The organism is Vulcanisaeta sp. JCM 16159 (genome assembly GCF_001316265.1).
Classification (GTDB): Archaea; Thermoproteota; Thermoprotei; order Thermoproteales; family Thermocladiaceae; genus Vulcanisaeta.
The window spans coordinates 1-218,463 of sequence record NZ_BBDN01000004.1 but is presented as its reverse complement, the minus strand read 5'-3'; the positions used below and the strand labels follow the sequence as shown (position 1 = coordinate 218,463).

Annotated in this window: 290 protein-coding genes, 2 tRNA genes and 44 pseudogenes (1 of these 336 only partly in view); 168 read left to right on the top strand and 168 right to left on the bottom strand. The window is 45.3% G+C overall.

The window, feature by feature from the left end; genetic code table 11:
• Together JCM16159_RS05460 and JCM16159_RS05455 are read left to right on the top strand one after the other, a co-directional pair.
• A protein-coding gene (locus JCM16159_RS05460; protein ID WP_243666015.1) for a cysteine hydrolase family protein crosses the window boundary here: on the top strand, window positions 1–4 show its 3' portion. Its footprint begins 650 nt before the window's first position; 4 of the gene's 654 nt are visible here — the last part of the coding sequence; the start codon falls outside the window, past its left edge; its stop codon occupies window positions 2–4.
• Window positions 5–13: 9 nt separating this feature from the next.
• Entirely contained in the window at window positions 14–577 is a 564-nt protein-coding gene (locus JCM16159_RS05455; RefSeq protein ID WP_054857181.1) for a tetratricopeptide repeat protein, read from the top strand.
• A gap of 42 nt (window positions 578–619) precedes the next feature.
• Here JCM16159_RS05455 and JCM16159_RS05450 read toward each other — a convergent pair whose 3' ends face one another.
• From JCM16159_RS05450 to JCM16159_RS05440, 3 genes are all read right to left on the bottom strand, one after another.
• Window positions 620–1,978 carry an aspartate aminotransferase family protein gene (locus JCM16159_RS05450; RefSeq protein WP_054857180.1) on the bottom strand — a complete coding sequence of 453 codons (1,359 nt, stop codon included), beginning with the start codon at window positions 1,976–1,978 and terminating at the stop codon, window positions 620–622.
• Window positions 1,979–2,014: 36 nt separating this feature from the next.
• Window positions 2,015–2,419: a hypothetical protein gene (locus tag JCM16159_RS05445; RefSeq protein ID WP_054857179.1), complete on the bottom strand. Its 405-nt coding sequence runs from the start codon at window positions 2,417–2,419 to the stop codon at window positions 2,015–2,017.
• Window positions 2,420–2,706: 287 nt separating this feature from the next.
• Window positions 2,707–3,192 carry a hypothetical protein gene (locus tag JCM16159_RS05440; protein ID WP_243666014.1) on the bottom strand — a complete coding sequence of 162 codons (486 nt, stop codon included), beginning with the start codon at window positions 3,190–3,192 and terminating at the stop codon, window positions 2,707–2,709.
• A 57-nt stretch (window positions 3,193–3,249) separates the two neighbouring features.
• Between JCM16159_RS05440 and JCM16159_RS18755 the strand changes: the two are divergent.
• From JCM16159_RS18755 to sfsA, 10 genes and pseudogenes are all read left to right on the top strand, one after another.
• Window positions 3,250–4,008, top strand: a pseudogene (locus JCM16159_RS18755) (glucose 1-dehydrogenase).
• 60 nt (window positions 4,009–4,068) lie between these two features.
• The gene (locus JCM16159_RS18750) at window positions 4,069–4,194 is read left to right on the top strand and encodes a hypothetical protein (RefSeq protein WP_367834309.1); all 126 of its coding nucleotides are present in this window, start codon (window positions 4,069–4,071) and stop codon (window positions 4,192–4,194) included.
• The gene (locus JCM16159_RS15075) at window positions 4,178–4,744 is read left to right on the top strand and encodes an SLC13 family permease (RefSeq protein WP_243666011.1); all 567 of its coding nucleotides are present in this window, start codon (window positions 4,178–4,180) and stop codon (window positions 4,742–4,744) included. The genes JCM16159_RS18750 and JCM16159_RS15075 overlap by 17 nt, the downstream gene beginning before the upstream one ends.
• Before the next feature lie 110 nt (window positions 4,745–4,854).
• A complete protein-coding gene (locus JCM16159_RS15070) occupies window positions 4,855–5,736 on the top strand; it encodes an SLC13 family permease (protein WP_243666010.1) in 882 nt (293 codons plus the stop codon).
• Window positions 5,737–5,812: 76 nt separating this feature from the next.
• A complete protein-coding gene (locus tag JCM16159_RS18745; RefSeq protein ID WP_367834308.1) occupies window positions 5,813–5,959 on the top strand; it encodes a DUF3834 domain-containing protein in 147 nt (48 codons plus the stop codon).
• Window positions 5,960–5,991: 32 nt separating this feature from the next.
• A pseudogene (locus JCM16159_RS15060) lies at window positions 5,992–6,494 on the top strand (DUF3834 domain-containing protein).
• A complete protein-coding gene (locus JCM16159_RS15055; protein WP_243666008.1) occupies window positions 6,491–6,679 on the top strand; it encodes a hypothetical protein in 189 nt (62 codons plus the stop codon). Before JCM16159_RS15060 ends, JCM16159_RS15055 begins: the two are co-directional and overlap by 4 nt.
• Entirely contained in the window at window positions 6,663–6,932 is a 270-nt protein-coding gene (locus JCM16159_RS15050; RefSeq protein ID WP_367834307.1) for a hypothetical protein, read from the top strand. Before JCM16159_RS15055 ends, JCM16159_RS15050 begins: the two co-directional genes overlap by 17 nt.
• A 23-nt stretch (window positions 6,933–6,955) precedes the next feature.
• Window positions 6,956–7,558 carry an MFS transporter gene (locus tag JCM16159_RS15045; RefSeq protein WP_243666006.1) on the top strand — a complete coding sequence of 201 codons (603 nt, stop codon included), beginning with the start codon at window positions 6,956–6,958 and terminating at the stop codon, window positions 7,556–7,558.
• A gap of 155 nt (window positions 7,559–7,713) precedes the next feature.
• Window positions 7,714–8,409: a DNA/RNA nuclease SfsA gene (gene sfsA, locus JCM16159_RS05415; protein WP_054857178.1), complete on the top strand. Its 696-nt coding sequence runs from the start codon at window positions 7,714–7,716 to the stop codon at window positions 8,407–8,409.
• 55 nt (window positions 8,410–8,464) lie between these two features.
• Here the strand turns inward: sfsA and JCM16159_RS18740 are convergent, their stop codons facing one another.
• On the bottom strand, window positions 8,465–8,923 hold the full coding sequence (locus JCM16159_RS18740; RefSeq protein ID WP_367834306.1) for a hypothetical protein: 459 nt from the start codon (window positions 8,921–8,923) through the stop codon (window positions 8,465–8,467).
• 56 nt (window positions 8,924–8,979) lie between these two features.
• Window positions 8,980–9,807, bottom strand: a complete 828-nt coding sequence (gatD, locus tag JCM16159_RS18735) for a Glu-tRNA(Gln) amidotransferase subunit GatD (RefSeq protein WP_367834305.1) — start codon at window positions 9,805–9,807, stop codon at window positions 8,980–8,982.
• A 262-nt stretch (window positions 9,808–10,069) separates the two neighbouring features.
• On the opposite strand from gatD, the gene JCM16159_RS05405 reads away from it, so the two are divergent.
• Window positions 10,070–10,318, top strand: coding sequence for an AbrB/MazE/SpoVT family DNA-binding domain-containing protein (locus tag JCM16159_RS05405; RefSeq protein ID WP_243666005.1), 249 nt, complete (start codon window positions 10,070–10,072; stop codon window positions 10,316–10,318).
• Between the two features lie 57 nt (window positions 10,319–10,375).
• The gene (locus JCM16159_RS05400; RefSeq protein WP_054857176.1) at window positions 10,376–10,768 is read left to right on the top strand and encodes a type II toxin-antitoxin system VapC family toxin; all 393 of its coding nucleotides are present in this window, start codon (window positions 10,376–10,378) and stop codon (window positions 10,766–10,768) included.
• A gap of 2 nt (window positions 10,769–10,770) precedes the next feature.
• On the opposite strand, the gene JCM16159_RS15040 is transcribed toward JCM16159_RS05400, so the two are convergent.
• Together JCM16159_RS15040 and JCM16159_RS15035 are read right to left on the bottom strand one after the other, a co-directional pair.
• Window positions 10,771–10,938: a hypothetical protein gene (locus JCM16159_RS15040; RefSeq protein ID WP_243666004.1), complete on the bottom strand. Its 168-nt coding sequence runs from the start codon at window positions 10,936–10,938 to the stop codon at window positions 10,771–10,773.
• A gap of 23 nt (window positions 10,939–10,961) precedes the next feature.
• Window positions 10,962–11,132: a hypothetical protein gene (locus JCM16159_RS15035; protein WP_243666003.1), complete on the bottom strand. Its 171-nt coding sequence runs from the start codon at window positions 11,130–11,132 to the stop codon at window positions 10,962–10,964.
• Between JCM16159_RS15035 and JCM16159_RS15030 the strand changes: the two genes are divergently transcribed.
• From JCM16159_RS15030 to JCM16159_RS18725, 6 genes and pseudogenes are all read left to right on the top strand, one after another.
• A complete protein-coding gene (locus JCM16159_RS15030; RefSeq protein WP_367834304.1) occupies window positions 11,120–11,617 on the top strand; it encodes an NAD(P)H-dependent oxidoreductase subunit E in 498 nt (165 codons plus the stop codon). The two genes, JCM16159_RS15035 and JCM16159_RS15030, sit on opposite strands and share 13 nt — an antisense overlap.
• The gene (locus JCM16159_RS05390; protein WP_054857175.1) at window positions 11,503–11,820 is read left to right on the top strand and encodes a hypothetical protein; all 318 of its coding nucleotides are present in this window, start codon (window positions 11,503–11,505) and stop codon (window positions 11,818–11,820) included. Before JCM16159_RS15030 ends, JCM16159_RS05390 begins: the two co-directional genes overlap by 115 nt.
• A complete protein-coding gene (locus JCM16159_RS05385) occupies window positions 11,820–12,146 on the top strand; it encodes a hypothetical protein (protein WP_054857174.1) in 327 nt (108 codons plus the stop codon). Before JCM16159_RS05390 ends, JCM16159_RS05385 begins: the two co-directional genes overlap by 1 nt.
• Window positions 12,147–12,484: 338 nt before the next feature.
• Window positions 12,485–12,771: pseudogene (locus tag JCM16159_RS18730) on the top strand (NADH-ubiquinone oxidoreductase-F iron-sulfur binding region domain-containing protein).
• Window positions 12,772–12,776: 5 nt separating this feature from the next.
• Window positions 12,777–14,108, top strand: coding sequence for a molybdopterin-dependent oxidoreductase (locus tag JCM16159_RS05375; RefSeq protein ID WP_367834303.1), 1,332 nt, complete (start codon window positions 12,777–12,779; stop codon window positions 14,106–14,108).
• Window positions 14,093–15,463, top strand: a complete 1,371-nt coding sequence (locus tag JCM16159_RS18725) for a molybdopterin oxidoreductase family protein (RefSeq protein ID WP_367834302.1) — start codon at window positions 14,093–14,095, stop codon at window positions 15,461–15,463. The genes JCM16159_RS05375 and JCM16159_RS18725 overlap by 16 nt, the downstream gene beginning before the upstream one ends.
• Window positions 15,464–15,473: 10 nt before the next feature.
• Here JCM16159_RS18725 and JCM16159_RS05370 read toward each other — a convergent pair whose 3' ends face one another.
• Complete coding sequence (locus JCM16159_RS05370; RefSeq protein WP_054857172.1) at window positions 15,474–16,463, bottom strand: dihydrodipicolinate reductase; 990 nt, start codon at window positions 16,461–16,463, stop codon at window positions 15,474–15,476.
• A 365-nt stretch (window positions 16,464–16,828) separates the two neighbouring features.
• On the opposite strand from JCM16159_RS05370, the gene JCM16159_RS05365 reads away from it, so the two are divergent.
• The 3 genes from JCM16159_RS05365 to pyrH are packed head-to-tail and all read left to right on the top strand — an operon-like array spanning window position 16,829 to window position 18,293.
• Window positions 16,829–17,029, top strand: coding sequence for a chromatin protein Cren7 (locus JCM16159_RS05365; RefSeq protein ID WP_243666000.1), 201 nt, complete (start codon window positions 16,829–16,831; stop codon window positions 17,027–17,029).
• A gap of 40 nt (window positions 17,030–17,069) precedes the next feature.
• Window positions 17,070–17,588 (top strand): hypothetical protein, encoded by a 519-nt coding sequence (locus JCM16159_RS05360; protein ID WP_054857171.1) that lies wholly within the window; start codon window positions 17,070–17,072, stop codon window positions 17,586–17,588.
• A gap of 27 nt (window positions 17,589–17,615) precedes the next feature.
• On the top strand, window positions 17,616–18,293 hold the full coding sequence (gene pyrH / locus JCM16159_RS05355) for a UMP kinase (protein ID WP_054857170.1): 678 nt from the start codon (window positions 17,616–17,618) through the stop codon (window positions 18,291–18,293).
• Here pyrH and JCM16159_RS05350 read toward each other — a convergent pair.
• Window positions 18,237–18,845 carry an HD family hydrolase gene (locus JCM16159_RS05350; protein ID WP_054857169.1) on the bottom strand — a complete coding sequence of 203 codons (609 nt, stop codon included), beginning with the start codon at window positions 18,843–18,845 and terminating at the stop codon, window positions 18,237–18,239. The genes pyrH and JCM16159_RS05350 overlap by 57 nt on opposite strands.
• Before the next feature lie 63 nt (window positions 18,846–18,908).
• On the opposite strand from JCM16159_RS05350, the gene rsmA reads away from it, so the two are divergent.
• Window positions 18,909–19,739, top strand: coding sequence for a 16S rRNA (adenine(1518)-N(6)/adenine(1519)-N(6))-dimethyltransferase RsmA (rsmA, locus tag JCM16159_RS05345; RefSeq protein ID WP_054857168.1), 831 nt, complete (start codon window positions 18,909–18,911; stop codon window positions 19,737–19,739).
• 6 nt (window positions 19,740–19,745) lie between these two features.
• Here the strand turns inward: rsmA and JCM16159_RS15015 are convergent, their stop codons facing one another.
• Genes JCM16159_RS15015 through JCM16159_RS05340 form a run of 3 tightly spaced genes read right to left on the bottom strand, consistent with a single transcriptional unit; the run spans window position 19,746 to window position 20,667 of the window.
• The gene (locus JCM16159_RS15015; RefSeq protein ID WP_243665999.1) at window positions 19,746–19,910 is read right to left on the bottom strand and encodes a hypothetical protein; all 165 of its coding nucleotides are present in this window, start codon (window positions 19,908–19,910) and stop codon (window positions 19,746–19,748) included.
• A gap of 26 nt (window positions 19,911–19,936) precedes the next feature.
• Window positions 19,937–20,080 (bottom strand): hypothetical protein, encoded by a 144-nt coding sequence (locus tag JCM16159_RS15010; RefSeq protein ID WP_243665998.1) that lies wholly within the window; start codon window positions 20,078–20,080, stop codon window positions 19,937–19,939.
• On the bottom strand, window positions 20,053–20,667 hold the full coding sequence (locus JCM16159_RS05340; RefSeq protein WP_243666035.1) for an MBL fold metallo-hydrolase: 615 nt from the start codon (window positions 20,665–20,667) through the stop codon (window positions 20,053–20,055). The genes JCM16159_RS15010 and JCM16159_RS05340 overlap by 28 nt, the downstream gene beginning before the upstream one ends.
• A 59-nt stretch (window positions 20,668–20,726) precedes the next feature.
• Between JCM16159_RS05340 and JCM16159_RS05335 the strand changes: the two genes are divergently transcribed.
• Window positions 20,727–21,302: a hypothetical protein gene (locus JCM16159_RS05335; RefSeq protein WP_243665997.1), complete on the top strand. Its 576-nt coding sequence runs from the start codon at window positions 20,727–20,729 to the stop codon at window positions 21,300–21,302.
• A 141-nt stretch (window positions 21,303–21,443) separates the two neighbouring features.
• On the opposite strand, the gene JCM16159_RS05330 is transcribed toward JCM16159_RS05335, so the two are convergent.
• Window positions 21,444–22,085: a winged helix-turn-helix domain-containing protein gene (locus tag JCM16159_RS05330; protein ID WP_243666034.1), complete on the bottom strand. Its 642-nt coding sequence runs from the start codon at window positions 22,083–22,085 to the stop codon at window positions 21,444–21,446.
• 127 nt (window positions 22,086–22,212) lie between these two features.
• Here JCM16159_RS05330 and JCM16159_RS05325 point away from each other — a divergent pair, with 127 nt between their 5' ends.
• Complete coding sequence (locus JCM16159_RS05325) at window positions 22,213–23,277, top strand: radical SAM protein (protein WP_054857166.1); 1,065 nt, start codon at window positions 22,213–22,215, stop codon at window positions 23,275–23,277.
• 156 nt (window positions 23,278–23,433) lie between these two features.
• A complete protein-coding gene (locus JCM16159_RS05320; RefSeq protein ID WP_243665996.1) occupies window positions 23,434–24,153 on the top strand; it encodes an SDR family NAD(P)-dependent oxidoreductase in 720 nt (239 codons plus the stop codon).
• 61 nt (window positions 24,154–24,214) lie between these two features.
• On the opposite strand, the gene JCM16159_RS18720 is transcribed toward JCM16159_RS05320, so the two are convergent.
• Genes JCM16159_RS18720 through JCM16159_RS15000 form a run of 5 tightly spaced genes read right to left on the bottom strand, consistent with a single transcriptional unit; the run spans window position 24,215 to window position 26,777 of the window.
• On the bottom strand, window positions 24,215–24,493 hold the full coding sequence (locus tag JCM16159_RS18720) for a hypothetical protein (protein ID WP_367834301.1): 279 nt from the start codon (window positions 24,491–24,493) through the stop codon (window positions 24,215–24,217).
• Complete coding sequence (locus JCM16159_RS18715) at window positions 24,493–24,885, bottom strand: hypothetical protein (protein ID WP_367834300.1); 393 nt, start codon at window positions 24,883–24,885, stop codon at window positions 24,493–24,495. The genes JCM16159_RS18720 and JCM16159_RS18715 overlap by 1 nt, the downstream gene beginning before the upstream one ends.
• Window positions 24,886–24,919: 34 nt before the next feature.
• Window positions 24,920–25,387, bottom strand: a complete 468-nt coding sequence (locus tag JCM16159_RS18710; protein ID WP_367834299.1) for a DNA topoisomerase — start codon at window positions 25,385–25,387, stop codon at window positions 24,920–24,922.
• Between the two features lie 41 nt (window positions 25,388–25,428).
• Complete coding sequence (locus JCM16159_RS18705; RefSeq protein ID WP_367834317.1) at window positions 25,429–26,124, bottom strand: DNA topoisomerase; 696 nt, start codon at window positions 26,122–26,124, stop codon at window positions 25,429–25,431.
• Window positions 26,125–26,174: 50 nt separating this feature from the next.
• Window positions 26,175–26,777 carry a toprim domain-containing protein gene (locus JCM16159_RS15000; protein ID WP_243665995.1) on the bottom strand — a complete coding sequence of 201 codons (603 nt, stop codon included), beginning with the start codon at window positions 26,775–26,777 and terminating at the stop codon, window positions 26,175–26,177.
• Between the two features lie 62 nt (window positions 26,778–26,839).
• On the opposite strand from JCM16159_RS15000, the gene JCM16159_RS05305 reads away from it, so the two are divergent.
• The gene (locus JCM16159_RS05305) at window positions 26,840–27,556 is read left to right on the top strand and encodes a hypothetical protein (RefSeq protein WP_054857165.1); all 717 of its coding nucleotides are present in this window, start codon (window positions 26,840–26,842) and stop codon (window positions 27,554–27,556) included.
• On the opposite strand, the gene JCM16159_RS05300 is transcribed toward JCM16159_RS05305, so the two are convergent.
• Window positions 27,543–29,099 (bottom strand): ATP-dependent DNA helicase, encoded by a 1,557-nt coding sequence (locus JCM16159_RS05300; RefSeq protein WP_243665994.1) that lies wholly within the window; start codon window positions 29,097–29,099, stop codon window positions 27,543–27,545. The genes JCM16159_RS05305 and JCM16159_RS05300 overlap by 14 nt on opposite strands.
• Entirely contained in the window at window positions 29,093–29,419 is a 327-nt protein-coding gene (locus JCM16159_RS14995; protein ID WP_243665993.1) for a DEAD/DEAH box helicase family protein, read from the bottom strand. The genes JCM16159_RS05300 and JCM16159_RS14995 overlap by 7 nt, the downstream gene beginning before the upstream one ends.
• A gap of 125 nt (window positions 29,420–29,544) precedes the next feature.
• Here JCM16159_RS14995 and JCM16159_RS05295 point away from each other — a divergent pair.
• Both JCM16159_RS05295 and JCM16159_RS05290 read left to right on the top strand, forming a co-directional pair.
• Window positions 29,545–31,066, top strand: a pseudogene (locus JCM16159_RS05295) (elongator complex protein 3).
• Between the two features lie 17 nt (window positions 31,067–31,083).
• Window positions 31,084–31,863 (top strand): carbon-nitrogen hydrolase family protein, encoded by a 780-nt coding sequence (locus tag JCM16159_RS05290; protein ID WP_243665992.1) that lies wholly within the window; start codon window positions 31,084–31,086, stop codon window positions 31,861–31,863.
• Here the strand turns inward: JCM16159_RS05290 and JCM16159_RS05285 are convergent.
• Window positions 31,860–33,086 (bottom strand): annotated as a pseudogene (locus JCM16159_RS05285) (acyl-CoA dehydrogenase family protein). The gene JCM16159_RS05290 and the pseudogene JCM16159_RS05285 overlap by 4 nt on opposite strands.
• A 79-nt stretch (window positions 33,087–33,165) precedes the next feature.
• Between JCM16159_RS05285 and JCM16159_RS14990 the strand changes: the two are divergent.
• A pseudogene (locus tag JCM16159_RS14990) lies at window positions 33,166–34,163 on the top strand (VIT1/CCC1 transporter family protein).
• A gap of 127 nt (window positions 34,164–34,290) precedes the next feature.
• On the opposite strand, the gene JCM16159_RS05275 reads toward JCM16159_RS14990, so the two are convergent.
• Window positions 34,291–34,683 (bottom strand): hypothetical protein, encoded by a 393-nt coding sequence (locus JCM16159_RS05275; protein ID WP_054857163.1) that lies wholly within the window; start codon window positions 34,681–34,683, stop codon window positions 34,291–34,293.
• Window positions 34,667–34,819 (bottom strand): hypothetical protein, encoded by a 153-nt coding sequence (locus JCM16159_RS14980; protein WP_243665989.1) that lies wholly within the window; start codon window positions 34,817–34,819, stop codon window positions 34,667–34,669. The genes JCM16159_RS05275 and JCM16159_RS14980 overlap by 17 nt, the downstream gene beginning before the upstream one ends.
• A 102-nt stretch (window positions 34,820–34,921) precedes the next feature.
• On the opposite strand from JCM16159_RS14980, the gene JCM16159_RS05270 reads away from it, so the two are divergent.
• Window positions 34,922–35,716 (top strand): ATP-binding protein, encoded by a 795-nt coding sequence (locus JCM16159_RS05270; protein WP_054857162.1) that lies wholly within the window; start codon window positions 34,922–34,924, stop codon window positions 35,714–35,716.
• A complete protein-coding gene (locus tag JCM16159_RS05265) occupies window positions 35,677–36,009 on the top strand; it encodes a hypothetical protein (protein WP_243665988.1) in 333 nt (110 codons plus the stop codon). The genes JCM16159_RS05270 and JCM16159_RS05265 overlap by 40 nt, the downstream gene beginning before the upstream one ends.
• Window positions 36,010–36,120: 111 nt before the next feature.
• Here the strand turns inward: JCM16159_RS05265 and JCM16159_RS18700 are convergent.
• A pseudogene (locus tag JCM16159_RS18700) lies at window positions 36,121–37,888 on the bottom strand (urocanate hydratase).
• A gap of 87 nt (window positions 37,889–37,975) precedes the next feature.
• Here JCM16159_RS18700 and JCM16159_RS18695 point away from each other — a divergent pair.
• Both JCM16159_RS18695 and JCM16159_RS05255 read left to right on the top strand, forming a co-directional pair.
• A complete protein-coding gene (locus tag JCM16159_RS18695) occupies window positions 37,976–38,104 on the top strand; it encodes a hypothetical protein (protein ID WP_367834298.1) in 129 nt (42 codons plus the stop codon).
• Window positions 38,105–38,156: 52 nt separating this feature from the next.
• Window positions 38,157–38,498 carry a hypothetical protein gene (locus JCM16159_RS05255; RefSeq protein WP_243665987.1) on the top strand — a complete coding sequence of 114 codons (342 nt, stop codon included), beginning with the start codon at window positions 38,157–38,159 and terminating at the stop codon, window positions 38,496–38,498.
• Here the strand turns inward: JCM16159_RS05255 and JCM16159_RS05250 are convergent.
• From JCM16159_RS05250 to JCM16159_RS14960, 4 genes are all read right to left on the bottom strand, one after another.
• Window positions 38,484–39,065 (bottom strand): SPASM domain-containing protein, encoded by a 582-nt coding sequence (locus JCM16159_RS05250; RefSeq protein ID WP_054857159.1) that lies wholly within the window; start codon window positions 39,063–39,065, stop codon window positions 38,484–38,486. The genes JCM16159_RS05255 and JCM16159_RS05250 overlap by 15 nt on opposite strands.
• A 14-nt stretch (window positions 39,066–39,079) precedes the next feature.
• Window positions 39,080–39,445: a radical SAM protein gene (locus tag JCM16159_RS14965; RefSeq protein ID WP_243666033.1), complete on the bottom strand. Its 366-nt coding sequence runs from the start codon at window positions 39,443–39,445 to the stop codon at window positions 39,080–39,082.
• A 118-nt stretch (window positions 39,446–39,563) separates the two neighbouring features.
• Window positions 39,564–40,748, bottom strand: coding sequence for a putative sulfate exporter family transporter (locus JCM16159_RS05240; protein WP_243665986.1), 1,185 nt, complete (start codon window positions 40,746–40,748; stop codon window positions 39,564–39,566).
• A 113-nt stretch (window positions 40,749–40,861) separates the two neighbouring features.
• A complete protein-coding gene (locus JCM16159_RS14960; protein WP_243665985.1) occupies window positions 40,862–41,044 on the bottom strand; it encodes a hypothetical protein in 183 nt (60 codons plus the stop codon).
• A 251-nt stretch (window positions 41,045–41,295) separates the two neighbouring features.
• Here JCM16159_RS14960 and JCM16159_RS05235 point away from each other — a divergent pair, with 251 nt between their 5' ends.
• From JCM16159_RS05235 to JCM16159_RS18690, 4 genes and pseudogenes are all read left to right on the top strand, one after another.
• Complete coding sequence (locus JCM16159_RS05235; protein WP_054857157.1) at window positions 41,296–41,535, top strand: AbrB/MazE/SpoVT family DNA-binding domain-containing protein; 240 nt, start codon at window positions 41,296–41,298, stop codon at window positions 41,533–41,535.
• 185 nt (window positions 41,536–41,720) lie between these two features.
• Window positions 41,721–42,170, top strand: coding sequence for an arginase family protein (locus JCM16159_RS14955; RefSeq protein ID WP_243665984.1), 450 nt, complete (start codon window positions 41,721–41,723; stop codon window positions 42,168–42,170).
• A complete protein-coding gene (locus JCM16159_RS14950; RefSeq protein WP_243665983.1) occupies window positions 42,167–42,355 on the top strand; it encodes a hypothetical protein in 189 nt (62 codons plus the stop codon). Before JCM16159_RS14955 ends, JCM16159_RS14950 begins: the two co-directional genes overlap by 4 nt.
• Window positions 42,352–42,614 (top strand): annotated as a pseudogene (locus JCM16159_RS18690) (arginase family protein). Before JCM16159_RS14950 ends, JCM16159_RS18690 begins: the two are co-directional and overlap by 4 nt.
• Before the next feature lie 68 nt (window positions 42,615–42,682).
• Here the strand turns inward: JCM16159_RS18690 and JCM16159_RS05225 are convergent.
• On the bottom strand, window positions 42,683–43,312 hold the full coding sequence (locus JCM16159_RS05225) for a superoxide dismutase (RefSeq protein ID WP_054857156.1): 630 nt from the start codon (window positions 43,310–43,312) through the stop codon (window positions 42,683–42,685).
• Between JCM16159_RS05225 and JCM16159_RS18685 the strand changes: the two genes are divergently transcribed.
• The 3 genes from JCM16159_RS18685 to JCM16159_RS14925 are packed head-to-tail and all read left to right on the top strand — an operon-like array spanning window position 43,233 to window position 44,381.
• Complete coding sequence (locus JCM16159_RS18685) at window positions 43,233–43,805, top strand: hypothetical protein (protein ID WP_367834297.1); 573 nt, start codon at window positions 43,233–43,235, stop codon at window positions 43,803–43,805. The genes JCM16159_RS05225 and JCM16159_RS18685 overlap by 80 nt on opposite strands.
• A complete protein-coding gene (locus JCM16159_RS14930; RefSeq protein WP_243665980.1) occupies window positions 43,786–44,160 on the top strand; it encodes a hypothetical protein in 375 nt (124 codons plus the stop codon). The genes JCM16159_RS18685 and JCM16159_RS14930 overlap by 20 nt, the downstream gene beginning before the upstream one ends.
• The gene (locus JCM16159_RS14925) at window positions 44,118–44,381 is read left to right on the top strand and encodes a hypothetical protein (RefSeq protein ID WP_243665979.1); all 264 of its coding nucleotides are present in this window, start codon (window positions 44,118–44,120) and stop codon (window positions 44,379–44,381) included. Before JCM16159_RS14930 ends, JCM16159_RS14925 begins: the two co-directional genes overlap by 43 nt.
• Here JCM16159_RS14925 and JCM16159_RS05215 read toward each other — a convergent pair.
• A complete protein-coding gene (locus tag JCM16159_RS05215) occupies window positions 44,378–44,803 on the bottom strand; it encodes a hypothetical protein (protein WP_054857155.1) in 426 nt (141 codons plus the stop codon). The genes JCM16159_RS14925 and JCM16159_RS05215 overlap by 4 nt on opposite strands.
• A 155-nt stretch (window positions 44,804–44,958) precedes the next feature.
• Here JCM16159_RS05215 and JCM16159_RS14920 point away from each other — a divergent pair, with 155 nt between their 5' ends.
• The 4 genes from JCM16159_RS14920 to rpiA are packed head-to-tail and all read left to right on the top strand — an operon-like array spanning window position 44,959 to window position 46,555.
• Window positions 44,959–45,348 carry a dihydropteroate synthase gene (locus JCM16159_RS14920; protein WP_243665978.1) on the top strand — a complete coding sequence of 130 codons (390 nt, stop codon included), beginning with the start codon at window positions 44,959–44,961 and terminating at the stop codon, window positions 45,346–45,348.
• A gap of 8 nt (window positions 45,349–45,356) precedes the next feature.
• The gene (locus JCM16159_RS14915; protein WP_243665977.1) at window positions 45,357–45,527 is read left to right on the top strand and encodes a hypothetical protein; all 171 of its coding nucleotides are present in this window, start codon (window positions 45,357–45,359) and stop codon (window positions 45,525–45,527) included.
• A gap of 5 nt (window positions 45,528–45,532) precedes the next feature.
• Window positions 45,533–45,829 carry a dihydropteroate synthase gene (locus JCM16159_RS14910; protein ID WP_243665976.1) on the top strand — a complete coding sequence of 99 codons (297 nt, stop codon included), beginning with the start codon at window positions 45,533–45,535 and terminating at the stop codon, window positions 45,827–45,829.
• Between the two features lie 24 nt (window positions 45,830–45,853).
• Window positions 45,854–46,555: a ribose-5-phosphate isomerase RpiA gene (gene rpiA / locus JCM16159_RS05205; RefSeq protein ID WP_054857154.1), complete on the top strand. Its 702-nt coding sequence runs from the start codon at window positions 45,854–45,856 to the stop codon at window positions 46,553–46,555.
• On the opposite strand, the pseudogene JCM16159_RS05200 reads toward rpiA, so the two are convergent.
• Window positions 46,542–47,959: pseudogene (locus tag JCM16159_RS05200) on the bottom strand (aromatic amino acid ammonia-lyase). The gene rpiA and the pseudogene JCM16159_RS05200 sit on opposite strands and share 14 nt — an antisense overlap.
• Window positions 47,960–48,385: 426 nt before the next feature.
• Between JCM16159_RS05200 and JCM16159_RS14905 the strand changes: the two are divergent.
• From JCM16159_RS14905 to JCM16159_RS14885, 6 genes are all read left to right on the top strand, one after another.
• Complete coding sequence (locus JCM16159_RS14905) at window positions 48,386–48,844, top strand: amino acid permease (RefSeq protein ID WP_243665975.1); 459 nt, start codon at window positions 48,386–48,388, stop codon at window positions 48,842–48,844.
• Window positions 48,841–49,194: an amino acid permease gene (locus tag JCM16159_RS14900; protein ID WP_367834296.1), complete on the top strand. Its 354-nt coding sequence runs from the start codon at window positions 48,841–48,843 to the stop codon at window positions 49,192–49,194. Before JCM16159_RS14905 ends, JCM16159_RS14900 begins: the two co-directional genes overlap by 4 nt.
• A 152-nt stretch (window positions 49,195–49,346) precedes the next feature.
• Entirely contained in the window at window positions 49,347–50,054 is a 708-nt protein-coding gene (locus tag JCM16159_RS14895; RefSeq protein WP_243665974.1) for a hypothetical protein, read from the top strand.
• Window positions 50,039–50,227: a hypothetical protein gene (locus tag JCM16159_RS14890; protein ID WP_243665973.1), complete on the top strand. Its 189-nt coding sequence runs from the start codon at window positions 50,039–50,041 to the stop codon at window positions 50,225–50,227. Before JCM16159_RS14895 ends, JCM16159_RS14890 begins: the two co-directional genes overlap by 16 nt.
• Window positions 50,228–50,292: 65 nt before the next feature.
• Window positions 50,293–51,120, top strand: a complete 828-nt coding sequence (locus JCM16159_RS05190) for a threonine/serine dehydratase (protein ID WP_243665972.1) — start codon at window positions 50,293–50,295, stop codon at window positions 51,118–51,120.
• Window positions 51,117–51,308, top strand: a complete 192-nt coding sequence (locus JCM16159_RS14885) for a hypothetical protein (protein ID WP_243665971.1) — start codon at window positions 51,117–51,119, stop codon at window positions 51,306–51,308. The genes JCM16159_RS05190 and JCM16159_RS14885 overlap by 4 nt, the downstream gene beginning before the upstream one ends.
• On the opposite strand, the gene JCM16159_RS18680 is transcribed toward JCM16159_RS14885, so the two are convergent.
• From JCM16159_RS18680 to JCM16159_RS05175, 4 genes are all read right to left on the bottom strand, one after another.
• On the bottom strand, window positions 51,293–51,757 hold the full coding sequence (locus tag JCM16159_RS18680; protein WP_367834295.1) for an aminotransferase class I/II-fold pyridoxal phosphate-dependent enzyme: 465 nt from the start codon (window positions 51,755–51,757) through the stop codon (window positions 51,293–51,295). The genes JCM16159_RS14885 and JCM16159_RS18680 overlap by 16 nt on opposite strands.
• Before the next feature lie 32 nt (window positions 51,758–51,789).
• The gene (locus JCM16159_RS18675; protein WP_367834294.1) at window positions 51,790–52,473 is read right to left on the bottom strand and encodes a pyridoxal phosphate-dependent aminotransferase; all 684 of its coding nucleotides are present in this window, start codon (window positions 52,471–52,473) and stop codon (window positions 51,790–51,792) included.
• A gap of 54 nt (window positions 52,474–52,527) precedes the next feature.
• Window positions 52,528–53,616: a pyridoxal-phosphate dependent enzyme gene (locus JCM16159_RS05180; RefSeq protein WP_054857153.1), complete on the bottom strand. Its 1,089-nt coding sequence runs from the start codon at window positions 53,614–53,616 to the stop codon at window positions 52,528–52,530.
• Between the two features lie 106 nt (window positions 53,617–53,722).
• Window positions 53,723–55,522: a glutamate--tRNA ligase gene (locus JCM16159_RS05175; RefSeq protein WP_243665970.1), complete on the bottom strand. Its 1,800-nt coding sequence runs from the start codon at window positions 55,520–55,522 to the stop codon at window positions 53,723–53,725.
• Window positions 55,523–55,540: 18 nt separating this feature from the next.
• Between JCM16159_RS05175 and hutI the strand changes: the two genes are divergently transcribed.
• The 3 genes from hutI to JCM16159_RS14875 are packed head-to-tail and all read left to right on the top strand — an operon-like array spanning window position 55,541 to window position 57,268.
• Window positions 55,541–56,791: an imidazolonepropionase gene (gene hutI / locus JCM16159_RS05170; protein ID WP_054857151.1), complete on the top strand. Its 1,251-nt coding sequence runs from the start codon at window positions 55,541–55,543 to the stop codon at window positions 56,789–56,791.
• Between the two features lie 43 nt (window positions 56,792–56,834).
• Window positions 56,835–57,059, top strand: coding sequence for a hypothetical protein (locus JCM16159_RS14880; protein WP_243665969.1), 225 nt, complete (start codon window positions 56,835–56,837; stop codon window positions 57,057–57,059).
• Complete coding sequence (locus JCM16159_RS14875; protein ID WP_243665968.1) at window positions 57,056–57,268, top strand: hypothetical protein; 213 nt, start codon at window positions 57,056–57,058, stop codon at window positions 57,266–57,268. Before JCM16159_RS14880 ends, JCM16159_RS14875 begins: the two co-directional genes overlap by 4 nt.
• 2 nt (window positions 57,269–57,270) lie before the next feature.
• Here the strand turns inward: JCM16159_RS14875 and JCM16159_RS05160 are convergent, their stop codons facing one another.
• The 6 genes and pseudogenes from JCM16159_RS05160 to JCM16159_RS05145 all read right to left on the bottom strand — a co-directional run bounded on the left by JCM16159_RS05160 (window position 57,271) and on the right by JCM16159_RS05145 (window position 61,159).
• On the bottom strand, window positions 57,271–58,233 hold the full coding sequence (locus tag JCM16159_RS05160) for a glycosyl hydrolase family 4 (RefSeq protein WP_054857150.1): 963 nt from the start codon (window positions 58,231–58,233) through the stop codon (window positions 57,271–57,273).
• A 40-nt stretch (window positions 58,234–58,273) separates the two neighbouring features.
• Entirely contained in the window at window positions 58,274–58,504 is a 231-nt protein-coding gene (locus JCM16159_RS14870; protein ID WP_243666038.1) for a hypothetical protein, read from the bottom strand.
• A pseudogene (locus JCM16159_RS14865) lies at window positions 58,411–58,841 on the bottom strand (NAD-dependent epimerase/dehydratase family protein). Before JCM16159_RS14865 ends, JCM16159_RS14870 begins: the two are co-directional and overlap by 94 nt.
• Window positions 58,842–58,855: 14 nt before the next feature.
• Window positions 58,856–59,050 carry an NAD-dependent epimerase/dehydratase family protein gene (locus JCM16159_RS14860; protein ID WP_243665967.1) on the bottom strand — a complete coding sequence of 65 codons (195 nt, stop codon included), beginning with the start codon at window positions 59,048–59,050 and terminating at the stop codon, window positions 58,856–58,858.
• A gap of 169 nt (window positions 59,051–59,219) precedes the next feature.
• Window positions 59,220–60,218, bottom strand: coding sequence for a DUF354 domain-containing protein (locus JCM16159_RS05150; protein ID WP_243665966.1), 999 nt, complete (start codon window positions 60,216–60,218; stop codon window positions 59,220–59,222).
• Window positions 60,219–60,547: 329 nt separating this feature from the next.
• A complete protein-coding gene (locus JCM16159_RS05145) occupies window positions 60,548–61,159 on the bottom strand; it encodes a hypothetical protein (protein WP_054857149.1) in 612 nt (203 codons plus the stop codon).
• Between the two features lie 53 nt (window positions 61,160–61,212).
• Here JCM16159_RS05145 and JCM16159_RS05140 point away from each other — a divergent pair, with 53 nt between their 5' ends.
• Window positions 61,213–62,166, top strand: a complete 954-nt coding sequence (locus JCM16159_RS05140; RefSeq protein WP_054857148.1) for a hypothetical protein — start codon at window positions 61,213–61,215, stop codon at window positions 62,164–62,166.
• A 1-nt stretch (window position 62,167) separates the two neighbouring features.
• Here JCM16159_RS05140 and JCM16159_RS05135 read toward each other — a convergent pair.
• Window positions 62,168–62,355 (bottom strand): annotated as a pseudogene (locus JCM16159_RS05135) (50S ribosomal protein L37e).
• Window positions 62,348–63,118 carry a class I SAM-dependent methyltransferase gene (locus tag JCM16159_RS05130; protein WP_243665964.1) on the bottom strand — a complete coding sequence of 257 codons (771 nt, stop codon included), beginning with the start codon at window positions 63,116–63,118 and terminating at the stop codon, window positions 62,348–62,350. The pseudogene JCM16159_RS05135 and the gene JCM16159_RS05130 overlap by 8 nt, the downstream one beginning before the upstream one ends.
• 339 nt (window positions 63,119–63,457) lie before the next feature.
• On the opposite strand from JCM16159_RS05130, the gene JCM16159_RS05125 reads away from it, so the two are divergent.
• Together JCM16159_RS05125 and JCM16159_RS05120 are read left to right on the top strand one after the other, a co-directional pair.
• Window positions 63,458–64,042: a hypothetical protein gene (locus JCM16159_RS05125; protein WP_243665963.1), complete on the top strand. Its 585-nt coding sequence runs from the start codon at window positions 63,458–63,460 to the stop codon at window positions 64,040–64,042.
• A 77-nt stretch (window positions 64,043–64,119) separates the two neighbouring features.
• Window positions 64,120–64,719 carry an amino acid-binding protein gene (locus JCM16159_RS05120; protein WP_054857146.1) on the top strand — a complete coding sequence of 200 codons (600 nt, stop codon included), beginning with the start codon at window positions 64,120–64,122 and terminating at the stop codon, window positions 64,717–64,719.
• Window positions 64,720–64,722: 3 nt separating this feature from the next.
• On the opposite strand, the gene JCM16159_RS14855 is transcribed toward JCM16159_RS05120, so the two are convergent.
• From JCM16159_RS14855 to JCM16159_RS05100, 6 genes and pseudogenes are all read right to left on the bottom strand, one after another.
• Entirely contained in the window at window positions 64,723–65,220 is a 498-nt protein-coding gene (locus JCM16159_RS14855) for a hypothetical protein (RefSeq protein ID WP_367834316.1), read from the bottom strand.
• Window positions 65,221–65,232: 12 nt separating this feature from the next.
• A pseudogene (locus JCM16159_RS18670) lies at window positions 65,233–65,831 on the bottom strand (AMP-binding protein); the annotation flags it as partial.
• Between the two features lie 20 nt (window positions 65,832–65,851).
• The gene (locus JCM16159_RS18665) at window positions 65,852–66,463 is read right to left on the bottom strand and encodes an AMP-binding protein (RefSeq protein WP_367834293.1); all 612 of its coding nucleotides are present in this window, start codon (window positions 66,461–66,463) and stop codon (window positions 65,852–65,854) included.
• Window positions 66,464–66,624: 161 nt separating this feature from the next.
• Complete coding sequence (locus JCM16159_RS05110) at window positions 66,625–68,046, bottom strand: NAD(P)/FAD-dependent oxidoreductase (protein ID WP_054857145.1); 1,422 nt, start codon at window positions 68,044–68,046, stop codon at window positions 66,625–66,627.
• Window positions 68,036–68,527, bottom strand: coding sequence for a C-GCAxxG-C-C family (seleno)protein (locus tag JCM16159_RS05105; protein ID WP_243665962.1), 492 nt, complete (start codon window positions 68,525–68,527; stop codon window positions 68,036–68,038). Before JCM16159_RS05105 ends, JCM16159_RS05110 begins: the two co-directional genes overlap by 11 nt.
• Window positions 68,517–69,368, bottom strand: a complete 852-nt coding sequence (locus JCM16159_RS05100) for a DUF169 domain-containing protein (RefSeq protein ID WP_054857143.1) — start codon at window positions 69,366–69,368, stop codon at window positions 68,517–68,519. The genes JCM16159_RS05105 and JCM16159_RS05100 overlap by 11 nt, the downstream gene beginning before the upstream one ends.
• A gap of 113 nt (window positions 69,369–69,481) precedes the next feature.
• Between JCM16159_RS05100 and JCM16159_RS05095 the strand changes: the two genes are divergently transcribed.
• On the top strand, window positions 69,482–69,790 hold the full coding sequence (locus tag JCM16159_RS05095) for a 50S ribosomal protein L14e (RefSeq protein WP_054857142.1): 309 nt from the start codon (window positions 69,482–69,484) through the stop codon (window positions 69,788–69,790).
• A gap of 82 nt (window positions 69,791–69,872) precedes the next feature.
• Here JCM16159_RS05095 and JCM16159_RS14850 read toward each other — a convergent pair whose 3' ends face one another.
• The 3 genes and pseudogenes from JCM16159_RS14850 to JCM16159_RS14840 form a co-directional block, all read right to left on the bottom strand.
• Window positions 69,873–70,082, bottom strand: a complete 210-nt coding sequence (locus JCM16159_RS14850; RefSeq protein ID WP_243665961.1) for a hypothetical protein — start codon at window positions 70,080–70,082, stop codon at window positions 69,873–69,875.
• Window positions 70,042–70,577 (bottom strand): annotated as a pseudogene (locus JCM16159_RS14845) (enolase C-terminal domain-like protein). The gene JCM16159_RS14850 and the pseudogene JCM16159_RS14845 overlap by 41 nt, the downstream one beginning before the upstream one ends.
• A gap of 40 nt (window positions 70,578–70,617) precedes the next feature.
• Entirely contained in the window at window positions 70,618–71,052 is a 435-nt protein-coding gene (locus JCM16159_RS14840) for a hypothetical protein (RefSeq protein ID WP_243665960.1), read from the bottom strand.
• A gap of 82 nt (window positions 71,053–71,134) precedes the next feature.
• On the opposite strand from JCM16159_RS14840, the gene JCM16159_RS14835 reads away from it, so the two are divergent.
• The 7 genes and pseudogenes from JCM16159_RS14835 (at window position 71,135) to JCM16159_RS05065 (ending at window position 74,677) form a co-directional block, all read left to right on the top strand.
• Complete coding sequence (locus tag JCM16159_RS14835; RefSeq protein ID WP_243665959.1) at window positions 71,135–71,473, top strand: hypothetical protein; 339 nt, start codon at window positions 71,135–71,137, stop codon at window positions 71,471–71,473.
• Complete coding sequence (locus JCM16159_RS14830) at window positions 71,425–71,868, top strand: hypothetical protein (RefSeq protein WP_243666029.1); 444 nt, start codon at window positions 71,425–71,427, stop codon at window positions 71,866–71,868. The genes JCM16159_RS14835 and JCM16159_RS14830 overlap by 49 nt, the downstream gene beginning before the upstream one ends.
• A 155-nt stretch (window positions 71,869–72,023) precedes the next feature.
• Window positions 72,024–72,421 (top strand): annotated as a pseudogene (locus tag JCM16159_RS05080) (30S ribosomal protein S11).
• Window positions 72,422–72,474: 53 nt separating this feature from the next.
• Window positions 72,475–73,092 carry a GNAT family N-acetyltransferase gene (locus JCM16159_RS05075; protein WP_243665958.1) on the top strand — a complete coding sequence of 206 codons (618 nt, stop codon included), beginning with the start codon at window positions 72,475–72,477 and terminating at the stop codon, window positions 73,090–73,092.
• 65 nt (window positions 73,093–73,157) lie between these two features.
• A complete protein-coding gene (locus tag JCM16159_RS14825; RefSeq protein ID WP_243665957.1) occupies window positions 73,158–73,481 on the top strand; it encodes a helix-hairpin-helix domain-containing protein in 324 nt (107 codons plus the stop codon).
• Window positions 73,478–74,231: pseudogene (gene radA / locus JCM16159_RS05070) on the top strand (DNA repair and recombination protein RadA). The gene JCM16159_RS14825 and the pseudogene radA overlap by 4 nt, the downstream one beginning before the upstream one ends.
• Window positions 74,232–74,320: 89 nt before the next feature.
• Window positions 74,321–74,677: an aspartyl protease family protein gene (locus JCM16159_RS05065; protein WP_054857141.1), complete on the top strand. Its 357-nt coding sequence runs from the start codon at window positions 74,321–74,323 to the stop codon at window positions 74,675–74,677.
• Here JCM16159_RS05065 and JCM16159_RS18660 read toward each other — a convergent pair.
• Together JCM16159_RS18660 and JCM16159_RS05060 are read right to left on the bottom strand one after the other, a co-directional pair.
• Entirely contained in the window at window positions 74,674–74,799 is a 126-nt protein-coding gene (locus JCM16159_RS18660; RefSeq protein WP_367834292.1) for a hypothetical protein, read from the bottom strand. The genes JCM16159_RS05065 and JCM16159_RS18660 overlap by 4 nt on opposite strands.
• Window positions 74,799–75,980, bottom strand: coding sequence for a radical SAM protein (locus tag JCM16159_RS05060; protein WP_243665956.1), 1,182 nt, complete (start codon window positions 75,978–75,980; stop codon window positions 74,799–74,801). The genes JCM16159_RS18660 and JCM16159_RS05060 overlap by 1 nt, the downstream gene beginning before the upstream one ends.
• A gap of 156 nt (window positions 75,981–76,136) precedes the next feature.
• Here JCM16159_RS05060 and JCM16159_RS05055 point away from each other — a divergent pair, with 156 nt between their 5' ends.
• From JCM16159_RS05055 to JCM16159_RS05035, 6 genes and pseudogenes are all read left to right on the top strand, one after another.
• The gene (locus tag JCM16159_RS05055) at window positions 76,137–76,385 is read left to right on the top strand and encodes a hypothetical protein (protein WP_243665955.1); all 249 of its coding nucleotides are present in this window, start codon (window positions 76,137–76,139) and stop codon (window positions 76,383–76,385) included.
• Complete coding sequence (locus JCM16159_RS05050; RefSeq protein ID WP_054857139.1) at window positions 76,385–76,573, top strand: hypothetical protein; 189 nt, start codon at window positions 76,385–76,387, stop codon at window positions 76,571–76,573. The genes JCM16159_RS05055 and JCM16159_RS05050 overlap by 1 nt, the downstream gene beginning before the upstream one ends.
• Window positions 76,537–77,106 (top strand): ATP-binding protein, encoded by a 570-nt coding sequence (locus JCM16159_RS05045; RefSeq protein ID WP_243665954.1) that lies wholly within the window; start codon window positions 76,537–76,539, stop codon window positions 77,104–77,106. Before JCM16159_RS05050 ends, JCM16159_RS05045 begins: the two co-directional genes overlap by 37 nt.
• A gap of 85 nt (window positions 77,107–77,191) precedes the next feature.
• Window positions 77,192–77,652, top strand: a pseudogene (ribH, locus tag JCM16159_RS05040) (6,7-dimethyl-8-ribityllumazine synthase).
• Window positions 77,653–77,799: 147 nt separating this feature from the next.
• Window positions 77,800–77,991, top strand: coding sequence for a hypothetical protein (locus JCM16159_RS14820; protein ID WP_243665953.1), 192 nt, complete (start codon window positions 77,800–77,802; stop codon window positions 77,989–77,991).
• A complete protein-coding gene (locus JCM16159_RS05035; protein WP_243665952.1) occupies window positions 77,988–78,341 on the top strand; it encodes an inosine/xanthosine triphosphatase in 354 nt (117 codons plus the stop codon). The genes JCM16159_RS14820 and JCM16159_RS05035 overlap by 4 nt, the downstream gene beginning before the upstream one ends.
• 74 nt (window positions 78,342–78,415) lie before the next feature.
• Here the strand turns inward: JCM16159_RS05035 and JCM16159_RS05030 are convergent, their stop codons facing one another.
• From JCM16159_RS05030 to JCM16159_RS05005, 7 genes and pseudogenes are all read right to left on the bottom strand, one after another.
• Complete coding sequence (locus JCM16159_RS05030; RefSeq protein WP_054857137.1) at window positions 78,416–78,982, bottom strand: DUF998 domain-containing protein; 567 nt, start codon at window positions 78,980–78,982, stop codon at window positions 78,416–78,418.
• 41 nt (window positions 78,983–79,023) lie between these two features.
• Window positions 79,024–79,530, bottom strand: a pseudogene (locus tag JCM16159_RS05025) (M24 family metallopeptidase); the annotation flags it as partial.
• Window positions 79,531–79,614: 84 nt separating this feature from the next.
• A complete protein-coding gene (locus JCM16159_RS05020; RefSeq protein WP_054857135.1) occupies window positions 79,615–80,214 on the bottom strand; it encodes an aminopeptidase P family N-terminal domain-containing protein in 600 nt (199 codons plus the stop codon).
• 43 nt (window positions 80,215–80,257) lie between these two features.
• On the bottom strand, window positions 80,258–80,704 hold the full coding sequence (locus JCM16159_RS05015) for a hypothetical protein (RefSeq protein WP_054857134.1): 447 nt from the start codon (window positions 80,702–80,704) through the stop codon (window positions 80,258–80,260).
• A 132-nt stretch (window positions 80,705–80,836) separates the two neighbouring features.
• Window positions 80,837–81,625, bottom strand: a complete 789-nt coding sequence (locus JCM16159_RS05010) for a (Fe-S)-binding protein (protein WP_243665951.1) — start codon at window positions 81,623–81,625, stop codon at window positions 80,837–80,839.
• A 32-nt stretch (window positions 81,626–81,657) separates the two neighbouring features.
• On the bottom strand, window positions 81,658–81,795 hold the full coding sequence (locus JCM16159_RS14815; protein WP_243665950.1) for a hypothetical protein: 138 nt from the start codon (window positions 81,793–81,795) through the stop codon (window positions 81,658–81,660).
• 84 nt (window positions 81,796–81,879) lie between these two features.
• The gene (locus tag JCM16159_RS05005; protein WP_243665949.1) at window positions 81,880–82,521 is read right to left on the bottom strand and encodes a hypothetical protein; all 642 of its coding nucleotides are present in this window, start codon (window positions 82,519–82,521) and stop codon (window positions 81,880–81,882) included.
• Window positions 82,522–82,653: 132 nt separating this feature from the next.
• On the opposite strand from JCM16159_RS05005, the gene JCM16159_RS05000 reads away from it, so the two are divergent.
• From JCM16159_RS05000 to JCM16159_RS04985, 4 genes are all read left to right on the top strand, one after another.
• A complete protein-coding gene (locus JCM16159_RS05000) occupies window positions 82,654–83,079 on the top strand; it encodes a translation initiation factor IF-2 subunit beta (RefSeq protein ID WP_054857132.1) in 426 nt (141 codons plus the stop codon).
• 88 nt (window positions 83,080–83,167) lie between these two features.
• Entirely contained in the window at window positions 83,168–84,817 is a 1,650-nt protein-coding gene (locus JCM16159_RS04995; protein WP_243665948.1) for a radical SAM protein, read from the top strand.
• A 71-nt stretch (window positions 84,818–84,888) separates the two neighbouring features.
• Complete coding sequence (locus tag JCM16159_RS04990; RefSeq protein WP_054857130.1) at window positions 84,889–85,599, top strand: hypothetical protein; 711 nt, start codon at window positions 84,889–84,891, stop codon at window positions 85,597–85,599.
• Window positions 85,575–86,021, top strand: coding sequence for a hypothetical protein (locus tag JCM16159_RS04985; RefSeq protein WP_054857129.1), 447 nt, complete (start codon window positions 85,575–85,577; stop codon window positions 86,019–86,021). The genes JCM16159_RS04990 and JCM16159_RS04985 overlap by 25 nt, the downstream gene beginning before the upstream one ends.
• Here the strand turns inward: JCM16159_RS04985 and JCM16159_RS04980 are convergent.
• Window positions 86,011–86,439, bottom strand: a complete 429-nt coding sequence (locus JCM16159_RS04980) for a CBS domain-containing protein (protein ID WP_054857128.1) — start codon at window positions 86,437–86,439, stop codon at window positions 86,011–86,013. The two genes, JCM16159_RS04985 and JCM16159_RS04980, sit on opposite strands and share 11 nt — an antisense overlap.
• Before the next feature lie 412 nt (window positions 86,440–86,851).
• On the opposite strand from JCM16159_RS04980, the gene JCM16159_RS04975 reads away from it, so the two are divergent.
• Window positions 86,852–87,310 carry a hypothetical protein gene (locus JCM16159_RS04975; protein ID WP_054857127.1) on the top strand — a complete coding sequence of 153 codons (459 nt, stop codon included), beginning with the start codon at window positions 86,852–86,854 and terminating at the stop codon, window positions 87,308–87,310.
• A gap of 331 nt (window positions 87,311–87,641) precedes the next feature.
• On the opposite strand, the gene JCM16159_RS04965 is transcribed toward JCM16159_RS04975, so the two are convergent.
• Window positions 87,642–87,824 (bottom strand): hypothetical protein, encoded by a 183-nt coding sequence (locus JCM16159_RS04965; RefSeq protein WP_054857125.1) that lies wholly within the window; start codon window positions 87,822–87,824, stop codon window positions 87,642–87,644.
• A gap of 257 nt (window positions 87,825–88,081) precedes the next feature.
• Here JCM16159_RS04965 and JCM16159_RS04960 point away from each other — a divergent pair, with 257 nt between their 5' ends.
• On the top strand, window positions 88,082–88,312 hold the full coding sequence (locus JCM16159_RS04960) for an AbrB/MazE/SpoVT family DNA-binding domain-containing protein (RefSeq protein ID WP_243665947.1): 231 nt from the start codon (window positions 88,082–88,084) through the stop codon (window positions 88,310–88,312).
• Window positions 88,313–88,391: 79 nt separating this feature from the next.
• Here JCM16159_RS04960 and JCM16159_RS18655 read toward each other — a convergent pair whose 3' ends face one another.
• The 5 genes and pseudogenes from JCM16159_RS18655 to JCM16159_RS04945 form a co-directional block, all read right to left on the bottom strand.
• Window positions 88,392–88,574 (bottom strand): FAD-binding oxidoreductase, encoded by a 183-nt coding sequence (locus tag JCM16159_RS18655; protein WP_367834315.1) that lies wholly within the window; start codon window positions 88,572–88,574, stop codon window positions 88,392–88,394.
• Window positions 88,571–89,671 (bottom strand): FAD-binding oxidoreductase, encoded by a 1,101-nt coding sequence (locus JCM16159_RS04955; RefSeq protein WP_367834291.1) that lies wholly within the window; start codon window positions 89,669–89,671, stop codon window positions 88,571–88,573. The genes JCM16159_RS18655 and JCM16159_RS04955 overlap by 4 nt, the downstream gene beginning before the upstream one ends.
• Window positions 89,650–89,775 (bottom strand): hypothetical protein, encoded by a 126-nt coding sequence (locus JCM16159_RS18650; RefSeq protein ID WP_367834290.1) that lies wholly within the window; start codon window positions 89,773–89,775, stop codon window positions 89,650–89,652. The genes JCM16159_RS04955 and JCM16159_RS18650 overlap by 22 nt, the downstream gene beginning before the upstream one ends.
• 41 nt (window positions 89,776–89,816) lie before the next feature.
• Window positions 89,817–90,089: a 4Fe-4S dicluster domain-containing protein gene (locus JCM16159_RS04950; RefSeq protein WP_054857124.1), complete on the bottom strand. Its 273-nt coding sequence runs from the start codon at window positions 90,087–90,089 to the stop codon at window positions 89,817–89,819.
• A gap of 42 nt (window positions 90,090–90,131) precedes the next feature.
• Window positions 90,132–91,081 (bottom strand): annotated as a pseudogene (locus tag JCM16159_RS04945) (heterodisulfide reductase-related iron-sulfur binding cluster).
• A 56-nt stretch (window positions 91,082–91,137) separates the two neighbouring features.
• Between JCM16159_RS04945 and JCM16159_RS14810 the strand changes: the two are divergent.
• From JCM16159_RS14810 to JCM16159_RS04935, 3 genes are all read left to right on the top strand, one after another.
• Window positions 91,138–91,350 carry a hypothetical protein gene (locus JCM16159_RS14810; RefSeq protein ID WP_243665946.1) on the top strand — a complete coding sequence of 71 codons (213 nt, stop codon included), beginning with the start codon at window positions 91,138–91,140 and terminating at the stop codon, window positions 91,348–91,350.
• A 40-nt stretch (window positions 91,351–91,390) separates the two neighbouring features.
• On the top strand, window positions 91,391–91,888 hold the full coding sequence (locus JCM16159_RS04940; RefSeq protein ID WP_243665945.1) for an acetoacetate decarboxylase family protein: 498 nt from the start codon (window positions 91,391–91,393) through the stop codon (window positions 91,886–91,888).
• A gap of 216 nt (window positions 91,889–92,104) precedes the next feature.
• Window positions 92,105–92,353, top strand: coding sequence for a hypothetical protein (locus JCM16159_RS04935; protein ID WP_054857123.1), 249 nt, complete (start codon window positions 92,105–92,107; stop codon window positions 92,351–92,353).
• On the opposite strand, the gene JCM16159_RS04930 is transcribed toward JCM16159_RS04935, so the two are convergent.
• From JCM16159_RS04930 to JCM16159_RS14800, 3 genes are all read right to left on the bottom strand, one after another.
• Window positions 92,350–92,583, bottom strand: coding sequence for a hypothetical protein (locus JCM16159_RS04930; RefSeq protein WP_054857122.1), 234 nt, complete (start codon window positions 92,581–92,583; stop codon window positions 92,350–92,352). The genes JCM16159_RS04935 and JCM16159_RS04930 overlap by 4 nt on opposite strands.
• 169 nt (window positions 92,584–92,752) lie before the next feature.
• Window positions 92,753–93,661 (bottom strand): lyase family protein, encoded by a 909-nt coding sequence (locus tag JCM16159_RS14805; protein ID WP_243665944.1) that lies wholly within the window; start codon window positions 93,659–93,661, stop codon window positions 92,753–92,755.
• On the bottom strand, window positions 93,661–94,068 hold the full coding sequence (locus JCM16159_RS14800) for a hypothetical protein (protein ID WP_243665943.1): 408 nt from the start codon (window positions 94,066–94,068) through the stop codon (window positions 93,661–93,663). The genes JCM16159_RS14805 and JCM16159_RS14800 overlap by 1 nt, the downstream gene beginning before the upstream one ends.
• A 110-nt stretch (window positions 94,069–94,178) precedes the next feature.
• On the opposite strand from JCM16159_RS14800, the gene JCM16159_RS04920 reads away from it, so the two are divergent.
• The 5 genes from JCM16159_RS04920 to JCM16159_RS18630 are packed head-to-tail and all read left to right on the top strand — an operon-like array spanning window position 94,179 to window position 96,604.
• Window positions 94,179–95,192, top strand: coding sequence for an adenylosuccinate synthetase (locus JCM16159_RS04920; RefSeq protein WP_054857121.1), 1,014 nt, complete (start codon window positions 94,179–94,181; stop codon window positions 95,190–95,192).
• A complete protein-coding gene (locus JCM16159_RS18645; RefSeq protein WP_367834289.1) occupies window positions 95,189–95,365 on the top strand; it encodes an NAD(P)/FAD-dependent oxidoreductase in 177 nt (58 codons plus the stop codon). Before JCM16159_RS04920 ends, JCM16159_RS18645 begins: the two co-directional genes overlap by 4 nt.
• Window positions 95,344–95,781 carry a hypothetical protein gene (locus tag JCM16159_RS18640; RefSeq protein WP_367834288.1) on the top strand — a complete coding sequence of 146 codons (438 nt, stop codon included), beginning with the start codon at window positions 95,344–95,346 and terminating at the stop codon, window positions 95,779–95,781. Before JCM16159_RS18645 ends, JCM16159_RS18640 begins: the two co-directional genes overlap by 22 nt.
• Before the next feature lie 2 nt (window positions 95,782–95,783).
• Window positions 95,784–96,161, top strand: coding sequence for an FAD-dependent protein (locus JCM16159_RS18635; RefSeq protein WP_367834287.1), 378 nt, complete (start codon window positions 95,784–95,786; stop codon window positions 96,159–96,161).
• Window positions 96,119–96,604, top strand: a complete 486-nt coding sequence (locus JCM16159_RS18630; RefSeq protein ID WP_367834286.1) for a hypothetical protein — start codon at window positions 96,119–96,121, stop codon at window positions 96,602–96,604. Before JCM16159_RS18635 ends, JCM16159_RS18630 begins: the two co-directional genes overlap by 43 nt.
• A 1,179-nt stretch (window positions 96,605–97,783) precedes the next feature.
• Here the strand turns inward: JCM16159_RS18630 and JCM16159_RS14795 are convergent.
• From JCM16159_RS14795 to JCM16159_RS18620, 3 genes are all read right to left on the bottom strand, one after another.
• Window positions 97,784–97,948, bottom strand: coding sequence for a hypothetical protein (locus tag JCM16159_RS14795; protein ID WP_243665942.1), 165 nt, complete (start codon window positions 97,946–97,948; stop codon window positions 97,784–97,786).
• Between the two features lie 262 nt (window positions 97,949–98,210).
• A complete protein-coding gene (locus JCM16159_RS18625; protein ID WP_367834285.1) occupies window positions 98,211–98,504 on the bottom strand; it encodes a PaREP1 family protein in 294 nt (97 codons plus the stop codon).
• A gap of 58 nt (window positions 98,505–98,562) precedes the next feature.
• Complete coding sequence (locus tag JCM16159_RS18620) at window positions 98,563–98,721, bottom strand: PaREP1 family protein (protein ID WP_367834284.1); 159 nt, start codon at window positions 98,719–98,721, stop codon at window positions 98,563–98,565.
• Between the two features lie 407 nt (window positions 98,722–99,128).
• On the opposite strand from JCM16159_RS18620, the gene JCM16159_RS04900 reads away from it, so the two are divergent.
• The 4 genes from JCM16159_RS04900 to JCM16159_RS04885 are packed head-to-tail and all read left to right on the top strand — an operon-like array spanning window position 99,129 to window position 101,636.
• On the top strand, window positions 99,129–99,545 hold the full coding sequence (locus JCM16159_RS04900; protein WP_054857120.1) for a DsrE/DsrF/DrsH-like family protein: 417 nt from the start codon (window positions 99,129–99,131) through the stop codon (window positions 99,543–99,545).
• Window positions 99,546–99,549: 4 nt separating this feature from the next.
• A complete protein-coding gene (locus JCM16159_RS04895; protein ID WP_054857210.1) occupies window positions 99,550–99,798 on the top strand; it encodes a sulfurtransferase TusA family protein in 249 nt (82 codons plus the stop codon).
• A 15-nt stretch (window positions 99,799–99,813) separates the two neighbouring features.
• Entirely contained in the window at window positions 99,814–101,007 is a 1,194-nt protein-coding gene (locus JCM16159_RS04890; protein ID WP_054857119.1) for an NAD(P)/FAD-dependent oxidoreductase, read from the top strand.
• A gap of 5 nt (window positions 101,008–101,012) precedes the next feature.
• Window positions 101,013–101,636 (top strand): DUF1641 domain-containing protein, encoded by a 624-nt coding sequence (locus JCM16159_RS04885; protein ID WP_054857209.1) that lies wholly within the window; start codon window positions 101,013–101,015, stop codon window positions 101,634–101,636.
• 11 nt (window positions 101,637–101,647) lie between these two features.
• On the opposite strand, the gene JCM16159_RS04880 is transcribed toward JCM16159_RS04885, so the two are convergent.
• The 9 genes from JCM16159_RS04880 to JCM16159_RS04855 all read right to left on the bottom strand — a co-directional run bounded on the left by JCM16159_RS04880 (window position 101,648) and on the right by JCM16159_RS04855 (window position 107,629).
• A complete protein-coding gene (locus JCM16159_RS04880; protein ID WP_054857118.1) occupies window positions 101,648–102,517 on the bottom strand; it encodes a MarR family transcriptional regulator in 870 nt (289 codons plus the stop codon).
• 46 nt (window positions 102,518–102,563) lie between these two features.
• A complete protein-coding gene (gene trxB / locus JCM16159_RS04875; protein ID WP_054857117.1) occupies window positions 102,564–103,571 on the bottom strand; it encodes a thioredoxin-disulfide reductase in 1,008 nt (335 codons plus the stop codon).
• A gap of 47 nt (window positions 103,572–103,618) precedes the next feature.
• Window positions 103,619–104,599 (bottom strand): galactose-1-phosphate uridylyltransferase, encoded by a 981-nt coding sequence (gene galT / locus JCM16159_RS04870; protein WP_054857116.1) that lies wholly within the window; start codon window positions 104,597–104,599, stop codon window positions 103,619–103,621.
• Window positions 104,592–104,900: a hypothetical protein gene (locus JCM16159_RS14790; protein ID WP_243665939.1), complete on the bottom strand. Its 309-nt coding sequence runs from the start codon at window positions 104,898–104,900 to the stop codon at window positions 104,592–104,594. The genes galT and JCM16159_RS14790 overlap by 8 nt, the downstream gene beginning before the upstream one ends.
• Before the next feature lie 169 nt (window positions 104,901–105,069).
• Window positions 105,070–105,543: a hypothetical protein gene (locus tag JCM16159_RS14785; RefSeq protein ID WP_243665938.1), complete on the bottom strand. Its 474-nt coding sequence runs from the start codon at window positions 105,541–105,543 to the stop codon at window positions 105,070–105,072.
• The gene (locus JCM16159_RS14780) at window positions 105,543–105,845 is read right to left on the bottom strand and encodes a galactokinase family protein (RefSeq protein ID WP_243665937.1); all 303 of its coding nucleotides are present in this window, start codon (window positions 105,843–105,845) and stop codon (window positions 105,543–105,545) included. Before JCM16159_RS14780 ends, JCM16159_RS14785 begins: the two co-directional genes overlap by 1 nt.
• A gap of 223 nt (window positions 105,846–106,068) precedes the next feature.
• Window positions 106,069–106,770 carry an RsmB/NOP family class I SAM-dependent RNA methyltransferase gene (locus JCM16159_RS14775; protein ID WP_243665936.1) on the bottom strand — a complete coding sequence of 234 codons (702 nt, stop codon included), beginning with the start codon at window positions 106,768–106,770 and terminating at the stop codon, window positions 106,069–106,071.
• 28 nt (window positions 106,771–106,798) lie between these two features.
• Entirely contained in the window at window positions 106,799–107,263 is a 465-nt protein-coding gene (locus JCM16159_RS14770) for a PUA domain-containing protein (RefSeq protein WP_243665935.1), read from the bottom strand.
• 12 nt (window positions 107,264–107,275) lie between these two features.
• A complete protein-coding gene (locus JCM16159_RS04855) occupies window positions 107,276–107,629 on the bottom strand; it encodes a hypothetical protein (protein ID WP_054857115.1) in 354 nt (117 codons plus the stop codon).
• Between the two features lie 94 nt (window positions 107,630–107,723).
• Between JCM16159_RS04855 and JCM16159_RS14765 the strand changes: the two genes are divergently transcribed.
• Both JCM16159_RS14765 and JCM16159_RS14760 read left to right on the top strand, forming a co-directional pair.
• A complete protein-coding gene (locus tag JCM16159_RS14765) occupies window positions 107,724–108,344 on the top strand; it encodes an Lrp/AsnC family transcriptional regulator (protein ID WP_243665934.1) in 621 nt (206 codons plus the stop codon).
• Window positions 108,308–108,700 carry a hypothetical protein gene (locus JCM16159_RS14760; protein ID WP_243665933.1) on the top strand — a complete coding sequence of 131 codons (393 nt, stop codon included), beginning with the start codon at window positions 108,308–108,310 and terminating at the stop codon, window positions 108,698–108,700. Before JCM16159_RS14765 ends, JCM16159_RS14760 begins: the two co-directional genes overlap by 37 nt.
• On the opposite strand, the gene JCM16159_RS04845 is transcribed toward JCM16159_RS14760, so the two are convergent.
• On the bottom strand, window positions 108,686–109,111 hold the full coding sequence (locus JCM16159_RS04845) for a phosphate-starvation-inducible PsiE family protein (RefSeq protein ID WP_054853598.1): 426 nt from the start codon (window positions 109,109–109,111) through the stop codon (window positions 108,686–108,688). The genes JCM16159_RS14760 and JCM16159_RS04845 overlap by 15 nt on opposite strands.
• A gap of 124 nt (window positions 109,112–109,235) precedes the next feature.
• On the opposite strand from JCM16159_RS04845, the gene JCM16159_RS04840 reads away from it, so the two are divergent.
• Both JCM16159_RS04840 and JCM16159_RS04835 read left to right on the top strand, forming a co-directional pair.
• The gene (locus JCM16159_RS04840; protein WP_054857114.1) at window positions 109,236–109,553 is read left to right on the top strand and encodes a hypothetical protein; all 318 of its coding nucleotides are present in this window, start codon (window positions 109,236–109,238) and stop codon (window positions 109,551–109,553) included.
• A gap of 5 nt (window positions 109,554–109,558) precedes the next feature.
• Window positions 109,559–110,629 (top strand): V-type ATPase subunit, encoded by a 1,071-nt coding sequence (locus tag JCM16159_RS04835; protein ID WP_054857113.1) that lies wholly within the window; start codon window positions 109,559–109,561, stop codon window positions 110,627–110,629.
• Here JCM16159_RS04835 and JCM16159_RS14755 read toward each other — a convergent pair.
• From JCM16159_RS14755 to JCM16159_RS04825, 3 genes and pseudogenes are all read right to left on the bottom strand, one after another.
• A complete protein-coding gene (locus JCM16159_RS14755) occupies window positions 110,622–110,759 on the bottom strand; it encodes a hypothetical protein (RefSeq protein WP_243665932.1) in 138 nt (45 codons plus the stop codon). The genes JCM16159_RS04835 and JCM16159_RS14755 overlap by 8 nt on opposite strands.
• 7 nt (window positions 110,760–110,766) lie before the next feature.
• Complete coding sequence (locus JCM16159_RS04830) at window positions 110,767–111,486, bottom strand: hypothetical protein (RefSeq protein WP_243665931.1); 720 nt, start codon at window positions 111,484–111,486, stop codon at window positions 110,767–110,769.
• A gap of 56 nt (window positions 111,487–111,542) precedes the next feature.
• Window positions 111,543–112,380: pseudogene (locus JCM16159_RS04825) on the bottom strand (aldo/keto reductase).
• 177 nt (window positions 112,381–112,557) lie between these two features.
• On the opposite strand from JCM16159_RS04825, the gene JCM16159_RS04820 reads away from it, so the two are divergent.
• The 3 genes and pseudogenes from JCM16159_RS04820 to JCM16159_RS04810 all read left to right on the top strand — a co-directional run bounded on the left by JCM16159_RS04820 (window position 112,558) and on the right by JCM16159_RS04810 (window position 113,823).
• Entirely contained in the window at window positions 112,558–112,830 is a 273-nt protein-coding gene (locus tag JCM16159_RS04820) for a MarR family transcriptional regulator (RefSeq protein WP_243665930.1), read from the top strand.
• A 54-nt stretch (window positions 112,831–112,884) separates the two neighbouring features.
• Window positions 112,885–113,403: pseudogene (locus tag JCM16159_RS18615) on the top strand (nucleotidyltransferase family protein).
• 7 nt (window positions 113,404–113,410) lie between these two features.
• Window positions 113,411–113,823: pseudogene (locus JCM16159_RS04810) on the top strand (HEPN domain-containing protein).
• Between the two features lie 38 nt (window positions 113,824–113,861).
• Here JCM16159_RS04810 and JCM16159_RS04805 read toward each other — a convergent pair.
• The 5 genes and pseudogenes from JCM16159_RS04805 to JCM16159_RS18605 all read right to left on the bottom strand — a co-directional run bounded on the left by JCM16159_RS04805 (window position 113,862) and on the right by JCM16159_RS18605 (window position 117,608).
• A pseudogene (locus JCM16159_RS04805) lies at window positions 113,862–114,214 on the bottom strand (TusE/DsrC/DsvC family sulfur relay protein).
• A gap of 64 nt (window positions 114,215–114,278) precedes the next feature.
• Window positions 114,279–115,205 carry a hypothetical protein gene (locus JCM16159_RS04800; RefSeq protein WP_054857111.1) on the bottom strand — a complete coding sequence of 309 codons (927 nt, stop codon included), beginning with the start codon at window positions 115,203–115,205 and terminating at the stop codon, window positions 114,279–114,281.
• Window positions 115,206–115,282: 77 nt separating this feature from the next.
• Window positions 115,283–116,416, bottom strand: a complete 1,134-nt coding sequence (dsrB, locus tag JCM16159_RS04795) for a dissimilatory-type sulfite reductase subunit beta (RefSeq protein WP_243666028.1) — start codon at window positions 116,414–116,416, stop codon at window positions 115,283–115,285.
• Window positions 116,416–117,153, bottom strand: a pseudogene (locus tag JCM16159_RS18610) (sulfite reductase, dissimilatory-type subunit alpha); the annotation flags it as partial. The gene dsrB and the pseudogene JCM16159_RS18610, both read right to left, overlap by 1 nt.
• Window positions 117,090–117,608 carry a hypothetical protein gene (locus tag JCM16159_RS18605; RefSeq protein WP_367834314.1) on the bottom strand — a complete coding sequence of 173 codons (519 nt, stop codon included), beginning with the start codon at window positions 117,606–117,608 and terminating at the stop codon, window positions 117,090–117,092. The pseudogene JCM16159_RS18610 and the gene JCM16159_RS18605, both read right to left, overlap by 64 nt.
• Window positions 117,609–117,985: 377 nt before the next feature.
• Here JCM16159_RS18605 and JCM16159_RS14745 point away from each other — a divergent pair, with 377 nt between their 5' ends.
• Genes JCM16159_RS14745 through JCM16159_RS04775 form a run of 4 tightly spaced genes read left to right on the top strand, consistent with a single transcriptional unit; the run spans window position 117,986 to window position 120,649 of the window.
• The gene (locus JCM16159_RS14745; RefSeq protein WP_243665927.1) at window positions 117,986–118,378 is read left to right on the top strand and encodes a respiratory nitrate reductase subunit gamma; all 393 of its coding nucleotides are present in this window, start codon (window positions 117,986–117,988) and stop codon (window positions 118,376–118,378) included.
• A 28-nt stretch (window positions 118,379–118,406) separates the two neighbouring features.
• On the top strand, window positions 118,407–118,703 hold the full coding sequence (locus JCM16159_RS14740; protein WP_243665926.1) for a hypothetical protein: 297 nt from the start codon (window positions 118,407–118,409) through the stop codon (window positions 118,701–118,703).
• Window positions 118,696–120,330 (top strand): (Fe-S)-binding protein, encoded by a 1,635-nt coding sequence (locus tag JCM16159_RS04780; protein ID WP_054857110.1) that lies wholly within the window; start codon window positions 118,696–118,698, stop codon window positions 120,328–120,330. The genes JCM16159_RS14740 and JCM16159_RS04780 overlap by 8 nt, the downstream gene beginning before the upstream one ends.
• A 37-nt stretch (window positions 120,331–120,367) precedes the next feature.
• Window positions 120,368–120,649 carry a DsrE family protein gene (locus tag JCM16159_RS04775; protein ID WP_243665925.1) on the top strand — a complete coding sequence of 94 codons (282 nt, stop codon included), beginning with the start codon at window positions 120,368–120,370 and terminating at the stop codon, window positions 120,647–120,649.
• A 51-nt stretch (window positions 120,650–120,700) separates the two neighbouring features.
• On the opposite strand, the gene JCM16159_RS04770 is transcribed toward JCM16159_RS04775, so the two are convergent.
• The gene (locus tag JCM16159_RS04770; RefSeq protein ID WP_054857207.1) at window positions 120,701–121,234 is read right to left on the bottom strand and encodes a hypothetical protein; all 534 of its coding nucleotides are present in this window, start codon (window positions 121,232–121,234) and stop codon (window positions 120,701–120,703) included.
• Between the two features lie 93 nt (window positions 121,235–121,327).
• Between JCM16159_RS04770 and JCM16159_RS04765 the strand changes: the two genes are divergently transcribed.
• The 17 genes and pseudogenes from JCM16159_RS04765 to JCM16159_RS14695 all read left to right on the top strand — a co-directional run bounded on the left by JCM16159_RS04765 (window position 121,328) and on the right by JCM16159_RS14695 (window position 133,308).
• A complete protein-coding gene (locus tag JCM16159_RS04765; RefSeq protein ID WP_054857109.1) occupies window positions 121,328–122,140 on the top strand; it encodes a respiratory nitrate reductase subunit gamma in 813 nt (270 codons plus the stop codon).
• A 6-nt stretch (window positions 122,141–122,146) separates the two neighbouring features.
• Complete coding sequence (locus tag JCM16159_RS14735) at window positions 122,147–122,665, top strand: 4Fe-4S dicluster domain-containing protein (protein ID WP_243665924.1); 519 nt, start codon at window positions 122,147–122,149, stop codon at window positions 122,663–122,665.
• A 2-nt stretch (window positions 122,666–122,667) separates the two neighbouring features.
• Window positions 122,668–123,252: a (Fe-S)-binding protein gene (locus tag JCM16159_RS14730; RefSeq protein ID WP_243665923.1), complete on the top strand. Its 585-nt coding sequence runs from the start codon at window positions 122,668–122,670 to the stop codon at window positions 123,250–123,252.
• A 67-nt stretch (window positions 123,253–123,319) separates the two neighbouring features.
• Window positions 123,320–123,562 carry a heterodisulfide reductase-related iron-sulfur binding cluster gene (locus JCM16159_RS14725; RefSeq protein ID WP_243665922.1) on the top strand — a complete coding sequence of 81 codons (243 nt, stop codon included), beginning with the start codon at window positions 123,320–123,322 and terminating at the stop codon, window positions 123,560–123,562.
• 162 nt (window positions 123,563–123,724) lie between these two features.
• Window positions 123,725–124,126 carry a hypothetical protein gene (locus tag JCM16159_RS14720; protein WP_243665921.1) on the top strand — a complete coding sequence of 134 codons (402 nt, stop codon included), beginning with the start codon at window positions 123,725–123,727 and terminating at the stop codon, window positions 124,124–124,126.
• A 557-nt stretch (window positions 124,127–124,683) separates the two neighbouring features.
• A complete protein-coding gene (locus tag JCM16159_RS04750) occupies window positions 124,684–125,541 on the top strand; it encodes a hypothetical protein (protein WP_054857206.1) in 858 nt (285 codons plus the stop codon).
• Window positions 125,542–125,551: 10 nt separating this feature from the next.
• Entirely contained in the window at window positions 125,552–126,040 is a 489-nt protein-coding gene (aprB, locus tag JCM16159_RS04745) for an adenylyl-sulfate reductase subunit beta (protein ID WP_054857205.1), read from the top strand.
• Between the two features lie 4 nt (window positions 126,041–126,044).
• Window positions 126,045–127,946, top strand: a pseudogene (aprA, locus tag JCM16159_RS04740) (adenylyl-sulfate reductase subunit alpha).
• A 10-nt stretch (window positions 127,947–127,956) separates the two neighbouring features.
• Window positions 127,957–129,329: pseudogene (sat, locus tag JCM16159_RS04735) on the top strand (sulfate adenylyltransferase).
• Complete coding sequence (locus tag JCM16159_RS14715; protein WP_243665920.1) at window positions 129,329–129,580, top strand: hypothetical protein; 252 nt, start codon at window positions 129,329–129,331, stop codon at window positions 129,578–129,580. The pseudogene sat and the gene JCM16159_RS14715 overlap by 1 nt, the downstream one beginning before the upstream one ends.
• The gene (locus JCM16159_RS14710; RefSeq protein WP_243665919.1) at window positions 129,538–129,702 is read left to right on the top strand and encodes a hypothetical protein; all 165 of its coding nucleotides are present in this window, start codon (window positions 129,538–129,540) and stop codon (window positions 129,700–129,702) included. Before JCM16159_RS14715 ends, JCM16159_RS14710 begins: the two co-directional genes overlap by 43 nt.
• Window positions 129,703–129,758: 56 nt before the next feature.
• Window positions 129,759–130,340 carry a hypothetical protein gene (locus JCM16159_RS04725; protein ID WP_054857108.1) on the top strand — a complete coding sequence of 194 codons (582 nt, stop codon included), beginning with the start codon at window positions 129,759–129,761 and terminating at the stop codon, window positions 130,338–130,340.
• Window positions 130,341–130,434: 94 nt separating this feature from the next.
• Window positions 130,435–131,229: a hypothetical protein gene (locus JCM16159_RS04720; RefSeq protein WP_054857107.1), complete on the top strand. Its 795-nt coding sequence runs from the start codon at window positions 130,435–130,437 to the stop codon at window positions 131,227–131,229.
• Window positions 131,230–131,297: 68 nt separating this feature from the next.
• Complete coding sequence (locus JCM16159_RS04715; protein ID WP_054857106.1) at window positions 131,298–131,948, top strand: SAM-dependent methyltransferase; 651 nt, start codon at window positions 131,298–131,300, stop codon at window positions 131,946–131,948.
• Window positions 131,923–132,258, top strand: coding sequence for a hypothetical protein (locus JCM16159_RS14705; protein ID WP_243665918.1), 336 nt, complete (start codon window positions 131,923–131,925; stop codon window positions 132,256–132,258). The genes JCM16159_RS04715 and JCM16159_RS14705 overlap by 26 nt, the downstream gene beginning before the upstream one ends.
• Window positions 132,237–132,881 (top strand): AAA family ATPase, encoded by a 645-nt coding sequence (locus JCM16159_RS14700; RefSeq protein ID WP_243665917.1) that lies wholly within the window; start codon window positions 132,237–132,239, stop codon window positions 132,879–132,881. Before JCM16159_RS14705 ends, JCM16159_RS14700 begins: the two co-directional genes overlap by 22 nt.
• Window positions 132,844–133,308: a hypothetical protein gene (locus JCM16159_RS14695; RefSeq protein WP_243665916.1), complete on the top strand. Its 465-nt coding sequence runs from the start codon at window positions 132,844–132,846 to the stop codon at window positions 133,306–133,308. The genes JCM16159_RS14700 and JCM16159_RS14695 overlap by 38 nt, the downstream gene beginning before the upstream one ends.
• Here the strand turns inward: JCM16159_RS14695 and JCM16159_RS04705 are convergent.
• Window positions 133,293–133,967 carry a hypothetical protein gene (locus tag JCM16159_RS04705; protein ID WP_054857105.1) on the bottom strand — a complete coding sequence of 225 codons (675 nt, stop codon included), beginning with the start codon at window positions 133,965–133,967 and terminating at the stop codon, window positions 133,293–133,295. The genes JCM16159_RS14695 and JCM16159_RS04705 overlap by 16 nt on opposite strands.
• 85 nt (window positions 133,968–134,052) lie before the next feature.
• Here JCM16159_RS04705 and JCM16159_RS04700 point away from each other — a divergent pair, with 85 nt between their 5' ends.
• The 9 genes from JCM16159_RS04700 (at window position 134,053) to JCM16159_RS04675 (ending at window position 141,232) form a co-directional block, all read left to right on the top strand.
• The gene (locus JCM16159_RS04700) at window positions 134,053–134,679 is read left to right on the top strand and encodes a hypothetical protein (RefSeq protein WP_243665915.1); all 627 of its coding nucleotides are present in this window, start codon (window positions 134,053–134,055) and stop codon (window positions 134,677–134,679) included.
• A gap of 82 nt (window positions 134,680–134,761) precedes the next feature.
• The gene (locus tag JCM16159_RS14690) at window positions 134,762–135,166 is read left to right on the top strand and encodes a hypothetical protein (RefSeq protein WP_243665914.1); all 405 of its coding nucleotides are present in this window, start codon (window positions 134,762–134,764) and stop codon (window positions 135,164–135,166) included.
• Window positions 135,145–135,474 (top strand): hypothetical protein, encoded by a 330-nt coding sequence (locus JCM16159_RS14685; protein WP_243665913.1) that lies wholly within the window; start codon window positions 135,145–135,147, stop codon window positions 135,472–135,474. Before JCM16159_RS14690 ends, JCM16159_RS14685 begins: the two co-directional genes overlap by 22 nt.
• Before the next feature lie 333 nt (window positions 135,475–135,807).
• A complete protein-coding gene (locus JCM16159_RS18600; protein ID WP_367834283.1) occupies window positions 135,808–137,307 on the top strand; it encodes an HAD-IC family P-type ATPase in 1,500 nt (499 codons plus the stop codon).
• Between the two features lie 5 nt (window positions 137,308–137,312).
• Window positions 137,313–138,107 carry an HAD hydrolase family protein gene (locus tag JCM16159_RS18595; protein ID WP_367834282.1) on the top strand — a complete coding sequence of 265 codons (795 nt, stop codon included), beginning with the start codon at window positions 137,313–137,315 and terminating at the stop codon, window positions 138,105–138,107.
• A 212-nt stretch (window positions 138,108–138,319) separates the two neighbouring features.
• Window positions 138,320–139,456, top strand: coding sequence for a sulfite exporter TauE/SafE family protein (locus tag JCM16159_RS04685; RefSeq protein ID WP_243665912.1), 1,137 nt, complete (start codon window positions 138,320–138,322; stop codon window positions 139,454–139,456).
• Window positions 139,411–139,734 (top strand): DUF1634 domain-containing protein, encoded by a 324-nt coding sequence (locus tag JCM16159_RS14680; RefSeq protein ID WP_367834313.1) that lies wholly within the window; start codon window positions 139,411–139,413, stop codon window positions 139,732–139,734. The genes JCM16159_RS04685 and JCM16159_RS14680 overlap by 46 nt, the downstream gene beginning before the upstream one ends.
• Window positions 139,735–139,784: 50 nt before the next feature.
• A complete protein-coding gene (locus JCM16159_RS04680) occupies window positions 139,785–140,714 on the top strand; it encodes a sulfite exporter TauE/SafE family protein (RefSeq protein WP_054857103.1) in 930 nt (309 codons plus the stop codon).
• 38 nt (window positions 140,715–140,752) lie between these two features.
• A complete protein-coding gene (locus JCM16159_RS04675) occupies window positions 140,753–141,232 on the top strand; it encodes a PaREP1 family protein (RefSeq protein ID WP_054857102.1) in 480 nt (159 codons plus the stop codon).
• Window positions 141,233–141,428: 196 nt separating this feature from the next.
• Here JCM16159_RS04675 and JCM16159_RS04670 read toward each other — a convergent pair.
• Window positions 141,429–141,503: transfer RNA gene (locus tag JCM16159_RS04670), tRNA-Arg, on the bottom strand.
• A gap of 40 nt (window positions 141,504–141,543) precedes the next feature.
• Window positions 141,544–142,350, bottom strand: a complete 807-nt coding sequence (locus JCM16159_RS04665) for an aldose 1-epimerase (protein WP_243665911.1) — start codon at window positions 142,348–142,350, stop codon at window positions 141,544–141,546.
• A gap of 86 nt (window positions 142,351–142,436) precedes the next feature.
• Between JCM16159_RS04665 and JCM16159_RS14675 the strand changes: the two genes are divergently transcribed.
• The 3 genes from JCM16159_RS14675 to JCM16159_RS14665 all read left to right on the top strand — a co-directional run bounded on the left by JCM16159_RS14675 (window position 142,437) and on the right by JCM16159_RS14665 (window position 144,804).
• Window positions 142,437–142,616 carry a hypothetical protein gene (locus JCM16159_RS14675; protein ID WP_243665910.1) on the top strand — a complete coding sequence of 60 codons (180 nt, stop codon included), beginning with the start codon at window positions 142,437–142,439 and terminating at the stop codon, window positions 142,614–142,616.
• Complete coding sequence (locus JCM16159_RS14670; protein ID WP_243665909.1) at window positions 142,592–143,803, top strand: STT3 domain-containing protein; 1,212 nt, start codon at window positions 142,592–142,594, stop codon at window positions 143,801–143,803. Before JCM16159_RS14675 ends, JCM16159_RS14670 begins: the two co-directional genes overlap by 25 nt.
• A gap of 101 nt (window positions 143,804–143,904) precedes the next feature.
• The gene (locus JCM16159_RS14665; RefSeq protein WP_243665908.1) at window positions 143,905–144,804 is read left to right on the top strand and encodes a hypothetical protein; all 900 of its coding nucleotides are present in this window, start codon (window positions 143,905–143,907) and stop codon (window positions 144,802–144,804) included.
• Window position 144,805: 1 nt separating this feature from the next.
• Here JCM16159_RS14665 and JCM16159_RS14660 read toward each other — a convergent pair.
• The 11 genes and pseudogenes from JCM16159_RS14660 to JCM16159_RS14635 all read right to left on the bottom strand — a co-directional run.
• Window positions 144,806–145,035, bottom strand: a pseudogene (locus JCM16159_RS14660) (RNA-protein complex protein Nop10).
• Between the two features lie 14 nt (window positions 145,036–145,049).
• Window positions 145,050–145,436 (bottom strand): hypothetical protein, encoded by a 387-nt coding sequence (locus tag JCM16159_RS14655; RefSeq protein WP_243666026.1) that lies wholly within the window; start codon window positions 145,434–145,436, stop codon window positions 145,050–145,052.
• Between the two features lie 131 nt (window positions 145,437–145,567).
• Window positions 145,568–145,906 carry a S1 RNA-binding domain-containing protein gene (locus JCM16159_RS14650; protein ID WP_243665907.1) on the bottom strand — a complete coding sequence of 113 codons (339 nt, stop codon included), beginning with the start codon at window positions 145,904–145,906 and terminating at the stop codon, window positions 145,568–145,570.
• A gap of 42 nt (window positions 145,907–145,948) precedes the next feature.
• Entirely contained in the window at window positions 145,949–146,155 is a 207-nt protein-coding gene (locus JCM16159_RS04650) for a 30S ribosomal protein S27e (protein WP_054857203.1), read from the bottom strand.
• Between the two features lie 7 nt (window positions 146,156–146,162).
• Window positions 146,163–146,447 carry a 50S ribosomal protein L44e gene (locus JCM16159_RS04645; RefSeq protein WP_054853575.1) on the bottom strand — a complete coding sequence of 95 codons (285 nt, stop codon included), beginning with the start codon at window positions 146,445–146,447 and terminating at the stop codon, window positions 146,163–146,165.
• A 48-nt stretch (window positions 146,448–146,495) separates the two neighbouring features.
• Window positions 146,496–147,014, bottom strand: a complete 519-nt coding sequence (locus tag JCM16159_RS04640; RefSeq protein WP_243665906.1) for a hypothetical protein — start codon at window positions 147,012–147,014, stop codon at window positions 146,496–146,498.
• Window positions 146,989–147,423 carry a DNA primase small subunit domain-containing protein gene (locus JCM16159_RS14645; RefSeq protein WP_243665905.1) on the bottom strand — a complete coding sequence of 145 codons (435 nt, stop codon included), beginning with the start codon at window positions 147,421–147,423 and terminating at the stop codon, window positions 146,989–146,991. The genes JCM16159_RS04640 and JCM16159_RS14645 overlap by 26 nt, the downstream gene beginning before the upstream one ends.
• Window positions 147,424–147,452: 29 nt before the next feature.
• Entirely contained in the window at window positions 147,453–148,031 is a 579-nt protein-coding gene (priS, locus tag JCM16159_RS14640; RefSeq protein ID WP_243665904.1) for a DNA primase catalytic subunit PriS, read from the bottom strand.
• A gap of 85 nt (window positions 148,032–148,116) precedes the next feature.
• A pseudogene (pcn, locus tag JCM16159_RS04630) lies at window positions 148,117–148,870 on the bottom strand (proliferating cell nuclear antigen (pcna)).
• A gap of 75 nt (window positions 148,871–148,945) precedes the next feature.
• The gene (locus tag JCM16159_RS04625; RefSeq protein WP_243665903.1) at window positions 148,946–149,284 is read right to left on the bottom strand and encodes a transcription factor S; all 339 of its coding nucleotides are present in this window, start codon (window positions 149,282–149,284) and stop codon (window positions 148,946–148,948) included.
• A gap of 142 nt (window positions 149,285–149,426) precedes the next feature.
• Window positions 149,427–149,549 (bottom strand): annotated as a pseudogene (locus tag JCM16159_RS14635) (DUF1028 domain-containing protein); the annotation flags it as partial.
• 126 nt (window positions 149,550–149,675) lie between these two features.
• Here JCM16159_RS14635 and JCM16159_RS18590 point away from each other — a divergent pair.
• The 13 genes and pseudogenes from JCM16159_RS18590 (at window position 149,676) to JCM16159_RS04575 (ending at window position 159,221) form a co-directional block, all read left to right on the top strand.
• A pseudogene (locus tag JCM16159_RS18590) lies at window positions 149,676–150,154 on the top strand (30S ribosomal protein S19e).
• A 64-nt stretch (window positions 150,155–150,218) separates the two neighbouring features.
• A complete protein-coding gene (locus tag JCM16159_RS04615; protein WP_054857101.1) occupies window positions 150,219–150,584 on the top strand; it encodes a DNA-binding protein in 366 nt (121 codons plus the stop codon).
• A gap of 5 nt (window positions 150,585–150,589) precedes the next feature.
• Window positions 150,590–150,745: a 50S ribosomal protein L39e gene (locus tag JCM16159_RS04610; RefSeq protein WP_054853630.1), complete on the top strand. Its 156-nt coding sequence runs from the start codon at window positions 150,590–150,592 to the stop codon at window positions 150,743–150,745.
• Window positions 150,746–150,763: 18 nt separating this feature from the next.
• On the top strand, window positions 150,764–151,252 hold the full coding sequence (locus JCM16159_RS04605) for a hypothetical protein (RefSeq protein ID WP_054857100.1): 489 nt from the start codon (window positions 150,764–150,766) through the stop codon (window positions 151,250–151,252).
• A gap of 55 nt (window positions 151,253–151,307) precedes the next feature.
• Complete coding sequence (locus tag JCM16159_RS14625) at window positions 151,308–152,201, top strand: ABC transporter substrate-binding protein (protein WP_243665901.1); 894 nt, start codon at window positions 151,308–151,310, stop codon at window positions 152,199–152,201.
• Complete coding sequence (locus JCM16159_RS14620; RefSeq protein ID WP_243665900.1) at window positions 152,183–153,256, top strand: hypothetical protein; 1,074 nt, start codon at window positions 152,183–152,185, stop codon at window positions 153,254–153,256. The genes JCM16159_RS14625 and JCM16159_RS14620 overlap by 19 nt, the downstream gene beginning before the upstream one ends.
• 236 nt (window positions 153,257–153,492) lie before the next feature.
• Window positions 153,493–153,762, top strand: a complete 270-nt coding sequence (locus JCM16159_RS14615) for a hypothetical protein (protein WP_243665899.1) — start codon at window positions 153,493–153,495, stop codon at window positions 153,760–153,762.
• A 431-nt stretch (window positions 153,763–154,193) separates the two neighbouring features.
• Window positions 154,194–155,177 (top strand): ABC transporter permease, encoded by a 984-nt coding sequence (locus JCM16159_RS04595; RefSeq protein WP_243665898.1) that lies wholly within the window; start codon window positions 154,194–154,196, stop codon window positions 155,175–155,177.
• Between the two features lie 4 nt (window positions 155,178–155,181).
• Window positions 155,182–155,886 (top strand): hypothetical protein, encoded by a 705-nt coding sequence (locus tag JCM16159_RS14610; protein ID WP_243665897.1) that lies wholly within the window; start codon window positions 155,182–155,184, stop codon window positions 155,884–155,886.
• Between the two features lie 46 nt (window positions 155,887–155,932).
• A complete protein-coding gene (locus JCM16159_RS14605) occupies window positions 155,933–156,604 on the top strand; it encodes an ABC transporter permease (RefSeq protein WP_243665896.1) in 672 nt (223 codons plus the stop codon).
• Between the two features lie 5 nt (window positions 156,605–156,609).
• Window positions 156,610–157,589 (top strand): annotated as a pseudogene (locus tag JCM16159_RS04585) (ABC transporter ATP-binding protein).
• Between the two features lie 75 nt (window positions 157,590–157,664).
• Window positions 157,665–158,689: pseudogene (locus tag JCM16159_RS04580) on the top strand (ABC transporter ATP-binding protein).
• 40 nt (window positions 158,690–158,729) lie between these two features.
• Window positions 158,730–159,221 carry a flavin reductase family protein gene (locus tag JCM16159_RS04575; RefSeq protein ID WP_054857099.1) on the top strand — a complete coding sequence of 164 codons (492 nt, stop codon included), beginning with the start codon at window positions 158,730–158,732 and terminating at the stop codon, window positions 159,219–159,221.
• Window positions 159,222–159,311: 90 nt separating this feature from the next.
• On the opposite strand, the gene JCM16159_RS04570 is transcribed toward JCM16159_RS04575, so the two are convergent.
• From JCM16159_RS04570 to JCM16159_RS14575, 10 genes and pseudogenes are all read right to left on the bottom strand, one after another.
• The gene (locus tag JCM16159_RS04570) at window positions 159,312–159,635 is read right to left on the bottom strand and encodes a hypothetical protein (protein ID WP_054857098.1); all 324 of its coding nucleotides are present in this window, start codon (window positions 159,633–159,635) and stop codon (window positions 159,312–159,314) included.
• Window positions 159,632–160,225, bottom strand: coding sequence for an RNase P subunit p30 family protein (locus JCM16159_RS04565; RefSeq protein ID WP_054857097.1), 594 nt, complete (start codon window positions 160,223–160,225; stop codon window positions 159,632–159,634). Before JCM16159_RS04565 ends, JCM16159_RS04570 begins: the two co-directional genes overlap by 4 nt.
• Before the next feature lie 9 nt (window positions 160,226–160,234).
• A complete protein-coding gene (locus tag JCM16159_RS04560) occupies window positions 160,235–160,642 on the bottom strand; it encodes an RNA-binding domain-containing protein (protein WP_054857096.1) in 408 nt (135 codons plus the stop codon).
• An 18-nt stretch (window positions 160,643–160,660) separates the two neighbouring features.
• A pseudogene (locus JCM16159_RS04555) lies at window positions 160,661–161,231 on the bottom strand (50S ribosomal protein L15e).
• A 37-nt stretch (window positions 161,232–161,268) separates the two neighbouring features.
• Window positions 161,269–161,502 (bottom strand): hypothetical protein, encoded by a 234-nt coding sequence (locus JCM16159_RS14600; protein ID WP_243665894.1) that lies wholly within the window; start codon window positions 161,500–161,502, stop codon window positions 161,269–161,271.
• 8 nt (window positions 161,503–161,510) lie between these two features.
• Complete coding sequence (locus JCM16159_RS14595; protein ID WP_243665893.1) at window positions 161,511–161,801, bottom strand: hypothetical protein; 291 nt, start codon at window positions 161,799–161,801, stop codon at window positions 161,511–161,513.
• On the bottom strand, window positions 161,782–162,204 hold the full coding sequence (locus tag JCM16159_RS14590) for a hypothetical protein (protein WP_243665892.1): 423 nt from the start codon (window positions 162,202–162,204) through the stop codon (window positions 161,782–161,784). Before JCM16159_RS14590 ends, JCM16159_RS14595 begins: the two co-directional genes overlap by 20 nt.
• Window positions 162,195–162,764, bottom strand: a complete 570-nt coding sequence (locus JCM16159_RS14585; protein WP_243665891.1) for a THUMP domain-containing protein — start codon at window positions 162,762–162,764, stop codon at window positions 162,195–162,197. Before JCM16159_RS14585 ends, JCM16159_RS14590 begins: the two co-directional genes overlap by 10 nt.
• Window positions 162,765–162,801: 37 nt before the next feature.
• Window positions 162,802–163,440: a M20/M25/M40 family metallo-hydrolase gene (locus JCM16159_RS14580; RefSeq protein ID WP_243665890.1), complete on the bottom strand. Its 639-nt coding sequence runs from the start codon at window positions 163,438–163,440 to the stop codon at window positions 162,802–162,804.
• The gene (locus tag JCM16159_RS14575) at window positions 163,437–163,748 is read right to left on the bottom strand and encodes a M20/M25/M40 family metallo-hydrolase (protein WP_243665889.1); all 312 of its coding nucleotides are present in this window, start codon (window positions 163,746–163,748) and stop codon (window positions 163,437–163,439) included. Before JCM16159_RS14575 ends, JCM16159_RS14580 begins: the two co-directional genes overlap by 4 nt.
• Before the next feature lie 440 nt (window positions 163,749–164,188).
• Between JCM16159_RS14575 and JCM16159_RS18585 the strand changes: the two genes are divergently transcribed.
• From JCM16159_RS18585 to JCM16159_RS14560, 4 genes are read left to right on the top strand one after another with little or no spacing between them, the layout of a single operon-like run.
• Window positions 164,189–164,401 (top strand): hypothetical protein, encoded by a 213-nt coding sequence (locus JCM16159_RS18585; protein ID WP_367834281.1) that lies wholly within the window; start codon window positions 164,189–164,191, stop codon window positions 164,399–164,401.
• On the top strand, window positions 164,398–164,520 hold the full coding sequence (locus JCM16159_RS18580) for a hypothetical protein (protein WP_367834312.1): 123 nt from the start codon (window positions 164,398–164,400) through the stop codon (window positions 164,518–164,520). Before JCM16159_RS18585 ends, JCM16159_RS18580 begins: the two co-directional genes overlap by 4 nt.
• Complete coding sequence (locus JCM16159_RS14565; RefSeq protein ID WP_243665888.1) at window positions 164,496–164,798, top strand: NAD(P)-dependent oxidoreductase; 303 nt, start codon at window positions 164,496–164,498, stop codon at window positions 164,796–164,798. Before JCM16159_RS18580 ends, JCM16159_RS14565 begins: the two co-directional genes overlap by 25 nt.
• Window positions 164,798–165,346, top strand: a complete 549-nt coding sequence (locus JCM16159_RS14560; protein ID WP_243665887.1) for a hypothetical protein — start codon at window positions 164,798–164,800, stop codon at window positions 165,344–165,346. Before JCM16159_RS14565 ends, JCM16159_RS14560 begins: the two co-directional genes overlap by 1 nt.
• Here the strand turns inward: JCM16159_RS14560 and hemL are convergent.
• Window positions 165,343–166,620: pseudogene (gene hemL / locus JCM16159_RS04530) on the bottom strand (glutamate-1-semialdehyde 2,1-aminomutase). The gene JCM16159_RS14560 and the pseudogene hemL sit on opposite strands and share 4 nt — an antisense overlap.
• Before the next feature lie 85 nt (window positions 166,621–166,705).
• Here hemL and JCM16159_RS04525 point away from each other — a divergent pair.
• Window positions 166,706–167,260: a nucleoside-diphosphate kinase gene (locus JCM16159_RS04525; protein ID WP_054857095.1), complete on the top strand. Its 555-nt coding sequence runs from the start codon at window positions 166,706–166,708 to the stop codon at window positions 167,258–167,260.
• On the opposite strand, the pseudogene JCM16159_RS04520 reads toward JCM16159_RS04525, so the two are convergent.
• Window positions 167,255–168,308, bottom strand: a pseudogene (locus JCM16159_RS04520) (glucose 1-dehydrogenase). The gene JCM16159_RS04525 and the pseudogene JCM16159_RS04520 overlap by 6 nt on opposite strands.
• 177 nt (window positions 168,309–168,485) lie before the next feature.
• Between JCM16159_RS04520 and JCM16159_RS04515 the strand changes: the two are divergent.
• Window positions 168,486–169,226: a cyclase family protein gene (locus tag JCM16159_RS04515; protein WP_054857200.1), complete on the top strand. Its 741-nt coding sequence runs from the start codon at window positions 168,486–168,488 to the stop codon at window positions 169,224–169,226.
• Window positions 169,227–169,380: 154 nt separating this feature from the next.
• Here JCM16159_RS04515 and JCM16159_RS04510 read toward each other — a convergent pair whose 3' ends face one another.
• Together JCM16159_RS04510 and JCM16159_RS18575 are read right to left on the bottom strand one after the other, a co-directional pair.
• A complete protein-coding gene (locus JCM16159_RS04510; RefSeq protein ID WP_243665885.1) occupies window positions 169,381–169,815 on the bottom strand; it encodes a CoA pyrophosphatase in 435 nt (144 codons plus the stop codon).
• A gap of 72 nt (window positions 169,816–169,887) precedes the next feature.
• Window positions 169,888–170,909, bottom strand: a pseudogene (locus tag JCM16159_RS18575) (2-hydroxyacid dehydrogenase).
• A 103-nt stretch (window positions 170,910–171,012) separates the two neighbouring features.
• On the opposite strand from JCM16159_RS18575, the gene JCM16159_RS04500 reads away from it, so the two are divergent.
• Entirely contained in the window at window positions 171,013–171,267 is a 255-nt protein-coding gene (locus JCM16159_RS04500; RefSeq protein WP_054857094.1) for a DUF504 domain-containing protein, read from the top strand.
• A gap of 7 nt (window positions 171,268–171,274) precedes the next feature.
• Here the strand turns inward: JCM16159_RS04500 and JCM16159_RS14545 are convergent, their stop codons facing one another.
• Together JCM16159_RS14545 and JCM16159_RS14540 are read right to left on the bottom strand one after the other, a co-directional pair.
• Window positions 171,275–171,760, bottom strand: coding sequence for a hypothetical protein (locus tag JCM16159_RS14545; RefSeq protein ID WP_243665882.1), 486 nt, complete (start codon window positions 171,758–171,760; stop codon window positions 171,275–171,277).
• Between the two features lie 13 nt (window positions 171,761–171,773).
• Window positions 171,774–172,100 carry an SAM-dependent methyltransferase gene (locus JCM16159_RS14540; protein ID WP_243665881.1) on the bottom strand — a complete coding sequence of 109 codons (327 nt, stop codon included), beginning with the start codon at window positions 172,098–172,100 and terminating at the stop codon, window positions 171,774–171,776.
• A gap of 69 nt (window positions 172,101–172,169) precedes the next feature.
• On the opposite strand from JCM16159_RS14540, the pseudogene JCM16159_RS04490 reads away from it, so the two are divergent.
• A pseudogene (locus JCM16159_RS04490) lies at window positions 172,170–173,415 on the top strand (NADP-dependent isocitrate dehydrogenase).
• A gap of 58 nt (window positions 173,416–173,473) precedes the next feature.
• Here JCM16159_RS04490 and JCM16159_RS04485 read toward each other — a convergent pair.
• Window positions 173,474–174,160, bottom strand: coding sequence for a carbon-nitrogen hydrolase family protein (locus JCM16159_RS04485; RefSeq protein WP_367834280.1), 687 nt, complete (start codon window positions 174,158–174,160; stop codon window positions 173,474–173,476).
• Complete coding sequence (locus JCM16159_RS18570; protein WP_367834279.1) at window positions 174,160–174,372, bottom strand: nitrilase-related carbon-nitrogen hydrolase; 213 nt, start codon at window positions 174,370–174,372, stop codon at window positions 174,160–174,162. The genes JCM16159_RS04485 and JCM16159_RS18570 overlap by 1 nt, the downstream gene beginning before the upstream one ends.
• An 88-nt stretch (window positions 174,373–174,460) precedes the next feature.
• Here JCM16159_RS18570 and JCM16159_RS04480 point away from each other — a divergent pair.
• The 3 genes and pseudogenes from JCM16159_RS04480 to JCM16159_RS04470 all read left to right on the top strand — a co-directional run bounded on the left by JCM16159_RS04480 (window position 174,461) and on the right by JCM16159_RS04470 (window position 176,231).
• Window positions 174,461–175,329, top strand: a pseudogene (locus tag JCM16159_RS04480) (NAD+ synthase).
• A 33-nt stretch (window positions 175,330–175,362) separates the two neighbouring features.
• The gene (locus JCM16159_RS04475) at window positions 175,363–175,878 is read left to right on the top strand and encodes a hypothetical protein (RefSeq protein WP_054857093.1); all 516 of its coding nucleotides are present in this window, start codon (window positions 175,363–175,365) and stop codon (window positions 175,876–175,878) included.
• Window positions 175,878–176,231: a hypothetical protein gene (locus JCM16159_RS04470; RefSeq protein ID WP_054857092.1), complete on the top strand. Its 354-nt coding sequence runs from the start codon at window positions 175,878–175,880 to the stop codon at window positions 176,229–176,231. Before JCM16159_RS04475 ends, JCM16159_RS04470 begins: the two co-directional genes overlap by 1 nt.
• Here JCM16159_RS04470 and moaA read toward each other — a convergent pair.
• Both moaA and JCM16159_RS04460 read right to left on the bottom strand, forming a co-directional pair.
• Window positions 176,200–177,171, bottom strand: a complete 972-nt coding sequence (gene moaA / locus JCM16159_RS04465; RefSeq protein WP_054857199.1) for a GTP 3',8-cyclase MoaA — start codon at window positions 177,169–177,171, stop codon at window positions 176,200–176,202. The two genes, JCM16159_RS04470 and moaA, sit on opposite strands and share 32 nt — an antisense overlap.
• Window positions 177,172–177,233: 62 nt before the next feature.
• Window positions 177,234–178,342: pseudogene (locus tag JCM16159_RS04460) on the bottom strand (DNA topoisomerase IV subunit A).
• A 124-nt stretch (window positions 178,343–178,466) separates the two neighbouring features.
• Here JCM16159_RS04460 and argF point away from each other — a divergent pair.
• The 3 genes and pseudogenes from argF to JCM16159_RS04445 all read left to right on the top strand — a co-directional run bounded on the left by argF (window position 178,467) and on the right by JCM16159_RS04445 (window position 181,904).
• Window positions 178,467–179,362 (top strand): annotated as a pseudogene (argF, locus tag JCM16159_RS04455) (ornithine carbamoyltransferase).
• Between the two features lie 84 nt (window positions 179,363–179,446).
• Window positions 179,447–181,375: a S16 family serine protease gene (locus JCM16159_RS04450; RefSeq protein ID WP_054857091.1), complete on the top strand. Its 1,929-nt coding sequence runs from the start codon at window positions 179,447–179,449 to the stop codon at window positions 181,373–181,375.
• A gap of 4 nt (window positions 181,376–181,379) precedes the next feature.
• Window positions 181,380–181,904, top strand: coding sequence for a hypothetical protein (locus tag JCM16159_RS04445; RefSeq protein WP_243665880.1), 525 nt, complete (start codon window positions 181,380–181,382; stop codon window positions 181,902–181,904).
• Between the two features lie 256 nt (window positions 181,905–182,160).
• Here the strand turns inward: JCM16159_RS04445 and JCM16159_RS04440 are convergent.
• Window positions 182,161–182,248: transfer RNA gene (locus tag JCM16159_RS04440), tRNA-Leu, on the bottom strand.
• Between the two features lie 111 nt (window positions 182,249–182,359).
• Here JCM16159_RS04440 and JCM16159_RS14535 point away from each other — a divergent pair.
• From JCM16159_RS14535 to JCM16159_RS04430, 3 genes are read left to right on the top strand one after another with little or no spacing between them, the layout of a single operon-like run.
• Window positions 182,360–182,803 (top strand): ATP-binding cassette domain-containing protein, encoded by a 444-nt coding sequence (locus tag JCM16159_RS14535; protein WP_243665879.1) that lies wholly within the window; start codon window positions 182,360–182,362, stop codon window positions 182,801–182,803.
• On the top strand, window positions 182,800–183,237 hold the full coding sequence (locus JCM16159_RS14530; RefSeq protein ID WP_243665878.1) for a hypothetical protein: 438 nt from the start codon (window positions 182,800–182,802) through the stop codon (window positions 183,235–183,237). Before JCM16159_RS14535 ends, JCM16159_RS14530 begins: the two co-directional genes overlap by 4 nt.
• A 5-nt stretch (window positions 183,238–183,242) precedes the next feature.
• Window positions 183,243–184,040: an ABC transporter permease gene (locus JCM16159_RS04430; protein ID WP_054857198.1), complete on the top strand. Its 798-nt coding sequence runs from the start codon at window positions 183,243–183,245 to the stop codon at window positions 184,038–184,040.
• A 24-nt stretch (window positions 184,041–184,064) separates the two neighbouring features.
• Here the strand turns inward: JCM16159_RS04430 and JCM16159_RS18565 are convergent, their stop codons facing one another.
• The 32 genes and pseudogenes from JCM16159_RS18565 to JCM16159_RS14485 form a co-directional block, all read right to left on the bottom strand.
• The gene (locus JCM16159_RS18565; RefSeq protein ID WP_367834311.1) at window positions 184,065–184,307 is read right to left on the bottom strand and encodes an adenosylcobinamide amidohydrolase; all 243 of its coding nucleotides are present in this window, start codon (window positions 184,305–184,307) and stop codon (window positions 184,065–184,067) included.
• Between the two features lie 139 nt (window positions 184,308–184,446).
• Window positions 184,447–184,818 (bottom strand): adenosylcobinamide amidohydrolase, encoded by a 372-nt coding sequence (locus JCM16159_RS18560; RefSeq protein WP_054857089.1) that lies wholly within the window; start codon window positions 184,816–184,818, stop codon window positions 184,447–184,449.
• Between the two features lie 45 nt (window positions 184,819–184,863).
• The gene (locus JCM16159_RS04415) at window positions 184,864–185,790 is read right to left on the bottom strand and encodes a hypothetical protein (RefSeq protein ID WP_054857088.1); all 927 of its coding nucleotides are present in this window, start codon (window positions 185,788–185,790) and stop codon (window positions 184,864–184,866) included.
• Window positions 185,790–188,528, bottom strand: coding sequence for a cobaltochelatase subunit CobN (locus tag JCM16159_RS04410; protein WP_054857087.1), 2,739 nt, complete (start codon window positions 188,526–188,528; stop codon window positions 185,790–185,792). The genes JCM16159_RS04415 and JCM16159_RS04410 overlap by 1 nt, the downstream gene beginning before the upstream one ends.
• Complete coding sequence (locus JCM16159_RS04405; RefSeq protein ID WP_243665877.1) at window positions 188,476–189,450, bottom strand: cobaltochelatase subunit CobN; 975 nt, start codon at window positions 189,448–189,450, stop codon at window positions 188,476–188,478. Before JCM16159_RS04405 ends, JCM16159_RS04410 begins: the two co-directional genes overlap by 53 nt.
• A 1-nt stretch (window position 189,451) precedes the next feature.
• Entirely contained in the window at window positions 189,452–189,751 is a 300-nt protein-coding gene (locus tag JCM16159_RS14520) for a hypothetical protein (protein WP_243665876.1), read from the bottom strand.
• 14 nt (window positions 189,752–189,765) lie between these two features.
• The gene (locus tag JCM16159_RS14515; protein WP_243665875.1) at window positions 189,766–190,101 is read right to left on the bottom strand and encodes a hypothetical protein; all 336 of its coding nucleotides are present in this window, start codon (window positions 190,099–190,101) and stop codon (window positions 189,766–189,768) included.
• A 52-nt stretch (window positions 190,102–190,153) separates the two neighbouring features.
• Window positions 190,154–190,687 carry a hypothetical protein gene (locus tag JCM16159_RS14510; RefSeq protein ID WP_243665874.1) on the bottom strand — a complete coding sequence of 178 codons (534 nt, stop codon included), beginning with the start codon at window positions 190,685–190,687 and terminating at the stop codon, window positions 190,154–190,156.
• Window positions 190,688–190,869: 182 nt separating this feature from the next.
• Entirely contained in the window at window positions 190,870–191,394 is a 525-nt protein-coding gene (locus JCM16159_RS14505; protein ID WP_243665873.1) for an ATP-binding protein, read from the bottom strand.
• Window positions 191,391–192,155 carry an ABC transporter ATP-binding protein gene (locus JCM16159_RS04395; protein WP_243665872.1) on the bottom strand — a complete coding sequence of 255 codons (765 nt, stop codon included), beginning with the start codon at window positions 192,153–192,155 and terminating at the stop codon, window positions 191,391–191,393. The genes JCM16159_RS14505 and JCM16159_RS04395 overlap by 4 nt, the downstream gene beginning before the upstream one ends.
• On the bottom strand, window positions 192,142–193,041 hold the full coding sequence (locus JCM16159_RS04390; protein ID WP_243665871.1) for an iron ABC transporter permease: 900 nt from the start codon (window positions 193,039–193,041) through the stop codon (window positions 192,142–192,144). The genes JCM16159_RS04395 and JCM16159_RS04390 overlap by 14 nt, the downstream gene beginning before the upstream one ends.
• A complete protein-coding gene (locus JCM16159_RS14500; RefSeq protein WP_243665870.1) occupies window positions 193,020–193,190 on the bottom strand; it encodes a hypothetical protein in 171 nt (56 codons plus the stop codon). The genes JCM16159_RS04390 and JCM16159_RS14500 overlap by 22 nt, the downstream gene beginning before the upstream one ends.
• Window positions 193,175–194,293: an ABC transporter substrate-binding protein gene (locus JCM16159_RS04385; RefSeq protein ID WP_054857083.1), complete on the bottom strand. Its 1,119-nt coding sequence runs from the start codon at window positions 194,291–194,293 to the stop codon at window positions 193,175–193,177. The genes JCM16159_RS14500 and JCM16159_RS04385 overlap by 16 nt, the downstream gene beginning before the upstream one ends.
• Window positions 194,294–194,479: 186 nt before the next feature.
• Window positions 194,480–194,737: a hypothetical protein gene (locus tag JCM16159_RS04380; RefSeq protein WP_243665869.1), complete on the bottom strand. Its 258-nt coding sequence runs from the start codon at window positions 194,735–194,737 to the stop codon at window positions 194,480–194,482.
• The gene (locus JCM16159_RS14495) at window positions 194,691–194,828 is read right to left on the bottom strand and encodes an aspartyl protease family protein (protein ID WP_243665868.1); all 138 of its coding nucleotides are present in this window, start codon (window positions 194,826–194,828) and stop codon (window positions 194,691–194,693) included. Before JCM16159_RS14495 ends, JCM16159_RS04380 begins: the two co-directional genes overlap by 47 nt.
• Before the next feature lie 54 nt (window positions 194,829–194,882).
• Window positions 194,883–195,682: pseudogene (cobM, locus tag JCM16159_RS04375) on the bottom strand (precorrin-4 C(11)-methyltransferase).
• A gap of 18 nt (window positions 195,683–195,700) precedes the next feature.
• On the bottom strand, window positions 195,701–195,901 hold the full coding sequence (locus tag JCM16159_RS04370) for a hypothetical protein (protein WP_054857081.1): 201 nt from the start codon (window positions 195,899–195,901) through the stop codon (window positions 195,701–195,703).
• Between the two features lie 66 nt (window positions 195,902–195,967).
• On the bottom strand, window positions 195,968–196,318 hold the full coding sequence (locus JCM16159_RS18555) for an SAM-dependent methyltransferase (RefSeq protein WP_367834278.1): 351 nt from the start codon (window positions 196,316–196,318) through the stop codon (window positions 195,968–195,970).
• Between the two features lie 85 nt (window positions 196,319–196,403).
• Window positions 196,404–197,063 carry a precorrin-6Y C5,15-methyltransferase (decarboxylating) subunit CbiT gene (cbiT, locus tag JCM16159_RS04360; protein ID WP_054857197.1) on the bottom strand — a complete coding sequence of 220 codons (660 nt, stop codon included), beginning with the start codon at window positions 197,061–197,063 and terminating at the stop codon, window positions 196,404–196,406.
• 83 nt (window positions 197,064–197,146) lie between these two features.
• A pseudogene (gene cbiD / locus JCM16159_RS04355) lies at window positions 197,147–198,105 on the bottom strand (cobalt-precorrin-5B (C(1))-methyltransferase CbiD).
• The gene (locus tag JCM16159_RS04350; RefSeq protein WP_054857079.1) at window positions 198,102–198,833 is read right to left on the bottom strand and encodes a precorrin-3B C(17)-methyltransferase; all 732 of its coding nucleotides are present in this window, start codon (window positions 198,831–198,833) and stop codon (window positions 198,102–198,104) included. Before JCM16159_RS04350 ends, cbiD begins: the two are co-directional and overlap by 4 nt.
• Complete coding sequence (locus JCM16159_RS04345) at window positions 198,823–199,653, bottom strand: precorrin-8X methylmutase (RefSeq protein ID WP_054857078.1); 831 nt, start codon at window positions 199,651–199,653, stop codon at window positions 198,823–198,825. The genes JCM16159_RS04350 and JCM16159_RS04345 overlap by 11 nt, the downstream gene beginning before the upstream one ends.
• Window positions 199,650–199,859 (bottom strand): hypothetical protein, encoded by a 210-nt coding sequence (locus tag JCM16159_RS04340; RefSeq protein WP_054857077.1) that lies wholly within the window; start codon window positions 199,857–199,859, stop codon window positions 199,650–199,652. The genes JCM16159_RS04345 and JCM16159_RS04340 overlap by 4 nt, the downstream gene beginning before the upstream one ends.
• Before the next feature lie 215 nt (window positions 199,860–200,074).
• On the bottom strand, window positions 200,075–200,575 hold the full coding sequence (locus tag JCM16159_RS04335) for an SAM-dependent methyltransferase (protein ID WP_054857076.1): 501 nt from the start codon (window positions 200,573–200,575) through the stop codon (window positions 200,075–200,077).
• 33 nt (window positions 200,576–200,608) lie between these two features.
• Window positions 200,609–200,809 carry a cobalamin biosynthesis protein gene (locus JCM16159_RS04330; RefSeq protein ID WP_054857075.1) on the bottom strand — a complete coding sequence of 67 codons (201 nt, stop codon included), beginning with the start codon at window positions 200,807–200,809 and terminating at the stop codon, window positions 200,609–200,611.
• A gap of 28 nt (window positions 200,810–200,837) precedes the next feature.
• Window positions 200,838–201,251 carry a hypothetical protein gene (locus JCM16159_RS04325; protein ID WP_054857074.1) on the bottom strand — a complete coding sequence of 138 codons (414 nt, stop codon included), beginning with the start codon at window positions 201,249–201,251 and terminating at the stop codon, window positions 200,838–200,840.
• 27 nt (window positions 201,252–201,278) lie between these two features.
• Window positions 201,279–201,409 (bottom strand): annotated as a pseudogene (locus JCM16159_RS18550) (cobalt-precorrin 5A hydrolase); the annotation flags it as partial.
• Window positions 201,410–201,660: 251 nt separating this feature from the next.
• Window positions 201,661–202,674: an MFS transporter gene (locus JCM16159_RS04315; protein ID WP_367834277.1), complete on the bottom strand. Its 1,014-nt coding sequence runs from the start codon at window positions 202,672–202,674 to the stop codon at window positions 201,661–201,663.
• Window positions 202,674–202,835, bottom strand: a complete 162-nt coding sequence (locus tag JCM16159_RS18545) for a hypothetical protein (RefSeq protein ID WP_367834276.1) — start codon at window positions 202,833–202,835, stop codon at window positions 202,674–202,676. Before JCM16159_RS18545 ends, JCM16159_RS04315 begins: the two co-directional genes overlap by 1 nt.
• 38 nt (window positions 202,836–202,873) lie before the next feature.
• Complete coding sequence (locus tag JCM16159_RS04310; protein ID WP_243665865.1) at window positions 202,874–203,680, bottom strand: SDR family NAD(P)-dependent oxidoreductase; 807 nt, start codon at window positions 203,678–203,680, stop codon at window positions 202,874–202,876.
• An 88-nt stretch (window positions 203,681–203,768) separates the two neighbouring features.
• A complete protein-coding gene (locus JCM16159_RS14490; protein WP_243665864.1) occupies window positions 203,769–204,257 on the bottom strand; it encodes a hypothetical protein in 489 nt (162 codons plus the stop codon).
• The gene (locus JCM16159_RS14485) at window positions 204,206–204,457 is read right to left on the bottom strand and encodes a hypothetical protein (RefSeq protein WP_243665863.1); all 252 of its coding nucleotides are present in this window, start codon (window positions 204,455–204,457) and stop codon (window positions 204,206–204,208) included. Before JCM16159_RS14485 ends, JCM16159_RS14490 begins: the two co-directional genes overlap by 52 nt.
• Before the next feature lie 93 nt (window positions 204,458–204,550).
• On the opposite strand from JCM16159_RS14485, the gene prpB reads away from it, so the two are divergent.
• Window positions 204,551–205,492, top strand: a complete 942-nt coding sequence (prpB, locus tag JCM16159_RS04300) for a methylisocitrate lyase (protein WP_243666023.1) — start codon at window positions 204,551–204,553, stop codon at window positions 205,490–205,492.
• A gap of 62 nt (window positions 205,493–205,554) precedes the next feature.
• Window positions 205,555–207,541 (top strand): annotated as a pseudogene (locus JCM16159_RS04295) (3-hydroxyacyl-CoA dehydrogenase/enoyl-CoA hydratase family protein).
• Here the strand turns inward: JCM16159_RS04295 and JCM16159_RS14480 are convergent.
• The 3 genes from JCM16159_RS14480 to JCM16159_RS04285 are packed head-to-tail and all read right to left on the bottom strand — an operon-like array spanning window position 207,542 to window position 209,465.
• Window positions 207,542–207,979, bottom strand: coding sequence for an ABC transporter permease subunit (locus JCM16159_RS14480; protein ID WP_243665862.1), 438 nt, complete (start codon window positions 207,977–207,979; stop codon window positions 207,542–207,544). It lies immediately after the preceding pseudogene.
• Between the two features lie 17 nt (window positions 207,980–207,996).
• Complete coding sequence (locus tag JCM16159_RS14475; protein ID WP_243665861.1) at window positions 207,997–208,344, bottom strand: hypothetical protein; 348 nt, start codon at window positions 208,342–208,344, stop codon at window positions 207,997–207,999.
• 11 nt (window positions 208,345–208,355) lie between these two features.
• Entirely contained in the window at window positions 208,356–209,465 is a 1,110-nt protein-coding gene (locus tag JCM16159_RS04285; RefSeq protein WP_054857194.1) for a substrate-binding domain-containing protein, read from the bottom strand.
• An 82-nt stretch (window positions 209,466–209,547) separates the two neighbouring features.
• Between JCM16159_RS04285 and JCM16159_RS04280 the strand changes: the two genes are divergently transcribed.
• From JCM16159_RS04280 to JCM16159_RS04265, 4 genes are all read left to right on the top strand, one after another.
• A complete protein-coding gene (locus tag JCM16159_RS04280; protein WP_243665860.1) occupies window positions 209,548–210,258 on the top strand; it encodes a hypothetical protein in 711 nt (236 codons plus the stop codon).
• A 154-nt stretch (window positions 210,259–210,412) separates the two neighbouring features.
• A complete protein-coding gene (locus tag JCM16159_RS04275; RefSeq protein WP_367834310.1) occupies window positions 210,413–211,123 on the top strand; it encodes an ABC transporter ATP-binding protein in 711 nt (236 codons plus the stop codon).
• A gap of 17 nt (window positions 211,124–211,140) precedes the next feature.
• On the top strand, window positions 211,141–212,796 hold the full coding sequence (locus tag JCM16159_RS04270; RefSeq protein WP_243665859.1) for an ABC transporter permease subunit: 1,656 nt from the start codon (window positions 211,141–211,143) through the stop codon (window positions 212,794–212,796).
• An 80-nt stretch (window positions 212,797–212,876) separates the two neighbouring features.
• Complete coding sequence (locus tag JCM16159_RS04265) at window positions 212,877–213,575, top strand: hypothetical protein (protein WP_243665858.1); 699 nt, start codon at window positions 212,877–212,879, stop codon at window positions 213,573–213,575.
• Window positions 213,576–213,582: 7 nt separating this feature from the next.
• Here JCM16159_RS04265 and JCM16159_RS04260 read toward each other — a convergent pair whose 3' ends face one another.
• From JCM16159_RS04260 to JCM16159_RS18540, 5 genes and pseudogenes are all read right to left on the bottom strand, one after another.
• Window positions 213,583–214,017, bottom strand: coding sequence for a 50S ribosomal protein L14 (locus JCM16159_RS04260; protein ID WP_054857069.1), 435 nt, complete (start codon window positions 214,015–214,017; stop codon window positions 213,583–213,585).
• A 41-nt stretch (window positions 214,018–214,058) separates the two neighbouring features.
• Window positions 214,059–215,832: pseudogene (gene glyS, locus JCM16159_RS04255) on the bottom strand (glycine--tRNA ligase).
• A gap of 269 nt (window positions 215,833–216,101) precedes the next feature.
• Window positions 216,102–217,013, bottom strand: a complete 912-nt coding sequence (locus JCM16159_RS04250; protein WP_054857068.1) for an arginase family protein — start codon at window positions 217,011–217,013, stop codon at window positions 216,102–216,104.
• Entirely contained in the window at window positions 217,003–217,230 is a 228-nt protein-coding gene (locus JCM16159_RS14470; protein WP_243665857.1) for a hypothetical protein, read from the bottom strand. The genes JCM16159_RS04250 and JCM16159_RS14470 overlap by 11 nt, the downstream gene beginning before the upstream one ends.
• Window positions 217,231–217,268: 38 nt before the next feature.
• Entirely contained in the window at window positions 217,269–217,391 is a 123-nt protein-coding gene (locus JCM16159_RS18540; protein WP_367834275.1) for a hypothetical protein, read from the bottom strand.
• Window positions 217,392–217,719: 328 nt separating this feature from the next.
• On the opposite strand from JCM16159_RS18540, the gene JCM16159_RS04240 reads away from it, so the two are divergent.
• Together JCM16159_RS04240 and JCM16159_RS04235 are read left to right on the top strand one after the other, a co-directional pair.
• On the top strand, window positions 217,720–218,280 hold the full coding sequence (locus tag JCM16159_RS04240) for a 2-oxoacid:acceptor oxidoreductase family protein (RefSeq protein ID WP_054857067.1): 561 nt from the start codon (window positions 217,720–217,722) through the stop codon (window positions 218,278–218,280).
• Window positions 218,277–218,463, top strand: a 187-nt coding sequence (locus JCM16159_RS04235; protein WP_243665856.1) for a 4Fe-4S binding protein, incomplete at its 3' end; no start/stop codon positions are given. The genes JCM16159_RS04240 and JCM16159_RS04235, both read left to right, overlap by 4 nt.

Below are 218,463 nucleotides of genomic sequence, written 5' to 3'. Positions count from 1 at the left end.
TTGAATAATAAACGTGGAACAGAAAGAGACCTACGGTACAGCTCAGGGTAATGGGCAGGGACTTAATGAGGCGAGGAGGCATTACTCACGTGGTATCGCCCTTCTAAAGCTGGGCCGCTTTGAGGAGGCTCTGCCTGAGATTGAGAGGGCGCTGGAGTTGGACCCAGGTAATGAGAGGTATAGGCTGGCCAAGCTAGCCGTACTAATTGGGCTTGAGAGGTTTGAGGAGGCCGAAAATGAACTAAAGGCTTTATACCTGGGTAGGCAACCAACCCCATTAATGGTTGGTTCAAAGCCAATGAGCGGCATTGGGTTTAATGGAAATACTAACAATGTTAAACTCATGATTAATAATACCATTAATAACATTATTAATAAATCAAGGGTCTTATTAACGAGGGCGCTACGCATTGTCCGTGTTTTATTAATTAAGGCAGGTATTATGATAGGAAAATCACTTGATTGGGCCATGGCTAAGGCACAGTTATACCTGGGTGCTACCAGGGCTCGACTTGCCAAGGCTATTAATTGCGTGAATAGTAATGCCTCTGGTTCATGCAATGGCAGTAATAACTAGGCTTTACTGCGGTATGGCCTATTGATAATACTAAGTTAGGTATCATTTACGTATCACCTCACTTAATAAATTCTTAAATTCCTCCATCAATGCCCTTGCGTGGTCTCCAGTGTGTATCATTGAAGGCAATAGGTGAGCCGTGTGCTCAGTCATGTATAGAATGCCCCTAGTCCTCATGTATAGGTGCAGTAGGCTGTATAGACCGTCATCAATCCTATCAATGTACGCTATCCTGGCATTTATCGGCCTATTCCTCGTGAAGTGAATGCCGAGCATGCTACCGACGCCCGTCACCCAGCAGATCCTGCCGTACTCTTCACAAGCCTTATCCATTTCCCCACGCACCCAATTCCAGAGGTTGTTGAAGTTTTCATAGAGTGCCCTGTGATGGTTCAGGTAACTAATCAATGCATAACCTGCAGTGAGCGTTATCCTATTGCCCGTGAATGTACCTCCGTGAAAGCTCCTAGCCCTAGCGCTCGGTTTCTTGACCTGGTTGAGCAGTTCCATTATTTCTGACCTCGAGGCAATGGCGCCGGCCCCTGGATAACCACCACCGACTATCTTCCCCAGCGTCACTATGTCAGCCCTGACATTGAAGAGTTCCTGACCACCACCGAGCGCTAGCCTGAAGCCTGTGATAACCTCGTCAAATATTAGTAGGGCCCCATACCTATCCACGAGTTCCCTAACACTCTTTAAATAGCCGGGCTGGGGCTCTATGCAACCGCCTGAGCCGAGCACGGGCTCCATGATCACCGCAGCCACGTCAAAGCCCCTCAAAGCCTTCTCAAGTGCGTCTAGGTCGTTGAATGGGACCACGAGCGTGTACTTGATGTGCTCGGGAGGAAGCCCAAGGCTCTCGGGACCCTCAAACGGTGGGTTGACACCAACATGCAAGCCGTCATAGCCACCGTGCCATCCACCCTCCATCTTAATCACGTACCTACGCCCCGTGTACGCCCTTGCGAGCCTAACGGCGTACATGTTGGCCTCAGTACCACTGTTCGAGAACCTAACCATCTCGACATTGGGTATAACCTTAGTCAATAACTCCGCATACTCAACCTCCAGGGTGTTTGGGTATCCCAAATGCGTGCCTCCGTAGGCGGCCTCATTAACGGCCTTGACAACGAAGTCCGGCGAATGACCGAGTATGTGAGTTCCATGGCCCATCCAGTAATCCACGTACTCATTACCATCAGCATCCCAAACCTTGACGCCGCTGGCTCTCGTTACGTATATTGGATACGGCGTGAAGTACCTTATTTGGTATGTGGTTCCTCCAGGAAGTACCTTCCTGGCTCTTTCGAATAACTCCCTGGACCTTCCCGTCCTCTCCATGTAAATCTTAGCGTACCTATCAATCAACTCCTGAATCCTACCAGAAAGAATGCTCATTAGCTTGGGCATTTATTGCTTGGTTATTAAGTGTTGTTATGGGAGTTTTGTTAGGAAGCCGTGAACTGTAATTAAGTGAAGTAGTGTATCAATGAGTCTCGTGGATTTATAACCACATTTCACACATACGAAGTACCTCCTCCTATGGAATGAATTCCTTGAGTACGGCTCAACCCTAACAACGAGCCACTGCCCATACTCCTTAGTCCTGACTATATGCTCATTAAAGCCACTGAAATGCTGGATAAAACCTAGCCTAACCTGGTCGGTGTGAGGCGTAACATACAGCTTAAACTCCTTGCCGGTGAATGGGCATTTAACAACACCGCTGAGGAAGATCCTCCTATCGCTCTTGGCCGCATAAACCACTAGGTCTACGTACTTACCCTTAATCTCAGCGCTCCTCCTAAGGCCCAGGATCTCCGCCTGCTCGCTCGTCACGGCTACATACCCATTAAAATGGGGCTTTAAGCATTACTTTATGGGGAAATCACTGAATCGCTCCGTACCTCCTCATCACGCCCAATATTTCATTAACGTACTTAATGACGTGATCCCTAACCCTAGGCATTAGGTTAATGAATGGACCGCCCAGCCTATCAGAATCTCTTGCCTGGGACAGTATTATTAGGGATGATGGGGATCTAATGTCGACCTTAACAACTACGTCCTCACCAACCCTAACCCTGACGATCCCCGTTACCTTACCCTCGGTATAGGTTATGACCTCAATAATACCACCCTCTATGCTCCGCCACCAGGTTAAGTGTTACGTTATTACCACTGTGCGTTACGTAAATCCTATCACCACCCGAAAGGCTGATACTCACCTTACCGAGTCTCACGGAGTCGAGGATCCTCCTCCACCCATCGCCGACGAGTTTGAGATACTCATCATGATTATTGAGCCTTTTCACCAGGTATTGAATTGGGTCCCCGGCCTCGACGCTCTTCGCATTAATGTTGAAGTTGACCTCACGCCCAATATTAATGATGAGTTCGTCAAGTATATCGAGAAGTTCGCTAAAGTAGTCCTTATTGCTACTAATTATTTGCTTGGCTTCATCACTATTAATCTCCAGTAACCTCTCCTCATAACTGCCGTCTGGCCCAATGCCTATTATGAATACGTACTTATCACTTATTGAGACCTTGGCGTTGCTTAATAATCTACCTCCAACATTAACCGAGTTAAGCGGTGCTAGGAACTCCATTTATTATTACATGGTTGATTTAATCCTTATAAGCACTTGGGCGATGCTTATGCTCGTATGGGTGAGTTCAGTAATAAGGTGGTCGTGGTCACGGGTGGTACCCGAGGTATAGGTAGGCTATTGCCGAGGCATTCCTAAGGGAGGGTGCTAGGGTTGCCGTGACCTACGCCAGGAGTGATGATAAGCCAGGGAACTCGAGAGGATGGGCATATTGACTATTAAGTGTGATGTGGCCATTAGGGATGAGGTTAGGAGGGCTGCGGAAATCGTTAGTAATAGGCTTGGTGACGTTAATGTACTCATCAACAACGCTGGCGTTATGTATTTAATGCCGTTTGAGTCCTATAATGAGGAGTTGTTTGATAGGATGATGGGCGTCAACGTCAAGGGCATTATATACATGACCCTTGAATTTCTGCCGCAGTTGAAGAGGACTAGGGGTGTTGTAATAAACATAGCGTCGAACGCGGGCATAGGCACGGCCTTTGAGGGTACGACGTACTACGCAATAACGAAGGCTGCCGTGATAATACTCACGAAGCGCATGGCATTTGAGCTTGGGAGGTACGGTATTAGGGTCAACGCGGTCGCGCCGGGTGGGTTGAGACTGACATGACCACGGCCAATAGGACGCCGGAGGAGGTTGAGAAGACGAAGGCCCTGGTTAGGTCTAGGACTATGCTGAGCACTACTGGCGTGCCTGAGGACATAGCCAACGTAGTGCTCTTCCTAGCCAGTGATAGGGCTAGGTATATCACTGGGCAGACAATCGTGGCTGATGGCGGCAGAATTGACTATCTAACCCACGGGATTTAACAAACCCACTGCTTAAATCCTCCCTTAATCATTCCTTAAATTAATGATAGGTCCCTCATTATGGAGTATTACGTATTAGCAATACTCGTACTAGCAATAACACTATTATTGATACGCATTGTTAGGTATGATGTTGTCGGTCTCATAGTCATGGTCCTACTAATCATCGGTGGCATCATCAGCTGAGAAGGCCCTAGCATTCATTGGTTCTACCACAGTTGTGGTTCTCGGCAGTGTCATGGTGATTAGTAAGGCCCTGGAGGAGTCGGGGTTTCTCGATAAGCTAGCCGAGGAGCTGGATAAGGTGTTTGGGAATGAGTATGTGCTCCTGGTTATAGTTATGTTGATAGTTTCGTTACTATCAGGCTTCATGAGCGATGTGGCGTTGGTCTCGATATTCATACCGTTCATGTACGCGGTGTCGAGGAGCCACAACAAGAAGTTGTCCAAGTACTTACTACCCCTCTCTTACGCCGCGATCATTGGTGGTAGGTACACAATATTTGGTACAAGCACGAATTTAATAATTGACCAGCTTTGGTATGAGAGGTTTGGTAGGTATTTGCCTGTGTTTCAATTTCTAAGTATAGGCTTGGTAATAGTCTTTACGAGCATACCCACACTACTACTCATATACCTATTACTGCCAAATAGGGAGAGTGTGGTCACGAGTGTTGATGATTTAAAGATTGGCGAATACGTAGTGGAGGCCAGGTTAGTGAGGATTGTGAATTAATTGGTAAGACTAGGCGTGAGGTTGAGAGGGAGTATGGCGTTAAGATAAGGTCAGTATTACCGAGAAGGCTCTCCAGGTCAGGTAGAATTCATGGCGGGGCAACATTAATAATGGAGGTACCCGTGGATAAGTTACCAATAATATCATCAATAAAGGGATTAACCCTGGCACCCCAGTCCGCGCAGATTGAGGGTAAGGAGGTTATCGAGGCGTTAATAACGAGCGCATCAACCCTCATTAACTATACGATATCAGATCTAGACGTGCTGAATAAGTACGGCGTTAGGATCGTGGGGATCTCCGCAGGGGATAGGAGAATATACGGTAGAATTTCACATGTGGTGCTCAGACCTGGCGATGCACTTCTCCTAATGGGTAGTGAGGAGAGTATTGCGAGGTTCATGAGTGATTACGGCTTGGTACCGCTCAGGACTAGGGGTGCTAAGCTCTTTGATGTTAGGAAGGGTGTGGTATCAATTGCCGTATTAGCAGGGGCAACAATAGCGTCATTAATGGGGGTAAACATTGCCCTGGCATTTCTCACGGGGGTAATTGCGCTCATGCTTAGTGGCGCGGTTAATTATAGGAGGATTTACCAATATGTTGATTGGTCAGTCCTCATATTCATAGCCTCATTCCTATCCCTGGGCTATGCAATGAGCAGCAGTGGATTGTCAACAGTAATAGCCGGTATACTCCCTAAATCGCTTATTGTCTTATTCCTGATAACCGCGCTCATTGCGAACTTCGTAAATAATGTAAGCGCAGCAACAATAATGACGCCCATAGCCCTCACATACCCAAACCCATTATTAGCCGTAACTGTGGTCGCCATGGCATCAACAACCACATTCCTAACACCCTTCAGTCATCCAGCAAACCTCCTCGTTTATAATCCAGGGAACTACAGGCCAAGGGATTACCTGACAATGGGCGCACTGCTACTAACCTTAGTATTAGTAATAACGCTATTATTCGCCCATGCACTTTAAACGGAATTCATAATTAGGGTTAGGTAAGGAATAATGAAATTAGAACCTGCGGGTAGGTTTTATAAATTAGATATCTTTGTCGATATCGATTATGAAAATAGTGGCTGCGCCAGGCCCAGTCTCATACCCACTAATACTAGCTACTAGGGAATATAGGGACCTCGACCTAGTATTCGGTAAGGGTAGTGATGAGCCTGCGCATACGCAATTGCTGATTCATTAACGTCGCTAATAAGGAGTGGTTTAAGGATTGATGTGGTGACGGTTAAGCAATTAATGTTTGTGTATCCTGAATTGAGGGGCCCTAGGATCGCCGTTTGGAGACGTGGTAGTGCAGCTGATGTGCTTATTAGGGCATTGTTGGATAAGGTTGGCTTAAGGCTGAACTTATCTATGCCGATGACTGGCCCTCAGTTCTTAACCTCCTAAATATGGGCAGTGCCCAAAGTGCTGTTCTTAATCTTGGGGTTCTTGAGCATGTTGGTGAATTTCTGGAAGACCTCGTTGGTGCGCCTGGTGCATGTGGTGCTCAAATTAATGGTAATCCTCAGTACTTCATCGATGTTTATAAGGCTGGAATTGAAATAGCCAGAAGGAACCTTAGCGATGCTATTGATTATGTGGCTAATAAACTACCGATTAGGTTGCCGAGGGATTTCATAAGGAACATACTTACCAGGGTGAGGTATGGTATTTATAGCCCAGGTGATTATAGGGAGTTCGTAGAGGTCGTTAAAAGGTACGGTGGTGGGAAATGACGAGGGGGCAGTACCTGGGCCTTATACAGGCAATATCAATAATAGTGCCACTCACCATAGCCATTAGGGCATCAAACAACATGCTAATGACGACAATACCACTGATCGCCAGGTATAACTTCCACTTTAGTAATACACTGGTTGGCGTGTTATCAGCTAACCTCATTAATGACCTTCCTGAGTAGTGGAATGTTAAATTCAAGGTTGAGGGCATGTCGTAGGAGGACCATCTTCATAGCATCGTCAGCTCTTTACGCCATTGTATTTCCACTATTTTGGTCGTCATCACCACTCACAATATGGATACTATCTGCCGTAGCTGGTTTCATCTTAGGCTTTCTAATGCCCAATGTAATAACATCAGCAAGTCTATTACCGGACAGGAGGGCCAGGGAGAGATTGCTCAACATATACACGTTGTCTCTGAGTATCAGCTAATCCTGGGCCCAGCCATTGAGTCGTTGATACTGAAGTACTACGGGCTTAGGGAATCCTTCCTATTCTTCACGGTATTTCCACTACTGGCCCTTACAATAGCCCCATTCGTTAGATTCCCTGAGGAGAGCGCTGAGGATATCGCCGCAGTGAGCACATCTACGGTAATATCAAACCCAGGCTTCATAGCGGCGGTCCTAAATATAGCCACCTACAACGTTGTCTTCTCCTTCCTAATGGCATTCGGCGGTATCTACGCCAGGGACTCCTTTGGCATCAGTTATTCAATGGTTGAGATACTCTTCTCACTATTCTTCGTTACATCTTTCCTAGGCAGACTATACCTATCAATTAGGCCTGCAGAGAGGTTGTGGCCGTACATGGCCAGTGCCGTGACCATGACCGTGGCCGGCATATTACTGATTGTGCTTACGAATAATCCATTGATTTACGCCGTGGCTTTACTAATACTGGGTATACCACACGGTACCACTTACCCTCTCTCCGTGGTATCCATATCGAGGGCCTTTAAGCCGCAGTATAGGAATGCCGCAAATAGCCTATTCTTCTCGTTCATGATGCTCATTGGCATAATAACACCGACAATAACGGGCTACATAGCGACATAATAGGAATTAGGAATACATTCATTGTGCTAATACCACCAGTAATAGTGGCGTTGGTTCTCCTTAGAAGGTATGTGAAGTCTGTGGATAAGCCTCATGATTAACTCCCCTAATGTTAAATATAAGGTGATTTAAACCGCGAACTTACATAACCAGTAATGAGTAATTTTATTATTAGGAGACCGGATATTGACGGAATTTTTGTTAAGAGATTAAATAGGTTCGTTGGTATCGGCATTATTAATGGTAAGGAGGAGTTCATACATATTCATGACCCTGGTAGATTGATGGAACTATTAAGACCTGGCATGAGGTTCTTTGCGTATTCGAAGTCCACGGGCAAGACCAGGTTTTACCTGGTGGCCGTTGACCTAGGTGATGAATTGGTTCTGGTTAATTCTGCGATACATAACGACATTGCAGCCTGGCTGATTAATAATGGGTACGTATTGAATGGTTATGAGGTTATTAGGAAGGAACCCGGCTTCGGCAATGGTAGGTTTGACCTATTACTTAAATCGCCCAGTGGTGGTTACGCCTTTGTTGAGGTTAAGGGCGTAACCCTTGAGGAAAATGAAATCGCTAAATTCCCAGATGCACCCACGTCACGAGGTGCAAGGCACATGCTTGAATTGGCTAGGGCTGCGGAGCTTGGTTACGAGGCCTACGTATTATTTCTAGTCTTCAGATCTAGGGCGAGGCTATTCATGCCCAATGCATCACTCGATCCCAAGTTCGCGGAATCCCTTAAGTATGCCCTTAATCATGGAGTTAAGGCGCTGGCCTACAAACTAATGCTTACAAGAGATTGGGCAATAATCCCAGTGGGTCGACTTGAAATTAGGATTGAGTAAGGTCAGCGAGGGTGATTTCAATCATTGGTCATCCACCGAAGTGTTCATCATGAGGTCACTTCCTGGGCAATTCGGGACCCAGTATGTACGTGCCCACATCACTCCTTGGGTTTAGTTCACCAGCTATTGGCGTTAGCATCAACCTCCTTACCTCATTCATATCCCTGGTCTGCCCTAATACCCAGGAGAGTTTCACGAAGGCGACCTCCGGTATCATGTCCTCCGCGGGTATAACACCAAGCCTAAGTAATTCCACGCCCCTCCTATAAACGTTGAGGTTAACCCTACCAAATATTGTCTGGCTCGTGATCACCACAGGTATGCCGCTGTCGATAGCCCTCTTTATTGGGTCGAGCAGCTCCTCCCTAACGTGGCCGAATCCCGTGCCCTCAATAACAATGCCGTGATAGTCCCTGTCAATTAGGAAGTGCAGCATCTCAGGGTCCATGCCTGGGTAGAACTTGATTAGGGCTGTCTTCTCATCAAACTTATTCATTAATATGGTATCCTCCACCCTAGACCTGGGGATGTAGTTGTTCGTGTTCAGTATTATTTCGAGTTTATTGATGTCTACGTAGCCACGGGCCTATCATTAATGCTTATGAACGTGTCCCTCCTAGACGTGTGCATCTTCCTAACCCTAGTCCCTCTATGAACCGCTATTAACCCGTCATTGGTCGATGCATGCATCACCACGTAGGAGCCTGCAAATGGCGCCCTGGCGCTGACGAGAACCGCAGCCAACATATTTTCGAAGGCGTCACTGGACGGCCTATCACTACTCCTCTGTGAGCCAACAAGGGCTATTGGGCCTGGGGGGTTCCTGATGGCGAAGGATAACGCAGCGGCTGTGTAATGCATGGTGTCCGTGCCGTGAAGCACGACAACCCCTGAAACACCGTCGAGGAATGCCCTGTAAGCAGCCTCAGCAATTTCGGCCCACCTTCCCGGCGTCATGTCCTCACTAAATATGGCCATCAGGTTTAAGAGCTCAATATCCGCTATGCCCCTGACCTCTGGGTACATGGCGTATAGGTCCTCAAGGCTAAAGCTTGGATACACGGCGCCAGTCCTGTAATCCACCTTAGACATTATTGTGCCGCCAGTAGCCACGAGCCTAACCCTAGGCAAGCCCGTGGACTCGGCCTTAACGAACTGACCAACCGGAATAGATACAGAACTCCTCGACTCGACATGGCCCTTAACCTCCGTCTTCTCGATATTACTAACGTGGATGCCCACGTTATATCCATTATCAAGTTTCAGAATCAATACATTGGGATCACCAACACCAGGTCTGGGCAGTACTACGCCATCCAATGTTGTGCCATCCTTAAGGTATATACGAATCACATCGAATTCCTTAATACCCCATTTACCCATTACCTCACTTAACACGGATATGGCGAGTATTCCCAGAATATAAGCGTTAACTGAAATGATTAATGATTATCGCTTAGAATAACGCATTAAGTACTCGTATTTTTAAATAAGTAATATTAAACCCAGGACTAGGTCAACCACGGCGGCCACGGTCAAGTACATTAATCATAATTCACCTACAAACTGCCACAGGGGGCCATGGCTGAGAATTCCATGTATAGAGTTGACATGGATCATGAATTAAGGCAATGATTATGGATTAAGATTTAATATATAGGTGTATCGGTATAAATTAAGGAGGTCTATGAGTGAGACACCTGAGTATCGAGTTAGGGTGAGGAGAGGCCGTATTACGATACCAAAGGCCATTAGAGAGACTTTAGGTATTAGGGATGGGGATGAGTTAATGATTAAGGTTAAGGATAGTGAGATAATAATTAGGTTAGCACCTAATGAAGATATTAATGAATTTGATAGAAAAATTAAGGAGCATCTGGAAACTATTAAAAAAATATGTACGTGTTAAGCCAAAGCTAGGCGAGCTCGGTGGTTTAAGCCTGGAGGACGAGTTTGAGTGAGGTATATGATGTTTTTAGACGCCAACGTGCTTATATACTTAAATGCAGGCGAGGAAAGTATTGTTAAATTCTTTAGGAACCTCCTCATGAGGAGGAATACGCTGTATACCGACGCCTTGGTGCTTGATGAGGTTATCTATATTTCGAGAAAGAAGTATGGTATCAGGTATGAGGATACCATAAGATTTCTTGACAATGTAGTACTACCCTACGTAAAAATTGTTAGCATTGGTTTAAATGAGTACGAAACCGCCAAGAAGTACATAGGTGTGTTAAAGCCGTCTGATGCCATTCACGTGGCAGTGATGCTAAATAATGGGATTAACATAATCGTAAGTGAGGATAAGGACTTTGACAGAGTAGGTACGGTGAAGAGGGTATGGCTCGGTAATAAGTAAGTTTATTGAGTTATGTTTAATAGTATCTTGAAGAGTTTGGTATCTGCTTCTGAAGGTTGGCGTGTTATTATTACGTATTTAAGCCTTGACAATGCGTATTCACTTAGTAGGCCGAATCCATCCATGGATATGCATAGGACCTTGTTACCGGCGGCGAGTAGGTAGTCCACCTCGGTTTTATCCCTAATGCTCCTCAGTAATACCGTGCAACGCCATCCACGTACCTTAACGATTCATCAAACTGCTTAGTAAGTAATAATGCGCACTCGCCCGGTCTTAAATCAATGAGTACCTTATTGAGATCTGCATAATTATTGATCCTAACTATCCTGACCATATCATTAATAACCCATGAACCCAGCATTTAACACCCAATTACTCAAAATAACTAAGCCTAATAACCCACTACACATTACGGCCCGAAATACCTTTAAATCCTTAACGTGCTTTTCCAACATGGATTATAGGGCAAGACTACATGAGGCAAGTAAGGAGATAATTGAAAGGAAAATTACATCCGATGATGAGCTTAAGAAAATAGCCGATAAGTATGGCCTACCCCTATCAACAGTTAAGACGTTATCAACATTCTACTTTCATGATTACTCAGAGGTCCAGGTATGCATGGGCCTTCCATGCCTATTGAAGGGCGCCAGGGAGGTCACTAAAGAGTTGGAGAGGCGTGGCATTAAATACTCCATTACTTACTGCCTTGGTTATTGCGATAAGGTCCAGTGGTTAGGATGGGTGATAAGTATTACACGTTCATTAATGGTGAGTTCAGAGAAATCGAGGAATCAAGGATTGATTACGTTCAATCTCAATACGAACCCCTCGATAAGTACATAGCGAGGGGTGGCTATAAGTACTTTGAGAAATTCCTTAATGAAGATAATAAGCTCTTCATACTTGAATTACTCGTTAAGGTTGGTCTACTTGGCGGTGGTGCCCTAAGTAGGTTTAAGGCTTTGGCAAGTAGTGCCAATAGGCCTAAGTACCTGGTTGTTAATGGTCATGAGGGTGAACCTGGCGGTTTTAAGGATAGCTTATAATGGAGAGGAATACTCATCAATTGCTCGAGGGTGCATTACTGCTTTCGCTCGCCCTTAATGTTGATGAGGTAATCATAGCAGTTAATGAGAGATTTAGGAATGCTAAGATGATGCTTGATAAGGCACTCAATGAGTTAAAGCCATTCCTAGAGAGTAGTGGCTTACTTAATAGGTTACCTCCCATTACAGTCTCGCTTGTTGGTTCTCCCTACATAGTTGGTGAGGAAACGGCATTGATAAACTCACTCGAGGGAAATAGGGGCGAGCCTAGATTAAGGCCTCCTGACCCAACGGAGGCCGGCCTATTCGGTAAGCCACCGCAGTAATTAATGTAGAGGTTATCGCAGCGGTGCCCGTGCTCCTGGGCAATTATTACGAGGGTAAGGAGATAACTATTGAGAAGTACTTCTGCGTCACAGGCGATGTGGATAAGCCAGGCCTTTACAAGGAGAGATTGACAGTAAGTCTCAACGAGTTATTGGCGAAGGCAGGGACTAAGGAGGAGAATGTTAAGGCCGCCTTTGTTGGTGGGGTTTCCTCAGGCCTTGTCCACTCATCAAAGATTAGGGTAAGGCTTACGCCTGAGGATACGAGGAAGCTCGGGGTTTTCCTCGGTCCTGGAGTAATTATTGCCTTATCCAACAATAGGTGTATTGTCGACGTAATGCTTGAGGTTGAGAGGTTCTTCTCCCATGAGTCATGCGGTAGGTGTGAGCCATGTAGGTTGGGTACTAAGGAGTTGGTTGAGGTCCTTGAGAGGATTAGTGCAGGTAAGGCGAGTGAGGAAGACCTTAAGTGGCTGAGTCGGTGGCGAGGACTATGATGGAGACCTCACTCTGCGGCCTCGGCATGTCTGCCGGCAAGGTGTTTCTTGATGCACTTACTCAGTTTAGGGATGAGTTTGAGGAGCACGTAAGGGGCGTCTGTAGGGCTGGCGTTCATTTCAGGTGATGGGTATGGTCAAGGTGGTCCTAAACGGTAAGGAGGTTGAGGCCCTCGAGGAAGAGACAATACTAAACCTGGTCAGGAGGCATGGCATTGAAATACCGACACTGTGCTACTACGAGGGCTTCGCAAATGGTTCCTGCAGGATATGCGTTGTTGAGGTTAATGGTAGGTTGATGCCGTCATGCATAACCAAGGTATCGGAGGGTATGAAGATCGAGACCGAGAGTGCGAGAGTTACTGAGGCCAGGAAGACCTTACTAAGGCTCTTACTGAAGAATCATACCCACAGGAGTAAGGAGGAGCAAATGAGGTGTAGGGTGTGTGAGTACGCGGTTAAGTACGGCCTTGAACCAGCGCCAGTGATGCCTGACGTTAAGGTTGATGATACGCACCCAGCAATAATATTTAATCCATCCGCCTGTGTAATGTGTAGGAAATGCGTGATTGCCTGTGGTATTGATCAGAATAACGATGTCATCGCGGTAATAGGTAGGGGCTCAGGCACCAGGGTTGGCTTTGACCTCGATACTTCAATGGGTATGTCAAGCTGTGTTAGTTGCGGCGCGTGTGTTGATGCATGCCCAACTGGTGCTTTGATGGAGAAGGGTTGGGTACCTGCTGATAAGGTTGTTGAGACCACATGTCCATACTGCGGCACTGGTTGTCAAGTCGAGTATGGGGTTAAGGATGGCAGGGTTATCTGGGCTAGGGGCGCTTACGGGCCTGCAAATGAAGGTAAGCTCTGTGTTAAGGGTAAGTTCGGGTATCACTACGTTAATAGCCCTGAGAGACTTACCAAACCATTAATCAGAAGACCCAATGTTCCTAAGGGTCCACTCAACGGTAGGCCTATTCATGAGGTATTTAGGGAGGCCACGTGGGATGAGGCCCTAGACCTAATAGCTAGTAAGATTAGGGAGATCCTCAACAAGTATGGACCAGCCGCGATTGGCGGTATAATGAGTGACAGGAGTACCAACGAGAGCATTTACGCATTCCAGAAGTTCATGAGGTGCGCCATTGGTACTGACAGTATTGATCAATCAGCAACACTATGCCATGAACCCTCAGCATGGTCGCTAGCCGCACAACTTGGTTTTGGCGCCGCGACCAACCCAATTAGGGACGTGCTGAACTCAAGAACAATAATCGTGGTTGGCTCCAACATGAATGAAACACACCCGGTCATCGCGGCCTACGTCAAGAGGGCTGCTAAGCAGGGTGCCCACTTAATAATCGTTAACCCAATACATACCGAGTTAGCAAGGTACGCCGAGTATGAGCTCCTCATTAGCCTGGTACGGATGTCGTACTATTCTCCGCAATGGCCAGGTACATAATTGACATGGGTTGGTATGATAAGGGCTTCATTGATAAGTATACTGAGGGCTTCGAGGATTGGGTAAGGAGTCTTGGCGCATTTACCCTCGAATTTGCTGAGAATGTGACCGGAATACCTAAGGACGTTATTAAGGAGGTTGCTAGGCTTTATGCGCTTGAGAAGCCGTCAATGATTATGTGGACCCTCGGCATTACTGAGCATGAGAATGGTACGGAGAACGTATCAGCGCTGATAAATCTGGCATTGCTAACGGGCAACGTTGGTAAGCCAGGCACAGGCCTTATGCCACTTAGGGGCCAGAATAACGTTCAGGGAGGAGCCGATGTTGGGTGCGCACCAGGTAGGTTGCCTGGCTATCAATCGTTGATGGATCCGGAGGTTAGGAGGCGCTTTGAGGAGGTTTGGAGATGTAGATTGCCGTCCTTTGTTGGTTTTAGGAGTACAGAAATGATTGATATGGCTAAGAGGGGCTTGATAAAGATGCTCTATATAGTTGGTGAGAATAGCGTTAGGTCGCACCCAGACAGTAAGGCCGTCGCTGAGGCGTTGAGTAGGTTAGAGTTCTTGGTTGTTCAGGACATCTTCATGACTGAGACTGCCGAGTACGCTGATGTGGTATTGCCAGCGGCGTCTGCGGCCCTTGAGGATTACGGTACATTCACGAATACGGAGAGGAGGTTGCAATTAACGAGGAAGGTTGTTGATCCGCCAGGTGATGCAAAGCCTGATTGGTGGGTTTTTATTGAGTTGGCTAGGAGGCTTGGTTATGACATGGGCTTTAGGGATAGCTCTGACATAATGAAGGAGATGGCGAGGGTAGCACCGGTATTTAGTGGTTTAGGTCATGAGAGACTTGAGCGCGAGGGTGGGCTTCAATGGCCAGTGCCGGGTGGGTCTAGTCCAGGTACTCCAATACTATATGCCGATGGGTTCCCAAGAGGTAGGGCTAGGTTTAGGGTAATTGGTTGGAGAGGCCTTGACGTGGTTATGGAGAGGCTTTACCCGTATTCATTAATTATTGGTAGGGAGAGGGCACAGTACCATACCGCAACCATGACGTCGAGGTCGCCAGTACTTAAGGTCATTTGGAGGGGACCTATTGTTGAGGTGAATCCCGAGGATATGAGGGTTGAGGGTGTTGAGGATGGTGAGATCGTTAGGTTAGTCTCACCGGTTGGTGAGGTGCTGGCTAGGGTTAAGGCTTCGGCTAGAGTTCCAAGGGGTGTGTTATTCACGACCTTCCATTACCCAGAACTTCTGGCAAATGCTTTAGTCCCTGCCGTGTTGAATCCTATTACCAAGACACCTGCGTATAAGGATACCAGGGTACGTATTGAGAAGTTAAAGAGGTGATACCTTAGGACTAGGCCGTGTATGAGTAGTTAATTAAATCCTTGAGTGTGATTAACCCCGGCCTTGCGTTCAAGACCCTTGGTATTAGGTTCACAATCACGGCTGCGGTGGCTGGGTCACCAGGCGTTCCGGTACTCCTCCAAGTGATTGGTGGGTCACCCTCAAGCCTAACCTCCTCAAAGTCCTCACAGCCAACGCAGGCCCTCAACTCAACCCTAACAACCTCCTTACCATTGATGAAGCCGCTTCCATGACCAACGACACCCTTTACCTGCCCAGGCTCGATCTTGAAGTACTGCGTTTCGTAATTTCTCTCCGCAATTAATGCCTCCTGCCCCTCCTCAACCCTGTCCAGTTTAAGTCCTGTGATATTGGCCAGGAGCAGTACTGACTCTGCGAAGCCTACGTGGGCCGTTATCTCACCCCTACCCAACGCATCCGTGAATTGGCTCGGCATCATGCCCAAGCCAATCTTCTTCTGGAAGGAGTACCTCCTCTTTGAAGCATCTAGGGATCTAATCACGGTGATCTTATCAAGTCTCGTTAATGTCACGGATAACACAGCGGGTAATGCATCAAATACGAAACCTGGATTAACACCAGCCCCAAGTACCGTTACGTCACGGCTTCTCGCATAATTATCAACAAGCTCTGCGAGGTCTGGGTACCTATACCAGGGCCATGCCAGTGTTTCGCATGTTGACACAACGTCGGCGCCGGCCCTAATTGCCTTCATTATCTGTGGGTAGATCCTATCGAAAAAGCTACCCGTTGAGTGGAGGACAACATCAGGTTTGGCATCCTTAAGGGCCTTGTCGGCATTGCTCTCAATTCTGATGCCCAGGGTTTTACCAAGTCCAATAGCCTCACCGAGGTCCTTACCAACCTTCTGCGGGTCAATATCGATCGCGCCAACTATATCGAAACCTCTGCTGAACGCAACCCGAGCTATTAATTGACCAATGGGGCCCACGCCGTAAATCACGGCCCTAATGGTCATTAATTAAGATGTAATTCTTACAGTTTATAATTATTATCATAACACGATGCACCAACGTGCGTCTCATCCTCTCATCAGTGCTTGGGACCCCTCATCTTATATCAGTATTTTAATAATACCAGGTTTCACAATAATAAAAACTTTCCTAGGTCATATAGTGTTCCGATGATATTTGTGAATGCTTAAACCTTGATTTACTGCCGCAGTGATTATCGTAAAAACTGCAATTATTAGTATGCAACTATAGCGTATTGTACGTTTTTGTTCTTGTAATTACCCGTGTAGAAAGAGCATTATAAATATTGATTTATGCATTGTTTATGGCTATGATTATTTATTAAGGATAGAATAATAACTAGAGTACGATGGCAGAACTATCAAGTTACATGGAGAGAGAATATGAAGTTGATTGTGACGGTCAGGTAATGAAGCTTAAGCCTATCAAGGTATGGATGCTCGCGCCAAAGGGCAGGAGGGGTGTCATAATAGGGCTTTTCAAATGCCAGGTGGTAAGGTCGTTAGGAAGGCCATTGGCAAGGCAGAGTAACCAAGCCTGTATTAGTTAATGAGAATACCTTAAAAATAATTAATGCTTTAAACCTAGGAATGCGTAGCTACGACGTTATCGAGGTATTGACTGAGGAGTATAGGTCACGCTTTGTAAAGGTCATGCAGCAGATCTGCAGATGTAAGAGTGAGTATGAGAGGAATAGGGAATTAATGAAAATACTTGCTGTGAGTAATGAAGTTGCAGAGTGCATTAAGCAGAAAAGGCCTTGTGATCTAGGGTTTGTTAAGGTTAAGGTCATTAGGAAGCTACTCAATACACAGGTGGTCATTATGCTTAATAATGAGGAAATAACGATTGACTCGTTCAATAAGTTAATTGCATCCGCCAAGTTCTTTAAGGAGTGGTATGATAATGATTGTTCAGTGGACTCGTATATGCAGCCACTAATAGGCGCTGACCATTATGACCTAATCAAGGAATTCCTTACTAAAAGTCTTGAGAAGTTGCAGTACGTATGCGAAGGCAGAACGCCAAGCCTAAACCTCGGTGATTTGCCGGTTTACGTATCCAACGGCATTACCAGGGCAATAAACGACCTAGTTAAGAAAACTTAAAGAATTCACTAACCAACGACTTAGTGAATGATGCAGGGACCATTCACGCTTAAGTTAAGTGGTCATTTATTTGATAGCGAGGACTTACTGCCTAAGTACGTGGACTTAATTCGTGATTTTTGGAGGAACGGCTATAAGATGGCTGTAGTAACTGGTGGCGGGTCCTTAGCGCGTAGGTACATAGATATTGGTAGGAAAATGGGTATAAACGAGTCACTGCTGGACATGCTCGGCATATCAGCCAGCAGGTTAAACGCCCAATTATTGGCCTCCGCCCTTAGTGACATAGCCTACCTACCAATACCCACCAGCATTGATGAGGTCTTTAGGGCATGGTCAACAGGTAGGTTGGTGATTACGGGTGGTTTTCAACCAGGCCAATCAACAGCCACAGTGGCGTTACTCGTGAGTGAGTCCCTAGGTATTAGGAGGCTAATTGATTGTGCAAACGTGGACGCGGTCTATACGAGCGATCCGAGGGTTGACCCCAATGCCAAGAGGCTAGATAGGGTGAGCATTGGGGAGTTAATGGCCATGCTTAAGTCAAGGACGGTGGCTGGTACTTACGACTTACTCGATCCATGGGCATTAAGCATAGCCCAGAGGAGTGGTATTACGATCTACGTGGTTGGTTGTGGCAAGTTGAGTTCATTGAGGAGACTCATTACTGAGGGTGTGAGTGATGGCACGGTCATCACACCATGAAAGGATTGGCTTAACGATATTACTAATGACCTGCCCAACATTGCCTGTGAACTCACTCAGCAACTTTTCAATTAATTCCTTATAATTGATAATTAGTTCCTTCGTGTCATAACCAGCCCCGGCGTAAATGCATGCCCTAATTAGTGTCGCTAATTTATCCGAGAGATTCACAATTCTACCCTCAATGCTCAGTCCATACCTATACTCACGGAAGTAATTACGTAATTCCTCGGGAAATTGAAGCTCATCGAATAGCCTAGTCTCGATGTCCCTCCAATTACTAATTAATGAACGGGCACTATTACTCACATTGCCTATTAAGGCTTCGTGGGCGTCATGAATGAGCGCCATTGACGTGCACTTATCGGCATTGATGTCGCTATCTACCTTATGCACACTATTGCATAGTATCAATGCGAGATAGCTAGTGAGCAGTACGTGATCCCCAACGCTCTCGGCGATGGCTTGGGGAACCCCACGTTGTAGCCACCCAATCCTTGGGGTATTAAGTATCGTATTTACGACATTAACCACCCCTATTAATGACGACACCTTGAATGATGTGAGGACCCTACTTAAAAGGTTTTTAGCATTGTTCCATAAAGTGCTTGGGTAATGCTGCCTGATATTGACGTTGTGACTAGGGATGACCTAATGAGATTAATCACTAAGTATAGGTTAAGGCCAATAAAGAGGTTGAGCCAGCACTTCGTTGTTGACCCAACAGTCATAAGAGACATTGTCAAGCATGTACCAGGTGGTTCGAGGGTTCTTGAGGTGGGTACTGGGATTGGTGTACTAACGTATTACCTGGCCAGGGTGGCTTCCCAGGTAATTACCATAGAGATTGATGGAAGGCTCGTGAGGATTGCCGAGCGTGTGTTAAGTGGCTTGGGTAACGTATCCGTGATCCAAGGTGATGCCTTGAGGATTCCATGGCCAAATACTGACGTATTGATTTCCAATGTGCCGTACTCAATAACGTCACCATTAATAATTAGGATAATCAAGGAGAGAATCCCAATGGCCTTATTAACGATACAACGCGAGGTTGCCGATAGGCTCGTCAGTGGGCCTGGTAGTGATAATTATGGCAGGCTAAGCATAATCACCCAATGTAATTACTCCGTGAACGTCTTGAGCACGTACCCACCAGACTCCTTTTATCCAAGCCCTGAGGTCTATTCAACGTTAGTGATGATGACTAGGAGGGAGCCCTGTTACAGTGACATAAGGATACTGGAGTCGGTGACGAACCTACTCTTTAGGCATAGGAATAGGATCCTCAGGTGGGTCCTCAATAAGTACCTTGGGCCGGAAGCCGTAAATACCATAATTAACGTGGGTATTGACGTAAACACCCGCATTAGGCAATTGGGAATTAATGAGTTAATTAGGATAGCGGATTTATTGGGGCAATTCATTAATGATACCAACAACCACTAACCCCTACTATGAAGTGATGACTAGGCTCATTAAATCCCTGGCAGCTATGACGTTTGGAAATACCTTAGAGGCCTCTGCAGCCAATAATCCTGGGTCGGAATACCTATTGCTAATGTGCGTTAGCACTAGCCTCTCAACACCAGCCTCCCTAGCCACCCTAGCCGCGTCCACCGACCTGGAATGGCCCTGGCTCCATACTAGGTTTCATCCTCAACTGCCGAGAATGTTGATTCATGAATAAGCATTTGCGCCCCCCTGGCAATGTCTATTATGGAATTTGCCGGTGCCGTATCACCAGTATATACAATCTTAATCAAACCGCTACCTCTAACCTCAACCACATCATCCGCCTTACGACCCTACCATCATTGAGAACCACGGTCTCACCCATATGAAGTCTCTTCCAAAGCGACACTGGTACGCCCAATTCCTTAGCCTTCCCTGGGTTGAATTTACCAACGTAGGTTCTCCAATTAAGGGAATAGGCGCAGTCAGGTACTGTATGTCTTGCCGATGTGCATTGTAAGCTGAAGTTCTCCTCATTAATAACGTCCTTAACGCCACTTAGCGGTTCAATCTCATAAATACGCACATGAAACGGTGGATCACCAACAATTTCCATACTATTCCTTAGGAAGTTGATAATTCCAGTGGGACCACTTATTATTAGGTCCTCCCTCCTACCGAGCATGGCCATTGTCGCCAGCAGCCCGGGTAATCCAAATACGTGATCACCATGCAAGTGCGTAATGAATACATGCGTTATCTTTAATGGACTAACGCCAACCTCAAGAAGCCTATATTGAACACCCTCGCCAGCGTCAAGCAGTATTCTTCTTAAGCCATCTTCAATTAGTATGGCTGGTAAATACCTATCCCTACCCGGCGTTCCCGCGCCAGTTCCTAGAAACGTAATTCTTATTAGCATTCTCAACCCTGACTAACTTAAGTTATTTAAATAAGGATCCCCTTGGTTGCTAAAGTGAAATGAGTATTTATGGCATCGATATCGAGGAATTTACCAAAAACTTTAGGGTAAGTTTCGATAAAGCAGGCTTAGTGATATATGTAACACCGAGGGAAGGCATATCAATATTAACCAGGGGTAATACCTACCGCTTTAACAACGAGGATGTTCAATTATACGGTACAAAGGTCATTCTTCACCTACCATGTAGTGGAGTTATTTATGGGAGGTACTTAATATCGAATGGTGATTATATAGAGGGATTATACGTGGTAATTAACGATATGGAGTGCGACATAGTCATCTCGTGGTATGAGGAAGGTATAAATACGGAAATGCAGGTGAGGTCTAACGAGGCGTTGTTAATAATTATTAAGCTCATGAGATTAAGAAGCCGTAAGGTAAGACCTGATGGTCATGCACTAAGGATTATGAGAGCATTAAACCTTTCAGGTAAATTGCTGTATTCCGATGCTAATCACGAAGTTCAAATATTTGGTGTAGAGAAGGGCTTTGTCCTACAGTCCCAGGGTAATTGTGCGTATGATTTCGTAATTAAGCATGGAGGCTCATCCTTAATAAGTGCGGCTTTATGACCGAGGTTCTCACCAATACTGATAGTATAGTACTGCTTATTAGTGGTACTGACTCCATAATAATTACCCGGCACTATCCATCACTTAATAAGTGGTATGAGTTGGGCGAGGTCTCAGGCTTTAATAATTACCTCGTTATATTCAAAGGGCTAGATTCGAGTGCTTTATGAAGATCGAGTTTAGGCGTGGGCTATCGAGCATTATCACGTTATTCACCATGTTTATCCTAAACTCCTTAAGTATTAACTGCGTATATAGGTACATTAATGCCCTGCTTGCATCATCATAGTCAATACTTATGTGGAATTGCTTCCCAACCCTCTTAATCCAGTCGAGGCATAGTTCGTGAGATGGGCATGAATTTTTACAATCATGGTTAGAGAATGTGGGTGTTAATACAATGAATTTGCGGCCTCTGACGTCTATAAATGCACCGTAGTTGGTGGGTATTATTATCTTCATACCGTGCTCATTAGCCTCAAGTTTAAATCCCAGGTAGACCATGGCCGTCGGTACATAATAGATCCTGTTGGCCTCTCTACTTAATCCAATGGCCCTAGCCTCGTCATCACTTAACTGTCTAATCCAGCCAAAGTCCTCGAGGGCCTTTACATGCCTATGAACAACACCCTTAAGCATCCCCATTTCCTGGGCCAGTGATGTAACTGTCATGGGCCCCTTACTGAGTATGTCCATTATGCTTATCCTAACGTTATTATTTAGTAGTGTGTCGAAGGACTCAATCGGTAAAATGGCCACTGATTTCACGTTTATCTTAAGCATATCCACTCCCATCACCGCTGTGTTTATTCTAATCATTTTACGTGCACAAAAATGTAACCTCTGAGTTTAAAACCCTATTTTGGTAGATCATAGGGGTTAGTAAGCACTGATTGTATTGGGGGATGTTATGTGGAGGGGGAGTATTAATGAGATTGAAAGGAAAAGAGAAATAATTAGGGTAGATAGGGGTACGCCGCAGGTTGGTGCGCTGGCCTTTGGCATAGTTGATAGGGGCACAAACATAATTGAGGTTAGACCAACAACATTATGCCCACTATCCTGCATATACTGCTCAGTTAATGCAGGGCCTAGGTCAACGAATAGGTGGGCTGAGTTTATCGATGATCCTGAGGCGTTATTAATGGCGTTGGAGGAGGTCGTTAGGTTCAAGGGTACTAGGGATATCGAGGTTCATATTGACGGCATGGGTGAACCAGGTGTTTATCCATACCTCGTGGATCTAGTTCGTGGTATTAAAACAATGGACGGTGTTTCAATGGTGTCAATGCAAACTCGACTGTACATGTTCACCGTAGATGAGCTCAGGGAGTTAGCCAGGGCTGGCTTAGACAGGATAAACCTGAGCATAGACACGCTGAATCCTGGATTAGCCAAGAAGATAAGTGGGGCGCCTTGGTATGATATTGATCATGTTAAGGAATTGGTGGTGAAGGCCCTTGAGCTTGGAATTAACGTGATTGCATCACCGGTCTGGTTGCCTGGTATTAATGATGATGATATTATCGAGGTCATAAAGTGGGCCAGGGAATTAGGGCTAGGCAGGGGTGAATTACCGCCAGTGCTCATTCAGAAGTACGTTCCTCATAAGAGGGGTAGGAAGGTCAGGATTAGGGTAATGACTTGGCAGGAATTCTGGGGGAGAATTAAGAAGCTGGAGGGTGAATTGGGTGTTAGGTTAACGGCTATGAATAATGAACTGAACATACATAAAGCCCCTAAATTGCCGAAGCCGTACAATGTCGGTGACTATGTTAAGGTTAGGATAATTAGTAGGGGGATAATTAAAGGTGAGTTCTTAGGCGTTATTCTACCCCTGAAGGATTCGGCAATACACGATAGGGTTATTACGGTTATAGCCGATCCTCGTATGGAGAAGATGCTCATTGGGAATAATGTTAAGGTTAGAATTATTGAGAATGATAATAATATATATATTGGCAAACTTATTTAACTATGTATATTGCAATATATTAACTATATACTTATAGGTTAGGCTGATTTGAGTAATACTTAATTCACCCCTACAGTGTGCATGTTTTGGTATGGTTAAGAGGGTTGCAGTCGTCTCAGGCTCAGGCCGTGGCATTGGTAGAGCATTGCCGTTAGGTTGGCTAGGGATGGCTTTCGTGTAGTTGTTAATTATAAGAGGCATGATGAGGAGGGTGAGGAGACCATGAAGTTAATCAAGGGGGTTGGTGGTGAGGCTATTATGGTTAAGTCAGACGTGGCCACGGCCGACGGCGCAAAGGTTCTCATTGATGAGGCCGTTAAGCAATGGGGTTCAGTTGACGTTGTAGTTAATAACGCCGGCCTTGGCATAATGAGGCCTTTCGTAGACATTGATGAGGGTCTGTGGGATAAGATCATAAACACGAACCTAAAGTCGGCTTACTTATTGACTAAGTTCGCTGTGCCATATATGGTAAAGAATAATTGGGGCAGGGTCATAAACATGAGTTCCATCGAGGGCATAATGGGCGCCGCCTACAACGTGCCCTATGCGACGGCCAAGGCAGCCCTAATAGGGTTCACTAAGGCCCTGGCCGCCGAGTTGGCACCTTATGGCATAACCGTCAATGCAATAGCTCCTGGCCTGGTAAGGACTAAGATGGGAATGAGCCTACTACAGGTACTTAATGTTAAGGAGGAGGAGTGGGCTAAAACAGGGACATTGACTGGCAGGATAATCGAGCCTGAGGAGGTTGCCGACCTAGTGGCATTCCTCGTGAGTGAATCCGCAAAGAACATAACGGGCCAGATATTCGTAATTGATGCAGGGGCAACTATGCTGCCGGCAGCGAGGCATCTACCAAACATGCCTAGGTAATACCTGCACTTCCATCGATGCTTCAGTCTTAAATTACGACAAATTAAAAATAAAGTAATAATCATAATACCCATTGCTCCTGCCTGTACGCCATGTCCCAGAATAAGTACTCGTAGATGCTGGCCTGCCTAAATATACTTAGTAGTTTATCGAAGTCTCTCATTAAGTAATCACCAGCCTTATCTATTACTGCCCTAAGTTCATCGACAATACCCACATACTCCGGGGTTAGGTATACCGAAGCCCAATCCCTATAGGCCTTCACTGGATTCCTCTCTAGTTTGTTGGCGTGGTGTTTAGCAATCTCTAGGTATGTCCAGTAACACGGTAATATCGCCACTAAGCCTCGTATGGGCTACCCAAGGTGCAGGTGGTTAGTAGGAAATTCATGTAAGCAGTATTTGTGGGGCTGGGTCTTGATTTAATCACTTCATTAATGCTTAAACCGAGGGTATTAAGTAATTTATTATAATTTTCGAGCTCCGTAGTCACATCAGCCAGTGCCAGTTCTAGTACCTTCCTCATAATTACGGGATCTTCAAATTTAGACGCAATTAGTGCATGGCACTTCGTTAGTGTTACTAGGTAATTATAGTCCTGAATAACGTAGAATCTAAACTTATCAAGTGGTAATGAACCAGTGAATAGCTCAGTAACGAATGGGTGATTGAGTATTTTATTCCAAATATCTTCAGCACGGTCTCTAAGCAACTTGGTTATTTGGTTATTCATCGCGTATTAATGGCTATAGTACTCAATAAAAATATTACGAAGCCTTACTGCCCATCTTTCTATTGCTTAGTGACTCCTTCAATGCCTTTATGAGCTCCATAGAAACCTCCTTTTGTTTATCCATGAACTTCTCATATATTTTCCGAGCCTCGCTCTTAAATGTAAACAATACATCATCAGGTCTTAATGAACCATTTGTTACCTCCATAAGCGACTTCTCCATTCGTGATCGAAAAAGCGGGTCGATTAGTTCATTGCCTGTCTTGCTTAGAACGTTTATTACGGCCTTACCTAATGGCGTTGGTATACACTGCCTATTCCTAATTCTGAAGTACCCACGTATTACGTTAGTGTGTATATGGTCCTGCATTGTGGCGTCGGTACCAATGCCATACTTCCTCATTAATCTGAGCAGTTCCGACTCGGATAGGTAAGGCGGTGGCTCAGTCTCCCTCTCCTCGACCCAAGCCTTAACAATGCTTAGCTCATCACCAACCCTCACCCTCGGTAATTCCCTCTCACTCGGCTCTCAAATGTATATGGTTAGGTAGCCTTATCGATTATTTTCAAACCATCCACACTAAACCTATGACCAGAGACGTCGGCAATTATTTTCTGTCTTTCAACACGTGTGGGTGGACTCAACGTCGCTAGGAAGTGCCTAACCACCAGGTCATAGATCTTCCAATACCTCTCATTCTTAAAACGCTTGAGTATCTCCTGCCTCGTGGCACCCCTAGTTGGGTATATTGGCGGGTGTGCGCCATCATTACTGTCACCGCGTGTCGGCCTAACGCTCATACTAAGTAATGTCTTGGCGTAATTACCGTGCTCACCATGAGTTAATTCAAGGAGTACCTGCCTAAGGCTTAATGTTGGTGGGTAAATCGTCGTCTCAGTCCTTGGATATGAGATGTACCCATGTCTATAGAGCTCCTCGGCAATGTCAAGGGCCGCCTTAGGCCTGGTGTTAAGGAACCTACTGGCCCTCCTCTCAAGCTCTATTGTGTCCAACGGAACTGGCGGCTCTATGAAATCCTCCCTGTAATTGGCAATTATAACCCTGGCCTTAGCCCTACTGCTCACTAGACTTAGTACCTTCTCCGCCTCTTGCCTATCCTTAAAGGTGCCGTCGTGATTAAGCACCACCTTCATGCCATTAACGTCAACCATGATGTGAAGCGTATAGTACTTCTCAGGCCTGAAGTTCTCCCTCTCGAGAGCTCTCTGAACGACCAGGTTAAGTACGGGTGTTTGGCATGGACCGTAACTAAGGAAGCTACCCCTAGCTAGCGCATTCCTATCAGCCTCTCAACACTTAGGGTCAGCGCCCTCGTGAATACCGCTCCCAATGTCAAGTCAAGGATCATCCTTGTGAAAACCCTCTTGGCAAGTCCAGGGTTTAAATTCGTTGGTGAGTTAAAGGCCTTAATAATGTCGTTCCTAGTTACTGCTGAGAACAAAACCCTCTTGAATATTGCCCTTGGGTTTACATTTCTTATTACCAACATTGCCTCATAGGCTATGGCCTCTCCCTCGGAATCTGCGTCTAAGGCTAGGTAAACGGTACTTGCGTTGGTCCCTAGGCGTGACAGTGCCCTCACGTAATTTATGGTGTCCTCCCTAATCACGAGTATTGGTTCTGTGTCGAATAACTTTGATGGTTCCACCGAGTGCCATTTGTTCAATTCCTCGGGAAAGTCCACGTTCATTATATGGCCCTTAAGGCCAATACTAACCCACTGCTTATTATCCTTCGTGAACCAATACGTCTTGATGCCATAAATCCTCCTAATGCCTACACTACCCTGGGCTAAGTACTTAGCGATGGCCTTGGCCACCGAATCCTTCTCAGCCACTACTAATGATTCGATGGAGATCAATCCTATCATGAATTCTCTCAAAACATTTATTAACTTATTAATTATAAAGGTAACAATAAATGGTGTCATGAATGAGTGAGAAAAAGCCGGAGGAGAAGCAAGTCAGGAGGCCGCCGTACCAACAATACCCAATTTACCCGCCTCCACCGCCACCGCAAATGCCGCCCCCACCGCCCCAATACGCTCCGCCGCAGTATAGGCCTCCTCCGCCACCGCCGTATTCACAGCCATACCAATCCCCGCCACAACCACCCCCAAGGCAGGTACCGATTACGAGACCCGCAACTCAACAACCTAGGTTTGAGGAGTTAACGCCTAGCTTGAGTAAGTTAGTGCTTTACCTAGGTATACCCTTGTCGTTGATAGCAATCGTATTTGTGATAACGGCCATAGCCATATTCCCTACTACAAGTGATGCTTATGTGCCGTACTCCTCAATAGCGTTCATGGCATCCCTAATAACGGTAGCCGCGGCATTAATAGTGAGTTTCATAGCCATGTACCAAATAGCGATGGGGCTTGATAAGAGGTTCGAGTATATAATGAAGATGATAAGGCAGCAACCAGTAACACAAGCAGTGTCTGCGCCAACTAGCATGGCGCCAGCAGCTCCAATGGCGCCGCAGTATCAGCCTCAACAAAGTCCCGAGAGAATATTAGCGCCGCCCCCAAGACCACCACAGGTGAAGCCCCAGCAAATTCAACAACAAACTTCACAGGAGGAAAGTGTAACTGGCGAAGAACAACAAGCACAGGAGAACTCTGAGGAGAGTCTTAATGGGGAGTAACGTTGAAGTTTAGGACCTCGTTAATCAACGCATCCTCATTAACTATTACGTACTTGCCGAAGTAATCCTCAAAGACCTTGGCAAGCCTCGCCTCCCTGAATCTACGGTCCATGAGCACTACCAATGCCCTATCACTCTCAGACCTAAATGCCCTACCAACTGCCTGCTTAATCCTAACAATGGCCGGCCACTGATACGTCAACTCCCAAGCTAACTTTCTATCGTTAAGCCGAGCTGCCAGTATTTCCATTACGTCATCAAGGTAATCATTGGGTTCTGGGTATGGAACACCAACAATTATTATTAAGCCAAGCAGGTTCTCGCTGCCGAGCCTATACTCAACACCCTCAACGAGTTTACCGCCGGCCACGGCCATTATCAGTCTCTTACGGTCATTCCTCAAATCCCTAATTAAGTCATCAATTGAGGTGTTACCAAGCTCCATGATATACTTAACACTGGGGCTTAGGTACTTCCTAACGGATTTAAGTACGGCATATGACGGGAATATCGACAATATTGCCTTATCAAGAGGATACACTTGGTAAACCCTACTAAGTATATTTGCTATCTTTGCATATTCCTCCTCATCCCTTTCCACATACCTAGTGGTGACTCCATCATAAATCAACACGCCGTAGTTCTCGGACCTTACGTAATCCCTAAAGCCGATCCTATACTCAGCAATGCCCCTGCTTATGCCAAGCATGCTCGTCACGTAATCCCTCGGTGGTAATGTACCGCTCATGAGCACAACACCGCCCGCCTCATTAATAACGGGCCCGCTCACCACTGATGGATCAACGCACTTATAGACAAGGGATACGCCCTGCTCATCCCTAGCGAGAAACACACTAAACCCACTTACCCTATTCAGTATTGCTCTGTGGAAGTCCAGTAATCGGGATAGTGGCGTGTATGGTATCGGCACGCCTGCACTCCTTTTCCTTTTGATTATTTCGTAGTAGGCATCCGTTATTGCCTGGAAGTCCTCGAAGAATTGAAGCACATCGCCGAGCTCCAGGGATACCATTGTCTCCTCCTCGAGGACCTTACTCAGCTTAACCATGTATGTTTGGAGACCCCTCAGTATCTTGATGGTTCTATTCCTCAATTCCTCATCATCAACAAGTCTCCTAACCTCGTTAATGGAAGCAACCACCGAAGTTAATGGTAAGTCAATACTGTTTAGGCTACTTATTGTGTCTGGTAGGTTATGGGCTTCGTCAATTACTAGTACGGAATTTTTAACATCAATATTCATGGTCTCGGGCTTATTAATACTAAAGATGTAGTAATACGTCATTATGCCAACCCTAGCCCTATCCATGTACATCCTAGAAACCTCGTAGGGGCAAACATTATGCGTACATAGGGTGGATACGTACTCGTTGACATTACCTACCCCATCCACTATGTTGGGCATTAAATAATTAATATTTATCTTCCTGATATTAGAGTAGTATGGGCACTCGCCACTTGATCTTAGGAACTTGCACTCCTCAAGGAATTCCTCATACGGGAGCTTACGCGTACTCACCATGCAACACATATCAGTCTATTCCTAATTATCACGAAGTCGACGTTGACGCCCCTATCCCTCAACCTACGTAATTCCCTAATTGGGGCTTGTGCCTCATTCTTAGTCCTAATAAGAAAGAGGACCTTGGCATTATCCTCCTCGGCATATGCTAGTGACGCGGCTAGGGCGCTCGCTGTTTTTCCAACGCCCGTGGGCGCCTCGATAAGTGCGACCTTACCACTTGACAATGCATCATATATACTCCTGGCTATTTCCCATTGATACTTCCTAAACGTATCGTATGGGAAATACCTCCTAATTAATGCCTCGGTCCCAGACACTTATATATCAAGAATAAACGCCTCTCTTGATTTAAAAACCTATGATGTGATTATTATCGAATTACATTTGAATTAAATGGCTTGATAAAAGCGTTTTAAATCCCATAAAGCCTTAACTACAGGTAATGGGTAGCGTTAATGTCTTACTCAATAGGTTAAAGCCCACAAGGACCATATCAGGGGTAGTCCCAATTGCCATAATGGTCGAGCCCGTGGCATGCCCATTCAACTGCACGTACTGCCCCGGCGGGAAGAAGACCAACACACCAAAGAGCTACCTACCAGACTCACCCGTGGTCCTCAGGGCCGCCCCACTGAACTACGACCCATACAAGCAAGTCGTGGCTAGGATAAGGCAGTACGAGGCCCTCCATCACCCGGTATCCAAGGTCGAGTTAATTATAATGGGTGGTACAATAACATCACTGCCTGAGTCATACTTAACGTGGTTCATTGGTAATGCGTTCAAGGCCATTAATGATTACCCAATGGTAAGCACGGGATCCATTGACAACCCCAACATTGAATATGAGCATAGACGAAATGAGAGAGCCAGGATTAGGGTTGTGGCCCTTGAACTTGAGACAAGGCCTGACTTCGCAAGACCGAGGCACATAGACCTGATGCTCAGACTCGGCTTCACCAGAGTCGAGATTGGTGTTCAATCGATTTATGATGACATCCTAAAGAGGGTTAAGAGGGGCCACGGTGTTAAGGAGACTATTGAAGCAACGCAGTACTTGAAGGACGCTGCCTACAAGGTCTGCTACCACATAATGCCTGGGCTCCCTGGCTCAACACCAGATAGGGATCTCGAGATGGTTAAGACAATATTCAGTGACCCAAGCTTCATGCCTGATTGCGTTAAGGTTTACCCAACCTTCGTTGTTAAGGACACGGAGTTATACGAGGAGTGGTTGAAGGGTCTATATAGGAGTTATGATGAGGAGACTTGGCATTGGTTATTGGCTAATATCATGGCATCAATACCCAGGTGGGTTAGGGTTATGAGGTTTGGCAGGGACATACCACTTCACTGGATTGTTGATGGTCCGAAGATAGGTAATATGAGGGAGGTCGTGCTTAGTGACATGGAGAGGCTAGGCCTTAAATGCGTGGAGATTAGGTGCCGTGAGGTTGGCCATAAGTACGTAAAGAAGGGCCTAGTGCCAATGCCCAGGAAGTTAATGATTAATAGGATTGATTATGAGGCATCCGGCGGCCATGAGATCTTCCTGGAGGCGATCGATGATGACGACACACTCTATGGAATACTGAGACTTAGGATACCAAGCAATAATGCGCATAGGCCTGAGATTAGGATTGGTAGGGCAGCCTAATTAGGGAGTTGCATGTTTATGGGCCTGAGCTACCAATTGGTAGTAGGGCGACGGACCTATTCTGGTGGCAGCACCGTGGTATTGGTAGGGCGTTGATGGCGAGGGCCGAGCACATAGCCTTGAGGAATTCAATGCCTATAGGATGTTCGTTATATCGGGCGTGGGCGTTAGAGAGTACTATAGGAGGCTTGGTTATAGGAAGTACCCAGGTAGTCTCTACATGTTTAAGGACCTTAGAAGGTCAGTATTATCCGAGCATAATATTAACGAGGTCTTTTTGAGCAATGAGGACCTAGTAACGGGTTAATTATGCGCAGTCTCAGGGTGACCATTGCCCAGACTAGGAGATTTAATAATTATAACGAGGGCATTGAATGGTTAAGGTCTAGGATTAGGGACGTAACAACCGACCTAATAATTCTGCCTGAGAATTGGATTGGAATAAGGATATTCAGTAATGAGGAATTCAACGAGTACGTTAGCCTACTCAGGGAGCTCGCCAATGAGGTAGGTGCCTTAATAATTGGTGGTGCGGCCTACGTTAGCATCAATAATAAGAACGTGAGTATATGCCCCATGGTCAATGAAAAGGGGCTTATCAATTATTCAGAGAAGATCTATCCATCCAGGGCAACGGGCGAGAGGATAGGAATAAGTAATGGCAATAGGCTTGGCATTATTAAAATGAACGACTGGCGAGTTAGCTGTATAATATGCGTTGATGCTATGTATCCCGAGCTAACCAGGCTATTGGCTAAGCACGAAGTAGACCTAGTGGCCAACCCAAGCAGTATAAGTGTTGATAGGGTGTCCCTATGGAGAAGCCTAGGTCTTGTAAGAGCCTTTGAGAACTCGACATATTTCGCCTCGGCCATGGGCACTGGGTATAAATACCCAGATGGACGTGACGTACTCGGCGGCAGCTTTGTGGCATCACCAAATGGTGAATACAGGTTAGTCATCGATCTCGGGATTGAGGGTGTATTTACAGCAATAATCGATCATGATGAAATAGAGTATGCGCGGTCTAGAAGGGGCTACATTAACGACTTAAGAAATGAGTTCTTAATAAGTAATATTTTAGTCAATATCGTTGATACTTAGGTTATTGACTTGGCAATATCTTGACTTACAATGCCCTTCTTCATCAGAGTCCTCACCAACTGCCTAAAGGCCACAAGTCTCTGAATGTTGTTCGCGCCCTCGTAAATCTCCGTTATCTTAACATCCCTAAGGAACCTCTCAATGCCAGTCTCATGGATGACGCCGACGCCTCCATGTACATCGATAGCCTTGGACACTATCTTCTCGGCAACCTCCGTGGTGTAGAACTTCGCTAAACTAGCCACGTACTTGAACTCCTCCCTACCCTGGTCAGCCAAGTATGCGGCCAGGTATACCAGGTACCTGGCGGTCATCAACTCCGCCATCATCTCGGCAAGGCTGAATTGAATAGCCTCGAAGCTAGCCAGGTACTGACCAAAGGCCGTACGCTGCAGTGAGTACTGGAATGCCTTCTCAAAGGCGCCTGCGCCATGCCGAGTGCCTGGGCCGCAACTCCAACCCTGGTCCTGTCGTAAGTCTCCATGGCTATTATGAAGCCCATGCCAACCTCACCAACCCTATTCGCATCAGGAACCTCGACATCATCAAAAATAACCTCCATTGCATGGCTACCCCTCAAACCCCTCTTCTCGAATTTAGCACCAATCTTGAGGCCTGGCGTCCCCTTCTCAACAATGAAGCTGTTATTCCAAACCAACGCCTATTGGGCTGCGGCTCACTAGTCCTTGCGAAGACCATGATGTAGTCAGCAATGTCAGCATTACTAATGAAGATCTTCCTACCATTAATAACCCACCTATCACCCTTCTTAACAGCCCTCGTCTGAATGCCCGCAACATCCGATCCACAGCATGGCTCCGTCATGGCATGAGCACCAAAGGCCTCACCCCTGGCTATTGGCGGTACATACTTCCTCTTCAACTCATCACTACCAAATAGGAGTAATGGTGTCACGAACAAGTCATTGGTACCGCGGATAACGGCCAAGGGCGGTGCTACCCTGCTCAACTCCTCCATTAATATCACGGCAGATACGGTATCGCGCCTTGCCCGCCAAGGCTCTCGTCAATCCCAATGCCCCATAAGCCCTGCTCACCCAGCTTCCTCAGTATTTCCCTGGGTACCTCATCCCTATCATCAAACTCAAGCGCATGCGGCGCCACCTCCCTCTCGAGAAACTCCCTAACGCTCTTCCTAAGCATTTCATGCTCCGGCTTAAACATTAATTGATAGTCCTGGAGACTATCCAGTGGGAATACCATACGATGGTTAGCCTCAATCTTGCTTTTATAAATTATCCTAGAATATAGATTTTTAATAGGCAGGTACTTGCGTAGGATTATGATGGAGCTCAGACTTAGCAGGGATGAGATCGTTGAGAATTATAGGGATGAGCTAACGGATGCCGAGATCTACGCAGCCTTAGCCAGAATTGAGAACAACAGCAAATTAAGAGAAGAACTACTTAAGTTATCGCAGTACGAGACCGGCCACGCAGAGTTCTGGAAAAACATCGCAAGCCAAGTGGGCATTGATGTTAGTAACGTAAAGCCCTCTAAATTCTCGGTAATATACTCGGTACTAATCAGGAGGTTATTTGGGCTGGGGTTCCTAGTTAAATTGAGGGAGAGCGCCGAGGTTGAGGCGATCAGGAGGTACGGCGAGATGGTTAGGAGAAAGGCACTTGGGCCGTATACCGATAGGCTCAGGGAGATATTACTTGATGAGGTTTCCCATGAGGAAGTATTTAAGGAGGAGGAGTCAAGGTTCGAGGCTTTCATCGATAATATTAGGGATGCCATGTACGGAATGAGTGATGGGCTAGTGGAGGTGCTAGCGGCAGTGGCTGGTTTGGCGCCCGTCGTCGCTGACCCGATGCTCATAACACTAGCCGGTTTAATAGTTGGTACTGCGGGCACGCTTTCAATGGCCGTGGGAGCTACATGTCAACAAAGGCCCAGAGGGACATTAGGGAAACCATGTTATCGAAAATAGACATAGAGCTTGAGAACCTCGACATGGAGGACAGGACGAAGAGAGTTAAGGATGCCCTAAATAAGATGGGCATTGACGAGAAGACAGCCAGCGAGATAGCCCCTAGCCTATCAACAGACATAAACATTAGTAAGAAAATAACTGAGATGAGCGAGGTGGGACTGTCGGAGGAGGCACTCGAGAGCCCTGGAAGGTCAGCCCTATACACAGGCATATTCTACCTAATAGGCGCATTACTCGTCATTGCGCCATTCCCACCGCTCGGCCACGTAATTGGGAATGTAGGCTCATTATACGTATCAATAGTGCTCGTGGCCCTTGCACAAGCCATAAGCGCCTATTAACGGCAATATCAGGGAGCGGCCGCATAGCCCATACAATGGCCATGAACATAGCACTATCCCTAGGCGCAGCCGCAGCCACATACACGATAGGCACAATAGCACACCAACTACTGCACATAGCAATAACCTAATCAGGCGTGCATGAGGTCCTAAAGACCCTTCCTAACTCATCCCTAAAGCACCAAATGCCATTACTCGCATCAATAATCACTATGCCTAACTCCGTTAAAGCCTTATCACTAAGGATTACGTAATCCACGGACTCAGAAACAATGGGCATTAACCTAACGATAGGCGTATCCCTATCGTTAACCAACACCCTAACACTGACACTCTCCCTAAAACGATATATTGGGGCAACCCCTGAGGCCGTACGTATGGCATAAACCTCAGTACCACCCGATAGGTTAAGCCCAAGCCTCTGGGCAACGTTGATAGGCATTAGTATATCAGGTCCTAAACCCTCAAATCCAGTATTGGCTAGGGCGCATGTGATGACTTCGTTATTCTCCCTTCTCATTACGATCCTTAACCAGGTGGTCATTCCTCCTCAAGCCCTTGACATACTCATCATAAGTCCCTAAATAAGCAATGTACCTAATATAACCAACGAAGCCCTTAACCTCAAGCTTGGAAAGCTCCCTCTTACCGCTCATCTACCTGCACCAAGGTAGTACTAAATGAGGATATTTAAAACTGATCCATTTAAGTCAGGGATTTAAGCACCCCTGTGTATAATACACAGGGGTGAGTATTCCATGTTATTCGATATAGAGCCAAAAACGAGGAGGGAGGACCTCTTCGGAAGAGACAACGAGGTGGATAGTATCCTAAATTTCATAAGGGGTAGGTCAAGGTTCCTCGCAATATACGGAATTAGGCGTGTCGGCAAGACATCGGTACTTAGGGTCGCCCTAAATGAAGCAAACATACCGTATTGCTACATTGACGCTAGGGCTCTTGAGAATGACTTCACGAAAAGAAGGTTCTACCAATTAATATCGAATTGCCTAACTGAGTTATCCATTAAGTGGCGCCTTGAGAACACCATTAGGAATATCGCGAAGATTATTCGAGGCATAAACATATTCGGTAGCGGCATTGAACTTAATATTGAGGTTGATTGGAGGAGCGTTTACTTGACAGACTTACTAAATGCCTTATCCAAAAACTTAGACCAATTAGTAGTAGCGATAGACGAGGCCCAAATACTTAGGATGTTAAAGGGGTTTGGCAAGGTCGACCTCACACAAATACTTGCCTATACATACGATAACCTAAGCAATATTAAGGTGATATTAACAGGCTCCGAAGTTGGAGTACTACACGACTTCCTAGGGCTCGAAAACCCCAAGTCACCACTTTATGGAAGATTCATCGATGAATTAACAATAGCCCCATTCAATAAAGACGCATCAATTCAATTCCTAATAACAGGCTTTAGGCAATACGGAATCGAGATAACAATGAACGAAATACTTGATGCTGTCGATAAGCTTAACGGCATTGTTGGTTGGTTAACGTACTACGGCAACGCAGGATACGCGGAATAACAAACATCAACGAAATATATAGGAGAGCCATGCAACTCGTTAATGATGAACTAAGGTCATTATTGGGTAGATCCACGTACTATGGATTAGTACTTGAGGCAATAGCCAGGGGTAAGAAGCGATTTAACGAAATTAGGGAATACATAACACTAAGACTCAATAAGTATGTTGCACCAGGCGAAATCGAAAGAGTATTAAACAACCTCATGAAAATGAACATAATAAGTAGGGTCTCTCACGGTGAATACGAGATAGTAGACCCAATAGTAAGGATGAAATTCAGCCAGGTTTAACCGCGAAATGCCTTATCATGGGGCCGTAATTAAGTATTTCTATAGTTTTGCTTCCTCGCCTCATACTCCTCAAGGTCCCTCTTAACCCTCTCATACGTGAACCTACTAATCCTACCCTCTATACGCCTCCTCAATCACACGCCTACTCTTCTCCTCAAGCTTATCAATGATTGGTATCCTAACACCCCTCTCCCTAGCAACCATTAGGGACTTCGGGTAGCCGGCGTGGGCATGCCTAACAACACCAGAGCCAGGATCAACAGTGAATACCCTAAGGGCCTTCTCCTCGGCAAGCTCAGTACCATCAACAACCATGCCAAAGCCAGCATGAATACTAAAGCCGATGCCCGTACCACCGCCATGGTGGAAGCAAGTCCAGGTTGCGCCAGCGGCTGTGTTTAGCGCGTAGTTCAGTATTGGCCAGTCCCCGATTGCGTCTGAGCCGTCAAGCATGCCCTCAGTCTCCCTATAGGCGACGCAACAGAACCACTGTCCAGGTGGTCTCTGCCGAACCATATTGGCCCACTCAGCTCGCCCTTCCTAACCATCTCACTAACGATCTTACCAAATAGTGCCCTCTCTCCATAGCCTAGGTAAACGACTCTAGCAGGTAGTCCCTGGAACTTCACGTACTGATGAGCATTCCTAATCCACCTAACAAGTCTTGGGTTCTTCTTCTCGAACAATGTTATTAATACGTCATCAAGTTTGTATATGTCGTTTGGATCACCGACTAGGCTTGTCCACCTGAATGGTCCACGGCCCTCCTCAAACAATGGTCTCATATACTCCATTTGACCGGGTATCTTGAATGCATCCTCGACGCCGGCATCATATGCCTGCTTCCTGAGGTTGTTGCCGTACTCGAAGGTTACGGCGCCCCTAGCCTGTAACTGGAGCATTAATTGCACGTGCTTCTTCATAGTCTCCTTAGCCAATAGTATGTACTTCTCCGGATCGCTCTTCCTTAATTGCTCTGCCTGTTCCACGGTAAATCCCTGGGTACATAGGACAATGGATCGTGAGCGGGCGTCTGGTCTGTGAGTATGTCGGGGACTATATTCTCCTTAACCAATTTCTCGAGGAGATCCACGGCATTAGCGAGAACACCAATGCTTGTTGCCTGTCTCCTCTCCTTGGCGTCGAGTGCCATGTCTACGGCCTTGTCCAGACTATCCGTCCACGTATCAAGGTAGCCTGTGTCTATCATCCTCTGAATCATCCTCTTATCAACATCCGCTATCAGGGCCACGCCACCAAGCATCTTGATGGCCAGTGGCTGCGCACCACCCATGTTGCCAAGCCCTGCACTAACCACTAACTTACCCTCTAGCGAGCCGCCGAAGTGCCTATCTGCGGCTGCCCCAATTGTTTCATAGGTCCCCTGGAGAATGCCCTGGGTACCAATGTATGCCCAACAACCGGCCGTCATCTGGTGGAAGCTTATCAATCCCTTGGCCTCGAGTTCCCAGAATATCTTCCAGTCGGCCCACTTGGGTACTAGCATGGCATTGCTCATTAAGACCCTCGGTGTGTGCTTGCTGAGTCTCCAAATGGCCACGGGCTGGCCGCTCTGTATCACCAGTGTGTCCTCGCTATCCATCGTGAGTAGGGAATCCACGATAGCCTCGAAGTCATCCCACGAGCGAGCAGCCTTACCCGTACCACCATAGACAACTAGGTTCTTTGGGTCCTTAGCAACCGCGGGATCAAGCACATGGAAGAGCATACGTAGTGGACCCTCAAGCTGCCAGTCACGGCTACGTACATGAAGCTCTGTGCCGGTGATGGCGTGGACGGTCCTGGTCTCAGGGTCATAATAACCGGCCGAGATCAATTCCTCAATGGGTCTGCCTCTGTACTTTTGGGGAACCGACATGTTGATCTAAGTGCGAGTTATTAATTTGTTGTATTTTTGTTTTTCCGTAATGATAAAACATAGAACTGATCAATCAAGTTTTCATACTTGGTTATTAAATTAATTATTGTGAATAGGATTGGTAGGCTTTACCCTGCCTATAAGCATCCGTGTGTGATTGAGCTTGGCGGTGAGGATTCAGGTAAGGTTGAGGACGAGGGAGGGAGGAGGTCGTGATAGCCCTTGTTAATAGTGGTTTGAAAGTAATACACCGCAGATATTGTTACCGGTGAATTTGGCCAGGCGCCTTGGGTTGTGGGATAAGGTCTTAATCGAGGGTAGGATCCAGTTATTCGGTACTGTGGCCGGCCCAACTAGGCTGTATATACTGCCTTCGTCGATCTACGCGTCAATACTTGGGGATGATTATGAAACGTCACCTGTGCTTTCTGACGCAGTTGTTTCCGATGTTGAGCGTGAGGTTTTAATTGGCGATTATCTTACTGGTTCCCTGGGCATTATTTTGGGGATTTTAGGAATGGTGTTTGGAGAATTGATGGTGGTGATCCCAACGGTAAGGCCAGGAGGAGTTATAAACCATAGTATTGGTAATGCGTTAAATACCGTATAGTCTATAACACGTGATGCATTGACTCGGTGGCATTAGATCGATATTATAGTCCACAGTAAGTCCCTGGAACTTCCTTCTAATGAATTTAGACCTAAAATCCCTATAATCCTTACTATCCCATATACCAATAATGCCTTCATTACTTACATTCCCAAAAATCACCTTCCTCGTTTTGAAGCACCTACCCATAAAACACCGCGGTATATCGTTACCCCTGACTAGTAGATTCAGGAAGACGCATGGTGAGACGTCGCCATTGACGTTTATGAATATACTCTCAGTGGGTCTTTCCGGACATTCAATGAGCTCCCAGCAACTCAGTGGGTAGGCGAATACCCTGATGCCTAACTCCCTAGCTCTCTCTAGCGTGATGTTTATTATGCGTTTGAAGGTTCGTGGTTCCCGTTCAAAGGGGTCAGCAAAGGTTCTCCATGCAAACATACTCTCATTTAATACGTACGATAGGTTATCAATAACCACCTCATCAATGCCTAATTTATGGCAGAGCTCGATGAAATCAGGTAATTCATGAATATTCATAGATAATGCGATGTAACTCGCAATCACCTTAGTACTGCTCCTTAATCTTTCTCTAACCTTAATGAGCCTCCTACGTTTTTAACGAGAGTACCAAAGTCGCAGCCAATCCTTATGGCGTTATGTGTTGAGGGTTCAGCTCCTGCAAAGGTTATGGCTATGACGTTAATTCCCAGTGAAATTAACCTACTTGAATAATGCTCATTCAATAATAGTCCATTTGTTGTTAGGCCAAAGTCCACCTTTCCCCGAATCTCGTTGATCATATCCATAAGGTTTGGATGTAGAAGTGGTTCGCCCCATCCCTGTAAATGCACGTAATTTATAGATCCCATACTTAGTAACTCCCTTATCACTTTACGGTATAGCCCTAAGTCCATGAGCCTTGAAATCCACTCACTCCTTAGTATTGTCCTTGGGCAGTAAATGCATGATGCATTACATGATGTTGATACCTCAATCTGCGCTATTCGTGGGAGGGAATTAAAATTGGTTTTAATTTTAAGATTTGTTATTGTTCATCACCTTTTACTTGGGTGGTGGTAAGCCTGCGAAGAAGGCTATTGATAGGCCTAGGGCTATTAGTATTATGATTGTTAGTGATACTACGTATGCGGCTATCATACGCCCAGCCTTTATCTCAGCGAGTGTCTTGAACCTGGTCGTTAGCCCTATTGACATGAAGGTTAGGGCGAAGAAGAAGTACCTAAATAGTTCAGTCTGCGGTGTTATGCCGCCAGTCATGAACTTAGATGCCGTGACCGCGCCCACGGCGAAGCCTATGCCCCATAGTATTAACCACGTGGCTAAGTAGCCAAGTACGAACTTTGGAAACCTAAACCAAATCTGGATCATGGGAACTCTTTCTCCAGGTCTTCTTTCAACTTTGGTCACCCATATTACGGCTAATATGAATGCCCATAGTCCAATCCATATATCAATAAATACCTTAGTCATGACTGCCGTTGTTAATACCCAAGTCTTATAAATGGCAAGGCCCGGCTGGGCGCTAATTAGGGCGTCGGTCAAGGCACCGCTTGCCGCAGCCGCACCATCGGTCTTAACGGATAGGCCCATCCAGGCACCGGCCGCGTATGGCGTCCACTTTAAGAACGTAGCAGCCACGAATGGCAGTATCACCAGCTCCACCGCTGCGAATAGCACAATTATTGATGCCACGGTGGCCGGCACAATCGATGGAGCTCCTATTGCGGCGGCTGTGGCTATGGCCGCGGATACACCGCATATACTAACGCCCGATGCAAGTGTTGCTGCCCACTTATTATCTAATTTAAACACCTTATAGGATACTAGGTATGAGATTGGCCAGTAAATTAAGTAAGCAGCGATGATAGCGATCAGCGATCTTTCGACGAGACCAACGGCTAATGATATGTACCTTAACGATGAAGCGCCGACTAAGGCTCCCAGGAGGACTATGGCAGTCTTTATATACCACTCAGTCCTGGCCCCGGTCTCTAAGACCGCCGGTAACTTCCTGTAAAATACTACGTTAGATATGAATAGGCCCACGAGTAGTAGGTATATTAATATGCCGTCTGCCCCCACGGGTATTGACCAGGTAATGCGAAGCTTCGCGTATTGATCAGGCGTAGCGTTGAAGTAGGCGTATCCAAATATCCACCAGAAACCAAAGGTTAGTATGAACATTATTGTGAAGCCAGCCATAAACCTCTTGACGTTATGGCCCATTAACCATGCTGCGAATGTTAAAATTGCTAATAGGAATAAGTAGAGAAAGAGAACGCTAAGTAATGGGTTTAAGCATGGATATGACTTGGTCATTGTTAATGTCTGTCCAACAATTATAATACTTTTTGATGGGTCCAGCCATGGCGCTGAGACCTAGGCACCCAACCAAGGAGGTAGATGCCATAATAACCAGGTAGTGATAGAAAGAATATAAGGAGGCCAATCCAAAGTGCCCACCAATCCTCCTTCTTCCATAGTGATGACCAATCAATCTTTGCCGTTGCCTGGGTCGCCATATTTATCGAGGCCTATTCGTAAATGTCAAAAATAAGACTTGTTGCACTTACTTATAATATTTATATGTGGAATAATATTTAAAAGTTATAACTAGATTAACTAAATTATTGATAAAAATTCTTAGAGTTATAATAATAATTATAAATTAATTGTAAGGAAGTTAAGAGTATGCGGAAATATTCTCGAGCTTTATTTTTAACTTAGTAGAAATGCCTTTAATGCTTTTATAGAGGTAATTATTTAGTTTATTATGAAGACCTTGGTTAAGGTTACTAGGAATTTTCAGGTTACGATACCCGCGGGCATTAGGGAGAGACTTGATATTAAGGTTGGCGATTTGCTGAGTGTTGAGGTTGATGGTGGTCGTATTATCCTTAAGAAGGTTGTTCAGGAGATACCAATGATTAGGTTGGGTAGGGAGTTAACGATTGATGATATTAACAGGCTCATTGAGGAGGGTTTGATGAGGAATGTTGGAGGCGGTGATTGATACTAATGCATTGATTTTTATATAGTTGAGGATTCTAGGGAGCATGCTAGGGCTGTTGAGGTTTTAAACAGCTTGAATAAGTGGTTCCCACCTCATATTGTTATTTAGAGGATAAGTGTTGAGGTTCTTAGGGTTTAGTTCGTGATGTAGTACTTTTAATACTATTGGCATTGCTTGATTTTTGTATGCGGTTTGTTAGGGAGTCCATGTATAAGTTCATTAAGGATCCTGGTGATGTCAGGATTGGCGAGGTTATTAGGAGAGGTTGGGTCGGTGGTGATGTTGGTGTTCTCGGTGTTCCCTGGGATGGGGCTGTTGGTACAAGGCCCGGCTCTAGGCTTGCCCCCTCCAGGATTAGGTCCTGGCTATACTCCTCACCATACGTCTTCAGTAATGTTTCTATTGTTGATCTTGGTGATGTTGATGTGGTTGTTGGTGATCATAATGAGACTTGGCGTAGGGTTGAGGAGACGGTTAGCGAGGCCCTAGGCCTCGTTAGGGAGTTAATCGTGATTGGTGGTGATAGTACGACGTCCTACGCGGCCTTTAGGGGCTTGAGGAAGGCTGTTGGCGGTGGCTTAGCCTATGTCCTGCTTGATGCTCACCCCGATGTTAGGTTGTTACTGAGGGCTTGACGAGCGGGCAGGTTATTAGGTGGATTAGGGGTGTTGACCCTGACGCTTACATAGCCATAATAGGTGTTAGGCCCCACTCAAACGCGCCCTACCTGTTTAATGAGGCTAAGAAATTGGGTGTTAATGTGTATACCATTGACCAGGTTGATTCCATGGGCATTGATGCGTGGTTAACGAGGTCATGAATAACGTTGGTAATAGGATGGTTCACCTAAGCATCAATCTCGACGTTGTTGACCCAGCCTTCGCACCAGGCGTTAATAGCCCATCACCTGGAGGCTTTACATCAAGAGAAGCAATAAGCTCATCCGTGAGCTAAGCACTAGATTAACGCCTAAGATTTTCGACGTCGTCGAGGTCACGCCGCCATTCGACATCAATGATGTGACGAGCATGCTTGCATCAGCAATAATAATTAATGCAGTGTGGGTTCATAAGGCATGATTTTATGGTAATTAGGGAAATAGATAATAAAATAAGGTTTATTTTGATGATCCTTACTCTGTTGTGTATTACTTCATGTACTTCCTAAGTCTATTTTCGGCCTCCTCCCAATTCAGCACATTCCAAATGGCATCTATGTAGCCATTCCTGTTATTCTTATATTGGAGGTAATAAGCATGTTCGAATTCATCGACTATTAGGAGGACTGGTAACTCGGCGATGTGTTGGTTGTAGTGGTTTTCGAAGGTTGTGAATTCTAGGTTTCCAGTTTCTGGGTCGTAATATAGCACGGTCCATCCACAGCCCGGCAGTGACCTCATGACCTCCATGAAGAGTGCCTTGAACTTTTCGAAGCTTCCGAATTGCTTATTTATTAGGTCGCCTAGGTAGCCGCCTGGTGTTCCTCCTCCCTTGCCTGGTGGTGCCATTGAGTGCCAATAAAGTGTGTGGAGTTTGTGACCGTTTATATTGAAGAATAGGTTCCTCAGTAGTCCCTGTATGTCGTAGCTCGTTACCTCCCCCTTAACGATCTTCTCTAGCCTCTCGATGGTTGCGTTGGCTCCGTTTACGTAGCCCTTGTGGTGCCCGTTATAGTGTATGTCAATTACCTGACCACTTATGTGGGGTTCAAGGGCATTTATTGAATATGGTAGTGGTGGTAGTTCGTATCTTTTGAAGAGTGTTGCGGGAAGACTCATCAAAGACCTTGTTAGGATTGGGCTTATTAAATGTTGTTTTTGCATTATTTTAATTTGGGATAGTGGGGTGCTAACAATTACTTTGGATATTATTGGAGGATTTATTTCTGTGCTTATTGGTAGTTGGTTCTTTACCAATACCATGGAGTACGTAAGTTCCAGGTATAGGGTTGGTGCTTCCTTCGTTGGTGCAGTATTATCACCAATTCTAACATCCTTCCCTGAGCTTGTAGTGTTTCTAGTTGCCCTTCTGCTTTATGGTAATGTCTCTGGTGAAGATGTTGCCGTGGGTACGGTAATTGGGGAACCCTTTGTGGTATCTACTATAATATACCCAATAATCTTTGTTATCGCCATCATTGGGTTTTACCTGCACTACAGGAGTGACATGGTTCTTGAGGTTGATAGGGTATTGGTGGCGCCATTCATCGTGGTCGTAGCGTTTTTTCCCTACGGTTCTCCTACCAGCTTTCATGAATTCACCCCAGGTTAGGTTAGTAATAGCGGTTTTTCTACTTGTGATTTACCTATTATATATTTATGTAATGAGGGTTAGGCAGGGCTTGGCTATTGAGGATTACGAGGGACTTTACATGCTCAGGATCATTAGAACATCAAGGCTTAGAGAACAGCTTTTACTCGCAACTCAGCTTGCTATTTCCGTAGCTCTACTATTTGTGGGTTCTAGGGTTATGGTTGAGGGAATAATCGACCTATCACGTAGTCTCATGCTTAATGTAATGGGTTTATCGATAATAATCGTGCCTACGGCTACGGTACTGCCTGAGTCAATAACCGCGGCTATATGGACCTTGAGAGGGCGCGATACTATGCTATTGCCGCGTTAATTGGCGAGAAGGTTCTTTACTCAACCGTGTACCCAGCCATAGCCTTGATCGTCACTAGGTGGTCTTTGGATATTGAGGCTTTAATTAGTGTTATCGTGGTTGAGGCCGTATCCTCTATAATGCTTTACCACGTAGTTAAGGGGAGGCTTACCTGGGACGTGGCGGTGATTGGGCTTCTTGGTTATATAATCTACATGCTCATTTTAATGCGTGGTATTTAATGGCCGTGAATTATTACTGGCCCTATCAGCAATATGTCAAGGCCCATTAGCATCAATAGTTCGAGCGGTATTAGGTTTAGGAGTATTATTAGTGGCATTATCGAAACGTATTGGTTAAGTACTTCCTCAAGCTCCTCATCACTCATGTTATTTATTTGGCTGATTATTCTTTCCGAAATACTTTTCAGCTTCTCATAGGCCTTTTGGGCCTCCTCAAGGCCTGTTGGCGTTAAGTCAAAGGCCTCTTTCTTGAGTATAAAGCCCCTCTTAACCCTCGTAATCAATTTATCATGCTCAAGGTACTGAAGTTCCTCAGCAATCTCCTTAATATCCCTCCTTAGATAGTAAGCTATTTCCTCAGCAGTCAATGGGCCTCTTTCCCTAATTAAAATGAGTATTTGCTCATCCAATGATAGATCCATCACTAATCCTTAAATCTAGGACATAATAAGCCTTGCTCACTGAGGGAATTAAGCATGCCGAGGGCTAGGCTTGGCCGTGTTTGGGTTGGGGATGGTGAACCCGTTAGGTTGGTCGGGGTTATTAATGTTAGCCTGAGTCGTTCTTTAAGGGCTCGGTGAGGAGGACGGTTGATGATGCACTCAAGGCTGCCGAAGCCATGGTCTCCGGCGGTGTTGACATAATCGATGTTGGTGGAATGTCCACGGCGCCGTATAATAAGACCGTGATTAGTGTTGATGAGGAGGTGAGTAGGGTGTTGCCAGTGATTAAGGCCCTGAGGAGGGAGTTTCCTGAATTAACGATATCCGTCGATACATTTAGGTCTAGGGTTGCTGAGGAGGCGTTGAACGCGGGTGCTGACGTTATTAATGACGTCACTGGGTTAAAGGGCGATGGTGATATGGCCCGCGTGATATCTAATCACCAGGCATCAGTGATCATCATGGCAAGAGAGAGAAGGCCAAGTCAGGGCAGCGATCCTATCAGCAGGACCATAGGTGCCTGAGGGAGAGCTTGGAGATTGTATTGAGTAATGGCATTAATGAGGATAGTATTGTTATTGATCCTGGTATCGGTGCGTGGCCTCCGCTGGGTATGGATCCAATATTCACTGGTGGTGAGCCGTTAAGGGGCGATTACATACGTGGTGATGGTACTTACCATGGTATTCCTGGGACTCAATAATTATAATGAATATTAATAGGATAAGGAGTGAGTTAAATAGGCCTGTTCTTGTTGGTATTTCGAGAAAGTCATTCCTTGAGAGGCTGATGCGTAGGAGGGCATCACCTGAGGAGAGGTTGTTCGCATCCGTATCTGCCGAGGCCATTGCCGTGCTCATGGGCGCTGATGCCGTTAGGACACACAATGTTGGTGAGAGTAGGGATGCCGTTAGGGTTGCCGAGGCCCTTAGACTATGCCTTAACAAGGACCCAACTAGGTGCAATGAGGAGTTGGTTAGAATTGTTAATTCAGGTAATCATTAAATTTATTGGTTAATTACAGATGACGTGAGTGGTGTTGATATAGCGAGGGAGGCCGCGGCCAAGGAGGCCCTTAAGTACGTTAGGAGTGGTTATGTCATTGGTGTTGGTACCGGATCCACGGCAATGGTCTTTCTAAGGGAACTTTATAAGTTAATAATTAATGGTGACGTTAATAATGTGGTTTTGGTGCCAACATCTACAGAGACCGAGATCGAGGTGGTGAGACTAGGTCTTGCTAATTTATTACGTTATCCCTGGCAGGTTGACCATGTCGATGTGGCTGTTGACGGTGCTGATGAGGTTGATAGGAGGAAGAACCTGATTAAGGGTGGTGGTGCCGCCCTGACCAGGGAGAAGATAATTGATTATTGGGCTAGGGAGTTCGTGGTAATCGTTGATGAGTCCAAGGTGTTTGATTCAATACCGAGTAAGCACCCAATACCTATTGAGGTAATACCCTTTGCCTGGACCATAGTTAAGGCGAGGTTAGAGGAGCTTGGCGGTACGGCCGAGCTTAGGTTTGGTGGTGGTAAGAGGGGGCCTGTGGTGACTGATAATGGCAATTACATAATTGATTACATGCCCAGGGCTGGAGTTAATGTTGAGGATTTGGAGAGGGTAATCAGGGAGGTGCCGGGTGTTGTTGAGGTTGGCGTATTTAGTGGTAAGAGGGTTTCCAGGGTGATAATTGGTAGGCTTGATGGGTCTACGGTTACGATGGATTAATCCTTAGGCTTACGAGACTTGAAAGCTCATCAATCGCACTCATCAACCTCGTTGTTGCCTCACTATGTGATTGAGTACCCGCCACGTACTTACTAATAATGCCATATACGTGGGCGGTCACTTTGCCGCAATTTTCGCATGCATTATTAGCGCTGGCCACTACGTAGGCGTCGTAGGCGAGTATGGCTATTAACTGCGCAATTAATGAGTTCACTTCATGAAGCTTTATCGCCGAGTTCGCACTCATTGAGTTAACATCCTCCTGAAAACCACTGGTTGGTATGTTCTGTACGGTGGATGGTGTTGATAACTCCCTAAGCCTTGCCGATAATGCGGCGGCCGTATATTGGGTTAGCATTAAACCGACACGCCAAGGACCACTAGTTAAGTAATTACTAACGCCATTAATTTCCTTCCTAAGTAATTGAGCGATTTGTCTATCGATTAAATTGCCGAGAACAGCAAGGGACATATTAAGTAAGTCCGTTGATAAGGCTATGTATTGACCGTGGAAGTGACAGGTTGAGTAAACACTATTATTAATTATTATTGGATTATCACTCACAGAATTGGCCTCATTCAATACATTATGTAATGCCCAATTAAGCGCGTCAAGTACCGAACCAAGTACCTGGGGTATGCACCTTATTGAGTATGGGTCCTGGGTCCTACCGCTGGTGTTCACGTTCTTACTATCAATTATTAATTCACTAATGACCCTTGCAACCTCGAGTTCACCCTTATGTAATTTAGTGGTATTTACCTCAATGCCTAACGGTGCCGTACTTGCCCGTGACGCCTCAATCATTAACGCCATAACGGCTATTGCAGCCCGTAATAATCGGTAGGTGTCCCAAATACCCAATGAGGCTACGGCAGTGCTATAACTTGTCCCATTAATTAGCGATAACGCCTCCTTATAACTAAGCCTTAACTCATCAAGCCCAGCCAACTTAAGGGCCTCAGCACTAGACATTATTTTACCTTGGTACCTCACCATGCCCCTACCTAATAATGCTAATGCAATGTGAGCCAGCGGCGCTAGGTCTCCTGAGGCGCCCACTGAGCCGTACCTAGGGACTAACGGCGTTATTCTCATGTTTAGAAAATCAACTAACCTGTTTACAACGATATCCCTAACACCGCTATATCCCAGGGATAATTGATGTGCCTAATGAGCATTGTTGCCCGAACCCAGTCATCAGGTGCATAATCACCAACACCCGTTGAATGATCAATGAGCATCTCCAGTGAGTACTTAGCTACATCCTCAGGGTTGACAGTAACGTTATATAGGTCACCAAGTCCCGTATTAACACCATAGATCCTTACATCGCCATGAATAAGCTCCTCAAGGATCCTCCGAGACCGATCTATTGCACTTAATGCATTACCATTTACTATAACTTTATCATAATTCCTGGAGACCCCTATTATTTCCGTTAAAGTTAGCTTGCGCCGGATCCGATATTTATGACCATACGGGTAAAATTAAAATGTAGAATATTAATTTATTTTCCTCAATATAGTTATTTAAAAATCCTAAAATACTTAATAGATCTATTGCCCAGTTATTTTTCAAATCCGTAAAGATCATCTGCATGGACCTTATTATTTGCTATAAAGCATTAAATAGCGGACGTTTTATGATATTTTATTAATATTTATTATGTTATAGACTTCTTTTAATTAATTATTCACGTAGATCTTTGCATGTTTGGTCTTTTAAGTATGAGATTTAGTACTATATAAATACTAGCAATAATATAGGATTAAAATATATACTACATATTGTAAAATTTATAAATTAGCAGGATAATTTAGAATAGTATGGCCGAGGATTTCGGCATTAGGACTGATAAAGAACTACGCAAGGCTTTGGATAGACGTAGGTTATTGTTTCTCTCGATTGGTGAAATAATAGGTGCTGGTTGGTTGTTTGCGCCCATGTATGCTGCATCATATGCAGGAGGCGCTGCCCTATTGTCTTGGGTAATAGCCGGAATAATAATACTGCTCATAGCAATTGCCAATGCCGAGATCGCATCCGCAATACCGAAGTCAGGTGCCCTCGTTAGGTACCCGCACTACGTATTTGGTGGCTTTGCGGGTTTCCTACTTGGTTGGTCGTACTTCCTGGCAATAACGGCGGTGCCTCCCACCGAGGCTCTAACGGCAACTAGATACCTATCCTTCTTCTTTCCGCAACTATACAATACATCTACCGGCACCTTGACAGTACTTGGTTACGTAATTGCTACTTATTCCTGGCGCTATTTGTCTATGTGAATTATATAGGCGTTAAGGCGGTCGGTGATGTTGTTTATGGTGTTGGTTGGTGGAAGCTACTGATACCCTCAATAACGGCAATAATAATGATAGCTTTAGCCTTCAATCCCGCCAACTTCACTGCAGGGGGTGGTTTCATACCTACAAGCGGCACTGCGCCATACACGGGTTGGGCAGCGGTGTTTTACGCAATGCCCGCCGGAGGTGTTTTGTTTGCTTACCTCGGTTTTAGGCAGGCCATTGAATATGGTGGTGAGGGCAGGAATCCCAGTAAGGATATTCCCTTTGCGGTCATAAGTGCAATATTAATTGCAATGACGATATATATCCTGCTTGAGCTTGCTTTATAGGCGCGATCCATTGGAATGTAATTGATATCAAGGAGGGTGCCTGGTCAGCATTAAGAACATCCTCAATATCCAAGGCGCCAATAGCGCAATTACTAGAGTCCCTAAGGTACGTTATTCCTGCCGCAGCGGCATTCTTAACGGCTTGGTTAATAGTGTTCCTGACAGATGCCGTCGTTTCGCCAGCAGGTACGGGATTTGTATCCACCGGTGGCGCAACCAGGTCTCTCTATGGTATTTCAGCGGATGGTTATTTACCATCCTGGTTCCTAGCACTAAGCCGTACCAGGGTACCCAAGTGGTCCCTAGTAACCATAGCAGTACTCGGCGCCCTATACCTATTGCCATTCCCGACGTGGCAGTCCATAGTGTCATTCACCACTGTCGGTAGGGTACTCACCTACATGGTTGTTGGCGGAATAGCCGTACAAGCGTTGAGGAGGACAGCGCCTGATCTTCCGCGCCCATTTAGGTTATGGGCCATGCCGGTCCTGGCCCCGTTGGCTACGCTTGCGGCGTCCCTGGTTATTTACTGGTCAGGTTTTAGCACGGTGTCTAAGTTCTTCTTGGCAGTCTTTGTGGGTTTGCCTATTTACTTTGGTTATTACGCGTACAAGAGACTGAATGTAAGTCTCCCAATATCATTGTCACTGGGGCTTATTGACGCCGTAGGCATAGCCTTGTCATTCTCCTACTTCTACAGCTTGACCAAGGGTTTAAAGGTATATAATGATGTAGGTTTTCTGGTGTATGTCGTTGTCACTGCAGTACTGATATACGTTAGTATGGCCGTGCTTTACAGACTAGGTAGTGACTACCTAAGGAGGGAGTTCAGGCTGGTGTTTGGTTGCCAACGTATATGATCGTAATTACGTTGATCTCCTACTATGGTTCCTTTGGTTTACATAAGGTGATAATATTCCCAATAGATACAATAATTGCAGCAATAGTCACGCTAATATTCCACTACTGGGCTGTCTATAGTGCGTTTAGGACGAAGGCCGTAGATCAGATAATGGAGGAAATGAAAAAGTAAATGGCACTGAGATTTAAGGTAAAAATTAATTATGTTTTGTTCATGTTTAATTAACGGGCATCTACATGAGTGTTGCTGGTTCCATCGACTTAATGTTTCTTATTCAGGAAGCTTGGGATTTCATTAGGAGGACAGAATCGTTAGGTTACGTGATTAGGACACCATTGTATAGGTCGGAATTCCTATCAAGCAATGGCCTTAACGTTTACCTGAAGCTGGAGAATCTACAGAGGAGTGGTAGCTTCAAGGTTAGGGGTGTGTTCTTCGCCATACATAGGTATATGCGTGAGGGTTATGAACACTTCCTAACGGTATCCACGGGAAATCACGCAGTTGCATTGGCATATGTAGCCAATGTACTGAGGGTTAAGGCCACGGTGGTTGTCCCAGAGACGACGCCTAAGTCTAAGGTTGAGGATATGGAGAGGTATGGCGCTGAGGTTATTAAGTATGGTAGGTCTTATGTAGAGGCCGAGAAAAGGGCTCTCGAGATTGTCTCGGGTAATCCAAGGATTAAGCTTGTGCATACCTTTAATGACCATTACATAATTGCTGGCCACGCAACCATTGGGCTTGAGATACTTGAGGATCTACCCAGTGTCGATGCCATACTCATACCGCTTGGTGGTGGCGCCTTACCTGCTGGAGTTTCCTACCTAATGAGGCATGTTAAGCCGGGTGTGAAGGTTTACGGAGTTCAACCCGAGAGTGCGCCGTTTTATGTACTATCCCTTAAGGAGGGTAAGCCCGTGGTGCTAAGCGACATTAAGACGATAGCCGATGGACTTGCCTCAAGACCTGGCGAGATACCCTTTGAGTACATAAGGCGTTACTTAAATGATGTGTTCCTTGTTAATGAGGAAGATATCATGAGGCTATATACCTTTTATTGAAGTATGAGCATGTCGTTGCCGAGGGAGCCGGCGCCATAGCCATTGGGCCCGTAATAAATGGCGACTTACTTAAGAGACTTGAACGGGGCGTTATTTATAACGTGGTTGCCGTAATAACCGGCAGCCACATTGACGTGGAGAAATTAAAAGAAATACTTGAGAATGAGAGAGTTTATGAAAGACATTGACTAAGCGCCCTTATTCCCTCCCTTATTGCCTCCTCATTCTCTTTCGCAAACGTTAACCTTAGGTGATTCTTACCGCCCTCTCCAAAGGCCGAACCCGGTACCGCGGCAACGTGACATTGCCTCAGCAATTTCATTACAAAGTCCGCATCATTCGTATTAAGCCTTCTTAAGTATGGTTCTAAGTTTGGAAACATGAACAAACCAGCCCTTGGCTTCACAACGATTGTCTCGGGCAGGTACTCCCTAATGGCTTTGTACATGGTCTCCATCCTCGATTTATAGATAGGCACAGTCTCACTCAGGTACTTTTCCTTGTAATTCTTAAGGTACATAAGGCCTGCATATTGGGCTGGCGTTGGTGGGTTTAAGTTCGTATACTGCTTAACCCTGTTAAATATCTTTATGAATTCTTCATGTGCAACCACATAACCCAACCTCCAACCAGGCATTGCTGGATCCTTGGAGAACGTGTTCAGCGCAATTACATTCTCAAGGCTGTACTTAATGGCGTAGGTATGAGAGCATCATAGTAAAGATGCCTATAGGCCTCATCATATATGAGGAACGCATCGTAATCACGTGCTAAGTCAACCAGTAACTTAATCATGGATTCACTTAAGACCCTACCTGTTGGGTTGTCAGGATTAACGGCTATTATTGCCTTAACCCTCCTACTCATCACGGCCTTAATATCCTCCTCACTTGGCTCCCAACCAAGCTCCTCTCTAGCCCTAACCCTAATGACCCTACCACCCAGGTAATTAATGACAGGCTCATACATTAGGTATGTTGGGTCGAAGAGTATTACCTCATCACCGTTATCAATTATTGTCATGAACGTGGCAAGGATTGCCTCGGCTGACCCAGCAGTGACTGAGACATTTCCACTACTTATCTTAATTCCTGAGTACTTCGTGTAATCCTCCGCTATTGCTTCTCTCAACTCATTAATGCCGCTACTTGGTGTGTACATGCTGTATTCGAAGGGTTTCTCGAGGAGTTTATTCGTAAACTCAAGAAGTAACTCCCTACTGGGTGGAAGACCAGGTTGACCAATGTGGAAGCTATAAACTCTAATGCCCGATCTCTCGAGCTTAACAACCTCCTCATTTACGCCTCTAATTGCCGATCCAGGGAATGCATTGCTTTTTATTGAGATCCTCACGGTACGCAATAGATAGTGAATATTTATAAGTGTTTCTCTTGTTGAATATATTTGCTATATTTTGCTCATTATATCTATATACTTTAACCCACTACCCGTTAGAATTATTACAACATCCTCATCCTTACTTAAATAGCTAGTGTTTAATAACTTTATGTAACCTGAAAGGGCTATTGCACTGCTCGGCTCAACAATAATCCCCCTCCTTAACAATGACTTCCATGATTGTAGAAGTTCATCATCAGTCACCACTAACACATCGCCTTTACTGTCCCTTATTGCGCTAACCATCTGCTCAAGTCTTGGTGGATTAGACACCCTAAGTGCATCTGCGAGTTTTGTTGGCTCTCCTGAATTCCCACCATGCATCCTCTCATAAAGACTAGCAAAACCCTGGGCTTGAATGGCGTAAAGTCGCGGGATCTTATTAACGATATTGAGACTAATCAGCTCATTGAAGCCAACCCATAAGCCAAGAAGTAATGTACCTGCCGATGCGGGAAAAACTATGGCACTAGGTATGTGCCCAAGCTGATCAAGTAATTCATATGCCAAGATCTTTGTACCCTGTATAAACCAAGGATTCCATGCATGCCCGATATAAGCCTCGTTAGGTCCCACGGACTCAACAGCCATCTTACTGGCCTCGGCCCTGGAAGGAGCCTCAATTAATTCAGCCCCTAATGACTTTATAAGGCTCTTCTTACCCTCGGGTGCATCCTTGGGCACATATATCCTAGCCTTAATGCCGGCAGCGGCCGCATAGGCCGCTATGGATATCCCAGCATTGCCGCTTGAATCCTCAATCACAGTCCTAACACCGAATTCCAACGCCTTTGATACAGCAACGGCAGAACCCCTATCTTTAAATGAGCCAGTTGGATTAAGGTACTCAAGCTTCAGGTAAGTATTGCTTCCCAGGAAGTCAGCCTTAATTAGAGGTGTGAAGCCTTCACCTAGACTAGCCAGCGGCCTTGCGGGTATGACGCTGGAGAATCTCCACAGGTCTCTACGCTCATTGAGAGTAAGCCTTAATCCATCAATAACAAGGTCAAGTGGGCCGCCGCATTTAGGGCATTTCCAGATCCATGACGATGCCTCAGTTATGTATCCACACCTTGAACACCTATATAATACCCTCATGAGGACCAGACCGTATTACTTAGCAAATTAATTAAAAACATTAAGCGCTAATACCTCGAGGGGCCTCACGTAAAGATCTGATTTACTATAAATACTACTGATGATACTAATCGTGGACGTAGACAAACCTATCACGCTCTATCTTCTTTACGAAGCCATACCTCATAAACTGCACGATCTCACCACTGGTAACTTGCTCCACAGCTGGCTCAGCAAGTCCCACATCATTAATAAGCCTTAGATTCTCAGGCCTTACAACCCTTATTGACAACCCATCGGGTGGTACCCATTGTATTATTGGTGCATTCACCCTCTTGGCACTCTCAAGATCCTTACTATGTATTCGCGCTATTAGGGTGTTTCCATCCTTATTAATTACTTCAATGTTCATAAGTTCCATTAAGCGGATTACCGAGCCTATGCCCGCCTTTTCATAATCTAACTTACTTATAAATACCGTTACTTTACTATCAATTGACTTAAGAGTTATTTCCCTAAACCCGCGATCAGGGAATGATGGGTGCATTGGTAGTCTAGCCGTTAATTCCTCATTGACGCCCTCAATAATTACCTTGACGGGATCAATCACGGCCATGTACCTATTCGCCCTCGGCTCAATAATTTTCCTATTCTCAGCAAATAGGTTGGCTGAGGATATAGTCGCATCTGTGGGCTTAATACCGACCTGGAGTATTATATTCCAAATAGCCTCTGGCTGAATTCCCCTGTTCCTAAGGCCCGCGAGGGTCGGTAATCTAATGTCATCCCACTTGATACCTAATGCCTTCAACTTCGTCTTGCTCAAGGTCATACCAACGATTTTAAGCCTACCGAAGTGTATAGCCTCGGGTTGCTCCCAACCCATGTGTGTGTAGACGAAGGATTGCTTGGTCGTGTTCACTGAGTGTTCCTGGGCCCTTAGTATATGCGTTATACCCATTAGGTGGTCATCAATGGACACGGAGAAGTTATACGTAGGCCAAACAATATACCTGGAACCAACCCTTGGGTGCGGATACTTAGTCGTGTCTATGATCCTCATGGCAACCCAATCCCTAACGCTTGGGTCTGGGTGTTGTAGGTTGGTTTTTATTACCATGACGGCCTCACCCTCCTTATAACGCCCCTCAAGCATCCTATCGAAGAGCTCAAGGTTAATGCTTGGGTCGGCATCCCTATTCTTACATGGTTTACCAGTTACCTTAGACCTCTTCCAATCATCAGGTGTACAATCACTACCCTTAGCAGCAACGTAAGCACCACCTCTTTCAAGGATCTTCTTAGCAATTTCGTAATAAATCCCCATCCTATCCGACTGTACGTACTCCTCATCCCACTTAATACCGAGCCACCTCAAGTCCTCCTTAATCGCTTCATAAGCCTCAGGAAGTGGTCTCTTCGTCCTTGGGTCGGTATCCTCAAACCTAAGTATGAACTTCACCTTCTTACCCAATCCCTCATACTTTAATTTATATGCGTAATTTATGATAGCCGGCCTAGCACTGCCCAGGTGAAGTACGAAGTCCGGGTTCGGCGCAAACCTTAAGGTCATCACTTCATACTTACTATCATTAGGCAGTGGCGGTAGGTCCTCAATCCCCTTCCTATAGGACTCAACCTTCCTCTCTCCAAGTGCCTCGGGCCATTTACTCAATAGTAGGTTTCTTTGTTCGTCAATGCTTAGGGAGTTCACGTAATCAATGACCTCCTTAACGACTTGAGCGACCTCCTTGGCCATGGACCTAAGTGATGGGTCCTCGGCAAATACCTTAGAAATTACCGCGTTCATGCTAGCCTTTCCATTAAACTTTACGGCGTTAATCAATGCATGCTTTAGGGCAATATCCCTAATCTTATCCCTATCCACGGACACGCCATTAGTTAAAAATGGAATCTTTTTAAACATACACTAAACAGCCGCATTATGGGCAAGGTCTCCCTACTCATAGGCCCAATCAGGCAAGTGGTTACTGCTAAATCAATGCCCTGGAGGTACGGAGACCCGGTATTAATTATCGAGGACGCGGGTATCGCCGTTGATGGTGATAAGATAATAGACGTTGGATCGTGGAGCTCCATCAGCAGGAAGTATGAGGGCAAGTGCAGAATACCTGCCGAGGAATCCCTAGTAACGGCCGGACTCGTGGACCCGCACACGCACCTCCTCTTTGCTGGTTCCAGGGAGGATGAGCTTGAGCTTAAGCTTGAGGGTGTACCGTACGAGGAAATACTCAGGAGGGGCGGCGGTATCTACAGGACTGTTAGCGCCACGGTTGGTGCAACGGATGAAGAGCTTAGGAGAATCTTACTTAGTAGGTTATTTGAGGTTGCGAAGTACGGCACAACCACGATAGAGGTCAAGAGTGGTTATGGAATTGACCCAAACCAGGAAATTAGGCTTCTCAGGATAATCAATGACTCAGCGGCAAACGCGCCCGTTGATGTCGTACCGACATACCTAATTCACGTACCACCAAGGGACATGGATAGGAAGGAGTATGTTAACGCGATAATAGGTTCTCTTGATTATGCGAAGGACCTAGCGAGGTTCATAGACGTGTTCTGTGATGAGGGGGCTTTTACGGTGCAAGAAACCAGGGACATCCTTAGGGAAGCATCGAGGAGGGGCTTTGGTTTAAGGCTTCACGCTGATGAAATAGCCTATATTGGGTGTAGCGACTTAGTTAAGGAGTTTAATATTACATCGCTTGATCACTTATTGAACCTACCCGAGCAGAACGCTAAGTTAATTGCCGAGAGGGGTTCGGTGGCGACTCTATTGCCCGTGACCGTACTCTCACTAATGAGTAGTAAGAGACCGCCGGTAAAGGCACTAAGAAGTGCGGGTGTGCCCATGGCGCTCGGTACCGACTTTAGCCCTAACTCCTGGTCCTTAAACATGCAGTACGTAATGGAATTAGCCACGTACCTACTCGGCATGACCCCCCTTGAAGTCTTGATGGCGGCCACGGTGAATGCGACATATAGCTTGGGCCTTCGAGACAGGGGCATTTTACAACCTGGTTATTTGGCGGACATAGTTGTTTGGAACGTGCCCAACTACAGATGGTTGAGTTATGAGTTGAGTAGTAATAAGGTATTAACCATTATTAAGAGAGGTGCAATACTCGAGTCAACACTAATGGGTGTCGTGATTAATAAAGAATGTGCTTGAAAGCTTTATTTATTGTGTATTTAGGGCTTATTAATGATCATCAATGGAGGCTAGGCTTGACCCTGAGGAGGAATACGTAGTAATGCCACTAAGTATTTTAGAGAGGATTTTGAGGTACGCAATGGTTGTTTGCCAGGAGCATTGTCCAGCCGGTAGGGACCCGGCAACGTGTCCATACTTAGTTAACCTAACGAGGCAGGTTGGGTTGAGCCCACCGCCGTGTATTAACGATTATGGTGAATATAGGCTGAGACGTTTAGGGTTATGATTAGGGATTTAGAGCATAAGTATGGCATGAGTATTGAGGATTTTGTGAACATGGTTAGGAGGAGGAAGCCGAGGAGTCTCGAGGAGCAAACGGACTTCATGGAGGCTACGTTCTATCTCGGCGTTCTTAAAGAATTAAGTAATACGAAGAGTATCTACATTGCTAAGGGCTCGGATATAAGCGTGAGAAAGGCCGTTGTGGTTAGGTGACGTTAAATAACAACCACTAGTAGTGAAAGTGATGCAATACTTGTAACTAGAAATAATAGTAGTATGTCGCGTACGATCTCCCTCTCAGTCTTCGGCTTTTTCATAACGATTAACTTGACTAGCGTTGTCGGTGAGCCCGGAGTCCTGTTTGCATGTATCACTCCGTCATTTACAATGACAGGTCTCTTCAGGGTTTCCCTGGGCCTGAAGCCCCTTGCTGTTATGACTATTAGGAAGCCATTTATTATGTATGGCAGCGCCGATATCACGCCCTGGGTCCCCGCATTATAAAGTACCATGAATGCGCCCATCATTGCCCCAAGTGCGTAACTACCGACGTTGCCGTTAAAGACCTTGGCAGGGTACCAATTAAATACGGCTAGTGGTAGTACCGTGAGTACGAGTATTAATGTAGCTGGCAAGGCATAACCGAAACCAGCCATGTACGAGATGGCTCCACTGACGGTTAGTATCATTAGTGTTGATACAGGGACTATACCATTCATTACATCGAGCATATTGACGGCGTTGGCCATTACCGTGACCGCGAGCATTGAGAGAAACGCTACTACGAAGAAGTTATGCACGTGGCCGATGAGGAGTATGTATATGTAGCCGTGGACGACCACGGGTATTATCAATGCCGGAACCAGTGGCAGGAAAACCCTAACACTGACAGGTAGCCCCTTTAAATCATCGGCGAGTCCTATCAAACCCACGGTTAAAGTCACGAGACCAAGAGCAACCAATCTTGTGTCATTGATTAAGTATGCCATTATCGTAACCGCACCCATGGCTATCAGTATTGCCACCCCACCAATCTTAGGCACCAATACCCTATATGGTTTATGGGCATCAGGTGCCAGTAACCTTGGGTTCCTTAACCTGGATATTAGGTATACAGTAATTAATGAGACTATGAAGGATATGATGGCAATTAACACGTAATCATCATTAATAATCATAGGTTTCGCCTGAACCAGTCAATGGTAGCTTTCAATCCACTCACCAGGTCATATTTAGGCTTGAAGCGAGGATCCTCATGGCTTTACTAATGTCTGGATAGCTCCTAAATGGTTCAGAGGTTCTTGGTTGTACATTAATCCTAGAACTCGAACCAACCAACTTAATTATTGCCTTAGCTAGGTCAAGTATTGACGTCTCAACACCAAGCCCAATATTGAAGGCTTGACCAACTGCCTCATCCTTCCTAAGGCTAGTTCCACGGCTTCGCACAAGTCCTCAACGTATAGGAAGTCCGTGGTATCAACACCACCATTATTAACCACCAAGTCCTCATTCTTCAACGCCTTGCTTATGAATATGCCGACAACACCGTTATCGTAGGGACCATAGGCTTCCACAGTCTGAATACGGTCACGGGGACGCCATGCACCACTTGATAGGACATGGAGACGGCCTCGGCGGCGACCTTACTCCATCCATAACCCTCAAAGGGCCTTAATGGGTCATCCTCAGTAACGGGTAACTTAGTGGGTTTGCCATACACATTGGATGTGGAAAAGAGTAGAAACCTGGCATTTAAGGTTCTTGCAAGTTCTAGCGTGTTTATGGTACCGACAACATTTACATCAAGACCCTTAGTGCGCCCGCGTTAGTAAAGGTCCTCGGGTTTGGATAAGCAGCTAGGTGAATAACCGCGTCAAAGCCCTCCTTAGAAAGCCTAAGTACATCATCTCTTTTTGTTATGTCGATTACGTATCCGTGGTTTCCGCCTTGGTAATATCGAGGCTCTTGCATCGTGGCCTCTAGCTCATGCAATTAACTAGGTTTTTCCCTAGGAATCCTGAGGAACCAGTTATTAAGATTCTCATTGAATCACCGTCCATAAAATCGCTTTATAATAATTACCTACTGACTCATTATTTTTCATTCACGAGTCTCTTGGTCTCGTTGATAATAAGCTCCGTCGGATCCTCCATCTTACTTATTATGGGATTTGTATCAACATAGGCCGTATCTGCTTGAGTATTGAATTAAGAATGCCTAGGCAATCCTCAGCAACGCACCTGTAGAGTGGTAATCCCTTACCCATTAAGTAATCATCTATGTAGTAATGCTGTGGGAAATAGCTAATGGCGGGTATGCCTAATAATGCTGCCTCATGCGCCATTGTGGAACCACCCGTAATCACAAGCCTTGCATGCCACGCTAGGTCAAGGCCGTCGAGCATCGTATTCCTTGGTACTATTAATTTACCAAGCTTAAGGAAGAGACCGAGTTCAGTCCTTATTAATTCTTCCTGGTGGGGATACCTCGGGAACATGACTACGTAATAGCCGTTCTCAAGTATGTTCCTTGTCATCTTAATCAGTAGGCGTGACTTATCACCATAGTCATAGTAGGAAGCCCTGGACTCCTCAAACCTAATTACAGCAAATTCCTTACTCTTAAGCCCCAGCCTATTAATGGAGTCACCACTTGGTTTAAACCTGTTAATCCACATGAGTTCAAAAACCCCATCAAATGCCCTAACCTTATCAATCTCGGCACTGGGTATGTAACGAGCCCACTCACTCATTGGTATTGCTGATGGAACTATTACCGTATTTGCCAACGGCAGTGTTAATTTATTAACGAAGTATGAGTGGGCAGTATCGGTAAGTGCTATTATTGGCTTACCAAGTCCGAAGGCCACCCTAACGGCGTCTGGCGATGTCAGTGAAATATGAACATCAAAATCCCTAACAACATCGAGTAACGCAAGTTGTCTCTCAATGCCCCTTAATAACTTCTCCCTGGTACTTTCACCATGATACCCAACGCACTCGTAGCGTAGGCCAAACGCATTTAAAACCTCCTCCACATAGTCGTACTTCCTACATGTTATTATGACGTCTATACCCCTTTTCTTACCCTCAATACTTAGTATTGCCGCCATCCTGGCCTGCTTAGCCGTTAATGCATCAAACCATGCCTTAATAACCATGCCTAAAGGCACAATTAGCGGATTATTTTAATTTTAGTGCAGATTGCTTTGATAACTTATCCTTTAACATGCATGGTGATTGGCATTTTACTTAGTGGACTTAAACAAACGGGGCATCTATAACCCCATTGCCTGAGTACCTCATCAACGCTCTTGAGCTGTTGATCACTATAGAAGGTGAAACCGCATGAATGGCACTTGATTATTATCGGCATCATAATTCACCATAGTAAATGTTTTATAAGAATTACCATCATTGTACACATTATATTAATGATATTCTACGAGGATTATATAGGTAATATGTATATAATATTCGAGTATTAAAACTAAGCTGGGCCATTATTCGGAGTATTCATGACAAGGCCTGTAAATGCGTAAACAAGCCCATCAAGTTCATCCAGTGTTAGGTAAGGATACCTGGACTTGAACACGCTCTTCTTCTCATATGCCAAATCTTCGTTAATGATCCTAACCCTAACATTTACGTCATTCAGGGACTCCATGAGATCCCTAACAAGTGCTGAAACACCAGGACTAATACCAATAACTAAGTTAATACTTGATCTCTTGGCTAACCTCCTTATCATTCTAACGAGCCTTGCGAAACTAAGCGTTACGTGGACTACCGGCACATCATTTGCAAGAATTATAATACCACACCTGGAATTACCAATATCAATACCAATATTCAACTCATTAATTTTTAGTCCGCTGATCACGGTCTCAATCAATCCATCAATATTAGAATCACCTAGCACCAATACCTTGGGGCAACGAACTAAGTCGGCCATGTACCTCTCCACAATGACTAGGTCAAGCCCTAGGCAATCCTCCTCATTACTCACGTACTTTAACGCTACATGTTCGGGAAAGACCAATTTCCTCAATAAATTCCAGGTGGATGACTTACCCACAAAGCCGAGTTTAATGCCATCCACTAGGCTAGCGCTAAACTAGAGATGTTATAAATCTTACATGCAGGAATTAAGTGATGGAATTAGTACCAATAGCCGAGGAGAGCCTTGGGGTCAGGTCAATGGCAATGTTTGTAAAGACTAAGGACCTTTCAATACTTCTAGACCCAGGAATTAGCCTATCACCAAACAGGTACGGACTACCACCGCACCCTCGTGAACTAGAGAGGGTTAGGGCGTTGAGGAGTATCCTGGAGAAGTACGCTGAGGAGTCGGAGTACGTATTCATAAGCCACTACCACAGGGACCACTTTACCGTGCCTTATCCAAGCATTTACATGGGTACCACAAACGATAGTTTCAGGAAAATATACAGCAATAAGGTAGTACTAATGAAGTCACCTAATGACGAGAATTGGAGCCAAAGAAAAAGGTACTATGGCTTAAGGAAGGCCATTGAGAATATCGTGAAGAACTTGGTATTTGCGGATGGTAAGGAATTTACCGTGGGTTCCACGAAGCTTATAGTGTCACAATCATTACCTCATGGCGAGGATAATACAAAGACGGGTAGGGTCGTGGCGATAACAATCATTGAGGGTGATGAGTCATTGATGTTCATGCCCGATGTAGAGGGGCCTATCTCGCGATTGGCTGTTGATTACGTAATGATGATGAAGCCACGGACACTAATAGTTGGTGGACCACCTCTGTACTTATCGAGGAGGGGCTTTGGTGGGGATTACGTGAGCAATGCCTTGAGTAGTCTCATGGTGATACTAAGGGCTGGGTTCCTCAATAGGTTAGTCATTGCTCATCACACGTTAAGGGACCTTAACTGGAGGAACACGTTTAGGCAGTTGTTTGAGGAGGCGGGTAGGTTGGGGATATCCGTGATTACCTACGCGGGGTTGCTAAACCGTGAGGATGAGTTACTAGAGGCGATGAGGAGGGAATTATACGCGAGGGAGCCGCCGCCTAAGGATTATCTTGAGCGGTTTAGGAGGGTTAAGGATGAGGGCGGGGATTGAGTTATCGAACCCTAACTTTATTGACCTTCTTGTTCTGCCATGAGTAACGCCTAATCCTCTTTGACCTACCCCAACCGCAAGCTGCGCAGTAGCCCTTCACTGGGTTGTAAGCGTGCCTACCGCATCTAGGCATCTAATGTGCGTCCAACCATTGTTCATCTTGCCAAAGCTCGGCGTACCCTTAACCATACTGAGCCCTGTTAGTTTTAGTGGTTTTTAACTTTTGCCGCCACCAATACTCCCTGTCGCCATACTCATTACAAGTGCGGTTTCCATCCCTTGAATGCCACGTAGTCACCCCTATCATACCCATCAATTGGTACTCAACGGATTCATTGGAGTACCTAGGGTGCCTGGTCAGTGTTTGGGCGACCTTAACTATCACGAAGCCCGCGTCCTCGAGAAGCCTCCTAATCTCATCAACCGTGTGCCACCTTGCCTGCCTAACATACTCAATTGGGTATGGGTTAGGCGACCTAACCCTGGCTATGTACTGCTCATCCCAGGAACCAAGCAACTCAGCCAACTTATAAAGTAGTCCATAGGACCCCTCAGCAATTACGTCAGCAACCACGACGTGGCCGCCCGGCTTAAGCACCCTATGGGCCTCCCTAACGGCCTTAACATCATCCTTAACGTAGTCGAGAACCCCATTAAGTATCACTGTGTCGAATGTGGAGTCCTCGAATGGAAGCTCCTCAGCATAGCCAATCCTAACGTTTAACCCCCTAGCCCTAGCCACCTCAGCCATGGCTGGACTGGGCTCAACACAGTCACTAATCACAATACCATACCTAGTCCTGAGAATGAACTCAAAGAGCCCAGAGCCGCAACCAACACTCAAGGCCCTACCGGGGCTTGGCTCAAGCATGTACTTAAGCAGTAAAACCTCAGACTCAAGCACATAATTATTCCTCAAAAACCAGGAATCGTACTTGCCAGCCTCAAACACAATAAATCACTTATTATTGATTAATAACTTAGTTTTTAAATATTTCCCTATACTCAAAAGTCCGTTGTTCTGTTAATCAATGTGAATTTACCATCACCTAGGTTTATGCTTATTCCAATTTCTCATGACTTTGCTTAAGGCCATGATGCATCGGTTCGTGTGATACATCATTAGACATCATTGTGATCTCAACATGCATTGTTTCAGCAATGTCCTTGATTATGTTTTAGTATATTTGGTATAATGGCTTGTTAGACCACATGTTAAATAGACTTAATATGGCATTTCTGCAATCAATTATGCACCTAATTTATTAAGTGTTAAATCATGCATGTCAATGTGAATTGTATACCTAAGGACGTAATTAATGAGGTGATTAATAGGTTTAGGAGTGCATATGCGATATACGTATACGGCGGATCACTTGACTGTAGTGGTGGTGATGTCGATATTGCGGTATTCATAGAAGAATTACCTAAGGAGATACCCAGGATAGGGGATAATGTGGACTTGCAGGTTTTTAGGAGGCCACGTAACACCCTATTCTTCGTCTATGTAATTAAGACTGGCAAGTTAATCTATGGTAATCCCCTAGACATTGATGTTGATTTAACCATTAGAAATGAGTTGGGAATGATAGACGAGAGGGAATTCATCTTCCTTAATAGTGATGATGAGATTATGGTGTGTAAATCTCTTAAAGAATTAATGTTTCTCCTCGCCGCAATTAAGTGCGGTATTTACGAATCGAGTAATTGGTATAGGATGGCTCGGTGCCTAAGTAATCTTAGCATAAATGCACCCATCGAATTCAAGCTCTGCCTAAGGCCGCCGAGTATTGATGTACTTAGGGGTGTTGGTGAGCCGGTGCTTAGTAAGGTAATGCAGGAACTTAGAATTATTAGGCAAAGTTACGGTATTTGATTGTTCGTTTTTTTAATTTTCATAATTATGCCATCGAATTAGTAATGCCTTTAAGTCCATGCTTAGGTATTTATCTCATGGTTTGGTTACTGGTAAGTATTTCGAAGGATAGGCCAGGGCTACTTAATGACATTACCAGTATAATTAGGTCCCAAAATTTAAACATAAGGAATATCGTGGGTAATAATTATGCTATTCTCATTGAGATTGATGGTAAGGTAAATAATGAATTGGTAAATAATGTTGGTAATGTTGATGGGGTAAACACGGTAAGCGTAATAGACCTACCGTTTACAATACTTGGTCTTGTTCGGGAGAATTTTATGAAGGCTTTAGTTTTCTATGTCATGGAGAGGGAACCCGAGTTAATTGAGCGCCTTGGTTATGAATATGGTAAGGAGTTAATGAGGTGCGTACTAAATTCAAGGAATGACGTTAGGGTTGCTCTCTATACCTCATTGGAAATACTCACGGCACTTGGAGTCATAGCGCTAGCCAGTGTGCAGTTCATGTCAAGTAAAATCGTGGTCTCCATATCAAGGGCCTTTGACGAGGATGTTGGAATGCCATTGACCAGGGGAATAATTAAGGGCTTATTTGAGGTCTCGGGAAGTACTAGATATTGCGCAAGAATTGAGAGGGATGGGTTTTATCGTGATATAGTGATTACGTGTTAGCCCTTACGTAGCTGATGTAAGTTCATCCTTAAATCTATCCCTGAGTACCTTCTTATCTATCTTGCCGGTACTCGTCTTCGGCAATTCTGCCTCAACAATGACGATCTTGTCTGGTAGCCACCATTTTGGTATTTCTCCTTTTTCGACGAATTTCATTAGGTGGTTTTTGATTTCGTCTTCCGTGATTCTTTGGCCTGGCTTTGGAACCACAATGGCCACCGGCCTCTCACCCCACTTCGGGTGCGGAACACCAACAACAGCAACCTCACCAACAGCAGGATAAGTACTAATGATGCTCTCTAACTTAACACTTGATATCCATTCTCCGCCACTTTTGATAACATCCTTAAGCCTATCAACAATTACCACATAACCATCTGGAAGCCAAACAGCCACGTCCCCTGTATGGAACCAGCCATTGCGCCACGCATTCCTAGTCTTCTCAGGATCATTCAAATACTCCTTAGCTACCCATGGTGCCCAAACCGCCAGCTCTCCCATTGTCTTACCGTCCCTCGGCACATCCCTATCCTGCTCATCAACAACACGTAACAGGACAAGGGGTATTGGAAGGCCGGTCCTAAGTACTAATTGCTTTTTCTCGTCCTCAGAAAGATCCAAGTGTTCAGGTCTTAAGTAGGCCATTGTTAGTACTGGCGCCGTCTCTGTCATGCCATAGCCGGAGGCTATGATCATGCCCCTAGCTTTTGCCGCATTATAGAGGCCCTCGGGCATTGCCGAACCACCATTACCAAACCTTAAGCCCTTCAAGTCATACTTCTGCGAGTCAGGGTGTGTAAGTAGGATGTATAGTATCGTTGGCACACCACCTGTGTACGTGACCCCCTCCTCATGAATGAGCTTAAGTATGTGCCCCCAGTCATACCTACCTGGTAATACGTACTTCCTGGTGCCCGAAAGCATGACAACGTATGGCGTGCCCCAACCATGCACATGGAAGAGCGGTATTAATGGCATGGAAACATCCTTAACACCAACATTATAGGGTGGGTAGCTTAGGGCTATCGTTACAGCATGGCATGGAGCAGCAATTGCCTGTGCGTGAAGTAAACACCCTTTGGCGGACCCGTAGTACCTGAGGTGAATAGCATCGTTGCCGGTGTTCTTTCATCTATTTCTGGGAATTCCTCAGTGGTTCGTGCTTGAGGAGGTCCTCGTAGGGTATCATCCTAACTCCGTAGTCCTGGCTTGGCTCCTTACCCCTATCACTCATGTAAATAACGAGCTTTATTGTCTTTATATTGTCGAGGATTGGTTTTATGAATAATTCGAAGTCGTCAATATTTATAATTAAAACATCTGGTTTCGCAGTATTCATAATGTACATTATTTCATGCGGCGCCAACCTAATGTTCACTGTAAATAACGTAGCGCCAATCGACGGTACTGCATAGAACAAATCAACGTACCTAAGCGTATCCCATTCCATAACCGCGACCTTAGAGCCGAATTCCCATGGCTTGCCTGGTTGTAGACCTAAGTCCATTAGCGCCGCGGCCACCCTACGAGCCCTATCCGCGAACTGCGTGAAGGTGACCGACGTCCTGGAGCCACCAGGGGGCCAATAAACAATCTCATTATTTGGGAAAGAGTATGAGGCCCAGGTAAGTATCTTGTCGACCGTTAATGGATAATCTCTAAATCCACTTATTTCTCTTATTTCTTTCTGTTCCTGCTGCCTCTGCTCTTTTACATTACTTCTCCTAAGCCTTAATTTTTTCATGATTTCTTTCGCTCGTAAAAAAAACTTTTAAATACTAGTATTAAATAATATATATAATATATTAGATATAGCTATATTTTACTATAAATATTACTTCACGATAATGGTTCTTCACGGAATTAGGGCAGTATAATTTCTCATTATTTCATCGATCTATCCCTTTACCTCTTGGGTAAGTATACATTACTCCCTGAGGCTAGTTCCATGGCATCTATAAGAAGTTCTGTGAAAACAGGGTGTGAGAATACGAGTTCCTTTACTTCATCAAGTGTTAATCCATTCTTAATGGCTATTACGGCCGTGTTAACGATTTCGGATGCCCATGGGCCAATCATGTGAAAACCAACAACCCTCTTACTACCTCTCTCAATTACAATCTTTGTCCAGCCATAAGGCTTATTATATGCAATAGCCCTATAGTTTATGGTATTCGGCATCTTAGTAACCATGTACTTGGGATCATCCTTGCTTGCCGCAATACCGACAGAGGCCACCTCAGGGTCTGAGAAAACAACCATGGGCACCAGGTTATAATCAATCCTTGAGTTTATGCCTGCCACGTTCTCGGCAGCCACAATACCCTGAACCTTAGCTACACTGGCCAGCATATACTTACCAGTCACATCACCAGCTGCGTAGATGCTTGGTACGTTAGTCCTGGAGTGGTCATCGACCATGATGGCGCCATTCTTAACCTCAACACCGACACCCTCAAGATTAAGTCCCTCGGTATTCGGCACCCTCCCAACAGCAACCAGGACCTTGTCAACCTTAACTGCCTCACCACTCGATAAACGAACAAGCCTATTATCAGGGTCTACCTCTGTTACGGATGTACCTACTCTAACGTCGACCCCGTACATCTCCCTCATGACCCTATTGGCAAGATAATTACCTAATTCAGCGTCTGCAAATGTTGGTAATAATCTATCCATGATCTCGACAATAATGACCTTAGAACCAAGCTTATGCAATAGCGTCCCTAACTCAACACCTATTGCCCCACCACCTATGATCAATATACTATCAGGTATTGAATCAAGGGAGAAGAAATCATCACTAGTTATAACGAAGCCCCTCCTCAATCCCTCCTCCACACCCCTTATTGGCGGCACCTTAGGCCTAGAGCCAGTCGCTATTAACACATTCTTGGTCTCAATCACTGAATCTCCAACCTTAACGGAGTTTGGCGATGCCAACCGAGCCTCGCCAAATAGCATCTTAATACCCCAACTCGGAAATACCCTAAATGTATACCAAGCAATTATCTGACTGATTAACTGATCCTTAGCCCTAAACATAGCCTTCACGTCTAACTTTGCATCGATGATCAAGCCTTCATTGACTAAGTACTTACTTAGTTCATGGTAATGATCAGCTAAATATAACAACTTCTTCGTTGGCACACAACCAACATTTACGCAAGTCCCGCCAGGCCTATCCCTATTCCTCTCTATGAGTAGGACCTTAAGTCCCAATTGTGCAGCACGCACGGCGGCGTCAGCACCCGCGGTTCCTGAGCCGATGACTACGAGGTCCCACCTTGTGCCCTCAGCCTCCCTGCCTGTGATCTCAACGCTCATTAGAACCACCCAATATTGACCTTAGGGTTATCTCCACGGACTTCCTAACAATAACCGTGCACTTCTTCCTCTGCTCAGGCGATACTAGGTCGAATTTTGGGTTTAGGTCCTTGCAATTTGGTGATCCGAACATATTCACGAATTGTTTGTAGATGTTCGTAACCTTATTATGAAGTTCTGCGTGGTATGCTATAAATGATTCACCTGCTTGCCTACCGCCCCTTTCCTCATCTATCCTTCTCTTCATGTAAATGTTCACGGCAGCTACGGAGGCCCACAGGGCACCGCAGAGGTGTCCAGAACCGCTTAAGCCACCGGCAAAGCCTATCGATACTGCCAGTAACTCTGGCGATGCCTTAATGTTTAAGGCCTCAAGTAAGGCTACGAAGGGTGAATACGCACAGTTCTCAGTTTCAATAAGTAATTGAGTAGCCCTTTCCTTAGCATTTTTAATTAATTGCTCGAGTTTTTCATTCTCCATTGGTACCACCCCTCTCCCTCATCATCTTCTCATCGATCTCCTTAAGGAACCTATCATACAAATGCCCGATTACAGGTATGGAACCAAAGTCAACCCTGTAAAATATGCTCGGCATTGGTGGGTAAACAATGAAGTTAGTCCTGCTCTGTTCTTTAAGGGCATCGATAATATCACCAAGCATACCTGCTGGCGTAACAAAGAGCATTTCGTAATCCTCCACATGCCCAACGATCCTATCGCCATAGCCGGGTAGCGCAAGCCTGGGCTTGCCGGTAAGTAGGGTTTCAACGACGGCGGTGTCCGAGCCGGCCTTACCACTGGCACTCAGTGTAACCTTCTCACCACTGACGTATACGTAGGCCGTGACCAACTTAACCATTTGACCCGGCGTCCCGTAAATCATCACAACCTGGGGCTCATAAATAATGTTGTCCAGGGGCATCGTTAACAACGCCTTATACTTACCCGCAGGGAGCCTTGGTAAACTAGTATCAAGTGCCTTACCGGCCTCCTTAGTTCTCGTGTAAAGGCCATAGCTAAGGCTGCCATCAAGGAAGTAGTCCGGGGGCTCTGCAAATCCAAATATTATTATTTCGCCAGGGCATGCCATGTCCTCGAGGGTGGCTGCCATGCCCATGCCATAATATCTAGCGGCAGCCGCCATTTGACAAAAGGTTAGTTTCCTATGGAAATGCTTACTAGGGCGTAATGCACTAATGCCTAGTTGATCCAAGTCCCTATCTATTAGTGCCACGCCAATGGGCTTAGTCCTTAATCTAAGTATATCCATTAAATCGCTTGAATAACGTTTATACTTCTCTAGGGCTTCTTGAACAACCATAATTGTTAAAAGTTAAATTTATTTATAAGGAGTATTAGTATATATTTTATATATCATTAAGAGCAAGGGAATAGGTATGAAATGCTTATAAAGCCTTACACTACCCGTGCTTGATGCCTAGGGTCTTCGACATTGGTAGGGTTTGCGTGAAGGTTGCTGGTAGGGAGGCTGGTAGGAAGTGCGTCATTGTGGATATTAAGGATGAGAACTTCGTAATAATAACGGGGCCCAAGTCCCTAACGGGCGTTAAGAGGAGGGTCGTTAATGTTAAGCATATCGAACCAACGGAGTACAAGATAAACATTAAGAAGGGGGCCAGTGATGAGGAGGTTCTCAAGGCGCTTGAGGAGGCTAATTTGGTAGATTACATGAAGCAAGTCATAAAGCCTAAGCTTTCCATGATACCAACACAACAGCAATGATCAGCCGGTTCTATCTCTTCATCGATTCAATGCTCGGGGCTCTCTCATCACTTAGGTATTGAACATAACTGTCTTTTTAATCCTAAAGGAATTCCTTAATCTCATTCGGATCTTTCGCGTGTTCAGCAGCCACCCTTTCGTTTAGTTCAACCCCAATGCCAGGCCTTTTTGGTGGTGTTATGTAGCCCTCCTTTATGATCATGCCCTCCTTAACCATGTCAGGCCACCAGGGCAAGTCAATGGCATGCCACTCAATGGCTATGAAGTCCCCTATGGTGCTGCCACGTGGCATTTGCCATGGTCCCTATTGGACTTGAGATGTTGTGTATCGCCACCGGTACGTAGTACTCCTCGGCTAGGTAGGCTATCTTCTTCATCTCGAGTAAACCACCGAGCCTCTGCACATCAGGTGTATAATGTCCGTAGCCCCCTTCTCAATCAACTCCCTAAACTGCGAAAGCCTATACAACTTCTCGCCGGTGGCTATGGGCACCGGTGACTTAAGCCTGACCTCCCTCATCGCATCGATGTTCTCGGGCGGTACCGGATCCTCAAACCAGAAAACATCGTATTTCGCCAATTCCCTGGCTATGGCTAGAGCCGTGGGCACGCTGAATGCCCAGTGCCCATCAATCATGATGTCCACATCGTACTTAACGGCATCCCTAACGCCGCCTATGAACGAGGTCACGAACTTAACAACCCTCATGCCGAAGGTCCTATCGAACTCGGTCTCCACCATGACCTCCGGCACATCAACATCAAACTTAATGTACCTGAACCCCATGTTCATGGCCTCCCTGGCCCTCTTCACGTAATTCTCAACGTTATAGCAACCTCAGTACTGGCCAACTCAACCACCTCCTACCGCCAGTCTCAGTAATGCCAGCGCCGGCATGCAGGTCCGCGTAAACAGCGACCCTGTCCCTAACCCTACCGCCAAGTAATTCATAAACAGGGAGACCCGTTAACTTACCCTTCAAATCCCAAAGCGCTGTCTCCAATCCACTAATTGCATTATTAACCACGCCCCACTCAGAATTCGGTATGTGCTTCCTAATGAGCCTAAGCAGGTACTCAACATTAACCTCCTTACCCCTAATCAACTCCTCAGCCCTCCTCAAAACCTCCTTAATGCCCGGGCCCCTATGGCACTCCCCATAACCAACAAGTCCATTACTAAGCTCAACCTTCACAATGGGCCATTCGAAATTCCCCATAACAGTCAAGACCCTAATAGACCTAATGGTTGGTTCACTCATGGCAGTTCCTATATTAATGAAAATTTAATAAGTATTTCAGGTAATAATGTATTAATGGGTTTAATCCAATAACTAAATTAATATGGCCAGTGTAAACGTAATAGGTCTTGTGGATAACACGTACTTAAAGCCCTACGGTTCAACCAAGGATATCGACGTCCTAATCGAGGATACGGCCAGATACGGTGCATACGCAATAGCAATTAACCCAGTATTCCTTAGGTACGCCAGGGAGTACATGGCACGTAAGGGGTATACCTTCAGGGTAGTTGCAGTGGTTGATTTTCCATTTGGTGCCGGCACCACTGAGCTAGGGTGGACGCCATTAAACGTTACTCGCAGTATGCTGATGAGCTTGATATCGTGGCTCCAATGGGCCTTGTTAAGTCTGGGCTTTGGGATGAGGTTGAGCATGACATAAACACCGTGGTCGAGACCGCCCATAGAGAAGGTAAGGTCATCAAGATCATTGTTGAGGACGCCTACACAACGAAGGAGGAGAAGCTCGAGTTGTATAGGATTGTGATGCAGTCCGGCGCTGACTTCATTAAGACAAGCACAGGGTTTGAGGAGAGGGATTACGCGGAGAAGCTCGGTAATAAGACCGGCGCTCAAGTCGAGAATGTAAGATTAATGGCCGAGCTGTCTAGAAAGTATAATCCAAGGATTGGTATTAAGGTCGCGGGTGGCGTCAGGACTTATCGCCAAGTACTTGATTTAATGAGGACTGCCGAGAGGGAACCTGACCCCATGAGGTTTAGGGTTGGCACGAGTCACTTAACGAGCATTGTAGAGAGCATGAGGAGTAATCATTAGTCAATGGCGAGAAAATTTATAAAATGAGTGAAAATGCCAATCACCGAATGTCACAGGAAAACACAGAGAAGTCGGTTGAGGAAGTTCAGGGGGAGACGCAGCCGACGCAGTCAGCACCGCAATCGACACAGTTGCCTGAGATAAAGCCGACGCAGATCAGCGGTGCTAGGAAGCTTAGGTGGGGCGTTGCCTACGTTTACTCCAGTTATAATAATACGATAATAATAATCACCGATTTAACAGGTGCGGAGACCGTTGCTAGGGTTAGCGGTGGGCAAGTGGTTAAGGCTGATAGGGATAAGCCAAGCCCGTATGCGGCAATGATGGCCGCCTACAAGGCCGCCCAAATAGCATTGAGTAGGGGCATTAATGCAGTGCACATAAAGGTTAAGGCGCCGGGTGGATATGGCCCGAAGACGCCGGGTCCCGGTGCCGCGGCAGCCATTAGGCCTTGGCCAGGGCTGGCTTAATAATTGGCCGTATAGAGGATGTGACACCAATACCGACGGATACCATTAGACCACCTGGAGGTAGGCGTGGTAGGAGGGTATAATCGCAGCGATTCAGTTCTAAATTGATTAATCCTAATTATTAGTTAAGGTGTTTATGATGAATTGTAATGATCCAATTACAGTATTTATCGGTGGTAGGGAATTAATGAATTCCGCTGAGTTAATTTTGAGGGAATTCTTTGGTTCGGCTTATAGGTATGCGAGGGCGGTTGTTGATTACGGCGTGGGCTCAGTGGCGTTGGCAGTAATTAATGATTCCAGCGTGGGTGCTACCGTTTATTATAAGATCAACGTTGGTTCCGTTAGACTATGCGTTATTTACTACATAGCCGTAGTTGAAGGATGCAGAAACCAGGGTATTGGTAAGGTATTGATGAGTACGATAGAGGAGGTTTGCGCAGTTGATTCTGATGTTTATATAGTGACGACATGGCTTGGTAATGAACTTGCCAACAGACTCTACAGATCACTAGGCTATGTGGGCTATACGTGGGATGAGTTAAGGAGACTCATTGGTAGGCGGGCTGTTGATAGGTTGTTGAAGGCGACGTGTGGTTACGATGATGACATAGCCTATGTGAAGCCCATCGTTAGTGACAGCGACGTATTAGGTATATTAAAGCGTGTTGTTGAGGGTAATGGCAATGAAGTTAATAGGCTTTGGCGTGAGACCTGCCTAGGCGTTTGGCTTAGGATTAAGGCTGGTCTTTGATGAATTTCATTACTCATCACTGCTTAGTTTTTTAAGTAATAACCATTTATTTTCAAGTGAGGAGTATGCCAAAGGGGAAAAAGAAGGTGCAGGAGCAGGAAGTTGAGGAGGAAAGGGAGGAGGAACCCGATGAGGAAGTTGAGGATACAGAGGAGGAAAGCGGTGAGAAGGGTGCTGTTGTTACGGCAACCGTCAGCGGCGGTTATCCAGTGATCGATGTCGAGGAAATCGAGGGTGTTGGCAGGGTCACGGCTCAGAAGCTTAGGGAGGCTGGTTATAACACGGCTAGGGACGTGGCCTTCGCAAGCGTTAAGGAGCTTGCCGAGATACTTGGTAGCGAGGATAGGGCTAAGCAGATCATCGCCGCTGCCCAGAAGCTCATTGCTTGACGCCATTCATAACCGCCTACGAGCTTTACGAGAAGAGGAGGGGCATTAAGAGAATTAGCACCGGTGTTAGGGCACTTGATGAGTTGCTTGGTGGTGGTATTGAGACCAAGGCAATTACGGAGCTTGTTGGCGAGTTTGGAAGTGGTAAGACCCAGCTCTGTCATCAATTGAGTATTATGGTTCAATTACCCGAGGATAGGGGCGGCTTAAATGCTAAGGCGTTGTATGTCGATACCGAGAACACCTTCAGGCCTGAGAGGATAATGCAGATGGCTAAGTACAGGGGTTTAGATCCACAGGAGCTCTCAAGAATATTCTCTATGCCAGGGCTTACAACAGTGATCACCAAATGATGATTATTGAGGAGAGCAAGAAGATCATTGAGAAGGATAACATCGGTCTGATAGTCATTGACTCATTAGTGGCTCACTTCAGGAGTGAGTATCCGGGCAGGGAGAACCTAGCGAGAGACAACAGAAGCTTAACCACCACATTGCCCAGTTACTTAGGATTGCGGATATATACAACGTAGCCGTCGTCGTCACAAACCAAGTGGTTGCGCAGCCAGACGTATTCTTCGGAAACCCGCTTAAGCCTGCTGGCGGTAATGTGATTGCTCACGGAGCCACATATAGGGTTTGGTTAAGGAAGGGTAAGGAGAATGTCAGGATTGCCAAGATCTTCGACTCACCATACCACCCTGAGAGGGAGGTTACGTTTAGGATCACTGAGGAGGGTGTCGTTGATTAAAAATCAATCACCACCAAACACCGACTTAAGCGCGCATGTTATACTTCATGATTAAAACTATTTAATTTAAGGTAATTATGAATACCTTAATGGGTTTTGTTAAGGTTAGGGCTGGCATATTCAATCCATTAGCGCCAGAGAGGACCGTGGAGGTTGATGGTATTGTAGATACTGGTGTGATTTATACCGTCATACGCAGGGACATACTTGAGGAACTTGGAATAAAACCGAGTAGGAGAAGGAGGTTTAAGGCGCTTGGTGGTTATGTGGATAGTGATGTTGGTGATGCAGGATTAGTGCTCATGGGCAAGAAAAGGGTTGTACCTGTGATATTTGGCGAGACCGAGGACACGATGGTGATTGGCGTAACCGCACTTGAGATTCTTGGGCTTGAGGTGAATCCGATCAGGGTAACGCTTAAGGAGACTGAGCTATTGCTCCTTTAGGTATCGTTTATTCTTTCAATTAATGAATCCTCATCACCTAGATATCTAATGTCTATCTTCTTCTCAAAACTAATCAACTCAAAGTTAAGGCCCAAATCCCTTGCGTACCTATAAACCTCCATCAACTCCTCCCTACTTGGCCTCCTAGCAACTCCCTAAACTCTGGGTTGAACCTCGGTGAGTTAGGATCAGTCTCGTTCTCGGGCCTGTACTGATCCATAATGTTGACCAAGACCCCAGGCATGTTATCAGCAATCCACTTAAGCAATGGCTTTGAATCATCCTCAACATGCCCGGGCATTACCAAGTGCCTAATTATCATGTCCTCACCCCAATCATAGACAAGCTTATGATTCCTAGAAACTATTTCAAAATATCTAGGAACTCTTGATATTCTAAATGCACACTTATCACTATAAAATTTAAAATCTGGAATATGAATATCGACAATGACTCTTAATAATTTCATGACATCCACGGTCATGTAGAAGTTACTATTCCATAACATGGGCACATTAAGCTCATTTCCGTAGAACGCCCAATCCCTGGAGAAGTTGTAGGGTATGAAGTCTGCCTTAACCGAGAGCACGGCGTTGTATTCCTCATCACTCAGTTCATCAAGGACCTTAATGCCATCCCTGGCAATAAGTCTTATAGCCTCGACAATATTGTGCAGGTGTGGCGTTGGTTCACCACCAACCCAGTTAATATTGTGAACACCCTCAAGCCTAAGAATAACCGCTGCCGAAGCTATCTGCCTAGGATTCATTACAACACCATTAAACCTGTCCCTACTTATGTCAGCATTTTGGCAGAAGGCGCATCGGAAGTTGCAGGACGTGAAGAATATAGTCCCAGAACCCATCACACCACGGAGCGGTAACTCCTCACCAAGGTGGTGGAAGTATGTGGATACCCTACTCGTGGAGTCAAGCATACAGACGCCGAGCCGTTTGTTACCCATCCTATCGACCCTACAATGCCACTCACAGAATTCGCAGTGCCTAATCATTCTTCTAGTGATTTCGGTGACCAAGTCTAGCAGTGATGGTGATGCCTTGGGCATGTTCCTAATATCCACCTCATTATTTCTGACCCTGTGCCACAACTCGAGGAAGTCCTTTAGGGCCCTCTCGAACTCCCTCCACAGCTCACCCTCGCCTAACTCGGTTATTTTCTCGTTAACGGGTATTCGCGTGGCTATTAAGTACTTGGCTGGTTTCCTGTTAATGGCTACTTCATAGTACCAGGGCAGTTTATCCCTAATGTACCTCCAAATCCATAACCTTGAGAAAGCAAGCACTAGAGTTAATGTGTCATTGAGACTTTAAAAAACGCTTATAACGTGGCAAGGTTTATAACTACATACCTATGTAGTTACTACATAGGTATGTAGTTTCTCGACCGGCCAGCTGAAGACCCAAGTGAGCTGTATGATAGGGAAGCTGAGATTAGGCAATTGAGATTTTCGGCATTAAATAGGGCGGTCACATTGGTGGTTGGATTTAGGCGTGTTGGTAAAACATCGCTTGTTAAGGCCGCCACAAAGGATATGGTCAGGGTATACATTGATGCGAGGAGTTTTGAGGGCATGAGCTACATGACAATTAGGGACTTCCTAAGTGAGCTTGCGAAGTCCTTGAGTCAATTATTACCAATTAGCAGACGGTTGATTGATTTCTTAAGTAGGGTTAGGGTTTATCAATAATGTGCCTTACCATTGAGTTCAGCGGATTGGCTAGGGAGGTATCAATACCATCATTGTTCGATGCCCTTAATGACTGGGCATCATCAGAGAGTAAGCACTTGGTTGTGATAATTGATGAGGTGCAGGAATTGAGTAAGATGAGGGTTTCAATTTGTTACCGGTATTTGCCTACGTGTATGATAATCTGAGGAACATATCCTTCGTATTTGCTGGGTCGAAGATTGGCATGCTCTATAATTACCTGAGAGTTAATGATCCTGATTCACCACTGTATGGCAGATACATGAAGGTGATAGAGTTAAAGCCATTCACACGTGAGCAATCACTGGACTTCTTAAGGCGTGGGTTTAGTAAGGCGGGGGTTTCCATTGGCGAGGATATGATTGAGAGGGCTGTGGATGAACTGAACGGTATTGTCGGTTGGTTATCGCTATTTGGCCTTACGTACATCAACAACCCAAGGCCTGAGGCTCTTGATAAAACCGTGAACATAGCCTCGGGTATTGTTGAAGAGGAGTTTTGCAACTTCGTTAGGACCATGGGCTCGAGAAGGTATGTACTAGTAATTAACGTTCTTAAGCAGGGCGCCACCTGGTCTGAGGTTAAGAGGTATCTTGAGTTGAGGGAGGGTAGGTCAATAAGTGATGGTGAGGTTACGAAGCTACTCAGGAGGCTTGTGGACAATGGATTTGTGATGAAGGTTAATAATCAGAGTATGTAATTACTGATCCAATACTTAGGAGGATTAGTGATAGGGTTAGGTGTCGGGATTAAGCTTTAATTTTGGCCTGCCCTAACCATGGCGTATGGCGGATAGGGTTAGACTCGCGATTGTGGTTGCGGAGTTCAACTACGACGTTACATACCTAATGCTTCAAAAGGCCCTTGAACACGCCAGATTCCTCGGTGCCGAGGTTACCTACGTGGCCAAGGTGCCTGGCACGTATGACATGCCCATAATCATTGATGAACTGCTTAAGAGGATGATGTTGATGCCGTGGCGGCCATAGGCGCCGTGATTCAGGGTGAGACCAAGCATGACGAGGTCGTGGCTCATCAAACGGCTAGGAAGTTGATGGACCTATCCGTGGAGCACAGGAAGCCGGTTGGCATGGGGATAATTGGTCCTGGAGCTAATAGAATGCAGGCTCTGGAGAGGGCTGAGGAGTACGCGAGGAGGGCTGTGGAGGCTGCGGTTAAGTTGGCGAGGAGACTCGAGTTATTGAGGGGTAGTAAGTACGCGGGTACCACGGTATTCATAGAGTGAGGAATGACGTATCAAATTCACTGTGACTTTTGAAGATTTTTATGAGGTTCTAATTCAGCATTGGAGTCATTCTTCACCTGTCGGTAGGCGACTAAGCATCATCACGATTTAGAACCCTTATAACCCCTAGATTTATTTTTACTCGCTGTGATACTCGTAGCCCTTGGTTCAAGGAACCCAAACAAGGTTAGGGGCACAGAGTTGGCATTCAGGCTCGCTGGCTTTAGGGCCAACGTGGTCTCTATCGAACCACCTGGCGACCTACCCCCCGAACCATTGGCCTTGATGAGATCATTAATGGGGCAGTTAGGAGGGCTCAGTACGCGATTAATACCGTGAGGAATGCCGAGTTTGGTGTTGGTATTGAGGCAGGGATAATCAGGGTTAAGGGGTTCGAGGAGGGCTTTGATGTGACTATTGCGGCAGTGATTGATGGAAGCGGTAAGGTAACCCTTGGCCTTAGCCCCGGATTTATGATACCCAGGAAATTCATGAACGAAGTAATGCAGGGAGTTGAGTTAAACGATGTTGTTAGTAGGTATTATGGGGAACCCAACATAGGCAGGAAGTACGGGCTTATTGGCGCATTAACCAGGAGGTTCATAGACAGGGTCATACTAAATACAGAGGCTGTTTATATGGCGTTGATCCCCAGGATGCCGTGGAATGCGGAATTATTTAGGGGTTGATGGTTGGGCAGGCAGAGTGGAGGTAAGAATAATCTTACCTCTACTCTTCCAGTCCAGGCTTTGACATTTAATGATCACCTAATCACGTGCTTAATATCAAAATATGTCATTAGGGCTACCCATAAGTCTATCACCACTATTCCATAGGCCTCTTCGGTGGCTGCCGATGGCCATGGGACAATTAATGCTATTAATGGTGCTATGATGCCGAGAAGTAACGAGAACAGTCCAAGCCTTCTGTCCTTGGCCATTAATGAGCCTATGCCCCACGTGATTAATGCAATATCCATCTGAGTGAAGAACCAGGTTGATACGAAAACATGTGGTCTAGTCCCCTCGTGGTAAATCCCTATCAATGCCAGGAATAACCCTGCAATGAATACGAAGGCTGAGGCGAAATCCTCAACCTTATTCCTCGATACCAGTAATAGATTTATTGAGTATAGGTCAATGAATATTGACGTTATTATTAATCCATAGTTATAAATCCAGGGGTCGGTCGCGTACGGCCCACCCAAATCACTGAAGGCGTTTTTGGTAAATATGAACCAGGGATTAACGCTAATGCTAATGGCTATGAATAGCCAGGCGAGCACCGCAGCGATAATGCCCGTGTACGTTAGGAATTGCTTAGCACCCACGCATCAATTTAATTAATAATAGGCTTTATATGCTTAATGGGTTAGATCTCGACTACCAATGACTCGGTATCCCTCGGGTAATACGTTATTACCTCGACGTAATCCTCGTGAATAACCACGGTATCCGAGTGCCTAAACCCACCAAGGCCATTTATGTATATGCCTGGCTCGACCGTAACAACCATGCCCGGCCTCAGTACTGTTTCATCACCAACATCAAGGAACGGCGCCTCATGACCCTCAAGCCCCAGTCCATGCCCACTATGGTGCAGTAAGTACTCGATCACGCCAAGCTCCTTGGCAGTCTTTATAACGGCCCTATCAACGTCAGAAGCCTTGACCCCAGGCCTCAGAACATTTAACGCTGCATCCTGAAGCTTAAGTGCTATTTCGTGGTACTTAATCACGTCATTACTTGGTTTACCAACGAAGAGATTCCTTTCGAGTTCAGCCATGTAACCGCCAACGTCCGCCGTGGCGCCCGTTACCAAGGCATCACCAACCTTGATAGGCCTCTCCACACTTATTGAGTGCGGGTAAGCACCGTGCTCACCGACCTGGCCCCTAAAACCTGCGTAGGCTGGTACTCAGACCTCAAAGGCTTATACCCAGGCCCAAGGCCTTCTTCATCATTATGGAGGCGTCAAGTGAAGCCTTAGTGAGATCTCGTAGTCATACATGCCAGGTGCCGTGTAGTCCTGAAGCAGTGAGTGGGCGAGGTTCGCCCACTTGGCACTCTCCCTGAGCAACTCGATCTCTGCATCACTCTTTATTAATCTCATGGAGTAAATATCATCCGATATATTCACGAATTTGGCATTAGGCAATAAATCAGTTAGACTTGGCCCCTTATAGCCCCAGTAACTTACGTAACCTGGTAATGAATCATAACCAATGGTTGAACTATCCAGGTGTAATTCCCTGAGCCAGTCAGCGAATAGGCGTATTGGGTGCACCTCACCTGGGTAATCCCTATACGTGTACATCTTGCTCACGAGCTTCGTCTGGCTCAACACATGGTCTTTCTCAAGGAGCGGCACAAAGAGGTAAATATCGCCATTCCTACGTATGACAACGGCGGCCGGTCTCTCCGTCTGTAGGTAGTAGAATCCTATGAAGTAGGCAATGTTTATCGGATTAACTATGTACGCAGCCTCCAATTTCTTCTCATCCATAACACTATGAAGTAGGTTTAGTCTTCTCTCGAATTCCCTGGTTGGTACGGTATACATTTATCTTATTGATGCCCTGGGCCATTTTAATGAATTACCCCGCCTAACCGAATAGGTTAACCTCAGGCACGTTCTCCGCGGTGGCCTTTTCGCTAAGCACGTCATTACTAATCTCAATCACATACTTAAGCCTTGCAGTATAAACAACGTTATTACCCTCCTCACCGGTTGGCGTTAACGGTATCTCACCAGTAACCCTGGCATAACCCTTCTCCTCATTACCCCTCATCAACTTCCAAACCATATTAACGCTGTACTTACCACCAACATCCTTAACATCCCAAATCCTCTCGCCAGGTGTCAGGCCGTAGTCCGTGGAGAAGGACTTAACCAACTGCATGAAGCTCGTGCCTGAGTCGTCAAGAGGCACGGATAGGCCGGCCTCCCTGGGCCACCTCTCGAGTCTCTTCTTCCTTGCATCCTCGTTGGCAGACTTACTTATTTTTATCGGTACTTCCAGGTCCCTCTCATACACGGGTGTGAAGCTCATTAAAAACTACGCAGTGAAGCCGGAATAAAAACACTTTCTTAGACGGTAATCAGCTAACACCTTACTCGTCATTGGTCTGGACAGCCATCGCGTCATCACTGGTTATTGTTTTAATCACGTAATTATTTAAAACTACTCCACCTCGAGGACCTCATTAATATCGAGGACTTGAACCGCGCCCTCCGCGTTCCTACCTAGGTTTGCTAGGCATATTGGGCATACTGTTACTACGGTCTTTGATAGCATTGATAAGTGGTTGATCCTAATTTTAGCGATCTTTCTTGATAATTCCGGACTAAGTGACTCAAGTGGTCCTCCGCAGCATGTTGACGCCTCCCTCCCAGTTATCATGGGTGACTCCACGTGCTTAATACCTGCATTATCAAGTATTGATCTGTAAACATCATACTTATTCAAGTACCTTGCGTATAGGCATGAGTCGTGGATGACCACATCACCACTTATTCTAGGTCTAACCTTAATATTCTTTATCAGATCCAAGTAACTCACAACCTCGAAATCAAGCTTGAAGTAGTTTGGCGCAACATTTACTAACACGTTATGAGTATGGGGATCAATTGTTATGACTCTCTTAATTCCGTACTTCCTGAAAGTTTTAAGTACCGTGTTCTCGAAATATTCCAGGAATGCGTCTTCAGCACCAATTTCATGAAGTAGTGCGCCGCTGTATGGTTCGTCCTCATAGAGGAAGCCGAAGTTAATACCAGCCTTCATTAAGGCTTTGGCTATATTCCTGACTATGCCATTAGCCCTGTCAATATCGGACTTGTCGGGCTTTATCACGAGGCCCGCGAATTTAGATAGTACACCGCCCAGGCCAACCCTCGATACCGCACTCGCCAGGGTACTCAATGATGAACCCCTGACTTTCTCGATCCATGGCACTAACTCATTAATCATGGGCGCCATTTGGTATAGGCATGAGGTATAGATTATTGTGCTACCGCCCCTGGGTATGTTAAGGTCCTTTGCCCACTCACTGCAGTAGGCTTATCCATTGGTATTGGTAGACCATTAGCATTAAGGCTACCCCTCATTATCTCGATTAATGACTTGACCCAACTTTCCAAAAAGACTCACCAGGAATGTGGATTATTAACGTCTATTTAAGCATTAATTACAATTTATTGCAACACATAATGATTAATAATTAATCATTTCCCTTTAATGTAGATGTTTACCCTGGTCTTATTTATAACGGCATCGAGGTTACAATCACACTTAAGTAGTACTTTCATTAGTCCAAGTAGATAACCTCTGGTAAATGGCAAGCCAGCATCAAGATCGAATGGTTCTAATAATGATATGTTGACTGAATACCCATTCTTATCGGAATTCATGACTATGTCTTCAATGCCTCTCACGAGGTTCATAACCACGAGCATGTTTATCGCTGTTTCAAGCACCTTATTCATTGCGGCATTTGATGGTATCTCATACTTAGTCCTAAGCATTGTACTTGCCATTGACAGACCCATTTCATAGCCAAGCTTCGTTAGAAAGGCATGAATCTCACCACCACTCTGAACCATATGCATTAGTATGCTCCTGAGTATCTCCTTGTCAAAGCCCACCAACTCCATTGGCGCCTCGTGGCTCGCCCAAATGTCGTAGATTCCGTTAATGCTCTTAAGCTTATCAAGGGCACTTATTGGTAGGGAGTCACTAAGTCTCATGGCTATTACCCTCTCGGTCTCCGAGGGTATGGATACGAAGACCCACTCGATGCTTGCATAGTCCTTAATAACGCCGGTTATTTCGTGAAGCATTCCACGCCTATTGGCGGTCTTAATCACGAGTAAGGTCATTAATGATTTATTAAAACACAGAGACTTTAAACCAGACTGATCGTGGACTCAATAAACTATATTAATTAATGTATCGCGAGGTAAGAATTTATTAAGGTAATAGTTTTCTTCAATGTAGGTATGTCCAGCGAGGTTAATTATGATGAGCTTTACATGAAGTTGCTGGATAAGGCATATACATTGATAACGCCAAGAATCCAGAGAAGACAGGAAATACCTAGATTGAGCATTCAAGTTCAGCCCAAGAAGACCATTATCCAAAACTTTAGGGAAGTGGCCCAGAGACTTAATAGGGACCCAACTCACATAGCCAGGTTCTTCCTCAAGGAATTAGCGTTGCCAGGTAACATCGAGGGCAACACCCTTGTCCTATACGCAGAGAGGAGCCCGAGGACCCTTGAGGCCGTTTATGAGAGGTACATTAAGTTCTACGTTGAGTGCCCAGTGTGTCACTCAATAGATACCTACCTTGAGAGGGACGGCAGGATATACGTACTCGTGTGTACCGCCTGCGGTGCGAGGACTCCGAGGAAGGGTATTAGCTAACTTTCAATTTCTCTGTTAAAGTACTTGTAATCAATAGTTTATATTGATGAAGAAGGGTTTTTATTTACTACAGGTATGCAGTAGGTTTGTGTCATTTGGTGGATACCCAATCGTTTTAACGGGTGAAATCGCAACAATGAGTGATACGCACGGGTCATCCGTTGTCGGATTCGCAAGTGCAATACCGGAGAACTACTTCAGGGATTGGGTCGCCCGTAGGTTCTTCAGGGTCAAGAGTGATAGAAATGGCAGGGTTTTTAGAGCGCCTTATGGCTTAGCTAAGGTTGAGGCTGCGCTGCTTGCCCATGGATATACTAGGAATGATGTTATTATTGCCGATCCTTATAAACTCGATAAGGTTATTGGATCAAATACGCGTATAATTGGTATTTACGTAATGGACCCACTGGGGTTAAGCTACGGTTCCGGGATCCTTTACTGGATCTTAAAACTTGCGGATCTACCATACAGGGGCCTACCCTATATTGCGAAATCCTTCTTTCAAGTAATTAATCATCCAGCCATTAAGAAAAATAGAAATCACGTAAAGATCGTTGTCGGCGGCCCCGCCGGTTGGCAAATTATTGATACTGGTAAGCAGGGTGAGCTCGGTATTGATGTCGTTTATGAAGGTGAGTTTGAGGAGGATGGGCCTCAATTATTTGACAAGTTAATGAAGGGTGAGCTTGTTCCAAATAGGGTTGTGGCACATAGGCCAGTGCCTGTGGATATGGTCCCAACTATCGTGACCCCATCCATTGGCGGTATGGTTGAGGTCACAAGGGGTTGTGGTAGGGGTTGTCAATTCTGCACGCCAACGCTTAGCGGCATGATTAGGTCATTCCCATTCGAGGGCCACATTGACAAGGAAATTAAGCTAAACATTGAGGTTGGTGGCTTCAAGGAAATAACACTCCATAGTGAGGAATTCTTTAGATACGGCGCGAAGGGCATTGAGCCGAACCCTGACAAGGTTCTAGACCTTACCAAGAAGGCCTATAAGCTAGTTAAGTCCTATGGAGATGATTATGAAATAACCACGGACTTCACCACGGCGGCTGTCGTTAAGTACGCACCTAAGATGGTTAAGGAGGTCTCGGAATACATGAATGAGGGCGGCACCTGGCACTTCATTGAAATGGGCATTGAGACAGGATCACCTAGACTACTGAGAATGTTGATGGCCGGTAAGGCATTGCCATACAAGCCCGAGCAGTACCCAGACGTTGTTGAGGAGGCCATTGGGATACTTAATGATAATCACTGGGTGGTTGTCGGCACGATAATCCTCAACCTGCCAGGTGAGACCGATGACGATGTTATAAAGAGCCTTGAATTACTTGATAGGCTGAAGAAGCTTAGGGTCCTCACGTTCCCACTACCCTTCATACCAATGGGCGCACTTAGGAAGAGGGACTTCACGGTACTGGATAAGTTACTTGATGATCCACTTAGGCGCGAGTTCATTCTTAAGGCGTTCATAAAGTCATTTGAGGAGGCGAAGTCGTTTAGTGACTTAATAACCAGGAAGGTTGAGAACTTCGTTGTTAAGAGACTCATTAAGTACATAGCCGTTAGTAGCTTCAACCTAGTGCTTAAGAGGTATAAGGAGAAGCTTGGTTCGTTATTTGAGCAGTACGGCGAATTCAGGGAGAGAATTAAGGAGGAGTTGAACAAGGCCGTTATATCAGTAAGGATAGATAGGGATTTCGATGAGCAGGGTAATAATGTATCATAAATGCCCCATCCCCTTGCCTTAATTATTAATAATTAGAAACCTTGATAAGGGGGTTTTAATAAAGATTTCACGTGGGAGTTAATAATAGGCCCATTGAGGAATTAGATGCCTTAGTTATCAAGAGGGCCTATTATGTGCTTGGTATTAGTATAGCTGGCCTATCATTAGTAATGATTAATTGGTTAGGTCTATCGGTCATGATGTATAACGTAATGACGATAAAGAAGATAGCACTTAATGCTGTATATTATGTGGTTCCCATGGCCACGGCAATGATCGGCTTCGCGGCAACGCAGTTGCCAGCCACATTCCTATTCAGTAGGCTTGGTAATAGGGTCTCCATGTTTCTGGGTTTATTATTCAATGGCATATCCCTCGTATTCTCAACCACCAATAGCTATTATACAGCCCTATTCCTCAGATTCCTGGCGGGTATGGGGCTTGGTCTGTACCTAATACCGTCACTACTATTAATACTTGGTTGGTGGAGCATCAGAGGATTAACCAGGTGGGTCCAAGTCGTCTATTTATCGTCAATAACAATGCTCATGTTACTCTCATCGCTAATGAGCATATGGGTAACACAGAGCGTGGCAGTATACCTGGGCTTGGTATCCATAGCCCTCGCAATCCTCATACTGCTCACAATGAAGGACGCGGTAATAATTAAGAGTGTCTCAATAATGGCGGTAATGAATAACCCAGATGTGCTGATGTTATCCATAGCCTTCTCAATACCCTGGGGCACGTACCTAGCATGCTTCCCCTTACTCTTAATGTAAGTAATTACCTGGGTATTGTTGAATTAACGATACCGCTAGCTCTAACGCCATTGTTCTATAGGTTCAGGCATTCGTTAAAGATTGAGAGACGCAGGGTATTGCTTTACTTAACCATGGCCCTAGGCGTGGTTGTAATGCCGATGGGGTTAACCAAGGTCCAATTATTCATTCCAGTGGTCATAGGTTTCATATTCACGGTGATCCTGCTCCTAACGCTATACCTTGTACATGACCTAGTCAGCCCAATACTAATTGCACAATCCACTAGTTACCTATTCACAGTATCATCAATAATAGGCTCAATAATGAGCATGTTCATGGGATACGTAATACAGTACCTCGGTATACTTGGTTGGATAATTACTGGGATTTTAATAATGACCTCATCACTTATTTATAGAATACTAAAGATCACTCTCTAACCTTCGGGTACCTATCAAGCCTCGCAACCTCCCTAACAGCCTCCAAGTCACCCAATAAATCCCTAATGGAGATGACGCCGACCACCACATCATTATCATCAACCACAATAACATGCCTAACCCTGTAATTAACCATTAGGGAGGCGACAGTGCTTATGGAATCATCAACCCTAGCCCTAACAACCCTAGGACCCATGGTACCAACCTTACTAACGGGTGTATCAAGCGGGAGCCTATTGGCCAAGGCCCTAATAACATCACGCTCAGTTATTATACCACGCAACTTCATACTATTTAAATCCTCAACCACAACCACAGAGCCAGTATTCTCCTTAGCCATCAAATCCACGGCCTCGATAAACGGCCTATCCTCAGTAATAACCAGGGGTCTTTTTCTAACGAGATCAATTGCCTTCATGCTCCACTAGAAACTAATTAAGTTAACTAATTAATAAGCATTATTACAGGTCTATGTATATTATGCATTATATACGTAAAGCTCCATCCAAATTTTTACATAGTATAGATAAATATTTATATGAATAATTAAGTAATTAATATAGAAACCCAAGGCTTATAAGGACTGGACAGCCAGTGACCTAAATGATGAGTAGGGACCTCGCCGTTCAGATAAATGACGAGTTTGCCGAGTGCTGAATAATCATTATTGAGTAATTCTTTCAGCTTATCAACACCTATCTATTCCTCATACTCTATCCCTAAAGAATATTCTTTATAAATTGAAATAATAAAATAGAAAATAAAAAAAACAAAGTATATCAAAATACTACAGAGACAATATTTAAAAACATTAAATATAGTCTATTATTATGACGAGGAAAACCCTAGCACTAGTACTACCCGCGCTGCTACTCGTAGTAGCACTAATGGCAGGAACAACAATGGCAATACAAGTAATAAAGATAAAGCCAGACACACCAGGCGTAACAATAATCAAGGAAGTAACAACACTAAAACTAAAGACACTACCACCAACCCACAGAATAGACCCAATAACATTACCACCTAACACAGGTGTATTAATAGGTCCATTTACATTAAATTCAGGGCAAGAACTAGGAATCTATGTAATATGGTCACCATCTTCTGCAACACTACTAATTGGCATATTAAATGCCCAAACAAGTACTGGTTACGGTGCTTATGCGACAGGAGGCTCTGCCGCCTATGTTTTTAATCCGGGGCCTGGATCTTGGTACGCAGTAGTTTTCAATGAAAGCCCATATACTGTTAGCGCAACAATTTATATCTTTATAATATCACAATGACACCCTAAATGTCATTTAGTGGTGTCAATACTAGTAAAATTATTCTTTATAAGGTCATTATTGTTTATATATTCAACATTGTATTTATAACTAATAATATTATTTGTATTATTGATGCACGAATATACAAAAATACTACCATTATTCAGCTTTGTAATATTACACTTCAAAAAAAGATAACGATGATTCATTGATTTTCTTATATGTATCAATATAACTACTTAAAAATATAATAGATATAGACATCGTAACCATTATAGCTAACGCAATTAATAGTATCATTATTTTATTATTAAATGCTTTAGGTCTTTCAATATTTCTACGACTTATACTATTTTCTTTCATTTTTTTCGTCTTTTATTAGTATTTTGTTTAGGTTTATTTTGTCCATTGTTCCTATGTAGTGCCAAGTATTTCCGTGCTTAATGTACACGTAGTTTCCTGCCTTTATTACCACTGTCCCTGGTCTACCGCATCTTGGGCATACTCCTGTGCCTATCGCTTTGCTTGCCATTTTTGTTCTTTTTTCAATCCCTAATTTAAATTCCTTACCTCTCTTTTTATCGTGAAACCACTATTACCACCGAGCATGTTGGTGCTTTTTTCAATTTTGGTTCTCGGTAGTTTCACGAGGCATTGCTTAAGTGTGGTAGTGCTGTGAAACTGAACGGTGATAGGCATGGCCAGTAGGGTGGCTGTACGTAGGAGGATGAGGAGGTTTGATGTGACGACGCTACCACTCGTGGTTAGGTTTATATTAATAACCAGGTCTTGTTACCAGCCAGTTTAGTTAAGGCCCTGGGTATTACACAATTGAAATTCGCAGACATAGAAATTGAGTATAAGGGCTTCGTGATTAAGTTGAGTAATGTTAGATTGTTGAGGACTAGACATACGAACTCTAGGCAATTCACTATACCGAGGCGTATCAGGGAATTATATGGTGTTGGCCCTGGCGATGTTGTTAAGGTATTGTCCATAAGGCCCTCCAATGTAGGCTAGTAACTATCCTGGGATTACATGTAAAATTAAACCTAATAATTCTGTAAACCCCATAAGGTGCTTCATTTTGTTGATTTAACTAGTCGAAGATCTTACCTGGGTTAAATATTCCGTAAGGATCGAAGGCTCTCCTAATATTTTTCATTAATTCGATAACCAAATCACTACGACCATTATTCCTACTACCTATTGCCCCCTTTAACAACTCCTTCTTCTGTGTCCCAATACCGTGCTCCGCGCTGACCGTACCATTAAGCCTTATGGCGAGACTACCAACGTCCTCAAAAAAAACCTCATTACCCTTTCAACCTCATCCTTATCCGAGCGCCTAGCCCAAATCGCTGGATGTAGATTACCATCACCAATATGTCCACCAAGCATCATCTTAACGCCGTATTTCTTACTTAGTTCCTGGAGTTCCCTGACGGCCTCGGGCAACTTGCTCATTGGTACTGCAATATCCTCAATGAGGAGGAAGGCGTCCATGCCGTAATCACCAAAGGCAGCCTTTAACTGGGCGGAGTACAGCATCTTCCTTGGCTCCAGTAACTTTGAGAAGTCCTGCCATGTTAATGCCTTGCCGATAATCTCACCACCATTTAATACAATGGCATTACTGAGCTTCATCAATACCCCTTGCTCACTACCTGCGTAGGTATCAACCCCAATCCACAGATAGTACCTAGGCTCTAAATTGAGTAATTGCGCCGTCTTATCATCAACGAACTCCGTAACCATGGGCCACAACCTATCTCTCCTAACCTTAATCACCGCATCGACCAGGGATTCCGCGTTGCCGAACCTAGCCATTATACCCACGAAGGATTCCGGCAGTGGTGCTAATCTTAATGTCGCCTCGGTTATTACACCCAGTGTGCCTTCAGACCCAATAAATAGCTGGACTAGGTTATAGCCCTCGCGACACTTAACCGTCCTACAACCAATCCTGACAATATCGGCTGTGCCAATCACAGCCTCAAGACCAAGAACCCAATGAGATGCTGGGCCATACTTAGCACCACGCATCCCACCACCGCCGTTACTAATTACGCCACCCACGGTCGCGGACTTAGACGATGCCGGATCAACGGGCCACTGAAGGCCGTAACCCATCAACTCCAGGTTTAACTCATCAACCTTAATGCCGGGTTGAACCCTCGCGTACCAATCAATGTCTGAGACCTCGATTATCGAGCTCATCCTCTCCAGGGAGACAATTACCGTATTCTCAAGCTTTGGTGTTGCATTACCGGATAGGCTTGTTGATGAGCCGACAGGCACAATCTTAAAGCCGTGGTCAATGGCGAGCTTTACGACCTTAACCACCTCATCAACACTCACAGGCTGAACAACAGCCATTGGTTTAACACCAACCTCCGAGGATGCATCATGCTATATAGGGCCAGTATATGCGGCTCAGTGAATAGCCTATCCTTAAACACGGCCTCAAGCTCCCTAATCACATCACCCTACTCTGGGACATGCCTATCATCTCGAATCACCACTACTTAAGTATTGTCTCAAGGATAATTGCCTTGAAACCATGTATTACATCCGCAATCCTAATACCCGCTGGGCACTGGGTATCGCAGGCTGCGCAGTGCAGGCAGGTCATTATTGGGTTAATAACGTCACTATTAAGTCCCACGTCCTTACCCTGCCCAAAACCATTCTCTATCAACGCCTTAATGAGGTTGATCCTACCCCTGGGTCCATAGGCCCTACTGCGTAGGACATTGAATGTTGGGCATGGGAACTCACAAAAGCCGCAATACATGCATTTTTTTAACTTCCTCGTGAATCTCCTTAATGTTCATCATCACCCACTCACCTCAATGACCTCGGCAATGTCGTAGAGATTAACCTCAACACCACTTAGTTTAACACCTCTCCTTAAGTTCACGTAGCATATTGGGCATTGAACAACCACGTTCCTAGAGAGCCTAGCCAACTCCCTAACCCTATTGCTAGCAACTTTACCGGCTATCTCGGGGTACGTCGACTCGATAGGCCCACCACAACAGTGCGATGTGTCCCTACCAGTTATTACCGGGTCCTCCTTAACATCGGCCTTACCCCTAAGTAAGCCCCTAATCAGGTCATACTTATTCAAATACCTGGCATATATGCATGAGTCATGGATCGTAAACTCACCAACCCTAACCCTAACCCTGCCCAGGTCCAGATAGTCCAGGTAACTCCTAACCTTAATATTAAACTCAGGCACGTACTTGGATAAAGTCTCTCGAGCGTGTACTGCGTGTGCGGGTCGATGGTTATTACCTCACTCACGTTATTATCCCTAAAGACCTTATAAACACTCCTCGCGTAATCCGCAAACTCATTAACGAAGCCAAGCTCATAAAGCAATGCGCCGCTGTAGGGCTCGTTATCCAAAACCCTAAACCTAATGCCCAGGGCCTTGAGCATGCCATAGATGCTCCTAATCACCCTATTGGCCCTATCAAGCTCCTCATCATCAGGCCTAAGCAATGCCTTACCAAGGACCCTCGCGCCGATGGCCGTAAACCTAGCCAATGCACCACCCTTAGTAACACCAAACCTCTCAAGCTCAGCCACAGCCCTCTCAATGACTGGGGCCAGTTGGTAAAGGCATGAGGTATAGAGTATGGTGTTACCATCACTATCGAAGGATAAACCCTCCCTCCACTTAGTACAAATTGACTTATCAACAGGGAACGGAAGCCACGAATCCCTAAGACTACTAATAACAACATCCCTCAAAGCCCTAAACCAATCAAGAGACACAAAGCAAAATCAACAAGCAACACTATTAAATATTAATACTAAGGCATAATAAATTGATGAATAGGGACAGAGTAAAGGGTAGACTTCCCATTAAGGGCCTCTGGTCAATGCCAGGTAATACACCCCTCTTTGCGAAACTACCTCAGTACTTCCCTGATGCCGAGGTTTTGCAGGTATTCTTTGAGGCTGATCCGGAGGGTGCGGCTGAGGTTGTCCCTGAGGACCTTGAGGCCCCAGTACCTACCGAGGCGGTGATCACGTTTTTTTAAATTCCCATTTAGTACCCTTGGGCCTTATAATGAGTTTGCCGTGGACATTAAGGTGCTTCTTGATGGTCAGGAGAAGTACTATACGGCTTATAACTACGTTAATAGTGACGTTGGTTTGGCCGCAGGCAGGGAGATATGGGGCGTACCTAAAAAATTCGCGGTCCTCGATATTAAGAGGAGCTTTGACTTGGTCTATGGATTCCTAGAGAGACCTGAGGGTTTGAGACTTGTCACTGCCGTTATTAGGCCTGAGGAGCCCACTAAGATTGAGCCGCTGCCAATCACTAGGCTTGCCCTTAAGGTTATTCCACCGGCCGGTGATGGTGCTGAGCCGCTGATTCAATTGGTTGATAGGTATAGGCATAGGTTGACTCCGAAGAGTGTTTGGACTGGTCCTTGCACCTTGGTGTTTAATAATAGGAGTGATATTGACCCACTCTATAGGTTGGGGCCGAGGAGAATCATTAGGTGCGTTTATGGGACTTTTGATTATATACTTGATTTTGGCAGAGTCGTTAAGGACTACAGTAGGCGTTAAATGTTTGATGCTTTAGTAATTGAAAATAAATATTAAACCAATTCTTATTTCCTCGATCATAGCAGATCTAGTAACTAGATTTATTAAGGCGGAAATTTTAATCTTACTAAGTAATTAAATCTTACAACGCTATGTATGAGTGTAAGATGCTGTGGCGGGTAATTTACGATTAATGGGAATAACTTATATTAATTAGTTATTTCTGCTTCTTCATTAGTGCCTAGTAGGGCTTTGGTTAGGCTCGTGGAGGATTTGCGTGATTCAGGGTTTAGGGGTGTGGTTAGGGCTTACTATGTCAGGGGCAGCCTTAGTTCGTTGAGCATCGAGTTCATTATCTATAGGAGACCGAGTGCGGTTAGGAGGTTTTGGGTGAGGCTGAGGAGGGCTATTGAGGCTGTGCCGTCGATGATAATTGCCGTGGTCGTGGGCTTCGTCCTGGCATTAATAATGAGGTGGTTCGTTTAGTATGGTAGTGTCCTCTTTAGGAAACTTATTACTGTGCCTAGTCTCACGTCATTTAGGCATTTGCTCTCTATTATTTCATAATCATCACTCAATAGGATTAACCGCATGCAATCATCATCGCTCTTAATCATCAATCTAAATGTACGCTCATTATCCACTATCACCATGTCCAACTCCCTCACGGTAATGCCCAACAACCTCTCCCTCAATTCATACTTATTGCTCTGCACATAACCATGTTCATTAACGGCTTTAATTATTGCTGAGTTATTTTAATTAAACATGTTAAGCAATATTACTGTTCCAGGAATCCGAGGGACTTCATCGTATTTACCTCATAATTTACCCTGGACTTAACTACCTCCAACACGTATTTACAATGGTTCACGCAGTTCATGGTTAACTCCCTGGCATAACCAATGTATTTACCTGGCTCAATGCACGCAGGGTATCATCATTAACACCTAATTCACCCAGTGCCCTTCCATAATCCTCCGCACCCATTCTGGACCCCCTGAATATTGCTAGCGCCCTTTCATAGGCGTCGGCCATGCCCAATGCCCTAAGCCTAACCTGGACAGCCTCACTGAGCACCTCCCAATGATCATTTAAATCCCTGCTTATGGCGTCCTCATCAACGTCGACGCTACTCAATACGGCATTCAGCCTCCTTACCCCAAGGATCACGTGGCCAATACCAAGCCCAATATTCCTCTTAATGGTTGAGTCACTTAAATCCCTCTGAAGCCTACTCACTTGGATATGCCTACTTATCTCCATAAGTATTGAGGAACCGAGCTTCAGATTACCCTCGGCATTCTCTAGGTCCACTGGATTGACCTTGTGAGGCATTGTGGATGAGCCTATTGGTTTACCACGGACATGTATGTAACCGAGCATGTTGTACATCCACAGGTCCTGGGCTAGGTTAATGAGTGCCTGGGACATTAGTCCAGTGGACGTTAGCAAGTGAGCCACTGAGTCGGGTGGTAATATTTGGGTTGTGGCTATCGCGGGTTCGAAGCCAAGTTCTCTAACGAACCTGCTCAACTCATCAATCCAATCAATGTCCCTGCTAATCATTGGGAAGCTCGCCATTGAGCCGGTAGCTCCTGAAACTTTGCCCTGCAACTTAATGTCGGTGGTCACACCAAGCCAGTAGGTTAACCTGCAGGCGTGGTATGCAATCTCCTTACCAAGGGTTGTTGGTGTTGCTGGCTGTCCATGAGTCCTCCCAAGCATTGGTAGGTCGGCGTACTTTTCCATAAGGTTCATCAGTACGTTCAATAACATGGCCAACTCAGGCATTAAGTATCTATAAATGGCAATCCTAATGAGGACCCCAAGGCTAGATTATTCACATCCTCAGAGGTCAAGCCTAAATGCGCCAAGTGCGTAATATTGCCGAGACCTACGCCGCTCAATTTCTCCCTTAATAAGTACTCAACAGCCTTTACATCATGACCAAGCCTATTTTCCATCTCCTTAAACAGTGTATAGTCATTATCACTAAAACTCAATGATAAAAGCCTCATCCTCTCCTCATCGCCAAGGGGCTTCAGTAAGCCTACCCTGCTCAATACATTAACTATAAAGTCTAGGTATAGAATCTCGACCCTCAGTCTATACTTAACGAATGCCCTCTCGGAAACCGCAGCCGCGTAATCCCTTAATTCATCGTAGTACCTATCATCCAGCGGTGATATGTAGCCCACGGTGCCTATTCGTACTGTTATTTAAAAAAACTTATTTAACAATGATGACTTGTATTACACCTGCCTATTGGGGCAATATTTAAATAAGTGTTAATATCATATGTTAAAAAGTGCCGCTAACGGTTGTTGTTGGTGGATGGTTTGGCGATGAGGGTAAGGGCAAGGTAGTGTCCTACCTAGGTCTTGCGGATAAACCGGGCATTTGCGTTAGGACGGGCTCCATAAATGCCGGCCACACGGTTAATTACAATGGGAGGACTTGGAAGCTTAGGATATTACCCTCATGCTTCATTAGTGAAACAACGAAACTCATGATAGCGCCGGGCGCGTTACTTAAGATTGATGTTTTGTTCAGGGAGATCGAGGAGATAGGCAGTAGGGGTAGGGTTTGGGTTGACGCTAATGCCGGCGTTATTGAGGATAGGCACGTGGAGAGTGAGAGGAGTAATGAGTACTTGATGAAGGTCATTGGTTCAACGGGTCAGGGCGTGGGTGCGGCAATGGTTGATAGGGTATTAAGGGTTTTGAAGACGGCTAAGGATTTCCCGGAGCTCAGGGAATTAATAACTGACGTTAGTAGGGAGGTCAATGAGGAGTTGGATAGGGGTGGCGAGGTAATTATTGAGGGCACACAGGGGACGTTCCTAAGCCTTTATCACGGTACGTACATTCGTAACCTCCAGGGACACCACGCAGCCGGCGTGATTAGTGAGGTTGGGGTTAGCCCGAGGCTCGTTAGCGACATTGTCCTTGTGTTTAAGGCGTATGTTACTAGGGTTGGGGCTGGTGAATTACCCGGTGAGTTGAGTATGGAGGAGGTCATTGCCAGGGGTTGGGCTGAGAGGGGCACGGTCACGGGCAGGCCCAGGCGCGCCGCGCCATTTAACATGGACCTCGCTAGGAGGGCTGTCATGCTTAATAGGCCGACTCAAATAGCCATTACGAAGTTCGACGTATTATTCCCAGACGCCCGCGGCAGGAGGAGGTGGGGTGACTTACCTGTTGAGGCGAGGAGGTGGCTTGAGAATGTCAGTGAGGTGTTGAGGGTCCCAATCACGTTAATAGGGACTGGGGAGGATTCCATGGACATGATCGACATGAGGCGTGAGGTGATGGGCCCGTGATCTACGACGTAGCCATAGTAGGCGGCGGCCCAGCAGGCCTGTTTGCGGCGTATGAGATTGTGGAGAATGCGAGGGATGTGAGTGTTTTATTGATTGATAAGGGCTACATGCTAGGCAGAGACATTGCCCCTTGGCCAGGATTGGGAAGTGCGTGTGCGTGCCGTGCCACATAACCCATGGCATTGGCGGTGCGGGGCTATTCAGTAGTGGCATCATTAATCTAAGGCCTGACATTGGTGGCGATCTTCAGGAAATCCTAAATAGTTGGAACTCAGCTAGCCTACTCATTGACTATATCGATAATGTATTCCTGAAGTTTGGGGCGCCTCAGGACAGGGTTTTCGAGCCCAAGGGACCTACCTTCGAGGAGTATCAGAGGTCGCTGGCTCGGGTTGGTGCTCAACTCGTGCCCATTAGACAGAGGCATATTGGTACTGATGGCTCCACAAGGGTCATTGAGAACTTTGTATCTTACCTAACCGAGGCCGGCATTAAATTCGCCATTGGTACCGCGGTTGAGCATGTCGAGAAGAGTAATGGGCACTTCATACTGAAGACCAGGAGGGGCATTATCGAGCTAAGACCATAATCATGGCGCCTGGCAGGGCTGGGGCTGAGTGGTTTAGGGATGAGGCGAGGAGGTTGGGCGTTGAGTTAATGCCTAACCCACTAGATGTTGGTGTTAGGGTTGAGGTCCCCAAGTACGTCATGGACCCAGTGACTAATCTATACATGGACCCAAAGATCATAATGTACACGAAGTCCCATGACGACAAGGTCAGGACATTCTGCGTTAACCCAGGGGGCTTCGTAGTCATGGAGAGGTATGACGATGGTACGGTTGGCGTTAATGGAGAGACCTACGTGGATAGGAGGAGCAACAACACGAACTTCGCATTACTGACGTCAATTAGGCTCACGGACCAATGGAGGACACGATTGAGTATGGCAAGTCAATTGCGAGGCTAGCCACGAAATTAGGCGGCGGTAGGCCAATAATCCAGAGACTTGGTGATCTCGAGGATGGTAGGAGGTCCACGTGGGATAGGATCAGGAGAAACGTCATCGAACCCACCATGAAAATCGTGACGCCAGGCGACATTGGTATGGCGCTGCCACATAGGGTACTCGATAACCTAATGGAGTTCCTCCACAGGGTTGACAACGTAATACCTGGACTAGCCTCAAAGTACACCCTACTCTACGCACCGGAGATTAAGTACTACAGCATGAGGGCAGTAGTTAATAGGTTCATGGAGACCACGGTAGATGGTGTATTCGCTGCAGGAGACGGAGCAGGGCTTTCCAGGGGCATAAACGTGGCGGCGGCCACGGGCGTACTCGCGGCATGGGGTACACTCATGAAACTTGGTAAGGAAATAAGGAATGAATTAATAAACAAAATCAAGTAATAATTTAAATGGGAACCACCGCACTAAATCTCACTGATGGTGAAACCCCTGCCCTGACAAGTGATGAATTCAGCCTTGACTGAAACAAGTAATGAGAAAAGGGAGGGAATGATTAATTAGGGCATTAATAGAACTTGATTCGAATTACAAAGGATAAAAACCTACTTAATCTAATATTGAACTTACCGAAAGGCTTAAATCTCCCGTGCAAACACATAATAATGCCCCGGTGGCCGAGCGGCCTAAGGCGTTGGGCTGCAGCGTTCAGTTTCTAACGCGGACACCCAATCTTCCCGGGTTCGAATCCGCCGGGGCTCCACGTTCGACGAGGGTTAAGGTCTTGTTTTAGTTATTTCGGCCTGTGGGTTTGGGCAGTTTTGCCTGTTTTCGTCATTACCTTGGTGATCTTCTTCACGATCTTTTCGCTGCCCTCACTCGTCGCATCATTGAACACTCACCTTAGTACTTCACAGGCCCTGACCGCAGATTCTGTGTGTTTCTTTAACTTGACCTAGCCCATGTCACCGTAGGTCTTATGTAATCGATAAGCTGCCTTCACTTTCAATATTCTATTGAAATCTTCCTAGTAAGAGGCAAGAGGTGTGGGTGGTACATACTACAGGGGGTAAACTTTCAATATTATATTGAAATCCTCTATTGCGTAGTCCGATGGGTCGTTAGGGATTGTCTTGATGAATATCAACTTTCAATATTCTATTGAAATCTACGATGGTTAGTAATAATTACTTCACTGTCATCGGCATGCTTTTTTTCTTTCAATATTCTATTGAAATCTACAGACTTATACAAGGGTGGGTGAAGGCATTGCCTACCTGCCGGAAAGCTTTCAATATTCTATTGAAATCTACCCGCCCGCGATTACCCAGAGCCCCCTGGGACTCCCGGAGAAGATCTTTCAATATTCTATTGAAATCTACCAAGGCGTTACTTTATTAGGCCCTTTATAAGCATTATCTACCCCCTTCTCTTGGTTTTTGTTGGAACTTTAAACTTCGTGTTTGTTCATGTTGTGTGCCTGTTCCGACGGTGTTTGCGACATAGGTAATATTGTTCTCGCGTTATCATTCTGTTTCTCAAAAACGAGTTTGTTCCAACGACATTAACATGGGATGCCGTGGGTAAGTACTCGAGGCTAACCCCCTAACCTCCTGGGGCCGGTCACGAAGTTCTATGGGTAAATCCCCAAACGCCGAAGACCCTAACCCTATCAAGAAGCCTACCAAGCACGGAGAGGGAGTGAACTAGGGAGTAATAAGCACTCACGTGGTTCATGGGGAGAGACGCGGCAGGCACGACATAATGCGTAATCAGGGAAATCCCCAAGAAGCACCACCGACAAAGCCAAGGAGTATGCGCGATCTCATGCTCTCTATTTTACAATGTATTAAGTATCGTTGGGGCAGGCTCGGTGTTTAGGGGTAGAAATATCGTGAAAACAACAAAAAAAGAAACGCAAGGGTCAGGAGCAGAAAGACGTACCAACAAGAGCCAAAGAAACAAAGTGACTTCTCGCTTTTTTTTGGGGGTTTTGGCTTGAGTTGTTTGTGCGTTGCTTGGGGATTTGGTTGGGCCGTGTCTTGGTTCATTAACCGTGGGTTGGGCCTTCTATCTTCTTTAGTATTTCATTGGCTTCCTTCTCCCTGCCTAGCTCGGCTATTAATTGCGTTAATTTCTTAATCAGTACTACTAGGTCCTCTATCGCGTCTTTCCTGTCCGCATAGTCGCTGGCCCCACGGTAGAGCCCGTTATATGCATACCTATGTAGTTTTAGGGCCAGTGAGTTTATGCCTACGGCTTCCCTATAGCCCAGCTCCTCTAGTCTTCTCGCTATTACGTTGAGCCTGTTGTTAGGGCTAGAAAACCTATTTTTCTGTACCACTCTCTCTCCTTCTCGTCTTTAGGCATATTATCCATGTTCAGTGAGACTAGGGCACTAACTATGGCTTTCCACGCATGAATGCCTTTTGCGATGCTTTTCTGCTGTATCCCCTCTCGAGGAGTTCAATGGCTAGGTTAAGCTCGATTATCGCCTCCTCAAGCCTGAATTTTACGTAATTCCCTAGGTCCTTAACCTGGGGTACTACGCCTTCGCCCATTTTCTGAAAATCAGTAACGAATACCTTAATAAAATCTCCTAGTCCTACATTAATTAGTCATTTATATCTACGGCTCATAACCTAACTATTACTATGAATATTGTTGAATCTCTTAAGGGTATTGATTGTCTTGATGTTGTACAGAGTCGCTTGATAAGATGAGGAAGGGGGTATTAACTGGAAAAATTGAATTGAAGGGTTACAACGTAGGTCTCAACATTATTAGGGGTCTTCACGATAAAATTACGCGGCATGGCAATTATAAATTAATGAATTCTTTCGCATTGTTTTGTTTTTATCTATATTCTTTCTTAGTCTTTTGTTTGGTTTTATAAGATTATTTTTCAGGTGCATAAAATGCGCTTAATTTTATTATTTTTATTCATTTGAATACTTCGTATCCTTGTATGAGCTCGGGTAAGGATAAAATAAGCATGATCGTGTTCTCGGGGACTGAGGACAGGTTAATACCGGTCGGTGTGATTTCGCAGGCGGCTACGGCGCTTGGTTATGAGGTGAATATCTTCTTCACTGGATGGGCAATGTTTAAGCTACTGAAGAACCCAACACCACCCGTTTGGCCTAAGGAGTTTGAGCAGTTTGTGCCTAAGCTTCAGGAGGGTATGGCTAGGATAAAGGCGCCGACATGGCTCGACATGCTCAGGGAGGCTAAGAAAATGGGTGCCAAGGTCTACGTATGCTCAATGATGGCGTCGGCAGCCGGCCTTAAGAAGGAGGACTTTGACCCATCACTTGTTGATGATGTTGTTGGCGTAACGACATTCCTGGAAATGGCCAAGGGAGGGCAGGTACTCTTCATATGAGGTGATGGACATGAGCCAGGGCAATAGGATCCTCGTGGACGCCAGGGGCATTGCCTGCCCGGGACCCATTACCGAGGTTGTTAAGGCGTATAGGAATGCGAGGAATGGTGACTTAATCGAGGTCTGGGCCACGGACCCAGGTTTTGAGCCGGACATAAGGGCTTGGATACAGAGGACTGGCAATCAACTCCTGGAACTTAGGAAGGAGTCTGATAAAATAGTAGCCGTGATTAAGGTAACTGCCAAGAAGTGATTAAGGCGATTTATCATGTCCACGGTTAAAAAGAAGGTAATTATTATCGGAGGCGGCACAGGCGGCGCAATGCTCGCTAATAGGCTCCCAAGGGATGAGTTTGAGGTTACGATTATAGATAAACAACCCTATAATTACTTCTGGCCCTGGCTACTCTACATAGCCTTCAGGGGCTCCAGGAGGCCCATTAAGCGTGAGATACGCTCGGTGCTTAAACCCTGGGTAAACTTCATACAGTCCGGCGTAAGGGTTGTTAATCTTCAGGACAGGTACGTGGAGCTTGAGAACAGGAAGAGGCTTGAGTATGACTACGTAGTGATAGCCACAGGGGCCACTGTGGATTACTCGAGGGTTCCCGGTCTCGATAAGGTCACGGAGATGTTCGGTAATTACCATAGCAACGAGGAGAATGCCTGGAGGGTTTGGCAGACATTGAACGGCATGAGGGAGGGCACCTTGGCGATCATACTGGCTCCGGGCGCTTATAGATGCCCACCAAGCCCGTTGGAGGGTACGTTCCTCGCTGAGGAATTCTTCAGGAGGAGGGGCTTGAGGGATAAGGTGAGGATAGTCTTTGCGACCTTCTACCCAAGGCCGTACCCCGCCGAGCCCATGAATGAGTTAATAGAGCCGCTGCTTAAGGAAAGGGGTATTGAGTACATAACCTTCTACACGCTTGACCACGTAGACCCTGAGAGGAGGGTCGCCTACTCCATGGAGGGCGAGGAGCTTAAGTTCGATGCTGCGATAGTCGTACCACCGCACGTTGGTGTTGATATTAAGTACGTACCTGAGGATGTGTTGGATAGTGATAGGTTTGTCCAGGCGGATAAATTCACGAATAGGGCTAAGGGGTTCGATGATGCGTTCGTGATTGGTGATGCCTCGGCACTTCCCGTCGCCAAAACGGGGGTTACAGCTCACCTACAGGCTGGTGTTGTGGCTAGGATTCTTCAGGGTGAGGATGCCCGTAACACGGGCCGTACTAACTGCCCATTTGATGTTGGTTATGGCCTTGGCACATTCGTAATAAGTGACTACAATAACTCAACAATTAAATACCCAATAAACAGGATTAACCATTTGTTTAAGGTTGCCTTTGCGGCGACCTACTGGGACATGATACTATACCCAGAGCTTTGGGATCCAATATTCGAGGCTTACTTCGAGGCTACGGAACCCGCAAAGCTACGTTACCTATATAGGTGAGTGACGTGGTTGGGAACCAGCTAGAGTTTGAGAGTAAGCTCCTTGAGGTATTAACGCCCGAATACCTAGAGCCGCTTATTAAATTCCTTAAGGTTATAAAGAGATTAGATGAGCTTGGGATACTCGATTCACTAAATGACTTACTAAACAATGAGGTCGTTAAGGATTTAGTGAAAAACCTACTAACTACAAACGTCATTAAATTACTAAATGAATATGACAAATTACTATCAATAATGGCAAAGTTCACGGAACCCAGCATAAGGGATGGTGTTGAGAAGGCCCTTGACCTCATAGGCGCAATGGGTAATGTTGGCCTTCTTGATACGTTAAAAGACGTGCTTGGGGATCCCGAGGTATTGAATGAATTGGTACATACTTTAATTAATGATAATAGCATGTACTTAATGACGAACCTAGATGCATTGTTGGAGTTCATGGCACGTATCAGGTGCTGCGCCTATGTGGCTTCCCTAAATGCTGCTAGGGAGGTTGCTGTTGATGGTAAGTCCGTCATTGAGACAGTGAATGAGTTGATAAGGGATAACGATGCCAGGAGAGGATTAAGGTTCCTATTACTAGCGGCTAAGTACCTCGGTAAGCAATTAGCTGAAAGTGAAATTAAGTAGATTAAAGGGCTTCATTTACGTCTTTGAGTAAATAATGTAGGCTTCATTCCATTAAAATCATGATCCTGGTCATACTCCTTAAGTGTTAATCCATCATCACTCATTGCCAGGACGTATGCCTTAATGTAATCCTTCAATTGAAGCCTTTCCCTAGTCACTATTATTCGAATTATGGTGCTCTCCCTCCTATACGACACCTTATCCTCCCTACCCATTAATAGTAATTCAAGGGCTACCTGAATTGGTGAGACGCCGACAACCCTGTATATCATTACGTGATTATGATCAGAGGATTCATATACGGCATCTATGTATGGCTTCACAACTTGGGAATCAAGTAATGCATCCATGACCAATGCCGCAGAGCCCCCGTTACTCGTTACCGTGTATACAACCTCCTCAAAGCCCTGCGGTTCATAATTAATTAACCTCTGCATTGCGCAGGTACATTTAGTGAACTCGAGATAACTTGTTGGGACGCTATCCGTGTAAAACGCCACAGCCGTAGCCCTTAACACCCTGTAAATCCTAAATGTCATGCTTGGTATTGTGCCAAGCCCAACATCTATTACATAGAGCCCAGGCGATACGTCAACCCTATCCTGAGTAAGATTCCTGAAGTTAAGCCTATACATGTACCTCCTCCTCTCCTTCACGTCTAGGTAAGTCTCAACAAACCCCCTCTTGCGCAGCAGATTAATGGCGTTCCTGGCGGTTCTAGCCCCAAGCCCCGTACCATCTATTATCTCCTTAAACGTGATGTAGGTCTTATTATTTATTAAATGCTCGAACTCCAGGTAATTGAGGATTAACCTAGCCGAGAGAGGTAATTCCTCGAGTACACCTATTGTTTCCTCTTCTTCATTGCGTCTATTAATCATTTCAAATCAAGGTCTGTGAAATCAATAAATAAACTTTCTTTCCGTCTTAGTGTCTGTTAAACCCGTACCTCTTGATTATGTAATTATAGGCCGAGTATGCGGCGAGGGCCCCCTGCCCAGCAGCCACCACTATCTGCCTAAAGTCCCTTGGCGTTAAGTCAACGCAGTCACCTGCTGCGTAGATGCCCGGTACGCTTGTCTCCATTAGGTGATTGACCTTTACGTATCCGTCCTGCGAGAGTTCAAGCCCAATCCTCTTAAATAAGTCGACTGGAGGCTCCGCGCCTATTTCGACAAATAAACCATCAAGTGGTAATTCAAACACCTCCTTTGTATCGACCCTCTGCAGTATTGCCTTCCTAAGCAGTTTATCGCCCTGTAACTCCTTAACCACGGTGTTCCACATGATCTCTATCTTCGGATTCTTAAGCAACAGGTCCTGGTAATACTTCTGGGCCCTCAACTGATTTCTCCTGTGTATCATGTAAACCTTACTGGCATACTCGGTCAATAACAATGCCGCTGACGCCGCCGAGTCGCCGCCACCGACCACCGCGACGACCTTACCCTTAAACAACGGCGCATCACAGGGTGCGCAGTAGCTGACGCCCCTGCCGTTGAATGTATCCTCGCCAGGTACGTTAAGCTTTCTCTTCTTCTCGCCGACGGTGATTATTATGGTCCTAGCCGTGTACTCATCACCATTTAGTGTATAAACCTTGAATAGGTCGCCATCCCTCTCCACGTTTTCTACGGAATCGATCACGATGGGCACGTTGTAGTACTTAACATGCTCCTCAAACTTAGTCACTAGGTCTGGGCCCATAATCCTTGTGTAGCCGAGGTAATTCTCAACCCAGCCAGCCTTAGCCACCTGCCCGCCAACCTCCTCGGTTATTATTACTGTGCTCATGCCGTACCTAGCCGCGTATATGGCTGCCGACATGCCCGCCGGTCCTCCACCGATTATTACCGTGTCGTATACCTTGCCCGTCAACTCTTCACTAACTCCAAAATCCATCTTAGTAACTGATATCTTAAATGTACTGCCCATTGAGCCGTAAAAGATGGAATTCAATAAAAACCTAACGCAGCTAATTACTAACCATTGTGAATGCAATTTCTTAACACGGAATCCCTAATCCTCTGTGCATTCTCCTCGGGCACTGAGTCGTACGTGAAATTACCGCCACCGGTCTCCATGCCGGCCGCATACTTAATCTTATCCTCCTCCCTCAATATGCCATAAACCTCAATGTGCAGGTGATAGTACGGGTAATCACCCTTCAGCGGTGCCTGGTGCAACACTAATATGTATGGCATTGACTTATTAAACACGTGCGTTAATCCACACAGCGACACCTTAAGGATCTCCGCCAAGCCCCTAACCTCCTCCTTAGTAAGTTCCGTAATTAATTGAATATGCCTCCTTGGGTAGATGTGAACTTCAAAGGGCCAATGCGAGTAGAAGGGCATGAATGAGACCCAATAATCATTACTATGGATTAGTCTCACGCCGTCCCTGAGCTCAGCGCCTAGGATGTCGCAAAACAAGCACCTACTATGCTCATTGAAGTACTCCCTGGCACTATCGAGTTCTCTTTCCACCTTACTTGGCGTGAATGGTAATACGTATATTTGACTGTGAGGGTGCGTTAACGATACCCCTATTTCCCTACCCCTATTCCTAAACCAAAGAAAGTAATGCGCGTAATCCCTACTTGACTCCTCCCTCACCTTATTAATTACCATATTTAGTACATACTCGATCTGGTCAATGGGTAGGTCACTAATATCGTCAATGTCGTGCTCGGGGGTTTCAACAACCACGTAGCACCTACCCACTGACTTACCGGTCCTATAAAACCAGTGATTAGTGGGTTCGGGCGGATTCTCCATGAGCATTGGGTACCTATTCTCAAGTATTAGGGCTCTCCACCCATAGCCAGTCTCTGGATTTCCGGGGCAGAATGGGCAGTAATTACTTGGTTGCCACGGCCTAAAACGCCTAATGTTTGACACCAAAACCCACTCCCTAAGTGTTGGGTCCCACCTAAGCTCCATGACGGGCTTATTAACCATGCACCATCACCCCATTATCTATACTGACGACCCAGCCCCTCGGGGCCAAGCCCCTACTTAAGACCTTGCTCAGTATTTCCCTGGCGGTAGTCTCATCCCTAACGAGCGCAATGACTGAACCGCCTAAACCCGCCCCGGACAACTTAGCCCCATAGGCGCCCTCACTTACCAGGAAGTTAACCAACTCATCTATTACAGGTAAGCTAACATCATAATACTCACTGAGTAATTTATGTTGATAGGTCATGACCTTACCAATCATGGCCTCCCTCCAGTCATAACGGGAAATCAAGCTATCCACCTCAGCACTACTTAGGTTGAGTGTACTCGCTAGGTCTTTAATATCGACATTACCTCCCTAATAACGCTCAATGCCAGTTTCGTACTTTCGTTAGCCCTCAATGTATATAATATCCTCCTTTTAGATGCGTTATCCAACTCCTCAATAAATTGACTTATTTCGCCCTCCCTTATCTCGTCCCAACGAACTTCCCAATAATGGCACCAAGCTTTCTCCTCAAATTCCCAGGTATGTCCATACTAAGTAATTTACGGAGCCCCTCATCAATCTCCTGTTGACGCTTAGGATGTATATCCGCGGTACTATGCCTAATGCCAGTGTCAACGACGAGGAATACCCCATTAAGGCGTGGTAAGACCTCGACGTTGTAAGGAGGCTTAGTCTCTATAACAACAATATTGCCGAAGGCAGCCGCGTATTGATCAAGCCTGCCGCAGGGTATGTTCATAACGTCGTGTTCAGCCTCATAAGCTATCTCTGCCATGTTCTTCCTATCAAGGTTAAACCCATTAATGGCATTGATCGCCGAGGCCAACGCAACCAATAATGTCCCACTACTCCCAAGTCCTGAGGCTATTGGAACATTACTGCGTATCCAAGCCCTGAAGGAATTGACAGAGTATCCACGCTTAATAAATGCCATTACAAGGCTCTAACGTAATCGCCAAACCACTTACCACCAAGCAATTTCAATTCACCCAGTGAGAACTTATCGACATACTCCACATTATCATCCCTCAAATTACCTGATGCCACCGTAAACTCGCCCTGGGACTTAGAAATGGCTATGTAAGTCCTTAGGTTAATGCCTACGGCGACTACGGGTAACCCCTTATAGTCCTGGTGCGTATTAAGGAAGTCCAGTCTGCCGGGTGCGGAGGTTACCAGAGTTGGCTTGTCATTAAAGAATTCCCTGAACTCCCTAGTAACCGCGTCTATAGACATAACTACTGAAGTGTGTCTTTATATCATGGTATTAAAGGATCACTTATTGATTAGATATTGGTGGTTAGGGTGCGTAAGAATGTCATTATGGGTTGGTGCCCCTTTATGGATCCATTAATATTAGAAAACGACCATGTGCTACGTGGCGGTGGATCTAAGAGTACATTAGTAAGTATCAATATTAGGAATTAACGAACCACTAAGGACTATACCAATTATGCCTTTAATAAAGCTTCCTGAGTTTAGCTATGAAGAAACCTGGTGTATCATGTACGTGAGGATAGAACCTAACAACGGATTTTCTATACCTATCGGTTAATCCGCCAGATGCATTGGGAATGCTTATGTCGACTATCTCGAAACCCAGGCTCTCGGCATAGGCCATGTTGTCCTCATTCTCAAGGGGTGGTATTGTACATGTTGAGTAAATGAGAATGCCCCCGGGTCTCAGCAATCTCCATGCAACCTTAATGAACTGCCTCTGGTATTCTGCTGTGGACTTTACGGTCTCCATGGTCTTCACATCAAAGAGCCTGGGCCTAACGCCCATGTCTGTGCAGGGTGGGTCAATCAATACCTTATCCACGGAGTTAACTAGGTCCGGCCTATCAATATTCAGGTACCTCGTGTCCCTAACCTCAACCCTATAAAGACCATCCATGCCGAGCCTACTTAGGGTCTCGATTAATTCCCTAACCTTACCCTCGCTTCTATCAAATGCGTGAACAATAGCCTTACCATTACTCAATTGTATTATATGGCTTGTCTTACCACCAGGCGCTGCGTTCATGTCAACGATAACCTCACCAGGCCTTGGATCAAGTACATGACCAACCCATTGGGCAGGTAAGCTCTGGTCGTAGAAAAGGCCCAATTCGTACTCCCTCACCTCCCTAACCTTAGGCATGGTATAAACACTAACCAATGTCTTAACGCTATGCCGCGCCTAGTATTCAGGGCCTCATCACCATCAACCTCGGCAATTCCAAAGGCCACGACCTCGCCATTGGGGCTATGACGTTGACCTCATCACCCCTCCTAATGTCTTTATCCATCTTGATAACGCCAGGTACGTATAAGTTAGCGCCCACGTAAACGCTCTCGGAGGCCTTCTTATCGGCAAGTACGTACTTACGTGCCGATGGCACCTTATTGGGTCCCTTAACGGGGAACCAGAGCGCCTCAGGCAAGTGCTCATCTTGGTAAATATCTATGGATTTTTCACGTAGTAGTTTCATCAATTCCTCGGGGCTTATCCTCATTGTGTTAGCCCTCACGTAATACCTGCTTGGTGGTTTCCTCACACTATCAAAAATATTCTCCAGTTCACTCTCTGAGAAGTATTGTAGGAGGTATTTATATAATTGATAATCTAGTCTATGTCCCTTAACGACCTCCACCTCCTTCCTTATGGTCATGTTACTTATCATTCAAGCTTGGGTCTGTGTCTCACCGTAATTGCTTAAATCCCTTAACCTCCTCAGTAAAATGTTAACGGCATTATTGGGGTTCTCCTTAGCCAATTTCCACAACTCCATACTCTCAGTAATTATGTACCTAAGGACCCTGGACCTGGTCTTGACGGGTTTATTACTCTCAACTCTGACATAACCATCGTTTGCTAATTTACCGAGGACCTTAGCCGTCTTCAATATGTCTGCGTGTTTGTCATTAAGCCCTGCAAACTTCAGTAATGATCTTGCCTTAATGGTTACCCTTCTGCCCCTACTCTTACTTACTAAATCAACGAGCGCTTTTATGATCCTTGAGTCATACTCCTCCATACAGTGTGTATTATAATTAAGGCCCTTATAACAGTTTTTCACTGGAGCGCAAACGCAAATCATTTTTTTTAAATGGGACTGAGGATAATGCCACGTGGAGCTTAACGATAAGAGAAGGGCATTGTTAATGGAGCTTCAATACAACTTTCCAATAACGAGAAGGCCATTCCTTGACATAGCCAGGAGGATTGGTGAGGATGAAGATTGGGTATTGGATGAAACGAGGAACTTAATGAGTAATGGTTTGATTAAGAGGATTGGCGCCCTCGTGAATTACAGATCAAGAGGATTGGTATCAGCACTAATTGGTGTTAATGTACCGAGCGAATTAATAGATGATGTTGCTAGGGCCATAAATTCCGACCCACAGGTATCGCATAACTTCGTTAGGGGGCATGCCAGGTACAACGTGTGGTTCGTTACGAAGGCCAAGAGTAAGGAGGAATTAATAACGAAGGTCTCCAGTACCCTGACAAGGTTTGGAATTAATGATTTCGTGATTTTAACGGCATTGAGGACCTATAAGATAGATGTTAAGTTCGACTTAATTAACGGGGTATCCAGAACGAAGTCGATGATTTTACCACTTAATGTACCGTCTATAGAATCAACAGGACTCCCGATGGAGTTCTTTAGGAAGTTAAGGTCAATAGGCATTGAGCAGGAGCCTTCAATGAATTGGCGAATCTGGCAGGCACTAACGTTGATGGGTTGAGGGACTTAATCAGTAATCTAATGAAGGTCGGTATAATAAGGGACTTCTACGCAACCCTAGACTCGGACAAAGTGGGGTTTAGAGAGAATGCCATGGTAGTCTTTAAAGCAATCCCAGAAATTTGCGAGAGGACTGCGTTGATTGAGGAGGCGACGCATGTGGTGCTTAGGGAGGTGACCCTTGGTTCCTGGCCATATAATTGTTACTTCATGATACATGGTGTTAGTAGGGATGTGCTTGAGAATGCAATAGGCAATATAATGAGGAGACTCGGTATTAATGAGTACGAAGTGCTTTATAGCATCAGGAATTTACTGCCTGAAATGGCGAGGAGGCTCGAGTTAACTAATACGTGATGGTGCCTTTGCCCTACTAACTAACCAATATGCCAACGCAAGTACGAGAATGCTTGCAACCAGTAGCACACCGTAGTTAAAGGAGGCACTTGGTGACGCGATGTAGAGTAGTAGTTCTCTTGAGATTGCCGTGAGAACCACGGCAAGTACTAGGTCAACGACTACGGTACCGGTCTTTATGTATTCCAGGAACATGTCAACGAACTCTAGGGCTATGACCACTAGGAATACTCCAGATAGGGCGCTCAATATCTCTACGTCGGATATTGAGGAGGTTGACATTAACGACATAATATCTTTAATGGCTAAGTATAATGCCACCGCACCTAATATCACGGTTATCACTATTATTACCACATACAATGCAATGCTTACGTACCTAAAAGCCCTCACAATATCCTTAGTGTTCATTAATCATGAACTTCAATAGGCATTTTTAGGTCTTTATCATCATTTATCATTTAATAATAAACCGTGGCTCGGGATCAATTATAATGCAATAATATTTTTAAGGCCTCATCGTAGAATCCTTATCGTGTCCTTAGAACGGCTTTATGAGATTCTTAGGAAGGTTGATAGTAAGGTTGATGAGGTGTACAAGCTAAGGGATAGTAGCGATGCCGAGATTACTAGGTTAATAAATGAGGTTAAGGTTAAGGTTCAGGGTGAGGTTGAGGAGTACATAAAGAGGATTATTAATGAGTACAGGGAGAACAGGTCTAGGGAGATTGAGGATGAAGTGAGAAAGTACTCAGAGCAGTTACGTAAGGAGGTTGAGGAGTTCAGGAGGAGGGTCAATAACGCAATTGATAAAACCGTTGATGAGGTTGTTAAGGCATTAATTGGTGAGTAAGGGAAATGTCGAGTAATTACGTAATTAAATTAACAGCACTTGGCCCTAGGGTTAGGGGGTTAAGGGCTAGGTACTTGAGTAGGGATAAATTAAGCGCGTTAATACTAGCGCAGTCGCTTGATGATGCCGTAAACGTGCTAAAGGGTACTGAGTATGGAGATGTCCTTGAGAGGTTGGGTAAGATAGTTGATGAGGCCCAAGTAACTAATGAGGTTAGGTCCCACGTAATTAGGTCAATAAGTTCATTGGCATCGTCAGTACCATCACCGGCATCCGCCGTCCTGAGGTCGTACCTAATGAGGTTTGAGCTTGAGAATGTTAAGGTAATTGCCAAATCATTAATGAGGGGGTTAGAGGGTGTTGGGTCGGTGGAAGGTCTAGTCAACGTAACGGTTGAGGAAGAGCTTGGTAGAAGGCATGTTTTGGCCGCGATAATGGGTGTTAGGGATGTTGAGGATTTACGTAATAAGTTAATGGAGCTTCAGCATCCAGCCGGCCCAGCGCTTGACACCTTCATAAAGGTCGGCAAGCAGAATCCTCAATATAATGTAATGCTTATCGATACATTAATTGATAAGGCCTTCATAGAGTACCTAATGCGTTTGGCGAGAATTGATTACTCGGTTGGTAAATTCATTAAGGGGCTTGTTGATTTCTATAACCTTAATGTAGTATTGAGGGGCAAGTTATGGGGTGTATCACAGGAGTTGATTAATGAACTAACAATACACTCAGGCAATGTGTTTGTTACCGCTGTGAAAATCTACGGCGAATCACCCACGAGAATTCTCGAGGAAGTAGCTTCAGTATTTCCACCCGTGGACCAATTAATTAAAGTGGCTGGTTCCTCAGACCTTAGGTTATTGGTTCAGTACCTTGGCCCATTCAGTTACAGGTTTACTAAGGACCTTGAGGACTCAATGATATCACTATTTACGGAATTCTCGCCAGGCGCAGCCCTGGCTGCCGTGCACTTTAATTTTGTCGAGAGTGAACTTGTTATTACGTTATTAAATGCATTCCTGGAGGGTGTACCCAGGGATTTTATTGCTAAGCTCTATGGCCAAGTTATTTAATATTCTTTATCTCCTCAACCTTCTTCAGTAGTTCCTCCTTAGATTTATTTATCCTCTCATTTATTTGCTCAAGGTATTTATTCACAATTTTCTTCGCCTCCTCCTGAACAATCTCATTAATCCCTGGCATCAACCTCTCATAACCGGCAAATTATAAATACTTTATGCCCCATGAGATTGCCTAATCTTAAGGTTAATGAGATGGCAAGGACTATTAATGAAGTTAGCAATAATACCAATGCATATGCCCCATAGGAGTTACCGGCAGTGCTGCTTTTCATGTATGCGATTGATGATACGATGGCATTACCATGTTCAATGCATGCGCCATCCACAAGCACATTAACTATCGTGTTTATACACGGGCATGATAATGGAACGGCTGGTTTAATCAATATATTGATGTTGTTATTAGCGTATGTTGTTATGAATAGTGAGTATGTGTAGGGTGTATAGTCAATGACCTTTCCATTGCTCAATACGGTAATTGATACATACCCACTACCAAGTATTGTGGCGTTTACCGTGAGAATGCATGAACCCGGCAACGTAATGTTAACCCACTTACTCGTTGGGTTATAGATGTTAATCACGACCTGCGACTCATTACTTACTCTAACATAACTTGCTATCGGTATTAACGTGATTTCACGAGCCACTACCGAACCATTATTTAGCCTTTCGAGTTGCCCGTTATTTATCGAGACTAGTACATTGCCAATTACGGAATTATTAATTTCAACCGCCCTGGGAAATACGCAGGTTGTGTTACCCCTTAACTCACCATTTACACATGTGTATGTAATGACTGCACCCTGACTTACTGGTATCACCAGCAATAATAAACTTATGATCAATATTATTAGTGATGTAATTTCCAAGTAATTAATGATTGTTGAGGTCTTCGGCATCGCTAAACCCTACGGAAATAATTACTTATTGAATCCCAATCCTCCTTACTTAACCTCCAACCCATGCGTCCGCATCCTCCTCAACATGCTCAATCCTACCGGCCTTTGGTATTGGCACGAGGTTATCAATGCCTATGTACCAATTAAGCACAACCTGTATTGCAGTCTTACCATACTTCCCACCAATCCTCCTCAGGAAATCATTACTGGCAAACTCACCCTTCTCGAGTGGCGTATACGCCAGGTAGAGCATGCCATTCCTCTGCACGTATGGTATTACCGAGGTCTCATCAACCCTATGGAGAAGGCTATACCTATTCTCCACAGCGGCAATGTCATACTTACTGAAGCACTGCCTAGCCCTCTCGATACCCTCAACATCAAAATTACTCAAGCCAACAAACCTAACTACGCCATCATCAATCAACTTCTCAAAGGCCTTCATCGTCTCGCAAATAGGCACATCAGTGGCAGGCCAATGGAGCAGGTACAGGTCTATGTACGTGCCCAGCCTCTCCCTACTCGCCCTGGCCGCCTAATGACGTCATCATAACGGGCATGGTTAGGCCAAACCTTAGTTACTATGAAGAGCTCCTCCCGTGGAAAGCCCCTTATTGCTTTACCAACGAGTTCCTCTGAATGCCCGCCACCGTACATCTCGGCCGTATCAATAAGCGTCATGCCCAACTCAATACCCCTTCTTAATGCCCTGATCCAACCCTCGTCATTTGAGTAGTCAGGTGACCAGAAACCTCCACCGATGCCCCACGTGCCCATTCCAATTACGGAAACCCTGCCGTTTATTGATTTTACGTACTTAGTATCCCGATTTAATGGCATGAGTATCATGAAAGCATATCCATGAAGCTTATAAGGGTTATGCCGAAGACCTAATGAATTAGTCCTTATACTGAATTACCGCATTAATTTAATATTATTCATTATTAAATATGTGTATTGAATTAAATTGGTCTAAATATAAAAATCCTTATTAATAAGTGCTATGTAATAGGTAAAATGATGTCCGTGGAATTAAGCGAGAAGGAAAGGACGGTCCTGAGGATTATTGGCGACGCCTGTGATAGGAGGGGCCAGAATAGCGTCAAGCTTGAGGAGGTTTCTGAACGCTTTAAGATAGCTGGTTTTAATATTAATGAGGTCATGGACATGCTGTATAGGCTTGAGGACCTGGGTCTAATTAGGCTCGAGATAATTGGTTATTCAACGATAATTCACATCACAGATAAGGCAGGGGCATCTACAGGTCTCTGTAACCTCCGCCAGATTTAGGGGCGTCAAGTTAAAATTTTGCCTTTACGAATAAGTTATGGCGGGTTTAATTAAATGTTTAGGAAAGGCCTTGACCTTGTTAAGGAGCCCATAGAACGGTCATTCAGAACCTACTGAACTCATTGATTAGGTTATACAGTGATAACCTAGTTTCACTTGTTATCTACGGTAGTGCTGCGAGGAGTGATCAACGTAAGGATAGCGATATTGACATGCTGGTGATTTTTGAGGGGTTGCCCAAGCCCATTTCTGATAGGATTAAGATGCTTGAGAGGGCCGAGGATGAAGTTCAGCCATTACTTGATGAATTAATGAATAGGGGCTACGCCATTACATCATCCCCATTAATAAAGACTAGGGAGGAGGCTAAAAGATTCTCACCGCTTTATCTGGATATGACTGAGGATGCCGTGATTGTCTATGATAAGGATGGATTTTTTTGAGAGTGTACTCACAAGGATAATCAACAGGCTAAGGGAATTGGGCGCGATGAGGGTCTGGGTTAGTGATAAAGCTTGGTACTGGGTCCTAAAGAAAGACTATAGATTCGGCGAAGTGATTGAAATTGAATAATCTTGAGATGACCAGGTCTTATATTAGCCAGACTATGGAAAGGATAAGGCATGCAAGAGAAGCATTAAGCGGTGGTAATTATCCATACGTAGTTAGACAGTGCCAGGAGACCGTTGAATTACTGCTTAAGGCTGCACTGAGAATTGTCGGCGTGGAGCTGCGAGGTGGCATGATGTTGGTCCAGTACTCAGAAGGGAACGTAGTAAGTTCCCTGGATAGTTTCAGGAATATATCGATGAGTTGGCGTCAATATCAAGGAGCTTGAGAAAGGAGAGGGAGTTCTCAATGTATGGTGATGAAGAGAGCGGAATACCTCCTGAGGAGTTGCACACTAGGATAGATGCTGAGCGGGCGCTTAATGATGCTGAGAAGGTTCTCTTATTGGTTAAAAAGTTATTTAATGAAGCAGGTGGATTATGAAGAGGATTTTTAAGTATATTATGGATTTTTATATTTCATTATACGCATCCTGTTGGTTTTGGCGCCCCCGCTACTTTGCATGCTCCGTGGGCTGGTCCATCTGGGAATAGTTCGTATATTCCTCCAGTGTTTCTCCGGTCTCCTTTAGGAGCATTTTTATTGGTGGGCATACGCCGTAAGTCTCCCAGTACTGCCTAAGGTACCTAACAACCTTCCAATGCCTCTCAGTCATCTGCTGAACACCCTCAAGATTCCTAGCCATCCACTCGGCAACCTTCTCATCCCAAACCTCAGGATTCTGAAGAAAGCAATCCTCGTCAAGTATCACCTTCTTCCCATTTACCTCATACTCACCTGGGCAGGTTACTGGCATGTTATTCACCAAGGTCATAAACGTGGCATGTTGTAAAAGGGTTATTTCACGTGATATGTGTAATTGCATGACGATAAACTCTTTACACTCTTATCCTAAACATATTCCTCGGCATCACTAACTTCCTAAAAATGCCCCTAGCATCATCAATACTCAATCCATATGCTAACCTCATTAACGAACTGTCAATCAGTATAGCCCTATCACCGAGCACTCCCCTATCAACCCTTCTAAAAACCCTCACCTTTAATAATGCATATATTAATGCCCGAGACGCAAGTAGATACTCCCCATTTTTATCCATGGATACCTCATAAACGTAATTATTAGTTAGCCTAACTCCTGGATGAGCCCATGGCCTTATTCCCAACCTCTTACTTACCGCATCACCAAGCCTTATGACACCTGGTTTACACATTAATTTTCTGCTTAAGTAATCCATAAGGACCTCATTATAATGATCCGCGTGTATCAATACATCGTGATGCCCGTTTAAACTACGTAATAGCTTCACTATTTCCCTAGCTCTCAACTCAGACCTAAACTTTATCCTCTCCGCATCGAGCCTCGCATACCTCAAGACATACCTCACAGCATCCTCAAAGCTACCCCTAAGCAATGCTGAATTATAGCCTCTATAAGCTTCGGCGATCCTCAATTCTATGAAGGCTATATACCCCTCCTCATTACTTAATGACACATGACCCAAATCATTAAGTATTGCCCTAACCCTAATCCTCATACTAATTGAGCCATAGGGATCAATAGGCACCACATTAATACCGTTATTAATAAGTCCCCTTAACATCCCGTAAAACTCCCTGGAATAATCGACATCAAAATACTCAATCTCATAAAGCAATTGATTAAAATCAATCTCACCATTTAAATACCGTCTAACACCCTCAACGTTAGGAACCTCAGCAATGAAAGTATCATAGTGATATGCAACCTCCCTTAAGTATTTAATGTATTCAATCCCTGGTGGAGTTAAAACTATGTTTATCATTTTAAACACATAAATTCATTGGAATTTCAAATAAAGATAAAAATAATTTAATCATTTTTAACAAGGGCATCAAATAATTACATATATGTTATGAACTGCCTAACACCAAAGTTCCAGGAAATCTCCTCACACCTGTTATGTCTAGTCCTTGGAACGCCAAGCTTATTCATGAACTCATCAATACTTATCCTATCAATGAAGTCGCCAAGTCTTTCGCCAGGCTTAGCCTCTCTCCTCCACACATCGATTATTTTTCTTACGGCTGCCACGATTTCCCTGTACTCGGGTGGGTTGACCGGTAACCATGGAATTACTTTATAGGGTAACCTCGGTCCTGTGCCCGTATTACTCGTCTTACCGCCCACGAATATTGCAACGCCAATCTTTGATGGATCCCAATCAAGGTAATCGCAGACATTCTTACATCTACCACATGCTATGCACTTCCTCTCATCAATTTCGATACCTACCGAACCATCTGGCTTACCAAAGAGCTTAACTGCACCAACAGGGCATACAGCCGCTATGTCAGGTACAACCTTCTTGAGAGCTTCGGCACTAGTAGGTAGACAGAACTTTATCCTCTCTGGGTCAGGCTTTGGTGCTTGTCCATAGTGCCCAACAATCACTATGTCACCGGCTAGCGTACCGCCACATGTATTTGTACAACCCGCCACAAAAATCATTAACTTAGCCGGTAACTTCACCTCACCAGTGAAGAACGGCTTTAAGTGATTATAGAGTACCTGGGTTATTGATGGTGCATCAACAACCGCTGTTGTACAAGTTAGGTAAGCCGTGCATGATGTTATATGCCATAGAGATTCCCCCCATCCTCCCACCGGGAAGCCGAGTTTCTCAACCTCCTCTTTAATCTTCAAGGCCTTGTCTAAACTGTCAGTTATGAACTCAAGGTTCATGCCCCTAGTAGCCCTAACAACGCCTAAACCATATTTGTCAGCAATCTCTATGAACTTCTCAAGAGTATCTACACTAACCCTGCTGTTTGGCGGTAAACCAACCTTAACCGTGAATACCTTATCACCAGTCTCGGATATATGTTCAATGATTCCATTACCATGGAACTTCCTATCAATCCACCTACCATAATTACTCCTAATAACTTCAGGTAATTGGGCCGAGAACGGTACTGGTAACCTCTTATTTGACCTATCCCTAGGTTCAGGAGTTATGGAGAGACTCATACCCATCACCTCGAACTAGAACCACCTCCAAAGTATTCGTTCATTATTTGTTTAGCCCAATCTTCATACATTTTCCTCTCATCATCGGTTAAATTAGTCCCTATTGAGATCCTCAAATGTGATGATGGTGTTCCTTTGGGCTTATTTGGTAGAGTCTTGTCAGCAACCTCACTAATGACCTTAAAACCTCTCTTAATTATCATGTCGCCTATTCTATGCCTACGTGGAGCTAGCTCCATGTATTTATTAATTAATTCTGTGGCAAATGGAATAACTTCCTCAATAGAGTCCAACAGGGCAACGGCTCTTGCAAGCTTAGGTCCGAAGTGCCCCTGAACATGAGCACCAACGAGCAAAGCGATCTTCCTATTCTTACCTGGTCTTATTGCTGGGAATGCCTTCCTAATGCAATTCATAGCCTTTAAGCACTTAGAGCCATCGATCCTAAGCTCCTTCTTTTCCTCATCCCAGGTAATGGCCTTTGACGGACATGAATCAACAATTTCTTTCGGATTTATCTTACCCTCCTCAACCATCTTCCTAAACAATCCCTGATCAACCTCAGGGGCACCAATCCAGGTGCCGATTAATGCGAAGTCAGCCCTGGAATTTGCCGTGGCGCAGTCCATTGGACAACCACTGAACTTGAACTTTATCTTGTACGGGAACATCTGCGTGTTTAAGTACCTATAAACCGCTGGGTGTGACCTAACGTAATCCATTGCATGTAATGTATCGTATAATGTAAATTCGCAAAGGGCTGGCCCCGGGCATGCGTAGAATTCCCTGAACGTATCGCCTGAACCACCAACGTCACTACCATTATGGTCCTAATGGCATCAACAGCTTCATCAGCCTTCTCCGCAATCATATTCATGACCAACGCGCCCGTGTTGCCACCGAACTCCACTAAGCCAATTCCATACCTCTTGGCAACCTCGACAACCTTCCTCAGGTAACTAGTTGAGTAGAATCTGCCGGCTGGTGCATAGGTCCTGAAGTGAATCTCCACGAACTTACCATCCCTACTCCTCCTAGCCAATATACCACTGAATACATACCTAACCCTAAAGGAACCACTATACCATGGTGTGTACTTCCTGGCTAGGCCCTCGGCGTAGGGTTCAAGTGGGTACTTCGTCTTCTTAAGTTCTGTGACATAGCTAGGCCAGGGACCCTTCTCAAGGTATTCAAGCATCTTCATACCACGTTCTAGGTCGCTCGATTTTTGGGAAGTTTCTACGCCCATGCCTTATCATAGATTGTTCAGTACAATTATTTTGAAAAGCTTATTACACGTGGAACGTATATTACTTCGATGCATGTGAAATAAAGGATAAATAAATAAACGAAATGTACGAATTGATGATTTACGCATTAGTGTTTAGATATACGTCGTATATCTCGTTTATTATTTTTGTGGTTGGCATCGCGTATAAATGGTGGAGGTGGTCATCAATGCCCTTACACCTAAGGTGGGAGCTTTATCCAGTCCCCCATGAGGCATTTAAGGCTGAGTATGGTGGTAGTTATTTAGAAGAAGTTAATTGGTGGAGTAAAGGACGCCTAGTTTCAGTGTTTGGTGAACTTAAGGAGATGCTTAAGGAGATGCTCTTTATAGTAAGGATATACAGGAATAATAAGAGATTATGGTTTTTATCATACTTATTTCACTTAGGCATATATTTGATATTAATTTGGTTTATTTTAGTATTTCTAGGTGCAATTACAATTACATACGTAGGTATACCCATACCATCAGCGAACCACTGGGCCTTATTTGTATATTATGCCACCATAGTAATTGGCGTGGTGGGTGACTTAATTGCTATAATAGGAGGTTTAGGATTGTTGACTAGGAGGTTAATTGACCCAGTACTAAGGGACTACACAACAATACCTGACTATTTCAATTTAATTATTATATTACTTGCATTATTAAGTGGGTTCTTGGCATGGTTTTTTTGACCCAGATTTTAACTTGGCTAGGGAATTCATGAGCAGTTTAATTAACCCGTTATCATCATCATCGCCAAGTCTATATGTAATAACCATGGTTCATCTCGCGATACTTCAGATCCTCATTGCCTATATACCATTCTCAAGAATTACACACTTTATAGGTAAGTACTTCACTTACCATAAGGTGCTTTGGGATGATGAACCAAACATTGGACAGCTAGATAGAAGAATTCAGGAACTACTTAAGCTAACCTTATCCTGGAGTGATCCTCACATTAAGTCTGGCGATACCTGGGTGAATAATGTGCTTGGGGTGACTGCTCATGGGTGATAAGCACAACATAGTTAAAATTAAGGATATTAGTAAATCCGGTGGCCAATTAATCAGGATAAGTCTCACGGACTTAATGCCCCTACCTCCACCATATGATAAACTGGATATGGAACCTCTAATGACAGAACCAAAGCCTGAGTGGAGTAAGAATTACGTTACTGAACTTGATGGTTATATAGCAATTGACATACCGTGGAAGCCAAAGGGTAAGGATGAGGAAGACAGGTTAGTTAAGAAGTTCCTTGATGGATTAAGGAAGTTGACATCAAAAAATGATAACTGGACCTTCCTACAACCACTTCTGTTAGCCCTTGAATACTGTGCCAAGTGCCAGAACTGTGCTGAGGCATGCCCAATATACGTGGCGAGCGGTAGAAAGGAAATATACAGGCCAACGTATAGATCTGAGGTACTGAGGAGAATTTACAATAAGTATATTGCTAAGAAACCTGGGGTCGATATTGAACTGAACGTTTATACAATATTAAGATTGGGAGAGCTAGCCTATAGGTGTACGCTATGTAGAAGGTGTGTTCAAGTCTGCCCGCTTGGTATAGATAATGGCTTAATAACTCATGAATTAAGAAAGCTCTTTGCCCAGGAATTAGGAATAGCACCAAAGGCACTTCATGAAAGAGGCACAATGCTTCAATTAAAGACTGGTTCATCAACAGGTATGAATCCTAAGGCGTTCCTTAATATGGTTAAGTACATGGAGGATTTAATATATGAGAAGACAGGCAAGAAAATTAAGATTCCAGTTGATGAAAAGGGCGCTGATATACTCCTTATTCATAACGCTGGTGAATACTTATCATGGCCTGAAAATCCAGCGGCATATGCTATAATATTTGAGGAGGCAGGCATAAACTGGACATTAAGCAGTGAGTTGGTTGGTTATGATGCCGTTAATTACGGTGTTTGGTATGATGATGTTCAACTCGCCAGAATAGCCCTTAGGCATGTTGAGGTTGCCCGAAAATTAGACGTTAAGAAAATAGTCGTTGGAGAGTGCGGCCATGCCACCAAGGCATTTATTGTCGTTGCGGATAGAATCCTTCAGGGCGAATATAGAATACCGAGGGAGAGCGTTCTTCCATTATTGAGAGATATCGTATTAAGTAATAAGCTTAACCTTGACCCCAACAAAAATAATTTCCCAGTTACACTACATGATCCATGCAATATAGTTAGGCTGGCAGGGATAGTTCAGCCACAGAGGGAGATCCTTAGGAGGATTGCTCCATTATTTAGGGAAATGGAACCGCATGGCGTATATAATTATTGCTGTGGTGGTGGTAGTGGGTTCGCAATCATGACTTCGATGAACTTTACCGAGTGGAGGGTGAAGGTGGCATCAAGGATGAAGTTTAAGCAGATACTTGAGGCGTTTAAGGATGTTGTGGATTCAGGGATACCTAAGTACGTATGCGCACCCTGTTCTAACTGTAAGGGAGAGTTAAGGGACGTATTAGCGCATTATAATGCAACGAAACTTTACAATATACATTATGGTGGTTTAGCAGAACTTGTGGTTAACGCAATGGTTGATTTGAAGGAACCATACCTCGACTTCCTAATTAAAAAAAGAATAGGTACTCCTTTTATTTCATGGTTTATGTGAAATAAAAGCAAAATAACCTGGGCATTGCTAATCATCAATGAGCGAAAAGGGTAGGATTATTTTCTTTACAACCATGCCCCCTTCAGAGGAGGATCGCATTCAAGCCGTGTTAAGGCTCGCATTGATTGCTTCATCCTTAGGTTACGATGTTTTTATATACCTAGCACTTCACTCTATACTAATTGCTAAGAGGGGCGTGTTTGAAAAATTAAGTGAGACCACAAGGAATATGGTAAGGGAGGCCATAAAGAATAATGTTAAGGTGATGGCTTGTAAGGTTGCATGGAGGGTTTCAATGTTAAAAGGGAAGAACTTATAGATGGCGTAATCATTGCGGAACCAAAGGATTTATTTGAAACCGCTAAGAACTCTATTCTCCTTTCTTGGTGACCTCAATATTATTTAAAATGCTTGTAAAATATTCAGTATAATTAAGCTCTAGATTATCTATTAAACCCTCTATGAAGTTTTCATTAAATAAATCTTCGGTGATCGCAGCCTTTATTCCACAGATAATGGTTGCTCTTTTATCATTCATATTAAGTTTAAGTGGAAATAGAAACGGCGCAATTGACCTATCTCCATACAACTCATAACCTATCCTTGTAGTTATCTCTTCAAGATTCGTAAAAGACTGCGCGATAGCGGGGTATTCTTCAAGGTTGATATTCATTGTGAGATTTAAATCAAGTAGGGCAAGTGATACGTAACCCTCTTCCTTAGCTGCGTTTATTAATATAGGTGCACTGCTCTGCATATACAATATGATGTTAACCTCCTCTGTTGATTTTATTACATCTTCGATTACATCAGATATACTGATTTCCTCGATAAAACCTGCATCTTTAGCTCTCCTTATTATTTCGAGTATTTCCTTGCTTCTTTCATCCTCATCATTACTCATTACTATATTGGATAATAATGCCATATTTTTATTCCATTTTGCCCATACTACGTGAAATAATGTTTTTTTATTTTTCCTTAGAATGATGCGGCAATGAACGAGCTCTACCTCATTCTATACGGATATATTCCATACGTTGTGGTGATAATATTTCTAGTGGGCATCATATATAGGATGGCCACATGGGTATCAGCAAAGGGATTAGTGGGGCTTTACAATGCTAATGTTTGCCTATATAGGGATGGTTGGGGCTCAACGACAATAGAGGTTCTTAAAAGAATATTCATTTTCTATACATTACCTGGTAGGGACAGGGATCAGTCATTGTTCATAGGCTCCTTCTTATTCCATTGGGGAATTTGGATCGCATTAATAGGGCATCTCGGCATAATAATCCCAGGTACGTACCTAGAGGAATGGTTTGGATTAACACCAAGTCTTCACCACATAATCGCATTGTATGTTGGTGGTACAGCAGGTACAATAGCGTTAATTGGATTATTAATTCTCATCGCTAGGAGAATCACCGGTAGAACAATTACCGTGAGGGTAATGAATGAGTATAAGGTACGCATCCCTCTACGTATGTTTAGCTTTCTCGATGACTACTTTGCAGTGGCAATACTTCTAGCAATAATAGTTCTCGGCCTTTACCAAACACTTGGTATAACACCGTATAATCCAGCATATATTGATATTATCAGTAGGTGGATGTGGTCCCTCGTCATGCTTCATCCAGACATCCAACCAATAATTAACTACCCAATACTCCAGGTACATGCATTACTTGCCATGATCTTCATAGCTTACTTCCCATGGGGCAAGATGATGCACCCATTCTCATTCCTCTTCATGCCAACAATAGCAAGGCCAGCGATAAAGGTGAAGGTACCAGAGATGAGGTGATGGGTTATGGCCTACGATAAGGTATTCAAGGAAAGACCATTCAAGTGGGGTGATGTATCAAACTTTATGCACTACATGGCTGATGAAAAGCTGGTCTCAAGACTTCATGAGACCATTAAATTTAAGCAAACAGCAATTACCGACGAAGAGAAGGTAGAGTACTTTAAGAAAAGGCTACTTGAGGAGTATAACAATAATAAGAATGTTAAGATGGCTGTGGATGTATGCGTTCATTGCGGTCAGTGCATGAGTGCCTGTCCAACATACATAACGACTGGTGATCCGTATAACTCACCTGTCGGGCGTGCTGAGTTAATAAGGGCCGTAATTAAGGCGGATAAGGTCAGCGGTAAGTTATTTGGTAAGGCTGTCGGTGCTGTTAAGAAGATTGATATGAATTATATAAGGAAGGTTTATACGTATTACTGGCTATGCCTAATATGTAGGAGGTGTGGCTATGCCTGCCCGTTTGGTGTTGAGCAGACTGATGTAACTAGGCTGTTAGGGCGATACTTTATGAAATAGGTATGGCGTCTAGGTTCACGGCATTAACGGTAGATGCTCATTGGAAGAGTGGTAATAACATGAATTTGACTCCTGGGGCTGTTAAGTCCATAATCGACTTCGTAGTCAAGGAAATAAAGCAGGAAAAAGGAGTTGAACTTAAGGTCAAGATCGATGAACCAGCCTACGCCTTATTACTACCGTCATCAGCCGACTACTTCATGAATATGGAGACCCTCAAGGGCTATCTACTATTCCTACACGCCGCCGGTATAGACTATACATTAAGCACAAAGGCAGTAGAGGTGGCCAACTTCGGATTATTCCTACATCCTAAGCACCTCCAGGGATTAGCAGAAAAGTACGTTAGCGTTGCCAGAGAATTAGGCGTAAAGTTAGTAATTGCTGGTGAGTGCGGCCATGCATGGAGAGCTCACAAGAATTATACATTACCAAGGCTTAAAGAATACGGAATAGAATTAGTGCATATACACCACCTCGTCGCGAAGGCAATAAGAAACGGAAAGATAAAACTAAACCCTGAGGCCAATGGCGACATAATCTATATGTATCAAGACCCATGCCAATATGCTAGGGAGGGGACTTAACGGAGGAACCAAGGTTCATACTTAGTCACGTTGTTAAGAAGTGGGTTGACCCAGAACATAATAGGTCATGGACTGGTGCTGTGGAGGTCAAGGAGGGAATCTAACGGATGAGGTAGTACCATTAGTCACGCAATACGCAAGGCTCTGGTATGAGGAAGCACTTAAGAAGAATGCTCAATGGATTATTAGGCCTTGTTCAATTTGTAAAGCTCAACTCAGTCATGTTGTTCCATACCTAAATAAAATGTATAGTAAGGAGATTAAGTATTCAGGGCTTATGGACTTGGTTTATAGAGCGTTGGTTATTTAAATGCATTTGAATATTAATTAATGTTTTTTCCACTGAAAAACGACCATTTATGTTTTATCGCTATTTAGTGCAATTTTTTGCACTAAGCAACTGATTTTATAACAAATGAATATATATGAACATTTAATGAAATACAGTGATATCATCACAGGTAACGCAAGTTTGATTCCAGAAAGCCTAAGGCTGGAGTTTCGAAGGCTCGTAAATGTTGAGTACGACAATGTAGTAAATGATATACTTGCCTATGTGATCATGAGGGGGCCAATTACATTATACAGAATTTCCAGAGAAACACCGTATAGTATCTCATCAATTTATAAAAAGGCTAAATACATGGTCAAGAACAACTTGATAATAGCTAAGGAAGTGGATGATAAATTAAATGGAAGGCACATGTACGAAGCTACAGTTAAGGGATTACTAACGTGCCTAGCCTATAAATGTCTCGATGATGATGCCATATTGAATAGACTTAAGGTTAAATGGAACTTAAGGAACTATGATAACATTAGGTTAATATCAATACTGATGATATTACCGTATGTAGTCAAGGGCGAGAGCTAAGGATAATTGAGAATATAGATACGCTAATGATAACGGCATTAAGTACGTTAATTAATAACTCAGCAATAAATAGTAAACTCATCGACGAGACAACAATAACCAGTGTAAAGAATACCTCGATTTATTACCTGGTAAATAGTATAATAAATAGTACATCAAACATTAAAAGGCCAGATATAATACTTGGTAACAGCTCATTCCTAGTAGGATACTACAGGAACAATAAGATGCTTTATGTATACATATGCAGATTATGTGAGAAAAACTGCGTGTTAACGTATACGACATGCAATAATAATTGCCCATTAATTAGTGAATTAAATAAAGATATATCAAATCTGATAAAATGATTAATTATTAATAATTTTATTTTAGAAAAATTACTAAACTTTTACTGGAGAAATTGGTATAATATAATCATATATCCGTATTAATAAAGAATTAATATTATATTCAATTATATTTATTATTATATGTAATAATTTATATGCATAATATAAGCTTTCACAATCAATGTGGAATAAATAATTTTTTTTAACTAAAGTAATATGAAATTGATGATCGAACTGTACCTACCAATACCGCACCTATGGATAATTTACGGAGCCATAGCGCTGGTTATAGAGATGGTTATTGGCTTCGCCGTTGAGATAGGCAGAGGTGTACTGGCCCTTTCAAATTTAAGTAGGGTATTACCGATAAAGGGTCCAACGAGGAATTGGGGCTCCGCGGGCGCCTTTATTGCCGGCTTAGTCATGGCTTTCCTATACCCATTCTATGGCGCGCCAATGACCTCATGCCATACACAATCACTATACTTAAGGAAACCTAGGGTTAAGGCGGTGGCACATGCATTAATTTGGTGGGGCTTCGTATTTGCGGCGATATCAACGGTCCTAGGCTTCATTTATGATGAGTGGGTTTCGAGTGATGTACCTGGTCTCGTGGCTTTCATACCGGGTGGTAAGCTTGGTCCCATGGGTCCATACGCCGTTATAGGTACTGGCGCCGTTGGTGGCGTTTTGATAATTATTGGGTTTATACTTATGATGATCGCTAGGTGGCAGGGGACCAGGCCGACCAGTGAGTCTGCAGTTACGGACTTCTTCCTCTGGACCGCCTTCTTCGTCTCATTAAGCGGCTTTGCATTAATGGGCATTGAGTTAACGATGCCATTGAACTACTACGCATTGGCGACGGCATTTAGCGTGCACATATTCCTAGTGGCCATGATGTTCGCCACAATGCCCTGGACTAAGTTTGGACATGCAATTTACATGTACATATGGCAGTTATACGATAAGTATAGGACCTGGAAAGGCGTGGAGCCCAGGTTGCTTGGGCCGTGGAGTGGCGAGTTAGCCGAGAGAGCGCTTGAGTCCCACGTACCAAGTCATCCAAAGAAGCACTCATGAGGTGGTGTGCATGCCCTCCTACGTAATCCCAGCCAAGTGCACGGGTTGTGGGGACTGCGTTAACGTATGCCCGAGCCACATAATGAAGTTCACAAAGTCTGGAATATTCGGTAGGAAGGCGTATAACGCGGAGCCGGAGTCATGCTGGGAGTGCTACAACTGCGTTAAGCATTGTCCGCAGGGCGCTGTTCAGATAAGGGGTTACATGGACTTCACACCACTTGGTGGTGCCGTTGAGGTCTATAGGGATGAAAAGACGAACAGGGTTTACTGGACGATTAGGTATAGGAACGGCACGGTTAAGTACTTCGTATTCCCAATAAGGACAACGCCCTGGGGCTCAATAAAGCCACCGCAGGAGTACCCAGAACCACTCAAGGAGTTCCTAAGGACGCCGTACCTATCCTGCGAGCATGAGCAACTTGGTGGTAATAAGCTCGGTGTTGAATTACCAAGGATGAAGGTTCCGGAGGTGGTTAAGGTCGAGGTGAGGGGGTGAGAACATGACGAAGGTTAGGTATGTGGATACGGACATCTTAATAATCGGCGGTGGGATGGCCGGCAGTGGAGCCGCTTGGGAGGCCAGGTATTGGTGTAGAAACTGTAGAATAGTATTGGCTGAGAAGGCGAATATTAATAGGAGCGGTGCGGTGGCGATGGGACTATCGGCAATCAATACGTACATGGGTCTAAAGTGCAAGGAAAACACGGTTGAGGACTACGTTAAGTACGTCAGGGGCGACTTAATGGGCATAGTGAGGGAAGACCTCGTTTACGACTATGCAAGACATGTGGACTCAACAGTCCACCTATTCGATGAGTGGGGACTACCAATATGGCCCGAGCCAAAGACTGGGTGCTATGTTAGGGAGGGTAAGTGGCAAATAATGATTCATGGAGAGTCCTACAAGCCGATAGTTGCTGAGGCAGCCAGGAAGGCCCTTGGTGATGAGAACATATTTAATAGGGTAATGGTTACGCATCTGCTTAAGAGCCCTGGCAATCCCAATAGGGTTGTTGGCGCCATAGGCTTTAACGTTAATGACGGCACATTTTACGTATTCAAGGCAAAGGCAACCATACTAGCCGCAGGCGGTGGTTCACAGATTTATAGCCTAGGTCCAGGGTGAGGGACTTGGCAGGAGTTGGTATCCGCCGTGGTCCTCGGCCTCATCCTATGGTATGATGATTGAAGCTGGCGCTGTGATGACAATGATGGAGGCCAGGTTTGTGGTACCAAGATTTAAGGACGGCTATGGACCTGTTGGTGCATATCAGCTATTACTTAAGACGAGAATTACTAATGCGTATGGCCAGGACTTCTGGAAGCCTCATGTCGATGAGATAAGGAAGCTATACAGCGGTAAGGGTAAGTACGCAGACTTACCCATTACTCCAACAACACTTAGGGTATTCGCCCAACGCCTTGAGTGGATGGCTGGCCGTGGGCCAAGCCTCATGAGGACTGACGAAACCGTCAAGAGGGGTACGGAGAGTGAGGCAATAGCTTATGAGGACTTCCTTGACATGACCATAAGCCAGGTAGTTATATGGGCTGGGCAGAACCATGAACCTGCCGATAGGCATATGAGGTAATTACCACGGAACCCTACGTGATGGGTAGCCACGCTACCGAGTGCGGTGCATGGCCCAGTGGCCCTGAGGATCTGGCGCCCAGGAAGATCGAGGGTTTACCCGATGATAGGGGATACCAGTATTACTGGGGTTATAACAGGATGACAACGCTGGATGGCTTATTCTGCGCAGGTGATGCATGCGGCGCTAATCCGCATAAGTTTAGTAGTGGTTCATTTACTGAAGGCAGGTTGGCGGGTAAGTCCGCCGTATTATACGTGATGGATCACAGTGATGAGAAGGTTGAGGTGGATAAGGCACAAGTCGATTCATTAATAGCCAAGGTAATGGAACCACTGGAGCGTTACCAGAAGGGTAAGTATAGCGTTGTCACCGGCCCGAGTTACATGCATCCAATAGACCCAACTAAGATGTACTGGAAACAGGGCTTATTTAGGCTTCAGAAGATCATGGATGAATGCGCAGGTGGTTGGTCTAATTATTACATGACCAATGAAGTCATGCTCAACAGGGGTCTAGAGTTACTGCAGTTCCTTAAGGAGGACTTCCTTAACTACGCCGCCGCCCAGGACTGGCACGAGTTAATGAGGGTTTGGGAGCTTTGGCATAGGATATTGGCTGCGGAGGCCGTGGTTAGGCACATGCTGTTTAGGAAGGAGACCAGGTGGCCCGGCTACTACGTTAGGGCGGATTACCCAGCGCTCGACGATGAGAATTGGCACGTATTCGTTAACTCAAGGTATGATGCGAAGACAGGTCAGTGGGAGTTATGGAAGGTTCCCGTGATACACATAATAGAGTTCCCATGAGGTGGTCGATATGAGTCTCAAGGTCTACATGCCACCCCCACACGGTGGAAAACTGGTGGATGCGGTGGTTAAGGATAGGGATAAGGCAATTAACATGGCCGCTGGCGCAGTACCATACGACATAAAGGCCACTAGGGACCCAGTGAGTGGCTTACCCATTAGGAATGTGTATAGGGAGATAATGTCCATCGCCTACGGCTTCTTCAGCCACTGGATAGTTCATGACTGGGAATGAGGTTGAGAATGTGCTTAAGGAGAGGAGGCTCCTCGATGGTTGGTTGTTCCCATTCCCAATAATATTTGATATAAGTGAGGATGATCTGAAGAAGCTTAGTATTAAGGAGGGTGATAGGTTATTACTTAGGCTTAAGGGACAACCGTTTGCAATACTTGATGTCGAGGAGATTTGGAGGTTTGATCCCAAGGACTTGGCTGATAGGACGTTTGGAACGCCAGAGAGGAATCCCGAGGTTGTTAAGAAGAGGTTTGATGAGAAGCACCCCGGCTGGTTGATATATAGGAGTATGACCGGCACAGCATTGGCAGGTAAGGTTTACGTGATTAATGAGCCTGTGTTTAAGGAGCCGTATAATAGATTCTGGTACCCACCTGCCAAGTCCCGCGAGGAGATACAGAGGAGGGGCTGGAGGACTGTCATCGCCCACCAGACTAGGAATGTGCCGCACACAGGCCATGAGCACTTAATGAAGAATGCACCTACTTAGGCGATATTGAGCCGTGCCATGGAATACTCGTCAATGCTATAATCGGTGCCAAGAGGCTCGGCGACTTCGTCGATGAGGCAATACTCGAGGGTCACGAGGCGCTTAATAAGTATGGCTATATAAGTCCGAGGAGACACATAGTTACCTTCACGCTATGGGATATGAGGTATGGCAATCCACTTGAGTCGTTACTTCACGGTATAATTAGGCAGAACATGGGTTGTACGCACCACATGTTTGGTAGGGACCACGCAGCTGTCGGCGATTACTACGACCCATACGCAACACAGATACTTTGGGAGAAGGGCATACCGAGCTACGGTCTCAACGCCCCACCCTATGATCTTGACAAGGGACTTAAGATTAGGCCTGTTAACATTAAGGAGTTCTGGTATTGCCCGAAGTGCGGTGAAATTACCTATAGCGACACGTGCGCGCACACCGACATAGCCAGAGGTTCAGTGGTAGTTTCATTAGGGGATTAATTGCGGAGGGTGTTGAGCCACCACCAATAATCTTTAGGCCCGAGGTTTATAGGGTGATTGTTAAGTGGTGGAGGGTTTATGGCTATCCATTCGTTAATAAGAAGTACCTTGAGTTAAAGGAGAGAGAGCTTGAGGTTGATGTACCACCAATGGAGGTGCCGTTGAGGAGGTGATGGGCATGCCCTACAAGATCTCCGTGATACTGGATAAGACGAGACTCGAGAGGATAAGGGGGACGTCTCTGGAGAAGTTGGTTAAGGATTTATACGGTGGCTATCTTAAGGTAATTGAACTTGAGGTCCCCGACGACTTTGCCCAGAGGATTTTGAAGGAATTCCCGAGGCTAGGATTGATGCCAGGGGTTTCATTGAGGAGACGCCTGTGGCCTTTAAGAGGGAGCTCTTTGAGGTTATTGCTCAGTTGAAAAGTGTTGGTAGGGAGGTCTTTGATGAATTATTGAAGCCTGAGAGACTAGGCAGGATTAAGGAGTTAGCTGCTAAGGAGGAGGAGTACTTACCACCACCTACATTACCTGAAGAGAAGTGAGAGGAGCGCCTTGGTCTTGTTAAAAATAGAAATATTTTCATTATAAGGTCTTACCTATGCTTCATAACTATGAGGAAGAGGTCATTAAGACACTAAGGGAGGAGCTTAGAGATCGAGGTATTAATGTTACGGATGAACAGATTGATAAGGTTAAAATATGTATAAGTGAATTGAGGAAGAGACACGTACCATTAGGTCAGGCTAAGGAGGTTGCCAGGTTAATTGCTCAGGTCCTTTCTGAAACTCCGCTTGCTGCATTGGGTATGGAGGATATTAGGCGGTTTTTATCGATGATTAGTTCATGTAGATTGGTTGGGTTTCAATTACGTAGACATGAGTCTATTTACTGCCCAATAATGGTACCCAGAGACTTCATTGGTGTTTCATTAATTACAGTATTAACGCAGTTAGGCAACGTAACCCTATTAATAAAGAGGGTTGGTGAGCCCATAAGTGATAATGCGTACTATGCAGAGGATGTAATACTCGTTGGTTACTTTGACGTGAATAATGTGATGTGGTCCCAAAGGTTTGACCCGGGTCTCTACTTAGTTGAGGTGAGTAATTCATTTGGCGATAATGTTAATGTCACGGTAGATGTAATGACGTGCATATTAAATACTAAGAAGAATCCTTAAATAGAGACATGCCCTTTATTTATAAGGGATTTTATTTAATGCATTTTATGCACTGATCAAATCATATTTATTCATCTGAATATATACGTAACTGATGAGCACCATGTTGATGAATAGATCTGTAATCAATGATGAGCACGTTAATACTATTCGATTACTACGGCAGCGACTCCAGACCGAGATGGATATTGACGATACTATCAAGGATCTACTGGCTTATATTATTTATAACGAACCAGTGACGTTATATAGGATTTCCAAGAATACGAGGTTCGCCATCTCAACGGTTTATAAGAAGGCTAGGAAAATGATTCAATATGGGCTAATAAGGTCATTAAGTATTGGTGAAGTCAATAGTGAGAGAAATATATACGTATCAACGGTTAAGGGCCTATTGACGTGTCTGGCCCTCGATTGCGTTGACGATGAAGATATGATTTTTAATAAGCTATGCCAAAAATGGCATCTAAGGAGTTATTGCTGTCAAAGGGTCATGAAGATAATAAATGTATTACCTGCGTTGATAAGCATTGATGGCAATATTATGAGAGTAATTGACGACCCCAGGACAGTCATGATGGTAATACTCGAGCGTAAAGATCAATTAAAGTCATTAATTAAGTACGACATACTTAATGATGTAATTAACATGGCAATGCATTATTTGATTAATAGGTTAATTATTGATGGCGGTATAATTACGAAATCATCAATCCTAATTGGTAATGATAAATTCGTGGTTAATATAGGCCTTGATGGTAATGCGTATGTTTACATGTGCAGGCTTTGCGGGAAATCATGCATGGGTATGAAAATACTAAGTGATTGCCATGATTGTGTTTTACTACGTGAAATTAAGGAATTGAGGAAGATTCGTATTTTAGAATAATGGGATTTTTACATGCCATGTGTAATAACCATTATTTAATTACCATAAACCAATAGGTTAAGTAATGGGTGATTATTATCCCAATTTACGTTGTTGGTGCCGGTCCTTGGGATCCCGAGCTTATTACCGTGAAGGCTATTAAGGTATTGAGTAGGGCTGACGTTGTGTTTTACGGCTCATTAGTTAATGAGGAGATAATAAACATGTACGCGCCAAATGCCAGGAAAATATTCATGGGGCACGTAAGAGGCGATGCGCATAAGGAGTACGTAATTAAGGCAATAGAATTAGCCAGGAAAGGACTTAACGTGGTTTTCCTCAAGAATGGGGACCCAGTAATATTTGGCAGAGGAATTGAGATTTGCAGGGAGGCCCTACGTAATGGTGTTCCCTGTGAAATAGTGCCGGGGGTCAGTAGTTTTACGGCAGCCGCAGCCAAGTACATGGTTGAATTGAGAGGTGTGGTTGCGTTGATGGCATATCCAGACATTGACTACGATGTTAAGGCTGACGTTAAGATCGTCTTCATGGGCACGAGGATGATTAAGGAATTAATTAGCAAGTTAGATGGTGATCACGAGGTTTTAATAGTTAGTAGGGTTACATACCCAGACGAGGAGTTTCATAGACTTAATAATAGCTCTGACACTGATAATGTGAAGGCCCCGTCACTTATCTTCATAGTGAGGCGTGATGGGCATGGAGGTGACAGTGCCTAGGCTTGTCGTGGCTTCATACAAGGGCAGGAACGGTAAGACCACAGTAACCCTAGCGCTGACTTATGCTTTAATTAAGGCAGGGCTTAGGGTATCCATGTTTAAAGTTGGTCCCGATTACATAGACCCAAGTTACCACTCAGTAATTGTAAATGCACCAAGTAGGAACCTGGACTACGTACTGATGGGCGATAAGGTAATAACGAGGTTCTATAGGTACTCCTTGAACTCAGACATCGCCATTATTGAGGCGTCTCAGGGCTTTACGACAGCTTTGACGGCATCAGTGAGGTGGGTAGCACCGCCCAAATAGCCAAATTACTAAGGGCGCCGGTCATATTGGTCATTAATGGTGAGAGGATTAATAGGACCGTGAGGGCGATAATCAGGGGATTGAGGGACTTCGACCGCGATGTGAAGATCGTAGGCGCCATAATTACCAACACTACGCAGAGACAGGTCGATAAGTTGAGGATTGCCGTGGAGGGCGAGGGCCTGGAGTTCCTTGGTTATGTACCAAGGAGTGACGATCTTGAGAATGCAATGCAGTATAGGCATTTAGGCCTAATACATGCTGAGGAGATCAATAAGCAACACCTAATTAAGGTGTTCAATGACGCGTCGAAGTTCATAGATGTTAATAAGGTCGTTAAGGTAGCTAGGGAGTACTCTGAACCCCTCGATGTTGGGGGTGATGTAATTCCCGAAATGCCCAATATCGTTAGTGATGAATTGAGGGTGGGTATACTCAGTGGTAGGGTTTTTACATTCTATTACCCAGAGACGATAGAAAGGGTTCAATCACTCACGAGGAATGTCAGGTTTATTGACCCGGAGGTTGATCAGGGGCTCGGTGATATAGACCTATTGCTAATTGGTGGTGGTTTTCCCGAGGTTTATGGGGAAGCCCTTGAGAAGAACAGGGCGCTTAGCTGATGTGCGTAGGTTCATAGATTCGGGGAAGCACTTATACGCCGAGTGCGGGGGCTTGATGTACTTAACTAACTCGATTATATACAATAATGAGGAGTACGAGATGGTGGGCGCCATAGACGCGGTCACAGTAATGCATAGAAGGCCCGTGTGGTATGGTTATGCAAGGGCTAGGGTGATTAGGGATTCCATCATTGGTAATGCCGGCTTGGTATTGATGGGGCATGAGTTTCATTACTCCTCACTAATCCTGCATGGCAATTACGACTTCGTAATTAAGTATGAGAGGGGTGCAGGGATAAACGGCTTTGATGGTTTTCAAATAAATAATGCCTATGCACATTATCTGCACATTCACCCAGACACCTATGACGTAGTTAGTAAGATAATGAGGGGGATACTAAAGAGCAAGGCTCAGTTAAGTATGTAATCGTTATCGCATTGCATTGCTAATACCCTAACCCTATTATCATTGCCTATGAATGCCACAGACCTACACCCATTAATGTTTGTGGTTGGGAAGTATTCAATTAGTGCCTTGGCGATAACCCTCCTTGCTCCATTAATTAAATCGGCACTTCCATACTCATTAACTAATGCCTCATATAGCGAATCAGTATTTGTAAGCTTAAGATCGTTGGGTAACACGAGCAAAACGTTTCTTGGAAATTCCTGATACAACGAAATAGCATCACTATTGAGTTTACCCCCACTACTTAGGTAAAGTAACCTTAGGTAGCTCTCAACCTCATAATCATTAAAGTCCGTCAATCCCCAACTACCTTTAATCGCGCTAATCGCTGCCCTCGCCGTATCCTCATCAATACCGTTAATACGCATGAAGTACGCAAAGACTAGTAATAGGTAACCGCCAATACTTATTAAGTACTTATTCCTGCTGATCCTTTCTAGAAGCCCCATCATTTCTAGCTCGGAGACCCTCCTATAGAATGTCGCCTTACTAATGTGCCCAGCCAGTGATAACCATAGTGGATTTGCATTATCATCCCTCGAAGTCTCGCGAATAGCGTGAAGTACCAGTTTTAAAATCATTAAGTGCACAATGTCAATGCCAACACCAGGTATCATCTAATATTTCCTAGTTGTCGAATTAAAAATACTTATTTCACGTGGAATTAATTTTAAATCTCATAATTATGAGACTAGAGTGATAATGGGGAGGCGATGTGTTGAATTAAGCATGCCCAATGAGCTTAACGAATTAATTAATAACGCCATAAACCTAGCTAAGACGCATGACCCAAGCAGTAGGGTTAGGGAGAATGCCGAGTTATTCATTAAAATACATATAGTACCGATAGACGCATTCATTGAGTTTACCAACGGTGGTATTAGGGTTAAGATTAATGTTGAGGGAGGATTGATAATTAAGGAGGCGTTAACATTAATAGGTGATATCAAGCCATGTAGAGCACGCCTAAAGGAGGAGCACTCACAATTACTAAATCCTTACTTAAACTATGAGATGAAATTATTAACAATGTTCCGAGGATACCTACTATGCGGTGATGTACTTAATTACCTAATATGGGCTTATGACCAAGTCATGGGTAGGCACCTTGTGAGCGAATTAGTGAGTCGTGGCGTTAAGGGAAGGTCCATTATAAAGATGTTAAATGAATTGTTCAATGCAATAACCTGTAACTTGGTTAATTACGTACTAGGAAGTAAGGCTCATGCGGATCATGAATTAATTGGTAATATCCTTAAGGACCTTAGGAATTCGACCCTCATATTGCTGAGGCTTAACGATGATTGTACCTACGCGGGCCTGTACTGATCATTCTATTGCAGTTTCATCATACTTAATTCCACATGAATTGTGGAATAGTATTAATAAATATTTTTATGTATATATTATTGTGAGTAACACCAGCATAATGAATAGCATCATTGAAGGCGCAGTGGCTAAGGTCAGGTTGTTCGAACCAAATTCATTGATTAGGGAGAGGGCCGACCTATTTATTAAGATTCACATAGTTCCAATGGAACAATTAGTCAGGGTGGAAAGGGGCGCGTTAGTGCCCACTGCGTACATAATTGACCTGTCATTAATAGGGCCATCGGTAATGCGAATTGAGGACTACTTAAAGATGCGTGAGGATGGTTCCCTGACTCTTGGCAGGAAGTTGGGTAAGGCCAGGAATAAGGAGCAATTGGTGGTTAATTACGTAGAATTGATCATTAAGGCATTGAGGTTCTTTAACGGCTATTTCATATGTAGGCACGTCCTTGATCACATCGTATGGCTTATGATGAGGCCCTAAATAACGGTGCAACAATAAGGCTCTTCAAGAATGAGTTTAAGGATGATAGGGAGGTTGATAAGGCGTTGAATGAATTATCCAAGCACATAATCGCATCAATTACCGACTTTTACAACGGGTTAAGGACTTGGATCCTTAATAACGAGTTGAAAAGACCATCATACACGCAGTACTTCATAATCCATGAAATACTCAGGAGGTTACTACCCAATGAAAACCTAGTGGTTATTGAGGCTAATGAGGATTACTTCTACCTGGGCCTCCTTAGGGATGTGCCATTGACAAGTACGATAATTAAGCTAGGTTAGGCACATTTTCACAGGCATTTCTATTCACTATTATTTATTAATTGTCAAAATTATTGAATTTTATACTAAATTAATTCCTATAATGTGGAATAAAATTTATAAAACCTCATTACGTCAAAAACATGACTTTATTATGTCGTCTGAGAAGTCTCGTAATTATGAGACTATGTCTGTGGAGGAAGTTCTACGAGAATTAGGTACTAACCAAGTACTGGGCTCAGTGAGACTGAGGTTAGTGAGAGGGTTAAGAGGTATGGCTATAATGAGGTACCTGAGAAGAAGGAACATCCAGCGAAAAAGTTTGCTAAGAAGTTCACCGGGTTCACTGCGTGGATGTTGGAGGCCGCCATGGTGGTTTGCATAGTACTAGGTTTAACAATAGACCCTGCCAGATTAGTTGATGCCTACATAATTGCCGCATTACTCGTTGTTAATGCATTAATTGGGTTTATTCATGAGGAGCACGCCGCGAGGGCTGTTGAGTTGCTTAAGCAGAGGCTTCAGGTAATGGCTAGGGTCCTTAGGAATGGTGCTTGGCAGGCACTACCAGCGAGGTTCCTGGTGCCCGGCGATATAATTAGGGTTAGGGCTGGCGATATAGTGCCGGCGGACGCCAAGATAATAACCAATGAGGAGGTTGAGGTTGACCAATCAGCGTTAACTGGGGAGAGCATGCCTGTGGCTAAGAGGAGGGGTGACGTAATGTACTCAGGCTCGATCGTGAGGAGGGGTGAGGCTACGGCGGTCGTCATAAGGACAGGCCTAAACACGTATTTTGGCAAGACAGTACAGCTGGTCCAAACGGCGAGGCCTAAGCTACACATGGAGGAGGTAATATCTAAGGTTGTCTCGGCTTTATTAATCATGGTTTCAATTCTCGTAATAGTAATGTTCCCACTAACTTACTTCTACCTACACAGCCTAAGGTTCCTAGCCGATTACGTACTGCCACTGGCGATAATGCTCGTTGTATTTGCCGTACCGGTTGCACTACCTGCCATGTTCACGGCGACCATGGCGGTTGGGGCCCAGGAAATGGCCAGGAAGGGCGCATTAATAACTAAGCTCAGCGCCGTCGAGGATGCGGCCTCCATGACCGTACTCTGCGCGGACAAGACGGGCACCCTGACGTACAATAGGCTCACCGTAACCCACGTAGTGCCCATGAAGGGTTACTCAGAGGATGATGTGTTACTATACGGTGCGCTGGCCAGTCAGGAGGCTAACCAGGACCCAATAGACCTAGCCTTCATTAGGGCTGCCAGGGAGAGGAAATTGCCAATTAATGACTTTGACGTTAAGGAGTTCAAACCATTTGACCCATCAACAAGGCGCACGGAGGCATTAGTAGTCGATAGGAATAACGGCAATCGCATGTTAAGGGTGGCTAAAGGCGCCGTTAGGACTTTGGCCGAGGAATTGTGTAAGGTTAGGCTGAGTGAGGATATCGAGAACATAATGAACTCCTTCGCGGCTAGTGGCTATAGGACTCTCGGCGTAGCCAAGTCCGAGGATGGCGATAACTGGGAGATGGTAGGCCTGGTGGCGCTTTACGACATGCCCAGGGAGGATACGCCAAGGCTAATTCAGGAGCTTAGGAACCTAGGCGTTAGGGTTAAGATGCTGACCGGCGATGCTAAACCCATCGCTAGGGAGATCGCCAAGATGATAGGCTTGGGCGAGAATGTAGTATCTGGTAAGGAATTGAAGGAATTACTGGAGAAGGATCCCCAGAGGGCGGCCAAGCTTGCTGAGGAGGCTGACGTATTTGCTGAGATCTACCAGAGGATAAGTACTTCATCGTTAAGAGCCTTCAGGCAGCTAAGCAGATAACCGGCATGACGGGTGATGGCGTTAATGATTCGCCAGCCCTCAAGCAAGCCGAGGTTGGTATAGCCGTCAGTAATGCGACCGATGTGGCTAAGGCGGCCGCTAGTGTTGTATTGACCGTGGAGGGCCTTGCGGGTATTGTGGAGCTTGTTAGGATTGGTAGATCCACGTTCCAAAGGATTGTTACGTGGATACTAAATAAGGTTGTTAAGACCTTTGAGATAGCCGTATTCGTAACCCTGGCATTCCTAATATCGGCACTATTCTGGCATAACCCGATATACACAGTCTCCGCCCTCGACGTGACCCTCTTCCTATTCCTGATAGACTTCGTAACCATATCGTTATCCACGGACAATGCTAAGGGATCACCAACGCCAGAGAAGTGGGATGTGCCTAAGCTCGTGAAGCTCGGTGTCGGGCTTGGGGTATTCACTGTTGCCGAGATGTTTGGATTATTATTCCTAGCCCTGGATTACTTCCACATAAGTAACATACATGTACTACATACCTACTACTTCACGGCGATGATGTACATGGGCATACTTACGCCATTCATAGTCAGGGAGAGGGGGCCATTCTGGGTTTCAAGGCCTGGTAAATGGTTAGTAATATCATCAATAGTTGATCTCGTCGTTGTTGCATTCATAGCATTGACGGGACTACCCGGGCCATGGGGACACTTACTAACGCCGATAACCTGGCAGGAATATGCAGCAATAACGCTCTATTGCCTATTCGTTAACTTCGCAATTAATGATAAGGCGAAGCTAATGCTTGGAAGATTTGGCATTTCTAGGTAATGATGCAAATACGTTATATAGAATTAAAATAGTTGTTCATATTTATATTCAATTCTCTTAATTATTAACTATTTATGAATAATTATTAATTAATGCATTCAATTATGATTAAATTATTCAATAGTTTTCAGGATAATTACTAAATTATTTTCCGTTTAACGTACAAGGTTGTGTAACAATATTTATATATCGTGAAGTCAAGCTTTTGACTAATGATGAGCCTCATTTTTGATTTGATAAAAATGTTGGAGTTCATAGCAGCCGGTATCGTAGCTGGTATCCTTGGCGCATTGGCTGGGCTTGGTGGCGGTGTCGTTCTAACACCGGTATTAACACTATTTCTGAGTGTACCAATAATATATGCTACAGGCTCTGCATTAATATCGACAATATCCACATCGGCAGGCTCGGCTAGTGTCTACGTTAGGAAGAGATTGGCTAATGATAGGATAGGCATTAGCCTAGTAACGGCAACAACGACCGGCGCAATAGTAGGTTCGTTAACTGCGAACTACGTATATACTCATCACCTTACCTGGATAATATACGTAATATTTGGTTTAGTACTCCTGGCGTCGATAATCCCCACAGTACAAAGAAGCACTTGTGAATTACCGCCACCGAGGAATCCCGACCGGACCACGAGGGCGTTTAGACTCTATGGCGTATGTTATGATCCGGCACTGAAGATTTGGTACAGGTACTGGGGAATTAGGTGGTGGCTTGGTTGGCTAATAATGCTGTTTGCCGGCTTCATTAGTGGTTTGTTGGGTATTGGTAGTGGCGCCCTAAAGGTCCTCGCCATGGATTGGGGAATGAACCTACCCATGAAGGTGAGCACAACAACGAGCAACTTCATGATAGGGGTAACGGCGGCGACCAGTGGCTCGCTGTATTGGTTCTTTGGTTACATAAGCCCATTCATAGCTGCGTGCACGGCAATAGGCGTTCTATTGGGTTCAAGGATTGGCACTAGGATGCTCATGTACGTGACCAATAGGCAGGTTAGGTGGGTCTTCGTGGCAATACTGGCCTATTTGGGCTTTAGGATGGTCCTTAGGGGCCTCGGTAGGGAGGGCATACTGCCAATAACGTCAATGGAGAGAAACATCATTGCGGCAGTATTTGCGTCAGTAATAATAATTTCTCTCTACTTCATATTCACGTATAAGTATAAGGAAATCCAGGACATCACGTTAAGTATTTATCAAGCTCAACCTGAGAACCCGGGGAGGATTGAGCTTAAGTTCATAAACATAACCAGTAGTCTCCTTAAGTATGGAGTCCTCATAAGCATTGCCCTATTAGTGCTAGGCTCATACTCATCTTCATCCACGGTGGTGGGCTAGGGATATCGCTTAATAAGATCGTTGATCCCAATGCTCATGTCGACACCTCGGCAATATCAATAATGAGCGTCGTTGCTGGCGATTTGAAACTTGACGGACTAAGCATGATGCTCACAGGATTACTGGTGCTTATTGCGATACCTGTGATAATGGTGTCGCTGAACCTCGTTAGATTCGCCATGGAAAGGGATGTATTGTATACGGTACTTGCGGCAGTGACGCTGATCAATCTATTCCTCGCAATATTCGTGTTACCACTGATGGTGTTGCATAAATAGGTGATAAACATGTACGTACTCACCCAAGCCTGGCAATCCTGGGATTAATAATGATTTGCGGGTTAGTCTCAGGTTTACTTGGTGCTTTACTTGGGCTTGGGGGCGCAGTCATTCTGACGCCGTTATTGACGGTTCTGCTCAACTTGCCAATACAGTACGCGGCAGGCATTAGTCTGGTGTCGGCGTTATCTACGTCAATAGTGGCTGGCTCGAGGTTCCTGAGGATGGGGATACCAAACGTTAGGGTGTTCATGGTATTATCCTCGGCGGGGACCACAGGGGCTATAATAGGGTCGTTAATGGCGTATCACATAATCAGCTCCGGCTATAATTGGATACTTTACTTAATATTTAGCGGCGTCATGTACATGGCCATGGCTCTCGTAGCTAAGCCTAGGCAGCATGTAATGACTGCATTACCAATAAGTGTAAGGGATTCTTACGTAATCACTGGTTCCTATCTTGATCAGGCATTGAAGGTGTATGTTAATTATGGAGTAAGGAGAGGCGGTTTAATGAGGGCATGGGGGATAATGCTCTTCGGTGGATTAATATCGGGCCTCCTTGGGATTGGCGGTGGACCAATAAACATGCTAGCCCTTTACTGGGCCGCGGAATTACCCATTAAAGTGGCCTCAGCAACCAGTAACCTAATAGTTGGCGTAACTGCGGCGACGAGCGGGACGCTTTATTGGTTCTTTGGCTATATACAGCCGTTCATGGCGATGGCGTCAGTGATGGGTATCGTGATTGGCGCTAACGTATCAACGCACATACTACCCAAGGCCAGGGGCTCCACAATAAAGGCGCTCCTCCTCTCAATATTCTCATACCTAGCGTATAGAATGCTCCTATCTGGGTTGAGGAGAGGGGGTATTTTCGTACTGCCAATGAATATTGAGTACATAACGTCATTCATGGTACTACTAATGACACTAGGAGTACTATTCGCACTACGTAAGTACATCAGCGAGGAGTAAAGACCTACCAATTAAAATCTCTAGCACTTATTTAATATATGGCATTGGCATTATCACCCATGATCACAGAGCTACTTAGGGAGTTGGCTAACGGTAGAGATATTGAGGAGTTCATAGTTGATTTAGTGGCCGAGAGGCTTGATACTCAACGTAGGGTTGAGTTGTACCTGAGGCTTCACGAAGATTACCTCAGGGCTGCTGAGGAATTGTATAATAAGGGCGACCTTGCCCAGGCCGGCGAGAAGTACTGGGGCGCGGTTACGGCACTGCTCAACGCCATAGACGAGTCAAGGGGCTGGGAACACTACAGCCACAGGGACTACGACGTAATAATTGGAAGGCTGTACAAGGAGACAAAGGATAAATTAATCCTAACGAACTTCAGCATGGTTAAGAGACTACAGGCAAACTTCTACCATAACTTCATGGATAGGGAGGAATTTGAGGCGCATAGGGAGACTGTGTTTGAGTTAATAGGGAAATTGAGAGAATTTTTGAAGAACCTAAATAAAACCTAACCCCTGTAGTAATGTAATATCTTGATTCTTTATCATGATGGGCAGGGTTTCATCATTAATCAGCGACCAGAAACCTTTATCACCCATTATCGCATATGTAATGCGAAGCGATTAAAATTAATTCGGTTAACGAGAAGCCCGTTATAGCATGTAAATGAAGTAATGAGAATAAAAATGAGAATAAAGCAAAAACTAGCGGCCCCGGTGGGATTTGAACCCACGACCTACGGCTTAGAAGGCCGCCGCTCTATCCATGCTGAGCTACGGGGCCAAGTATGGTGTAGATTATTGATTTTTTTAGTTTTTCTCGTTTAGATCCTCAAGATATTTACTGTGAAGCCGTACCTCCCTTCCTCACCTGGTTTTATTATGGTTAATCCCATACCATTGTGGTACGCATCCGGCGCGCCGCTCATTGGCTCTATGGCAACTGCGTTGGGTACTCCCGTGAATATTTGGACATAGGGCATGTTGCGCCTTACTATCCTTATGATTGAGTATTGGGATTCCAACGTTATGTCGCCGCTTATTAGGAAGCAGTCATCGAACTCCCTCCTTACAGCATCGCTTAAGTTAAATGGTATTAATTTACCAGTTGGTATTTTGTTAATCGACTCACAAATCTGCGTATTCCCTTGGACTCTCATCCGCCAATCATCACTAACTATGAAGTATGGGTGAGCACCGACAACTAGCGGTGCATTTCTGAGTCCCGTATTTCGTACAATAATCTCAACATTAAGACCCCTATCATTAAGTGCGTACTTAATTATTGATGTTAATTCAGTCGGGTAACCAGGGTGGTTAAGAATATACCTAAGTGCTACATTATCCTCGCCTATGGATATGACATCCCACTCCTCATTCAGGACGAGCCCATGAATTGCGTGACCCTCCTCATTCCTGGGCAGGTAATACTTTACACCCTCAAACTCATACTCCCCACCCCTCACCCTATTCGCGAACGGTATCATTATCGCCATACCACTCCACGTCGGTTTGTCGCGATTACCCGGCAGTATCACGTCCTTACCCAAGACAGACCACTTGAGTAAATACGCACCCCTCCTGCATATTATGGCTTGAGAAACATTGTTACCCAATTCGATGCACTCCACGGTCAACGCCTCATCTGCATACTAATTTGTTTTTCGTACCCTGCCTGTGAAAAATACTTTTAAATTGATTATTTGATCAAGCCGTAATGAGTAAGGCGAAGACAGCTGGTAAGGTTAGGGTGGAGACTATTGCTCAGGTAATGCCTACCGTACCGCTTGACGTGAGGGTTACGCAGTGGATTGCCATACTCTCAGCCATAGCCTCCTTCACATTACTCGCCTACTACCTAAGGCTATACCCGTGCTACTCTATGGTTGGTATATAAACGAGTTCGACCCATACATAAGGCTCTTCATGACCGAGCAAATGCTTAAGTACGGAACTATCAAGGGGCTCCTTTGGTGGCTTCATAAGGGCTACGGCGCATTATTCACGCACTTCTGGTATCCGTGGGGTGTTAATTGGACTATAATACTATCGCCAGGTGTTTCCTGGCTCGGTGTACTTACGTATAAGGTATTATCGCACTTCGGCTTCGACCTACTACAGTCAGTTATTCTACTCCCAGCAATAGCCAATGCGGCAGTCGTCCCAGCGATGTTTTACCTCGGCTATAGACTTGGTGGCAAGTACGTTGGACTATTGGCGGCTTTATGGTCAGTATTTTCAACAATGCTTCTTGAGAGAGGTACAGCCGGTTGGTTCGCGGCTGAGCCAATATTCCAATTCATAGCCACCTTAGGCATTGCCTTCTATATCGAGTCATTAATCAGAAAGGATAATTATTGGATACTCTTTGCCGTACTCTCGGCAATATTTAATGGAATAACGACTTGGGTGTGGGGTTCCTACGTATTCCTATGGAACTTCTATGGATTATTCACAATAATAATACTGCTTTACCTACTCATTAGGATTGCCAGGAGACAGAGCCTACCATTCACTATCGATAAGTTGGTCATAACCTACGTACTCACTGACCTTGGATTCTCGGCCTTTGTAGCCATAACGCCTAGGTATGGCTTCCACACATTAATATCCGGAATGGGTGGTGTGGCGAACGCTGCATTGCTATTTTCAATAATAGCCTATGCTCTAATTAAGCTATACCCAAAGTACCCGAGGATCATGGTTCCAGTGGTCAGGTACTTCCTTATAGCGATAGTCGTGCTCGTGGTTGCCGTAATAGGACTAAGCTTCACATCGATAGGTGGTAAGTTCCTTGGCGCATTATCACCACTCGCCAGGAACGCCATCGTACAGAGCGTTGCTGAGCACTCCCCATCGCCTCTTCAACAAAGTATGTATAATGTCTCAATAACAGTACCATTCGTAATATACACAATACTACTCTCGATAATGTCACTATCACTCCCAGCAATACTAATTAGCCTTGGGTCACTGGCCGCGGCTTACTTCGCATCGTCTGAGGTCTGGCTATTCATGCTGCTCGGACTATTCTGGGTGCCCGCCACGGCATACGGCTTCGTGAAGCTCACGGAACTTGCCTAAATAGGCGCATTATTATTGGATTATCCATAGCGTCTTTACTCGGTATCGTGATGGCTATTGCCCTAATAATTAATATACAACCTGCGCTTTCGACAACCATCATGCCTCAGCAAATAGTTAGTACAGTATCGCCACCAATACCGACACCTGACTGGTTAGATGCACTTCGATGGTTATCGTATAACACGCCCACAAACGCAACCGTGCTTTCATGGTGGGATTATGGGTACTGGATCTCAATAATAGGAAATAGGACCAGCTTGGCTGATAACTCAACTGTGAATAGTACGCAGATAGCATTGATAGGTAGCTTCTTCATGTCTAACCCATATAATTATACGGGCGTTCTGGAGAAACTAAATGAACTTCATGATCCCCAGTACATATTAATCTTTGAACCATACACTATGATAATCGTAAACGCATCAAGTTATTACAACAACTATTATGGGGCGGAATCATTATACCCGGAATTATGCATTCTCATACCTGAGTACCCGGCGGGTGGCGACTTTGCAAAGAGCTATTGGATGGCTAGAATAGCCGGCTACACAAACAATTACATATTTAGTAACTTCATATCGTATGAACAAGTTAATTTACCAGGTATATTGAATAGTTATATTTATGTACCATATGCTAATGATGCATTGAATTACTACGCAGCTTACAATGTCACACTCTATAACCTAATGTTTAACTCGGAGGTTACTGAATCGTCATACTTCGTATGGGCCACGTGCACGTCTAATGATATACCGGCCTTTTGGGCATTTGAAAGTGTACCTGTACTTATGCCAGGGGCAAACTACACCCTTAAATTAGAGTATCTTCCTGCACCTGGTTATAGTGGGCCAACAACACCTCCATACCTCCTACTGCAACCACCGCCCTGGGCCCAATTGGTCTATGTATCTAGGCCGTATGGTTGGGTTATAATCTATAAGATTAATTATAGTGTTCTTGAGGCATTAGCACGTAATCAAACACTGACGCAATAACTTACTGAGTTTTAGGACTTGGTGGCCCTGAAATTATTGCATTTATAATATCCTGGTTAAGTCTAATCTTACCGCTCATTATCTTCATGATCAGCCTATACTTACCGTACTTATCATCAGGTGAGTACTTGGGTGGATGCGGTACCTCGAGTTCGCCGCCGCAGTATGGGCACTTATCCTCCTCATTGTGTACCTACCGCAGTTCCTGCATCTCCTCATTATTGAATCCATAACCAACACCCAAACTACTCACTTATTCTTGTGAAACTTGCCTCACCACCCCTCTTCTTAATCTCGGTGGTGACCAGGTTAACCACATCCTTGAGTAGCTGCTCGAGCTTCTTTGGATCCTTACCAACAATGTCTATCCTATACCTAGGGGGACCGATTGTGTATATCTTAACGCTTTCGGCACCCTCTTTTCTAGCCAATTCCATGGCCTTGAGCAGTACGTCCCTAACATGCTTAACACCGTCAGGCTTAATACTAATTACTCTAATTATTCCAGAAATCTCCATGGGCTCAACCTCAACCCTCTCCTTGGCAATCTCCATAATGGCATTAATAACATCATCACTAAGGCCTAATTTCCTAAGGTCATCAGGGCCGTACTTAACCACGTTCTCGAAGATCGATAAGAAGTCCCCGTAGTAATCCTCCAGTTTCCATCCAAACTCCTGAAGAGCCTTGTCAAGTGGTATGTTTAATTTCTTGGCAACAAGTTCAAGGAGCTTAACACCCCTGAGTGTTCTCTTCCACCTGGTCAGCTTTTCTTTTTTTTCTCCTCCTCCCTAACCTTCCTGAACGAAACATCAACGAGTTTTCTCCTGGCATCAACCCTGATAACTCTAAACACGGTCTTTTGCCCAGGCCTTAAGTAATCTTTAATGTCGTGAAACCAGGACTGAACAACCTCATTGATTGGTGCATATGCCTCTAAACCTCCATATTCATCCAGAAGCACGTATGCCCCGTGCTCCAATATCCTATATACTGTCCCAATAACCAGTTCACCAATGTCAGGTAATTCCTTCCTCGCAACCCTGACCGTTAATACATTCTTCTTAATGTCATCTACCTTCTCCTCCCTCTTACTCATCATCTATGAAAGGAATGAGACTCAATTTATATCTTTTCACTATTTTCATTCGTAGGTTGCCACTACCGTTGCTCCAACGATCCTACCCTTACCACCAGTGGGCTCTATGAGAACGTTGCCGCAGACCAAGCACCTAACAACCATGGCTGGCCTATCAAAGACCACTTGCTCATTACCACAATTATTACACCTAACCCTCAGGAACCTTGACCTCGGCCTTGGAACAAGGACCGATCGCCAGTTAGTGGGCATTGCCACCTCACCTTGTCTCAGCCAACTCAAGTTTCTTCAATCTACCTATCGGCCTCATTAACACATAGCCGCATTGCCTACATTGAAGCTTAACGACTATCTTCTTCGTTGTCTTGGCAAACCTCTTCTGCTTGGGCTTCCTGCTGGAGCCATAACCCTTAAGCTTTCTCAAGTATCTCCTCTGGCCCTCAGATAAATCCCTCCTCTTTCCATGGCTGTAAATAGTCACTGTATGCTCCGTGTACGTATTACACCTTGGGCAATAAACCCTCACAACCTTGGGAAACTTCACGAAGTACCACAGGATAAGACCCCTTTTATATTTTTACCTCCGTTAATCCTAACGAATAATGTCAACAACCCCCCTACGCAGTAGTTCCTCGGCATCACTCCTAGGCATTACCGCGACATCAAATTGAGAAAATGGGCCAATGGTCACCAAACGAACACTATAAAGTACTGGGAACCCCTTCTTGAACGATACAATCGCTAATCCCTGAACCTCACTCCTAGGTGCTTCAGTAATCTTGAGTTCCAGTAATGGCATAAGAAACCTCCTCTCCTCTGGGAGTAATGCATCCTGCGGTACTTCCTTACCGGCTTGGTAGTACCTCATTATCTTCTCAATCCTCTTCCTAACGAGGATGGCCACCGTCTCCCTAACCATGCTCATCGCGGATTCGATCAATTCCTTATCAAGCACATTACCACCCATTGACAACCTACTATTTAACTCCTGTACCAATTGAGCATAAGACTCAAACGGCGGTCTCTGGATCTCCTCAGTACTCACCTCAAGCTTTGCGAAATCCATTAACCTCCTAAGCACATCGCTAATCAACTGGCTCACCCCAACCACTCATTACCAGGTATATACCGACATAGGTAGGCACTTTAATAACACTCCCCTCATCACCATTAATGTCCTCACCCAAGACCCTCCTCACAGGCAATTTCTTTGTAAGTCTCAGCGATAATGAACCCCTCCTAAACTGTATTGCCTTATCGACGATGAAATCAGCCCCCCTCTCCAAATCGCTTGGGCTAACCCTGATGACCCTGAGCCCAGTCTTGCCATGCAGTGAGTTAGGCAGCCTAATTAGTCGATGAACATCCATGGTCACAACCTCATCGATGTGTGTGGACAAGCGTTCACTAACTACGTGATTTAAGGAACCGAGCATTCGAATTAAGTACTTGCCTATTTTCTTCCTGTTACTAAGGCTATTAAGTAATTCAGGATCTAATTCATGAATTAACGATGCCAACCTACCGCCAATACCCCTTAACCTAGCATCTATGAGGACGGCATTGCCCTAATTAAACGTTCAATATCAAAGCCCCGTAACAGCAAGTAATCGATTATCTCCCTCCTCTCCTCATCCGTTAAATCCCGAACATCGGGCAATTCAATATGTACGTGATAGCCCCTATGACCGCTGAAGAAGATCTTAATCGATGAATCGGAAAGCCCAAAATCCTCGATTAGTGAATCAACGAGTTTGTTAACCTCCTCAGTGGCATCACTAAGGCACTCAAGGGTCATAAGCTCAACGCCCTGACAATTCTGTGTGGGTAGGTGATCACCATCTATATCGAAGATTAAGTCGGCACCCAGCCAACCCTTGGCGTCCATGTCTTGGTTGGCTGGGTCGTTGTAAAGAGCTGATGAGTAGTATACGTGGGATGGAACATTACTCACCAGGTAATGCCTCAATTCATCACTATTCTTAAAGGCCATGTGCCTAACCATCCCCTCCTTATCGAAGAATTGAAAACCAAACTCCCTTCTTTCCAAATCATTAATTTCAGATAGATCAGCACCCCTATAGTAATTCCTAAATAATACCTTAACTAAATCAATGAAGCCCGGCATATGAAACACCTATACCATTAATTTCTACATTAAAATCATTTTTACAGCGTAAAAAACGTATTATTTAATTATTTATGGCATGAAATTACTCAATCATTGGAGCTATGTAGTACGTTAACTTACCACCCATTGGAATCTCAAACGTAAGTGCAATGGGCTTCTGCGTGGCAAACTCAATAGTGACTATATCACTAATCCTATATGCCTTTGACACCGTGTCCACCAAGTAATCAAGCTATACTTAGCCGTTGCCGGTTCCTTGAGATCATACTCGAACATCACCTCACCCTCCTTCTCAAACTTAACCTCAACATCACCCTTATCACTACTTGCAGACACGTATAAACCATCATCCTTAGCGTCGAACTTAACTGCATCAGCAATTACGTCGCATCCTTAAGCGCCTCATTTAGTGCATCACTGGATACCTTGGCAAGTACTGTATACACAACCTTTGGTGTTGGTAATTCCTCAGCGCCAATGTCAATGAGCGGCAGTGTCATTGTCCTTGAGGCCTTACCAACAAGCCTAACCCTAAGCTTACCCTCACTGACCTCCATGCCCAGTTTATCACCCTTCTTAATCCTCCTCAGCAACTTCTTGAAGTCATCAAAGTTCACGCCAATCCTAACCTCCTCACTAAGGCTCTCGGGGAACTCCTCAAAGGCCTCCCTGGGTATTAATAAGTCAATCATCGCTGTCCTAGATGGGTCCAGTGCTCTTAACTTAAGACCATCACTAGCCAAGTTAAAACTCGCCTCCTCTATTAGTGCAGATACTGCGTCTATTATTTGCGAAAACTCCCTCGCATCTGGATATGTAATCTTCACCTCAGACATTACTGCTACCTAACCAACACTCAAATATAAACTCTACATCCTCAGCAGAAACAGTATTACTTAGTAATTACGGTTTTACTCGTACTCACGCCAAACGTACCCACACCTAACGCACTTATAGAACCTGGTTGGTGGCTCATCAGCTGCCCTGGTCTGTTGAACCCAGAAATACGCCTCCTCATAGCCACACCTTGGGCAGGTCTTCCTAACCTTGGGCAGCGCCTCCTCACCAGACTTGGTAAGCACTATTGGCCTATCATCCTTCCTGGCCGGTGCGGTCCTCTCAACAAGCTTCGCACCATTAACATTAGCCTCCTCTTCATAACCACACTTCGGGCACCTCCAAACGGCTTTCCCATCCTTCTTTGTTAAAACCATTACACTTTTACATCTCGGGCAGAATTTGATGGCCATTGCACAAATCCACAAAGCAACCTATTTATTAATTCTTCTAATCATTAACCAACAAACCTATACGTTTGGAAATAAGCGGTGGTCAAACACTTATAAAACTCAGGGCTTATTAAACCATGGGGAATCTCCAGGAGTTGCATTATTGCATTGCCACCGCGCCAATGCCGGCCCGTGCCTGGGGCACTATGGTGCCCACGGCCATGAATTTAGATGCAACAGTGATGCTGACATCAACACTGTCAATCATCACTACAGAGAACATCATAAACCCAATGATGCATGTACCGCATTGAATCTTTTACTTAAATAGAGGAATTAGCACCGTTAAGATTAAGTGGCCACGCCAAGTAAATGCTTATTAACCCTAACTACCCCGTATTCCCGATCAGCCTTGGTAAGCGTTAAGGACGTGCCAGCGGACCTATTGATTAGGGAACTAGCTAAGTACTTAAGGGAGAATGTACCCCAGGTAAAGCCGTCGGATTGGGCACTCTTCGTTAAGACCGGGCCGAATAAAGATAGGCCTCCAATGCAGGATGATTGGTGGTACATAAGGCCGCCGCCGTTTTAAGAAAAATTTACCTAAATGGTCCGGTAGGCTTGGCAGCTTGAGAATGGCATTTAGCTATAGGCTAAGGTTGGTAGTGCCGTTAGGAGTGAGAGGACGAGGAAGGCCGGTGGTGCAATAATTAGGAATATACTTCATCAACTCGAGCTGCCGGCCTCGTAACGAAGACTAAGGAGGGTAGGGTTATAACGCCCCAGGGAAGGTCACTACTTGATAAAATAGCCCTGAACATACTTAAGGAGATGGCTAAGCAAAGGCCTGAATTGGCTAAGTACTTAACGCCTAATACGACTACTGAGTAAAATTAAATTGATAGCCTCATAAAGGTTTAAGGTTAATAAATAGGCTCACTGCCTCTGTTGTGTCATGTCTATTGATGATAATTATGAGGAGACGGGGGGTGATCAGGAAATGAGTGAGGATGAACTTGAAGCCATCAGACAGAGGAAAATCCAGGAACTCCAGAAGCAGATTGAGGAGGAGAAAAAGAGGCAGGAATTAGCTGCACAAAGGAGGGCGGTTCTACGGGCGATACTGACACCTGAGGCACGCGAAAGACTTGATAATCTAAGGGTAGTTAAGCCCGAACTCGTTGATGCCCTTGAGCAGCAGTTAATTGCCCTGGCCCAGTCTGGCAGGATTAAGGTTCCCATAACCGATGAGGACCTCAAGAAGATACTGGAAACAATTTATAAACAGACCCATAGGGAGTTCAGGATAAGGTATAGGTGAGGATTATGGCCAGGAATAAACCACTGGGTAAGAAATTAAGGCTCGCGGCGGCGGGCAAGTCAAACAGGGCGCCGCCAATTTGGGTAACCGCAAAGACCGATAGAAAAGTCTTAACAAACCCAGCCAGGAGGCTATGGAGAAGAACAAAACTTAAGGTATAGTATTAAAAGTGCTTGTCAATGCTTCGTGAAATTTTCAGAAACAGGTTTATAATTACCGCGTACATTATTGGTGCAGTTACGGTTATACTTGCCATATACTTAATCATAAATCCATTTAGCGTTAATTATTATTATAAAGGGCCACCTATTAATGACTCATTCACAATAAATCCATCAGAAACAGTATTTCTCATTTTGGAAACTAATGATAGTAACCTGGACATAAACATAACGGTGGCTAAATGGATACCTGAGACAAATATAACAGTAACACTTTATAACGTAACTGATCTAGGTCCCTATCAATCAAAGGAACTGAGCTTCACGACAATAACCATGCTCAATCTAACATCGGTAGGTAATGGGGAAATTATGGTAATTGGTATTTATAGACCTGAAATAATTAATGTATTAACAATAATACTCGCAATATTATTTATAATAGTAATTGCATTATTAATAATTGGATTTATAGAATCAATAATTAATATACATGGAAAAGCTTAAAAACTTAATTCAGGAAAGCATGGTATGCCTAAACAAGGGGGAATAAAAAAACAAGGTGTTCATACTAACAGCAGCAGTGCTAATAACAGCCCTACTAATGGTGAGTCTCATAGTTAATGCTCAGCAGACAATGCCATCAACGGTAAACCTATACGAAGTCACACCGACCGAGGCTGTTCAATACTTCACATCAGGTAGGATAGATATTTACCTAAACCCGTTTGCATTACCGCCTAATATATTGTCGCAGTTAAGCACAACGCCGGGCATACAGATGGTTAGCCCGGCGGTAACCTCAGCTTACGACCTACTCTTCAATCCATACCCAAGCAACACCACGTTTAACCCATTCGCCTACTGGCAGTTCAGGTTCCTAATGAACTACCTAGTCGATAGGCATGCAATAATAACCCAGGTCTTCTCAGGCTATGCAACGCCCATGTATGACTGGCCCGGGCCCTTCGCAATAGATAGCCAGCTTTTAATCCAACCAATGATTGTCCAGGCAAATATTCATTATAACCCGACGTATGTTAATCAGTCAATCTTTGCCCTCTTCCAGGCGATAAACACGACTGCAAACTTTGACGGCATGTACAACCCATGGGTTGGTAGAATACTATACATTAACCACCAGTGGTACTACATACCACCCAATAGCACTACACCGCAGCCTGTCACGATAATATTCTTCATTAGGAAGGACGACCCATTCAGATACGCCATTGGGCAGTTCTTCATGTCGGAACTTCAAAGCCTTGGTTTTACAGTTAAGCCAATATATGGCGACTTATCGGAGGCTTTAACGATGGTTTATGGCTCGAACCCAGCACAGATGGAGTGGCAAATATACACTGAGGCCTGGACCATATACCCAGAGCCTGGGATACCTATGCCGGTGCTTCATTCTGCGCATCATGGACTGGCAACATGCCTGGCTGGGGCGTAACTGGCTACTGGCAGTACGCCAACTCAACAATCGATACATTAACTACGTGGGCTGCCACGGGTAACTTCACATCACTCCAGCAGTTCGAGGACTACTCAAAGACTGCCCTCTATGACTGCTTCCAACAGGCCGTTAGGGTATGGCTCGTTGCAGCCACATTCCCATACCCAATACAGAACCTAACCAACTGGATGCCCAGCATCTTCGGCCTCGAGTGGCCTCTAGGTATTAAGTTCGCATATTCAACGGTTCATCCCAATGTGCTCAATGTCGGCATGTTCCACGTAAGCGAGTTCCCATGGAATAACTTCGGATGGTTCGTCTCAATAGATACCTACTCATATGACGTCATTCAGGAGTTCACGAGCGACCCATTCGCCTTCTACAACCCATTCACTGGCGAACCAATGCCAATTAGGGGTGCCTGGAATGCAATAATTAGCCCGAATGGCTCAGCGATATTCCCGGTACCGCCCAATGCCGTTATTTGGAATGCAACCGCTGAGAAGTGGCAGGATGTTGGGCCTGGACAGTACGCCAAGTCCATCGTTTACCTGTACTTTAACGGCACCTGGCTAGGCCAGTACTGGCAGGATGGCCAGCCAATAAGCATGGCCGACATAATATTCTTCTACTACACGTGGTTTGACCTAGCAGCAACAACGACAACCGGCGCGTTAGACTTGGGTCATAACCAAGCAACCGCAAGTGATGTTGGTGGCATAATAGCACCAACAGTAAGCTCAATCGTTGGTATGCAGTTCTTCCCGAATGGCACGGTAGTGATTTACGGTAACTACTGGTTCCCAGACCCCAACTTCGTGGCAGCCTACTATGCACCTGGCTTCCCATCATTTGCTAACCCATGGGTTGACCTCGCCCTAGAGTTCTACGCATATCAGCAGGGTAAGTACGCATTCACGAGCGGTGAAGCTCAATCACTAAGTATACCACAGGCTGACTTCAGGTCGCCACAGTTCAACCAGTACCTTGCTAGCGTGCTTCAGAACTGGATTAATACAGGATACATATGGGATAATGCTCGTGGGCCATAATCAACGGCTATAACTTCCTGGGTCCAAACGCAACCGCAACGGCTATCCAGGACTATGAGGATGCCCTTAACTTCTACAACACCTATGGCAACTTCTGGATCAGTAATGGACCATACATACTCAAGAGCATAACCACGGCTACACCGCAATCCGCGATACTCGTTAGTTGGAGCGGCTATCCATATAATTATACGTATTGGTACAACCAGGTCTTTGTTAAGTTGGGTGTCACGTCGGTGCCGACCAATCTGATACCGAGTATAACCGCGGTATCACCATCTTCGATATACACTAACACCACAAATGTACTGAACGTAACAGTAAGCGCTGTCGGTAACCCAGAGGCATACGTATACTTGATCAACCCGGTCACTGGACAGATTATTTATGAGACCTTTGCATCATCGACAACACCCGGCGTATTAACAGTGACTATACCAAGCAATGTAACTGCGACATTGACTCCGGTACCTACGAACTATTACTCTACGCATTCACCAATGTAGTTCAGATACCTGTGCAGTACGTAACATCATTAACAGTGTCACCGCCTCCACCAACAACTGTGACTCCGACTGTAACCACGCATGCTGTTACGATGAGCACAACGCTATTAATCGCTATAATAGTTGTAATAATTATAATAATAATTGCAGTCGGCATTTGGTTAGTTATTAGAAGAAGAAGATAATTAAGTTTGTAAATATAATATTCCTTTAAAATAATTTCTTATACTTACTTTATTTATTTTAGATTTACCTACATAATGTTAGTAAGACTTAAATAACGCCAAAAGTTTTTCTAGGCTCGATGGGTCTTGCGAGGACGCTGGCCGTTAGAGCAGCGACATTAGTTATTTTGTTATTTATAGTACTTTTTTGTAATATCTTTTGCACTGGCGGGTCCCGCGTCACAAATACTTAAGGATGAGATATTAATGGAGACGAAGTCAATAATTAGGACTTTAATGATGCACGGTCACTATAACTCAACGCAGATACAGCAATTGCAAACTCAGATAATGACCGAATTAGAGAATGCCTATGGTCTTAATGAACCGCCTGCTATTAGGACCCTCTACATAATGTATAACATGGTCGTCTTTAACTGGGGTTATTCATACTTCCCAAGTGAGTACGGCAATGTTGGTGGTGGAAAGGTTGTTGATATAATATTATCAGCATTACCAGGTACTATACTTCTTGACACATTAGGGATATTGCTAAGTGCCTTTATAGGAATTGAAATAGGGCTCAGGTCGGCCCTTAAGTACGGTTCTAAGTCAGATAAAGCCGTTATGTATTATGCGGCATTAGCTAATGGTATACCTCAGTGGTGGCTTGGCATTGTCATGCTAATAGTATTCTCATTCTACCTGGCACAGATTCACTCGCCAATCTACTTCCCACCAGGTGGTATAGTAAGCCCTAAGTACTATGAGCTGTGGCTAACAGACCCAGCCAAGGTATTCACAATACCACAGGCGGTCCTTGACCTGCTATGGCACCTTACACTACCCTTAATAACAGTGCTAATAATTAATATTGGTAGTTGGGCATACTTCGCAAGGACTGTTGTACTTAACATTTCCCAGGAGGATTTCGTGACCTTCGCAAAAATTAAGGGGTTACCCGAGAGCCATGTTGTGAATAGGTACATACTAAGGCCAGCCGCTCCATCTATATTGACGAGTATCTTCATAACAATACCATTCATAATATTCGGTGGTTTCCTGGTCACGGAGATGGTGTTTCAATGGTGGGGTCTTGGTTATGTGTATAATATAGCTATTGTTGAATCGCCGACGCCTGATTTACCCGTGGTTGTTGCATTAACGTATGCATCAACATTGCTTTATATTGTGATAATATTTATAATGGAAATAGTATATATAATACTCGACCCAAGGCTCAGGGAGTGAGGTGATGGATGTGGCCAAGAAGAAGCGTGAGTTTAGGATTCTTGGAATGACGCCCAGTGAAATCGTTAAGGAGTTCTTCTCATCAAGCGTAGGTAAGGTGGCTGCTGCATTATTCATAGTCCTAGTTGTGGTATCAATATATGCACTCATAGTCTTACCACCAAACTTCGCAAGTGTTTGGAATAATCCGAAATATTGGGAACTGAATCCGCAATATGCACCACCTGCTTGGATTGATTCAATAATAGGTCCTGTGTATTCGCAGCAGATCTATGTAAATAATTACGCATTCAATGTGCAACGGCAGAACGGTATTACTTATATTACAGTGACATTTAGCGTTAATTATGAGTATGATAAACCATGGAGTGAAATATTCATCGTAGTTAACAACCCAGTCATATATAGTATGTCCCAACCTCCGGTGTTGTCAATAACAGTTTATAGACCCGATGGAAGTAAAATCATGCTCGGTCCATTACCCATTAATAGTAGGGTAACCGCTCTTGGGGTTACCTCAGAGGTCGTAAGTCAGGTTAACTTATTCTATAATGATGAGTATCACATGAGTAGTATAGTGCCTACTGGGTCATCTGCAACTCCATACATATTTTACACGGTTGATGACAGTAAATTAGTACCATTGAAGGGACCGTATCAATTCGTCCTGGTATTTTATGTTTTTTTCGCAGAATTCTACCGTTATTAATAGGAATGACCTAAAGATTGTATTTCAGGGGCAGGTATATGGTTTGATGGGCACTGATAATGAGGGCCATGACTTATGGCTCGGGCTTTTGGCAGGCTTCCCAATAGACCTCGCCATTGGCCTCCTCTCTGCATTGATAATAGTGGTTATAGCGGTAATAATTGGTATTATGGCTGGATTCTACGGTGGGTTTGTTGATGAGTCATTAATGAGGCTTACGGACTTCGTGATATTACTGCCAGCCTTCCCATTGCTAATCGTCTTCTCGGTCCTGTTTGGCTGGAGTATTTGGGACGCTGTGGTGTTCTTAGCAATCGTGTCCTGGGGCGCATCGGCTAGGATCATTAGGGCAATGATCATGCAGATAAGGAGTGCTCAATACATAGAATCAGCAGTGATTGCAGGCGCAAGTAGGATGTGGATATTGAGGAATCACATTCTACCCCAGATAATTCCGTACATACTATACTTACTCGTTACTAACGTGCCCGGTGCAATACTGACTCTGGCGTCCATAAACTTCCTTGGCCTGGCTGGCTCTGAGTACCCAACGTGGGGCATGCTTCTGTACTACGCCGATGTATTCGGCGCATTAACATCTGGTTACTGGTGGTGGGTCATACCACCAGGGCTGCTCGTTGCCTTCGTGGCAGTAGTATTTATATTAACTGCAATGGCCTCGGAACCCGTGGTCAATCCAAGGCTTAGGTATGGGTGATGAGCATGGCATTGCTTGAGGTTAAAAATGCAAGGCTTTATTACGCAACCACTAAGGGCATTGTTAAAGCTATTGATGATGTATCCTTCGAGTTAAACGAGGGGGAGACCTTAGCCGTCGTGGGTGAGTCTGGCAGTGGTAAGTCGACATTAGCTAAGTTGCTTGTTAGGGTTTGGGAGAGGAATGTGTCGCTTGTTGATGGTGAGGTTTACCTTGATGGTAAGGAGGTCCTCCACATATCTGAGGAGGAGTTTAGGAGGGAGATTAGGTGGAAGAAGATCGCCATGGTACCTCAAGCATCAATGAATGCCCTAAACCCTGTGATAAGGATTGGCGATCAAATGATCGAACCATTGCTGTTGCAGGGAACCAATAAGGATGAGGCTTTGAAGATGGCCATGGATGCCTTAGAGTCCGTTGGCTACCCAGAGACATTGTATATAGGTACCCACACCAACTCAGTGGCGGCATGAAGCAGAGGGTCATAATAGCCATGGCCATAATGGCCCATCCCAAGGTGGTTATTCTCGATGAACCAACATCAGCCCTTGACGTGATAACGCAGGCGAACATAATGAACCTACTTAAGAAGCTTAAGTGGGAGTACAAACTGTCATACATGTTCATAACTCATGATCTAGCACTGGCAAGTGAGCTCGCGGACTCTGTCGCCATAATGTATGCAGGGAAAATGGTGGAAATAGGTGGCGCTGAGGATATTTACGGAAACCCAAGCCACCCATACACCCAGGGCTTAATATCTAGCGTACCCACGTTAAGAATCGACAAGACATTATCGTTCATACCCGGTGAGGTACCAAGCCTGGTTAATCCACCAAGCGGTTGTAGGTTTCACCCAAGATGCCCATTCTATAGGGATAGGGATTACCTAAAGGGTCTTTGTGACGCCAAGGAGCCGCCAATAGTGGAAATCAAGGGTAAGGCTAGTAGGAAGCATCTCGTGGCCTGTTGGTTATATAAATAATTTATATGCAAATAAATTATAAATGCAAATATAGGTTAGATTTTTAAACATTTCCTGAAAGGGCATAATCACTATATGCCTGAGGTATTTGAAGATGCGCCGTGGGTTAGGAAGGATAGTCTTGTCGTTGCCCATAGATTAAGGACGTACTATACAATAAAGCCCGGCCTATTCGCAAAGCCGAGGTATGTTAAGGCCGTGGATGATATTAGCCTAAGCATTGATAGGGGCATCACACTGGCTATAGTGGGTGAATCAGGTAGTGGAAAGACTACGCTGGGTAGGACACTCATTAGACTCCTTGAACCCATATCTGGCGAGATTTACTTTGATGGTAAGGATATAACGCACATGAAGGAGGAGGAGTTGAAGAAGATAGGATTCAGAAGGAGAGTTAGCATGGTGTTTCAAGACCCATACTCAAGCCTCAATCCATTCCACAGCATTCACTTCATACTCGAGGAGCCACTCATGGTACAGGGAGTATCCAGGGAGGAGAGGGAAGAAAGAATATACAGGGCTCTCGAGGAGGTCAAATTAACGCCACCCGAGGACTTTATCAATAAGTACCCACACATGCTCAGTGGTGGACAGAGACAGAGGATTGCGATTGCCAGGGCCATAATAACGAACCCAGACTTCATAGTTGCTGATGAGCCGTATCAATGCTCGATGCTTCAATAAGGGTTGAGATACTGACAATACTTAAGGATATCCAGCAGAGGCACAAGATGGCGTTCATGTACATAACTCACGACATATCAACCGCGAAGTACTTCAGTGATTACATACTAATAATGTATGCAGGTCAATTCGCTGAGTATGGCCCATTCAGGGATGTGGTTAAGAATCCGCTTCATCCCTATGCTCAATCACTTATTGAGGCAATACCAGACCCAGACCCAAGTAATAGGCTGAGGGAGAGGAAGGTAGCTCCTGGCGAACCACCTAACCTAGCTAATCCACCAAGTGGTTGCAGATTCCACCCAAGGTGTCCGTTTGCAATGGATATTTGCAAGAAGCAGGAGCCACCAGTTGTTGAGACTAGACCCGGCGTGTTCGTTAAGTGCTGGCTATATGTTAAAAAAATAGTCAATTAAAACAAAAAGGTTTTAACATTTGCGTGTTTATAATACCATGATGACTATATCAAGTGAATTGTTTAAGGCTATAATGAGGAATTACCCGACTGGCGTCGCTATAGTGACTACGGTTTACGATAATGAGTATTACGGGTTAACCGTTAATTCCTTCACATCATTATCACTCGACCCACCACTAGTGCTTATAGCCATTGACAAGAAATTAACTAGTCACGAAGCCATTAACAAGTCAAACGTGTATGCTGTTAATATACTGCCTGATGACATGAAGGACTTAGCCATCAGATTCGCCACAGCACCAAGGGAGGAGAGGTTTAGGGGATTAAAAATTAAAACCGCAAAGACTGGTTCGCCAATAATTGAAGGCGCAATAGCATACCTTGACTGTAAAGTAGCTGCGAAATACCCAGGTGGCGATCACACGATATTCATTGGCGAGGTTATAGATGCGCAGGTAATGAATAATAAGTTACCGTTAATATACTACAACAGGGGTTATTACAGCATTAAGCAGACAATATCATTATAATGATTAGTAAGGTAAATTAAGCAAGTGGGTAGTTTATCATGGTGATGATGGGTATCAAAACTGAGCCGTGAGGACCTCACGACGAGCTGATCAATCATGCTTAAGAAACTCATTAAATATGTAGGGTACTGAGGATGCTATTGCCAGGGCCTTCCTCATAGTACCTGCCACCTTAACTGTAATGACAGCCGCATCGCTTTCCCTACCTGTCATGATGATTGCCGATCTCAAATGCTTAAGTAAGTTATTAGGTACCTGAATAATTAACCTACCCTTACTATCATACTTCGCAACAATCTTTAGTTCAACGCCGATGGCGTCCCTACCCGCAAAGTATCTAAACCAGCTATTTAACTCAGGGATTATCCTATCAATGGATTCTCTCGGATAAACATCAATCACCACATACCTCATAAACAAACACCTCTTCTATACAAAGCATCGGCAATCACTTCATACGGGTTTTCACTAACTAGTGGCTTAGCATTGATGTTGGTTAATACCTCCACTAATTTCACAACGTCCCTGGGGTTTTTAACATCAGATACCTTGCCTATGCCCTGCGACACTACCATCCTAAGGCCATCGATTGTTGAATACTCATTAATAAAATCCCTCAGAAACGCAAGCCCACTCTCGCCAATACTCACTATTGGATTTATAACAATCTCCAATGCCTTACCCTCCCTAGCCATAACCCTAGCCTGGTCCTTAGATGGCAAGACCTTCCTATTAACCTCATTAATCGTTATTACGTCAATCCTGTCGTCATTTATTAACTTGTTAAGTACGAACCTACTCCATGGGACCACTGACACCAGGTCGAAGTCCTTAAACATCCTTATCTTCCAGGCACTCCTCTGCGTAATTACGAGCTTTCTAAAGGTGGGTATTTCCTCAACGTCATTACCACCAACCACCAGCGCCGCTATGCCATAACCAAGTGCCTTGAGAAGCCTAATCAGCTTCCTATCCGTAGAGCTAAGGTGCAGTTCCACGAACATTATAGGTTCTCACTTACAAACCTCATTAATAAACTGTACAACATCAACGCCTGTAATCCTAAGCCTAACCCTAATAACATCATCCGCATCACTAAGTATAATACGACCTCCCACAAACTCTTGCTTATCAAACCTAAGGAAGATATTCCCGGAACTATCAATTCTATTTCCAATAGTCCTTAATAGATAATCCCTATCCACCAATGATGAACATATGGACTTGGTAACACTCATAGCCAAGTCCTTATCCCTAATGGATGATTTAACCCTATATATTGGGTTGCCATAATGCCCATAAAGTACCTCAACCACTATCGGTGCCTTATCCGTTAATAACCTAACTAGGTAATTAATGATCCTGTCCAGATCCTCGGTAGCGTGTATATTAACCTCAAGGTCTAGTTGGGTAATCGCCATAGAAGTGAGGACCCATTATTACTGAGATTGAGATTTCTGAGATTGCTCAGCTCTCTTCCTTAATCTCTCAATCAACCTCCTCTGCCTCTCCCTCAACCTTCTTCTCCTACGTCCCTCCCTATCCTCCTTACCAACAAGCCAGGCAAAGTCAGGGTCACTCCTAATGGCTGGGTGGCTTGGGTCCACGAGTATTACCTCGAACCACACGTATGTTCCATCCTCACCAACCCAATACGAACCAAGAACCTCCATGTTTGGGTACTTCCTGGCAGCCCTCTCCTCAGCAATCAACTGAAGGCTCTTGCTGGTTGTTATTCCATAGACACCCATCCTCTTCGGCCTCCTCCCACTATTAGGTCTTCTCCTGTTAAATGGGCCTCTCCTGAGCCTGACCCTAACGACTATTATCCTGCTTAGCCTTATAACCATACTGCCTAGCCTTGTTAATCCTAGTTGGCTTCTCAACCCTAACGATGGATGGTTCCCTACGCCACTCCATCAACCTCTGCTTCATTACCACATCCCAAATCCAGCCGTCCTTAGCCCCAGCCCACGTCTCGGCTAAATAGTGGTAAAGTCCCTTCGCCATCAAGACCAGGTTGCGGGTGGGTATTAAAAACATTATGCTAACCAAGCGCGTTCTCGCACGGTCTCCTCAAGTCAAAGGCCAAGTCCCTCAATACATTACTCTCGACACCACCTTCCCTGAGTGATGCCTCCTTAAGCGCTATTGAGAGGAGCACGGCAGTATCCATGTCCTGGTACGCGTTAACGAGCCTGGCCAACTCATTGAATAAATCCCTCAACCTAACTACTAAGTAGTCACCAACCAGTACATACTCATTCCCTAAACCAAACAACTCACCGATTAACCTTCTACCCCTATCCGTGACCCCAATAATCGACCTACCATTAAAGTCCTTAACTCAATTAAACCCCCATTAATTAATTCACCTAAGTCCTCCAGGACAGACTTACTAATGATGGGTGGATTCTCGAATACGTACCTAACGATATGTGACGCTAGGTAAGTTATGAGCAATAACCTGTAGAGACCCATTGATGAGCCCTTCGAATACCAAATCATAAATAGTAATGCATACTTATTGGGTAGCGCCTTAAATCTTCCACGACCAATACTAACCTCTGGAAGCATCACTACTCATTAGCCACGTTGTGTATATAACACTAATGGCATAGGCCAACGCTATGGTGGTCCTCATAGGATGACCAATCATAGGGCCAAGCCTAACCTCATACATAGCCCTGTTCCTCAAGCCTAAGCTAACATCATCATACTCATTACCAAGTATCAAGCCAATCCTCAACCCCCTACTAAACGCCTCCCTACTCACCTCAATCAACTTCCTCTCATTGTAGTTGGCATGCATTGATAACACGATGGGTATGTCAACGTCATTCAACGCCTCCTCAATACCCACAACCCTAACCCTAGGCAGGGAATTAAGCCTTAAAGCCCTCAACGCCCTGTCAATAAGCAATGGGCTAGTTATCAACCTGACCTCAATTCCAAGGGCATGACTAAGCTGTATCAAGTCCATGGCCTCATAAACCTCCCTAGGCCCTCAACAATACCAATCACTCTATCCACCCAGTCCATTGGTATCGCCTCCCTCCTCTTACGGAATAAGTCCCTCGTCGAGTGAGCCACAATGAAGGAGTCCTCCCTAACCTCAACGTATATTACGTAATCGGGATCCTCCAGGTCAGCCCTGGCGAATTGAGATAGGTGCTCACCAAGCTTCTTAGCAAGCTCAACACTAGTCATTGGGTACTTCTTATCCATCCTCTTAACAATGACCTTAAACGTACCATCCCTACTACTAATAAGGTTTAAGAGCACCTCTCTGGCCACCGTAAATAACGTGTCTAAGTCCCTGTTGATCACTTGATCAATTATTGATACATGCGCCACATAATTAATATCCCTAAGAACCGCCAGAGCATTTGAACTGCAATTGCCTAGGTCAATTACGCATTTGTTACGGCCCCACTCAACGACTTGGCCGCAGTTAATCCTGGATAATAAGTCATACGGGCTCATACTCCTTGCATATGGCTCAAACGTTACTAAAACCCTCATTTTACCTAATGATTGCATGAGAACTTATGTATTTAAAAGGCATAAGTCATTATTGCTACGTAAGTAATGATGCAACTACCGTCTTTATATCACTAATGATGTCGCTGAGGAATACGTGTTCATCAGGTGCATGGGCCGTTTCCTTGGACGTCATCCAAACAGCCACGGGTATGCCCCTAGCCCTCAGGTAGCGGGCGTATGTGCCACCACCAATACCTAGTAACTTAGGCTCTAGGCCCTTCACAATCCTTATTGCCTTAGCCAATCTCCTAACGATTTCACTATCCGCACTTGTTGGTTGTACTGAATCCTCCCTACTAACAATCTCAACATCAACCCTACAACCGTGGACATTGCAGTAATTATTCGCTGTATCCTTAATTACCCTGAGAACCTCATCGATGCTGTACTTAGGTAGTATTCTACAGTCTATGTAGAATACGTGCTTACCAGGTATCGTATTCACATTACCAACGTTTGGCTCTACCTTCGTTGGTTCGAAGGTTGACCTGGGAGGAATGAACAACGGGTCCTCATAGTTAAACACCTCATGTAACTTTCTATCTATCTCAAGGGTTAACTCACTACCAAGCCTGTAAGCATTAAGGCCTAGTTCAGGTAATGACGCGTGCGACTGCTTCCCGTAAACAGTAACCTTAACCCAGAGTATCCCCTTCTCGGCAATCTCTATCATCGAGCCTCGGCATTACCTGCGTCGGGGACCAGCACGAGATCCTTACTGCTTATTAAGTTTGGCTCTTTATTAATTACGTATTGAATACCGTACTTACTACCGACTTCCTCATCACTAGCCAGTATTACGCCGTAATTAACCGGTGGGGTTATGCCGAGCTCCCTCAACACCTTACCCACCGTTATTCCCATGACGATACCCTGCCCATTATCCTCAACACCCCTACCATAGATGACGTCACCGATTACCGTGGCATTAAAAGGCTCATAACTCCACAACGACCTATCACCCTCGGGTACGGTGTCCATATGGGCGATGACCCAGTAGGTCCTTGATTTGTCAAGTCCCTTTATCAGGCTACTATGTTCGGCCTTGAACCCCTACTAACCCTATTATCTGGGGCCTCTATCACCCTAACCTCATCGAAGTACCTCTTAACGATGCCCAATAGGTAATTAGCCCTATCCCACTCCCCGTCGCCGCCGTTTTCGGGGGCCAGGCCTTTATTGGTATGAAGCCCCTGTATAAATCAATTACGAAATCTCTTTGCCCATCTACATACTTAATTATATCATTTATATCCATGTTTGGTCTCATAGGTAATACGTCTATCACTATATTATTATTTAATTTTATGCCGGTTAACCCATAGCGTAGTTATTTTACATTACTACCTGGAACAATGCTTAAAATGCGTCTGTAATCGATACTTAATGATTATTGAATGGGCAGGATTAAGTCATTGGTTATGACGTACCGGGATTATGACCTAAACACATTAGCTAAGGCTTATTTCACAAATGAGGAATTAACAAGGCTGTATAAATCGTATGATTCAATCATTGCATTGGAGACTTGCAATAGGATTGAGTTTTACCTGGATGGTAATGAAGATGAGAAAGAGCTGATTGAGTTAATTTATAAGAAAGCTGGGATTAAGCTAGGTTACTTTATGACATAGACACGATTAAGCACCTATTACTTGTTACGGCAGGCCTGGACTCAATGTTTCTGGGAGAGAGGGAGGTCTTGTCCCAGGTCAAGAGGCTTACGCCATGGGTAAGCCATCACCGAGACTGAGAATATTGTTTGAGTCAGCAATTAGGTTTGGAGAGGGCTTTAGGCGTAGGCACGATCTTGACGAAATATCTTTCGTTAAGTTCCTATCTAATTATATAATGGGAAGTATTGATAGGAATAGCAATGTACTTATTGTTGGTGGTGGTGAGGTTGCGAGGGGCGTGGTTAGGGAGCTTCTCCGGAATGGTTATAGGAATATAACGGTAATAAATAGGACAACGGATAAGCTTAGGTATGAATTTGGTAATTCAATAAGGCTATTAGGCTTGATTCATTAATGAGTGAATTGACAAGCGGTAAATACAATGCCCTAATCGCCGCAATATCGGTTCAGTCACCATTAATTAACCTCGATGGTTTCATAAATAATTCATTACCAAAGTTAATAATTGATGTTTCAACGCCGAGTATCGTTAATGTCCAGGGTAATGGGCATGTGAAGGTTATTAAACTTGAGGATTTGAGGGAGCCATACCTGAATTACGTTAATGGTAAGAGCAAGGTAATGGGTGAGTTGTCAGAAATTGATTACGAGGCCGAGAGGATAATGAGGCTTATCATGCGTAGTGATGCTGATGAGGCCATTAAGGATGTCATGAGGTTTATTGAGGAGATCAGGGAGGAGGAGATTAGGGAGGCCGTGAATGCATTAAGGAGTGGTGAGGATGTGGAGACCGTGATTGATGCCATGAGTAGGTCGTTAATTAAGAAGATTATGCATAACTACCTGGAGAACATGAGGAGGCTTGCGGAGGCAGGTAATGAGGATGCTGTAAGGAAGTTGAAGAGTTATTTGATGGGGATCCTGGGAAACAACGAGAATTAAATCTGCCTTAGGGCCTTAGCAGAGTCCTCAACCTGCCTAAGCGTCTCCTCTATAATGTCGCTTGTATGGCTTGAACTCGTGAACACAGCCTCAAATTGACTGGGGGCTATGAAGACTCCGCGTCTTAGTAACTCCTCATGGAGCCTTAAGTATAACTTAGCGTCTGATTTACTGGCTGTTTCGTGATCAATGACCTCACCCTTTGTGAAGAATACCTGGAGCATTGTTGGTGCCCAATTAATGACGTGGTCAATGCCTAACCTGCTAAGTATATCGTTAAGCCCCTCCGCTAACCTACGCGATGCGCTTATGGCTATGTCATACGCGTTCGTGGTCTCAAGAACCTCTATAGTGGCTAACCCAGCTATCATGGATATTGGGTGTCCATTAAACGTACCAGCATTGAAGACGGAACCCCTCGGTGATAGTAGGTCCATTATCTCATCACGGGCACCCACAGCGCCCACTGGAAATCCGCCACCAATTATCTTCCCCAGCGTGGTTATGTCCGCACTGACGCCGTAATACCTCTGGGCACCACCAAGCCAAGCCTATATCCCGTAACCACCTCATCAAGTATGAGCAAGGCACCGTACCTATCCGCAATCTCCCTAAGCCCCTTCAGAAAGCCATCCCTAGCGGTATTACTCCGTAATTAGCCATTACGGGTTCAACTATTATCGCCGCAACGTCATTACCCTCACTCCTCATAATCCTCTCCACACTATCAAGGTCATTGTACTTAGCCACAAGCGTTAACTTAGCCACATCCTCAGGAACGCCGGCAGATGATGCGCGCCAAAGTGCGCCGCCGCACTACCTGCCTTGACTAATACATAGTCAACAGCGCCGTGGTAGCAACCCTCAAACTTCAATATCTTCCTACGCTTAGTGTAGCCACGGGCAAGCCTAATCGCGGTGGCCACAGCCTCACCACCACTATTAACGAACCTAACCTTCCTAATACTTGGGAAGTGACCCACTATCTTCTTGGCCAGGGCAACCTCAACCTCGGTTGGTGCTCCATAAAGCCAGCCTCGATATATGTATTCAATAATACGCTTAATAACCTGCTCTGGGGCGTGACCAAGGATCAATGGTCCATAGCCAAGTACGTAATCTATTAATCGCTGGCCATCCACCGTGAATAGGTATGGACCTCTGCCTTCCCTTACGAAGAATGGGTATGGTCTAATTGCCGCCCTGACCGGGCTATTAACACCACCAACAAGGACTCTCTGCGCCTCCTCATACAACTTACTGGACTCGCTCATCAAGGCTTTAAAAGTGGCTATATCATTAAGCTTTATCTTCATAGTCATAAAACTTTAAAGGGCGTGAGCGCCGTCAATCCGCAATATGATTGAGAGGACCCTGGTAATAATTAAGCCCGACGCGGTTAAAAGGGGGTTGATTGGGGAGATCATAAGTAGGTTCGAGAGGGCTGGCCTGAGGATTATTGCCATGAAAATGACCAGGCTTAGTAAGGAGGAGGCTGCCAGGTTCTACCCGAGTGATGAGAATTGGTTAAGATCAGTTGGTAGTAAGACCTTGAAGTCTTATTCTGAGATTGGGAAGGACCCAAAGGTCGACCTAGGCACTGATGATCCAGTGGAGATTGGGAAGATAATTAGGGGTTGGCTGGCCGATTACTTGTCAATGGGCCCAATAGTGGTAATGGTTCTCGAGGGCAACAGGGCTGTTGAGGTTGTTAGGAAGATAATAGGATCGACTACACCGTATTCATCGCCACCAGGCACGATTAGGGGGGACTACTCGGTGGATAGCCCAGACTTGGCGAACATAGAGAAGAGGGCGTTATTCAACTTGGTCCATGCCAGCGATAGCCCTAAGGAGGCTGAGAGGGAGATCAGGTTCTTCTTCCGTGAGGACGAATTCGTAGATTACTCATAAACTCCTTATTTGAATTACAGACTTTATATCCTCGTGGCCCCAATTATACGCATATTCATACTCATCAAGAGTTACTTCCTTCGTTATTAATTTCCTAATCCAATCACCGAACTCAAACCTAGCCTTAACCAGGTCTGAGACACCCATCTCAAAGGCCCTTATACTGGCGTTCGTTGCACCAATTATCAGCTTATTCCTCCTCCAGTCATCAAGTAACGGCCCAATGTTAACATTCCTACTATCCAGGTATATCCCCAGTAACACCGCCACGCCATTAGCCCCCAAATGCCTTAGCGCCTCATACGCGGCGCTCGTTGATCCCGTGGCCTCAATCACTATGTCGAAGTCCTCACTTACCTGGTCAACATTTGTATTAACATAGGTCGCGCCTATCTCCCTAACGAGTTTCGCCTTTAGGCTGTCGTAAGGTCTCGTGGCTGTTACGGTTACGTCAGTGAAGCCCCTAAGCCTCATGACCATTAATGCCAGCATGCCGATGGGCCCCGCACCCATTATTAGAACCCTCCTTGGCTCCAGGACTCAAACCTAGCCTTACCAAGCCTTAACGCCAAGTCAACACCCTTCTCAACAATGCTCAGGGGCTCCGTGAGTACAGCGACGTCCACCGCCTCCTTAGGAACCCTAACCAGGTATTGGGAGTCGGTTACTGCGAATTCGGCGGCGAAGCATGTAGGTACCATATGCCGTGCTCCGCATATGTACCCCTTGGGCAGTAGTCTAGTTCGTTTATTGGTAGGGTGCATGTTGTGGGTCTCCTCACTGTTGGTACGACTATGTCACCGACACCCACATTATCCACGCCATCACCAAGCTCCACAACCTCGGCAACCGCCTCATGACCAAGGACCAGGTACTCCTCACCGGGTGGTGGTGCTCCGTACTTACCCTCAATAATGTCCTTATCAGTACCGCAAACACCAACCTCGATTGGACTTAGTAAAACCTGGCCGCGCTTAGGTGATGGCTTTGGCATATCTCTTAATGCCAATGAGTCCTTCACCAATGGGATTACCGTAACAGCCTTCATCAAGGTTCATGGAGATACTCCCCTTAATAAACCAGATATGTGTAGCGTTTTCAATTCATTAATATTCATTAGATCATGTTTAAGCGTTTTAAGGGGTTTAACAACTATATATGTTATTTACCCATTAAAGGAAAGGCGTATTAAATGCAAACATATAATAAACATGGTATGTCACAGATATTAAAGGAGTTAACTAATCAACTAATGACCAGGAGAATCGTAGTAATAGACCTAACACATGAACTTTATAATGGAATGCCCACTTACCCTGGTGACCCACCTTTTACGCATGAGTATGTGAAGGTCGGAAAGAACTATGGTGAATCTACACTATCTAAGATATCCGCTGGATTACATAGTGGCACGCACATAGATTTACCACGACACTTTGTACCAAATGGCTTAACGGCAGAATCGTTATCATTAACTGACTTCATGGCGTATGGCGTAATACTCGACCTGAGTTATAAAAGGCATGGTGAGACCATCACCGCGGATGATTTAAAGAGGTTTGATGATAAGATACAACGTGACTATGCAGTGATGCTATACACAGGCTTCTCAAAGGCCTGGGGCACGGAGGAATTCCTCTATAATTGGCCGTACCTGGACAGGTCAGGGGCGGATTACCTAGCCACTAAGGGAATTAGGGCTGTGGGTATTGAGGCACTCAGCATAGCCGGTTGGCCGGGTAAGGAGGGCTACCCATACCCACCCAGAGTTCCTAAAGATGATGTTGCCTATGTTCATTATAAACTATTGTCAAGTGGTGTGTACGTGATCGAGGGCGTCACTAACCTAGATATCGCATTAAGCACCTGTAAGAATGGCGAGGGCCTATTTATATTCATGCCACTCAAGATTAGGGGCGCAGAGGGTTCGCCATTACGACTAGCAATGCTATGCGAGCCTAGATAGGCGATAACAACTTAGTCAGGATCTCTTGGGTCCTTTGGTAGGTCTATACCGAAGGCTTCTCTTAATAACTTACGTAGTATCCTATATGTCATACCCCATATTGTTACATCACCCATTACTATTGCAGGTCTTGAAAGACCCTTTATATTAACATTTAACTTAACATACTTCGTAACATCACTAATACCCAGCCAAAAAAAACCTTTGATAGCTCTGCCTTATTTATCGTTAATTTAGGATTGCAGTCCCTTAGTAAGAAGATAACAGGGACAACATTAATATTGGGTGCGTTACTTGGCGAAAACGGATCCAAAACACCAAGTATTATAGCATCATTAGTAAGGTCAAGCCCCACCTCCTCCCTGGTCTCCCTAATCGCTGTTTCAACCAAGTCCTTATCCTTAGTTGGATTAAACCTACCACCAGGAAATGCCGCGTCGCCACTCCAGGGATCGTTAGGATTCTCGGTCCTCTTACCAATAAGGAATGCGTCTAGGCACGGGTTGTAAATAACCGCAACCGCAGCCCACAAATGCTCATTATCCGGTGTTGGCGTATTACTCTTTACGACCCTCCTTAATTTTGTCACATTATATGACCTCATAATAATATTATACCTCCAACTACTTATACCCAACTAATAAACACTATTCACCATAGATCATATTAAGGCTTGAAGTGGCCTAATCGAGAGAACCTCAGGGTTAGCCAGATAAAGTGGTCTCTTGCCCATCAATATGTTTATTAGGTTCCTAACCGCGACCTCTGCCATCCTCTCCCTAGTCTCGTATGTCGCAGAACCTATGTGTGGGGTTAACACGACATTATCAAACCTTGTTAACTCGTGAGTATTGGGTAACGGTTCCTCCTCAAACACGTCCAGCGCAGCACCTGCTATCCAGCCCTCCCTAAGTGCCTTCACGAGTGCGTTGGTATCCACTATATCGCCCCTAGCCACATTTACTAAGTAAGCCGTCTTCTTCATAAGCCTTAACCGCTCCTCATTAATTAGGTGCCTAGTCTCGGGGGTTGCGGCTACAGTTATTACGACAAAGTCAGACTCGGTGAGTACGGACTCCAACGGCCTATACTCAATGCCCAGGGCAAACTCTATGTGAGGTTTCCTGGTCCTCGACCAATAAATCACCTTCATATCAAACGCCTTTGCCCTCCTGGCCAGTGCAGTGCCTATATTACCTAGCCTATTATACCCAAGGTAGCGCCATAGACCTCACTACCAAGCAACCAACCCCACCTATCATATATACCGCCCGCCCTAATGAGTTTATCGCCGAGCACTATCTTACGGGCAAGGGCTATTAATAGGCCCATGGCTAGGTCAGCCACGGCCTCAACAAGGACCTCAGGCGTATGCGTTACATAAATCCCCTTCTCGGTGGCTGCCTTTACGTCAATGTGGTCAACGCCGACACTGTATGTACTAATTATGAATAATTTATCAGCCTCATTAATGAGTGATCTGTCAATGGGATCTCCCAGGGTCACGATAGCGCCCACACAGTTTTTAAACACATCAACAAACCTCCCTCGGCGGCGATGCTTGCTACTCCACATGGGTCCTGTCTCCTTCCACATCCTGATCTCCACAGGCAATTTATTGAGCTCTGAGTATATTATGGAGGGTAAGTTACTCCGACTTATGAAAATACAGGGCCCAACCATTGCGATGCGGTAATGCAGCTTATTAATTAATATTTTCGGTTTCACGGTGTCATAATTATAGTTAGTATTAAATAATGGCTTGCGACTAATTCTCCCGAATTAAATGGTAACCATCAGGGAAATCCTGAATAAACTCAAGTGGACTAATCAAATCGATAATTACGTCGTTATTTTTGTATCAAGGGGTTCACCAAATAATGAAGAGATTATAGACCTATCAAGGATCATTTCAATAAGCAGAGATGGGTTTACATACATCAGTAATAGTGGTAGGGAAACGTACATACCCTACCACAGGGTTGTGGAGATTAGACATAAGAATGGTACAGTGATATTCCGTAGAAATGTGCCGCACTAGACCGTGACTAGGGAGACTTATTAATAAATCTACTGATAAATGCCGTATGTCTACGTACCAATTCCTCATTGGCACCTAGAATATTAACGAGGTAATCCTGCTCCACTGGGTTAAGTAGGCCAGGAATAACTATTGTATGCGGCGTGTCACCCATATCGGGTACGTCATTTACCGTTGATATCTTAATACCTTGGTTATCCCAACCAATCCTGGCAGCATAGATCACCATCAAATCATTGCTCACAATACCCAACTTACCAATATTCTCCATCTTCTTAAGGAGTTCCACGGCTTCTTGAACATTCATGAAGTCACCACCATCCTTAATATCAAGTAGTAATATTGTGTGAAGCCCACGACTGAGATTCTCATTAAGTACCTCATAAGCCCTCATACTCAACACTCCCATTCTTGGATACGTTATGGTTGCCAAGGGACCTAGTTTATATGGCGATAGACCAAGTTGACTAATTAATGCGCAAACTATGCTCACGGAATTAATAACCTTAACCTTGAAGCCTCGTTTTTTTGGCAATGACAGCAATGGCCGCATGTGTTGTAGCTATCATGGGATCACCAATAACTAAGAGGGCTGCATCACGTCCCTTCTCCAATTCTCTCATTAATACCTCGCCATTTCTATCTTCCAAGTCTTCCCTTGAAACAAGAACAAAATCACTCCTAATTCCCCTTAGGTAATTAATAAACTCAGCAGGTCCCTTTGACGTATAGACCTCTAGAAATACTGAATCGGCAGTCCGCATAATACCTAAGGCCTCTGTCGTAATATTACCAGGGCTTAGACCAAGACCTACGATGTACAGCGTCGGCATTTTCTTACCCCCTCATTATTCCTTCGATTATTGAAAAAATTTAAAAGCGTAGTAGTTATGTAAATATAGATGGCATCTAGAATTAAGATACCAGAGGATGGAGAACCAATCGTTGTTCAGGGTGGTATTTGGAACGTACCTAAGAAACCAATAATACTCTACATCGAGGGTGATGGAATAGGGCCTGAAATAACGAATGTGGCCATTAAGGTAATCAATAAGGCTGTTGAGAAGGCCTATGGAGGTTCAAGGGAGATCAAGTGGGTTAAGGTTTATGCAGGCGAGGAGGCTGAGAAGGTATATGGCAATAGGTTCCCTGAGGAAACCATAAACCTAATCACGAAGTACAGGGTTGTCCTTAAGGGACCACTGGAGACCCCGATTGGTGGTGGTTGGAGGTCAATAAATGTTGCCATTAGGATGATCCTGGATGCATATGCCAATGTCAGGCCTGTTAAGTACATGCCTGGTCTCGAATCACCACTCAAGCACCCTGAGAGGTTGATATGGTAATCATTAGGGAGAACACCGATGACCTATACAGAGGCATTGAGTGGAGTTGGGACAGTCCGGAGGCCGCTAAGTTGAGGAAGTTCCTTAAGGATGAGTTGAAAATAGAGCTTGAGGATGACACTGGGATAGGCATCAAGCCAATTAGTAAGTATAAGACCCAGAGAATAACAAGGTTCGCGCTCAGGTTTGCCATTGAGAATAAGAGGAGGTCCGTAACAATAATGCACAAGGGCAACATAATGAAGTACACGGAGGGCGCCTTCAGGGAGTGGGCCTATGAGGTAGCACTTAAGGAGTTCAGGGACTACATAGTTACCGAGGAGGAGGTGAATAAGCTCTATGGTGGTAAGGTACCGCCAGGCAAATTGCTCGTTAATGATAGGATAGCCGATAACATGTTCCAACAAATAATCACGAGGCCCGAGAACTATGACGTAATACTTGCACCAAACCTAAACGGTGACTACATAAGCGATGCTGCCGGAGCCTCATAGGCGATATTGGAGTGCTTGGCGGCGCGAACGTCGGCGATACTGGCGGCATGTTCGAGGCCGTACACGGCACAGCGCCTAAGTACGCCGGTAAGAACGTGGCTAACCCAACGGGTATAATCAGGGGTGGTGAGTTGATGCTTAGGTTCATGGGTTGGAGGGAGGCTGCGGACTTGATTGATAGGGCGATAACAGAGGCCATTAACCAGAAGAAGGTCACGCAGGACTTGGCCAGGTTTATGGGTGTTCAGCCATTGGGTACTAAGGAGTTTGGTGATGCGTTGATAGAAATAATTGATCAATTGAAATAATAAACGCAATGTCGTGATTTAATTAAAACTCAATTCATCATTAGTTCTAACTTTAAAATTACTGATTATCAGTAATCGCCAATTGCTGCGTTTCCTTCTCCCTAGGTTTAATGATTGGTGGCTTCGGATTTACGTACTCATTGAGTGCCTTAACCACTAGGTCAACATCGCTTGGGTCGAGGTCCTTAAGTATTGGTCTATGGCTCCTATAATTAATAATGTCGCTTGGGTTGATCTCCACGGTCTTAACATCCTCCTCATAATACCTAGCCTTAATGAGCACGTTACCCAGTGGGTTAACCACGTGGCTGCCCCCGAAGAACCCAAGCCCGTCATATTGCCCCACGGTATTTACATAAACGGTGTATGCCACGTTTTCAAGGGCCCTTGCCACCATGAATGTCTCGAAGTGGAGCCTGGACATATCCGGTGCGGCGCTTATGTATACGTGCACCTCGGCACCCTTCAGCATCATCGTCCTCGAAACCTCTGGATAGAATGCATCATAGCATATTGCAATGCCTACCTTATGACCGTTAACATTAATTACCGGTATATCGCCCTTACCAATACCGAAGTACCTATACTCATCAAACACGCCATATGACGGTAAGTGTCTCTTCCTATAAACGGCTAATACCCCATCAGGCCCCACGGCAACCGCCGTGTTATAGAGTACGTGAGTATCCTCATTCCTCTCCGCAAATCCAACTATAACGTGGCAATTCCTCTTCCTGGCTTCCATTACGAGCCTCGTAATAGCCTACCACCTATTGGCTCAGCAATTTGAAAGAATAAGTCCTTAGACATATAGCCTGGTAGGTAAAGCTCGGGGGTTACTACTAGGTCGGCTCCATCACCCACGCAGAGCGCGTCCATCGCCTTAATCAGCCTATCTAGGTTGAATTCCACATCGCCAAGTTTACTACTGTACTGTAGCAGGTGTATTCTAAGCATTAATTAATGGCGCATGTGGGGAATTAAAAATACAAACCCCATTTTGCAAATTGGGTAAGCAATAAAAGTCCATGATTATCAGTTACATGTGCCTAAGATAACCCTCGAGAACCTAATACGTATTGACTATGAATACGTGGCTCAGAGGATCATAGACTTCATTAGGTCGTATATTAAGGATGCAGGGGCAACAGGCGCAGTCATTGGGCTTAGCGGTGGTGTTGACTCCAGCGTTACGGCATACCTACTCGTTAGAGCCTTGGGTAGGGATAGCGTCATTGGTTTGATACTGCCGTATAAGACCACGCCACCTGAGGACATTAGGGATGCTAAGTATGTCGCAGAGACCCTTGGTATTAAGTACTACTACATAGATATTGGCAGGATTAGAAACGCCTTTGCCGAGTCAATACCTGAGTTTGATGAGGGCGATAAGATAGCCGTTGGCAATCTCCTCCCAAGGATTAGGATGACACTCCTTTATTACTTCGCCAATAGATTCAATAAGGTTGTGGCAGGCACTGGGATAAGAGTGAGTTATTGATTGGGTACTTCACCAAGTATGGCGATGGCGGCGTTGACATACTACCAATAGGCGACCTCTACAAGACCCAAGTCAGGTACCTGGGTAGGTACCTCGGTTTACCCGATAACATAGCCTTTAAGCCGTCAAGCCCAAGGCTCTGGGAGGGTCAAACAGCCGAGGGTGAGCTCGGCGTTAAGTATGAGGATGTTGATGTGATTCTACACGCGCTCGTTGATTATAGGATGAGCGTTGAGCAAGCGGCTGAGGCCACGGGTAAGCCCATTGAGCTTGTGCAGACCGTGTGGCGTAGGGTATTGAATACCGAGCACAAGAGGAGGTCGCCAATAGTGCCTAGGATTTCCATGAGGACCTTGGGGATTGACTGGAGGATGCCCGTGAATAAGACTGGGGTAAACGAGTTCATGGAATAAGCCTTAATAATTCTGGTCAATCATTACTTAAAAATGAGTAAACCCTTATGGCATGTTGTTGAGGATCCGGCGTACATCATTAATTTATACGCGGGCATTGTGATAACGCTTATGCTCATAGGCGCCGTAGTGATTTACGTATTAACACAATCAATTATTGACGCGGCGCTCACATCACTACCGCCAATATTTATAGCGCTAATAATGATTGTCGCTAAGAGGGTTATTAAGAGGAATGAGGTTATCATGTATCCTGATAAATTTATTGCATTAAGAGGTTCTGAGAGAATTGAATTACCAATATACGAGATAACCAGGATTAGGGTAAGGCCTGTGATTAACACCGTAAGGGTCATAAACATGAGGCTAATACCGATATCCTCAATACCGAGACTCAACACCTGGTCTGTAACCTTCATCTCCGGTGATAGGGAAATTGTTAAGGTGTGGATTAGTGAGAGTGAATTAGATAAATTAAGGGCGGTAATTAGGAGGTTGTGTAATGAGAGGTTAATATGTATAAACATTGAAAGTGCCATGTCCATTTAATGATAAGGACAATAAAGGCGGGACTTGTTGATTATGTACATCTTGAGACATCCTTTTCAGCAATATGCCCAGTGGATAGTAGTGTTGATAATTACGTCATTGAGGTGGAGTATAAGCCAGCATGCAATGATGGTGGTTGTGTCTATATAGAATTGAACAGCCTCAGGGAGTATTTAGATGGATTTAAGGACAGGGTCATTTATCACGAGGACCTAATTAACGAGTTAGTAAATGAGATCGTAAGGACCCTAAATCCAATTGAAATAACGGTGACCCTCACAAGTAATTATAAAGGCATTAAATATGTAATAAGACGTAATATCAGTAAACAAGGCTCCCAACACGAACCCTAATCCTTATCCTACTCAAATCACCAGATGCGCCCTCTACGAAATTAGGCTTTCTTAATGAGTTTGCATACATCATAGCCTTCATCAAGCCATCCCTATCCCTCTCCTTTATGTACGGCCATAGGTCAACAACGGGCTCCTTGTATAGGCAGGTCTTTAACCTACCATCACTTGTTAACCTCATTGTCGTACATCCCGCACAGAATGTCGGGTTATTATAATTCTTAACTATCTCAACCTTAACTCCATCGACCTCATAAATGGGCCTATTATGGAGATCCTTCCTCGTCCCCAGTAACTTACCGTGCTTATTTAACCAATTAACTATGTCGCTCAGGTCATCGTAGTACCTGGCAAATACGGGGAAGCCATCACCCATGGGCATTAACTCTATTAGCTGAAGAACGAAGCCGTACTTAGCGGCGAACCTTATCATCATTGGTATCTCATCCGTGTTAAGCCCCCTTAGCACAACCACGTTCAGCTTTATTTGCTTAAAACCCAGCCCACTCACGTAGTCAATGTTCTCAAGAACCTTATCTAAGGCATCAACTCCAGTTATGAACCTATACTTCCTACGATCTAATGAATGAAGAGATATGTTTAATCTACGTAACCCATGATTAAGTAATTCCTTAGCATAAACATCAAGTAAATAACCATTAGTTGTTAATGAGAGGTCCTTAGGATCAACCTTATTTATTTCATCCACAACCTTGACAATATCCCTACGTAACAATGGTTCACCGCCTGTTATCTTAAAATCATCAACACCCAATTCCTTAGCCACAGAGGCCACAAAACCAATGTCCTCGGCACTTAACTCCCTACTTAAAAACTTGCCCTGCCCCTCAAAGTGACAAAAGATGCATCTGTAATTACATACGCTGTTGACCACGATCCTAAGCTTTAACCAGGGCCTCCCATAATTATCAATTAGCATTATGATGACATAGCCTAATTGCGCATTTAAAATCATTATTCCTGCATTAATTATGCTTAATCTTAATCAATGAATTTATTACCATGAATCTTGTCGGTGAGGTAATCATGGAGGAACTTAAGGCCGTGGGTTGATAAGGCCTCAATCTCAACCTTCTTCTTCGTCCTAAGGAAGAGCTCAATCTCCTTCTTCCAGTGATCACTTTGGAACCAGGGATACCTAATAAGTTCCTGGGCCCTCTTTAGGTCCCTATCCGTAGCCTTTATGACGTACTCATCACTGATTTTGTAAGTACGAATGTCCGTCGCTGTAACACCCACAAACTTAGCCTCGGGGGTTGCTAATCTATCGCTTTCGTAACTAAGCTTTATTGAGCCACTCTTGTAAACACTGTATATGTACCACCCATATGGATCACCGTCAGTTAATACGAAGACTGGTAATTTATACTCCTCGTTAAGTCTCCTAACAAACCTTCTCGTGGCTCTGTCCGGCATACCCTTAGCCGTAATTAGTAGACAACTCTCCTTATTCCAGAAGCCCTCCCTGTTGAGCCTTTGAAATATTGCGTCCTTCTCAATAACGAGCACGTAATTAGCCTCGACCTTGACAATATCGAGATCATCGGGGTTTGGCGGTAAACTCAGCGCGGTATCGCCTAGCTTTGTGGCGTCTATCTCGAAGCCTTTGACCTAACGATTATCGGCCCCACGACCTTACCCTTAACATCAGCCGAGAGCCCCATCTCCTCCCTGAGGATTCCGGTGGCCACCTCAATATCCTCAATGACCGCGTTGGACTCCGACTGCTCGTCCCATGTGTTTTCCCTAATGACCTTGTTTACAATGTCTGCCTTGAACTCCATGGTGTGTTTACCATTGTAGTAAAGGTCCCTTATTGTTGGGTAAACACCCTCCCTTATGGCCTGAACAATTAACTTAAGCATGAGCATTGTCTGCATGAACCTCTTGGACTCCTTAAGGTCAAGAAACCTCCTCCTCAGCTTTTCAGGCCCAAGGATCAGCATCTTCCTCTTTGGGTCCCAAATAGTGTTGCTTAACGTTCTTGATGGTATTTCGAGAATTGGCTCCTCATTATTAAGTACCGTATTTGTTACCGAATTGCCCCAATCCTCAAGAACCTTAAGTACCTCATTTCTACTCCTAGCCACGATCAATGACAAAGCACTCGCTATTAAAAACTTAGCGCCGTGAGGTCACGCTTTAATACCCTAATCCGTAATTAATCACGTGACCAACATAAGGGCACTCAGAGGTAGGGACTTCATAACACTCATGGATTACACAACAGACGAGATAAAGTACTTACTGAGCCTGTCCCGGGACCTTAAATTCCGGTACTACCAGGGGGAGCGGTATAACGACGTACTGAGAGGCAGGACGCTACTCATGATCTTTGAGAAGCCGAGTACAAGGACTAGGGTAAGCCTCGACGTGGCTGCGACCCAGCTAGGGATGCACGTAATCTACTCAAACCCACAGGAGCTTCAGCTTGGTCGTGGAGAGACCATAGCCGACACGGCAAGAGTCGTTGATAGGTTCGTGGACGCCATAGCGGCTAGGGTGTATAAGCACGAGTCGTTAATAGAGATGGCTAAGTAGCAGTGGCACCCGTAATAAATGCCCTAAGCGATAAAGAACACCCACTGCAGGCGTTGGCTGATGCATTAACCTTATGGGAGGTTAAGGGTAAACTCGAGGGGTTAAGGGTGGCCTTTGTCGGTGATGGTGATAATAACATCGCACATTCCTTAATGATAATCGGAGCCAAGCTTGGTTGGGAGGTTAGGATAATTTCGCCAAGGAGGTATTGGCCGACCAAATTCGCCGAGTCATTGAACGAGGATGTAAGGAGGACGGGCGCTAACATAGTAATTAGTGACAGTACCGAGGATGTCAGGGGCGTTGATGCCGTGTATACCGATGTCTGGGTTAGCATGGGCATGGAGGCCGAGGCCGAGGAGAGGAAGAAGGTATTTAGGCCATACCAAGTTAATGCTGAATTAATGAGAAAGGCTGGTCCTCAGGCAGTGTTCATGCACTGCCTACCTGCTCACAGGGATGAGGAGGTTACTGATGATGTAATTGATGGTCCACAAAGCATTGTTTGGGATCAGGCGGAGAATAGATTGCATACGGCTAAGGCCGTATTAGTGGCGTTATTAGCATGAGGAACTTATTATCAATAATTGATCCAAATCAAACCATTAAAGTGTGTAAGTTTTATTAATTTCAAGGGATTAACAACGCCTTGTATGGTGAGACCCAATAAACTATTAGGCGCTGTAGTTTTGTTTACCTTAATCTTAGTATTAGGCACATTAATACTTGCCTTAGCTAATGAGTGGCAACAAGTTATTATATATGTTAGGTCCATTACAATACATGCGTTAGCCGTTTCATCAAACGACAGTGGCGCCGTCATTAACATAACGGTAACGGCAATAAAGCCGGGCTCGGGCTATGTATACATTGCGTCAAGTCCATTACCAACGGTTGAAAGTGGTACATTCCCATCATCATCACAGATAGCCGCATTGGTTGCCACATACCTAGCAAACCAACCATTTAATGAGTATAATTTCCTAGTAAATGTTGAACCGACAACCCTAGAGATCGGTGGTCCATCAGCAAGCGGTTACATGACCGTCGCAATGTGGGCGCTAATAACAAACCATACCTTAAACCCTGACGTGGTAATGACCGGGATGATACTACCGGATGGCTTAATAGGACCTGTGGGTGGCTTACCTGCTAAGATTAAGGCAGCTGCTCAGGAAGGTTATGAAGTCGTGTTAATACCATACGGGCAACAAATATATCAGACCAGTAGCGGACAGGTAATTAACTTAATAAGCTATGGAAGGAGTCTCGGAGTTAACGTTATACCTGTGATGGATGTCAGGCAAGCCATTTATTACTTCACGGGTGTGAATATGTCAATACCATTAATACAGGCTCAGGCGCTAAAGACCACGGCATACATCAACGTCACGAAATTCCTATGGATGAGGATATACGATAGGATAATAAGCACAGGCGCCATAAACTCCACAGACCCTAACGTTAGTAGCTACATTAAGAGAGCTATTAATTATGCAAACCAGGGCATGTACTACACAGCCGCAAGCCTTGGATTCCAGGGACTAATTAATTATTACCAGGACGAGATGCAGAACTACACAGCCCCGCAATTAGAGAACTTACTCAATCAATTAAATAATGAACTGCAAAACTACGAAAACACGCTGCAGCAATACAATGTGACAACCGCAAACATAGACCTAATAATTGGCATTTATGACAGGGTCTTTGACGCCCAACAGTCATTAAATGCTGCGTCGCAAGACCTGATGAGCAATGACATCGGCGACGCAATAACTAACCTCGCCTATGCAAAGGCTAGGATAGAGACCCTTAGTGATTGGTTGGCGGTATTGAATGCGGTAAAAGGTGGAGCACCAATATCGAGGGACTACCTTGAGGAATTAACAAACATGTACTTAGTATATGCCCAATCAATAACTGAATACACGCTCTCACTTTCAAATGCCATAGGCGCATCGGGCATTCTTCAGAACATGAATTCAATAACGCAGGAGGTTCAGGAGGCCCAGAATAATTACCAAGATGGCCTTTATCCATTAACGCTTGCGCAGAGTCTCGATGTTATATCGAGCAATGACGCCATACTACACCTATTATTTACCCCAGTGATGAATGGGGAGATGAGCGCTGGCTATCTAATCAATGTCACGAATTATGTGAAGGAGTTGGCAATATTTAATACGTATGAGGCAGAGAATACTTGTAACCTATTCCCAATGCTCGCAATTTCATACATAGACTTCGGTAATTACTACCTAACAAGGTACAACTCAACCGGTAATATATACGATTTAGAAGCCACACTTCAACTCTATGAACTAGCAGCCTCATACTCACAAGCCCTTTATGAACTCGCCTCATCAACAAATTCATGTAATGCCTCATTCACGATATCAAGCATAATGCCAATAGAAATAATGAATAATACCGCCAATACATCATTGAATCTATCACTTAATCAATCAGTAGGCTATAGTGTGGTACCCCTAGCAGTGGGCATCACGTTAATAGTACTTGCCGTGGGCATAGCCATATTCTCGATAAAAAGCCTAAAAATAACCCCACTTAAGCCCTGATTAGATGAACATAGTCCCGTTACTGATAATGGACTTCCTCATAAGCTTCATAGGCAATGCATTACCATTCTTCGGTGAAGCCTATACGGTATATGCATCATTAACGTTACTGAGCATTAGACCACCAATACAGTACACGGTCTTGGTAATAATTATAACGGCATTGGGTGCCTCAATTTCCAAGAACGTATCCTATGCCCTAGGCTACGCATTAAAGAAGACCCTAAGGAAGACCAGCGCCGTGAAATTAATAATGCTCTTAGCCGACAAGTCGCCACTATGGATATTGCTAATAATATTAGCCGCATTGCCTGGATTACCCCTTGATGACTACCTATACATAGGTACTGGGGCTGCATCGATAAACCCACTTATGCTTAACACATATGTATTCATTGGTAAGTTAATAAAGAGCTCCGTAGAAATACCAATAGAAATCATACTCTTCTCATCACTGTATAAATTACTAAAACCAGGCATAGGTTTGCCTATTTTCCAAATTACCATGGCAGTAATATTCACGCATTAGCCTTCATAATATTTAAGATAGATTGGGTGAGAATATACATGAGACTCCAGAATAGGATTGATCTATTACCAAAAATAAACGATTAATGCTATTAATGAAATACGTAGATAAGAGCAGCAATCCAACCACATTAGTATTCCAAGTAACTTGATCTATTATCGCCATTTCTGACCGACATACTTAGTATACATGTTCCTGGCATATAATATTAACTTTAAGTAGTCAACCTCACGGCACTTTAAACCTCATCAATTACTGGTGCGGGGGGTGGGATTTGAACCCACGCAGGCCTTCGCCAACGGGACCTCAACCCGTCCCCTTTGACCTGGCTCGGGCACCCCCGCCGATTATCATCTTGCGGTTTTGGCTTTAAGTGTTTTTCTGTGGTTTTTCTTCATCATGGTGTTTTGTTATGGGGAGAAAGTGTTATTAATGTTGTTTTCGATAACGGCTTCGTGTCTGTGGTTCTTTACGACCACGTTACTAAGAGGTTTGGGCGTATTGTGGCCGTTGAGGATGTTTACCTCGAGATTCCCGAGGGTAGGATTGTGGCGCTCGTGGGTCCTAATGGTGCTGGTAAGACGACAATGCTCAGGCTTGCGGCTGGCATACTTGTTCCTGATGGTGGTAGGGTCCTTGTTTATGGTTATGATGCAATGAGCGTCAGGGCTAAGAGGAGGGTTGGGTTTATGACGCCCATGGACCGCGGTGTTTACTGGAGATTGACGGCGATGGATAACCTGGTCTTCTTCGGTACATTATACGGCCTATCGCTCAGGGAGGCTAGGGAAAGGGCTAAGGAATTACTCGAGGAATTGGGACTTGGTGGAAGGGCTAATGATTGGGTTGCCACGTATAGCACGGGCATGATGAGGAGCTCGAGATCGCCAGGGCGTTGATGCATGATCCGGATGTGCTGCTGCTTGATGAGCCGACGAGCGGCATAGACATTGATGCGAAGCACAGCATACTCAATTTCATTAGGGGTCTTAGGGGTAGGAAGACCGTAATCCTCGCATCCCACGATCCTCAGGAGATCGAGTTAGCCGATATGGTCGTGTATGTAAATAGGAGGATCCTAAATGAGGCGCCCGCTCTTAAGATTGTTAAGGTACTTGTTAAGGGCCCCGTGGATGGGCTCAGCGGGTTTAATGTGGAGAGTATTGGTGGTGATGAGTACGTCATAATAACAACAATTGATAGATTTAATGAGTTGATGAGTAAGTTAGCCATGTATGATGGTGGGGTTAGGGTCATGGACATAGATGTTGAAGTTGCGGTGGCTGAGGGTAATGCCAGGAGAATGGAGAGGATTATGAGGAGGGAGGGGTGATCGTGATGGGCGTCATCGATAGGCTGTACGGCTTTGTCGTGATTAGGGGTTGGAAGATGTGGGTTTCGTATAAGACCCAGGTTGTGCTTACAATGATTAACTGGGTCATCCCAGTATTCATATACTTCTTCATTGGCGTTACCCTAGGGTTTGGGAGGTTAAGTGCAGTTAGAGACTACACGGCGTTCATGGTCATAGGCACGGCATTCCAGGGATACTTCTCTGCATCAGTGACGACGCTGGCCGGTCGTATTAGGAATGAGGAGTTGATCGGGACCCTGGAATACCTAATGGCAGCGCCGCTGAGGCCCATGGCGCTGATGATGTATAACACCGTGTGGGGATTAGTGATAAACTCGATAAGCGCGGTCACGGTCCTATTGATTGGTCTCGGTCTCGGAATATCATATAAAGTAAATGCGCTCGCCACAATCACATTCCTAATACTTTACCTGGCATCAATAATCGGCCTAAACTTAATCGCTGGTGCCGTTGTACTAATCGTTAAGCAGGGCAATCCCATAGCCCTATTCACCTCGGTTGCCTCAAACCTATTGGGTGGTGTTGTGTTTCCCACCTCGGTACTGCCAACATGGCTTAAGTACATAAGTTATTCACTATCCCTGACCTGGGCGTTATCGGGGCTTAGAGGCGCCATGCTCAGTGGCTACGGCATACCACAACTACTTAACTACCTATGGCCATTGGTTATCCTAGCCCTGGCATACATAGTGATTGGCATTGCCCTATCTAATTACGCCTTCACGAGAATACTCAGGGAGGGCTCAGTCCACATGTACTAATTAGTTTAGTAATAATGATAAGACCTACTGGATAGTCTTGGGCCCAGCATTGGCCCTATGCCTGGTCACAGCCTCCTTAACAGATTCGTAAACTACTCTCCCAATTAGCTCGCCGGCCTTGGAGTGACCGCCGGTGTACGTTATGCATATCCCATTGCCGGAGACTACGATTACATTATCCGTGCCCGTACCCGTGGCTATTAAACCCGATGAATAACTGCTCTCCACGCCTAAGTCCTGAAGCGCCGCGCACTTGGCCTCGGTTATCGTAATTAGGGCCTACCATGGCAGCCTCAGTTAATGAGGCGTTAGTTATCAATATAATATTTATCGTACCCACCCTCTCAAACACGCCATTAACCTCGTACGTAGATGCCCTGTCTATGCCCGTCCTCAATGCATTCGTCTAAACACCCGCGGTGGTAAATGCCGTCACCCACACATCCCTATACTCATCACTTACCACCGCCAAGTCATTCATGTCAACGCCTGTGCTTAGGCATGCATAGTCATGAGGGGGTACCCCAAGTTGGGCCATTAACGTGCCCAGGTACTTCTCACGGAAGCCCTGGCTATGTAGTGCGCACCATAGGTCTGGCGGCGCGTAGTTATTGCATACAAAACGTACATTAACCATGCCATGCATCGTACTAAGCACTCGCCTCCTCTGTGCCAGGTCTATGAGGAGTGTCTTAACGTTAATACCGCCATAGCTTTGATAGTATATTCGAGCAGCTGCACCATCGCGGGACCAGACCTCGCGAAACACGATGTTCATTACGTAGTAGGATGCAAATCCTATTAATAAGCATTGCTACCCGAGTTAAATGAGGTAGAGAATCCCCAGAATTAGTAATGCCAGGAAAGCCCTAGTTAGTATGGAGATGAGCATTATGGTAACGCCATCTTTAGGCCCGTAAATACCGAGGTAGTAGGGCGCGTTGTGCCTAATTCCTCGTATTAATGAAGAGGCCACGTAGCCAATCAGCATCCACTTAATTACTAAAATGCCATTGAGCCCCTCGTTAATGAGCGTGCCCGCAGCTGCGAAGGCCACGTTATCGCTAATTACATAAGCCACCATTAAGCTTACTGCGTATGGACTTAGGGTACCGAACATGCGCGATAGGTAATCACTGAGGTAGTTATTGAGTCCGAAAAGCTCGATAACCGTGAACGTAATACTCGTTATTGACGTAACCAGTACTATCCTTACAATTAATTTCAAGGCCCTTCTTAAATTAAGTGAACTACTCACGGCATGTTCTGTAAATTCGGCAGTATCGCCCCAGCCTCTACCCTCACTTGAACTTCTTCTCCCGAGGGTTACGAATATGGCCATTTGCATTAAGCCAATGGTAATGAGGATTAGGAGGTATAGTAAACCGTAGACCCCCATGGTACTCAGCAGCACCGGCATGAGGGTCCTTAAATGCGAGAGTAGGGCTGGGAAGGAATTAATGAGCGATGCTATGTATAGTTCTCTATGCGTCAATTTACCGTCTTTATACATGGCTATGAGCATTGAGGATGCGGTTAATGGGCTAACGAGAGAAACCACGAAGGGTAAGGAGCAATAGCCGGGTAACCCAGACAACGCTGTTATCCACCGCCCCAGCCTGCCTATGGGCCTTATTACCGCTTCTCTACTCATTACGTAGTACATCGTAAGGATACCCAATACTATGCCCAGCGTGGTGAACGCTAGGTAGTGAAGCTCGTAAATAACTAAGTTAGTTATCTGCCCCATTAACCAACTCCCTCCAGCGCATTTTCTAACTCGGTGTATATCTCCCTTAATTTACGTATGATGTCCTCTGAGGCATGCCATAAGCCCCTTTCATGCGCCTCATATAGTCTCTTAATGATTTGTTCTAATGCGTAGGGATTAACTTCGGTAAACCACCTCCTCATCTCCTCATTAAGCACGTACGTCTCCGCAATCCTGTCCCAAACCCAGTCATCCACGGCATTCATAGTCGCGGCAACCCCGAGAACATACTCAACGCGCTTCGAAATGTTCTGGGCACCCATGTAACCGTGCTTTCTCATGCCTTCGATCCACTTAGGATTGAGTAATCTAGTCCTCACGTAGAACCCAACGGCATCCTTCGCGGTCATCATCCTAGGCCTGTCCTGCGTTAGGTCCGTGTATAGGATAAGGGGCTTCCTGCCTGAGTATACCTCAACGGCCTTTGATAGGCCGCCCAGGTATGCGTAGTAATCATCTATGTCGATTATTGAGTAGTCAACACTCGACTGGACCTGGCTTGTAATGTCCACCTTGCTGAGCAATGCCTTGAATAAGTCCTTAAGCTCGCTTGAGTTTATCCCACGCATGTCTCCATCATAGCCATAGCCCATGTACATGGCATAAACACTAGCGATGTCCATATCCGTCCTCCACCTCGACGTCTCTATCAAGTGATTAACCTTATTCCCATAGTCACCGGGCCTCTCACTGAACGTCCTTATTAAGGAAGTCTCACCATACCTACTCCTCAATTCAAGGTAGTGCTTACGAACGTAATTCATATCTAACGGTTCATCCAACTCGGCAACGAGCTTGACGGCCTTATTAATCAATGATATTAAGTGCGGGAACATGTCCCTAAACACCCCACTCATCGTAACAACAACATCTATCCTAGGCCTACTGAGGTCCTTAAGCGGTATTACCTCAAGTCTTGGGTCCCAACTACCCGGCCTATGAATAAGCTTAACGCCGAGGTACCGCAGCATCTGCCCAATAGTGACACCCCTCGTCCTTGACTCCTGGCCACCCCAAACGACGACACCCACGGTCTCGGGGTACCTACCATACTGCTCCAAGTACTTCCTAATACTATCCTCCGCGATCCTAGTCCCCAACTCCAATGCCGAATCACTGGGTATCTTAAGTGGGTCCAGCGCGTAGAAGTTCCTCCCCGCAGGTAAGACATCGGGGTCCATTACGTAATCACCACCAACGCCAGCTGGTACGTACTCCCCATTCAAAGCCCTAATTACGTTCTCAAGCTCAAGTTTAGGCGATAACCTTAATCTCTCCGCTATATCACGTGCGTAATTCAGCACGGTCTCGGCATCATCTCTCTTAATCCCGTATTCCTCAGCCACCTTAATTGCCGAGTCAATGCCGTTTGCGATTAACGCCCTGACAATCCCTTTAACCCCCTCGTCTATTAACCTTAGGATATTCACGTACTTACCTGGGTGCTCGAGTAAAATGTCATAGTCATACCCCATTGCCTCAGCCATAAGCCTATGCAGCGACTTAACGACACCCCTATCACGCCTTAACGCCAGCGTTAAGTAATCAACGATCTCATCATCACTTAATTCCATGCCGAGTACCCTCAACCCATACGGCATTGCCGAGTGTTCCATCCTCATAAGCTCGTCGTAAAGCTCATCGAGGTCCTTAACCTCTAGCCCATACTTACCTGCAATGTCCTCTATGGTCTTGAGCACAGCGCTTGCCCTAAGCGAATCAACAACGCTTGCCTCCCTGTACTCATCGATTAAATCACGCAACCTCTTGAGATCATCACTGAGGCCTGCCTCAGTCATCCTGGGTGAGAGGTGGCTAATCAACACGGCGTATGACCTCCTCTTAGCAATTGTACCTTCACCGACGACGACCACGTGGTAGATATAGATGTTCGGTAAATTGCCGAGGAGCACATCCGGAGGGCAATTGGAGGACAGGCCGACCTGCTTACCTGGGAGGAACTCAAGCGTGCCGTGAGTCCCCACGTGAATAACAGCATCGGCGCGCCAAACCTCCTCAAGCCACCTATAAAGTGCGACATATTGATGGTGTGGGTATAATTCCGAGTCATGGTAAATCTTGTTAGGGTCCTCATGCCAGCCCCTACTTGGTTGCAATACGATAATCGCATTGCCTAGATCAAGCACGGACAGCGCAAGGTATCCGTTTTTAACCATTATATTGCCAGGAGGCTCACCCCACTGCTTAATGACTTTATCCCTAAGCTCCGGCCTTAACTTATTAAATAAATCCATATACGTCATTTGATCAACCAACACGTAGTCGGTGCCGGCCGACCACCTACCGGAGTTTGGGTTCCTCACGAAGAACTCCTTAATAACCTCAGCGGTAATGGCCTTAACACCATAGCCCTCCTCCCTCAACCTCCTTAACAGTACTTCGACTGACTTAAGCGTGTCGAGGGACGCGGCCTTACCGATATTCTCCTCACCGGGTGGGTAATTATACATCACAATGGCAATCCTCTTACTCGCGTTAGGCTTCTGCCTAAGGGCCAACCACTTATCAACCCTATTGAGGACCCTATCAACCCTATCCTGAATTACCTCCATAGCCTTCACGCCATTTTTATCAACGAGGCCCGCTATTGGTATGGGCTCTATGGCGCCGTCGACCTCGGGCATGGCCACGGCATATATGACCTCAATTGGGCTGAGCCCCGTTGTCCCTAATCCACGCATCAATGTCCCTACCATACATGACCACAGGGTTCATGACGGGGACATTAAACTTAGGCAGTACGTCGGCATCCTCACGGTTCCTAACCAACCTAAACCATTGTAGGTCGAGTATAGCCCCAACACTCACATCGCTAAGCAGTTCCTTTAGACCCCTCAATGTGTAGCCGTAATTGGAGAGGAGAGGGACTGCGTCGGCCCTACTCCTCACTATGTGGGTAATTATCTTCTTAGCCTTATCGTACGACTGTCCCGAGTAAGCCAGCAATACTATGAACGGTGCCTTTAACCTCCTACGCATCATGAATTCATTAATTCCGTGGTACACGTTGCCCTTATCATCCTCAATCCAGTAATCCCCTAACTCGATGGGCGGCCTCGGCGCTGGCGCTTCAATATTGCAGTACTCCCTGAGTACTAACCGTACCATATTAATTATATTCTCCCTACGCCAATTCCTCCAGTAATCAATTAATAACGCCCAATTCTCAAGGTGATGCGATACAGGGTCGGTAAGGGATTTAGATATTTCATGAAGCATGCGGGAGAACGTCTTCGGATCGAAATAATTCGCAGATTCGGAGGAGTTATTGCGCGTGGATAACGTGCCTGCCAACAATTCTCCCAACTCGTAATTATGAACTCTCGTAAGCATTATAGTTTCTAGGCCCGTACTTAATGTAAAAATAATGGATGTTCCACGCAGCCAATCCCTTAGGTAATTTAGTAATTCTGGGTAGTCTCCCATTAGGCTTAGTAGGGCGGTGTCCGGCCTCTTCACTGTGCTTAATTGCCTAGAGACCTCGTTGACCTCATAACTCTCCAGATATATGGTTTCGAATTCCACATCATTAATGCCTCCCAATGCCTCGTTTAATGCCTCGTAGAACCCCTCGGTAAGTAAGGATCTTGTGATTAGTAGTATGCGGCATTTAGGCATGTTACTCACCAACCCTAACAACGTCAATTGCGTACCTGCTTAGTATGTCCATGTGGCCTATTGATGGGTCATAGATCAACTGCGGCCTTGTATCGTAGACGACGACCCTAGCCAACCTACTCAACTCGCCCATGAACCTCTCAACCTCCTCCCCAACATCGCCCGTGAGAGGCACGTTTGCCTTACCATCAGTTATTAAGTAAGCCCAATAATCACCCTTTAGCTTAAGGTTTAATCTCTTGATTAAATTAACTGCATAGGCCAGTGCCGCGGGCATTGGTGTTGCCCCACCGCTCAGCAACTCATCTAAGGTGTCTAGGACTTGCCAATAATTCCTCGTGGCTCTATTACCACGTCAACGCCACGGCCCCTGAAGCTTATTAGCCCCACATAGCTCCTCCTCACGTAGGACTCCTCGGTTATCCTTCTCACGAGCCCCTTCGCAACCTCAATCCTCCTCATGAAATTCATACTACCGCTGGCGTCAAGTATTATGAGCGAGACCCTAGGGGTCCTAGACCTCCTAACCCTGACCACTAGGTCTTCCAAACCAACCCTAATGGGTAGGCCTGAGCCCCTGAGCGATGCGTAAACGATAGATGCGGTGAGGTCTATGTCTCTTAAATCCCCATCCCTCGGCGGTAGGTACATGTACGGGATACCGTGGGGCTGACCAACAACCCTCCTGAGGGAGGACCTCGACCTAAGGCCGCGGTCCCCCAGTACGTATCAGCCCCCTCCTAAACTCCACAGGAATATCCACGCCGGATACTCCATACCTCCTGGTATCACCATCAGCATTAGCCTCATCACCTACACTACTCCCGCCATTAAGTCCACCCTGCTCATTACCCTCACCACCTCGCACTGCACTGCCCTGTTGGTTATGCATTGAATTAGGCATTTGCCGCCTACCCTGGGCATTACCTTCGTTGGGCATTGGCTGTGGGGGTATCGGCATCCTGGGCCTCTCGAAGGGCCTAGCCTTAAGCCTATGGGGTAGTGCCAGCTCCATGGCCTTCTGCAAGTCCTCCATCGTCACCCTAGCCCTACCATCCAAGGCAGCCAACGCCTTCGCAGTCCTGGTGGTGACTATCTCCGCGCGGCTTGTCCTAATGCCCAGCTTAACCACGGTCTCGGCCAAGAGCTTAAGTAGGTCCTCCGGCACCTCAACATCCCTAACCAACTCCTTAGCCCTCTTGATCCCCTCCCTAATCCTCTCAATCTCGGCTCCCACCTCCTGTAGAATCCCTCTGGTCCCTATTGAACTCCTCAACCCTCCTAACAATCTCAGCCCTAACCCCTGGGTCCTGAGGAGCCTCCACATCCACCATTAGGCCGAACCTATCGAGGAGCTGCGGCCTAAGCTCACCCTCCTCCGGTTCATGGAGGCTATTAGTATGAACTTGGCGGGGTGCCTTACGGACACGCCCTCCCTCTCCACGATATTCCAGCCGTAGGCGCCGCGTCTAGGATTACATCAACTATGTAGTCATCGAGTAGGTTAACCTCATCGATGTATAGAATATTCCTATTCGCCTCAGCAAGGAGACCTGGCTGTAATGCCCTCACGCCCTCCGTTATGGCCCTCTTAATGTCCAGTGTACCGATGAGCCTATCAACGGTTATCGAGAGTGGCAGGTCAACAACCCTCATCTTCCTAACAGCCATCGGCAACTTCTCGCCACGCTGGTACCTTGCATAGCACGAATCGCACATGAGCTGCGGGTCGTGTGGGTCACAGTTAAATGGGCAGTCGGCCACGACCTCGATCTCAGGCAATACATCCGCGAAGGACCTAACAAGCGTCGTCTTCCCAGTACCCTTATCACCCCTGAGCAGGACACCACCGATTGATGGGTTCACGGCCACGGCTAGGAGGGCCAACTTAGCCTTCTCCATACCGACAATGGCTGGGAATGGGAAAACGACACGGCGGCTCATACGATCACCACAGGCCTCCCATTGTGCTCGATCACCGTGGTTTTAACGCCATACACCTCCTCAATAATACTCGGGCTAATATCGCCTGGGCTTAGTTCAGCGACTATCCTACCCTCGCGCATTACGTAAATTCTATCTGCATACTTAAGGGCTAGGTTTATGTCATGCATCGTTGCCAACACCGCAATTCCGTCTTCACGTGCAATCCTAATCAAGGTCTCCATGACCGCCACCTGGTGCTTTAGGTCCAGGTTGCTCGTAGGCTCGTCAAGGAGCATTAGGACTCCTCCCTGCGCAATTGCCCTAGCGATATGGACGAGCTGCGCCTCACCGCCGCTCAATCTAGTGACCAATTTATTAGCTAGGTACTCAATGCCGAGCCTCCTCATGGCATTGAGGGCCGTGTCAATATCCAGCTTACTCGGCCTAAAACCCATGTGCGGTAACCTACCCAGCAAAACCGTGTCAAAAACCCTAACTGGGTATGCGACTGCGTGATTCTGCGGCACGTAGGAGACGAGCCTAGCAATCTCACGCCTTCCCATCCTTAACGCATCCTCACCATTAACCCTAATGGAGCCGCCGAAAACCCTCGCCATGCCTAGGATACATTTAATCAGTGTGGATTTGCCAGCACCGTTAGGCCCCATTAGCACCACCAACTCCCCATTACCAACGTTAATGTTGACGTCCTTAATCACTGGCCTATCATAGCCGCATTCGAGGCCCCTAACCTCGAGTACAGCCTTACTCATAACCATACCTAGCCCCCCTCGATATTATTATTGCAAGTAGGTATGGGGCGCCAATCATTGAGAGCACAACACCTATGGGTATCACGTATAGCGGTATTAAGGTCTTTGAAACCACGTCAGCGAGCACCGTGATGTCGGCGCCCATCAACGCCGATGCCGGTATCAAGTACCTATTGTCACTGCCCACTAAGACCCTCGCTATATTCGGTATCACCAAGTCGACAAAGCCCACTAGACCAACGAAGCTTATCGTGACCGCAGCCTGGAATGCCGCCACAAGCATTGCAGCCAGTCTCGTATTCCTAACATTAATTCCGAGGCTATGGGCAACATCATCGCCAAGGTTAAGCGCATTTAATCTCCAAGATATCAAGATGTAGTATGGTATTGCAAGTAGGGATAGGGCCATGTATGGTATGTAGTTGAGGGTCACGTTGGTTACGCTACCCAACATCCACATGACGATGGCGTGGCTCACATCAGGATTGCCAGAGAAGTACTGGATGAGCGAGGTCCCCGTGCTAAACACGAACATCACTGCCACACCCGCCAGTATTATCGTGACTGGCGACGCACCCTTAATGAAGGATAGGAAGTAAACGAGCAATGCCGCGAGTGAGGCCGCTATGAATGCACCAATGATCACTAAGTACGGCTCTGTTATCACGGGCAGGTAGTACTTAATAACATAACCGGCGCCTAGGAGTATGGCTATGGCAGCTCCAAAGCCCGCTGCGGCGGAGACGCCGAGCGTGTAGGTCGACGCCAGCGGATTTCTCAGTATGCCCTGTAGCACGGCGCCTGCTGACGCAAGTGATGCGCCGAGTATTAACGATGCCAGGGCCTCTGGGAGCCTTATCTGCCAAATCACTAGGTATGCGTCGTGTGGCACATGGAATATTGGTCCATGCCATCAATGACGGCCTTTAAGACAGTCACTGGCCCAATTCCATAGGCTCCAACCATGATGTCCAGGACGAATAACGGGAGGAGTGCCAAGCCACTAACCGCCATTAATCCCCACCTCATCCACTGCACCACCAGACACCACCTGGTTCGGCGGTTCTTAGGAATTCCTCAAAGTACTGATCGAGGTACTGCGTGGCGTTAACGCCACTGAAGGCGCTCGGATATACCTGGCTCGCTATGTATAGCGAGACTATCACCTGCGGAGGCCCCTCGGTTAGGTAGCCGGGTATGATGATGACTCTGTTGTACCTAACGGCTTTTGTCGCATTGAGTATTGGGTTGTTCTTAATGGTCTCGATTATTGATTCACAGTAGGCCGTGGCATTTGGTGAGTGAGGGTTTAAATTCCACGTAACCACGATAATGACGTCTGGGTTACACTGAAGCACTGCGCCGGGCTCAACCTGCATAGACTTGTTAAAGCAGGGCTGTAGGCCGGCATTCACGGCAGCCCAATACGGATCTCCAGAGGGACCTGATGTGAACCATAGGCTATACTCGTAATCAAAGATTACGTAAGCCTTATACCCAGTGGAGACCTTGCTCAAGCCCTCGTCCAATACGTGACGCACATTATTGATGAAGTTTATGAGCTTCACGGCATTGCCAGTGCGGTTCGTGATTAGGCCGAGGAAGTATATGAATGATGTTAAGTTGTCCTGAGATCCATAACCAATCACTGGAATTCCAAATGGAGCAAGCTTACTCCTCGCTGTCTGGACACCGTAACTCCACTCTATCACTAAGCCAGGCTTTAAATTTACCATCTCCTCATAATTCCACGACCACATCCCCTGACTCACAGTCGGTAACGCCGTTAGATTTCCAAAAAGCCAAGGGAGCTCTGCGGCGTAGCCCTCAATCCCAACTATCGTGTTCGCAGCCCCTATGTCAATCAGTACCTGCATGGCAACCGTATTATCAGCCACAATCCTCTTAACGGGTATACCTATGGTCACGTTAGATCCATAGTTCTCGACAATAACGGAAGTACCATTATAACTAACAATTTCAAAATTAGGCGATGAATAATGAGCGTAAGAGAGGGTTCTAACCACGGACTTATGCAACCCCCACTCATACAGTATTATCGTTATTACTAGGGCTATTGCTATCACTATTATCGTGATTAACGCAGAAGTGACCTTACCATTTTTCAACCTACTGCTCGACATTACGTGGTAGGATAAGCATCCTATTTAAAAGTTTTTCCACTCACGAAATCACATCGATTATTACGATAAATTCACCTTTTCAATTAACACGGTCATTTACGGTAGTTGAGACCAGGGTTTTAATTGCATGGGCACTACTAGGTATTTATGGATTGAGTGGGTAATCAATGTTCAAAATAGTTTGATTTATGTTGGAATTATTAGGCCTACCTTCTGTAATGCCTCTGTTACTGGGTCAATTATGAAGCCTAGGGCCTCAAGGGCCCTAACGCCTATTAACACGTCGACCGGCGAGTCATCGATTATCTCTACAATCACGTAACCCTCCTCACCATACAGTCTTAACCTGGCGTACGATACGTCGAGCTCCACGATCCTGTTATCCACAATTCTCCACTTAGTCCTGCCAATTACCTGAAGCCCCCAGGTTCTTAGCGATCTCACGCCTAATTAATACATCCCCATTAAAGCCAGTGTCCACGATAGCCCTGAACTTAACTCCGTTTATCTCAGCTTCCGCGAATGCTATACCCACATTCTTATTCACTGAAGCCAATGTATTAAGCTTTTCATGCTCTAACTAATCGTTTTACTCAACATCTGTACTGCCGATCTTAGGCTTCGGCCTAAAGCTGTGGGTGTGCCTTGGGTCGTAGACGCTCGATCTTAATGGCAGGTCTAGGATGGAGGGGTCCGCGGCCTTACCCACTATTATCACGGAGTCCTTGGTTATCCTAGCCCTCTTGACTTTCTCGGCAATGTCGGCCAGCGTGCCCTGATTATTAATTGGTCGGGCCACGTCGCCTTGTAAACCACCGTAACCGGCATATCATCGGGTACGCCGGCCTCCCTTAACTCCTTAACAACCTTATCGATTAGGTGGACACCTGTGTATATGGCCATTGTGGCGCCTATGAGTAACGCCTTAGCGAAGTCCTTTATCGAGCCCTGCATCGGCACCCTGGCCGATGCCCTGGTTATGATAACCGTCTGGGCCATCTTGGGTAGGGTTAACTCAATACCTAGGACTGCAGCTGCGGCCAACGCTGCCGTTACTCCAGGCACCACCTCATACGGTATGCCGGCCTCTCTAAGGGCGACGACCTCTTCAAGCAGCGCGCCATATATACTTGCATCGCCTGACTTAAGCCTAACCACTAACTTGCCCTCCCTAGCCCTACTAATCATTATATTCGCGATCTCCTCAAGTGTCATTGATGCGCTATTATGAATCTCCGCATTTGGCTTAGCCCACCTCAGTACTTCCGGGTTTACCAGGGAGCCCGCATAGATTATTACATCGGCCTGTTGGAGGTACTTCATGCCCTTCACAGTAATTAGTTCAGGGTCGCCGGGCCCTGCGCCCACGAAGATTACCTTCCCAACCATCGATGTAGGATGTAAATCCTATTTATAAATTCTTCTAGCAATGATAAGCGAGAAATAGTCTCTGGGTAACTCACCACTTGATTCCTTAATTATTAACTCGCCATCCATGTAGCACCTCCTGGCGTAGGTCACGGAATACCCATGATCCCTAAGTAATGCAGCGATGCTGCTCATGTCAGTGCTGCCCTTAAGTACTATTATCGTGTCGGCGAAGTCCATGGCCCTCGTTAACCTCTCGGTATCATCACCACAAGTATGACTATAGACTCACCACCTATGGCCAGGTTAACACCAGCCTTGGCGGCGCAGGCCGTTATTGAGGAGACCCCGGGAATGATTATGTTCATAGTCACAATTAATGAATGGCTTAACCCGGTAGAAGGTGCTATATAGTGATGGGTCTCCAAGAACCACAAACGCCGCACTACCGTACCTACGTAATCCATCGCATATCACCCTCGCATTAGCCATTAAAGTCTCGGCACTTGGTTCCTTAACCATAGGAAACCCCAAGAAGACTATCTGGGCGTCGGGACTCACGTACCTACTAACTATTGTATACGCCAAGCTCCTATTGCTACCGGTGGAATGGGGTATGAAAACCAGCTTGACCTGACGGAGGACCTCGGCACCCATAACCGTGATTAACCCTGGATCGCCCGGCCCCAGCCCAATGACGTATAGCTAGGTACCCCATTGCCGCCTTTTTCATGCGTCATGATCACCACCGTTTAATGGCGTCCTTGATACTTGCCATTAAATGCATTGGCCGACATCTGCCTCTTTCACCGACTATTATGAATATTGGGTTTCTCGAGAGCATCACAGTGCCTAGGCTTGTTTTAAAGCCCTTGGCTATCACGACTTCAGTAACCTCCACATTTACGAAGCCCAACTCAGCCATGGTAGTTAAAGTGAGTGATACATTCTCTAGGGTTATTGCGTCAATCACTAAATGGCCGCCCACGGCTAATTTACTACATGTACCAGCGATTATGTCCCTCAACCTACCGCCACTACCACCTATGAATGCTGCATCAACCTCATTGGGTACTTTATCCAGGGCCTCTGGTGCCTCGCCATGTATCACAATGACCCTATCACCCACGCCAAACCTCATGGCATTCCTGCGGGTCAACTCAACTGCTCTTTCATCCCTATCAATGGCATATACGAGGCCCCTCCTGGCTATTAGGGCGGCCTCCACAGTAACTGAGCCAGTCCCTGAACCGATATCCAGAACCCTCGAGTCCTCCCTCAGCCTAAGCTTAGAAATCACCAACGCCCTAACCTCCTCCTTAGTCATTGGTATGCCCTCAACACGCTCGAACAACTCATCAGGTATTCCGGGAGTTATGTAGGGCCAGGCAGGGCTAGTCATGGCTATTAGCCTCGCGAGTACTTCCCCATCCTCACTGAATATCACGACCTCAAGAGAGGCACTGCCAAGTCTCCTTAACCTGCTCAACGCCCTCTCGGTATTACCCTCATAACCCTACCCGCCGCATCACCGAGGTAATGCAACGCCTCACCAACAGTCTTTGAGGCCGCGATACTCCGTAATAATTCTCCATTAATCTCCGCCATTACTGCTGCCCAGGTAATCGCCTCAATACGCGCATCTCCAATTGAACTGTGCGTATTCATTAAGCCGGCCGCCAACTTAACAGCCTTGCCGGGCAGTAACGCAATGACTATTCTATGGAAGCCTAGCCCAATGGCCTCTTTAACAGAGATGCCTATTAGGTCGCCTACTTTAACCACGGGCATCTCGTAAATCGCCTTAGCGTAACTAACAGCCCTATTCCCTGAGGCAATCACTACACCATCGTACTTACCCCTTAATGCCGTTAATTGAGCCTTAATATGCTGAATGAAGGCTCATTGCTGACCGGCCATTCGATCCCAGTCGTCCCAAGTATGGATATACCGCCGACTATACCGACGTCCTCATTCATCGTTGCCTTGGCCAACTCCTCGCCATTGGGTACCTCTATTATGACCTCAACACCGGCATTAACGACTTCCCTAACGGCACTTTCAATCATGAGCTTAGCCGTGGGGCTAATGGCCGGTTCACCCATGGGGATACTTAAACCTGGTCTCACGACCTTACCCACGCCATGTCCGCCTCTGATTTTTATTACCTGTTCATTTATTGAACAGACGCAGGCCCTAATCACCGCGTTATTTAGGCTGTCAGGGTTATCACCGGCGATTTTACGCACATCGGCGCATACATAATTGTCAATCGTAAAGACCCTATCAATGAAGACCTCAAGCCTAAGGCCAACAGGCGTTGGTATTGTGACGCTGCTGGGCGTAACACCCCTAATTAATGCAATAGTTGCTGCCTTAGCCGCAGCTGCGGCCGCGGCCCCCGTGGTTATGCCGAAGCGTTTGAAGTAATCAATTACGCTCATAACCTATAACCCCTTGGCGTTATCATGAACCCCCTATAAACGTAGGTTCTTGAATTACCTATTATCAATGTAGTATTCATATTAATTACTTCCAAGTACCTCATCCAATTACTTAGGTTTGTTATTATCACAAGTTCACCATTTCTATAGGCATTCCTAACTATACCCACTGGCGTTGAGGCGTTTCTAAACATGGATATTAAATTCATGGCTTTGATAAGTACGTCCTTATTTATTGGGTTGTACAGTGCTATCACGAAGTCACCACTTGCCGCCGCCCTAATCCTCATCATGATCTCCTCATCACTAACCAATAGGTTGCTCAGGTTTACGACCGCGAAGTCCATGTTAAGGGGCGCGCCCAACCTGGTGGCCGCCGCGAAGGCCGCGGTGACTCCAGGTATTATGGTAGGCCTCAGGTCAAGTTCCTCCTTACTTATTAATTCAAGGACAAGGCTTGCCAATCCATAGATCTGAGGGTCGCCACCGCTCACCAGTGAGACTACGTGGCCGTTAAGTGCCTTCTCAATGGCAAGCTTAGCCCTCATGACCTCCTCATGCATCCTCGACTTAACCACTTCCTTACCATTGACTAAGTCGCTGATTAAGTCTATGTACGTGTTATACCCAATAACGACATCGCTATCCCTAATGGCCTCGATCGCGGCTACCGTCCTTAACCCAGGGCTTCCGGGTCCAACACCAACTATGTAGAGTTTACCTGCCATGCCCCTCCCTTACAATGTTTAGTAATTCATTGAATACGGCCACAGCCACGTTACTACCTCCATACGTACCCCTCACGACCACGCTAGGTATCCCCATCCTGATTAACTCCTCCTTTGCGTCCACAGCATTGGTGAAGCCCGGCGGCGTCGCGATTACCATGGGGATCTCCAAGCCCTCCCTAATCATCTTAATCACCTCGATGAGGGCCGTGGGTGAATTACCGATAATTGGAATTGCGGGCTTGAACCTGCTCAACCCCATCCTCATTGATGCTGCGGCCCTCGTGATGCCGAGTTCCATCGCTAACTTCGTGGCATCCGCATCGTCTATTAGGGTCACGGTGTTACCCCACCTCACGCCAACTGCCACCATCTTAACATCAGCAATCACCGTGGCGTTACCATTAATTAATTCACTAAATACATTAAATACCTCGGGATCCACATGCATGTACTTAATAAGGGCGGGATTACCGGTGGCAAACACGGCCTTGGCCACAAGCCTAATAATTGATTCATTGTTAGTACCAAGCTCTCTACGGACCAACTCAACCACCTTATCGAGACTATTTCTTTCAATCTCCTCGGGATCCATGATGTACCTACCCACGTTCACGGATGTGTTCAGGGCGTTGACTATCCTCATAAGCAACGCCTCCTTAACAAGCGCCGAGTCAATTAGCGGCCTTGTAACGTAAACCTCAAACTCGTAATCGCTCCACGATGCCCTAACCCACCTATTAAATTCCTGAACACCCAGGGACCCCATTATGTCCCTAATCACGTGATTACCAGGGCCTAGAAACGCTAGGGCAATCACAACGCGCTTGGTACCAGAGCAAGAAGCTCCTTTAGTGAATCTCTCCAGTTAGGGCTTGAATACTCATTATGGGCAATACTAACATGAACTATTAAACCCAAGCCACCCAACCTGCCCTTAATGTAACGTTCCAAATCATTAAACCAATCTAGGAATTCGGATCTACGGGACCCATGGGTTATTACGAGTACCGATGTAGGATTCATATCCTACTTAAAAAAAACGGACATACATCCTATTTAAAAGAATTACTAACCACGACCACATGGTGGTACTATCATCATTGTTAAATCACTAAATTCATTACTTAAGTTTATGATGCTTGAGGCCTTGGTCCTCATAATTCTTTGGTCGTTATACGTGGCTCTTTCAATTATTATGACCTCAGGGTCACAACCCAAATCCAGAAGCGTCTTGGCGATTAGCGTGGTCCATGTGGGTATGGAGGTGGTAATACAACGATATACCTCCTCAGTACCTTTAATACTGTTTTAAGCTCCTCCAGCCTATCATCTAAAGACCCCCTCACATGCAGGGATATAAATACGGAGGAGTCCAAGTCAATACCTAGTAATCCCAATACCGCATTTACCGAGGAGACGCCTGGTATTACCTCGTAATTAACCCCGTACTCTCTGCATAGCTGCGTTATCTTGGATATTAATTGTGATTCCGATACCGAGGGATCCCCATGTATTAGCAGTGCCGCATCACCATTGACGGCGCTGGTCATTAGTTCCTTAAGGCCCTCCGCCTCATTCCTATAACTAAACCTAATGATCCTCTTACCAACGAGATATTCACTGAACCTATCAAGCACACTACCCCAACCAGCCACCACATTGACTGAGCGTAGTACGTTAAGGCCCTTAACGGTTATTAACCCTGGATCGCCAGGACCCACACCGATTATGTACAGCATTTAAGGCGTGACTTAATGCCCAGCTTATAAGCGTTAGACCCTCGCCACGGCCACCGTGACTCTCCCAACAACGATCTTCCTAAGTAACAGTGATGTTCCTCCCGCGGCTAATGCCGCAAGCTCAGCAACACCCCTAATGCCTAGCCTTCTTAACTCATCATTTGGCGGCGTGGCGCATCCATAATCGATTCTCCGCAATTCATCAACATCTATTAACCTAAAGGGTAAGCCCAATGCTTGGCTGCTTCGCCGACCCTTGACTTTATCGAGACAACGGCCAAGACCCTATTGGCTTCAATGCCGAGCCTATCCAACGCAGCCTTATGGCCTTAGTTACCTCATCAACACCAGCCTCATTCATAAGCCCAACCCCAATGATCACCTTATACGGCATGCACCGCAGCACCTTGATACCCCTTAATGATTGTTGAGGATCACCCACGACCATGGCGTATTCACACTCCGTATTAAGCCCAACCATGTAGTTACCCTTGACCCTACTTGGTAATTTATCTATGCCGACGATACATACTGGTTTACCACTGAGGAGCGCCGAGTAGAAGCTTGGTAATTCCTCGGTATTGATAATGTCACAATGAAGAAGCCTAGCTAGTTCCTCAATGCCCGTAATGCCCATGTACTCGGCTGCCGTGGTTATCACGGCCTCAGCCCCCATTAACTCAGCGATTGCTTTAGCGGCCTCGTTAGCACCCCAATGGCGCCCAATATAGGTATTACGTACCTACCCCCATCATCAATGGCAACTACGGCTGGATCCACAACCTTAGACTTAGCGTATTTACAAATTAACCTGACGGCACCGCTCAAAGCCATCACGAGGACTATGACGTCAAAACAGCCCCAGTACCTGCTTAAATCACCGTCATACTTAATCACCACCGTCGGTACACCAACACTCCTCAACAACTTAAATAGCCTATTGGCGGTATCAGTACCGGCATTGCTAGCATAAACAATAAGCACACCTCTCCATAACCTCTCCAGAGCCGACACGATGTAGGATAATAATCCTATTTATAAGTACTACAAATACACATACACACCCAAAATTAATAAACAATACCTTACTCACCATCATAACGCCTAAAGAACACGTAGTAGAGTATTGGGTCGAGCAACGCTATGGTGCCTCCCAGCACCATCGATAGCGAGAATTCCGCATAATCCATGAGCAACCCAGCTATAGTACTGCCCAGGCCATACGGGACCCTACGTGCGAGTCCAGTTATTGATAATCCCCGTGCCCTCTCGCTCTCATCGATTAATTCCATCGATAGTGATTGGCGTAGGGGTATGGTTATCATGTAAAGGGCTACCCTAATTACGTAGAGTACGGCGTCAATAATGAATATCGGTATGAATGCCATTACGATGAATAGGGATACCGAGAGAGACCTGAGTAGTGATATGGCCCTTACACGGCCCATTAGGCCCTCGACCCTCCTAGCCAACAACGTGAGGACTATCGACACTACGTAAGACGCCGTATATACCTCGTTAATCTCAACTTCACTTACGTGAAGAAATAACCTGAACCATAACGGCAGTAGTGGGGTCACCATGCCAAGACCAAGACTCCCCAGCGATCCTGCAATGGCGATTCTCGTTATTGGCCTTGAGGACCTCCTGGGAAGGACCTCATTGATACCTAAATACTTAATTCGAGGCTTATCCCTCCTGACAAGGGCGAGCAATGCCGTTGATATAACGCTCAATGCGAGGGATAATCTAAAGAGGGTCAAGTCGCCAAGGCCCACACTCAGTATTGTGTAGGATATTAGGGAGCCCATTAACGATGAGAACAGCGCTATTGACGTGGTAAGGCTAAAGACCCTAGTCCTCTCCATGGACTCCGTATTGTCCGCAAGTAATGATGTCTGCAACGGAGCCACAGGCCCGCCACCGGCGCCCCCTCCGCCGGCACTTCCCGTGGTTGTACCGAGCACTGACGTTATGAAAAGTAGGGCCTTATTATTCGTCACACTGAAGATTGCCATGGAAATCATGAATAAGCTCGACATTATGATGAGGGCATCCCTCCTACCTATTAAGTCACCGAGAAACCCAGAAATAAGCACTAGGGTTGCTGAGGATATTGATGCAACGAGGAAGTAGAGACCAATGAGCGCTGCGAGAATCCAATGGACTTCAGATACAGTGGTATTACAAATGTTAAGTAACCAAAGGCCAGGCTCCTAATGGCCCTAGACGCAATTAGCAATGCGATATCCCTACGCATTCATCATCACCTTACAGGATCACTTATTAAAGGGGTGCTTAGTCACATGCCGTGCACTCACCACCATCGATTACGACCGTATGTCCAGTTATGAAAGATGAATCATCACTAAGTAGAAAGACTACGGCCCTAGCCACCTCCTCAGGCTTACCAAGCCTGCCCATGGGTATGTAACTAATCAATTTCCTAACCTCATCACTACCTAACCAATTGACCCAGCCGGTCTCGATACTACCGAGTACTACGGCATTCACTCTGATTCTGGGTGCCAGTGAGAGGGCCATGGACTTAGTGAGGGCTATTATACCTGACTTAGCGATTAGGTAGGGTATTCCCGTGGTATCGCCGGTCCTCGCGGTTATTGAGGCCACATTGACTATGGAACCGCCATCCCCCATCAACTCAATGCCAAATTTACTGCATAGGAATGTGCCCTTCAAATCAACGTTAATTACCTCCTCAAAATCGTTCCAGGTCAATTCATGGAATCCCCTATTCCAGATGGTTGCGGAGCCATGGCCCGCATTGTTGACTATTCCATGCAGTGCTCCGTAATCCCTCCTAATTAATTCAAACATCGACCTGACCTCATCCTCCCTGGATACGTCAGCCCTAACTATGGCTGCATCAAGGCCGTTCTTTCTTAGTTCGAGCATTAATTCCTCGGCCTCCCTGGCTGAGGACTTATAGTTTATTATTACCCTGGCCCCCTCCTCGGCGACTGCCCTGGCTATGGCCCTACCAATGCCCCTGGAAGCCCCCGTAACCAGTATTACCCTATCCCTGAGCTTACCCATTAATGACTTATTGACTACCTGCGGTAAAAGCATTCCCCTCTTTCTCACTTTTCCTGATACCTTCCGAATCTCTCCTCTATTGTTCTCCTTATTTCATTCAATTTGTCAAGAACACCCTCACGCCTCGCCCTATCGATTAAGTAATTCCAATCCACACCACCCATTGAGTAGCCAGAACCGCCGCAGCCCTCTCACAATCTGCGTCTGAAGACCAGTAAACACAGGCGTTTAGGCTCATAACCACATTATCCTCAGGTGACTCGACATAAACATGCCCATCACCCACCCTCAACACCTTAACCCTACCCACGTAGGTCACCCCAACCACGTCCAAGGCCAAAACCCCGAAGTAGTCACTAACCCACACCCTACCCTCCCTCCTTGCGTTTATACGGCCCAACTCATCATAAAGAATGCCCATGGCCCTCTCCGAATCCCTGGAATCAATAATTACATCGACATGCCCAGTCCTGTAAATATCGCCACTATATAATTCAGCGGCAAAGCCACAAACAATAACGACTCTACCCACGCCCTCAGACTCAAGCCTATTATTAACCCTGGCCAAGAAGCTCAGCAATGTGCTTCCCTGCCCCTCATCACCCTGATAGCCATTAATGTACAATCATCATTGACGCAATTAATAAGGTAGCGAGTGAATAATGACCAGTTATTAATGATTAAATACTCATTGGTAATACGCACATCACCCCTCCTCATTATGGCGCGTGATAGGTCTATGATCAATTCAAGCCTATCCTTAGCCCGATCAGGCGGTAACCTACGTATGCCCCTCCTGCTGAATATTGACCTAACGCTACGCATTACGGCATCATTATAATGGTTGGGTGGGTAATAAAGCTGAGTTTTAACTGTTCATGGAATTACTTATTAAGGGATTATTGATTAAGCGCAATGATGGATGCTGTATTATTAAGAAGGAATAAGAGGGATCCCAGGGAGGTTAGGGCTTGGTTTATGGAGAGACTGTCAAAGCCCGGCATTGTCATTGCGCCAGGGGCTTTCGATGCCTTTGTTGCCCTAATGATTCAGCAACTGGGCTTTGAGGCCCTCTACGTCTCTGGCGCGGCCTTCAGCAGTTCCCTGGGTTTACCCGACCTTGGCATATTCACCCTTGATGAATTGGTCAGGTTTACTAAGTACATTACGGATGCCGTTGACATACCCGTCATTGTCGATACAGACACGGGCTTTGGTGAGACGCTTAACGTCGTTAGGACCGTGAGGGAGTTCGAGTCGATAGGTGCCTCGGCAATTCAAATCGAGGATCAGGAGCTACCCAAGAAGTGCGGACACCTAAGTGGTAAGCACGTGGTTTCTGCTGATGAGATGATTAAGAAGATTAAGGCTGCAGTTGAGGCGAGGAGGGATGAGAACTTCTTAATTATTGCTAGGACGGATGCCCGCGGTGTTTACGGCCTTGATGAGGCGATTTGGAGGGCTCAGGCATATGTTGAGGCTGGGGCGGACGTAATATTCCCTGAGGCCCTAGAGAGTAAGGAGGAGTTTACCAGATTTGCCAGGGAGGTTAAGGCTCCATTGCTTGCCAACATGACTGAGTTTGGGAAGACGCCTTACATAACGGCTAAGGAGTTTGAGGAGATGGGTTATAAGATAGTGATATTCCCCGTGACGACCTTTAGGGTCGCCATGAAGGCCGTTAGGGATGCGCTGATCGAGCTTAAGGAGAAGGGCACCCAGAAGGACCTGCTCGGTAGGATGATAAGTAGGCAGGAACAATATGAGGTAATTCATTACTGGGATTATGAGAATTGGGATAAGGATCTGGATGAGAGAGTAAGTAAGGAATTCGCCGGAAAGCTAAGGCTTAAGGAGTAATGAGGCCACGTGAGGCATGGTAATACTAAATAAACCCCCTTAGTTTAAATCACATACTTAATATGTCGAGCCTAGGTATCAAACGGGTCGCTGTGTTGGGTGCCGGCTTAATGGGTCATGGCATAGCTGAGGTCTTCGCAATGGCTGGTTTTGAGGTGAATCTCGTGGACATATCCGATGATATACTAAGAAATGCCCTCAACAGGATTCGGGATAGTCTCGAGAGACTCAGCAGGAGGGGTGAGTTGAGGGAGAGTGTTGATTCAATAATGTCTAGGATACACACGATCACCAAGCTTTCCGAGGCCGTTAAGGACATTGACTTCCTAGTTGAGGCCGTGTCTGAAAACGTTGATTCAAAGAAGACCGTATTCAGGGAGGCTGATCAATACGCACCACCCCATGCAATATTCGCATCTAATACGAGCACCATACCAATAACCGAGCTTTCCGAGGCCACGTCACGTAAGGAGAGATTCATAGGCATGCACTTCATGAATCCGCCACCACTCATGAAACTCGTGGAGATAACCAGGGGTAAGTACACAAGTGATGAGACGGTTAATATAACGGTCCAGTTAACTAGGATACTCAATAAGGAGCCTGTCGTCGTTAATAAGGACGTACCAGGATTCATAGTTAACAGGGTATTGTTTAGAGTGATGCTTGAGGCATGCCGCGAAGTAACGCAGGAGGGCATTAAGATAATTGACTTAGACGCCATGGCGAGGAACGTTCTCGGCCTACCAATGGGGCCATTTGAACTACTTGATTACATAGGTCTCGACACAAGCCTCTTCATTGTCAAGGCAATGACTGAGAGAGGGTTCAAGGCCCATCCCTGCCCATTACTCGAGGATTTGGTGAGTAAGGGTAAGCTTGGTGTTAAGTCCGGTGAAGGCTTCTATAAGTATCCAGGGCCTGGGCAGCACGTGAAGCCCAGGATACTGCCCGAGCAGGGACTTGAGCTTGACCCAGTTAAGTTAATGGCGCCCGCAATCAATGAACTAGCATGGCTCGTTAGGGAGGGCGTGGCTACCGTGGATGACATTGATAAGAGCGTGAAGCTAGGACTTAATTACCCGTGGGGATTGTCGGAATTCGCCGATGAGACTGGTATCGACAATATCGTCAATGCCTTAACACAGCTTAGGAATGCCAGTGGTTGGGAGGAGTATGAACCTGACCCATTACTGATTAGTTATGTTAAGGAGGGTAGGTTGGGCAGGAAGAGTGGTAGGGGTTTCAGGGAATACCCCGAGGTTGAGTTTAGGAAGTACGACGAGATAATGCTCAGGATCGACCCACCGAGCGCCTGGATAATCCTGAACAAGCCCGATAAGTTAAACGTGCTAACTCCGAGGATGGCTGACGAGATTGTTAATGCACTAAGGAGTGTTGAGGATGATCCAAGGATTAGGGTTGTGGTTATCACGGGCAGTGGTAGGGCGTTCTGCGCAGGCGCGGATATTAATCAATTCCAGAACGCAACACCAATGCAGATGTTCAAGGCAATGAGGCACTACCACACGATGACTCTTGAGATTGAGTACTACACGAAGCCTGTGATTGCCGCGATAAACGGCTATGCCTTGGTGGCGGTTTGGAGATTGCAATGGCCTGTGACATTAGGGTGGCGAGTGAGGATGCATTGCTTAGTCAGCCTGAGATAAACCTGGGCATAATACCGGGCGCAGGAGGAACGCAGAGACTGACCAGGCTGACGAACCTGGGCATTAGTAAGGAGTTAATACTCACGGGTAAGCAAGTAAGCGCCAAGGCGGCTCTTGAGTACGGCATTGTTAACAGGGTCGTACCGAAGCACGCCCTTGAGTATGAGGTAATGAGGTGGGTTAAGGAACTAGCCTCAAAGCCACCACTAACGCTCATGCTAGCCAAATACGCGATTAATTACGGTTATGAAGCCCCAATATGGAGCGCACTAAGCAATGAGCCTCATTATTCGGCGTGGCAATATCGACTAAGGATGCACAGGAGGGTGTCAAGGCCTTCCTAGAGAAGAGGAAGCCAAGGTTCACAGGTGAGTGATCACCAGAGTTTAAACCTGGCGGCTCCACCACTTATTAATTCAATAAGTACTATAATTATTATGGAAATAATCAATGAAGCCGATGCGTAACCAAGGGCTAGGGGTAGGCCGTAGACCTCGTATGAGTACCAAATCAGTGTTGGCAGTGGGTACACGTAGTTAAATAGTGGTGGGTTGACTATGTAGTAAGCTAGTATAACTATTGAGCCAAACTCACTGATTGACCTGCCCCACGCAAGTAGGAATGAGGACACCAACTCCCTACGTGTCATTGGAATAACAACCCTCATAAAGACACCCCACTGACTAAGCCCTAGGGTTAGGCCCACATACTCATAGACAGGGTCAAGATTATCAAATACCTGCCTAATGGCCCCAATGGTGATTGGTGCCGATACTATGAAATAGGCAGCAATTAAACCCCATATCGTGTCCACGAGTGGTAACTTACGTATTATGGTATAGGCGATATTGGTGATACAAGTATTAAGAGCGATAAGCCAACTATTGTGTGGGGTATCGTTAGTGGGCTTGTTAGGAGACCACCAATAACACTATCAAGGGGCTTAGGTATTAATCCACGGGATATGGCGTAGGCCGTCGGCAGCCCGAGGATTAACGTCAACGCCGCCGCAATCGAAGCACCAAGTAATGTTACCAAGGTGCCATAGATGAATAACGTACTCGTGAACGCACTTAATAAATAGTTAGAGCCCTCATATAGTAATGCGGCTATCGGCAGCAACAGTATTAATGAAATAAGCACTATAAACGGTGCAAACACATGCCTCGAATTATCCAAGTCCACCACCACTAACCGCCGTACTTAAGCAGTGGTGAGTTAACGAGTATCCTGATGAGTGGTGGAGCCCCACTAACATTTCCATAAAATATCGCCGGCGTTAACGGCGTAATTCCAAGACTCCTCATTAATTCCTGACCGCTCGGTGTGATTAAGTATATTATTAATTCCTCAGCCAGCACCTTATTGGGCGCCTGGTCAGGTATTGTAAGGGCTAACTGAATTGGCGCGCCCCTGACTACTAGACTCTGCCCATTAACCACTATGGTTACGTAAGCCTCACTATAGTAATTCGAATACGCGGGATCACCTAGGTTAACCTGAGGCGGCAATGGGAAGTAGGGTAACCCGGCGCTTTCGGCTGAGGATTTGTAAATCGCAATGTCGAACCAGACCTTACCCGTCTCCAAGGGGCCAAATAACTCGCTTCCGGCGAGTACCTCATATACGTTACCCGTACTATTTGCATAGTTAAATAGGTCGGTGTAGTAATTCCTCCCCAAACCCCAGTAAATACCCGTTAATTGAAGTACCATTAATGCCCTATAACCCTCGGGGTCCGTATTTGGATTTGACGTGCCCACCGCGTAGGCGCCATACTCATGGGCTAGGTTGAACGTCGCGTTGGAGAATATGAGGTTAAGGAACTCCCTAGTTATTACCATGGCCTCGGTATAATTACCCTCACTTAATGCCCTCTTCTCGGTCTCCGTTAAATTATTAACTACGTTCAATAGGGGCTTGGGCATATTTGGTGAGTAGGCAATGACCATTTGGTCTTTGGCAATGGCTATGTACCAACTCGTTATGTTACTTGGGTATAAAAGTGACGTTAGTATGTACGGGTCTATACTCGCGTAGATCGAGTAACCACTGGGGTTTAGAATGACTTGCCTGGCTGCCTGTACGGAGCCCATGCCCGTCACGACAACGTTAATACCCAACTCCTTACCCGCCTCCCTAAATAATTGTGCATATAGTGAGGCAGTTATAATGCTTAGGGTTTGCGGAGTTGTTGATTTAGTTACCTGCTGGGCGTGTTGAATTGACGGTATTGAATACCCTATTAACAACCCTATTATTAACGATATTATTACCGACATTAATATGCCCGCCCTCATCACGTTATGAACCCCTATGCGCCTATTTTAAGATAGCAAGCCGATTATTAATCGTAATAAAGTATTTTAAATTAATTTATGCATGGAGGTATTGCGCGAAATGGTGAGAACAAACTTTGATGCGCGTAAGTCGGTATTCGTTAAGAGATTGATTGAGGAGGGAAGCCAGCATAGGGTTGATTTTGACATTTACGACTTCCTACTAGCCTTTAACAAGTCCTTAAATGATTACTACACAACAAGCAGTTGTAGTGGCCGTATTGCCCTGGCCAAGGCCTCACGGCTTAGTTACTCAAAGGGTTCGGGGCTCTTTAATTTCATCGCTAAGTGGCATAGGCCTGTCACTTACGGTGAGATTATCAGCGTCATTAATGGAATTAGTGATGGTGATGCATGGTTACTCGTTAGAGCGCCGATAATGCACTTCGTGGCTAGGGATCTAAATGGTGCATTAAAGATCTTAAGGATTGCGAGGGAGGCCGGGTTTAAGCATAGTGGTATTTACTCGGTGACTCATGATGGTGTTGTGGTTGAGGTTCAGGGTGAGGACCGTTTTGAGGTCCCCATAGTTATTAATGGCAGGCTAATAGTAACGGTGGAGGACCTAAGGCGTATAATTGATATTGCTAATGAGACTTTGATGTTTGGTAAGTTTAGGTTAGTGCACCTAATACGGTTAATAGAGGTTAAGTTGCTTGGCAGGGCTGAACTGGGTGATATGCCTAGAACTTATTTCAAGGAATCATATAGAGAGTTTAACATTGAAAATATAAGTATTGAAAATTCTGTATAACTATATATTAAACTATCATTAGGCAGATTTTCACGGAATAAGCTTTTTAAGTGATTTTCTTATCTGCCATCATGGTGGGACAATTGCAACGGTAAAGGAACCGATCCTTGAGGTTATTGATGTTAGCTATAGCTACAGGACTGAGAAGGGTCCTATACCGGTCCTTAAGGGCATTAACTTTAAGGTTTATTCTCATGAGTTCGTATCCATAGTTGCGCCAACGGGCACTGGGAAGACCACATTACTTAGGATAATAGCTGGCTTGAGAAGGCCCGACAGCGGTAAGGTATTGCTTATGGGTGAGGAGGTTAGGGGACCAACGCCTAAGCTCGCCATGATATTTCAGGACTTTGCCCTTTACCCGTGGCTTACGGCTCTCGAGAATGTGGAGTTGGCGTTACTTCATAGGAAGGACCTTAGTAAAGAGGTTAAAAAGGAAATCGCCAGGAAATATCTAGAGCTTGTTGGTCTCGGTGGATTTGAGGATTACTACCCAAGGGAGTTGAGTGGTGGTATGAAGCAGAGGGTCGCCATTGCAAGGGCATTGGCGGCACAGCCAGTGGTTTTGTTGATGGACGAACCCTTCGCGAATCTCGATGCCATAACAGCCGAGGGTTTGAGGGCTGAGATCTATAACATGGTATTTAATGAGGAGTCCACGGTGAAGGCAATAATTATGGTTAGCCATAACCTTGAGGAGGTCGTGGAGCTGAGTGATAGGGTGATAATACTTGGCGGAAGGCCGGCGAGTATCATTGCTGAGGTTGAGGTTAAGTTGCCTAGGCCCAGGAATACAAGGGATATTGAGTTTCAGGACTACCTAGACAGGCTATACTCATTACTTTCAATAAGCCTTAAGGTTTAGGCGATGGTTATGGACATTTGGTCCATAGCCTTATAGCGTTTTTAGCGACACTCGCCACGTTCGGTAGGGTTGCATTAACGATAGTCCTGGGTATAGTGCTTGGTTGGTTCCTTGGTTATGCCGCGGCCAAGAGTGGACTCTTTGAGAGGGTATTCCTATCAATCACCCAAACACTTGAGGCTGTGCCCGTAATTACGTTCTTCCCAATAGTCCTGGTATTCTTCGTTAAGTCAATAGGTGGTTACATAGGTACGGAACTAGCCGTGGACTTCCTAGTATTCACAGCCGTTGTCTGGAACATATGGGTCGGCGAGTATGAGGCTATAAAAACCGCGCCCCAGTCGCTTGAGGATGCCGCTGAGATGTTTAACCTCAGTTTCTGGGGTAGGTTTAGGTACCTATACATACCGGTCACGATGCCCAGGGTAGCCGGTAATGTCCTTGTCAGTTTTGCCGATGCCCTGTTCTACATAGTGGTTAGTGAGGTGATTACGCTGGGTACAACGCAGTACTCCGTCTTCGGCATAGGGGCATTAATAGCGTCATGGACAAGTAGAGGTGAGTGGACTGCCGCATTTGTAGGGCTCAGTATATTGGTAATTATGGTGACTGCCGCATTGTTTGGCGTACTTAGGCCATTTGTTAACTGGGCTGTTAAGTATAGTTATGACCCATTCATAGAGGTTACCAGGACTAGAATTAGGAGGCCGGTGATAACGAGCCGTGTTAAGTCCTTGGCGGCTAGGAATATGAGGTATCTAAGGAGGGTTGCGGCTGTTGAGGATGCAATAATGCCCATATTCGTTAGGGCCTCAGGCTATGCCGTTAGGCATAGATTACTGGTAAGACCAAGGCCTAGGAATATAATAACGAGAACTGAGAAGTACGTAGGAATAGCCGCGGCAGCAATAATCATTGGCTTAATGACGTATTCAATTTATGAGACTTGGCAAACGACTTGGGTTCCAATAATGGTTAATTTATATGAATATGGCTTACTTTATCTTTATTATCTTGGGCTTGATTGGTTAAGAATCGCCATGGTGACCGTTGCATCGATAATCACCGCAATACCCATTAACTACTTAATGATTACTCACAGGAAAATTGAGGCGGTGTTGCTGCCGATACTTGAGGACTTGGCATCAATACCAGTGTCAGCCTACTTACCACTAATTGCCATTCCATTTATAACGTACTTAACCATCATCTTAGGGCTTTACGCATCCCTTGAATTATTAGTATTCCTAGTAGCTTACTTAAGCACTGCTTGGTACGTGATCTACAACATGTACGTGGGCATGAAAACCATACCCAGGAGCCTTTGGGATGTAGCCGAGAACCTCAAATTAAGTACCTGGCAGAAACTTAGAAGGTTGGCGATTCCAGGTGCGATGCCGGCAACAATAACGGGTTTAGCAAGTACTGTTGGCTCGACATGGGGAGGCCTTGAGGTTGCCGAGTATATTCAGGGACTTAATGGGCAGGTGTACATGGTCCATGGATACACTGCCCTAATGGATTACTACACGGCGATAGGTAATATAGTCGGTCTTGAGGCCATGAGCCTAATACTTGCCATAAACGTAATCCTGCTTAGCATATTCCTCTGGAGGAAATTATTCAAGTTGGCCAGGGAGAGGTATAGGCTTGAGGGCGCAATAACGCTTTGAGTTATTTCACGTTAATCATCATTAATTGCGTGCAATAAGGCTTATAAGTATTCTAATGCATACATGTAAATAGAAGTGCTATGGCTAAGGAAAACCAGGAACAAGGTTCCGAGGAGACGTACTCGAGAACCACCATTATGGTGCCAAAAACCATAGCGTCAGAGCTCTCTCGTGTGGCCAAGACGAGGGGGAGGACGTTATTCCACGTGGCTGGCGAGGGATTGAAATTAACAACCGAACTCATTAAGGATGGTTTTGAACCGTCAGACCTAATTTACTTCTGGAGATTGTATAAAATCCTTAGTTCAATGGATGTGATACCAATGCCCATGAAGTTAATTGAGGAGGTTTGCACCCACATAATATCTACATTAATTAACCTTTCCAATGATGACAAGGTGCCAAGCGAGATAAGGGGAGAGGTGGGTAAGGCCGTGAACGAGCTATGGAGTATCTATGAGAAATATGGTCACCAAGTTGGTGCATTAGTCAAGATGGAGTTTGAAGATCTTGAGGGACTTCTTGAGGCTATATCAAGGATTAGTCGATTACTGGCCGTTAGGCACGTTGAGATTAAGAAGCTAGGTCCTAATTCCATTGAGTTAATGGCTATAGGCCTAGCGGCACCACCGACATTGGTAATAAGGCGCTCCTGGCCTTTATTAGAGGCTTCGTCACTCAGTACGACTATGAAGTTACCTCAGAGGAAGCAAGGGCCAACGTGCTCAGGGTCGTATTACAGAAGAAGGTCTAATGAGTTAAATAACTTAAGGTTTTGATTTAATCTCATATTATTATTGTTGCTAGGTTTGAGATACCAGGCCACCTAAGGGCTGCTTCCATGGCCACTGGACCGTGTATCTCACTACCCTTTGGCGCGCCATTCTCGTCCGTGATAACCACGGCATTATCCTCAAAGGCGATCCAGGTACCGTCAGGTCTCCTATACGGCCTTCTCTGCCTAATTACGATAGCCCTAAGTATCTGCTTCCTAACCTCAGGCTTGCCCTCAACAACGCTCACGACGACCATGTCACCCACGGAGGCTCCAGGTACTTCCCTATGAACGGGCTTGGCAATATGCCCAACAATGCCTATGACCCTAACAAGCTTGGCGCCGCTATTATCCGCAACAGGGACTAGGCTATTCATGAATATGCCGGGTGTCTTATGGAATCTCCAGCTAACACCTACCTGACGCGCACCACCCCTCTTCGCCATTGATAATGCAGGCTGAGGCTTGGCTTATTAAGCTTATCTATTTATTCCCTGATGATTAATTGAAGACCCATTGACCTAGCAATATCCATTATTGATAGCTTCCTTGAAATGGCATCCGCAATGATCCTAATAGCATCATTTACCTTAACTCTAATCTGTGCCTTCGTGTCCCTATCCCTAATCGTTACCGTGCCATCAATCGGCGTCTTATCATCTATCGTTATTGCAAACGGTACACCAACCGAGTCATACTTAGCATACCTACTGCCTATTGCCCCGTCATCATCATAAATAGCCTTGATACCCACTGATGATAACTCCCTAAATATTCTCTTACCAATACTCACGTACTCTTGTTTCCTGATTATGGGTAAAACCACGGCCTTTATAGGCGCAATGTCTGGTGGCAACTTAAGCAGTGGTTTTCCATTAACCTCAGTGTAGGCGTGTTCCAGGGTTACGTAAACTATCCTATCAACGCCAAATGACGGTTCAATATCATGCGGTATAAACCTCTCGACATGAACCTTCCTCCTCTCCTCCTTAATAAAAACCATATCGCTCGTTATGGTAAATCCATCAATGATTACCTTACCCCTACTATTGAGTTCATTAATTAACCATTTAGGATCAGCCCTACTAATGACCTGCATAACCCTGGGCATTTCATTACCAAAGGCCTCCCTAACCCTCTGTGGATTTGGGTAAACCCTAACCTCAACAACCTCCTTGGGTGTGGTTAATCTTCTCTCAACCGTTAAGTCATAACCACTATACTTAGCGTGCCTACTAAGGTCATAGTCCGTCCTATACGCATGACCACTAACCTCGACCCAGCCAAACCTCTCACTATAAACCATCTGGTCAAAGCTAGCCGCTGAGTAATGAGCCCTCTCCTCGGGCAATTTGGCAAGGAAGTACTGGTGATCAAGTGGTATGCCGAGTTCATTCATGTAAATCGTGGCCAAGCCCATGAAGAATACCATCCATTCATTTGGCACAATACCATTCTCAACAGCCTCCCTGGGCCTGAACTCCCTGGGTTCCTTAACGCCTGCGGCGACGTCCTTCTCCGGTATTATCCTCAACTTAACATCAAGTTCGTCAAGGTATGGGCACTTGGCATTTTCTGGGTCGAAGAAGAACTCAATCTCCATCTGGGTGAATTCCCTAAGCCTAATTAAGCCCTGCCTAGGCGATATCTCGTTCCTACCAACCTTACCAACCTGGGCAATACCGAGTGGTAACTTCCTACCATTAGGTTGAATACCTTTGGGAATGATACGAACATTCCCTGGGCAGTCTCAGGCCTTAGATAACCAATGTTGTCGCTGTAGGGCCCTATTGTGGTTTGGAATAACAAGTTAAAGGTTTAACACTACCTAACTCGCCGCCACAAACCGGACACTTAATGTTGTATTTCCTAATTAATCCGTCAAGCTCCTTAAGACTTAAGCCCTCAGTCTTTACGGAAATACCCCTCTTACCTAGCTCCTCCTCTACTAGGTGATCAGCCCTAAACTTACGACCACACTTAGTGCACTCGACGATCGCGTCCGTAAAGTGCTCAAGGTGACCGCTGGCCTCAAAGACTATCTTCGGCATTATTACCGGTGTCTCCACCTCAACTATGAAGTCCTGGTATGGGTAAATAAAGACCCTGCGCCACTTCTCAATAATATTCCTCTTTAACTCGACACCGAGTGGTCCATAATCATAGAAACCACCAACCTCTGCCTTACTCCTATAAATCTCAAAGCTTGGGTAGAAGAATCCGCTCTCACTCATTAACTCCAGGAATTTCTCGAGATCCATTCGTCGCGATAATTACTAGGCATATTTAAATAATTTTCACAGATGATATCCTCTCATCTTTTAGTAGGTAATTGAATCGTTGACCAACGTGGTAGTATTTTACTTCTACTTTTCCTTATGATCCTAAACCAAGCGTTCCGCCAAATCTACATCTTGTTATATAGGGTAGTATTCCTTCGCCAATATTGGCAACTGGAATGACCAGGCTGGAAACTGAAAAATAATCATAATAATGCACGAAGGTGCACCTCTACCTGGAAGGCCGAGTCTTAAGTATGTATGTAATTAAGCACATCAAGAATCAACTTAATAATTGTAGGTAACGACATTAATCCTGGATCATTGGGTGGCGAATACTCAACAATATCCACAGCCTTAACCCTGGAACCACCGTAGTCGAGGATTGCCTTAACGATTCTCAAGAGCTCGCCATAACTGAGTCCGAAGCCTTCAGGATTACCAACACCCGGCATTATTGATGGATCCAGAACATCAACATCGATGCTAAGGTGGATTGGTCCTGTGTAACTGTCAATAGCACCCCTAATGAGAAGCCTAAGTTCATGGTTATTCATTAACTTGATATCCCTGGTTGATAGTAATATGGAGTTCTCAAGGCCCCTCGCAAAGCTAATCTCCTCCCTATCATACGATCTAAAACCAAGGAAAATAACTAACTGGGGCTTAACATGCCTTACTAAGTGCCTGACAAATGTGGCATGTGATAGGGACTGTCCCACCGGCCACTCCTCCCTCGAATCCAGGTGCGCATCAACGTGAACGTAAACACCATATGAACCCTGGGACTCGCTCACGGCCTTAGCAGTGCCAAGACTCATTGTGTGCTCACCACCAATACTAATTACCCTACCCCACTTATCAATGGTCTCCTTAATGACGGACCTAATTCTATCCACATTTACGTCCACAACACCCTGAAGTAATGTTAAGTCACCTAAGTCGCACGCCTTACTAAGTACATCAATGCCCAAGTCCTCTGTTGGTGTAAACTCGAAGTACTGACTCCAGTAGCGAATGATCCCTGGTGCAAACCGTGTGCCAGGCCTAAAGCTGACAGTGTCCTCAATCGGCACACCAAGTATTGGAATGCCAGAACCGCACTTCGGTACTCCAAATAATGTGTATTGGGAACTAACGTAGAAGTCAATATCACTGCCCATGGGAAAACACCTCCATGATTCTCTCCCTTACTGCCAGAAGGCTCGAATAGATAACCTCACCCAGATTTACGGGTTTAATTACCTTTATGAGATCACTATCGATCCTTTTACCAGCATCAACAACGTAAATCTCAACACCGGCTCTCCTCAGTATTTGATATGATGGATAACATAATGAACCATGCGATGCAATAACAACATCAGCGCCAAGCTCCACACACCTCCTCGCAACAGTCGGCCTCTTACTTATGGAATTCAGGCAGGATTAGCCTCTCTATGAATGATCTCACCATTCTTAATTAAAACAAGGTACTTAGCCCTAGAGAAAATATTAAAGGATAAATCCTCATCAATCGCAGTACATATTACCGGATTCATGTCGCGACCACGTGTTAAAGCGCCTTTTTATTAAATTTATAATTAAAACCACATAAAAAAGTTCATAAAGTCTAATAATACTCAAGAGCTACTTTACAAAAATCTATTTTAATAAAACAGTTAAAGACAATAATAGAGCCCATACCTGCCTTGCATTCACGCCATTGGGCCACCCAACGACCCGCGAAACCGGGCCGCTGGGACCCAGTGGTGTGGGTGCATGCAGGGGGCAAATCCTATTTTTAAGCAATTGTTCTCAATGCCTTATTTATGAGAATATAGAATAAAGGGTTTATAAAGGAGCTCTATAACGGGTCATTGACCAAGAATGAGTGGTTCGATGGTGGAGATCACGTTCTTTGGTAGGGGTGGGCAAGGTGCTGTGACCGCAGCGCAGATTATTGCTCAGGCGGCCATTAGGCGTGGCTTATTTGCTAATTCATTCCCTGAGTACGGCGCTGAGCGTAGGGGCGCACCAGTTAGGGCATATGTTAGGTTGTCCAGGGAACCGGTCCTGGCCAGGGAACCCATTGAGAGGCCAGACATATCTGTGGTCTTTGATACTAGGTTACTAAGTGTCTTCAATATACCGCAGATAACGAAGAATTACATAGTCATTAATGCATTAAGCATTGATGATGTTAGGCAGTCCATAGGTAAGTTCAGCGGTAAGGTTGTTTATGTGAATGCGTATGAAATATCCACGAAATACTTGGGAAAGCCGATAGTGAATACTACAATGCTTGGTGCGTTGCTCAAGGTTCTTGACCTAGTGGATATGGACACTGTCAAGGAATTAGTACTGGAGACCTTTGGCAAGAAACTCGGTAAATCAAACGTGGAGGCTCTGGAAGAGGCTTATAAAGTGGCCGAGGTGATCGTGCTATGATGAGGCAATTAACCTGGAAGGATTTACCAATAGGCGGCGCCATTGTTGAGCCAGGTAATGCACGTAGGAACCTAACCGGTTCTTGGAGGACTGAGAGGCCTGTTATTGACCAGGACGCGTGCATTCGCTGTAGGATCTGCTGGATGTATTGTCCAGAGCCGGCAATACTCGAGTTGAAGAAAA

Bases quoted from the DNA above. Each gene is read 5' to 3' on its own strand.
- JCM16159_RS14565 (WP_243665888.1), top strand. From the start codon at position 164,496: ATGGGTAAGCCATCACCGAGACTGAGAATATTGTTTGAGTCAGCAATT.
- JCM16159_RS04895 (WP_054857210.1), top strand. From the start codon at position 99,550: ATGGACATGAGCCAGGGCAATAGGATCCTCGTGGACGCCAGGGGCATT.
- JCM16159_RS05010 (WP_243665951.1), bottom strand. From the start codon at position 81,625: ATGATTAATGAGTTAGTGCCATGGATCGAGAAAGTCAGGGGTTCATCA.
- JCM16159_RS18635 (WP_367834287.1), top strand. From the start codon at position 95,784: ATGGCGCCTGGCAGGGCTGGGGCTGAGTGGTTTAGGGATGAGGCGAGG.
- JCM16159_RS04340 (WP_054857077.1), bottom strand. From the start codon at position 199,859: ATGAATCCTACATCGGTACTCGTAATAACCCATGGGTCCCGTAGATCC.
- JCM16159_RS14980 (WP_243665989.1), bottom strand. From the start codon at position 34,819: ATGAGCGGTAAGAGGGAGCTTTCCAAGCTTGAGGTTAAGGGCTTCGTT.
- JCM16159_RS05275 (WP_054857163.1), bottom strand. From the start codon at position 34,683: ATGAGAAGGGAGAATAACGAAGTCATCACATGCGCCCTAGCCAATACT.
- JCM16159_RS18660 (WP_367834292.1), bottom strand. From the start codon at position 74,799: ATGGAGGTTTATAGGTACGCAAGGGATTTGGGCCTTAACTTTGAGTTG.
- JCM16159_RS05215 (WP_054857155.1), bottom strand. From the start codon at position 44,803: ATGGATCTATCATTGGATGAGCAAATACTCATTTTAATTAGGGAAAGA.
- JCM16159_RS04615 (WP_054857101.1), top strand. From the start codon at position 150,219: ATGTCTATTGATGATAATTATGAGGAGACGGGGGGTGATCAGGAAATG.
- JCM16159_RS14650 (WP_243665907.1), bottom strand. From the start codon at position 145,906: ATGATGAGTAAGAGGGAGGAGAAGGTAGATGACATTAAGAAGAATGTA.
- JCM16159_RS14685 (WP_243665913.1), top strand. From the start codon at position 135,145: ATGGCTTATGATGAGGCCCTAAATAACGGTGCAACAATAAGGCTCTTC.
- JCM16159_RS05190 (WP_243665972.1), top strand. From the start codon at position 50,293: ATGAGTGTTGCTGGTTCCATCGACTTAATGTTTCTTATTCAGGAAGCT.
- pyrH (WP_054857170.1), top strand. From the start codon at position 17,616: ATGATGCAGGGACCATTCACGCTTAAGTTAAGTGGTCATTTATTTGAT.
- JCM16159_RS04565 (WP_054857097.1), bottom strand. From the start codon at position 160,225: ATGTTCGTGGAACTGCACCTTAGCTCTACGGATAGGAAGCTGATTAGG.
- JCM16159_RS04560 (WP_054857096.1), bottom strand. From the start codon at position 160,642: ATGGCGATTACCCAACTAGACCTTGAGGTTAATATACACGCTACCGAG.
- JCM16159_RS18585 (WP_367834281.1), top strand. From the start codon at position 164,189: ATGACGTACCGGGATTATGACCTAAACACATTAGCTAAGGCTTATTTC.
- JCM16159_RS05095 (WP_054857142.1), top strand. From the start codon at position 69,482: ATGCCTAGGGTCTTCGACATTGGTAGGGTTTGCGTGAAGGTTGCTGGT.
- JCM16159_RS05225 (WP_054857156.1), bottom strand. From the start codon at position 43,312: ATGAGTCTTCCCGCAACACTCTTCAAAAGATACGAACTACCACCACTA.
- JCM16159_RS04285 (WP_054857194.1), bottom strand. From the start codon at position 209,465: ATGAGGGCGGGCATATTAATGTCGGTAATAATATCGTTAATAATAGGG.
- JCM16159_RS18725 (WP_367834302.1), top strand. From the start codon at position 14,093: ATGGCCAGGTACATAATTGACATGGGTTGGTATGATAAGGGCTTCATT.
- JCM16159_RS04405 (WP_243665877.1), bottom strand. From the start codon at position 189,450: ATGCCTAAATGCCGCATACTACTAATCACAAGATCCTTACTTACCGAG.
- JCM16159_RS04570 (WP_054857098.1), bottom strand. From the start codon at position 159,635: ATGAGGTATGTGGTGATTGATGTTTATCCGAGAGAATCCATTGATAGG.
- JCM16159_RS04725 (WP_054857108.1), top strand. From the start codon at position 129,759: ATGCTTCATAACTATGAGGAAGAGGTCATTAAGACACTAAGGGAGGAG.
- JCM16159_RS05370 (WP_054857172.1), bottom strand. From the start codon at position 16,463: ATGACCATTAGGGCCGTGATTTACGGCGTGGGCCCCATTGGTCAATTA.
- JCM16159_RS05450 (WP_054857180.1), bottom strand. From the start codon at position 1,978: ATGAGCATTCTTTCTGGTAGGATTCAGGAGTTGATTGATAGGTACGCT.
- JCM16159_RS14830 (WP_243666029.1), top strand. From the start codon at position 71,425: ATGGGCCTTGTTAAGTCTGGGCTTTGGGATGAGGTTGAGCATGACATA.
- JCM16159_RS14825 (WP_243665957.1), top strand. From the start codon at position 73,158: ATGCCAAAGGGGAAAAAGAAGGTGCAGGAGCAGGAAGTTGAGGAGGAA.
- moaA (WP_054857199.1), bottom strand. From the start codon at position 177,171: ATGCTAATTGATAATTATGGGAGGCCCTGGTTAAAGCTTAGGATCGTG.
- JCM16159_RS18665 (WP_367834293.1), bottom strand. From the start codon at position 66,463: ATGAAAAAATTAAGGCTTAGGAGAAGTAATGTAAAAGAGCAGAGGCAG.
- JCM16159_RS14770 (WP_243665935.1), bottom strand. From the start codon at position 107,263: ATGACCATAAGGAAGGAGGTGGAGGTCGTTAAGGGACATAGACTAGAT.
- JCM16159_RS04985 (WP_054857129.1), top strand. From the start codon at position 85,575: ATGCTTCCCCTTACTCTTAATGTAAGTAATTACCTGGGTATTGTTGAA.
- JCM16159_RS04720 (WP_054857107.1), top strand. From the start codon at position 130,435: ATGAGCACCATGTTGATGAATAGATCTGTAATCAATGATGAGCACGTT.
- JCM16159_RS14840 (WP_243665960.1), bottom strand. From the start codon at position 71,052: ATGAGTGAACCAACCATTAGGTCTATTAGGGTCTTGACTGTTATGGGG.
- JCM16159_RS14855 (WP_367834316.1), bottom strand. From the start codon at position 65,220: ATGGGAGAGCTGGCGGTTTGGGCACCATGGGTAGCTAAGGAGTATTTG.
- JCM16159_RS04415 (WP_054857088.1), bottom strand. From the start codon at position 185,790: ATGGGGCAGATAACTAACTTAGTTATTTACGAGCTTCACTACCTAGCG.
- JCM16159_RS04575 (WP_054857099.1), top strand. From the start codon at position 158,730: ATGACTATATCAAGTGAATTGTTTAAGGCTATAATGAGGAATTACCCG.
- hutI (WP_054857151.1), top strand. From the start codon at position 55,541: ATGGGCAAGGTCTCCCTACTCATAGGCCCAATCAGGCAAGTGGTTACT.
- JCM16159_RS15050 (WP_367834307.1), top strand. From the start codon at position 6,663: ATGACCTTCCTGAGTAGTGGAATGTTAAATTCAAGGTTGAGGGCATGT.
- rsmA (WP_054857168.1), top strand. From the start codon at position 18,909: ATGCTGCCTGATATTGACGTTGTGACTAGGGATGACCTAATGAGATTA.
- JCM16159_RS14695 (WP_243665916.1), top strand. From the start codon at position 132,844: ATGGGGAAGCCCTTGAGAAGAACAGGGCGCTTAGCTGATGTGCGTAGG.
- JCM16159_RS18680 (WP_367834295.1), bottom strand. From the start codon at position 51,757: ATGCCTGGTTGGAGGTTGGGTTATGTGGTTGCACATGAAGAATTCATA.
- JCM16159_RS14610 (WP_243665897.1), top strand. From the start codon at position 155,182: ATGGATGTGGCCAAGAAGAAGCGTGAGTTTAGGATTCTTGGAATGACG.
- JCM16159_RS04470 (WP_054857092.1), top strand. From the start codon at position 175,878: ATGATAAGGACAATAAAGGCGGGACTTGTTGATTATGTACATCTTGAG.
- JCM16159_RS18630 (WP_367834286.1), top strand. From the start codon at position 96,119: ATGGAGGACACGATTGAGTATGGCAAGTCAATTGCGAGGCTAGCCACG.
- JCM16159_RS14730 (WP_243665923.1), top strand. From the start codon at position 122,668: ATGGCGTCTAGGTTCACGGCATTAACGGTAGATGCTCATTGGAAGAGT.
- JCM16159_RS04525 (WP_054857095.1), top strand. From the start codon at position 166,706: ATGATTGAGAGGACCCTGGTAATAATTAAGCCCGACGCGGTTAAAAGG.
- JCM16159_RS04765 (WP_054857109.1), top strand. From the start codon at position 121,328: ATGAACGAGCTCTACCTCATTCTATACGGATATATTCCATACGTTGTG.
- JCM16159_RS04845 (WP_054853598.1), bottom strand. From the start codon at position 109,111: ATGAACACTAAGGATATTGTGAGGGCTTTTAGGTACGTAAGCATTGCA.
- JCM16159_RS04370 (WP_054857081.1), bottom strand. From the start codon at position 195,901: ATGGACTTCGCCGACACGATAATAGTACTTAAGGGCAGCACTGACATG.
- JCM16159_RS14715 (WP_243665920.1), top strand. From the start codon at position 129,329: ATGGGCATGCCCTACAAGATCTCCGTGATACTGGATAAGACGAGACTC.
- JCM16159_RS04835 (WP_054857113.1), top strand. From the start codon at position 109,559: ATGTCGAGTAATTACGTAATTAAATTAACAGCACTTGGCCCTAGGGTT.
- JCM16159_RS15070 (WP_243666010.1), top strand. From the start codon at position 4,855: ATGGAGGTACCCGTGGATAAGTTACCAATAATATCATCAATAAAGGGA.
- JCM16159_RS14705 (WP_243665918.1), top strand. From the start codon at position 131,923: ATGGGCATGGAGGTGACAGTGCCTAGGCTTGTCGTGGCTTCATACAAG.
- JCM16159_RS15030 (WP_367834304.1), top strand. From the start codon at position 11,120: ATGAACCCAGCATTTAACACCCAATTACTCAAAATAACTAAGCCTAAT.
- JCM16159_RS14675 (WP_243665910.1), top strand. From the start codon at position 142,437: ATGAGTAAGGCGAAGACAGCTGGTAAGGTTAGGGTGGAGACTATTGCT.
- JCM16159_RS14805 (WP_243665944.1), bottom strand. From the start codon at position 93,661: ATGCCTGAGTTGGCCATGTTATTGAACGTACTGATGAACCTTATGGAA.
- JCM16159_RS05400 (WP_054857176.1), top strand. From the start codon at position 10,376: ATGATGTTTTTAGACGCCAACGTGCTTATATACTTAAATGCAGGCGAG.
- JCM16159_RS04445 (WP_243665880.1), top strand. From the start codon at position 181,380: ATGAACATAGTCCCGTTACTGATAATGGACTTCCTCATAAGCTTCATA.
- JCM16159_RS18570 (WP_367834279.1), bottom strand. From the start codon at position 174,372: ATGCTTAGAATACACCTGCTACAGTACAGTAGTAAACTTGGCGATGTG.
- JCM16159_RS14930 (WP_243665980.1), top strand. From the start codon at position 43,786: ATGAATTCACCCCAGGTTAGGTTAGTAATAGCGGTTTTTCTACTTGTG.
- JCM16159_RS04395 (WP_243665872.1), bottom strand. From the start codon at position 192,155: ATGGTTATGAGTAAGGCTGTACTCGAGGTTAGGGGCCTCGAATGCGGC.
- JCM16159_RS05385 (WP_054857174.1), top strand. From the start codon at position 11,820: ATGGAGAGGAATACTCATCAATTGCTCGAGGGTGCATTACTGCTTTCG.
- JCM16159_RS04855 (WP_054857115.1), bottom strand. From the start codon at position 107,629: ATGGAGGAGTATGACTCAAGGATCATAAAAGCGCTCGTTGATTTAGTA.
- JCM16159_RS05075 (WP_243665958.1), top strand. From the start codon at position 72,475: ATGATGAATTGTAATGATCCAATTACAGTATTTATCGGTGGTAGGGAA.
- JCM16159_RS14560 (WP_243665887.1), top strand. From the start codon at position 164,798: ATGAGTGAATTGACAAGCGGTAAATACAATGCCCTAATCGCCGCAATA.
- JCM16159_RS14960 (WP_243665985.1), bottom strand. From the start codon at position 41,044: ATGGCGACCCAGGCAACGGCAAAGATTGATTGGTCATCACTATGGAAG.
- JCM16159_RS05050 (WP_054857139.1), top strand. From the start codon at position 76,385: ATGTGCCTTACCATTGAGTTCAGCGGATTGGCTAGGGAGGTATCAATA.
- JCM16159_RS05335 (WP_243665997.1), top strand. From the start codon at position 20,727: ATGAGTATTTATGGCATCGATATCGAGGAATTTACCAAAAACTTTAGG.
- JCM16159_RS05105 (WP_243665962.1), bottom strand. From the start codon at position 68,527: ATGGAGAATGAAAAACTCGAGCAATTAATTAAAAATGCTAAGGAAAGG.
- JCM16159_RS14665 (WP_243665908.1), top strand. From the start codon at position 143,905: ATGCCTCAGCAAATAGTTAGTACAGTATCGCCACCAATACCGACACCT.
- JCM16159_RS04955 (WP_367834291.1), bottom strand. From the start codon at position 89,671: ATGGCTGTTGTTCAGCCTGTGAGTGTTGATGAGGTGGTTAAGGTCGTA.
- JCM16159_RS04800 (WP_054857111.1), bottom strand. From the start codon at position 115,205: ATGATAAACATAGTTTTAACTCCACCAGGGATTGAATACATTAAATAC.
- JCM16159_RS14955 (WP_243665984.1), top strand. From the start codon at position 41,721: ATGCGGTTTGTTAGGGAGTCCATGTATAAGTTCATTAAGGATCCTGGT.
- JCM16159_RS04605 (WP_054857100.1), top strand. From the start codon at position 150,764: ATGCTTCGTGAAATTTTCAGAAACAGGTTTATAATTACCGCGTACATT.
- JCM16159_RS05065 (WP_054857141.1), top strand. From the start codon at position 74,321: ATGGGTTTTGTTAAGGTTAGGGCTGGCATATTCAATCCATTAGCGCCA.
- JCM16159_RS14585 (WP_243665891.1), bottom strand. From the start codon at position 162,764: ATGCAATCATTAGGTAAAATGAGGGTTTTAGTAACGTTTGAGCCATAT.
- JCM16159_RS05150 (WP_243665966.1), bottom strand. From the start codon at position 60,218: ATGGTTATTAAGGCATGGTTTGATGCATTAACGGCTAAGCAGGCCAGG.
- JCM16159_RS04485 (WP_367834280.1), bottom strand. From the start codon at position 174,160: ATGGAAGCCAGGAAGAGGAATTGCCACGTTATAGTTGGATTTGCGGAG.
- JCM16159_RS04750 (WP_054857206.1), top strand. From the start codon at position 124,684: ATGATCGAACTGTACCTACCAATACCGCACCTATGGATAATTTACGGA.
- JCM16159_RS05120 (WP_054857146.1), top strand. From the start codon at position 64,120: ATGGTTTGGTTACTGGTAAGTATTTCGAAGGATAGGCCAGGGCTACTT.
- JCM16159_RS04900 (WP_054857120.1), top strand. From the start codon at position 99,129: ATGAGCTCGGGTAAGGATAAAATAAGCATGATCGTGTTCTCGGGGACT.
- JCM16159_RS18555 (WP_367834278.1), bottom strand. From the start codon at position 196,318: ATGGGTGCCGAGGTCCTCCGTCAGGTCAAGCTGGTTTTCATACCCCAT.
- JCM16159_RS05175 (WP_243665970.1), bottom strand. From the start codon at position 55,522: ATGTTTAAAAAGATTCCATTTTTAACTAATGGCGTGTCCGTGGATAGG.
- cbiT (WP_054857197.1), bottom strand. From the start codon at position 197,063: ATGACTAGCCCTGCCTGGCCCTACATAACTCCCGGAATACCTGATGAG.
- JCM16159_RS14725 (WP_243665922.1), top strand. From the start codon at position 123,320: ATGGACTGGTGCTGTGGAGGTCAAGGAGGGAATCTAACGGATGAGGTA.
- trxB (WP_054857117.1), bottom strand. From the start codon at position 103,571: ATGGGCAGTACATTTAAGATATCAGTTACTAAGATGGATTTTGGAGTT.
- JCM16159_RS14880 (WP_243665969.1), top strand. From the start codon at position 56,835: ATGGAGGCTAGGCTTGACCCTGAGGAGGAATACGTAGTAATGCCACTA.
- JCM16159_RS14580 (WP_243665890.1), bottom strand. From the start codon at position 163,440: ATGATAGAGATTGCCGAGAAGGGGATACTCTGGGTTAAGGTTACTGTT.
- JCM16159_RS04680 (WP_054857103.1), top strand. From the start codon at position 139,785: ATGATTTGCGGGTTAGTCTCAGGTTTACTTGGTGCTTTACTTGGGCTT.
- JCM16159_RS18600 (WP_367834283.1), top strand. From the start codon at position 135,808: ATGTTGGAGGCCGCCATGGTGGTTTGCATAGTACTAGGTTTAACAATA.
- JCM16159_RS14575 (WP_243665889.1), bottom strand. From the start codon at position 163,748: ATGGACACCGTACCCGAGGGTGATAGGTCGTTGTGGAGTTATGAGCCT.
- JCM16159_RS04335 (WP_054857076.1), bottom strand. From the start codon at position 200,575: ATGCTGTACATAATCGGTGTGGGTCCTGGCGATCCAGGGTTAATAACC.
- JCM16159_RS04980 (WP_054857128.1), bottom strand. From the start codon at position 86,439: ATGAAGGCAATTGATCTCGTTAGAAAAAGACCCCTGGTTATTACTGAG.
- JCM16159_RS18595 (WP_367834282.1), top strand. From the start codon at position 137,313: ATGACGGGTGATGGCGTTAATGATTCGCCAGCCCTCAAGCAAGCCGAG.
- JCM16159_RS04450 (WP_054857091.1), top strand. From the start codon at position 179,447: ATGGTGAGACCCAATAAACTATTAGGCGCTGTAGTTTTGTTTACCTTA.
- JCM16159_RS14740 (WP_243665926.1), top strand. From the start codon at position 118,407: ATGAGCAGTTTAATTAACCCGTTATCATCATCATCGCCAAGTCTATAT.
- JCM16159_RS05325 (WP_054857166.1), top strand. From the start codon at position 22,213: ATGTGGAGGGGGAGTATTAATGAGATTGAAAGGAAAAGAGAAATAATT.
- JCM16159_RS14910 (WP_243665976.1), top strand. From the start codon at position 45,533: ATGAATATTAATAGGATAAGGAGTGAGTTAAATAGGCCTGTTCTTGTT.
- JCM16159_RS05365 (WP_243666000.1), top strand. From the start codon at position 16,829: ATGGCAGAACTATCAAGTTACATGGAGAGAGAATATGAAGTTGATTGT.
- JCM16159_RS05240 (WP_243665986.1), bottom strand. From the start codon at position 40,748: ATGGGCCATAACGTCAAGAGGTTTATGGCTGGCTTCACAATAATGTTC.
- JCM16159_RS14515 (WP_243665875.1), bottom strand. From the start codon at position 190,101: ATGTACCTACCGCCGAGGGATGGGGATTTAAGAGACATAGACCTCACC.
- JCM16159_RS04820 (WP_243665930.1), top strand. From the start codon at position 112,558: ATGATGTCCGTGGAATTAAGCGAGAAGGAAAGGACGGTCCTGAGGATT.
- JCM16159_RS14875 (WP_243665968.1), top strand. From the start codon at position 57,056: ATGATTAGGGATTTAGAGCATAAGTATGGCATGAGTATTGAGGATTTT.
- JCM16159_RS04705 (WP_054857105.1), bottom strand. From the start codon at position 133,967: ATGATACCTGGTGTTGGCATTGACATTGTGCACTTAATGATTTTAAAA.
- JCM16159_RS04880 (WP_054857118.1), bottom strand. From the start codon at position 102,517: ATGATTAATAGACGCAATGAAGAAGAGGAAACAATAGGTGTACTCGAG.
- JCM16159_RS04890 (WP_054857119.1), top strand. From the start codon at position 99,814: ATGTCCACGGTTAAAAAGAAGGTAATTATTATCGGAGGCGGCACAGGC.
- JCM16159_RS04700 (WP_243665915.1), top strand. From the start codon at position 134,053: ATGGGGAGGCGATGTGTTGAATTAAGCATGCCCAATGAGCTTAACGAA.
- JCM16159_RS04260 (WP_054857069.1), bottom strand. From the start codon at position 214,017: ATGGCGAAGAGGGGTGGTGCGCGTCAGGTAGGTGTTAGCTGGAGATTC.
- JCM16159_RS18685 (WP_367834297.1), top strand. From the start codon at position 43,233: ATGTGGGGTTCAAGGGCATTTATTGAATATGGTAGTGGTGGTAGTTCG.
- JCM16159_RS04250 (WP_054857068.1), bottom strand. From the start codon at position 217,013: ATGGGCAGTGATATTGACTTCTACGTTAGTTCCCAATACACATTATTT.
- JCM16159_RS14755 (WP_243665932.1), bottom strand. From the start codon at position 110,759: ATGCCAGGGATTAATGAGATTGTTCAGGAGGAGGCGAAGAAAATTGTG.
- JCM16159_RS04280 (WP_243665860.1), top strand. From the start codon at position 209,548: ATGGAGGTATTGCGCGAAATGGTGAGAACAAACTTTGATGCGCGTAAG.
- JCM16159_RS14620 (WP_243665900.1), top strand. From the start codon at position 152,183: ATGCCTGGCTGGGGCGTAACTGGCTACTGGCAGTACGCCAACTCAACA.
- JCM16159_RS04685 (WP_243665912.1), top strand. From the start codon at position 138,320: ATGATGAGCCTCATTTTTGATTTGATAAAAATGTTGGAGTTCATAGCA.
- JCM16159_RS05015 (WP_054857134.1), bottom strand. From the start codon at position 80,704: ATGAGCTTCACACCCGTGTATGAGAGGGACCTGGAAGTACCGATAAAA.
- JCM16159_RS04430 (WP_054857198.1), top strand. From the start codon at position 183,243: ATGGGCGTCATCGATAGGCTGTACGGCTTTGTCGTGATTAGGGGTTGG.
- JCM16159_RS18540 (WP_367834275.1), bottom strand. From the start codon at position 217,391: ATGAATCCGGTAATATGTACTGCGATTGATGAGGATTTATCCTTTAAT.
- JCM16159_RS05360 (WP_054857171.1), top strand. From the start codon at position 17,070: ATGCGTAGCTACGACGTTATCGAGGTATTGACTGAGGAGTATAGGTCA.
- JCM16159_RS05140 (WP_054857148.1), top strand. From the start codon at position 61,213: ATGGAATTAGTACCAATAGCCGAGGAGAGCCTTGGGGTCAGGTCAATG.
- JCM16159_RS04780 (WP_054857110.1), top strand. From the start codon at position 118,696: ATGGGTGATAAGCACAACATAGTTAAAATTAAGGATATTAGTAAATCC.
- JCM16159_RS14905 (WP_243665975.1), top strand. From the start codon at position 48,386: ATGGCCGAGGATTTCGGCATTAGGACTGATAAAGAACTACGCAAGGCT.
- JCM16159_RS04350 (WP_054857079.1), bottom strand. From the start codon at position 198,833: ATGGCAGGTAAACTCTACATAGTTGGTGTTGGACCCGGAAGCCCTGGG.
- JCM16159_RS18715 (WP_367834300.1), bottom strand. From the start codon at position 24,885: ATGAATAACCAAATAACCAAGTTGCTTAGAGACCGTGCTGAAGATATT.
- prpB (WP_243666023.1), top strand. From the start codon at position 204,551: ATGGATGCTGTATTATTAAGAAGGAATAAGAGGGATCCCAGGGAGGTT.
- JCM16159_RS04950 (WP_054857124.1), bottom strand. From the start codon at position 90,089: ATGTATTGCGGCTTTTGTGAGTTCCCATGCCCAACATTCAATGTCCTA.
- JCM16159_RS04965 (WP_054857125.1), bottom strand. From the start codon at position 87,824: ATGGCAAGCAAAGCGATAGGCACAGGAGTATGCCCAAGATGCGGTAGA.
- JCM16159_RS14835 (WP_243665959.1), top strand. From the start codon at position 71,135: ATGGCCAGTGTAAACGTAATAGGTCTTGTGGATAACACGTACTTAAAG.
- dsrB (WP_243666028.1), bottom strand. From the start codon at position 116,416: ATGGGTATGAGTCTCTCCATAACTCCTGAACCTAGGGATAGGTCAAAT.
- JCM16159_RS04240 (WP_054857067.1), top strand. From the start codon at position 217,720: ATGAGTGGTTCGATGGTGGAGATCACGTTCTTTGGTAGGGGTGGGCAA.
- JCM16159_RS04625 (WP_243665903.1), bottom strand. From the start codon at position 149,284: ATGGCCATCAAATTCTGCCCGAGATGTAAAAGTGTAATGGTTTTAACA.
- sfsA (WP_054857178.1), top strand. From the start codon at position 7,714: ATGAGTAATTTTATTATTAGGAGACCGGATATTGACGGAATTTTTGTT.
- JCM16159_RS14780 (WP_243665937.1), bottom strand. From the start codon at position 105,845: ATGTCTATAGACGCGGTTACTAGGGAGTTCAGGGAATTCTTTAATGAC.
- JCM16159_RS14850 (WP_243665961.1), bottom strand. From the start codon at position 70,082: ATGCCACGTGGCAGCACCATAGGGGACTTCATAGCCATTGAGTGGCAT.
- JCM16159_RS04650 (WP_054857203.1), bottom strand. From the start codon at position 146,155: ATGCCCACTAACTGGCGATCGGTCCTTGTTCCAAGGCCGAGGTCAAGG.
- JCM16159_RS04770 (WP_054857207.1), bottom strand. From the start codon at position 121,234: ATGAGTAATGATGAGGATGAAAGAAGCAAGGAAATACTCGAAATAATA.
- JCM16159_RS05340 (WP_243666035.1), bottom strand. From the start codon at position 20,667: ATGCTAATAAGAATTACGTTTCTAGGAACTGGCGCGGGAACGCCGGGT.
- JCM16159_RS18750 (WP_367834309.1), top strand. From the start codon at position 4,069: ATGGAGTATTACGTATTAGCAATACTCGTACTAGCAATAACACTATTA.
- JCM16159_RS14810 (WP_243665946.1), top strand. From the start codon at position 91,138: ATGAATAGGGACAGAGTAAAGGGTAGACTTCCCATTAAGGGCCTCTGG.
- JCM16159_RS05000 (WP_054857132.1), top strand. From the start codon at position 82,654: ATGTCCAGCGAGGTTAATTATGATGAGCTTTACATGAAGTTGCTGGAT.
- JCM16159_RS04500 (WP_054857094.1), top strand. From the start codon at position 171,013: ATGGTAACCATCAGGGAAATCCTGAATAAACTCAAGTGGACTAATCAA.
- JCM16159_RS14505 (WP_243665873.1), bottom strand. From the start codon at position 191,394: ATGAGCCGCCGTGTCGTTTTCCCATTCCCAGCCATTGTCGGTATGGAG.
- JCM16159_RS04385 (WP_054857083.1), bottom strand. From the start codon at position 194,293: ATGTCGAGCAGTAGGTTGAAAAATGGTAAGGTCACTTCTGCGTTAATC.
- JCM16159_RS05235 (WP_054857157.1), top strand. From the start codon at position 41,296: ATGAAGACCTTGGTTAAGGTTACTAGGAATTTTCAGGTTACGATACCC.
- JCM16159_RS18605 (WP_367834314.1), bottom strand. From the start codon at position 117,608: ATGCTTGAATACCTTGAGAAGGGTCCCTGGCCTAGCTATGTCACAGAA.
- JCM16159_RS05270 (WP_054857162.1), top strand. From the start codon at position 34,922: ATGTTATTCGATATAGAGCCAAAAACGAGGAGGGAGGACCTCTTCGGA.
- JCM16159_RS04675 (WP_054857102.1), top strand. From the start codon at position 140,753: ATGGCATTGGCATTATCACCCATGATCACAGAGCTACTTAGGGAGTTG.
- JCM16159_RS05300 (WP_243665994.1), bottom strand. From the start codon at position 29,099: ATGGTGAGTACGCGTAAGCTCCCGTATGAGGAATTCCTTGAGGAGTGC.
- JCM16159_RS04975 (WP_054857127.1), top strand. From the start codon at position 86,852: ATGACGAGGAAAACCCTAGCACTAGTACTACCCGCGCTGCTACTCGTA.
- JCM16159_RS04265 (WP_243665858.1), top strand. From the start codon at position 212,877: ATGGCTAAGGAAAACCAGGAACAAGGTTCCGAGGAGACGTACTCGAGA.
- JCM16159_RS14735 (WP_243665924.1), top strand. From the start codon at position 122,147: ATGGCCTACGATAAGGTATTCAAGGAAAGACCATTCAAGTGGGGTGAT.
- JCM16159_RS05180 (WP_054857153.1), bottom strand. From the start codon at position 53,616: ATGAGGGTATTATATAGGTGTTCAAGGTGTGGATACATAACTGAGGCA.
- JCM16159_RS18560 (WP_054857089.1), bottom strand. From the start codon at position 184,818: ATGAACATCGTGTTTCGCGAGGTCTGGTCCCGCGATGGTGCAGCTGCT.
- aprB (WP_054857205.1), top strand. From the start codon at position 125,552: ATGCCCTCCTACGTAATCCCAGCCAAGTGCACGGGTTGTGGGGACTGC.
- galT (WP_054857116.1), bottom strand. From the start codon at position 104,599: ATGGTTAATAAGCCCGTCATGGAGCTTAGGTGGGACCCAACACTTAGG.
- JCM16159_RS15000 (WP_243665995.1), bottom strand. From the start codon at position 26,777: ATGATAGGATTGATCTCCATCGAATCATTAGTAGTGGCTGAGAAGGAT.
- JCM16159_RS14485 (WP_243665863.1), bottom strand. From the start codon at position 204,457: ATGCGTAGCGTTAGGTCAATATTCAGCAGGAGGGGCATACGTAGGTTA.
- JCM16159_RS05305 (WP_054857165.1), top strand. From the start codon at position 26,840: ATGAGTGAGAAAAAGCCGGAGGAGAAGCAAGTCAGGAGGCCGCCGTAC.
- JCM16159_RS05100 (WP_054857143.1), bottom strand. From the start codon at position 69,368: ATGGTTGTTCAAGAAGCCCTAGAGAAGTATAAACGTTATTCAAGCGAT.
- JCM16159_RS04610 (WP_054853630.1), top strand. From the start codon at position 150,590: ATGGCCAGGAATAAACCACTGGGTAAGAAATTAAGGCTCGCGGCGGCG.
- JCM16159_RS05160 (WP_054857150.1), bottom strand. From the start codon at position 58,233: ATGATTATTAATGATGATTACGTGTTAATTGCCATCATATCCTTCATA.
- JCM16159_RS05330 (WP_243666034.1), bottom strand. From the start codon at position 22,085: ATGCTTAAGATAAACGTGAAATCAGTGGCCATTTTACCGATTGAGTCC.
- JCM16159_RS18620 (WP_367834284.1), bottom strand. From the start codon at position 98,721: ATGGGCGAAGGCGTAGTACCCCAGGTTAAGGACCTAGGGAATTACGTA.
- JCM16159_RS18545 (WP_367834276.1), bottom strand. From the start codon at position 202,835: ATGCGTAGGGATATCGCATTGCTAATTGCGTCTAGGGCCATTAGGAGC.
- priS (WP_243665904.1), bottom strand. From the start codon at position 148,031: ATGCCGGGCTTCATTGATTTAGTTAAGGTATTATTTAGGAATTACTAT.
- JCM16159_RS05375 (WP_367834303.1), top strand. From the start codon at position 12,777: ATGGTCAAGGTGGTCCTAAACGGTAAGGAGGTTGAGGCCCTCGAGGAA.
- JCM16159_RS14590 (WP_243665892.1), bottom strand. From the start codon at position 162,204: ATGGACTTGATACAGCTTAGTCATGCCCTTGGAATTGAGGTCAGGTTG.
- JCM16159_RS05440 (WP_243666014.1), bottom strand. From the start codon at position 3,192: ATGGAGTTCCTAGCACCGCTTAACTCGGTTAATGTTGGAGGTAGATTA.
- JCM16159_RS04775 (WP_243665925.1), top strand. From the start codon at position 120,368: ATGAGCGAAAAGGGTAGGATTATTTTCTTTACAACCATGCCCCCTTCA.
- JCM16159_RS04475 (WP_054857093.1), top strand. From the start codon at position 175,363: ATGAGTAAACCCTTATGGCATGTTGTTGAGGATCCGGCGTACATCATT.
- JCM16159_RS05020 (WP_054857135.1), bottom strand. From the start codon at position 80,214: ATGTATACCGTACCAACCAGGGAATTCGAGAGAAGACTAAACCTACTT.
- JCM16159_RS04595 (WP_243665898.1), top strand. From the start codon at position 154,194: ATGGAGACGAAGTCAATAATTAGGACTTTAATGATGCACGGTCACTAT.
- JCM16159_RS14925 (WP_243665979.1), top strand. From the start codon at position 44,118: ATGGACCTTGAGAGGGCGCGATACTATGCTATTGCCGCGTTAATTGGC.
- JCM16159_RS04325 (WP_054857074.1), bottom strand. From the start codon at position 201,251: ATGGGGGCTGAGGCCGTGATAACCACGGCAGCCGAGTACATGGGCATT.
- JCM16159_RS04410 (WP_054857087.1), bottom strand. From the start codon at position 188,528: ATGGTAGGGACATTGATGCGTGGATTAGGGACAACGGGGCTCAGCCCA.
- JCM16159_RS15055 (WP_243666008.1), top strand. From the start codon at position 6,491: ATGACGAGGGGGCAGTACCTGGGCCTTATACAGGCAATATCAATAATA.
- JCM16159_RS15035 (WP_243666003.1), bottom strand. From the start codon at position 11,132: ATGCTGGGTTCATGGGTTATTAATGATATGGTCAGGATAGTTAGGATC.
- JCM16159_RS14605 (WP_243665896.1), top strand. From the start codon at position 155,933: ATGGGCACTGATAATGAGGGCCATGACTTATGGCTCGGGCTTTTGGCA.
- JCM16159_RS14785 (WP_243665938.1), bottom strand. From the start codon at position 105,543: ATGGCATTTATTAAGCGTGGATACTCTGTCAATTCCTTCAGGGCTTGG.
- JCM16159_RS14540 (WP_243665881.1), bottom strand. From the start codon at position 172,100: ATGCCGACGCTGTACATCGTAGGTCTTGGTCTAAGCCCTGGTAATATT.
- JCM16159_RS05110 (WP_054857145.1), bottom strand. From the start codon at position 68,046: ATGAGCGTTGAGATCACAGGCAGGGAGGCTGAGGGCACAAGGTGGGAC.